This window comes from Rhodanobacteraceae bacterium (assembly GCA_024234055.1).
Taxonomy (GTDB): Bacteria; Pseudomonadota; Gammaproteobacteria; order Xanthomonadales; family SZUA-5; genus JADKFD01.
This window is the reverse complement of the sequence record JACKOW010000005.1, coordinates 57,672-288,357: the sequence shown is the minus strand read 5'-3', so window position 1 is coordinate 288,357 and position 230,686 is coordinate 57,672. Positions and strand designations below refer to the sequence as shown.

Annotated in this window: 166 protein-coding genes and 1 pseudogene (2 of these 167 only partly in view); 85 read left to right on the top strand and 82 right to left on the bottom strand. The window is 63.9% G+C overall.

Annotated features, from left to right (window positions below):
* From H7A19_11675 to H7A19_11665, 3 genes are all read right to left on the bottom strand, one after another.
* A protein-coding gene (locus tag H7A19_11675) for a radical SAM protein (protein ID MCP5475486.1) crosses the window boundary here: on the bottom strand, positions 1 to 504 show its 5' end (the start). 564 nt of this gene lie to the left of the window's left edge; 504 of the gene's 1,068 nt are visible here — the first part of the coding sequence; the start codon lies at positions 502 to 504; its stop codon lies off the left edge, out of view.
* A 483-nt stretch (positions 505 to 987) separates the two neighbouring features.
* A complete protein-coding gene (gene recQ / locus H7A19_11670) occupies positions 988 to 2,790 on the bottom strand; it encodes a DNA helicase RecQ (protein MCP5475485.1) in 1,803 nt (600 codons plus the stop codon).
* Between the two features lie 146 nt (positions 2,791 to 2,936).
* Positions 2,937 to 4,175: a TCR/Tet family MFS transporter gene (locus H7A19_11665; GenBank protein MCP5475484.1), complete on the bottom strand. Its 1,239-nt coding sequence runs from the start codon at positions 4,173 to 4,175 to the stop codon at positions 2,937 to 2,939.
* Between the two features lie 489 nt (positions 4,176 to 4,664).
* On the opposite strand from H7A19_11665, the gene H7A19_11660 reads away from it, so the two are divergent.
* Positions 4,665 to 5,603, top strand: coding sequence for an NADP-dependent oxidoreductase (locus H7A19_11660; protein ID MCP5475483.1), 939 nt, complete (start codon positions 4,665 to 4,667; stop codon positions 5,601 to 5,603).
* A 346-nt stretch (positions 5,604 to 5,949) separates the two neighbouring features.
* Here the strand turns inward: H7A19_11660 and H7A19_11655 are convergent, their stop codons facing one another.
* On the bottom strand, positions 5,950 to 8,001 hold the full coding sequence (locus H7A19_11655) for a M13 family metallopeptidase (protein ID MCP5475482.1): 2,052 nt from the start codon (positions 7,999 to 8,001) through the stop codon (positions 5,950 to 5,952).
* A gap of 632 nt (positions 8,002 to 8,633) precedes the next feature.
* Between H7A19_11655 and H7A19_11650 the strand changes: the two genes are divergently transcribed.
* The 5 genes from H7A19_11650 to H7A19_11630 all read left to right on the top strand — a co-directional run bounded on the left by H7A19_11650 (position 8,634) and on the right by H7A19_11630 (position 13,433).
* Positions 8,634 to 9,500, top strand: coding sequence for a YicC family protein (locus tag H7A19_11650; GenBank protein MCP5475481.1), 867 nt, complete (start codon positions 8,634 to 8,636; stop codon positions 9,498 to 9,500).
* A 176-nt stretch (positions 9,501 to 9,676) separates the two neighbouring features.
* Entirely contained in the window at positions 9,677 to 10,924 is a 1,248-nt protein-coding gene (locus H7A19_11645) for a tyrosine-type recombinase/integrase (protein MCP5475480.1), read from the top strand.
* A 264-nt stretch (positions 10,925 to 11,188) separates the two neighbouring features.
* Entirely contained in the window at positions 11,189 to 11,413 is a 225-nt protein-coding gene (locus H7A19_11640; GenBank protein MCP5475479.1) for an AlpA family phage regulatory protein, read from the top strand.
* 371 nt (positions 11,414 to 11,784) lie between these two features.
* The gene (locus tag H7A19_11635) at positions 11,785 to 13,104 is read left to right on the top strand and encodes an AAA family ATPase (protein ID MCP5475478.1); all 1,320 of its coding nucleotides are present in this window, start codon (positions 11,785 to 11,787) and stop codon (positions 13,102 to 13,104) included.
* The gene (locus H7A19_11630) at positions 13,101 to 13,433 is read left to right on the top strand and encodes a hypothetical protein (GenBank protein MCP5475477.1); all 333 of its coding nucleotides are present in this window, start codon (positions 13,101 to 13,103) and stop codon (positions 13,431 to 13,433) included. The genes H7A19_11635 and H7A19_11630 overlap by 4 nt, the downstream gene beginning before the upstream one ends.
* 23 nt (positions 13,434 to 13,456) lie before the next feature.
* On the opposite strand, the gene H7A19_11625 is transcribed toward H7A19_11630, so the two are convergent.
* From H7A19_11625 to H7A19_11595, 7 genes are all read right to left on the bottom strand, one after another.
* A complete protein-coding gene (locus tag H7A19_11625) occupies positions 13,457 to 14,473 on the bottom strand; it encodes a hypothetical protein (GenBank protein ID MCP5475476.1) in 1,017 nt (338 codons plus the stop codon).
* 308 nt (positions 14,474 to 14,781) lie between these two features.
* On the bottom strand, positions 14,782 to 14,985 hold the full coding sequence (locus H7A19_11620) for a hypothetical protein (protein MCP5475475.1): 204 nt from the start codon (positions 14,983 to 14,985) through the stop codon (positions 14,782 to 14,784).
* Between the two features lie 66 nt (positions 14,986 to 15,051).
* The gene (locus tag H7A19_11615; protein MCP5475474.1) at positions 15,052 to 15,411 is read right to left on the bottom strand and encodes an STAS-like domain-containing protein; all 360 of its coding nucleotides are present in this window, start codon (positions 15,409 to 15,411) and stop codon (positions 15,052 to 15,054) included.
* A complete protein-coding gene (locus H7A19_11610; protein ID MCP5475473.1) occupies positions 15,408 to 16,388 on the bottom strand; it encodes a hypothetical protein in 981 nt (326 codons plus the stop codon). The genes H7A19_11615 and H7A19_11610 overlap by 4 nt, the downstream gene beginning before the upstream one ends.
* Before the next feature lie 6 nt (positions 16,389 to 16,394).
* Positions 16,395 to 17,561 (bottom strand): restriction endonuclease subunit S, encoded by a 1,167-nt coding sequence (locus tag H7A19_11605; GenBank protein ID MCP5475472.1) that lies wholly within the window; start codon positions 17,559 to 17,561, stop codon positions 16,395 to 16,397.
* Positions 17,558 to 19,186, bottom strand: a complete 1,629-nt coding sequence (locus H7A19_11600) for an SAM-dependent DNA methyltransferase (GenBank protein ID MCP5475471.1) — start codon at positions 19,184 to 19,186, stop codon at positions 17,558 to 17,560. The genes H7A19_11605 and H7A19_11600 overlap by 4 nt, the downstream gene beginning before the upstream one ends.
* A gap of 9 nt (positions 19,187 to 19,195) precedes the next feature.
* The gene (locus H7A19_11595; protein MCP5475470.1) at positions 19,196 to 21,337 is read right to left on the bottom strand and encodes a DEAD/DEAH box helicase family protein; all 2,142 of its coding nucleotides are present in this window, start codon (positions 21,335 to 21,337) and stop codon (positions 19,196 to 19,198) included.
* A gap of 132 nt (positions 21,338 to 21,469) precedes the next feature.
* Between H7A19_11595 and H7A19_11590 the strand changes: the two genes are divergently transcribed.
* A complete protein-coding gene (locus H7A19_11590) occupies positions 21,470 to 22,822 on the top strand; it encodes a phospholipase (GenBank protein ID MCP5475469.1) in 1,353 nt (450 codons plus the stop codon).
* An 8-nt stretch (positions 22,823 to 22,830) separates the two neighbouring features.
* Here H7A19_11590 and H7A19_11585 read toward each other — a convergent pair whose 3' ends face one another.
* Complete coding sequence (locus tag H7A19_11585; protein MCP5475468.1) at positions 22,831 to 24,156, bottom strand: hypothetical protein; 1,326 nt, start codon at positions 24,154 to 24,156, stop codon at positions 22,831 to 22,833.
* Between the two features lie 869 nt (positions 24,157 to 25,025).
* On the opposite strand from H7A19_11585, the gene gmk reads away from it, so the two are divergent.
* On the top strand, positions 25,026 to 25,646 hold the full coding sequence (gene gmk, locus H7A19_11580) for a guanylate kinase (protein MCP5475467.1): 621 nt from the start codon (positions 25,026 to 25,028) through the stop codon (positions 25,644 to 25,646).
* 408 nt (positions 25,647 to 26,054) lie between these two features.
* Here gmk and H7A19_11575 read toward each other — a convergent pair whose 3' ends face one another.
* The gene (locus H7A19_11575; protein ID MCP5475466.1) at positions 26,055 to 27,359 is read right to left on the bottom strand and encodes a histidine kinase; all 1,305 of its coding nucleotides are present in this window, start codon (positions 27,357 to 27,359) and stop codon (positions 26,055 to 26,057) included.
* 82 nt (positions 27,360 to 27,441) lie between these two features.
* Positions 27,442 to 28,827, bottom strand: coding sequence for a sigma-54-dependent Fis family transcriptional regulator (locus tag H7A19_11570; GenBank protein MCP5475465.1), 1,386 nt, complete (start codon positions 28,825 to 28,827; stop codon positions 27,442 to 27,444).
* Between the two features lie 563 nt (positions 28,828 to 29,390).
* Here H7A19_11570 and H7A19_11565 point away from each other — a divergent pair.
* The 3 genes from H7A19_11565 (at position 29,391) to H7A19_11555 (ending at position 33,113) form a co-directional block, all read left to right on the top strand.
* Entirely contained in the window at positions 29,391 to 31,154 is a 1,764-nt protein-coding gene (locus H7A19_11565; protein ID MCP5475464.1) for a GNAT family N-acetyltransferase, read from the top strand.
* Positions 31,151 to 31,954, top strand: a complete 804-nt coding sequence (locus H7A19_11560) for a UDP-2,3-diacylglucosamine diphosphatase (protein ID MCP5475463.1) — start codon at positions 31,151 to 31,153, stop codon at positions 31,952 to 31,954. The genes H7A19_11565 and H7A19_11560 overlap by 4 nt, the downstream gene beginning before the upstream one ends.
* 709 nt (positions 31,955 to 32,663) lie before the next feature.
* Entirely contained in the window at positions 32,664 to 33,113 is a 450-nt protein-coding gene (locus H7A19_11555) for a TerB family tellurite resistance protein (protein ID MCP5475462.1), read from the top strand.
* Position 33,114: 1 nt separating this feature from the next.
* On the opposite strand, the gene H7A19_11550 is transcribed toward H7A19_11555, so the two are convergent.
* From H7A19_11550 to H7A19_11535, 4 genes are read right to left on the bottom strand one after another with little or no spacing between them, the layout of a single operon-like run.
* A complete protein-coding gene (locus H7A19_11550; GenBank protein ID MCP5475461.1) occupies positions 33,115 to 34,188 on the bottom strand; it encodes an amidinotransferase in 1,074 nt (357 codons plus the stop codon).
* A gap of 23 nt (positions 34,189 to 34,211) precedes the next feature.
* A complete protein-coding gene (locus H7A19_11545; GenBank protein MCP5475460.1) occupies positions 34,212 to 34,739 on the bottom strand; it encodes a hypothetical protein in 528 nt (175 codons plus the stop codon).
* Positions 34,736 to 35,146, bottom strand: a complete 411-nt coding sequence (locus H7A19_11540; protein MCP5475459.1) for a hypothetical protein — start codon at positions 35,144 to 35,146, stop codon at positions 34,736 to 34,738. Before H7A19_11540 ends, H7A19_11545 begins: the two co-directional genes overlap by 4 nt.
* Positions 35,143 to 35,607, bottom strand: a complete 465-nt coding sequence (locus tag H7A19_11535) for a GNAT family N-acetyltransferase (GenBank protein MCP5475458.1) — start codon at positions 35,605 to 35,607, stop codon at positions 35,143 to 35,145. Before H7A19_11535 ends, H7A19_11540 begins: the two co-directional genes overlap by 4 nt.
* Positions 35,608 to 35,778: 171 nt before the next feature.
* On the opposite strand from H7A19_11535, the gene H7A19_11530 reads away from it, so the two are divergent.
* A complete protein-coding gene (locus H7A19_11530; GenBank protein MCP5475457.1) occupies positions 35,779 to 37,446 on the top strand; it encodes an amidohydrolase in 1,668 nt (555 codons plus the stop codon).
* Positions 37,447 to 38,464: 1,018 nt separating this feature from the next.
* Here H7A19_11530 and H7A19_11525 read toward each other — a convergent pair.
* Positions 38,465 to 39,382, bottom strand: a complete 918-nt coding sequence (locus H7A19_11525) for a branched-chain amino acid transaminase (protein ID MCP5475456.1) — start codon at positions 39,380 to 39,382, stop codon at positions 38,465 to 38,467.
* A 70-nt stretch (positions 39,383 to 39,452) separates the two neighbouring features.
* Here H7A19_11525 and H7A19_11520 point away from each other — a divergent pair, with 70 nt between their 5' ends.
* The 5 genes from H7A19_11520 to H7A19_11500 all read left to right on the top strand — a co-directional run bounded on the left by H7A19_11520 (position 39,453) and on the right by H7A19_11500 (position 50,367).
* Positions 39,453 to 40,211 carry a sulfite exporter TauE/SafE family protein gene (locus H7A19_11520; GenBank protein MCP5475455.1) on the top strand — a complete coding sequence of 253 codons (759 nt, stop codon included), beginning with the start codon at positions 39,453 to 39,455 and terminating at the stop codon, positions 40,209 to 40,211.
* Between the two features lie 144 nt (positions 40,212 to 40,355).
* Positions 40,356 to 48,749 carry an Ig-like domain-containing protein gene (locus H7A19_11515; protein ID MCP5475454.1) on the top strand — a complete coding sequence of 2,798 codons (8,394 nt, stop codon included), beginning with the start codon at positions 40,356 to 40,358 and terminating at the stop codon, positions 48,747 to 48,749.
* A gap of 73 nt (positions 48,750 to 48,822) precedes the next feature.
* Complete coding sequence (locus H7A19_11510) at positions 48,823 to 49,323, top strand: phage tail protein (protein ID MCP5475453.1); 501 nt, start codon at positions 48,823 to 48,825, stop codon at positions 49,321 to 49,323.
* An 11-nt stretch (positions 49,324 to 49,334) separates the two neighbouring features.
* Complete coding sequence (locus H7A19_11505; GenBank protein MCP5475452.1) at positions 49,335 to 49,838, top strand: phage tail protein; 504 nt, start codon at positions 49,335 to 49,337, stop codon at positions 49,836 to 49,838.
* A 10-nt stretch (positions 49,839 to 49,848) separates the two neighbouring features.
* The gene (locus H7A19_11500) at positions 49,849 to 50,367 is read left to right on the top strand and encodes a phage tail protein (GenBank protein ID MCP5475451.1); all 519 of its coding nucleotides are present in this window, start codon (positions 49,849 to 49,851) and stop codon (positions 50,365 to 50,367) included.
* A 122-nt stretch (positions 50,368 to 50,489) separates the two neighbouring features.
* On the opposite strand, the gene H7A19_11495 is transcribed toward H7A19_11500, so the two are convergent.
* Positions 50,490 to 50,792, bottom strand: coding sequence for a hypothetical protein (locus tag H7A19_11495; protein ID MCP5475450.1), 303 nt, complete (start codon positions 50,790 to 50,792; stop codon positions 50,490 to 50,492).
* Positions 50,793 to 50,990: 198 nt separating this feature from the next.
* On the opposite strand from H7A19_11495, the gene H7A19_11490 reads away from it, so the two are divergent.
* The gene (locus H7A19_11490) at positions 50,991 to 51,581 is read left to right on the top strand and encodes a hypothetical protein (GenBank protein ID MCP5475449.1); all 591 of its coding nucleotides are present in this window, start codon (positions 50,991 to 50,993) and stop codon (positions 51,579 to 51,581) included.
* A gap of 69 nt (positions 51,582 to 51,650) precedes the next feature.
* On the top strand, positions 51,651 to 52,112 hold the full coding sequence (locus H7A19_11485; protein MCP5475448.1) for a GNAT family N-acetyltransferase: 462 nt from the start codon (positions 51,651 to 51,653) through the stop codon (positions 52,110 to 52,112).
* A gap of 37 nt (positions 52,113 to 52,149) precedes the next feature.
* Here the strand turns inward: H7A19_11485 and H7A19_11480 are convergent, their stop codons facing one another.
* The 5 genes from H7A19_11480 to H7A19_11460 form a co-directional block, all read right to left on the bottom strand.
* Positions 52,150 to 52,791, bottom strand: a complete 642-nt coding sequence (locus H7A19_11480) for a hypothetical protein (GenBank protein MCP5475447.1) — start codon at positions 52,789 to 52,791, stop codon at positions 52,150 to 52,152.
* A 109-nt stretch (positions 52,792 to 52,900) separates the two neighbouring features.
* Positions 52,901 to 55,099 (bottom strand): primosomal protein N', encoded by a 2,199-nt coding sequence (locus H7A19_11475; GenBank protein ID MCP5475446.1) that lies wholly within the window; start codon positions 55,097 to 55,099, stop codon positions 52,901 to 52,903.
* An 8-nt stretch (positions 55,100 to 55,107) separates the two neighbouring features.
* A complete protein-coding gene (locus tag H7A19_11470; GenBank protein MCP5475445.1) occupies positions 55,108 to 55,431 on the bottom strand; it encodes a DUF4286 family protein in 324 nt (107 codons plus the stop codon).
* 22 nt (positions 55,432 to 55,453) lie between these two features.
* Positions 55,454 to 56,677 carry a DUF3667 domain-containing protein gene (locus H7A19_11465; protein ID MCP5475444.1) on the bottom strand — a complete coding sequence of 408 codons (1,224 nt, stop codon included), beginning with the start codon at positions 56,675 to 56,677 and terminating at the stop codon, positions 55,454 to 55,456.
* On the bottom strand, positions 56,674 to 57,660 hold the full coding sequence (locus H7A19_11460) for an SDR family oxidoreductase (protein MCP5475443.1): 987 nt from the start codon (positions 57,658 to 57,660) through the stop codon (positions 56,674 to 56,676). Before H7A19_11460 ends, H7A19_11465 begins: the two co-directional genes overlap by 4 nt.
* A 52-nt stretch (positions 57,661 to 57,712) precedes the next feature.
* On the opposite strand from H7A19_11460, the gene H7A19_11455 reads away from it, so the two are divergent.
* The 5 genes from H7A19_11455 (at position 57,713) to H7A19_11435 (ending at position 65,842) form a co-directional block, all read left to right on the top strand.
* Positions 57,713 to 59,125: an MATE family efflux transporter gene (locus H7A19_11455; protein ID MCP5475442.1), complete on the top strand. Its 1,413-nt coding sequence runs from the start codon at positions 57,713 to 57,715 to the stop codon at positions 59,123 to 59,125.
* A gap of 647 nt (positions 59,126 to 59,772) precedes the next feature.
* Complete coding sequence (locus H7A19_11450; protein MCP5475441.1) at positions 59,773 to 61,857, top strand: peptidase; 2,085 nt, start codon at positions 59,773 to 59,775, stop codon at positions 61,855 to 61,857.
* Positions 61,858 to 62,300: 443 nt separating this feature from the next.
* On the top strand, positions 62,301 to 63,107 hold the full coding sequence (locus H7A19_11445; protein ID MCP5475440.1) for a thiazole synthase: 807 nt from the start codon (positions 62,301 to 62,303) through the stop codon (positions 63,105 to 63,107).
* Positions 63,104 to 63,811 carry a tRNA (guanosine(46)-N7)-methyltransferase TrmB gene (trmB, locus tag H7A19_11440; protein ID MCP5475439.1) on the top strand — a complete coding sequence of 236 codons (708 nt, stop codon included), beginning with the start codon at positions 63,104 to 63,106 and terminating at the stop codon, positions 63,809 to 63,811. The genes H7A19_11445 and trmB overlap by 4 nt, the downstream gene beginning before the upstream one ends.
* A gap of 327 nt (positions 63,812 to 64,138) precedes the next feature.
* A complete protein-coding gene (locus H7A19_11435) occupies positions 64,139 to 65,842 on the top strand; it encodes an SLC13 family permease (GenBank protein MCP5475438.1) in 1,704 nt (567 codons plus the stop codon).
* A 526-nt stretch (positions 65,843 to 66,368) separates the two neighbouring features.
* Here the strand turns inward: H7A19_11435 and H7A19_11430 are convergent.
* Positions 66,369 to 66,770, bottom strand: a pseudogene (locus tag H7A19_11430) (Rieske (2Fe-2S) protein).
* Positions 66,771 to 66,792: 22 nt separating this feature from the next.
* On the opposite strand from H7A19_11430, the gene H7A19_11425 reads away from it, so the two are divergent.
* On the top strand, positions 66,793 to 67,089 hold the full coding sequence (locus H7A19_11425; GenBank protein ID MCP5475437.1) for a hypothetical protein: 297 nt from the start codon (positions 66,793 to 66,795) through the stop codon (positions 67,087 to 67,089).
* Between the two features lie 353 nt (positions 67,090 to 67,442).
* On the opposite strand, the gene H7A19_11420 is transcribed toward H7A19_11425, so the two are convergent.
* Together H7A19_11420 and H7A19_11415 are read right to left on the bottom strand one after the other, a co-directional pair.
* A complete protein-coding gene (locus tag H7A19_11420) occupies positions 67,443 to 67,712 on the bottom strand; it encodes an N-acetyltransferase (GenBank protein MCP5475436.1) in 270 nt (89 codons plus the stop codon).
* 18 nt (positions 67,713 to 67,730) lie between these two features.
* Positions 67,731 to 68,777: an NAD(P)/FAD-dependent oxidoreductase gene (locus H7A19_11415; GenBank protein MCP5475435.1), complete on the bottom strand. Its 1,047-nt coding sequence runs from the start codon at positions 68,775 to 68,777 to the stop codon at positions 67,731 to 67,733.
* 213 nt (positions 68,778 to 68,990) lie between these two features.
* On the opposite strand from H7A19_11415, the gene H7A19_11410 reads away from it, so the two are divergent.
* Genes H7A19_11410 through H7A19_11400 form a run of 3 tightly spaced genes read left to right on the top strand, consistent with a single transcriptional unit; the run spans position 68,991 to position 70,962 of the window.
* Positions 68,991 to 70,079, top strand: a complete 1,089-nt coding sequence (locus H7A19_11410) for a hypothetical protein (GenBank protein ID MCP5475434.1) — start codon at positions 68,991 to 68,993, stop codon at positions 70,077 to 70,079.
* Positions 70,076 to 70,555: a YiiD C-terminal domain-containing protein gene (locus H7A19_11405; GenBank protein MCP5475433.1), complete on the top strand. Its 480-nt coding sequence runs from the start codon at positions 70,076 to 70,078 to the stop codon at positions 70,553 to 70,555. Before H7A19_11410 ends, H7A19_11405 begins: the two co-directional genes overlap by 4 nt.
* A 5-nt stretch (positions 70,556 to 70,560) precedes the next feature.
* Positions 70,561 to 70,962: a hypothetical protein gene (locus H7A19_11400; GenBank protein ID MCP5475432.1), complete on the top strand. Its 402-nt coding sequence runs from the start codon at positions 70,561 to 70,563 to the stop codon at positions 70,960 to 70,962.
* A gap of 59 nt (positions 70,963 to 71,021) precedes the next feature.
* On the opposite strand, the gene H7A19_11395 is transcribed toward H7A19_11400, so the two are convergent.
* Positions 71,022 to 71,393, bottom strand: a complete 372-nt coding sequence (locus tag H7A19_11395; GenBank protein MCP5475431.1) for a VOC family protein — start codon at positions 71,391 to 71,393, stop codon at positions 71,022 to 71,024.
* A gap of 163 nt (positions 71,394 to 71,556) precedes the next feature.
* Here H7A19_11395 and H7A19_11390 point away from each other — a divergent pair, with 163 nt between their 5' ends.
* Positions 71,557 to 72,939 (top strand): cysteine--tRNA ligase, encoded by a 1,383-nt coding sequence (locus tag H7A19_11390; protein MCP5475430.1) that lies wholly within the window; start codon positions 71,557 to 71,559, stop codon positions 72,937 to 72,939.
* A gap of 437 nt (positions 72,940 to 73,376) precedes the next feature.
* Here the strand turns inward: H7A19_11390 and H7A19_11385 are convergent, their stop codons facing one another.
* From H7A19_11385 to H7A19_11365, 5 genes are all read right to left on the bottom strand, one after another.
* Positions 73,377 to 74,318, bottom strand: a complete 942-nt coding sequence (locus H7A19_11385; protein MCP5475429.1) for a response regulator — start codon at positions 74,316 to 74,318, stop codon at positions 73,377 to 73,379.
* Between the two features lie 7 nt (positions 74,319 to 74,325).
* Positions 74,326 to 75,300 (bottom strand): hypothetical protein, encoded by a 975-nt coding sequence (locus tag H7A19_11380; protein MCP5475428.1) that lies wholly within the window; start codon positions 75,298 to 75,300, stop codon positions 74,326 to 74,328.
* Positions 75,301 to 75,564: 264 nt separating this feature from the next.
* Positions 75,565 to 76,464, bottom strand: coding sequence for a lipase family protein (locus H7A19_11375; GenBank protein MCP5475427.1), 900 nt, complete (start codon positions 76,462 to 76,464; stop codon positions 75,565 to 75,567).
* 89 nt (positions 76,465 to 76,553) lie between these two features.
* Positions 76,554 to 77,042: an 8-oxo-dGTP diphosphatase gene (locus H7A19_11370; GenBank protein MCP5475426.1), complete on the bottom strand. Its 489-nt coding sequence runs from the start codon at positions 77,040 to 77,042 to the stop codon at positions 76,554 to 76,556.
* 6 nt (positions 77,043 to 77,048) lie between these two features.
* A complete protein-coding gene (locus tag H7A19_11365) occupies positions 77,049 to 78,911 on the bottom strand; it encodes a hypothetical protein (protein MCP5475425.1) in 1,863 nt (620 codons plus the stop codon).
* Between the two features lie 476 nt (positions 78,912 to 79,387).
* Here H7A19_11365 and H7A19_11360 point away from each other — a divergent pair, with 476 nt between their 5' ends.
* Positions 79,388 to 80,866: a peptidoglycan DD-metalloendopeptidase family protein gene (locus H7A19_11360; GenBank protein ID MCP5475424.1), complete on the top strand. Its 1,479-nt coding sequence runs from the start codon at positions 79,388 to 79,390 to the stop codon at positions 80,864 to 80,866.
* A gap of 9 nt (positions 80,867 to 80,875) precedes the next feature.
* Entirely contained in the window at positions 80,876 to 81,994 is a 1,119-nt protein-coding gene (locus H7A19_11355; protein ID MCP5475423.1) for an anhydro-N-acetylmuramic acid kinase, read from the top strand.
* A gap of 179 nt (positions 81,995 to 82,173) precedes the next feature.
* On the opposite strand, the gene H7A19_11350 is transcribed toward H7A19_11355, so the two are convergent.
* The gene (locus H7A19_11350) at positions 82,174 to 84,336 is read right to left on the bottom strand and encodes an endonuclease (protein ID MCP5475422.1); all 2,163 of its coding nucleotides are present in this window, start codon (positions 84,334 to 84,336) and stop codon (positions 82,174 to 82,176) included.
* Positions 84,337 to 84,522: 186 nt separating this feature from the next.
* Between H7A19_11350 and H7A19_11345 the strand changes: the two genes are divergently transcribed.
* Genes H7A19_11345 through H7A19_11320 form a run of 6 tightly spaced genes read left to right on the top strand, consistent with a single transcriptional unit; the run spans position 84,523 to position 91,256 of the window.
* Positions 84,523 to 85,605: a DegT/DnrJ/EryC1/StrS family aminotransferase gene (locus tag H7A19_11345; protein MCP5475421.1), complete on the top strand. Its 1,083-nt coding sequence runs from the start codon at positions 84,523 to 84,525 to the stop codon at positions 85,603 to 85,605.
* A complete protein-coding gene (locus tag H7A19_11340; protein MCP5475420.1) occupies positions 85,592 to 86,542 on the top strand; it encodes a glycosyltransferase family 2 protein in 951 nt (316 codons plus the stop codon). The genes H7A19_11345 and H7A19_11340 overlap by 14 nt, the downstream gene beginning before the upstream one ends.
* Positions 86,539 to 87,471: a WxcM-like domain-containing protein gene (locus H7A19_11335; GenBank protein MCP5475419.1), complete on the top strand. Its 933-nt coding sequence runs from the start codon at positions 86,539 to 86,541 to the stop codon at positions 87,469 to 87,471. The genes H7A19_11340 and H7A19_11335 overlap by 4 nt, the downstream gene beginning before the upstream one ends.
* Positions 87,471 to 87,854, top strand: a complete 384-nt coding sequence (locus tag H7A19_11330; GenBank protein ID MCP5475418.1) for a GtrA family protein — start codon at positions 87,471 to 87,473, stop codon at positions 87,852 to 87,854. The genes H7A19_11335 and H7A19_11330 overlap by 1 nt, the downstream gene beginning before the upstream one ends.
* Positions 87,855 to 87,858: 4 nt before the next feature.
* Complete coding sequence (locus tag H7A19_11325; protein ID MCP5475417.1) at positions 87,859 to 89,499, top strand: hypothetical protein; 1,641 nt, start codon at positions 87,859 to 87,861, stop codon at positions 89,497 to 89,499.
* 8 nt (positions 89,500 to 89,507) lie between these two features.
* Positions 89,508 to 91,256: a cation:proton antiporter gene (locus H7A19_11320; protein MCP5475416.1), complete on the top strand. Its 1,749-nt coding sequence runs from the start codon at positions 89,508 to 89,510 to the stop codon at positions 91,254 to 91,256.
* A 293-nt stretch (positions 91,257 to 91,549) separates the two neighbouring features.
* Here H7A19_11320 and H7A19_11315 read toward each other — a convergent pair whose 3' ends face one another.
* On the bottom strand, positions 91,550 to 91,945 hold the full coding sequence (locus H7A19_11315) for an MAPEG family protein (GenBank protein ID MCP5475415.1): 396 nt from the start codon (positions 91,943 to 91,945) through the stop codon (positions 91,550 to 91,552).
* Positions 91,946 to 92,108: 163 nt separating this feature from the next.
* Here H7A19_11315 and H7A19_11310 point away from each other — a divergent pair, with 163 nt between their 5' ends.
* The 3 genes from H7A19_11310 (at position 92,109) to H7A19_11300 (ending at position 94,972) form a co-directional block, all read left to right on the top strand.
* Positions 92,109 to 92,849 carry a 2OG-Fe dioxygenase family protein gene (locus H7A19_11310; GenBank protein ID MCP5475414.1) on the top strand — a complete coding sequence of 247 codons (741 nt, stop codon included), beginning with the start codon at positions 92,109 to 92,111 and terminating at the stop codon, positions 92,847 to 92,849.
* 270 nt (positions 92,850 to 93,119) lie between these two features.
* Positions 93,120 to 94,190, top strand: coding sequence for a histidine kinase (locus tag H7A19_11305; GenBank protein MCP5475413.1), 1,071 nt, complete (start codon positions 93,120 to 93,122; stop codon positions 94,188 to 94,190).
* Positions 94,187 to 94,972 (top strand): response regulator transcription factor, encoded by a 786-nt coding sequence (locus tag H7A19_11300; GenBank protein MCP5475412.1) that lies wholly within the window; start codon positions 94,187 to 94,189, stop codon positions 94,970 to 94,972. Before H7A19_11305 ends, H7A19_11300 begins: the two co-directional genes overlap by 4 nt.
* 461 nt (positions 94,973 to 95,433) lie before the next feature.
* Here H7A19_11300 and H7A19_11295 read toward each other — a convergent pair whose 3' ends face one another.
* The 3 genes from H7A19_11295 to H7A19_11285 form a co-directional block, all read right to left on the bottom strand.
* Complete coding sequence (locus H7A19_11295) at positions 95,434 to 97,863, bottom strand: ABC transporter permease (protein MCP5475411.1); 2,430 nt, start codon at positions 97,861 to 97,863, stop codon at positions 95,434 to 95,436.
* A gap of 150 nt (positions 97,864 to 98,013) precedes the next feature.
* On the bottom strand, positions 98,014 to 99,366 hold the full coding sequence (locus tag H7A19_11290) for a cyanophycinase (protein ID MCP5475410.1): 1,353 nt from the start codon (positions 99,364 to 99,366) through the stop codon (positions 98,014 to 98,016).
* 150 nt (positions 99,367 to 99,516) lie between these two features.
* Entirely contained in the window at positions 99,517 to 100,227 is a 711-nt protein-coding gene (locus H7A19_11285; protein ID MCP5475409.1) for an HAD family hydrolase, read from the bottom strand.
* Positions 100,228 to 100,458: 231 nt separating this feature from the next.
* On the opposite strand from H7A19_11285, the gene H7A19_11280 reads away from it, so the two are divergent.
* Positions 100,459 to 100,800 carry a hypothetical protein gene (locus H7A19_11280; protein ID MCP5475408.1) on the top strand — a complete coding sequence of 114 codons (342 nt, stop codon included), beginning with the start codon at positions 100,459 to 100,461 and terminating at the stop codon, positions 100,798 to 100,800.
* On the opposite strand, the gene H7A19_11275 is transcribed toward H7A19_11280, so the two are convergent.
* The 3 genes from H7A19_11275 to H7A19_11265 all read right to left on the bottom strand — a co-directional run bounded on the left by H7A19_11275 (position 100,779) and on the right by H7A19_11265 (position 103,926).
* Complete coding sequence (locus tag H7A19_11275) at positions 100,779 to 102,485, bottom strand: NAD-dependent malic enzyme (protein MCP5475407.1); 1,707 nt, start codon at positions 102,483 to 102,485, stop codon at positions 100,779 to 100,781. The two genes, H7A19_11280 and H7A19_11275, sit on opposite strands and share 22 nt — an antisense overlap.
* A gap of 422 nt (positions 102,486 to 102,907) precedes the next feature.
* On the bottom strand, positions 102,908 to 103,252 hold the full coding sequence (locus H7A19_11270; protein MCP5475406.1) for a hypothetical protein: 345 nt from the start codon (positions 103,250 to 103,252) through the stop codon (positions 102,908 to 102,910).
* A 146-nt stretch (positions 103,253 to 103,398) separates the two neighbouring features.
* Positions 103,399 to 103,926 (bottom strand): hypothetical protein, encoded by a 528-nt coding sequence (locus tag H7A19_11265; protein MCP5475405.1) that lies wholly within the window; start codon positions 103,924 to 103,926, stop codon positions 103,399 to 103,401.
* Positions 103,927 to 104,064: 138 nt separating this feature from the next.
* On the opposite strand from H7A19_11265, the gene H7A19_11260 reads away from it, so the two are divergent.
* The 4 genes from H7A19_11260 to H7A19_11245 all read left to right on the top strand — a co-directional run bounded on the left by H7A19_11260 (position 104,065) and on the right by H7A19_11245 (position 109,366).
* Positions 104,065 to 105,027 carry a carbon-nitrogen hydrolase family protein gene (locus H7A19_11260; GenBank protein MCP5475404.1) on the top strand — a complete coding sequence of 321 codons (963 nt, stop codon included), beginning with the start codon at positions 104,065 to 104,067 and terminating at the stop codon, positions 105,025 to 105,027.
* An 80-nt stretch (positions 105,028 to 105,107) separates the two neighbouring features.
* Entirely contained in the window at positions 105,108 to 106,787 is a 1,680-nt protein-coding gene (locus H7A19_11255) for an AMP-binding protein (GenBank protein ID MCP5475403.1), read from the top strand.
* A 121-nt stretch (positions 106,788 to 106,908) separates the two neighbouring features.
* Positions 106,909 to 107,850 carry a retropepsin-like domain-containing protein gene (locus tag H7A19_11250; protein MCP5475402.1) on the top strand — a complete coding sequence of 314 codons (942 nt, stop codon included), beginning with the start codon at positions 106,909 to 106,911 and terminating at the stop codon, positions 107,848 to 107,850.
* 70 nt (positions 107,851 to 107,920) lie between these two features.
* Positions 107,921 to 109,366, top strand: coding sequence for a VWA domain-containing protein (locus H7A19_11245; protein MCP5475401.1), 1,446 nt, complete (start codon positions 107,921 to 107,923; stop codon positions 109,364 to 109,366).
* A gap of 40 nt (positions 109,367 to 109,406) precedes the next feature.
* Here H7A19_11245 and H7A19_11240 read toward each other — a convergent pair whose 3' ends face one another.
* Both H7A19_11240 and H7A19_11235 read right to left on the bottom strand, forming a co-directional pair.
* A complete protein-coding gene (locus H7A19_11240) occupies positions 109,407 to 110,369 on the bottom strand; it encodes an FHA domain-containing protein (GenBank protein ID MCP5475400.1) in 963 nt (320 codons plus the stop codon).
* Positions 110,366 to 111,622 (bottom strand): trypsin-like peptidase domain-containing protein, encoded by a 1,257-nt coding sequence (locus H7A19_11235; protein MCP5475399.1) that lies wholly within the window; start codon positions 111,620 to 111,622, stop codon positions 110,366 to 110,368. Before H7A19_11235 ends, H7A19_11240 begins: the two co-directional genes overlap by 4 nt.
* A 297-nt stretch (positions 111,623 to 111,919) precedes the next feature.
* On the opposite strand from H7A19_11235, the gene H7A19_11230 reads away from it, so the two are divergent.
* Positions 111,920 to 114,802, top strand: coding sequence for a diguanylate cyclase (locus H7A19_11230; GenBank protein MCP5475398.1), 2,883 nt, complete (start codon positions 111,920 to 111,922; stop codon positions 114,800 to 114,802).
* Between the two features lie 70 nt (positions 114,803 to 114,872).
* On the opposite strand, the gene H7A19_11225 is transcribed toward H7A19_11230, so the two are convergent.
* On the bottom strand, positions 114,873 to 117,161 hold the full coding sequence (locus tag H7A19_11225; GenBank protein MCP5475397.1) for a S9 family peptidase: 2,289 nt from the start codon (positions 117,159 to 117,161) through the stop codon (positions 114,873 to 114,875).
* 72 nt (positions 117,162 to 117,233) lie between these two features.
* Here H7A19_11225 and H7A19_11220 point away from each other — a divergent pair, with 72 nt between their 5' ends.
* The 3 genes from H7A19_11220 to H7A19_11210 are packed head-to-tail and all read left to right on the top strand — an operon-like array spanning position 117,234 to position 119,942.
* Positions 117,234 to 117,440: a hypothetical protein gene (locus H7A19_11220; protein ID MCP5475396.1), complete on the top strand. Its 207-nt coding sequence runs from the start codon at positions 117,234 to 117,236 to the stop codon at positions 117,438 to 117,440.
* Positions 117,430 to 119,025 (top strand): peptide ABC transporter substrate-binding protein, encoded by a 1,596-nt coding sequence (locus H7A19_11215; GenBank protein ID MCP5475395.1) that lies wholly within the window; start codon positions 117,430 to 117,432, stop codon positions 119,023 to 119,025. Before H7A19_11220 ends, H7A19_11215 begins: the two co-directional genes overlap by 11 nt.
* Entirely contained in the window at positions 119,022 to 119,942 is a 921-nt protein-coding gene (locus H7A19_11210) for an ABC transporter permease (GenBank protein MCP5475394.1), read from the top strand. Before H7A19_11215 ends, H7A19_11210 begins: the two co-directional genes overlap by 4 nt.
* A 208-nt stretch (positions 119,943 to 120,150) precedes the next feature.
* Here H7A19_11210 and H7A19_11205 read toward each other — a convergent pair whose 3' ends face one another.
* The 4 genes from H7A19_11205 to H7A19_11190 all read right to left on the bottom strand — a co-directional run bounded on the left by H7A19_11205 (position 120,151) and on the right by H7A19_11190 (position 125,914).
* Positions 120,151 to 120,816, bottom strand: coding sequence for a response regulator transcription factor (locus tag H7A19_11205; GenBank protein MCP5475393.1), 666 nt, complete (start codon positions 120,814 to 120,816; stop codon positions 120,151 to 120,153).
* 441 nt (positions 120,817 to 121,257) lie between these two features.
* A complete protein-coding gene (gene acs, locus H7A19_11200; GenBank protein MCP5475392.1) occupies positions 121,258 to 123,198 on the bottom strand; it encodes an acetate--CoA ligase in 1,941 nt (646 codons plus the stop codon).
* A 408-nt stretch (positions 123,199 to 123,606) separates the two neighbouring features.
* Positions 123,607 to 124,104, bottom strand: a complete 498-nt coding sequence (locus tag H7A19_11195; protein ID MCP5475391.1) for a transposase — start codon at positions 124,102 to 124,104, stop codon at positions 123,607 to 123,609.
* 286 nt (positions 124,105 to 124,390) lie between these two features.
* Positions 124,391 to 125,914: a tryptophan 7-halogenase gene (locus H7A19_11190; GenBank protein MCP5475390.1), complete on the bottom strand. Its 1,524-nt coding sequence runs from the start codon at positions 125,912 to 125,914 to the stop codon at positions 124,391 to 124,393.
* A 168-nt stretch (positions 125,915 to 126,082) separates the two neighbouring features.
* On the opposite strand from H7A19_11190, the gene ubiA reads away from it, so the two are divergent.
* On the top strand, positions 126,083 to 126,970 hold the full coding sequence (ubiA, locus tag H7A19_11185; GenBank protein MCP5475389.1) for a 4-hydroxybenzoate octaprenyltransferase: 888 nt from the start codon (positions 126,083 to 126,085) through the stop codon (positions 126,968 to 126,970).
* Positions 126,971 to 127,463: 493 nt separating this feature from the next.
* Here the strand turns inward: ubiA and H7A19_11180 are convergent, their stop codons facing one another.
* Complete coding sequence (locus H7A19_11180) at positions 127,464 to 128,237, bottom strand: ABC transporter permease (protein MCP5475388.1); 774 nt, start codon at positions 128,235 to 128,237, stop codon at positions 127,464 to 127,466.
* Positions 128,234 to 129,157, bottom strand: a complete 924-nt coding sequence (locus H7A19_11175) for an ABC transporter ATP-binding protein (protein ID MCP5475387.1) — start codon at positions 129,155 to 129,157, stop codon at positions 128,234 to 128,236. The genes H7A19_11180 and H7A19_11175 overlap by 4 nt, the downstream gene beginning before the upstream one ends.
* A 236-nt stretch (positions 129,158 to 129,393) precedes the next feature.
* Between H7A19_11175 and H7A19_11170 the strand changes: the two genes are divergently transcribed.
* A complete protein-coding gene (locus tag H7A19_11170; protein MCP5475386.1) occupies positions 129,394 to 129,876 on the top strand; it encodes a hypothetical protein in 483 nt (160 codons plus the stop codon).
* Positions 129,877 to 129,976: 100 nt separating this feature from the next.
* Here H7A19_11170 and H7A19_11165 read toward each other — a convergent pair whose 3' ends face one another.
* The gene (locus tag H7A19_11165; protein MCP5475385.1) at positions 129,977 to 130,489 is read right to left on the bottom strand and encodes a DNA starvation/stationary phase protection protein; all 513 of its coding nucleotides are present in this window, start codon (positions 130,487 to 130,489) and stop codon (positions 129,977 to 129,979) included.
* A 141-nt stretch (positions 130,490 to 130,630) separates the two neighbouring features.
* Between H7A19_11165 and H7A19_11160 the strand changes: the two genes are divergently transcribed.
* On the top strand, positions 130,631 to 131,599 hold the full coding sequence (locus H7A19_11160) for a YafY family transcriptional regulator (protein MCP5475384.1): 969 nt from the start codon (positions 130,631 to 130,633) through the stop codon (positions 131,597 to 131,599).
* A 249-nt stretch (positions 131,600 to 131,848) separates the two neighbouring features.
* Here H7A19_11160 and H7A19_11155 read toward each other — a convergent pair whose 3' ends face one another.
* The gene (locus H7A19_11155) at positions 131,849 to 132,034 is read right to left on the bottom strand and encodes a hypothetical protein (GenBank protein MCP5475383.1); all 186 of its coding nucleotides are present in this window, start codon (positions 132,032 to 132,034) and stop codon (positions 131,849 to 131,851) included.
* Between the two features lie 657 nt (positions 132,035 to 132,691).
* Between H7A19_11155 and H7A19_11150 the strand changes: the two genes are divergently transcribed.
* The 4 genes from H7A19_11150 to H7A19_11135 all read left to right on the top strand — a co-directional run bounded on the left by H7A19_11150 (position 132,692) and on the right by H7A19_11135 (position 138,527).
* Positions 132,692 to 133,675 (top strand): hypothetical protein, encoded by a 984-nt coding sequence (locus tag H7A19_11150; GenBank protein MCP5475382.1) that lies wholly within the window; start codon positions 132,692 to 132,694, stop codon positions 133,673 to 133,675.
* Between the two features lie 359 nt (positions 133,676 to 134,034).
* The gene (locus H7A19_11145; GenBank protein ID MCP5475381.1) at positions 134,035 to 134,778 is read left to right on the top strand and encodes an alpha/beta hydrolase; all 744 of its coding nucleotides are present in this window, start codon (positions 134,035 to 134,037) and stop codon (positions 134,776 to 134,778) included.
* Positions 134,779 to 134,900: 122 nt separating this feature from the next.
* On the top strand, positions 134,901 to 135,101 hold the full coding sequence (locus H7A19_11140; GenBank protein MCP5475380.1) for a hypothetical protein: 201 nt from the start codon (positions 134,901 to 134,903) through the stop codon (positions 135,099 to 135,101).
* A gap of 150 nt (positions 135,102 to 135,251) precedes the next feature.
* Positions 135,252 to 138,527, top strand: coding sequence for a glycosyl hydrolase (locus H7A19_11135; protein ID MCP5475379.1), 3,276 nt, complete (start codon positions 135,252 to 135,254; stop codon positions 138,525 to 138,527).
* Between the two features lie 16 nt (positions 138,528 to 138,543).
* Here the strand turns inward: H7A19_11135 and H7A19_11130 are convergent, their stop codons facing one another.
* Complete coding sequence (locus tag H7A19_11130; protein MCP5475378.1) at positions 138,544 to 140,694, bottom strand: hypothetical protein; 2,151 nt, start codon at positions 140,692 to 140,694, stop codon at positions 138,544 to 138,546.
* A 472-nt stretch (positions 140,695 to 141,166) separates the two neighbouring features.
* On the opposite strand from H7A19_11130, the gene H7A19_11125 reads away from it, so the two are divergent.
* Both H7A19_11125 and H7A19_11120 read left to right on the top strand, forming a co-directional pair.
* Positions 141,167 to 141,973, top strand: a complete 807-nt coding sequence (locus H7A19_11125; GenBank protein MCP5475377.1) for a trypsin-like serine protease — start codon at positions 141,167 to 141,169, stop codon at positions 141,971 to 141,973.
* 459 nt (positions 141,974 to 142,432) lie between these two features.
* A complete protein-coding gene (locus H7A19_11120; protein MCP5475376.1) occupies positions 142,433 to 142,990 on the top strand; it encodes a dihydrofolate reductase family protein in 558 nt (185 codons plus the stop codon).
* Here H7A19_11120 and H7A19_11115 read toward each other — a convergent pair.
* Complete coding sequence (locus H7A19_11115) at positions 142,972 to 146,079, bottom strand: diguanylate cyclase (GenBank protein ID MCP5475375.1); 3,108 nt, start codon at positions 146,077 to 146,079, stop codon at positions 142,972 to 142,974. The two genes, H7A19_11120 and H7A19_11115, sit on opposite strands and share 19 nt — an antisense overlap.
* A gap of 369 nt (positions 146,080 to 146,448) precedes the next feature.
* Here H7A19_11115 and H7A19_11110 point away from each other — a divergent pair, with 369 nt between their 5' ends.
* Both H7A19_11110 and H7A19_11105 read left to right on the top strand, forming a co-directional pair.
* Positions 146,449 to 147,267, top strand: coding sequence for a viroplasmin family protein (locus H7A19_11110; GenBank protein ID MCP5475374.1), 819 nt, complete (start codon positions 146,449 to 146,451; stop codon positions 147,265 to 147,267).
* Positions 147,268 to 147,626: 359 nt separating this feature from the next.
* Positions 147,627 to 149,213, top strand: a complete 1,587-nt coding sequence (locus H7A19_11105) for an AbgT family transporter (protein MCP5475373.1) — start codon at positions 147,627 to 147,629, stop codon at positions 149,211 to 149,213.
* Positions 149,214 to 149,291: 78 nt separating this feature from the next.
* Here H7A19_11105 and H7A19_11100 read toward each other — a convergent pair whose 3' ends face one another.
* Complete coding sequence (locus tag H7A19_11100) at positions 149,292 to 151,370, bottom strand: FG-GAP repeat protein (protein MCP5475372.1); 2,079 nt, start codon at positions 151,368 to 151,370, stop codon at positions 149,292 to 149,294.
* 387 nt (positions 151,371 to 151,757) lie between these two features.
* On the opposite strand from H7A19_11100, the gene H7A19_11095 reads away from it, so the two are divergent.
* The 8 genes from H7A19_11095 to ylqF (H7A19_11060) all read left to right on the top strand — a co-directional run bounded on the left by H7A19_11095 (position 151,758) and on the right by ylqF (H7A19_11060) (position 162,048).
* Positions 151,758 to 152,336, top strand: a complete 579-nt coding sequence (locus tag H7A19_11095) for a sigma-70 family RNA polymerase sigma factor (GenBank protein MCP5475371.1) — start codon at positions 151,758 to 151,760, stop codon at positions 152,334 to 152,336.
* Positions 152,333 to 154,816: a serine/threonine protein kinase gene (locus H7A19_11090; GenBank protein MCP5475370.1), complete on the top strand. Its 2,484-nt coding sequence runs from the start codon at positions 152,333 to 152,335 to the stop codon at positions 154,814 to 154,816. Before H7A19_11095 ends, H7A19_11090 begins: the two co-directional genes overlap by 4 nt.
* Positions 154,817 to 154,850: 34 nt before the next feature.
* Positions 154,851 to 155,405, top strand: a complete 555-nt coding sequence (locus tag H7A19_11085) for a DUF393 domain-containing protein (protein ID MCP5475369.1) — start codon at positions 154,851 to 154,853, stop codon at positions 155,403 to 155,405.
* Positions 155,406 to 155,795: 390 nt separating this feature from the next.
* The gene (gene ylqF / locus H7A19_11080; GenBank protein ID MCP5475368.1) at positions 155,796 to 156,800 is read left to right on the top strand and encodes a ribosome biogenesis GTPase YlqF; all 1,005 of its coding nucleotides are present in this window, start codon (positions 155,796 to 155,798) and stop codon (positions 156,798 to 156,800) included.
* Positions 156,801 to 156,943: 143 nt separating this feature from the next.
* Positions 156,944 to 158,227 (top strand): glucose-1-phosphate adenylyltransferase, encoded by a 1,284-nt coding sequence (gene glgC / locus H7A19_11075; protein MCP5475367.1) that lies wholly within the window; start codon positions 156,944 to 156,946, stop codon positions 158,225 to 158,227.
* Positions 158,228 to 158,361: 134 nt separating this feature from the next.
* Positions 158,362 to 159,804, top strand: a complete 1,443-nt coding sequence (gene glgA / locus H7A19_11070) for a glycogen synthase GlgA (protein ID MCP5475366.1) — start codon at positions 158,362 to 158,364, stop codon at positions 159,802 to 159,804.
* Positions 159,805 to 160,054: 250 nt separating this feature from the next.
* Positions 160,055 to 161,065 (top strand): serine/threonine protein kinase, encoded by a 1,011-nt coding sequence (locus H7A19_11065; protein ID MCP5475365.1) that lies wholly within the window; start codon positions 160,055 to 160,057, stop codon positions 161,063 to 161,065.
* Positions 161,062 to 162,048, top strand: a complete 987-nt coding sequence (gene ylqF, locus H7A19_11060) for a ribosome biogenesis GTPase YlqF (protein MCP5475364.1) — start codon at positions 161,062 to 161,064, stop codon at positions 162,046 to 162,048. Before H7A19_11065 ends, ylqF (H7A19_11060) begins: the two co-directional genes overlap by 4 nt.
* Positions 162,049 to 162,108: 60 nt before the next feature.
* Here the strand turns inward: ylqF (H7A19_11060) and H7A19_11055 are convergent, their stop codons facing one another.
* Positions 162,109 to 162,372, bottom strand: a complete 264-nt coding sequence (locus H7A19_11055) for a hypothetical protein (protein MCP5475363.1) — start codon at positions 162,370 to 162,372, stop codon at positions 162,109 to 162,111.
* A gap of 104 nt (positions 162,373 to 162,476) precedes the next feature.
* Between H7A19_11055 and H7A19_11050 the strand changes: the two genes are divergently transcribed.
* Entirely contained in the window at positions 162,477 to 165,443 is a 2,967-nt protein-coding gene (locus H7A19_11050; GenBank protein MCP5475362.1) for a VCBS repeat-containing protein, read from the top strand.
* 394 nt (positions 165,444 to 165,837) lie between these two features.
* Here H7A19_11050 and H7A19_11045 read toward each other — a convergent pair whose 3' ends face one another.
* On the bottom strand, positions 165,838 to 166,596 hold the full coding sequence (locus H7A19_11045) for a hypothetical protein (protein MCP5475361.1): 759 nt from the start codon (positions 166,594 to 166,596) through the stop codon (positions 165,838 to 165,840).
* Here H7A19_11045 and H7A19_11040 point away from each other — a divergent pair.
* From H7A19_11040 to H7A19_11030, 3 genes are all read left to right on the top strand, one after another.
* Positions 166,595 to 166,876 carry a hypothetical protein gene (locus tag H7A19_11040; protein MCP5475360.1) on the top strand — a complete coding sequence of 94 codons (282 nt, stop codon included), beginning with the start codon at positions 166,595 to 166,597 and terminating at the stop codon, positions 166,874 to 166,876. The two genes, H7A19_11045 and H7A19_11040, sit on opposite strands and share 2 nt — an antisense overlap.
* Before the next feature lie 263 nt (positions 166,877 to 167,139).
* Positions 167,140 to 168,372, top strand: a complete 1,233-nt coding sequence (locus H7A19_11035; protein MCP5475359.1) for a saccharopine dehydrogenase NADP-binding domain-containing protein — start codon at positions 167,140 to 167,142, stop codon at positions 168,370 to 168,372.
* 216 nt (positions 168,373 to 168,588) lie between these two features.
* Positions 168,589 to 170,118: a GAF domain-containing protein gene (locus H7A19_11030; GenBank protein MCP5475358.1), complete on the top strand. Its 1,530-nt coding sequence runs from the start codon at positions 168,589 to 168,591 to the stop codon at positions 170,116 to 170,118.
* 174 nt (positions 170,119 to 170,292) lie between these two features.
* Here H7A19_11030 and H7A19_11025 read toward each other — a convergent pair whose 3' ends face one another.
* The gene (locus H7A19_11025) at positions 170,293 to 170,712 is read right to left on the bottom strand and encodes a hypothetical protein (GenBank protein MCP5475357.1); all 420 of its coding nucleotides are present in this window, start codon (positions 170,710 to 170,712) and stop codon (positions 170,293 to 170,295) included.
* Positions 170,713 to 170,851: 139 nt separating this feature from the next.
* Here H7A19_11025 and H7A19_11020 point away from each other — a divergent pair, with 139 nt between their 5' ends.
* Together H7A19_11020 and H7A19_11015 are read left to right on the top strand one after the other, a co-directional pair.
* Positions 170,852 to 171,955, top strand: coding sequence for an NAD-dependent epimerase/dehydratase family protein (locus tag H7A19_11020; protein MCP5475356.1), 1,104 nt, complete (start codon positions 170,852 to 170,854; stop codon positions 171,953 to 171,955).
* A gap of 7 nt (positions 171,956 to 171,962) precedes the next feature.
* On the top strand, positions 171,963 to 172,490 hold the full coding sequence (locus H7A19_11015) for a GNAT family N-acetyltransferase (protein ID MCP5475355.1): 528 nt from the start codon (positions 171,963 to 171,965) through the stop codon (positions 172,488 to 172,490).
* A 369-nt stretch (positions 172,491 to 172,859) separates the two neighbouring features.
* On the opposite strand, the gene H7A19_11010 is transcribed toward H7A19_11015, so the two are convergent.
* On the bottom strand, positions 172,860 to 173,330 hold the full coding sequence (locus H7A19_11010; protein ID MCP5475354.1) for a DUF1456 family protein: 471 nt from the start codon (positions 173,328 to 173,330) through the stop codon (positions 172,860 to 172,862).
* Between the two features lie 443 nt (positions 173,331 to 173,773).
* Positions 173,774 to 175,669 carry a gamma-glutamyltransferase gene (locus H7A19_11005; protein MCP5475353.1) on the bottom strand — a complete coding sequence of 632 codons (1,896 nt, stop codon included), beginning with the start codon at positions 175,667 to 175,669 and terminating at the stop codon, positions 173,774 to 173,776.
* A gap of 360 nt (positions 175,670 to 176,029) precedes the next feature.
* Between H7A19_11005 and H7A19_11000 the strand changes: the two genes are divergently transcribed.
* Together H7A19_11000 and H7A19_10995 are read left to right on the top strand one after the other, a co-directional pair.
* Positions 176,030 to 177,934, top strand: a complete 1,905-nt coding sequence (locus H7A19_11000) for a DUF1800 domain-containing protein (GenBank protein ID MCP5475352.1) — start codon at positions 176,030 to 176,032, stop codon at positions 177,932 to 177,934.
* 8 nt (positions 177,935 to 177,942) lie between these two features.
* Positions 177,943 to 179,475 (top strand): DUF1501 domain-containing protein, encoded by a 1,533-nt coding sequence (locus H7A19_10995; GenBank protein MCP5475351.1) that lies wholly within the window; start codon positions 177,943 to 177,945, stop codon positions 179,473 to 179,475.
* Positions 179,476 to 179,902: 427 nt separating this feature from the next.
* Here H7A19_10995 and H7A19_10990 read toward each other — a convergent pair whose 3' ends face one another.
* The 5 genes from H7A19_10990 to H7A19_10970 form a co-directional block, all read right to left on the bottom strand.
* Positions 179,903 to 180,436 (bottom strand): hypothetical protein, encoded by a 534-nt coding sequence (locus H7A19_10990; GenBank protein MCP5475350.1) that lies wholly within the window; start codon positions 180,434 to 180,436, stop codon positions 179,903 to 179,905.
* Positions 180,437 to 180,759: 323 nt separating this feature from the next.
* Positions 180,760 to 181,839, bottom strand: coding sequence for a hypothetical protein (locus tag H7A19_10985; protein MCP5475349.1), 1,080 nt, complete (start codon positions 181,837 to 181,839; stop codon positions 180,760 to 180,762).
* Positions 181,803 to 182,762, bottom strand: a complete 960-nt coding sequence (locus H7A19_10980; protein ID MCP5475348.1) for a hypothetical protein — start codon at positions 182,760 to 182,762, stop codon at positions 181,803 to 181,805. Before H7A19_10980 ends, H7A19_10985 begins: the two co-directional genes overlap by 37 nt.
* 5 nt (positions 182,763 to 182,767) lie before the next feature.
* Positions 182,768 to 183,775: a hypothetical protein gene (locus H7A19_10975; GenBank protein MCP5475347.1), complete on the bottom strand. Its 1,008-nt coding sequence runs from the start codon at positions 183,773 to 183,775 to the stop codon at positions 182,768 to 182,770.
* Entirely contained in the window at positions 183,775 to 184,785 is a 1,011-nt protein-coding gene (locus H7A19_10970; protein ID MCP5475346.1) for a hypothetical protein, read from the bottom strand. Before H7A19_10970 ends, H7A19_10975 begins: the two co-directional genes overlap by 1 nt.
* A 156-nt stretch (positions 184,786 to 184,941) precedes the next feature.
* Here H7A19_10970 and H7A19_10965 point away from each other — a divergent pair, with 156 nt between their 5' ends.
* Entirely contained in the window at positions 184,942 to 185,412 is a 471-nt protein-coding gene (locus H7A19_10965) for a DUF3291 domain-containing protein (GenBank protein ID MCP5475345.1), read from the top strand.
* A gap of 256 nt (positions 185,413 to 185,668) precedes the next feature.
* Positions 185,669 to 187,816, top strand: coding sequence for a peptidyl-dipeptidase Dcp (gene dcp / locus H7A19_10960; protein ID MCP5475344.1), 2,148 nt, complete (start codon positions 185,669 to 185,671; stop codon positions 187,814 to 187,816).
* 317 nt (positions 187,817 to 188,133) lie between these two features.
* On the opposite strand, the gene H7A19_10955 is transcribed toward dcp, so the two are convergent.
* Entirely contained in the window at positions 188,134 to 188,649 is a 516-nt protein-coding gene (locus H7A19_10955; GenBank protein MCP5475343.1) for a hypothetical protein, read from the bottom strand.
* A 445-nt stretch (positions 188,650 to 189,094) separates the two neighbouring features.
* On the opposite strand from H7A19_10955, the gene H7A19_10950 reads away from it, so the two are divergent.
* Positions 189,095 to 190,279 (top strand): acetyl-CoA C-acyltransferase family protein, encoded by a 1,185-nt coding sequence (locus H7A19_10950; protein MCP5475342.1) that lies wholly within the window; start codon positions 189,095 to 189,097, stop codon positions 190,277 to 190,279.
* A gap of 49 nt (positions 190,280 to 190,328) precedes the next feature.
* Here the strand turns inward: H7A19_10950 and H7A19_10945 are convergent, their stop codons facing one another.
* Positions 190,329 to 190,814, bottom strand: coding sequence for a hypothetical protein (locus H7A19_10945; protein MCP5475341.1), 486 nt, complete (start codon positions 190,812 to 190,814; stop codon positions 190,329 to 190,331).
* A gap of 303 nt (positions 190,815 to 191,117) precedes the next feature.
* A complete protein-coding gene (locus tag H7A19_10940) occupies positions 191,118 to 191,723 on the bottom strand; it encodes a YiiX family permuted papain-like enzyme (GenBank protein ID MCP5475340.1) in 606 nt (201 codons plus the stop codon).
* A 188-nt stretch (positions 191,724 to 191,911) separates the two neighbouring features.
* On the opposite strand from H7A19_10940, the gene H7A19_10935 reads away from it, so the two are divergent.
* From H7A19_10935 to fusA, 4 genes are all read left to right on the top strand, one after another.
* Positions 191,912 to 193,984 (top strand): DUF3857 domain-containing protein, encoded by a 2,073-nt coding sequence (locus tag H7A19_10935; protein MCP5475339.1) that lies wholly within the window; start codon positions 191,912 to 191,914, stop codon positions 193,982 to 193,984.
* Positions 193,974 to 196,292, top strand: coding sequence for a sel1 repeat family protein (locus H7A19_10930; protein MCP5475338.1), 2,319 nt, complete (start codon positions 193,974 to 193,976; stop codon positions 196,290 to 196,292). Before H7A19_10935 ends, H7A19_10930 begins: the two co-directional genes overlap by 11 nt.
* Positions 196,293 to 196,448: 156 nt before the next feature.
* Positions 196,449 to 197,813: a sodium-dependent transporter gene (locus tag H7A19_10925; GenBank protein ID MCP5475337.1), complete on the top strand. Its 1,365-nt coding sequence runs from the start codon at positions 196,449 to 196,451 to the stop codon at positions 197,811 to 197,813.
* Between the two features lie 863 nt (positions 197,814 to 198,676).
* Positions 198,677 to 200,809, top strand: coding sequence for an elongation factor G (gene fusA / locus H7A19_10920; GenBank protein MCP5475336.1), 2,133 nt, complete (start codon positions 198,677 to 198,679; stop codon positions 200,807 to 200,809).
* Positions 200,810 to 200,896: 87 nt separating this feature from the next.
* Here the strand turns inward: fusA and H7A19_10915 are convergent, their stop codons facing one another.
* Positions 200,897 to 204,289 (bottom strand): DEAD/DEAH box helicase, encoded by a 3,393-nt coding sequence (locus tag H7A19_10915; GenBank protein MCP5475335.1) that lies wholly within the window; start codon positions 204,287 to 204,289, stop codon positions 200,897 to 200,899.
* 171 nt (positions 204,290 to 204,460) lie between these two features.
* On the opposite strand from H7A19_10915, the gene H7A19_10910 reads away from it, so the two are divergent.
* Complete coding sequence (locus H7A19_10910; GenBank protein ID MCP5475334.1) at positions 204,461 to 205,318, top strand: bile acid:sodium symporter family protein; 858 nt, start codon at positions 204,461 to 204,463, stop codon at positions 205,316 to 205,318.
* Positions 205,319 to 205,352: 34 nt separating this feature from the next.
* Here H7A19_10910 and H7A19_10905 read toward each other — a convergent pair whose 3' ends face one another.
* The 10 genes from H7A19_10905 to H7A19_10860 all read right to left on the bottom strand — a co-directional run bounded on the left by H7A19_10905 (position 205,353) and on the right by H7A19_10860 (position 227,410).
* The gene (locus tag H7A19_10905) at positions 205,353 to 208,100 is read right to left on the bottom strand and encodes a CHAT domain-containing protein (GenBank protein MCP5475333.1); all 2,748 of its coding nucleotides are present in this window, start codon (positions 208,098 to 208,100) and stop codon (positions 205,353 to 205,355) included.
* A 263-nt stretch (positions 208,101 to 208,363) separates the two neighbouring features.
* On the bottom strand, positions 208,364 to 208,825 hold the full coding sequence (locus tag H7A19_10900; protein MCP5475332.1) for a hypothetical protein: 462 nt from the start codon (positions 208,823 to 208,825) through the stop codon (positions 208,364 to 208,366).
* 47 nt (positions 208,826 to 208,872) lie between these two features.
* Positions 208,873 to 209,502, bottom strand: coding sequence for a hypothetical protein (locus H7A19_10895; protein ID MCP5475331.1), 630 nt, complete (start codon positions 209,500 to 209,502; stop codon positions 208,873 to 208,875).
* A gap of 112 nt (positions 209,503 to 209,614) precedes the next feature.
* The gene (locus H7A19_10890) at positions 209,615 to 210,205 is read right to left on the bottom strand and encodes a sigma-70 family RNA polymerase sigma factor (GenBank protein ID MCP5475330.1); all 591 of its coding nucleotides are present in this window, start codon (positions 210,203 to 210,205) and stop codon (positions 209,615 to 209,617) included.
* 474 nt (positions 210,206 to 210,679) lie between these two features.
* Positions 210,680 to 218,125: a DUF11 domain-containing protein gene (locus H7A19_10885; GenBank protein ID MCP5475329.1), complete on the bottom strand. Its 7,446-nt coding sequence runs from the start codon at positions 218,123 to 218,125 to the stop codon at positions 210,680 to 210,682.
* Positions 218,126 to 218,475: 350 nt separating this feature from the next.
* Positions 218,476 to 219,291: a hypothetical protein gene (locus tag H7A19_10880; protein MCP5475328.1), complete on the bottom strand. Its 816-nt coding sequence runs from the start codon at positions 219,289 to 219,291 to the stop codon at positions 218,476 to 218,478.
* 620 nt (positions 219,292 to 219,911) lie between these two features.
* A complete protein-coding gene (locus tag H7A19_10875; GenBank protein MCP5475327.1) occupies positions 219,912 to 221,540 on the bottom strand; it encodes a hypothetical protein in 1,629 nt (542 codons plus the stop codon).
* Between the two features lie 101 nt (positions 221,541 to 221,641).
* Entirely contained in the window at positions 221,642 to 222,913 is a 1,272-nt protein-coding gene (locus H7A19_10870) for a DUF21 domain-containing protein (GenBank protein MCP5475326.1), read from the bottom strand.
* A gap of 38 nt (positions 222,914 to 222,951) precedes the next feature.
* The gene (locus H7A19_10865; GenBank protein MCP5475325.1) at positions 222,952 to 224,271 is read right to left on the bottom strand and encodes a mechanosensitive ion channel; all 1,320 of its coding nucleotides are present in this window, start codon (positions 224,269 to 224,271) and stop codon (positions 222,952 to 222,954) included.
* A gap of 937 nt (positions 224,272 to 225,208) precedes the next feature.
* Positions 225,209 to 227,410 carry a M3 family metallopeptidase gene (locus tag H7A19_10860; protein ID MCP5475324.1) on the bottom strand — a complete coding sequence of 734 codons (2,202 nt, stop codon included), beginning with the start codon at positions 227,408 to 227,410 and terminating at the stop codon, positions 225,209 to 225,211.
* Between the two features lie 269 nt (positions 227,411 to 227,679).
* On the opposite strand from H7A19_10860, the gene H7A19_10855 reads away from it, so the two are divergent.
* Complete coding sequence (locus H7A19_10855) at positions 227,680 to 228,285, top strand: sterol desaturase family protein (protein MCP5475323.1); 606 nt, start codon at positions 227,680 to 227,682, stop codon at positions 228,283 to 228,285.
* On the opposite strand, the gene H7A19_10850 is transcribed toward H7A19_10855, so the two are convergent.
* Positions 228,282 to 230,033 carry a hypothetical protein gene (locus H7A19_10850; GenBank protein MCP5475322.1) on the bottom strand — a complete coding sequence of 584 codons (1,752 nt, stop codon included), beginning with the start codon at positions 230,031 to 230,033 and terminating at the stop codon, positions 228,282 to 228,284. The two genes, H7A19_10855 and H7A19_10850, sit on opposite strands and share 4 nt — an antisense overlap.
* A 60-nt stretch (positions 230,034 to 230,093) precedes the next feature.
* On the bottom strand, positions 230,094 to 230,686 hold the 3' portion of the coding sequence (locus H7A19_10845) for an AraC family transcriptional regulator (protein ID MCP5475321.1). 559 nt of this gene lie beyond the right edge of the window; only the last 593 of its 1,152 coding nucleotides appear in the window; its start codon lies beyond the right edge, outside the window — the gene reads right to left on this strand; it ends in the stop codon at positions 230,094 to 230,096.

Genomic DNA, 230,686 nt, shown 5'->3' with positions numbered 1-230,686 from the left:
CAGCACGATGTTGGCGCGCAGCCGGATTCGACCGGATCCTTGCCCGCGATCACGGGCCAGCGCCTGCAATGCCGCCAGCACGCGCGCGTAGCCGCCACGCCAGCCGCGCATCCGATCGTGCTTGGCGCCGATAGCGTCGACACTGACGGTGAGTTCGTCCAGATGATCCAGCACCGCTGCGCGCGTGGCCGGGCGCCACAGCGTGCTGCCGTTGGTGGTGGCGCTGACCGCAATACCCGCGGCGCGTGCGCGGGCACTGAAGTGCACCCAGCGCTTCCACAGCAGCGGTTCGCCGCCCAGCCAGCTGAGCAGGGGCGGGGCGTCACCGACAGATCGATGGCGGGTGCTCATCAGGGCGATCAGATGTTCGATGTGCGCTTCGCTCAGGGTTTCGCGCGCAAACCGCAGACGTTGGTCATAGGCACAGAAACTACAGATCAGATTGCAGCGGGTGCTGACACGGCAGACGACGACCAGTCGCGGATTCGCAGGGCGTAGGCTCATGGGCATCGAGTATTGCAGTCCAGCTTCCCTGTGGGAGCGGATTCATCCGCGATCAAGCGACCTCGGTAGGAGCGACCTCGCGTCGCGACCGCGGTGTTTTTGTGTAACCGCGAACACCGGGAACCGCGGCGAGCGGTGTTCAGACATTGAACGCAAAGAACGCAGAGGACCGCCGAGAACGCAGAGAAGAGCGTCCACAGATTCGCTTTGCTTCTCTCCGCGTCCTCCGCTACCCTCTGCGTTCTCCGCGTTGAAGCTCCTGCTGGAGGCCTGCGCCGTCTGCCAGTGCCCGCGAGCGCCGAGCTGCCGGTCGCGCCGAAAGGGCACCTGCAGGGAGTTCGCTCCTGTGGGAGCGGATTCATCCGCGACGGGCGTACTGGCGGGTTTGACCAAGTGCGATCGCGGACAGAGTCCGCTCCCACAGGTAAAGTCGCTCCCATAGGTGAAGCTGGCCCGCAGGAAGCACGGCCGCCGAGCAGCGGCTTAGTCCGCCGCCAGCACCAGCTCCAGCACGGCATCGCCATAGCGCTCGAGCTTCCTGGCGCCGACGCCCTGAACTTCACCAAGCTGGCTCAGGCTGTGCGGGCGTTCGTTGGCGATGGCGCGCAGGGTGGCATCGTGGAAGATCACGTAGGCGGGCACATTCTGTTCGCGGGCGAGCTTGGCGCGCAGATCGCGCAACTGCTCGAACAGGGCATCGTCGGCTGGATGCGCGGAGATTGAGAATTTGGTGCGCGGCGCCCGTTTGCGCTCGCGTTCGACCCGCAGGTTGAGCTCGATCTCGCCACGCAGCAGTGGTCGCGCCGCTTCGCTCAAGCGCAGCGAGCCGTAGCTGCCGGCTTCCACGTCCAGATAGCCGCCCGCGACCAGTTGCCGGAACACGCTTTTCCACTGGCGCTCGCTGATGTCGGCGCCGATGCCGAAGGTCGGTAGCCGGGTGTGGCCGAGATCGACCACGCGCTCGGTCTCGTTGCCGTGCAGCACATCAGTCAGATGGCCAACGCCAAAGCGCTGGCCGGTGCGATAGACGCAGGACAGTGCCTTCTGCGCGGCTTCGGTGGCATCCCAGGTCTGGGGCGGTTCCAGACAGTTGTCGCAGTTGCCGCAGGCGCGCCCGTAGTCCTCGCCGAAATAGGCCAGCAAGGCCTGGCGGCGGCAGCGCACACTCTCGCAATAGCCTAGCAGCGCGTCCAGCTTGCTGCGTTCCAGGTGTTTGCGCTCTTCGCCGGCCTCGGAGCCGTCGATCATCTGCCGCAGCAGCACCACATCACCCAAGCCATAGACCATCCAGGCCTCGGCCGGATCGCCATCGCGGCCGGCGCGGCCGGTTTCCTGGTAATAGCCCTCCATCGACTTGGGCAGATCCAGATGCGCCACGAAGCGCACATCGGGCTTGTCGATGCCCATGCCGAAGGCGATGGTGGCGACCATGACGACGCCGTCCTCGCGCAGAAAACGGGTCTGATGCTCGGCTCGCGCGGCGCTGTCCATGCCGGCGTGATAGGCCAGCGCGTGGATGCCCTGGGTGCGCAGGAACTCGGCGGTCTCGTCGACCTTCTTGCGCGACATGGCATAGACGATGCCGGATTGCTGCGGGCGTGCCCGCAGGAAGCCCAGCAGCTGCTTGCGTGGGTCGAGCTTCTCCTCGACTCGGTAGCGGATGTTGGGGCGATCGAAGGAACTGACGAATTGCCGCGCTTGGCCGAGGTTCAGCCGCTCCACGATCTCGGCGCGGGTCGGCGCATCGGCCGTGGCCGTGAGCGCCACCCGCGGCACCTCGGGCCAGCGCTCGTGCAACACCGTCAGTTCACGGTATTCCTTGCGGAAATCGTGTCCCCACTGCGACACGCAATGGGCTTCATCGATGGCAAACAGCCCGATCCGGGTGCGCGTCAGCAGGCCCAGGAAGCGCGGCGACAGCAGCCGCTCGGGTGCCACGTAGAGCAGGTCCAGTTCGCCCTCGACCAGCTGACGCTCGATGTCGAGGGCGCTGCCGGCGTCCAATGTCGAATTGAGGAAGGCCGCGCGCACGCCAAGCTGAGTCATGGCCGCCACCTGATCCTGCATCAGCGCGATCAGCGGCGAGACCACGATGCCGGTACCGGCACGCAGCAAGGCCGGAATCTGGTAGCACAGCGACTTGCCACCGCCGGTGGGCATCAACACCAGGGCATCGCCGCCGGCGATCAGCCGTTCGATGATCTGCTGCTGCAGGCCGCGGAAGTCGTCGAATCCGAAGACGCGGCGAAGCAGCTGACGCGGGGATTCTCGTGCTGTCTCAGGCATCGTTGAAGAGCTTGTTGTCCGCAAAGGACGCAAAGGGCGCAAAGAAGAGCGAACTGGATTCCAGGCCGCGGGTGCTTCTCGCCCATGCCCCGAGCAATTGTTCAATGCTCGGCAGTCTCCGGCGGACTGTTCGCGCGCACCACAGTTCACTTGGCATCGGCGACTCGTATGGCTGAGGCGCGACTGGCGACATGGGCCAGGCCGGCAGCGGCCACCAGTACCAGCGAGGCCAGGAAGAAGGCCGCGCCGGGCAATTCGTAGCTGCGCGCCGGGTCGATGCCGGCGGCATAGACATGCGCAAACACATAGGGCCCGATGATGCCGGCGATAGCCGCCAGACTGGCCAGCGCGCCCTGCAGACGGCCCTGCTCGGTAGGGTCGATCTGCCGGGTCATCAAGGCTTGCAGCGCCGGATTGGCCAAGCCCCACAGCGATAGCAAGGGCATCACCGTCCACAACCAGATGCCGCTCGGCGCCCAACCGTAGCCGACAAATCCGATGGCGCCGAATCCCAGTCCCACCATCAAGGCACGGCGCTCGCCCAGCCAGGGCACGATGCGGCGCACCAATCCTGCCTGGACGATGGCGCTCAAGATGCCGACGAAGGCCAGCGTGAAGCCGATATCGCGGGCACTCCACTGGTAGCGATGGGTGGCATAGAGCACGAAGATGGCCGGAAAAACCGTGTGCGCCACTACCGACAGAAAGCTGACTCCCGCCAGGCCAAAGACCTGCGGGAAACGCCACAACCACATCAGCGCCCCGACCGGATTGGCGCGGCGCCATTCGAAACGGTGATGGCGCTCTTCGGGCAGCGATTCGGGCAGTACCAGCAGGCCGTACAGGAAATTGGTCAGGCTCAGGCCCGCCGCTACCCAGAAGGGCAGGCGCGGATCGATGCTGCCGAGCAGACCACCCGCGGCCGGGCCGATGACGAAGCCGATGCCAAAGGCGGCGCCGAGCATGCCGAAACTGGCGGCGCGCTTCTCCGGTGGCGTGACGTCGGCGATATAGGCATTGGCCGTGGCCACGCTGGCCGAGGTGATGCCACCGATGATGCGGCCCAGCAGCAGCAGCGGCAGCGTCTGCGCCAGCGCCATCAGGATGTAGTCCAGCCCCAGGCCCAGATTCGACAGCAGGATCACCTTGCGCCGACCGAATCGATCCGACAGGGCCCCCAGCACGGGCGAGGCCAGAAACTGCATCAGCGCGAACAGGGTCACAAACCAGCCGTACATCGCCGCGCCTTCGGCAGCGGTCGGGAAGAAGCCCGCGATCAGCGGCGGCAGCACCGGAATGATCAGCCCGATGGCCAGGATGTCCAGCGCCACCGTGATGAAGATGAAGATCAGCGCAGCCTTGCGCGGCGCAGCGAGGACGGTCACAGGGTTTTTTCAAGCCAGATGTAGGCGGCGGAGGATAGCGTGGCAGGCAGCGGCTGGCACAGGGAAGGTTCGGCGCGTTTTCCGCAGCAGTGCGCTGCCCAACGATGGATGGTGCAGGGCCGACGGCAACCGTGGCGATGGCGGTTCAGCATGAAACCATGGCGAATCGATGCTGCCTGATGGCCTGGTCGGAACACATCGGCCATCGTCGTGTCCAGCCCAGAGAAGTTGGGCGCACAAGCCGATCGGTTCTCCCGCCGCGCCCAACTGAGGGAGTCTTGGCCGTCTGCCCTGGTCGAATCCTGCACGTTGCCGGGCGCGTTCGATGGAGTGGCCCCAGCAAGCCCATCCCAACCGGAGATTACGACCATGTCTCGCATGCATTCCCGACTCTCGTACCTGTGCGTTGTCTTGACCGCCCTGTTGTCGCCCACGACCAGCCCTGCACAAATCCCAGGTTGTCCGGCTCCGTCGTCGTTGCCGGAATCCATGAAGGTGATGCAACTGCTGCGGTACGGCGGCCCTGAGCCCGTGCAGCCCGGGTCGGCTGTCATGCCGACACCCGGTGTCGGTCAGGTGTTGGTACGCATGCATGCGGCCAGCATCAATCCGATTGACTGGAAACAACGGGAGGGCATGGTCAAGGACTGGTGGCCGCTGAGCATGCCGGCCATTCTCGGTCGCGATGGCTCTGGTACCGTGGTCGGAGTGGGAGACGACCAGTCCCAGTTTCGCTGCGGTGATGCCGTCGTGGTTCTGACCGATTCCCCATCGAATGGCGGCAGTTTCGCTGAATATGTGGTAGTCGACGCCCCCTGGGTGGCCGCCAAGCCTGAATCCATGAGTTTCGTCGAGGCTGCCGCGTATCCCCTGGTCGGCATCACGGCATGGAATGGCCTGGTTCAGACCGCCAAGGTGCGCGCGGGCGAGAAAGTGTTGATTCAAGGCGGCGCCGGAGGCGTTGGATCCATGGCCGTGCAAATCGCCAAGGCCAAAGGCGCCTATGTGATCACCACCGCCTCCGCGGCGAATCGTGATTTCGTGCTGGGATTGGGAGCTGATGAGGCGATCGACTATCGCAGCACTCGCTTCGAGGATGCGGTGGAAGGGGTGGACCTGGTATTCGATACGGTAGGTGGCGACACGCTACGGCGCTCGGTGGCTGTCATCAGGCCTGGCGGGCGACTCGTCAGCATCGCCGGCGCCATCTCTGCCGACGTCTGCAGGCAGGCTCAGATCGAATGTCCGGCCGAAGTCGATGCTGCCGCCGATGCCGGACTGTCCGAGCTGAAGGTATTGATCGACGCTGGTCAGCTCAGGGTTCACGTCGACGCCGAGTTTCCTTTTGCGCAACTGGCTGCGGCGATGGAACGCAATCGCGAGGGGCACACCCGAGGCAAGATCGTCGTGAAAATCTCTCCCGAGTGATCGACACTCTGCGGCGAGGCCCGCAACAGGGTGCCTCGGCCTCGCTTCCCAAGCACTTTGCCAGAAGCGTCCAGAACATCTGGACGCACAGGAGCGCCGCGCCACCAGTGCGCGCAGCCGCACCCTTGCGAGCCAAATCCTGAACGCGGAGAACGCAGAACGTCGCAGAGAACGCAGAGAAGGATCCATTCAGCGCTTTCTCTGCTTTTTCTCCGCGTCCTCTCCGCTTTTCCTTTGCGTACTCTGCGTCCCGCCTTTTACATCCCGTCTGCCCAGGTTTCCGGTCGTCGCCGCCGGTCGCGACGCGAGGTCGCTCCTACGATCGCGCCGCGAGGCGTTGGCGCAGCTACCAGATCCGCACGCGCTCTTCCGGCTTCAGGTACAGCGCGTCGTCGGGCTGCACATCGAAAGCCTGATACCACTCGTTCAGATTGCGCAGCGGACCGTTGATGCGATAACGCGGCGGAGAGTGCGGATCGGCCTGCAGCTGATTGACCAGGGCCTCGTCGCGGTACTTGGCCTTCCATACCTGCGCCCAGGACAGGAAGAAGCGCTGATCGCCGGTCAGGCCCTCGAGCACCGGGGCTTCCTGGCCGTTCAGCGACAGCTTGTAGGCGGTGTAGGCCATCGACACGCCGCCGAGATCGCCGATGTTCTCGCCCATGGTCAGCTGGCCGTTGACACAGTGGCCTTCCAGCGGGCAATTGCTGTCGTATTGGGCACCGAGGGCCGACGTGCGCTGCTCGAAGCGCTTGCGGTCCTGTTCATCCCACCAGTTGCGCTGGATTCCGGCGTGGTCCGACTTGGATCCCTGATCGTCGAAGCCATGGCCCATTTCATGACCGATGACCGCGCCGATGGCGCCGTAGTTGACCGCCGGATCAGCATTCACGTCGAAGAAGGGCGGCTGCAGGATGGCGGCCGGGAACACGATTTCGTTGAAGGAGGAGTTGTAATAGGCGTTGACCGTCTGCGGGGTCATGAACCACTCGTCCTTGTCGCTGGCGCGGCCCAGACGCGCATTCTGGTCGTCGTTGTAGAAGGCGCGCAGCGCACGCACATTGGCCAGCAGATCGCCGGGCACGATGGTCAGCTGGCTGTAGTCGCGCCACTGGCTCGGATAGCCGATTTTCGGACGGAAGCTCGCCAGCTTCTTGTAGGCCTCTTCCTTGGTGGCCTCGCCCATCCAGTCGAGTTGCTCGATATTTTGTCGCAGCGCCCGGCGCAGGTTCTCGACCAGCTCATCCATCGCCTGCTTGGCTTCGGGCTTGAAGTGCCGGGAAACGTAGATCTGTCCCACGGCATCACCCAGTCCCTGGGAACCGCGCGAACCACCGACCAGGGCCACGCCGCGCTTCCACAGTTCCCTCTGGGCCTTCTGGCCCGACAGCATCCGGCCGTTGAAATCGAAACTGGCGTTGTCGATCTCCTCGCTCAGCAGGCTGGCGTGGTTGTCGATGGCATGAAAACGCAGGTAGTCGATCCAGGTGGCCAGCGGCGTGTCGCTGACGATCTCGATGACCGGATTGACGGCGCTTGGCGTGAACACATTCACTTCGGCCGGGGGCTCCATGCCATCGGCGCGGAAATGCGCGGCCCAGTCGTAGCCGCCATACTGTCGCTCGAAATCGGCAAAGCTCATCAGGTTGTAGGTCTTCTCGCGATCGCGCATCTGCGCGCGATCCCACATCTGGCTGGCGAGCCGAGTCTCCAGGGCCAGGATCGCCTTGGCACGCTCGCCCGGCTTGCTCACGCCCACGAAGCCGAGCATGCGCTCGATGTGCTTGAGGTAGGCGGCGCGAATCTGCACGAAACGCTCGGCCTGATTGAAGTAGTAGTCCTTGTCGGGCAGGCCGAGTCCGCTGACGCCCACATTCAGCAGATAACGATCCGGGTTCTTGCGATCCAGACCGACGCCACCCCCCAGCGGCGAGATAGTGCCGTCCACGCCGGAGCGCCCGAAAGCCTGGGTCAATGCAAGTCGCGAATCAATGCTCTCGATCTGTTTGAGCAAAGGTCGGATCGGCTCGATACCCGCCGCGTTGCGTGCGGCCACATCCATGTAACTATTGTACAAATCGCGGATTTTCTGCTCGTTGCTGCCGGCCGGAGCGTTCGACTTGGCCATCTCTTCGATGATCGCCCGCACCTGTATCTCGGCCTGATCACTGAGCGTAGTGAAGGCACCGTAGCGGGTTTCGTAGTCCTTCAGCTGGTAGCTGTCGTGCCACTTGCCGCTGGCGTAGCGATCGAAGTCATCGCCCGGTTTGACGCTCTCGTCGCGCTGCGACAGGTCAATGCCGAAACTGCCGAGCTCGGCTTTGGCCGAGGTTTCGGCCAGCGCGAGGGGCGCCTGCAGCGCCAGCATCAAGCAACACAGCAACTTCGTGCTTTTCATCGACAGCCTCCCGGGCAGAAAGGCCGCGAAGGGTAGTCCTCACAGCATGAAGCGCATGTGCCGAAGGTTGGGGGGGCGCGAGTGCGCGAGGCACGGGGCACGGGGCACGGGAAGTACTACGGGCTTTGAGGCTGTTGTACGTCCAGACAAGTCTGGACCTGCCACGGCCCGTGTCATCGCGACCCCCGACTTGATCCGTAGAAGCAATCCAGACGCACGGAGTCAGCAGCCCTGGATTGCTGCCCTACGCTCGCAATGACGCCGGGGGGCATGGCCCGTGGGCATTTTCAGACCGAAACAGGTGGCTCTCCATGATCCATATCGCAAGTCGTTGATTTTCCTTTTCCACCTGTAGGAGCGCCCTTGCGGCGCGACCGCTGCTTTGGACGTGCAGCTTGCCGGTCGCGACGCGAGGTCGCTCCTACGGGCGGGTTTGTGGTTCATGGCCCGTGGGCTGTGTCGCGCCGAAACAGTTGGCTGGCAATGACGCCACGATGCGAGCCTTCCTCCGAGTCCTGAGTCCTGAGTCCCGAGTCCCGAGTCCCGAGTCCCGAGTCCTGAGTCCCGACAACCAGCCCCGTGCACCCCCCAATCCCGTAGCATGTGCATATTCCCAACCAACGGAGCCGCGCATGCCTCGCAGCATGACCGCTTATGGCAGTGCCGAAGGCCCAACCGCTGCCGGCCACCTGCGCCTGGAGATGCGCACGGTGAACCATCGTTTCCTCGAAGTCTCCACCAAACTGCCGGAAGAGCTGCGCTCGCTGGAGCCGGCCCTGCGTGAGCGCATCGGCCAGCGGCTGTCGCGTGGCAAGCTGGATCTGTCGGCGCGTCTGCGCAGTGATCCCAACCGCCCGACCACGCTGACCATCAATCACGCGCTGCTCGATCAGCTGACCGGTCTGGTCGACGAACTGACTCGCCGCAACGGGCGCCTGGACGCCGGTCATGCCAGCGATCTGCTGTCCTGGCCGGGCCTGGTGGCCACCGGTGATTTCGATCTGGAGGAACTCGGTGCCCAGGTGCTGCAGCTCATCGATCAGGCGCTGGACGCCCTGGAGGCCCAGCGCGAACGCGAGGGCAAGCGCCTGGCAGAGATCATGCTCGAGCGGGTCAAGGCCTTGGGCGCCGCGCGCGCAGCCGCCATCGAGATGCTGCCCATCATCCGCCAGGGACTGCGCGACAAGCTGATGGCCAAGCTGGCCGAGATCGCCGCCAGCGTCGATCCGCAGCGCATCGAACAGGAAATCGTGTTCGCGCTGCAGAAGATGGACGTGGACGAAGAACTCGACCGCCTGGGTGTGCACCTGGAAGAAATGGCGCGCACGCTCAAACGCAGCGAGCCGGTTGGCCGGCGCCTGGATTTCCTGACCCAGGAGCTGCACCGCGAGGCCAACACCTTCGGCTCCAAGTCCACCGATGCCCGGACCAGCCAGCTCGCCGTCGACATGAAGGTGCTGATCGAGCAGATTCGCGAGCAGGTGCAGAATCTGGAGTGAGTTCCGATCAGCTCCGGCGAATTCCGGTCAAGATTGCCAAGGCGCCTATTATGGCGCCTTTTTCGTTCGGTTAGGTCCGGAAAGCCCCGGTCAATTCCGGTATTCTTGTTGTACCCAATGCTGTACCAACGTGTGCAGAGTTGGCCCAACTTGAGTACAACGGAGCACTTGCATCCATGGGCAAGCTGACTGACGTAACGATCAAGGGCTGGATCAGCGCAGGAGAGCGGTTTGAGGGGCGTAGCGACGGTGATGGCCTATACCTGCGCTACCGGGCTGTGGATTCGGTTCCTCGCTGGCTCTATCGCTATCAACTCGGCGGCAAGGCGCGCGTACTCAATCTTGGCAGCTACCGCGACGTGTCTTTGGCGCAGGCGCGTAAGCTGGGACGGGAAATGAGGGCTCGCGTGGCGCTGGGTTATGACGTCGCCATGGAGAAGCAGGAGCGAAAGCGCGCTGCGCTCGACAAGATTGCATCGAAGAAGGGCGCGCGCACTTTCGGCCAAGTGGCTGACGAGTACTTTGCCGCACAGATACTCGGTCGCTGGAAGCATCCAAACATCGTGCGCAGCCGCATCGAGCGCGACATCAAGCCTGCATTCGGCAAGATGCCGATTGCCGAGGTCCGTCCTGCCAATGTGAGCGCGCTGCTTGCCGGCATAGTCGATCGCGGTGCTCCTACTATCGCCAACGACTGCCTGCGGTGGGTTCGCAGGATCTTCAATTTCGCGGTCAAACGGGAATACTGTTTGCACAATCCGGCAGCGGCATTCGACCTGGCCGACGCCGGCGGCAAGGAAGATTCGCGCACGCGCTGGTTATCCGAAGCGGAGCTCATCAAACTCTTTGCCGCGATGAAGAAGGCCAAGGGATGGGCACACGAGAACACGCTGACGGTGAAGTTGCTGCTCATGCTGGCAACCCGCAAGGGCGAGCTGATCGCGGCCCGAATCAACGAGTTTGATCTCGAAAGAGGCCTGTGGCACTTGCCAGCCGAACGCACGAAGACTGGCGAGGCATTGGATATTCCCTTGCCTACGCAGGCAGTGGAAATCGTGCGCGATCTGATCAGGCTGGCAGCAGGAAGTGCCTGGCTGTTGCCGGCGCGAAAGATGCAGTCGCGGATGGTGCCGTACATCTCCCCGGATACTTTGAACGTGGCACTCGCCCAGCGCATTCGTCCATTGATGAAAGGGGCAGCAGCGTTCTCGCCTCACGACTTTCGCCGAACCGCACGTACACATCTGGAGGCACTTGGCGTAGCCCCGCACATCGCCGAGCGTTGTCTGAATCACAAGATCCGCGGCGTCGTCGGAATCTACAATCGCCATGACTACCTGGACGAACGTCGCGAGGCGCTGCAGCGCTGGGCCGACTGCCTATCCCGCCTTGAGGAAAAGTCGGCGGTAGACGAGCACGATTGACTTCCTTTCCGCGCTGGACACGCTTGCTGGTGAGCCGCTCAGTGCCATGGCCTGAAGATGCGGCAGTTGAGCGTTCAGAAAGGCGCAAATACGTACGAGGAGGTCGCCAATTCACTTACTTTGAGGGCCAGATTGTGGTAACGGCGATGAGATATCCGGGCACGTACGATGCATTTCGAGGGCGTTCAAATTCCTCCGTAATTCACTACACGAGCTCAAATTGAGGCAATAAGGTGGGGTCGGTTCCGACAAAGGAGAGCCGACATGAGCCAAACGCCAGCATCAGATCTGATCCGTCTCCCGGCGGTCTGCCGCAAGACCGCGCTCAAGCGCACGCAACTGTACGAATTGATGAAGCGCGGTGACTTTCCGCGTGCGATCCGGTTGTCGCTTCGAAGCGTTGCCTGGGTGAGCACCGAGGTCGACGAGTGGATTCGCAACCGGATTGCCGCAGCACAGGCAACGAGCGCTAAAAAGGGGGGCGAATGAAACTCCCAACTGCGCACCCATCCCCGCCTCGGGTCGGAGCTACTTTCCGGCCCACCTCGCTTCTTCACCTCAGGAAAGCCGGCGACGAAATCCTGGCGCTGATTCGATCTGGCACCGAAGTCCAGCTGTGGCGCATTGCGACTGCTGACTTCCCAGGCGTGGCTCTCCTGTCCGCACATGAGCGCGCCCAGGTTGAAGGCGCGGTGCGAACTCTGCATCGGGATCTGGAGGCAGGAAGATGAGATCTAGAAATGAAAACGCCAGCCCCTTGAGCAAGGGCCGGCGTTCTGGAATGAGCGCATTGGTCAAGGCGCGCTTGAAGAATAGCGCTGCAGACGTGCAGACGTCTACACTTCCGCGGAGGGCGTGCCATGCAGCTGGAACATGAGCCGCGCCGACGAGCCCCCGCTGATCAGGAGCCACTGCCCGAAGTGAAACTCTTGCGGGGCGACACGATCGTGCCGGAGCCGATTAGCTGGCTCTGGGATGAATGGTTGGCGTGTCGCAAGTTGCACGTGCTGGCCGGCGCGCCCGGAACCGGTAAGAGCACAATAGCTTTCGCATTCGCTGCTGCTGTATCGGCCGGGGGCCGATGGCCGGATGGAAGCACGGCGCCGCGCGGCAACGTGCTGATCTGGTCCGGCGAAGATGGTCCAGCCGACACCATCATGCCGCGCCTTCTGGCGGCTGGCGCCGATCCTACGCGCATATTCATCGTCTCGGTAACGGAGACCAAGGGCGAGCGGCGCCCATTTGATCCGGCCAAGGACATGGACTCGCTGCACTATCAAGCACAACTAATCGGCGATGTGTGCTTGCTGATTGCCGATCCGATTGTCAGTGCAGTGACCGGCGACAGCCACAAAAACACCGAGGTCCGCCGTGCGCTGCAACCACTGGTAGACCTTGGCGCTGCACTGAATTGCGCAGTGCTCGGGATCAGTCATTTCAGCAAGGGCACGAGCGGCCGCGATCCGACCGAGCGGGTTACAGGCTCGATTGCCTTTGCGGCTCTCGCGCGAATTGTGCTGGCAACCGCCAAGCCCGAAGCCGAAGGGCCGCGCATCCTAGCGCGCGCCAAGTCCAACATAGGCCCGGACTCAGACGGCTTTGAATACGAAATCGCGCTGGCTGAAGTGCCCGGCCATCCCGAGATCACCGCAAGCCGGATTGTCTGGGGTAGTGCGATAGCAGGATCAGCCCGGGAACTGCTCGGCACCGCTGAGGAAGTACCTGACGACGACCGGCACACCGACCCGACCCCAAGGACGCAGGCTGCGGACTGGCTCCGAGAAGTGCTGAGCGATGGACCGATCCCAGCGCAGGAGCTCAGGAAGCTCTGCGCGCCGAACGGCATCTCGTGGCGAACCTTACATCGCGCACGCGAGGCAATCGGTGCCATCTGCTATCGGGCTGGCTTCGGGCGGGGGAGCAAGGTGTTCTGGGCACTACCTGGCATGCATGCCACCAATGGCGAACCTGGCACGTTGGCACATATGGCAGATGGTGGCATGTATGAGCCCGAAGACCCCGAAAGCGCCATACATGCCACCGGCGCGACAGAGTGTGGCAAGAATGAGCAAGGCACCGCCGAAACCGCCATAGGTGCCACCGAAGCCCATTCGTGCCACCTGCCAGAGTCTGGCGAAGCCGGCACGTATGGCTACAGCGCCGATGAGGTGCTGATATGACCGCTGCCCGGATTATCGAAATGGCAAGTGCCGCGGGATTGTCTCTGGAGGCCAAGGGGCCGCACTTGTCGGTGCGCCCCGCCGGGAAACTTACCGCTGAACTGCGCTACCTCCTCGCGACGCACAAGCCCGAGCTAATGGTCTACCTGGGGACTCTTGGAGCCGCGTCAAAGATCTGGCGCCCCAACCGCGCTTGGACCATTTTGCTTTCCACCGGCGAGCGGTTCACGGCCGTGAACACGACGAATGCTGGACGCGACGAAATGCTGGCTCTGATGCAGGAACAGTTCGGTGGCACACGTGTCTGCGCGGTGGAGGAGCCATCTTGAATCGGCGCCCCGGTCATGGCGGATCAGTCCTCGAAGCCCGAAGCAAGCATGCGCTCGGATTCCGGGTAGTACCGGACATTCATTCGCAGCGTGGAAAAGTTGAAGATCACTGTAGCAATGACACTGCTGCCAATCGCACAGGATCCAGCGACCGTGTTGATCACGGGCGCCAACTTGCCGGTTTCGGTGAACTCACTGCCGATGCGCTCGAATACGTATGCCGCTGCTGCGGACCGTACACAGGCGGTTTCCCCGAGGATCGATACTGATGTTCCGAAGGAGTCGCTGGGGCTGCTGTCGCTTGCGACTTTCCGCCCGTCCAGCATCCACTGTCCTGTGACGAGAGAGTAGAAGTACACGGCCCCGGCATCGGCCCCGACAATCGGATCGTCTTCGCCTGCCGCGCCAACCACCAGCTTCCCGCCATGAATGGCAATGGCTGATCCGAATCCCGCATACGATTGCGGATCGGGTGCGCTGAGTTGCTGAACTTGAACGTAGATGCCATTGGTCTGACGGAAGAGATAGACGGCACCCTCGGATTCGTTCACGCGCTCCGACTCAGGTGCGCCCACGACCAGCCATTCTCCGTCAGCGGCGACCGAGGAACCGAAACGATCAAATGATTCTCCGTCGTAAGCTACGACGGACCCTTCCAGTTCCCAGCCGGGGACTCCGCCCGCCAGGCGCGCATAGACGTAGACCAGTCCGCGCTCGACGAAGAAACCGGGAGCGGCAACGAATAGATGATCGGGCGTGATCGCGAGGGCTTCCCCGTACTTCAGGTCCATCGTGGGCTGCGCTGGCGGTTGCAGGAATCCGGTCTGCATCCATATGCCACCCGTTTGCTCGTAGGTTCTCACTATGCCGCTTGATGACGGAAACTGGGTCGCCCGCCTGGCTTCGGTGACCGCCATTAGCCCGCCCGACGCTGCCACCCGGTAACCAAACTCGGCGCCCTGGCCGATCTGCGCAGGCTGGAGATCGAATACAGGCGATGGCTGTGCCGGATCCAGGATCGACACAATGCCGGTCAGCATGGTGTTGGGTCTGCCGACGGCAAATCCATCAGCCGTCGCGACCAGCGAAGTGGTTGGATCTGCGTTCCAGAGCGTGGTTGAGCCGACGACTGGCCAGAGCGGCGAAGCCTTGACGGCGAAACTTACCAGCAGCAGAACCAGCGGAAGGAAGCGCATGACACCCTCAGAGTGTACTTCCCGAGCAGACTACTCCTGAGCCGCATATGCTGCCGAGTGGCTCTCTTACGTTGAGCTGTTGCTGCCGCAGCAAAACCAGCTGGGCTGGTCAATCGGGCGCGAAACTCAGCCCAATTCCTGAGACCGCGGCGCTATGAACTACTGGGAGCCAGCCAGCGTTTCAACCGAATCCAGAGCGTCGCGCCCAAAATGCCGGAAGAACTGGTGACCGTGGGCACAATGTAGACCCGCGTCGCCTCAGTGATGTCCAGATACTGCGACGTGCCGTCGGCATCGGACGTGCTGGCCTTCGGCAAATGCGAAGCCAATTCCCTCCCGCTGATGTGCAACACCATGGGTACGCTCTGCGGAGTTGATCGCATCTGGAGTAGGCCCACCCAGTGCCACGCTGTAGGGAATCGTCAGAGCGCGGCGCGTGCGGCCTTTTGGCGAGCCAGTGCCTCCTTGGCGGCCAACAGGGCCAGGGTATCGTTTCCGGCGGTCTGCAAGGCCAGCCGCTGGCGCACGGCAGCGGCGATGGAGCGTGCCACGTTCGCGCGCACGCCGCGCAGCTGCAGGCGCTCGAACAGCTCTGCAAGGCCGCGCTGCTCGACCAGAACGCCGATCAATTCATCCGCATAGGATTCAGATACCACCAGCACCTGCGAAAAATCGAGCACGACATGGCCGTCATCGAGCAGGGCATCGATGTCCTTGCGCAGCCTCGCGGCCGAGTGCCGCGATGCCAGATCAGTGTCGGTGAATACGTGTTCGGTTTTCATGGTGGGCTCCCCATCAGGTCGAGAAGCGATTGGCCAAGTTCGTCCGGTTTCGTGTCCGCTGCACGCTGGCGCACGCGGCTGGTAGAGAACCGGCAAGCCAAGGCTACACCCTGCCAAGGGCAGGAACAGTGAATGTAGGACGAGCGGCCGGACTGGTCAATCAAATGGAGCATATCCCCCGAAGCCAGCCACAAATTGCCTCCATAGCGTGTCACCAGGGAGGTCAGCTTGAACAGGCCGAGTCCCATGTGATGGTTGCCATCGCTCGCGGGCCTCGCATCGCGTCCAATCGGATTGCCCATAGCATCTTCCGGCAGCTGCTGCGCCCATTCATCGTCATCGCGCTTCTTGCTGGAGTGACCCTTCTGCAGGCACCAATCTATGGCGTCCTGGTGATTGGTGATGCCATGGCGGCGACTGACTCCGGAGCGATTCAGTTCGCCCAGAAAGCCTCGCCCGCAATCCGCCAGCGCAAACTCGATGCAGGAATGCTGGCGATCGGTCTTTGGTTCCGCCCATCGCTGCGCCGCAGAGATGCCGGTGCTTTCTCCGTGCGACCAGACGTTATCGTGGAGGTCGCCAACGACGCTGCAGAGTTCGGCGACGAAGGTCGTCAGTTCCGGCTCCGGAAACATGGTGCGGATGCAGCCCGAAACATCTCGGGTGGCCTTGTCGACATCGTCGCGACCGGCAATGACAACCAGCGGGCTGTAATTGGCGCCGCATTGCCAGCGACCGAACGGGTAGCTATCTGTCTGATTCAGGGCAGCCTCTATGCCGAGTGCTTGTGCGTAACCGAAACGGTCGCCCGGAATCCTGAGGTCCGCTACTGACAGATTGCGGCTGCGTGCCCGTGCCGCTACCGCGACCCAATAGCCGGCGCTGCAGTAGGCTTCACTTGGCGGATTGAAGAATCCATCTCGACCGATGTGAGCCAAAGGAACCGTGCGAGTCAGGAGCCGGCGGAGTCCGTACATGGTCTTCTACTTTGCGAATGCTTGATGCAGCAGGGCGTCGAAGGTGGCTTGAGCAGTTCGGCTCCCCTGATCTTGGGTCGCCTGGATAGAACGGACTGCCGCGATTTCCTCGACGAATCGCCGCTGAAGTTCGAGTGGCGGGACCATCAGTTCAAAGGCCTTGAGTTCCTGTGTGTTGATGTTGGCCTGGCCGATGGCGCCGCGGGCGGTGGCGAACAGGACGCGTTTCATGTGCTTCGAGTTCATGGCAGCCCAGATGTACTCCGGGAGCACCAGATCGCTGCGGACTCTGAGTCTTATGAAATAGGAGGCGGCGACTGCAGGCCATCGGCCGTCCCAGAGCCCGGTCTTGCCGACGAGTTCCTTGCTGTTGGTGCGATTGAACAGTAGATCGCCGGGATGCAGTGCCTGACGGGCGAGTTCACCGGGGTCGAGTTCGACGTGCTTGAGATCGGTTAGGTCCAAGTCGCCCGCATAGTCGACATTGCCCATTCGAAGGACCGGAATCCCGGCGCCATCAATGCTCGCCTTGCGACTGGTGCCGTAGTCGCATGCGGCCAGCAGATTGCCCAGCGGACTCATGGGCCAGCCCTTCGGGTTGCTCGCCGGGTCGCCGAAGCGGTCGAGGAACAGGGCCGGGATCAGTTCGGCGGCCTTGCGCTGGGCTTCGCGGCGGAGGCGGAGGATGGCTTCGGCGCGGGAGAGTAAATCGACGATGCGCCTTTGCTCAAGCAGAGCCCTCATTGGGATGGGCAGTGCTTCCACCTTTTGCTTGTTTAGTACGCGTCCTAGGACGGCGTGATTGGCCCCCGAAGAGACGGATGAGCCAAGTAGCGCGTACCGAAGGTAACCGCGATCCAGAACAGTTGAGTCTTTGATGACGAGGGCCGCAATCGCCTCGTTGGTATAGAGCGGAATACCCGCAACAGCCATCTTTCCGATCGAGAGCTTGAAGCTGAACAGCAACGTTCCTGCCGGCACGATTGGAGGCATAGTCGACTCAGCGGCTAACCTCGTAATGCATTCTTTGGTCCCGAAGATCTCCGAGCCGTCGAGTTCGGAGATCGTTACCCACGGCCGGTCGCCGCCCCAGAACGTGGGTGTGTCGCGCCGCGGTGTTCGGCCTATCCGAACGTCGCATAGTTCGCCAAGTTGGGAGAACTTCACGGTCATTGATTCACCAGGAGCTGACGCAAGGCCTCCACCTCCCCCGCAATCTCCAATTCAATCGCCGCCAGTTCATCCAACAGTTCCAGCGGGTCTCTGTGCTCGGCCTGCTGTTTGCTCAACGGACGATGCCGCGAAGCGCTGAGGTTGTAGTCGCTCGTGCGCAGTTCGTCGGCGCTGGCGTACCACCAGTTGGCAGTCCACTCGGAACCGTCATCGGCGGCGATGCGCTTCGAATACCACTCCGCCCAACGCGCGTCGCGGCGGCGGAACACGTCGGCCAGCGCGGGCAAGTCGTCGGCCTCGATGGGTGCGTCGTGGTTGGCGTCGAGCTTGTAGCCATCATTGTCGGCATGCAGGAACAGCACGCGTTCCGTGTGTCCGCCCTGCTGGAAAAACAGCACCGAGGTCTTGACCCCGGAATACGGCTGGAACACGCCGCCGGGCAGCGAGAGCACGGCTTCGACCGTGTGATTCTCCACCAGCATCCGGCGCAGTTCCCGGTGGGCGCCGGTGGAGCCAAACAGCACGCCCTCGGGTACGATCACGCCGCAACGACCGCCAGGTGCCAGATTGTCCAGCATGTACTTCAGGAACAGGATCTCGGTGGCGCCGGTATTGCCGACGCGCACATCGTCGACGATACGGTCGCGGTCGATGCGGCCGGAGAAGGGCGGGTTGGCGAGGATCACGTCAAAGCTGGTCGGCAATCCCAGTTCGGCACGCTGATCGTCGTCCAGGGTGCTGGTCAGCACGTTGCGACGCAGGATGCGCACGTTCGGGAGCCCGCGCAGGCTCAAGTTCATGGTGGCGAGGCGCACCATCTTCGGGTCGACATCGTTGCCGTAAAAGGTGCGCGACTCCAGCCGCGCCTGGTCGGCCTGGCGCAGGCGGTCGCCGAGGCCACGGCGCTGCGGTTTGCCGTCCACCTCGACGGTTTCCGTCGCCGGCTCCGAGGAGTTCATCAGCCGGATGTGGTTGTAGGCGGCCACGAGGAAGCCCGCAGTCCCCGCTGCAGGATCGTAGATGGTCTCGCCGATGCGCGGATCGACCATGTCGACAATGGTGCGGATGATGTGGCGCGGTGTGCGGAACTGCCCGAGTTCGCCAGCCTGCTTGATCTGTCGTAGCACATGCTCGAAGAGATCGCCCTTGGTATCGGCGTCGGCTTCGTTCAGGCGCAGCGCATCGATGTCGGTCACGAGCTTGGTCAGTACCGCCGGCTCGTCGATGCCGAGGCGCGCGCCATCCATGAAATTCACTGCGGCGTCGGCCGCCATCTCGGCGTGGAATGCAAACACCTCGTCGCGCACGAAGCGCACCAGATTCTCGCCGGACAGGCCGCGCGCCCAGACCGACCAGCGGAAGCGTTCAGCCGGAATCCGCGTGGTGCCGGGCGTAAGCGCATTCATGGGGTTGCGCAGAGTCCATTCACCGGCATATGGGCTGGTGTACGGTTGTCGCAGCACGCGCGCCCGTGCAGCGTTCTGCTGGTCCAGGCTTTCCATCAGATAGAAAAAGAACAGAAAAGCCAGTTGCTCGGCATTGGACACCGGGTCCGGGTAGCCGCCGCCGAACAGATCGTTGCGGATCTGATCAACCTTGCGGCGCAGATCGGGGGTCATGGGCATGGGGAGTTCCTAGTGCAACGGATCGGCTGCAGACGGCTGTTCGCCGGTGCCTGAAGGTGAGTCGGAAGAGAATATGGCCAGCGACAGAGTCGATAACAGATCGTCGAGTGCCTGCCGGCCGCCGAACAACTGACGCGCGCGGGCCTGACCGCCGAGTGAAGTGAAAGCCTGGAAGAAGTCCAGGTGATCCGCTGTGAAGTCCTGCAGCGTAGCCGCATTCGCCCGCAGCGTGCTACCAACCAAAGAGAGCCATCGGCGTTGCTCGGCATCGAGTTTAGCCTCACAGGCGAGCAGCCAAGCCTCGAAGCGCGCGCCGAGCGTCTGGGCGCGGGCTTCAATGGCATCAGGCTGGACCACCCGACCCTCCTCATCCAGCGTGACCCAGGCACGGGTACTTGGATCGATCTGATCGTCGATGTCGAGCGCCAGCAGGCGACGCGTCGGCGTTGGCCTGCGTGGCTGGCGCACGCCGATCACACCGCCCTCAATCATTTCGTCGTTCTCCTCATGGGCATCGGTGACGCCAACGAAATCGAACATCGTGAACGATTGCTTGTTGGGCGCCTTGCGGGATCCGCGCCCGCGCATCTGGCGGTACAGGATTGCCGAGCGCGTGTAGCGCGCGAACACCAGGTTCAAAAGAGAAGGGAAGTCGAAACCGGTATCGAGCATGTTCACTGATACCAGGATTTGCGGAAATGCCTCCTTCTTGAAGCGCTTGATCTTGGCGAAAGCGTCGCAGGTATCGTCCGCGCCGGTTTCGGAGACCACGTAATCCGCGTAGCGCACCGAGGGATGGGGCTTCTCGTCGGCGAAGGCTTCGTCGAACAGGCGCGCCAGAGTCTCTGCGTGTTGCTTGGTGACGGCAAACACCACAGTCTTGCCGGGGATCGGCTTGCGCTGCATACCATTGCGGTCGAGGTAGCCTTTTTGCATCACTTCGCGGAACTCACGCACAATGGCTCGGTTGCGCTCCGGAATAGTGAATCGGCGTTCCAGTGCGCTGGGATCTACCGTGATCGTGTTGGCGTCTCCAAAGGCACGGGTGAGTTCGGCGACGGTGTATGCGTCCATCGCGGACCAGTCGAGTTCCGTCTTCTTCACCTCGAAGCCGCCATCGGCAGCGGTCTTGACCGTTTTAGCCTTGTAGATTTGGTACGTCACCAGCCAGCCATCGGCAATCGCCTGACGGATGCCGTAGCTGTAGGTCGGGCGATCGACTTCAAAGAAACGCAGAGTGTCGCGCACGAAAGCCGTCTCATCGTCGCCGCCTTCGCCCTCTCCTGCCACGCAGGGGGTGGCAGTCAAGCCGACCTGGATTCCGTCGAAGTGTTTCAGCACCCCCGACCACTGGCCGTAGATGCTGCGATGACATTCGTCGGTAATTACCAGGTCGAAGTAGCCTGAGGAATAGTCGCGGTAGACGTTCACCATGCTTTGCAGCGTGGTGATTGTGATGCGCTTGCCGTCGTCGAAGCGTCGGCCGGCGCGAAGCACGTAGGTTGGTAGTTCCGTGAGGTGTTCGTTGAACGATTCGTCCGTCTGCGTCGCGAGTGTGATGCGATCCACCAGGAACAGCACGCGAGTGACAAGGTTGGCCTCGAACAGGCGCTTGATCAGCGCCGCAGCCGTGCGTGTCTTGCCGGTGCCGGTTGCCATTTCGACCAGCAGCTTGCGTCGGCCAAGGCCGATCTCTTGGCAAAGCTTGTCGATACAAGCTCGCTGGTAGTCGCGCCCAGCGATGCGCTTGTCTAGCGGTACTGCGAGCGGATCGCGGCGAAGCATGCGGCTAGCTGCGCGGCGTTCCAGGTCCGCTTGGCTGAAGAAGGTGGCCACAGGCCGAGGGTGCGCCTCATGCTGCCATTCCCAGCAGCGCACCTCGCGACCATTGGCGAGAAACACGAAAGGCACATCAAGCACGCGGGCGTAGTGGACTGCCTGCTCGGCGGCATCCGCCGCATTTCGACTGGTGCGTTTCGCTTCGACGACCGCGAGCGCGCGGCCGTGGCGGTCGCAGAGCACGTAATCCGCGCGCTTTCCGTCGCTCAGGGTCTCCTCAAAACGCACGCTCACGCCATCAGTGACCTTCCAGCCGGCTTCCGAAAGCTGGGCGTCTATCAGCGCGCGCGAGAAGGCCTCGGTTTTCGACATGGCGTCAGGTTGCAACCTTGCATGAGCTTTCGAGGATAGCTGAGACGTCGGTCAGCCCGTGCGGACCTGGACTTGCAGGATGGAAATTGTGCATAAGCCCTCTCTTTGCTTTCGTTTGGCAGGAGTGGTTCGGTGAAACTTGTTGCTGGTGGGCTGAATAACGAACTGCTTGAGTCGCTATTGATTGAAAACATGGACAGCTGCTCACGTGTCCGGGCCGCAGTGGCATATGCCCACATCGACAACATGAAGTTGTTTCATGCCTGCGAGCGCAGCTTGAAACCCTTGCAGTTCTACTGTCGATATGACGCTTCGGTTGCAGTGCATCCAGAAGTTCTGGCCTGGTTCATAAACTTAAGAAGCGCCAACCTGCAATGCAAGCTAGTCCCAGACATTCTTCATTCAAAGGTGATTTGGTGGGTGGACTCGGGAGCCTACCTGGGGTCCGCGAATCTGACAGATCGCGCCTGGTTCGGAAACATTGAGGCCGGAGTCTACCTGTCGCATGACGATCTACTGGAAAGCGGGATGGAGGAATCCCTTCGAGACTTCTTCGAACGTGTAGATGATCGATCGCATGCGCTTACCGAGGAAGTTCAACGCGAGCAGCAGCGCATCTGGGAGCAGCGACAGTCACTTTTTGTTCAGCAGTCGCGCTTGGAGCAGCAATTCGAGCAGCAGCGCCTCTTGCCGCGGCTGCAGGGGCTTGCTCATGTGCGAAAAAAGAGATCGATTGAGGCGAGGTTCCAGGCGTTCGAGAAGGAATGGAATGAAACTTTGCAGATCATGAGATCCATAGGAGAGAAGGTATCCCGCGCCGAGAATCGACCAGCTTGGATCCATGAGGACGTGCCAACGGGTGTCCAGGCGGATCAGTTTCTTCACGCCTATTACTACAAGGAAGTTCGTGATGGCGCTCGACACCCGTACGAGGAGTTTCATCAGCGCCATGTTGGAAACCCCGAACTGGCGTTGCGAGGTGCGATGGCTTGGTGGAAGGCGTCGCGATTCGACTACTCAGACGAGCAAAGGCACATTGAGCACTGGGCGCCAGGGCTCCGCGAGTACATGGCGCGGGATCGAATTCGAGCCCTTTCAGAGGAAGAATTCATTGATGCGATCTCGCGCGTTCACGCCATCATCAACCACGCCATCAAGCGGGAAAACGCGCACTTGGGCCTACCCAGCGCGCCGCAGCAGTTCGACGACAAGGTACGCAAGTTTGGTGAGGTCCTTTGGAGGGCCCGTTCGCCCGCCGGGCGAACGGCCCTAGAGACGTTTGAGTATGTGATCTGGGGTTCGGGTCGGGTCGCCGAGAGGATCTGGAAATCAGCGCGCAGCGACGAATGGCGCATTCCCCATCTTGGTTTCAGCAGTCTGGGGGAGTTGGTGGGGTGGGCTCGCCCGGACATTTTTCCGCCGAGAAACGCTCGAACCAGCAAGGCTCTGCGGGCGTTAGGATTCCCGGTAAGTGTGGGGCTCTAGTGTCGCCGTCAGCCAATGCCTAGCCAGAGCGCGGTACTTCCGACCCCGTAAAGTGGTATTGCCGATATCATGGGCAAGCCGTTGAGCCAGATGACCGGTATTTCCTGTGTCATTGGCTTGCCGACCAGATCAGCGAACTTCTCGGCTTGCTCCCGGTGCCTGAAGGGCTTTGTCATGGGAGCTGAGTTTGCGTCCAGTACCCTCCAGCCTTGCTCGCTGATCTCCACCAGTCTATCGGCGCCACGGAAGTTCAATCGAGCGGATGAGTATTCAAGGCTGAGTATTTTGGCAAGCTGCTGGGCGGATTCCGGAAGCTCGCGGCGATAGAGAAAGTCGGGTGGTGCATGGCATCCCCAGCGTAGGCGCTGAAGTTCAGGAGTACTCCAGGCGAGCCCGTCCAGATGCTGCTTCTGCGCGAACCACAGCATGAGTTTCATGGCCAGCAACGGCCATTCCTTGGCGAAGGGTGCCGGTGGGGGCACCGTCTTGCGACGGCGCTTCAGATCGGCACGAGCCTCGAAGTGCAGGTCGGCGTGCCAGTCGCTCTGGACTTCGTCCAGGTACAGTACTCGTCGCCCGTCGATGGTTTGCCGGACGCTGCTTCGAATGTGAGCCAGCACGTTGCGTGTGCCGAAATGGCGCGGTTGGTAGTTGTGCGGCCAGTCGTCGATCTGCACCAATATTTCCCGGTAGCCATTTCCGCCGGGCAGGCTGTAATCCTCCCATCGCGGTGCGTCATGGCTGCGACGCCAAGCGAGGAATCGTTCCGACATGAGTGCTTCTGCGGCATCCATCGCTTGTTGCTCGTCGGCGAACTCTGCAGCGAGCTTGGGCAGTACCGGTCGGCCGCGCTCGTCCAGGATCAGCCATCGGTCTTCCCGATCCCGGAGCAGGTCAGCGAAGAGCGTGCGCCGGAGCAAGGACCAGCCAAAAGTCCGGTGTCGGTAGCGGATGATCTCCAGTTCGTCGCGACCGTTGCCGATGGCGCCGCGGCCGCGCCTGCGCCGCGGAACAATGCGTTCGCAGCAAGTTCGCCAGCCAGCTTTCGTGGCGAAGCCATGCATGCATTCGACAACCAGGCGCGGGTACAAGTGACTCAAGTCCATTCGCTGCAACAGGCGATCGATGGTCGTCGGGATTTCGTTCGAACAAACCGTTCCCACGACTTCCAGCATCGCGACCAGGGCGCTCTGCTGCAGCTCTTCAGCGCGCAGGCCCTTCCCGGTCAATCCGCGCAGCGTCGAAATCCATTGCGGGATAGTGGCTCGGCGCAGGTTCAGGTCGGCGAGCAGGCGCGGCAATGATGGCTGCATTGGCGGTCGGGCCAGTTCCACCGCATAGTGATGGTCCGGTGCTCGCGGGCGCTGATCGAGCTTGCGCCGTACCTTACGAATTCGTGCGAAGAACCACTCCAGAGCACGGGGATAGTCTGGATCTCGTCGGCTACGCATGGAAACCAACCATTCGAGCGCAGACACGCCAAGGTAGCGATACTCCTGAAATCGGTTGGCGGGACGTACCATGTCGATCAACGGCGCGTAGTCCCAGGCGCTGGCGGCTTCCGGCAGCGTGATCCGCAGGCGCCGATGTCGCTCGTCCCAGCGGCTGGCGTGCAGGCCGAACTGGTTGCCGTTCGCTGCGACGAAGTACTTGGGGTAGCTATCGTTGTGCATCACGCCGATCATCCTCGTTCCAAATGGATGGTGCCGGGTAGCGCTGACCCGGATCATCCAAGAACTTTGCGTTCATGGTGATATCGTCGTCGAAGGATTGAATCAGGCCCCCTAAAAAGGGGTTGCTACACTCCGTCGAAGTGCTCCTTGCGTGGCAGCTCTGTAAGAGGGTGCCGGTCTGCAGGGTGATCTAATGTACCCAGCGCTGTACTCAAATCTGGAAGATTCCGCCATGAGCTAAATAGATCAATCGCTTAGGTCTAACCTTCGAGTTCAGGTGCAGAATCTGGAATAGCCGACAGGCAGCGCGGGCGCCGGAATTACCGATGGCGCCGACTGCAGAAGCGAGCGCTCCGCGCCGGCGCGAACTCGAATAGCGGCCCGGGTAGCGCGACCGATCCTGCTCTGAACGCGTAGACTCCGGAGATTGAGGGTAACCCAAGCGATGGTCTGTCCGTGATGACGGCGGCCTTCGTGGGTTGCCGGGATCCGGGCCGGGCAGGGAGCCACCGCCTCATGCAGATGCAGTCATGAATGCCGCCAGCGGCAATTTGTTTGTCATTGCTGCACCTTCGGGTGCCGGCAAGACCAGTCTGGTTCGGGCGCTGGTGGCCGACGACCAGGCTCTGCAGCTGTCGGTATCGCATACCACCCGTGCGCCGCGACCGGGGGAGGTCGATGGCGAGCACTACCATTTCACCAGCCGCGAACACTTCCAGGAGCTGATCGAGGCCGGGCGCATGCTTGAGCATGCCGAGGTCCATGGCAATCACTACGGCACCGGTCGCGATCAGGTCGATCTGGCCTTTGCGAAAGGCCGGGACGTGATTCTGGAAATCGACTGGCAGGGCGCCCGCCAGGTGCGGGAGCGCTTTCCGGCTTGTGTGCTGATCTTCATCCTGCCGCCCTCGCGCGCCGCGCTGCACGAGCGCCTCCAGAAGCGCGGTCAGGACAGCGAGGACGTGATCGCGCGGCGCATCGCCAATGCCCGTGGCGAAATGCAGCACGCCACCGAGTTCGATTATCTGATCATCAACGACCATTTCGACGTGGCCCTGGCGGATCTGGCGGCCATCGTCCGCGCCGTGCGCCTCTCCATGCGCATCCAGGCCCCGCGCCAGGCCGAATTGCTGGCGCAGTTGCTGGCGTAGGCGACCTTGCGTCGCGACCGCCCTGCGACAATCGCGAGCTGCAGTGAGTTGGTGCCAGAAGCAGGACGCAAAGGACGCAAAGGAAAAGCAGAGAGAACGCGAAGAACAGCAGAAGCGAACTTGGATGGGATTCGCTTGGCGTTCCTTGCCGTCCTGCGCCGCGGCCATCTGGCTGCAGGTCGCGACGCAAGGTCGCTCCTACGATGGGTGGGCCCGCAGCAGGGTAATCCCGGGTGTGCCTTTGGCTTACCCCCACCCCTCACTGGCGGCCCATGTCCTGACGGTCATTCGCTGTTCTTGGCGACCTTTCTGCTTTTCCTTTGCGTCCTTTGCGGCCTGCTCTTTGGTCCGGCCATGCGAGCAAGGGGGCTGGTCGCGACGCGGGCCGGTTTCGACGCCAGGTCGGGACTATAACGGCAGGGTGACGCGCACCAGGCAGCCTTGGGCGTCTTCGCGGTTCTGGAGGCTGAGGCTGCCGCTGTGGTTTTCGACGATCTGCCGGGCCAGGACCAAGCCGACGCCGCTGCCGCCGGGCTTGGTGGTGAAGAAGGGCACGAACAGGTTCTCGGTCTTGGCCAGGCCCGGGCCGTCGTCCTCGATTTCGATGAGCGCATGGCCGGATTGTTCGCTGACGCGGATACGCGCGCCGCCGCCGGTCTGCAGGGCGGCTTCGGCGGCGTTCTTGCTGAGGTTGATCAATGCCTGTTCGATCTGGTCGGCGTCGGCGTTGAGTGTCAGTTCCGGCAGCGGGCCGACGCTGATCGGGCAACGCTGTTCCAGTCGTGCAATCCGGCGAACCAGCGGTGCCAGTTCTACCTGGCCCTTGTTCGGTGGCGGCAAGCGGGCCAGTCGCGTGTACGAGGCCATGAAGCGGGTCAGCGATTCGGCGCGGTCGCCAATAATGCCGAGCGCGCCCTGAACATCTTCGCGCCAGTCGTCCGGCAAGGGCTCGCGGGCCACCAGACCGGACAGCGTGGCGGCCATCGAGCGTATCGGCGCCAGGGAGTTGTTCAGTTCATGGCCAAGTACACGGATCAGGCGCTGCCAGGCCTGGCGTTCTTCCTCGCGCAGCGCCCGCGAGAGATCGCTGATCGCCAGCAGCTCATGTGGCTTGCCGCCCTCGCGGAAACTGGCGCGGCGCACTTCGAAACTGCCGGCGCCGCCGGGAAAGGCGCGTTTGAGCGTCGCCGGGGTTTCCACATCGCAACAGGACTCCAGGCCCAGATCCAGCGCAGTGCGTCCCAGTGCCTCACTGCTGCGCAGGGCCAGCAGGCGTTCGCCGGCTGGATTGACCAGCATCAGATGACGCCGGTCGTCGAAGGCAAAGATGGCGATCTCGACGCTGGCCATGACCTTGGATAGCAGCGCGCCGGTTTCCTCGACCCGCAAGCGTTCTTCGCGGAGCGTGCTGGAGAGCGCATTCACCTCCCACAGCACTTCACCCAGCGCGTCGCCGCGCCGCGCGGAAATGCTGCGCAGGCTGTAGTCGCCGGCGCGCAGGGAGTCGAGCAGATTGACCAATGTCAGCAGCGGATGGACGACGGCACGGCGCAGGCGGAACCAGATCCACGCCGATAGCACCACCAACGCGGTCATCGCCACGACGCGGGCGGCGCTCTCCCAGGGTTGCTGCCAGATCAGCAGCAGCGCCACGCAAAGAGCCGGCAAGGTCAGGGCGATGGACAGCAGCGCGACCTTGCGCTCGTAGGCCATGCCGTAGGGTTTGGCATCGGCTGGCGCGGCTGAGGGCGGGCTATCGCTCACGACCCAGCCTGACCTGCGGGGTGGTGGGGCCTCACTCGGAGTCATCCTCGCCGGGGCTGCGGATGCCGTATTTCTCAAGGCGGCGGTAGAGGGCGGCGCGGCTCAGCCCGAGGTAGTCGGAGGCCTTCTGCACATTGCCTTCGGAGCGGATCATGGCGCGCCGCACCAGCATTTCCTCGGCGGCATCCAGGGTCAGATGATCGAGTTCGCTGTCGTTCTGGCGGGTCGGCGCAAAACTGAAATCCAGTTCGCCGATCTCCGACGCCCGAGACATCAGCACCGCGCGCTCGATCACGTGCGAGAGCTCGCGTACATTGCCGGGCCAGCCATAGCCGAGCAGGCCGCGTTCGGCGCTGGCCGACAGGCGCACATCCTCGCGCTGGTAGCGTTGGCCGAAGCGCGACAGCAGTCGTCTGGCCAGCGGCAGGATGTCTTCCCTGCGCTCGCGCAGCGGCGGCAGTCGCAATTCCACGGTGTTCAGGCGGAACAGCAGATCCTTGCGGAAGCGGCCCTTGCTGACCTCGTCGGCCAGATCGGCATTGGTGGCGGAGATCAGGCGCACATTCGATCGGGAGGTGCGTGACGAGCCCAGGCGCTCGAATTCGCCATCCTCCAGCACTCGCAACAGCTTGGGTTGCTGCGAGGTGGGGATGTTGCCGACCTCGTCCAGGAACAGGCTGCCGCCGTCAGCCAGTTCGAAGCGGCCGATGCGATCCTGCTTGGCATCGGTGAAGGCGCCGCGCACATGCCCGAACATCTCGCTCTCGAACACGGTTTCGGCGATGCCGCCCATGTTGACCTTGATCAGCGGCTTGTCGGCGCGGCGCGAATTCTGGTGCAGCAGATCGGCGATCAGGCCCTTGCCGGTGCCGTTCTCGCCGAGGATCAGCACATTGGCATCGGTGGGCCCCACGCGCTGAATCATGTCCAGCACCGGCGCCATCGCCGCCGACTCGGCGATGAAGTCGCCATTGCCTGTGCCGCGCAGGATCTCGACCTCGCGCTCCAGCTTCTGCGCCCGCTTGCGGGTGGCACCGAGCGCCGCCTGATTGCGCAATATCGACATCAGCCGGGCATTGTCCCAGGGCTTCTCGACAAAATCATTGGCGCCGCGACGCATGGCTTCCACCGCGATGTCGATCGTGCCCCAGGCGGTCATCACCACCACTGGCAATTCCGCATCCAGCGCACGGATGCGCTCCAGCAGATCCAGACCTTCCTGGCCGGAGGTGGTGTCACGGGTGTAGTTCAGATCCATCAGCACCACCGCCACCGGCTGCTTCTTCAGCACCTCGATCACCGCATCCGGATGCATGGCCTGCACCGACGGCAGGCCTTCAGCCTTGAGCAGAAAGCGCAGCGCTTCGAGCACATCGCGCTGGTCGTCGGCGATCAGGATCGGCAGGGTGTCGCTCATGGTCGGGATGGGTTTCCTCTTGGCGTCGGTTGGACTTACGCAGTTTACGTGCCAGCGGGTTTGATGCCGAGGGCACGAGAGTGCGAGGGCGCGAGGGCACGAGGGCGGGAGAGCGCGATGACGTCCGCGGGCCTGCCTTGTGCTGGTGTAAGTCCAGACTTGTCTGGACGCGCTTGGCGAGCCACCTGTTTCGGCCCGAAACTGCCCACGGGCCATGAACCACAAACTCGCCTGTAGGAGCGACCTCGCGTCGCGACCGCCAAGCCGCACGTCCGAAGCAGCGGTCGCGCTGCAAGGGCGCTCCTGCAGGTGGATAAAGCAAATCCACGACTTGTGATATGGGTTCGTGGAGAGCGCAGCCATCCAAAGGCAGGGGCCTCAGATCCCAGATTGCGTCGTCACAGCGTTCCTCGCGATGCGGCATGAACCTGTCTGTTCACCTCGGGAGTGTCCGAAATCGGACACCGGGGCGTTCGCTCGCGGTCATTCCGGCGTAGCAGCTTCGTCACGATTCTGTTGCCTGCGCCGCGCAGAGTGCGCGTCAACGTGGACGGAGACTGACCATGCAGAGCATTCAGGGGCGCATTGTCGATCGTTGGCCGCACTGGTTCAGTGGTGTGTCGGGCCGATTCACCCGGCCGCTGCTGAAGCATCTGCATCGCTACACGCGACTGGACAGGGCCGAACAGTTTGTCGCCGACCATCCGCACCTGGCGGGTCTGGAGTTTGTCGAGGGCGCGCTGCGGCACTTCGATGTGCGTTATTGCGTCGATGATCTGGAGCGCCAGCGGATACCGCGCAGCGGCGGCTGCCTGATCGTGGCCAATCATCCGCTGGGCGGACTCGATGCGCTGGCCTTGCTGAAGATGGTGGGCGATGTGCGTCGCGATGTGCGCATCGTGGCCAACGACTTTCTGCTGACACTGGATGGCCTCAAGGAACTGCTGTTGCCAGTGCGGGTGTTCGGCGGGCGCAGCAGTCCCGAAGCCTTGCGCGGCATCGATGCGGCGCTGCAGGCCGGCGCGGCGGTGATCGTGTTTCCGGCCGGTGAGGTGTCGCGCATGGGATGGCGTGGCATTCGGGACCGGCCATGGCGCAGCGGATTTCTGCGCTTTGCCCTGCGTCACCAGCTGCCGGTGATTCCTGTGCATGTCGGTGGTCGCAATGGTTTGGGTTTCTATGCCGGCGCGGCGCTGGCCAGTCCGGTTGGCACCGCATTGCTGCCGCGGCAGATTTTCCGCAAGGGGCAGCGCCGCATCGAGATGCGCATTGGTGCCGCCGTCAACCTCGAGCCTGAGGCCGGCGACGCCAACGCCCTGCGCGACTGGGCCCGGCGTCTGCAACAGCAGGTCCAGAGCCTGCGGCATGTACGATCGGGGCCAGCCGGCAGCACCGAGGCCGTTGCCCACCCGGCGCATTCCGACGCCCTGCAAACGGCCATTGCCGGCCTTGATGTGCTTGGTGAAACACCGGATGGCAAACGCATACTGCTGGCTCCGCCGGGCGCGTCCTCGCTGGTGTTGCGCGAAATCGCTCGGCTGCGTGAGCTCACCTTCAGGGCCGTGGGTGAAGGCACCGGGCAGGCGTTGGACTGGGATCGCTTTGATGCCTGGTACGATCAACTGCTGCTGTGGGATCCGCAGGCCTGTCGCATCATTGGCGCTTATCGCGTCGGACGCAGCGCCGACATCGTCGCCAGGCATGGCTGGGCTGGCTTGTACACCGCCAGCTTGTTCGACTTCGACGAACGCTTCGGGGAATTGCTGGAAGGCGGACTCGAACTCGGTCGCAGCTTCGTGGTTCCCGACTACTGGGGCACGCGCAGCCTGGACTATCTGTGGTTCGGCATCGGTGCCTACTTGCGGCGGTATCCGCATCTGCGCCATCTCTTCGGCACCGTGTCCATCAGTGCCGAGTTGCCGCAGGAGGCCCGTGACGCGCTGGTCAGCTACTACCGGCACTACTACGGCGAACCAGACTCCCTGGCCCAGGCTCGATGTCCCTATCCGCTGACCACCCCCTCGGCGATGCCGGGAGAACTGAACGCGGAGCAGGCCTTCGCCGTGCTCAAGGCCAATCTGAACCGTCTGGGCGCGCGGGTGCCGACGCTGTACAAGCAATACACCGAGCTGTGCGAGCCCGGCGGCGCGCGCTTTCTGGCCTTCGGCGTGGATCACGGATTCAACGATGCGGTGGATGGCTTGATCCTGGTCGACCTGGCTCGGTTGACGTCGCGCAAGCGCCAGCGCTATCTGCAGTCCAGGGTGGTCGAACAGCCGCCGCGACTGGCGGACGCTGAGCGCCAGTCGCGGGCAGACGCGGCATGAACGCGTCCACCGGCAAGCTCGAAAGCCGCAGCGTGTTTCTGTCCGACCTGCACCTGGGTTCGCCCAACTGCCATGCCGAGGCACTGGTCGATTTCCTGTCGTCGGTGCGCGCACGCAAGATCTACCTGGTGGGTGATGTCATCGACCTGTGGTGGATCAGCGAGCGTCGCGCCCGTTTCGACCGGCATCAGGCGGCGGTGTTCGAGCAGTTGCGGGAACTGGCCCGTCGCGGATCGGAGTTGATCTACATTCCCGGAAACCACGATCGGCCGCTGCGCGAACTATGCGGGCTGGTGCTGCCGAAAATGACGGTGCGCCGCGATGCCATCCATCGCGCTGCCGACGGTCGTCGCTATCTGGTCACTCATGGCGATGATTTTGACGCCGATGTGCAGAGTGGTGGCTGGCAGGAGTGGCTGGGTGACCAGCTCTACGAATACATCCTGGCCGGCAATCGCATCACCTTGCGCATGCGCCAGCGCATGGGCCTGCGCTACTGGTCGCTGGCAGCCTTCATCAAGCGCCAGAGCACGCTGGCCGAGCGCTACATCGAGCGCTACGTGCTGGCTGCTGTCGCCGCCGCGGCCAGTCGCGGGCTCGACGGCATCATCTGTGGACATATCCATCGCCCTGCGCTGGAGACCCGCAATGGCATCGTCTACGCCAATGACGGCGACTGGGTGGAAAGCCTGACCGCGATCACCGAAGACGCTCATGGCCAGCTGGCGCTGGTGCGCTGGGATGGCCGCGCCGAAACGCTGGCACGGGTGCAGGCGGCGCCCTTGCTGGCCGCAGCCTGAGGCGCCAGAGCAGATTCCCGGGGGTGGTGCGGACGTGTTCAAGCCACGGGCATCGACCCCGACGCCGATCGCCAGCCAAGAGCCTTCGGCGTCATTGCGCGCCACCTGTTCCGGCCTGAAACTGCCCACGGGCCATGAACCCGCCGTCGTAGGTCATGTTGTCCGCGTCAGCGGACTACGTGACATCGAGTTGCGTCACGTAGCTCGCTGCGCGAGCAACGTGACCTACAACAGCAAATCAACAACTTACGATATGGGTTGATGGAGAGCGTAGCGAAGCAATCCAGGGGCGTCCCGCGATACCTGGATTGCTTCGTCGCTGCGCTCCTCGCAATGACGCATCAACTGCGTACGATAGGGGGGCATGGAGGGCGCAGCCGAGCCATCCAGACCTGCGCTCCAGGTAGTTCTGAGTGGTTTCCCGAGTGCTTTCCTTGCATCAACCTTTTTCTCATGCGGCACGGTCTTGAGAAGCGACGCACGCTTGCGCGGGCCCTCTTGATCGGATGCCTGCCCAAAACGAGAGCGACGGCGCAGCGCAGTGCCCTACAAGGCCGCAACTGGAACCCATGCCCAGTGCGCGATCCAGCGGCCCCCGCCACCCTCAATCCCCGTATTCGAAAACGAGAGGTACCTGACGGAATCCGGCGTTCACGCTGATAAGATTCCGGCGGGGCAGTACATTCGAAACGCAGAGGGGGGAGTCGTCATGGCAGAAGTTCGTTCCACCGGACCCTTGGGCTGGATCAGCAGTCTGTTCCGTGCGGAAACGCTGGATCCGAAGGAAGAAGTCTTCATCGGCGTGCTGTTTGCGCTGCTGGGCTCGCTGGCGCGCGCCGATGGCGTGGTGACTACGGAAGAAGCCGAACACGGCGAAGATCTGATCGATCGCATGGAATTGTCAAAGACCGGTCGCAAGCTGGCGGTACAGAGTTTTGAGCGTGGCCGCGCCGGTGGTCTGGACGTGGAAGCCGAGATGGCGCGTTTCCTGGCTGTCTATCCGATCAGCTCAACCCATTCCGAGCAATTGCTGGAGGCACTGTTGACGTTGGCGCATGCAGACGGGCGCATGCGCATCCCGGAAAAATCGTGGTTGATTCGCGTCGGCAAGTTGTTGGGCATCGACGCCGAGACCATGAAGGCGCGCATCGAGTCCTGAGTCAGTAGATCTCGCCGATCATGCAGCGCAGGCTGCCGCCGGCTTTCTCCAACTCATCCAGACCCACGCTGTGGATCTGGAAACCGAGCCTGGTGAGGGCCGACCGCGTGGTCGGACGCAAGGCGGCTTCAGCCGCCGCCGACATCCACAGCCCGCGTTCGCCGAGAGCGATGCAGTTGCCGACGAAGGCCGCCTTCTCGTCTGCATCGATGAGGATGGCGTCGTCACCGTAGGCCCCGGCGATGGCCTCGGCGACGGCGGGGTCGGCAAAGCCGTCGGGGCACAGCAGCACACCGCGTCCGGCCAACGCCGACATCACCACATTGCTGTGGTACTCGCCATCGGCCAGATCGAATACCAGCGTGTGGCGCAGGTCGAAAGCGGCGGCCATGGCGGCGGCGCCGGCGCGATCGCAGCGCTCGCTGAGTCCGCAGAAGCCGATCCGGCGGGCGCGATCAATCACCAGACTCCCGGTGAGTTCTGCGACCAGCAGCCGCGTCGACAGATCGATCTCGGCATATCCGAGCACGGTTCTGAACCAGTCGCGGATGTCCTGGCGCCTGGCTTCGCGCTGGCGCACCGGGTGGCGCATGGCGCCCACGATCAGACGCCCGGGCGCGGTGGCATAGACATTGTTCGGGAACACCGCATCAGGCGTGTCGGCTGATCCTGGAAAGCTCATGACCGGCACGCCGGCAGCGGCCAGAGCCAGCGCCAGCTGGCGGTGCTGCTCGGCGGCACGGGCGCCGTCCACCGCCTGCGCCATCTGCATGTAGGCATTGTCCAGTGCCGATTCGGCCGCCAGAAAAAACGACTCCGGCGACACCAGAAATACGGCACGCGGCACTCCCGGCGCTTGGATCGGCGTGTTCCGCAACTGGGCGGCGAAAAGCTCAGCTTGTTCCCAGATGGCGGGTCGCACGCACTGCTCCAAACGCACTGCTCCAAAAAAGAAACCCGCGGCGGTCCTTGCGGATCGCCACGGGTTTGCCCCCTCCCCGACTAGCCGGTTGCACGCCGGGACATCCGCATAGTGCGTGGAGCATGCAAACCAGCGCAAGTTGCGCTGCAACATTAGCAAACCTTGAATCGGCAGATTCAGCTTCCAGCCCCGGGTGGATCGAGATCCAGCGACACCTCGGGCAGGCGCTCGTTGAGCAGCCGATACAGGTCATCGCTGACCAGGCAGTCGCAATCCGGGCGCACGTACTGGGTCTCCTGGATGTCGAGCACGGCCGCCGCGGCGCGCTCGGACTTCAGCAGTTTCTTGACCTCGGCGATCGCTGCATCGACTTCGGCGATGGCACGCTGATTGGCTTCGGACAGTCGTTCCTGTTCACGCTCGGCCTCGGTTTCGATCTCGTTGATGCGCCGGATCACTTGCAGCTGACGGTCACGCGTGGCGCCACCGGCTTGCTTGAGTTCACGCATCTCGGCCGTGAGTCGCTCCAGTTCAGGGCGGTGACGCCGGGACAGGGCCTGCAGTTCGCGATCTACGTCGGCGAGCAAGCCGGCCAGCGCCGTCGAGCGGGTATAGGCCTCGCTCAGGTCGACGACCAGCACCGGCGTTGCGGTGTGGGCTGCGCCAGTGCAGAGCAGCAGGACGGCGGCCAGCGTCTGCCTCATGGGTCAAGCTCCAGCGCGCGGCCGGCAAACTGCAAGCTCAGCCGGCGCTCGATGTCCGCGGTGATGTCGGCATCGACCTTGACAGCAATTCGCCTGGCCACCGCGCGATCCAGTACCAGATCGGCCTGCCGCGCGGTGGCGACCCCGGCGATCGCCTCGGGCAAGGCGGTCAGGATGTCGCTGACGCGGATCTGGCGGGCCAATTCGATGTCGCTGCGGCGCTCGTCGTCGGCGTCCTTCTTCAGTGCTGCTGCCTGTTTGTCCACGGCCGCATAGAGCGGCATTGTCGATTCCAGATACTCGGCATCCACGGTCAGAATCTTCTGAGATCCCAAGGGTGCAGCCGCACTCGCGGCCGCTGACGCCAGCGCGAAGATGCTCAACAAACAGGCCTGCCACAGGCTCACGAAAAATTCTGCTCCATCACGCGGTAATGGGCGTCGACCATGCCGAGGCGCATGTAGGTGGCCATGGCGGTGTGATTGTCGTTTTCCACGTACAGCCGCAGTCCGCAGGCGCCAGCGGCGCGTGCCCTCGCCTCGATTTCGCGGTAGAGCGCTGCGTAGATGCCCTGGCGGCGGGCCTGCGGGCGCACGTACACGCTCTGGATCCACCAGAAATCGGCGTTGCGCCAGTCGCTCCACTCGAAGGTGACCATCAGCCCGCCCAGCACTTCGGCATGGCGCTCTGCGAGCAGGTAGAAACCGCGCGCGGGCTGGTCGATGACCGCCTGGACGCCGTCGCGCACTCGGCTCGGATCGAGCGTCTTGTTTTCGGTTTCCAGAGCCATGGCGCAATTGAACTGGGCAATGGTCTCGGCATCGGTGGGGCTGGCTGCCCGCAACACGGGCGTATCCGCTGATGTCATGAGCTCTGCCCGTTGTTGCGATGCGTCATTGTAGATTCGGCCGAGTTCGTGATTCAGGCGAAATGCTGGCAGCCGGATGCTGGCCTGGGCACTGGTATAACGGGGTGAACGCCCGGTGCGGGCCATGAGCCGGCACCCGGCATTTCCCAACTCAGCAACAAGGATTCCCCCATGCGTGGTTTCACTGGCTTGTGCCTGCTGCTGTTGACGTCGGCCACGGTCGTCCGTGCAGCAGAACCGGAAGCCGCGGTCGACACCCTGCTGATCGGCAGAATCTATGCGAACGCGCAGATGGCTGAGCCGGTCAGCGCGCTGGCCTATGACGCCGCCGGTCGGGTGATCGCCTACGGCGCTGCCGCCGGACTGCGCGAGAGCCTGGAGTCGCGGGGGAATGGCGTTCGCGAGATCGTGGTGGATGGCACCGTGATGCCCGGGTTGATCGATGCCCACGGCCATCTGATGGGCTTGGGCTTTTCACTGCTGCAGGCGGACCTGGTAGGTACCCGCAGCAAGGAGGCCGTCATCGACCGCCTCAAGGACAAGTCGGCCGGCCTGAATGAGGGCGACTGGTTGCTGGGGCGGGGCTGGGATCAGAACGATTGGGCCGGGAAGGCCTTTCCTGCTGCTGCGGATCTGGATGCGGCTTTTCCGGATCGGCCGGTCTGGCTGAACCGCGTCGACGGGCATGCAGGTTGGGCCAATTCGGCGGCGCTGCGGGCGGCCGGTATCGACGCCAGGACAGCGGATCCCGAAGGCGGTCGTCTGTTGCGCGATGAGCAGGGGCAGCCCAGCGGCGTGCTGGTTGACGCGGCGATGGACTTGATCGAGACGCACATCCCCAAACCCGATATCGCGCTGCGCCGACGCGCCTTGCGTTTGGCGCTGGCCACTGCCAGCAAGGCCGGCCTGACCGGTGTGCATGATGCCGGCGTCTCGCGCGAGGATCTGGCGCTGTATCGGGAACTGGCCGACGATCAGGCGCTGCCGCTGCGCGTCTACGCGATGGCCGACGGTGATTCGGACGCCTTGCGGCAACTTTGCAGAGAGGGTCTCTACACCCATCCCTCCGGGCGTTTGAGCATGCGCGCAGTGAAGCTCTACGCCGACGGCGCGTTGGGTAGTCGCGGTGCGGCGCTGCTGGCCGATTATTCCGACGAGCCCGGCAATCGCGGTTTGTTGATCCAGTCGCCGGAGCATCTGCGCGAAATCATCGACAAGGCCGCGGCCTGCGGCGTGCAGCCTGCAGTGCATGCCATCGGTGATCGCGCCAATCGCGAGGTGCTCGACGCCTATGCAGGGTTGACGGCGAAGCAACGCAAGGCGCTGCGCCCGCGCATCGAACATGCCCAGGTGGTGGCGATGGACGATATTCCACGTTTTGCCGAACTCGGTGTGATTGCCTCCATGCAGCCCACGCATGCCACCAGCGACATGCCCTGGGCCGGCGACCGGGTGGGCGCCGAGCGACTCCGCGGCGCCTATGCCTGGCGGCGCTACCTCGATCGCGCTACCCATATGGCCTTTGGATCGGATTTCCCAGTGGAAAATGTCGAGCCGATCCCCGGACTGTACGCCGCCATCACCCGTCAGGATGCCGAAGGCTCACCTGAGGGCGGTTGGCTTCCGGACCAGCGCCTGACTCTGGTGGAAGCGCTGGACGCTTTCACCCGCGGTGCCGCCTATGCCGGATTTGCCGAGAACGAAGTGGGTACGCTGGAGCCGGGCATGCGCGCCGATTTCATCGTGCTGTCGATGGACCCGCATCAGGTCCGTGGCCGCGCCCTGCTGCAACTCAAGGTACGTTCAACCTGGCTGGATGGGCGCAAGGTGACTGAGTAAACACGGGGCAGGGGAAAGAAGAAGCGGGGCAGGGGGCAGGGGGAGCAGCGGGCGTTGTTGCGAGCCACCTGTATCGGCCTGAAACTGCCCACGAGCCATGAACCTCCGGCGTCATTGCGAGCCACCTGTATCGGCCCGACACTGCCCACGGGCCATGAACCCCCGGCGTCATTGCGAGCGTAGCGAAGCAATCCAGGGATGTGCGGCGCTACCCTGGATTGCTTCGTCGCTGCGCTCCTCGCAATGACGCATCAACAACTTGCGATATGGGTTCATGGAGAGCCGCGTGTATCGGCCCGACACTGCGCACAGAGAACCCTGGCAGGTACGAAACGGCCTTGAGGAGGGACGCGCGCCTGCGCGGCCGCTCTTGATCTCCGCTTAGCGCAAAGCGGCACCACAGCGCGGCGCCCTCCACAGCAGCGACCCGAATCCCCCGGTGCGCGGCGCTGGAATGCGGCTCATGGAGAGGAGCACAGCGACGAAGCACTCAAGGTTTTGAGACTCTGCGTCTGGATTGCTTCGCGGGGCTCTCCATGAACCCATATCGCAAGCCGTTGATTTTCTTTGTCCAGCTGTGGGAGCGACCTTGGGGCGCGACCGCTGCGTCGGACGTGCGGCTTGCCGGTCGCGACGCGAGGTCGCTCCTACGGGCGGGTTTGTGGTTCATGGCCCGTGGGCAGCTTCAGGCCGAAACAGGTGGCTCGCAATGACGCCGCGAAGGAGAAGGGGAAACAGGAAACGGGTCAAAGTGGCGTTGTCGTGGGTCGAGACTTGTGTGGAGGCTCTTGGGTAGGCCAGGAAGCGCGTTGCTGATGTTGTGGGTCAGACGTATCCAGACGCTTTCCGCCATGAAGCCAGAAGCGTCCAGACAAGTCTGGACCCACAAGAGCTCGGGCCGTGCAAGCCTTTCCCGAGTCCCGAGTCCCGAGTCCCGAGTCCCGAGTCCCGAGTCCCGAGTCCCGAGTCCCGAGTCCCGAGTCCCGAGTCCCGAGTCCCGAGTCCCGAGTCCCGTCCCTTACACGTACTCCAGCCAGCCGTGCGTGTCTTCCACGCTGCCGTCGAACAGGCCGAAGAATCGCTGTTGCACGGCACGGGTGGTGGGGCCCGGCTTGCCGTCGCCGATGGTCTTGCGATCGACACTGCGGATCGGGGTGATCTCGGCGGCGGTGCCGGTCATGAAGACCTCGTCTGCCAGATAGATCATCTCGCGCGGCAGATTCTCTTCCTTGACCTCGAAACCGAGTTCCTGAGCGATGGTAATGGCGGTGCTGCGGGTGATGCCGTGCAGGATCGACGCGGCAATGGGCGGCGTGTAGATGGTCTTGCCGAAGACCAGGAACAGGTTCTCGCCGGCACCTTCGGCCAGATAGCCATCGACCGTGAGCGCGATGCCTTCGTGGAAACCGAGGCGCTTGGCTTCACGCGACACCAGGATGCTGGACAGATAGTTGCCACCGGCCTTGGCACTGGCCGGCAGTGTGGCCGGGGCCACTCGGCGCCAGCTGGAAATGCAGGCATCGATGCCTTCGTGGATGGCCTGCGCGCCCAGATACGGACCCCACACCCAGGCGGCAATCATGCAGCCGGTCGGATTGTCGGCACCCAGTCCGAAACCACCCGAGCCGCGCCAGGCCAGCGGTCGCAGGTAGGCATTGGTGAGTTCATTGCGGGTCACGACCTCACGGCCCGCGGCCATCAGCGTGGCCAGATCATGCTGGATTTCCAGGTCATACATGCGGGCCGAGGCGTACAGGCGCTTCATGTGATCGGTGTAGCGGAAGATCGCCGGGCCCTTGGGGGTCATGTACGAGCGGATGCCCTCGAACACCGACGAGCCATAGTGCAGCGCATGCGACATCACATGCACGGTGGCCTCGGCCCAGGGAATCAGCTTGCCATTGAACCAGATGTATTTGGGCAGGTCTTGGCTCATGGCGCATCCTCATCTCAGGGTATAAACCCTCAATCATAGAGCTTCCGTGCGCTCAAGAGGCAGCGTGGTCATGGATCCATGGATATTGGCCCCGGCATTCTTCATCGGTGCACTGCTGTATTCCAGCGTGGGCCATGGCGGGGCCTCGGCCTATCTGGCGATCATGGCGCTGGCCCACGCGGCCCCGGAAAGCATGCGTCCGCTGGCGCTGGCACTGAATCTGGTGGTGGCCGGGGTGGCGGCGCTGCAATACGCAAGGGCGGGTTTTCTGGATTGGCGGCTGCTCTGGCCGTTCGTGCTCGGAAGCGTGCCGTTGGCCTATCTGGGGGGGCTGATCGACCTGCCGGAGTTCTGGTATCGCAGTGCCATCGGCCTGGTGCTGCTGTATGCCGCAGTGAGTCTGTGGTGGGGCTCGATCCGGGCTGACGAGGCGCCTGCCAAGGCGCCGCCGATTCCGGTGGCCGTGGCTGCCGGTGGCGTGCTCGGACTGGCCGCCGGCCTGACCGGGGTAGGCGGTGGCATCTTCCTGTCGCCGCTGCTGATGTTGATGAACTGGGCGCGCGCGAAACCGACGGCGGCGGTCTCGGCGCTCTTCATCTGGCTCAATTCACTGTCCGGACTGCTGGCACAGGCGGAGCGGGTGCCACCGATACTGGACGAGCTGCTGTGGGCGGCGCCGGCAGTGCTGGCCGGCGGCCTGCTCGGCGCCTGGATCGGCGCCCGGCGCACCCCTCCCCGATTGCTGAGGCGCTTGCTCTCGGTCGTGCTTCTGGTCGCCGCCTGGAAATTGCTGGCGACCGCCGTCGCCGCCTGGCCGACAGGCGGCTGAGACATTTGTCGCCCTCGCGACATAGCACCCAAGAAGCTCGCCACTGATCCGATTGAGTCTCATGAATGATTGAAATTCAGGGCTTGTTGAGAGCATTCTGCGTGGCTGGAAATGACGACCAAATGCAACGGGGATTCCATGAGCATGCGTAGTTTTGGGTGTGTGATCGTCGCAGCAGTGCTGCAGTTCATCGCCCTTGCGGCACCCGCTCAGACCTACAGCTATCACGTCTACATCGATAGTGATCTGCGCAACACCACCGGCTGTACCGCCTCTGGCGGCGGGCAGACCTTCCTGGGCGCGGACTATCGGCTCACGGCCACGGTCAGCGGTTCACCGCCCGTCGTCACTGCCCGAACCCTGTCTCCTTGCGTGGCCGGTAGCTTCGCGCCGGGCAGCGCGCTGTCTGCCAACTACCCGGTGGGCCTGAACAACGGCCTGCCCTTGGGGGGAGGCGCCGCCGCCGACGTGATCGAGCTGTCCATCGCCCGTTCCCTGCTGCCCGGCGTCGAGCCGCAGGTCCGGATCGGCATCGGCGCCCAGAGCGCCAGCGGATCCGTTGATGTGCTGTACACGGTCGACGGCACCGCCAACGGGCTGCCGATGGTGATCGGCAGCCCGGCATTGATTCCCACACTCGGTTTCTTCGGTGGTCTGCTCCTGGCTCTGGCCCTTGCCACGTTGGCAGTGCGCAGCCTGCGGCGAAATCGGCTGCTGGCGCAGACGCTGATGGTTGGCGCCTTCCTGTCGTTGGGAGTGGCTGCCTGGGCGGTGGTCACCCATATCGCTGACGGGCAGGTTGGAGATTGGGCCGGCGATGCGCCCATCGGCACCGACGCCATCGGTGACTCCGTGCCGCCCTTGAGCGGAACCGACATCGTCGCCGCCTTCGGCGTCGATGTGCGCCCGAATCTGCACTTCCGTATCGATGTCGTCGATGCCGAGAACCGTCCGCCGGTGGCTGTCAATGACAGCTACAGCACGCTGGAGGACACGGTACTCAATGTGGCAGCCCCTGGTGTACTCGGTAACGACTCCGATCCCGATGGGGATCCGATCACCGCGCAGTTGGTGGCCGGACCGACCAAGGGCGTGTTGACGCTGAACCCCAATGGCAGTTTCAGCTACACGCCGAACGCCAACGCCAATGGTCCGGACACCTTCACCTACAACGCCTTCGATGGTCAGGTGGTGAGTGCGTCGCCGGCGACGGTCACGATCAACATCACGCCAGTCAATGATGTGCCGGTGTTCACGGCCGGTCCCAACCAGACCGTGCTCGAGGATGCAGGTCCGCAGACAGTCAATCCCTGGGCCACCGGCGTCGACGATGGCGATCCGGAAGTCGTGCAGGCGCTGAGCTTCAACATCACCGGCAATACCAATCCTGCGCTGTTCAGTGCCGGCCCCACGGTCAGCCCGACCGGCGCGCTCAGCTACACACCAGCGGCCAATGCCAACGGGACGGCTACGATCACGCTGAACCTGATGGACGATGGCGGCACCGCCAATGGTGGCATCGACACCAGCGCGCCGCAGAGCTTCACGATCACGGTGACCGCGGTCAACGATGCGCCGAGCTTTGTCGCCGGCCCGAGCCAGATCGTTCTGGAGGACGCCGGCCCACAGACCGTGAACCCGTGGGCGACGGCGATCAGTCCCGGACCGCCGGACGAATCCGGCCAGACAGTCACCTTCGAGATCACCGGCAACACCAATGCGGCCTTGTTCAGCGCGTCTCCGGCAGTGGATGCAGCCGGCACGCTGACCTACACCCCGGCGGCGAACGCCAATGGAGTGGCCACGATCTCCGTGCGTGCCCGTGATGATGGCGGCACCGCCAACGGCGGCATCGATGTCAGTGCCGATCAGACCTTCACCATCACCGTGACCTCGGTCAATGATGTGCCGGTGTTCACGGCCGGTCCCAACCAGACCGTGCTCGAAGACGCCGGTCCGCAAACGGTCAGTCCTTGGGCCACCGGTATCGATGATGGCGATCCGGAAGTCGTGCAGGCGCTGAGCTTCAACATCACCGGCAATACCAATCCGGCGCTGTTCAGTGCCGGCCCCACGGTCAGCCCCACCGGTGTGCTCAGCTACACGCCAGCCGCCAATGCCAATGGCACGGCCACGATCACGCTGAACCTGATGGATGATGGTGGCACCGCCAATGGTGGCTTCGACACCTCGCCGCCGCAGAGCTTCACGATCACCGTGACCGCGGTCAACGATGCGCCGAGTTTCACCGCCGGCCCGAACCAGAGCGTGAACGAGGATTCCGGTCCGCAGACGGTGAATCCCTGGGCCACGACGATCAGTGCCGGCCCGCCGGATGAGGCAGGCCAGACCCTGACCTTCAACATCACCGGGAACACCAACCCGGCGTTGTTCAGCACGGCACCGACGGTGAGTCCTGCCGGCGTGCTGACCTACACGCCGGCGGCGAATGCCAACGGCGTCGCCACGGTCACATTGAACCTGATGGACAACGGCGGCACCGCCAACGGCGGCATCGACACCAGCGCGCCGCAGAGCTTCACCATCACTGTGCTTGCGGTCAACGATCCGCCGGTCAACACCGTGCCTGCCGCGCAGAGCACCGGTGACACCGTGCCGGTGGTGTTCAGCACTGCCAATACCAATGCCATCAGCATCGCCGACATCGACGCCGGCGCCGGTATCCTGCAAATCAGTCTGGTCACCGGCGCGCCGGCCAACGGCACGCTGACGCTGGCCAATCCTGGCGGCGCATTGACCAGTCTGACCGGCAACGGCAGCGACCTGGTGATCGCCACGGGTACCCTGACGGCGCTCAACGCGGCGCTGAATGGCCCCGGCGGCAGCCTGACCTACACACCAGTGCCGGGCACCTCGGCAGCGCGCAGCATTACCGTGATCACCAATGACCAGGGTAATACTGGTCTGGGCGGAGTGTTGACCGACACCGACATCATCACCGTCAACGTCGATGCGGCACCGGTGGTGACCAGCGTGCCGGCGAACGGTGCCACCACTGCCAACAACGTCGCCGTCACCGTCAACTTCAGCGAATCGGTGAATGTGGTCGCGGGCATCACGCTGACCTGCGGCGGCCCCAATCTGATCACCGGTGGCAGCACCGGATCGGCAGTCACCAGTCTGAATCTGACCTACGCCGCACCGCTGCCTTCGGGTAGCTGCACCTTGTTCGTGCCGGCCGCCAGCGTCAGTGACGTAGATCTCATTGACCCGCCGAACAATCCGGCTGCCGACTTCACGGCCACCTTCACCGTTGACGCTGCACCCGCGTTTGTCAGTTCGACGCCAGCCGCCGGCGCTACCGTCGCCAACAACGCCACATTCAGCGCCGTGTTCAGCGAGCCGGTCAATTTCGGCATGGGTGGATTCACGCTCGACTGCGGCGGCCCCATTGCCGTGACCCCGAGTGGGTCGGGCACCAGCACCCTCACCTTTACGCCCGCAGCGGCCCTGCCCAACGGCGCCGCCTGCACCGCAACCCTGATCGCGGCCAACATCACTGACGTCGATGGTTTCGATCCGCCCGACAATCTCCCGGCGAACGTCACCGTCAACTTCAGCGTCGACGCAGCCCCGACCTTTGTCAGCGCCGTCCCGGCGGCCGCTGCCGTGGTGGCCACCAGTCAGATTGTGAGCTTCAGTTTCGATGAGCCGGTCAACAATCTCGGTGGCGCGATCACCCTGAACTGCGGTGCGCCGATCGCGGGCGCCATCGGCGGATCTGGCACGGCGACGCTGACCTTTACCCCAAGCGCCGCACTGCCGGAAGGCAGCAACTGCACCGCCACTGCCGTGGCTGCGCAAATCGCCGACGTTGATGCCATCGATCCGCCAAACAATCCGATTGCTGACACCGTTCGCAACTTCAGCGTTGACGCGGCGCCCAGCGTGAGCAGCAGCAACCCAACCACTGGCGCCACAAGTGTGCCGCTGGCTGGCGTAGTCAGCTTCACATTCAGCGAGCCGGTGAATTTCGGTGTGCCGAGCTTCACCTACAACTGCGGCGCCCCGGTCACCTTCACTGTCGCCGGCAGCGGGACCGCCACCGCGACATTGACGCCGACCTCGCTGCTGCCAATCAACACGCTGTGCACGGTGACCGCTTTGGCCGCCGGCATCAGCGATGTCGATGCGGCCGATCCGCCGGATACGATGGCCGCCAACTTCGTGCTGAGCTTCACGTCGGTCAATGACAATCCGCCGGCCGTTCAGTCAGTGTCACCCGCCAATGGGGCGACGGTGGCAAGCAACGCCCCGCTGAACGTGGTCTTCACCGAAAATGTTGATGCCACGGCTGGATCGGTCACGCTCACCTGTGGTGGTGCCAACCTGATCACTGGCGGTACCACCGGCACAAACGTACCCAGCCTGACGCCGACCTATGCGCCGCCGCTGCCGAGTGGCGCCACCTGCACCCTGACCGTGCTCGCCGCCAACATCACCGACAGCGATCTGATCGATCCGCCAGACAATATGGCGGCCAACTTCGTGTCGACCTTCACGGTGGATTCGGCACCGAGCGTCAGCTCTGTGCTGCCAGGCAACGGCGCCAGCAACCTCGCCACCAACACCACAATCACCGTGAATTTCAGCGAGGCGGTCAATGTTGCTGCCGGAGGCGTGACACTGAACTGCGGTACCCCCGTGACCTTCAGCGGTGGCCTGCCGGCGAGCAACACCAACACCATCACGCTGACGCCCAGTGTCAATCTGCCCGAAGGGGCCACCTGCAACGGCACGGTGGTGGCCACGCTGGTGACCGACGCCGACGCCATCGATCCGCCCGACCAGATGGTGAGCAACTTCACCTGGAGCTTTACCACGGATGCAGCGCCGACGGTGGTGACTGCCACCCCCGCTGAGGCCGCAGTGGTGCCCAGTACTCAGCTGTTGACCGTCAACTTCAGCGAGAACGTCGACCTGACGGCGAGTGCCTTCACCCTGAATTGCGGTGCGGGCGTGCCCTTCAGCAGCGTGCCGGCCTTGCCGGCAACGAACACCAACACGATCACGCTGACCCCCACTGGCGGCTTGCCGCAGGGCGCCGCTTGCTCGCTGACGGTGGTTGCGGCCCAGGTCAGCGACACCGACCTCAACGATCCGCCAAACAATATGGTGGCGAATTTCGTGCGGACTTTCAGTGTCGATGCGGCGCCAAGCGTCACCTCGACTACGCCAGCCAACTCCGCGACGTCGGTCGATCCGACCAGCAACATCACCATCAACTTCAGTGAGTCGGTCAATTTCGACACCACGGCCAATGCCGCCAACACCAGCTTTGACCTGGAATGCCCGGCGACCTCGCCGGTCAACTTCACCGTGGTCACCGCGAGTCCGGCATCGAGCGTGGTACTGAATCCGCTCGACAGTGCGATCGCAGGTGCCACCTGTACGCTGACCGTGCGCGCCGCGGGCATTACCGACGCCGACGCCATTGATCCGCCCGACAACCTGGCTGCGGATTTCACGGCCAGCTTCACCTATGCCGCGGTGGCGCTGGACGATGCCTACACGGTCACGCCTCATCTGACGCTGGGCATCGGTGTTGCCAGCCCGCAGGGCGGTGGTGTGGTTGCCAACGATGTCCTTGGTGCCGGCACGATTACTGGATTCGGTTTCGCCCCGGCCTGCACCGGCACTGCGCCCGGCGCCCAGCTTGATGCCGGTGCTGCCAATGGTCGATTGACGCTGAATGCCAATGGCAGCTTCAGTTACGAGCCGCCAGCGGCAGTGGCCAACGCCACGCGGACCTTCTGCTACACCGTGACCGGCGGTGACACCGCCAATGTCGTGTTCACGCTGCAGAACACCGAACTGGTCTGGTTCGTCGACGCTGCTGCGGCAGTGGGCGGCATTGGTACTCAGGCGCGTCCGTTCCAGACCCTCGGCGCCGCAGCCGCAGTAGACTCGTCCAATGACACGATCTTCCTGGCTTTCGATGCCAATCCGTACACCGGTGGCATCTTGCTGGAGGCGGGGGAACGGTTGATCGGTCAGGGATCGGTCAGCGATCTGGCCACGATCAGCGGCATCACCCCGATCGCCGGCAGCGCATTCCCGGCCCTGGGAGGCAACGCGCCGACCATCACCTGCGCTGTCGCGAACTGCCTCAGCCTGGGCACCGGCAACACCCTGCGCGGATTCATCGTCGGCGATACCATTGCGACAGGCACGAAGATCTCAGGCACCGCATTCGGCACCCTGACCGTGGCGGAGCTGACGCTGAACGGCGATGGCCGCGCCCTGGGTCTGACCAACGGTACGCTCAACGGTAACTTCATCGACGTCGACGTCGCCAGCGGCAACCTGCAGGGCATCGGGCTCGACGCTGTCAGCGGCACCTGGTCGATAACCGGAGCGGTGAACATCGGCAACGTCAACGGCACCGCGATCAGCATCGTCAACACGCCGGCGGGCGGCAGTGCCACCTTCACCGGTGGTGTCACCGTCAACAAGTCCAGCGCCGGAGCCGGTGTCAATCTCAACGCCAACGCAGCGCCGATCAACCTGGGCAGTCTGAGTGTGACCACAGGCGCAGGCACAGCCCTGACCGTTGACAATTCCGCCGGCACCGTGACCACCACCGCCGGCAGCCTGAATGCAACCGGCGGGGCCGCGCTGAATTCCACGGGCAGCGCTCTCAGCCTGACGCTGACCAGCGCCAGTTCGACCAACAGCCCGACCCAGGGTGTCAACCTGAACAACCTCACCGGCACCGTCGCCATCGCTGGCGGCAGCATCACTGCGCCAACCGGGACGGCCTTCCTGGGGCAAGGCAGCCTCGGCACCACGAGCTACGGCGGAACAATCACCAAGGCCAATGCGGGCAAGCTGGTCCAGATCAGCGGCGCCGCCGGCGGTACCGTCACGCTCAGCGGCAATCTGAGCTGTACTGGCACTTGTACGGGTGTGGACGTGCTCAATCGAAATGCCGGCAGCGTGAGTTTCAGTGGCGCCAGCAAGGCGCTGAGTACCGGCGCCTCCGCGGCGGTGACGTTGACCTCCAATACCGGCGCCACCATCAACTTCATCAATGGCGGTCTGGCGATCGCTACCACCACCGGCACCGGTTTCAGCGCCACCGGCGGCGGCACGGTCAGCGTGCAGGGCAGCGGTAACTCCGTGACCAGCACCACGGGCGCTGCAATCAACATTGCTAACACCACGATCTCGGCCAGCAACGTCACTTTCCAGTCGGCCAGCAGCAACGGTGCGGTCAGCGGCATTGTGCTGAACAGCACGGGTGCCAGCGGCGGCCTGGTCATCACCGGCAACGGTGGCGCGTGTTCCAGCGCCGGCACCTGTACCGGCGGCGCTATCCAGAACAGCACCAGCGCCGGCGTGTCCTTGACCAATACTCAGGGCTTCAGCGCCACGCGGCTGTTCGTCAGCGGCGGCGGCAACGACGGTATCGCCGGCAGCGGCATCAACGGATTCGCTCTGAGCACTTCGGTGGTCTCCAACAACGGAAACGCAGTCAACGAGAGTGGTATCGACGTGACCCAGGCTTCCGGTGCCTGGAGCATCACCAACACTACCTTGAATCAGAACTACTACGACGTCGTCCGCATCGCCAACACGTCCGGCTCGTTGAGCTTCAACATGAGTGGCTCCACATTGACCAACAACGATCCGGCCGTCGGTAACTCGGGTCTGCTGATCGATCTCTCGGGCTCGGCGGCGCTGACCGGAGGTACCGTATCCAGCAATACCATCACCGGGATTCGAGTGATTCCGGTCCAGGTGCTGGCCAGCGGCGGAAGCTCCAGCGTGGCCAATCTGATCTTCGATGGCAACATCACCCGCAATGCGCAGATCGCCTACGACCTTTCGGCGGTGGCACCGGCTTCCATGCAGTACATCGTCCGCAACCAGAACGGTGCGGCGGGCCGGATTTCCGGCATGAACTCGCATGGCTTCAATGGCAACTACGGCGTGCCGGGCGCCGCTACGGCTGTGGGTACCTACCGCGGTCGAATTCTGAATGTGGACGTGGGCGATCAGGCGGTGGCTAGCTCGGGTTCGGCCATCGGCAACTGCATCCGGCTGGTGCACAACCGCGACGCGTCCTCCGCTGTGATTGTCGACAACACGCTGCTGCGTCAGTGTCCCAACGGACGCGGTATCGACGCAACCAGTCGGGATGCGGGCGCGTCGTTTACTTCAACCAGCGGGCTCGATCTGCAGGTGCTCAACAGCAACGTCAACCCCAATGACACCTCGGGATTCCCGCTGGCGGCGATCATCAGCCAAGCCATCACAGGGGCTGGCGGTGGAAACCGCGCGCGGAACGACTTCCGCAACAATGTCGTGCCGGTCGGGGCGAGCTTCGATTTGCAGTCCACCTTCCTGATCGCCCACGAGGGTGGGGCCGGTGATTGCCAGGTCGTCGATCCGCCGCCGGCCAATGCCAACGCCACGGCGGTTCTGACGTCACCAGAGAATGCCAATACCGGCAGCGCCAGCGGTTCTGCTGGCTGCAGCCTGATACCCGGGCCGCTGATCACGCCGCCCTGAGGTACTACAACACGGGGGGAAGGCCGGCGACCCGCACGGGTCGTCGGAACAAGTACACATCAGGAGCAAAGCCATGGCTGAGCCTTTTTTGTCCGAAATTCGCGTGTTCAGTTTCGGATTCGCGCCCAAGGGTTGGGCGTTGTGCAACGGTCAGTTGTTACCGATCAACCAGAATCAGGCCCTGTTCTCACTGCTGGGCACCACCTTCGGCGGGGATGGCCGGGTGAACTTCGCCCTGCCTGATCTGCGTGGGCGGGTGCCCATCGAGGTGGGATCCTCGTTTACGCTGGGTGAGCGAGGCGGCGAACAGGCGCATACGCTGAGCATCGCCGAGATGCCGACGCATACCCACGTGTTGAATGCCACCAGCACCGCCGGCACTCAGCTGATACCAGCCAACAATATGCTGGCACCGAGCAATCTTCCGACCTATCGCAACGCCGACCAGTTGCAGCCGATGAATGCGGGCACAGTGGCCAATGCGGGCGGCAGCCAGGCGCATCAGAACATGATGCCTTTCCTGACGCTGAACTTCTCGATCGCCCTGCAGGGCATCTTTCCGTCCCCGACCTGAAGGAGATAGTCATGGCACAGCCCTATGTGGGGGAAATTCGGATGTTCGCCGGCAATTTTGCGCCCGCCGGATGGATGTTCTGCGCCGGGCAATTACTGCCCATTTCCGAGAACGAAACGCTGTTCAATCTGATCGGCACCACCTACGGTGGCGACGGTCAGAATACTTTTGGCTTGCCCGATCTGCGTGGCCGGGTGCCGCTGCATTTCGGCAATGGCTTCGTGCTTGCCGAACGTGGGGGCGTGGAGGAAGTCACGCTGACCAGTGCACAGATGGCCGCGCACACCCATCCCCTGTTGGGTTCGATCGGACTGGCAACCGATACCGGTCCTACCGGAAAGGTTCCTGCGCAGACGACGAGTTTCGATTTCTACCAGTCGAATCCGCCGTCCGCACCCATGGCCGCAACCTCGATCAGTTCCGTGGGCGGGAGTCAGCCGCACAACAACATGCAGCCTTATCTCTGCGTGAGTTTCATTATCTCGCTGTACGGCATCTTCCCGAGTCCAACCTGAGGGCACCATCATGGCCGATCCATTTGTTGCAGAGATTCGGATTTTTCCCTTCAACTTCGCCCCCAGGGGCTGGGCATGGTGCAACGGTCAGCTGCTGCCGCTGAGTCAAAACACGGCGCTGTTCTCGCTGCTTGGCACCACCTACGGCGGCAATGGCAAGAGCAATTTCGCATTGCCAGATCTGCAGGGACGGGCTCCCATGTTCTGGGGCCAGGGTCCTGGACTGTCCTTGCATGATCTTGGTGAGACGGGCGGCAGCCAAACGGTATCGCTGCTGGAAAGCGAAATGCCTGCGCATGGTCACGGGCTGATGGCGCAGGTGGTACCCGGTGACGCCCAGACTCCGGCAGGCACGGCTTTCGCAAGAGCCATCGGTGCCACACCGTACATGACGCCAGGCCCCGTCACCGCGATGTCGGATCTCGCACTCAGTCCGGCTGGCGGGGACCAACCGCACAACAACATGCAGCCCTACCTGACGTTGTACTTCTGCATCGCCCTCCAGGGCGTTTTCCCGCCTCGGACTTGAGGACGGGAGGCAGCCGGGCAAAGCCCGGCTGCCGCGCCATACCAGCTTTGCCATCTTCCCGCCGGACGAACTCGGTAGCCCGCGAGGAGTCGGAATACCTGGATCCCAGACCAGCGTCCCGCTCAATTGAAGACGATTTCGTACTCGGTCAGATCGGCGATTCGTTTTCGCGGTGACATGAACAGACCCAGGCTCCCAAACTCTGGAAGCTGCACGCTGAATGTGCCTTGCTGTGGTTGGGCACCGACATTGGCCGTCAGCGTCACCGAGAATCCTCCGCCGGGTCTGGATGTGTAGCCGCCGATGGCGCGCACTTCAGTGATGGTCGCAGAGATCGCGCCCGGGCCGAAGTCGATCGGCAGTTGTTTGCCCACCCACGCTTCAAAGTGCGCAGGCCTCAGGTCCAGCAAGGGATCATCGCTCATGTTTCGGTGCTTCATCCATGCAGTCGCGGTGAAGGCTGAAAACGATAACAGAATCGATGCCGATACGATGATTCTCACAGTTGGCGATAGAATTCATTGACCGGCAGTTCCCGGCGAGCGCAGTCTGCGACTCTGTCAGGGCTGTCGAGGCGAGCGAGTTTTGCTGCCCACTGACTCAACGTACGACGGGGGAAGACCATGAAACGCAGGCATATCCTGGTGGCGGGCAGCTTGGCTGCGGCCGGAGCGGTGGCATGGGCGAGAGATCCCGTGATCGCCCTGACCCAGAACACACGCGCCCTCCCGCTGGGAGACAGTCGCGTGGCGGCCGCCCTGTTGCCGGTGGAACTCAGCCCGTATTCCGGTACTCGAGTGGCCAATCGCGTGGAAGTGATCGGTTTCCTGCCCGCCGAGCTGTCCTCCGGCGTCAGCCGCCTGGATTTTGATATCCAGTTGGTCGATCCCTTGACTGGGCTTCGTACGATCTATGCCTGGCAAGCACGTCGTCTCGGTCAGGGACTGATCTCTGCGGCCGGCAATCTGCGCATGGAATTTGATTCCTCGCTGGGCAAGAACGCGGTAGTCACCGTGCTTGATGAACGCGGCATGGCGCGTACCCTGAGCAGTTCGCTACCGGCGAACGGGCTGCTGGCCTTGGTCACGCCCAGGCGTTCCACGGCGGCGCCGCCGTCGATTGATCAGCTGCGTTATGACCCGATCAAGAGGGAAATGAGACTGGTCAGCGGGGAACGCCGCGATTTCGAGACCTTGCTGATCCGCACCAGCTGAGGCCGGCGCTTGAGGGCCTTCCAAACCCCTTCGCATGCAGCTCGACCTGCTGGCCTGACTCTGCGTGCCATCGGCCCTGCCGATCACGAATTTCTGGCCGAGCTGTATGCCGCCGGGCGGGCGCTGGAGCTTGCGCCCGTGCCTTGGAGCGAGGAGCAGAAGCGCCGCTTTTTGCGCGATCAGTTCGAGCTGCAGCACGCCCATTATGAAAAGCATTATCCCGGGGCTGATCGTCTGCTGGTCGAGCTGGCGGGACATCCGATAGGGCGCATCTACGTGTACCGCTCACCGGGCGAGATCCGCTTGATGGATATTGCCCTGGTGAGTGAGCGCCAGCACCAGGGCATCGGCTCGGCGCTGCTGGCCGAATTGATCGAGGAGGCGGACCTCGCTCGCACCACGATCACGCTGCACGTCGAGGCCGACAACCCGGCCTGCAAGCTCTACCGGCGACTCGGCTTCGAGCACCTGGAAGACCGGGGTGTCTATCAGTTCCTGGGTCGAAAACCGCGGGCTCCCGCCGTGCCCTGAGAGGTTGGAGCTCAACGACGGTGAGCCCGCTTGGACCTCAGGGCTCCTGGAACATCACCGAAGAGCCCAGGCGGTCGCCGGACTCGCACCAGAACATCATGTTCTCGAAGACATAGGGGCTGTAGCGCGTGCGTCGGCCGACATTGATGCGATTGACGATCAGGTAGCCACCGGCGCAGCCGATGTCGAAGAGCTGCTTGTTGTAGCCCTGACCTGCCAACGGCGTCACCGTCACCGGACCCTGCCAGATGAAGTCGCCTAGGGCTGGATACATGCTGGCGAAGTCACCGCTCAGGCGGATGCGCGGATTGGCCACGCTGGCCTGGCCGCGCAGTTCGGCGTAGACGCCGCCGCGAACCGAGCGATCCTGGCTGGACGGCGACAGCCAGTAGAGCTGTGCAGCGGAAATCTCTACGCGCTGCGTGGTTGGCGTCTGCCAGGGCCAGTCCTTGTCGCCGCCCCGATTGATCTGCCACGGAAACTCGCCGCTCTGGTTTTCGGCAATCTGCCATGGCCAGTCGGCAGCAGCGACGGCATTGGTCGAGAGCATTTCGACCAGCCCGGCCTTGTCGGCATTCATGACGACGGTCTGGTCAGAGGACTGCTGGAGACTCATCTGAGCCGGCAGCGGTGCGGCAAATGCCAGGGCGGACATCAGGAACAGTGGGGGCAGGCGCATGGTCAATTCTCCTTTGGGAAAGATCCCGAGAGCACGGGACGACGGCGCCAGCATACCCGTGTGACACAGCGTAACGAAATACTCTGTTGCAGAGATTGCGGACTGTGCCTCAGCCAAAGTCCAGCGGATCCACATCCACGCTCCAGCGCAGCTTGTGGTCGCGGGCCTGGGCGTAGGCCTGTTCCACCGCAACGCTCAGAAAGGCATGCAGGGGCCCGCGCTCGCCGGCCATCGCCACCAGCTGAAAGCGCCACCGCCCTTGCCGGCGCGGCTGCGGTGCCGGCAAGGGGCCGGAAATCTCGACCCCCGCGCGGCTCTCCGGCGGACACCCGGCCAGCAGGTCGGACAGGAATCGATCGGCCTTGCCACCTTCGACATGTTCAGCCCGAATCAGCGCGGCAAAGCCGACCGGCGGCAACTCGGTTTCCCGGCGTTCCTGCAGCGCCAGCCGCGCGTATTCGGGATAACCCTGACGCAGCAGCGTCTGCAGCAAGGGATGTTCAGGCAGATGGGTCTGCAGCAACACTTCACCGGCGCGTTCGGCACGCCCGGCGCGACCGGCCACCTGCACGATCAGCTGGGCCAAGCGCTCGCTGGCGCGGAAATCGGCGCTCATCAGGCCCTCGTCGACGCCGACGATGACTGCCAGCGTGACCGCCGGCAGATGGTGGCCCTTGGCCAGCATCTGGGTACCGACGATCAGCGTCGGCACGCCCCGCAACAGCTCTTCGATGGCCGCGGCAAAACTGGATTTGCGGCTGGTCGTATCGCGATCCAGTCGCACCAGCGGAACTTGCGGAAAGGCCAGTGCAAGCGCTGCTTCCAGGCGTTCGGTGCCGGCGCCCTGGGGCACCAGCGCCAGGCTCTGGCACACCGGGCAAGAGTCCGGTGGCCGCTGCTGATGGCCACACTGATGGCAGCGCAGCCAGGCCACGCCGCGGTGAAAGGTCAGGGCGATATCGCAGTCCGGGCATTCGGCGTGCCAGCCGCAATCGTGGCAGAGCAGCGCTGGCGCAAAACCACGACGGTTCTTGAACACCAGCACCTGGCCGCCCGCACGCAGATGCTCGTCGATGACGCCCAGGGTCGCCGGTGCCAGGCCGTCCTTCAGCCGCTGTCCGCGCAGATCGACCACCCGCCAGCGCGGTTGCCGGGCGGCGCCGATGCGGCTGCGCATCAACAGTCGCTGATAGCGGCCCAGATCCACATTGCGCAAGCTCTCCAGACTGGGTGTGGCGCTGCCCAGCACCACCGTGGCAGCCACACCCTGGGCCCGCAGCAGGGCCACGTCGCGGGCGTGATAACGGATGCCATCCTGCTGCTTGTACGAGGCGTCGTGTTCCTCGTCGACCAGCACCAGAGCCAGTCGCGGCAAGGGTGTCCATACGGCGGAGCGAGTACCGATGACGACATCGATCTCGCCCTTGGCGGCAGCCAGAAAGGCCTCCACCCGCTCGCCCTCGGACAGCTCCGAATGTAGTGCGGCTACGCGCCCAGGCAGGCGTTCGCGCACGCGCGCCACCAGTTGCGGTGTCAGTCCGATCTCGGGCACCAGCAGCAAGGCCTGCTGGCCGCGGGCCAGGGCATCGGCGATCAGCCGCAGGTAGACCTCGGTCTTGCCGCTGCCAGTCACGCCGTCGAGCAGGTACACGCCAAAGCGGCCTGCGCCGGCGCGGATCTCGGTCAGCACGCTCTCCTGTTCAGCCGACAACTGCGGCGACGGCGCCAGTATCGGTGGCGGTGCATAGGGCGACAGCGGCAGTGCTTCGACCCAGCCGGCCTCGATCCAGGTATCCACCAGCGGGCGCCAGCGAGCGTGCGCCTGCGCCAGATCGGTCTGACTGGCCGGCGACTGCTGCAGACGTTGCCACAGGCGCTGTCTGGCCACCCCGCGGAGCGGAGCGGCCCTGGCCCGACCTTCGGCGCTGAGCACATAAAGCAGCCGTTCCGGTTGCGACATCGGCGTGTTGCGCCGCAGGCCGACCGGCAGAGCCGTGGCCAGCGTCTCCCCGAGTGGCGCCAGGTAGTAGCGGGCCACGCGCGGAAACACCGTCCACAGCGCCGGGTCAGCCAGGGGCTCGGTGTCCAGCACTGCCAGCAGTGGTTTCAGGCCGTCGACGGAGCCGCTGGTCACCTCGATGATCAGGCCGATCAGCCGTCGGCGCCCGAACTCCACCAGCACCCTCAGACCAGGCTGCAGCGTCAGGCCGGTCTCGGCATCGACATGGGAATAATCGAACAGCCGCGGCAGAGGCACCGGCACCGCCACGCGTACGCGCAACGGTTTCAAGTCCTGGCTCTGGGGCATGACGCCTGCTAGTCGACGCGCAGCATCTCGACCAGCGGTGCCAGTACCCGGCGCGAGATCTCGAACTGGCCCTCGAAGCGCTCATTGGCCTTGGCGCGCATGCGTGGGGCGTGCTCGGCCAGGTATCGGATCAGGGAGTGATGGCTGTCGAGTCGGTAGGCCACCACCAGTTCCTGCTGTTCCGGCGTGGGTTGTTCGGGCTCCAGGACCATGACTTCGGCACTCAGAAAGCCGGGCAGGGTCAGCAACTCACGCACATGATCGCCCAGCCACGCGCGGTAGTCGTCGGCGACTGCTTCGCGGACCTTGATGTTGACTTCATAGACGATCATGCCAGCTCCACCAGCTCCAGATTCATAGATTCACCAGGCTCATCACCAGGGCGGCGATGATGGTGAAAGAGACCAGAATAAGATACAGGGTGCCGATCACAAAAAAAGCGAAGGGCGCCCCCCACCAGCGCTGCCGGTACACTCGTTTCTGGGTCAGGAACAGATTGAGCGGTATCCAGGCAATCGAAAGTCCCATCAGGAACCACCAGGGATTGAACCAGCCCTCGGGCCAGAATTCGGCCAGCTTCGACAATCCGATCGCGACCAGAATCCCCATGTAGATGAAGGTGTGGCTGTGCACGGCCACCATCAGATGTTCCATGTACAGGCGGCGCTTGAACACCAGCACCAACTTGAGCAACAGCGCAAAGACCGGCAGCAGCACGAACAAGCTTTGCGGCAGCACCTGCAGGAATGACTGACCCAGGCGGTGAGGGTCATCCCGCACCAATTCCAGATTGGCCTTGATCACGGCGATGTAGTCGTTCATCCATTCGTTGACTTCAGGGGGCAGCCACGCCAGCACCAGCGGATTGTCCTGTCGATCCCAGGGCTGATCCCCGGCGAAGGTCAGGTTGATCGGTTTCTTTTCCTTGACCGTCGCCCTGGCAGCATCCTCCGCTGCGGCTTTGGCCTTGATCTGTTCTGCGGCCTGCTCCAGCGCCTGGGCAGCTTCCGCTTGTGCTCTGGCTACCTCCTCGGCCCGGCGTGCGGATTCAGGGTCGATCGGGCCAGCGCCAGCGTCCGGTGGCGTGGGAGGCACCGGCAGCTGCGGCAGCACCACGTCCTCAGCCGAGCCGTTGATCTGAACATCGCCGTCCCCGGTCACTCGCATGTTGAGGTCGCTGGTCCAGTTGACCACGACAAACAGCAAGGCGCTCATGACCAGATAGATGCGCATCGGCCGGATGAAGCTCATGCGCTTGCCGGCCAGATAAGCCTCGGTCAGCCGGCCCGGCGCAAAGAACAGGCTGACCAGCGTGCGCCAGACCCGCGAGTCGACGTCAAAGAGGTAATCCAGGGCGTCGTTGGACAGCGCCAGCAGATCACGGATCGGCGTGCGTTCGGGTTGCCCGCAGCGGTGGCAGAACGGCCCCTGCAAGGGAATTTCGCAGTTCTCGCAGGATTTGCCCTGCCAGGCGAGGGCCTTGCGCTGGGCGCGGGTCAGTCGCATCGGTGCCTGCCCAGACGGCTCGGGCTCGGCGACTGCGATCGTGGGCTCGGCTGCGGGTCGTGTCTGATTCATGGTCGTTGGATCAAGCGGTTCTGCCGCAGCCAGGCGATCGTATCGGCGAGCAGATGATCCAGCGGGGTCACCTTGAGATCGAGCTCGCGCCTGGCCTTGCTGATGTCGCAGCGCATCCGCTGGCAGACGAAAGCCACCGATTCGGGGGTCAGCTCGGGCTCTTTGCCGCTGAAGCGGCTCCAGCGATCCTGGATCTGCGCGAGTGCACGCATGGCAAGAGCGGGAATGGCCTTGCTCGGGGCGGGTTTGCCCAGCAATCGCCCGATGCGCTGGACCAGATCGAGAAAACTGCATTCCTCTCCGCCCAACAGATAGCTTCCGCCCTTGGTGCCGCGCTCGGCGGCGACCAGATGGGCTTGCGCCGCCTCACGCACATCGATGAAGGAGCCCGATCCCGGCGGCACACCCGGCAGCTTCTGCTGATCAACCAGCATGATCAGTCGCGCCCAGTTCTGGGTGTCACCCGGTCCGAAGATGTGGGTCGGGTTGCAGATGACGGCATCCAGCCCGGAGCGGATGCCGGCGTGGACCGCATCCTCTCCCAGCGCCTTGCTGCGCGCATAGTTGATCCAGGATTCGCGCCCCAGATGCGGCGAGGTCTCGCTGATGACCTCGCTCGTCAGTCCATAGACGGCCACGCTGGAGGTGTGGACCAGCCGCCCGACCTTGGCCCGCAGTGCGGACTGGACCACATTGCGCGTGCCCTCGACATTGACCAGGGTCTGCTGGGCGGAGCGTGGCTTCCACATGGCCGTGCTGGCGGCGACATGGAACACCAGATCGGGGGCGTCGTGCATGGCCCGATCCAGCGAGGCGCGATCACTGACATCGCCCTGGACGAACTCGATGGGTAGCTCGGCGATCGCCGCCACGGTGGCTTCGGACCGGTACAGGGCGCGCACCTTGTAATCATTTTCCAGCAGCAGCCGGACGATGTGTCCTCCCAGAAATCCGGTGGCGCCGGTCACCACTGCTGTCGGCATGACGTTCTCCCTGGAGCCGCAAGTCCTTGCAAGAGCCCTAAGATACGCGGCCTTGAAATCAAACACAGCGCAGCGCTTGGACACACCCGCCACTTACAGAAGCCATCTGCTGGAAACCCTGCGACTGGCAGCGCCCCTGATCGTCGGGCAAGTGTCGGCGATGGGCATGACCGTGGCCGACAGCATCGTTGCCGGCCGTATCAGCTCGGCGGCGCTGGGCGGTGTGGCCGTGGGCGGTGCTGTGTATACCGTGGCGCTGCTGCTGACCATCGGCATCCTGGCCGCGATCACGCCGATCGTGGCCCAACTGTTCGGAGCGCGGCGCTTCGACGAGATTGCCGCCCAGGCCCGTCAGGCCTGGTGGCTGGCTCTGGCGCTGGGAGTGGTGGTGATGCTGATCTGCTTCAACGGCAGCAGCGCGCTGCGCCTTGTGGGCGTTGATCCGAAACTCTATCCCTATGCGGCCGATTTCCTGCGCGGCGTCGGTTTCGGTGGCCCGGCGCTGGCGGCCTTCTATCTGCTGCGTGGCTATGCCGAGGGCCTCGGTCGAACCAAACCAGGCATGGTGGCCGCCCTGGCGGGGCTGGTAGTGCTGGTGCCGCTGGCGATCCTGCTGGCCTTTGGCGCCGGGCCGATACCGGCGCTGGGCACTTTCGGTCTGGGTCTGGCGACTGCCATCACCTTGTGGCTGGAAGCGATTGGCCTGGCCTGGTACTTGAGACGTGCCTCCTGGTTTCTGCGATTCGGGCCCATCCTCAAGCTCGATCGACCCCGGCGCGAACCGATCATGGCCTTGCTGGCCCTGGGAATGCCGATGGCCTTTGCCTGGCAGATGGAGGGCGGACTGTTCATCGTCGTTGCGCTGCTGATGGGGCGTATCGGTGGCGACTGGGCCGCGGCGCACCAGATCGCCATCAATGTGGCCTCGGTGGCTTTCATGCTGCCGCTGGGACTGGCGCAGGCCGTCACCGTGCGCGTGGGACACGCCCGCGGCGCCGAGCGGCTGACCGATGTCCGACGCGCGGCCATCGCCGGTTTGACGCTGGCACTGGGCACGCAACTGTTGTCGGCCGCGGTCATGCTGTTGCTGGCAGCACCGATCACCCGCTTGTACGCGCCGGGTGCCGAAGCCCTGGTGCCGCTGGCGGTGCAGCTGATGTTCCTGGCCGCCATCTTCCAGCTGTCCGACGGCATCCAGGTGGTTGCCGCCGGTGCCCTGCGTGGGCTCAAGGACACCCAGTTCCCGATGATCATCACCGCCATCGCCTATTGGGGCGTGGGATTCCCCATGGCCTGGACCCTGGGATTCCAGGTGGGCTGGGGCGGCCCGGGCCTGTGGATCGGCTTCATCGCCGGCCTCAGCATGGCGGCGATCCTGCTGAACTGGCGGCTGGCGACGAGTTTGCGCAGGCTGCGGGACGGGGCACGGGAAACGGGGCAGGGGGCACGGGGAGAAACTGGCTAGCCCGCATATTTCATGAGGGAACGCGGATGATCGCGAAGGGCTTTGCGCCGGAATCGAGACGAGAGGAGGAGCAATGGTTGTTCCATTGCGACGACGAGCAACGAAGAGTCCGGCGCAAAGAACGAGCGAGGGCCGCGTTAGCGAGGAAATGGCAGCGAACAGTTTGTCATTTCAACCCATTCGAGGATTTCCGCGTAGTTCCAACGAAGTCGGGCGATTTCATCGCGACCTCATGAAATGTGCGGGCCAGGGCGGACCGCGCTTCCTTCCTTGAGCCCTGGTCAGCGCAAAGACGAGAGCTATCCAGGTGCAAGTCCGCACCGAGCGTGACATCCGTCAGGCATGGCGATAGGCCACCGACGCGCTTGCATTGGACCCCAGAGCGCCAACAAGCTGGTTGGAGAACCTGCTTTACCGTGCCCCGTGCCCCGTGCCCCGTGCCCCGTGCCCCGTGCCCCGTGCCCCGTGCCCCGTGCCCCGTGCCCCGTGCCCCGTGCCCCGTGCCCTCGCATAACCCATGACCTCCGGCTCATGGCGAGATTGTGAAAATGTCCTAGAGTCCGCGGCCCGCGCGGAGGCCTTTGTCCTGTTGCGCCTGCCGCTCATCCGATGAGGGAGATTCCGTGATCCGTTCCGTGCTCAAACCGCTGTCCGCGGCGCTTGCCGCCGCGCTGTTGCTCGCTGCCTGTGGCAGCGAAGCCCCCCAGACTGCTGCTCCGACTGCTCCCGCCGCTCCGGCCGCACCCGAGAAGCTCAGTATCGATGTGGCCAGTCTGCCGGCCCTGCCGGTCTTCCAGGCCAGCGATCTGGATCCGGCCATTTCCGCCTGTACCGACCTCAACGGCTACGTGAACAGCAAGTGGCTGGCGGCCAACCCGGTTCCGGCCGATCGCACCACCTGGGGCAGCTTCGAGATGCTCGGTGAGCGCTCGCTGGGTGTGCAGAAGCAGATCGTCGAGAAATTGGCGGTCAAGAAGGATGCGGCCGGCGTCGAGAAGGTGATCGGTGATTTCTGGGCCACCGGCATGGATGAAGCAGCAGCCGAAGCGGCCGGTCTGAAGCCGATCCAGCCGGTGCTGGACCAGATTGCGGCCTTGTCGTCACCGCAGGACGTTGCCACCTTTGTGCGCGATGCCCACGCTGATGGCCGCGGCATGTTGTTCGGCTTTGGCGGCGAATCGGACTTCCAGGATTCCAGTCAGGTCATCGCCTATGTCACCCAGGATGGCCTGGGTCTGCCCGACAAGACCTACTACGCAGGCGATGAGCACAAGGCCGAGCGCGAGGCCTACGTGGCCCACATCGAGTCCATGCTGAAGCTGGCAGGTGCCGACGAGGCCAGCGCCAAGGCGCAGGCCGCGGCGATCATGGCCATTGAAACCCAGCTGGCGGACGTGTCGTACTCCACCGAAGAGATGTCGCGCGATGTCTCCAAGTATTACAACCCGGTCAGCGTGGCAGATGCCGACGCCAAGACCCCGCTGATGCCCTGGGCCGAGTTCTTCAAGGCCAACGGCATGAGCGAGCCGGCGATGTTCTCGATGTCGAATCCGGACTTCTTCGCCAAGCTCAACAGCATGCTGGAGCAGACGCCGGTCGCCGATTGGCAGGCCTACCTGCATTTCCACGTCATCGACAACGCGGCGCCCTTCCTGAGCAAGACCTACGCCGACGAGAACTTCGCGTTCTATGGCAAGACCCTGCGTGGCCAGGAAGAACAGAAGCCGCGCTGGAAGCGCGTGCTCGACACTGTCAACGGTACCGTCGGCGAGGCACTGGGCGAGATCTACGTGGAAGTCGCCTTCCCGCCCGAGTCCAAGGCACAGATGGAAAAGCTGGTGGCCAATCTGTCGACCGCCCTCAAGGCACGTCTGGAGAAGCTGGAGTGGATGAGCCCGGAAACCCGCGCCAAGGCACTGGAGAAGTGGGCCAGTTTCAATCCCAAGATCGGCTATCCGGACAAGTGGCGCGACTGGTCGGGTCTGAGCACCACCCGTGACAGCTACATTGCCAACATCATGGCGGCGGCGCGCTTCAATCACGCCTATCAGGTGTCCAAGATCGGCAAGCCCAAGGACAAGGGCGAGTGGGGCATGACTCCGCAGACGGTGAATGCCTATTACAACCCGCTGCTTAACGAGATCGTGTTCCCGGCCGCCATCCTGCAGCCGCCCTTCTTTGACCCGAACGCGGATCTGGCGACCAACTACGGCGGCATCGGCGCCGTGATCGGTCACGAGATGCTGCACGGTTACGACGACCAGGGCAGCCGCTTCGATGCCAACGGCACCTTCGCCAACTGGTGGCAGCCCAGCGATGCCGAGGGCTTCAAGGCCAAGACGGCGATGCTGGTCGAACAGTTCAACGGTTATGAGGCCATCGACGGCAAGCACGTCAATGGCGCGTTGACGCTGGGTGAGAACATCGCTGATCTGGGTGGTCTGACGGTCGCGCGCGATGCCTTGAAACTGGCCCAGGGCGAGAATTTCACCGATCCGATGATTGACGGCTTCACCCAGGATCAGCGCTTCTTCATGAACTGGGCAACGGTCTGGCGCCGCGGCTACACCGACAAGGAACTGGCGGTCCGTCTGGTCACTGATCCGCATGCCCCGGCACGTTTCCGTGCCATCGGCACGCCGAGCAACATGCCGGCCTTCGCCGAAGCCTTCAGCTGCAAGGCCGGTGACCCGATGGTGCGCGACGGCGATCAGCGGATTGCCATCTGGTAATCGCGCCGTCCTCGTAACGACACAGACCGCCGGGCGCGCAAACGCCCGGCGGTTTGCGTTTGTGGGGCAAGGGCGGGAAACGGGGCACGGGGCACGGGAAAGGCTGGCAGGGCCGGCGCTCTTATGGGTCCAGACTTGTCTGAACGCTTCTGCTGGCCAAGCTGTGGGAGCGGACTTTGTCCGCGATCGGGCCTGGCGTGTGCTCGGAGCGAAGCATCGCGGCTGAAGCCGCTCCCACAGAGGCCGGGTTCATGGTCCATGTGCAGTGTCGGGCATTGTGTCGGGCTTCTGACCACGACCCGCCTCAGGCGGGGACCGTCGCGTCGCTGCTCGCGCCGCGAGGGCGCTCCTACCGCCAACAACCAACAACCAACAACCGACAACCCCGACCCGGCCGTGGCCTCCGCAGGGCCGCTCGCGTAATCTCGCCCCTCCAGTCACCAATGGACGACATCGTGAGCCATAGTAATGACCATGACCTGCTGGAGATCGCCGGCAAGCTCTACCGATCGCGGCTGTTGACCGGTACCGGCAAGTTCAAGGATCTGGAAGAAACCCAACTGGCCACCGAGGCCGCGGGCGCCGAGATCGTGACCGTGGCGATACGTCGCACCAATATCGGCCAGGACAAGAATCAGCCGAATCTGCTCGATGTGCTGCCGCCGAGTCGCTACACCATCCTGCCCAACACCGCAGGCTGCTTCAGCGCCGACGAAGCGGTGCGCACCTGCCGACTGGCACGCGAACTGCTGGACGGTGCGCCGCTGGTCAAGCTCGAGGTGCTGGCCGACATCAAGACCTTGTTCCCGGATGTGGTCGAGACCCTCAAGGCCACCGATATCCTGGTGCGCGAAGGCTTCCAGGTCATGGTCTACACCAATGACGATCCAGTCGTGGCGCGGGAGTTGGCCAAGCGCGGCTGCGTGGCGGTGATGCCGCTGGCGGCGCCGATCGGATCGGGCCTCGGCATCCGCAACCCCTACAACATCCTGACCATCGTCGAAGAGAAGACCGTGCCGATCCTGGTGGATGCCGGCGTGGGCACGGCCTCGGATGCCGCGGTGGCAATGGAACTGGGCTGCGACGGTGTGCTGATGAATACCGCCATCGCCGGGGCCCGGGATCCGGTGCTGATGGCCTCGGCCATGCGCAAGGCCATCGAAGCCGGACGCGAGGCCTTTCTGGCCGGTCGTATCCCGCGCAAGCGCTTCGCCAATGCTTCCTCGCCGACCTCAGGGCTGATCGAATGACCGAGGAGCGCACACCCACGGACGGGAAGCCCCTGCATCGCGAAATCCGAAGTTTCGTGCTGCGTCAGGGCCGAACCACCGAGGCCCAGCGCGAGGCGCTGGAACGGGACTGGCCGCGCTTTGGCCTGGATTGGCCGCGGTCGATGGCGCATCCGGCCAGCTGGTTCAGCACCGAGCAACCGGTGGTCGTGGAAATCGGTTTCGGCAATGGCGAAGCCCTCGGTGCTGCTGCCGCGGCCGATCCCGGGCGCAATTATCTGGGCATCGAAGTCCACCGGCCGGGTGTGGGTCGATTGTTGCGACAGCTGGCGGCGGAGAATCTGGACAATGTCCGAGTGATCTCGGCCGATGCGGTCGAAGTGCTGCGCGAGGGGATAGCGCCCGGCAGCCTGGATGAGGTGCGTCTGTATTTTCCCGATCCCTGGCACAAGAAGCGCCACCACAAGCGCCGCATCGTGCAGACGCCCTTCTGCGATCTGGTGGCCAGCCGGCTGCTTCGAGGGGGTCGCTTCCACCTGGCCACCGACTGGGAGCCCTATGCGCTGTGGATGCGCGAAGTGCTCGACGTGCATCCGCAGTTCCGCAATACCGGCGGTGAAGCCGGCTATGTGCCCAAGCCCGAAGGCCGTATCGAAACCCATTTCGAGCGCCGTGGCCGCAAGCTCGGGCATGGGGTCTGGGATATGGTCTATGAGCGGCTTTAGCTGATTTTCGGCAGGCGTTCACGCGGAGGGGCGGAGAGCGCGGAGACGAGCATCCGTCCTGTTGGTGTTTGGCCTTTCTCCGTGGCCTCCGCGCCTCCCCGGGTGCGCCTTCGGCTTACCCGGGCTACTCTTTGCGTTCTCCGCGATCCTCGGCGTTCTCAGCGTTGGCGCTTCTTTCCGCCAAAGGGCCCGCGCCGTTGGCCACATGCCCCGCCATTGCCCTGAACAAGGCGCAAGCTCGGGTGCGATAGGGGTACTTTTGGGTTTAACAACATCTTAATATCGGGAATCGGCTTTCCCCGCCGTCGAGGAGATTCCCGAGCAGAGATGGATGGTGCGCTGACACTTTCCTTCGACATGGCCCTGGTCCTGGGCATTCTGTGCCTGACGGTGGTGCTCTTCGTCCGTGAGTGGGTCTCGGCGGATGTGGCGGGGCTGGTGATTCTGGTGGTGCTGGGCCTGACCCAGCTGGTGCCAGTCGATCGCCTTTTCGATGGATTTGCCTCCAACGCCGTGATGTCGATTCTCGCGGTGATGGTGCTCGGTGCCGGACTCGATCGCACCGGGGTCATGGGGCACGCCGCCAGTCTGGTGTTGAAACTGTCGCGCGGCAATGAAAAACATCTGGTGGTGGCACTGTCGCTGGTCGCCGGCAGCACCAGCGCCTTCATGCAGAATCCGGCCGTCGTGGCATTGTTCCTGCCGGTGGCCAGCCGAATTGCCGCGCGCACCGGTTATCCGCTGTCGCATCTGCTGATGCCGATGGGTTTCTGCGTGGTGCTGGGTGGCAGCATGAGCATGGTCGGCAGCTCGCCCATGATCCTGCTGAATGATTTGCTGCTGGCGGCCAACCGCAACCTGCCCTCGGGTGCGGAATCGTTGCGCGCGCTGCCCCTGTTTGCGGTACTGCCGGTGGGACTGGCGCTGTTCCTGTCGGGGATCGCCTATTTCCGCTTCTTCGGCAGTCGCTTGCTGACCTCCCAGGATGACCGCCTGCCGGTCACGCCGGGCACCACCGAAAGCTACTTCGAACAGGTCTACGGCATCCGCGGTGAGGTCTACGAGCTGACGGTAGAAGCCGGCAGTGCCTTGATCGGCCAGAGCATCCAGGAAGCAGAGACGCTGTCGGGTGCGCCGTTGATTCTGGCGATCAAGGACAATCAGGGCGTGCGCGTGGCGCCGGCCGGCGATCAGCTGCTCTCGCAGAGCACCGTGATCGGAGCACTGGGGCCACCGGAGACAGTGGAGCGCTTTGCCAGCGAGTACGGCCTGTCACTGGCGCCGAATGTGCGACAGTTGGAGGAGGCCTTCAACCCGGCCCGATCCGGCATTTCCGAGGCGGTGATTCCCCCCGGCTCGCGCTTCGTCGGCAAGACCGTGGGCGAGTTGCGCCTGCGCAAGCGCTATGGCATCAGCCCGCTGGCTCTGACCCGCGGCGAGGAGGTCTACCGCGAGGATATCCGGCGCATCGAAGTGCGCCCCGGTGACTGTCTGGTGTTCCACGGCGGTTGGCCGGAGCTGGCTGAACACGCGCACGAAAAGGATTTCGTCGTGGTCACCGACTATCCCCAGGACGAGCAGCGGCCGCAGAAACTGTGGTTCGCGGTGAGTTTCTTCGCGCTCGGCTTCACGCTGGCGCTGGCCGGGCATTTCCCGCTGCCGGTGGCCCTGCTCGGCGGGGCGGTCGGCATGCTGCTGACCGGCGTGATCAGCATGGACGAGGCCTACAAGGCGATCAGCTGGAAGTCGATCTTCGTGCTGGCCTGCCTGATTCCACTCGGCAATGCCGTCGACAGCACCGGCACTGCGGCCTGGATCTCGCAGGAGGCCTTCGTCTACCTCGGCGGCTGGCCGATCTGGCTGCTGCAGTTCGCCGTGGCCATTCTGACGGCGATGGCGGCGATGGCGATTTCGCAGGTCGGCGCCGCCGTGCTGATGGTGCCGATGGCCATCAACCTGGCGCTGGCCGCGAATGCCAGTCCGCTGGAATTCGCACTGATCGCCGCCCTGGGCGCGTCAACAACTTCCTGACCGCGAGCAACCCGGTCAATTCGCTGATCAGCGGCCCGGGTGGGCTACCGCGCAGGCACTTCTGCGGATCGCCTGCCGCTACGCTGTTGTTCGCCATTGTTCAGTGCTGATGGTGACGTGGTGGTTTTAGGGGCGCACGAGGGCACGAGGAGCACGAGGGCGAGAGGGGCACGCAAGACCAACAGCTTGCCTCTATGCTGCCTTTGCGTGCCCTCGTGCCAGGCTCGTGCCTCAGTTCCCTCAATGCCCGTGCCCTCGTGCCCTGTGCCCTCCAGAGCACCTTCGATTCGCGAACAGGCACGCCGCAGGGGCGTCCGAGATGTTCGCCGAACATGCCGAAAGGCACTGATCAAAGCCATTTGTCCGCAAAGGACGCCAAGGACGCAGAGAAGGGCAAGTGCCCTCAATAGTGAAGGCGCCCCGGTTCATCCCGAGCAGATTCGATAATTGCTGTCCTTGCCCTTCGCGTCCTTTGCGGACAGAAAATGCTTTCGAGTCACGATCAGCGGCGAACCTCAGGTTCTCATTAGTCCGGCGAGCCCGACCTACGAATCCGCACTCCCGCCAGATGGACCGCATCGCCTTCGATCGAAATTGCCACCCGCCGCAGGGGATTCACCGCGGCAGGGGCCGCTGATGCAATAGCCGTCTTCGGGACGGAAAGCGGCGCCGTGGCGGCGCAGACCAGTTGGCCGTGGGCATAGAGGAAGCGTCCCGGCGCCCAGTTCAGTGGCCGGCCGGCGTGCGGACAGACGTTCAGATAGGCGTGCACCTGATCACCGCTGCGCAGCAGCACCAGCGTGGCACCCTCGGGTTCACGCGGATCGGCACACTCCATGGCGCTGCCTTCGGCCAGATCCGACAGGGCACACAGTTTCTCGCTCACTGCTTCACTCCCGCTTAAAGCTTGGTCCTGCACACTATCCATATCCGACACTCTGGAGTCGATCTTGAATCAACCTCTGCTTGGCGGTTCCGTCCCCTGGACCCAGCGCCTGATCGCCGCCGTCTTCTGGCTGCTGGGGCTGGCCATGGTCGGCGCTGTGCTGGTGTTCGGTTTCTTTGTCGGTGCCGCGCTGCTGGGTATTGCGGCGGTCGGCGGATTGATTGCCTGGGCGCGACTGCGCTGGGGCAAGCCGATCATCCCCGGCGTCGCCAAACCCACCGCTCCGGGCACCCGGCAGCGCAGCGGCGAAACCATCATCGACGCCGAGTATGTGGTGATCAGGCGCGATCAGCGGCCGTAGGCGGTGGGCCGGCGCCTCATCGCACCGTGTCGATCGTGCCGAGTTTTTTGGTCTGCAGCTTTGACAAGCCGGGGCAGGGGGCAGGGGGCAGGGGTCCAGGATAGCGGTGCCAACGGACGGTGCGGCGAATCTGGAGGTTCGTCACTCACTGATCAGGTTTGATCATCGCATCGCTGCCTTTTGTAAGAGCAATAATTGGCGCGCATGCGAGCGTTCAAACCAGGAACAGGGCGACAGTGTCCATGCACGACGCAGATTCTCATCGTGCGCCGAGGTCGGGCCCCTGCCCCCCGCCCCTCCTACAGGACTCAGGACATCAACGGAAAGCCGCACGCCCCGTCGGCGCGGCATTTCTAGCTCCCCGCCGGATGCTTCTCCAGCCAGGTCGCGACATAGCTGCAACTGCCGATCACGCGCCAGCCCTGCTGTCGGGCGTAATTCACCGCATACGCTACCAACTCGCCAGCCAGGCCCCGCCCGCGCAGCTGCGCCGGCGTGTAGGTGTGGACGAAATCGATGACTTCGGGGGCGAGCATTCGATATTCGACGAAGGCGTCGGCGCCGTCGGCGGTGACCACGAACCGCCGACGCTCGGGCTGATGCAGGATCTCGAGTTCGCTCATCACGACCGTCTCCGCCTGCTAGATCGCCGACAGCTCAACCGCCGGACTGACGCCCAGGCGCTGGTGCATGATCGGACTGGTGGTGGTGTACTGCAAATGGACCTTGGCCCCCGGATTCAGGCGCGCCTTGATCGCGAAGGCTGCCAGCGCCGCTTCATGGAAACCGCACAGGATCAGCTTCTTCTTGCCCGGATAGGTATTGATGTCACCCACGGCGTAGATGCCCGGGATGTTGGTTTCGAAGCGCTCGGTATCGACCTGGATCTGGTTCTTGTCGATGCCCAGGCCCCAGGTGGCGATCGGCCCGAGCTTGGGCGAGAGGCCGTAGAAAGCCAGCAGATGATCGAACCCGACCACTCGCGTGACGGCATCGGCTGCGATCACGCTGATCGCCTTGAGCCCGTCGCCTTCGGTCTTGATGCCAGTGACATTGCCGATCATCAGCTGCATCTGCTGCTCGTCGCACAGGGCGCGCATCTTGGCGACCGAAGCCGGCGCCGCACGGAATTCGTTGGAGCGATGGATCAGCAGCACGCTTTGGGCAATGGGTTTCAACGCCAGCACCCAATCCAGCGCCGAGTCACCGCCGCCAAGAATGACCAGATCCTTGCCGCGGAACTGCTCGGGATTCTTCACCGAATAATGGATCTGGCGGCCTTCGAAGGCGTCGGCGCCGGCAACGGGAACCTTGCGCGGCTGGAAGGCGCCAAGGCCTGCGGCCACGATCACCGCCCGGGTGACAAAGCGCGTGCCCTTGCTGGTGATGACCTCGAACTGGCTGTCATCGAGCTTGCGCACCTCGGCCACTTCCTGATCCAGATGGAACTCCGGATGGAAGGGCGCAATCTGCTGCATCAGGTTGTCGGTGAGCTCCTTGCCGGTGCACACCGGGACTGCCGGGATATCGTAGATCGGCTTGTCCGGATACAACTCGATGCACTGGCCCCCGGCGACCGGCAGGGCGTCAATGACGTGCGCCTTGATGCCAAGCAGGCCGAGTTCGAATACCTGGAACAGGCCCACCGGGCCGGCTCCGACGATGACAACATCCGTATCAATGGTCATGTTTTCATTCCTTTGAATTCTGCTTTCGACGCTGACCGCGGGGAGAGCTCTGGCGGTCGAGGCGCCCGATTCTAGCGGCGGACGCGTGAGTGCGCCTTGATCATGGACCAATGTCTACCAGTCTCGGTCGAGCGGTCGAGCCTGAGTGATCCCGGCACGCTTGCATCGCGCCGGCTTGCGCGAGTAGCGTGCGGGTGCACAGGGGAGTGAGACATGCGCACCAACAGTCTGGATGTCTGCATACAGGGCAGCCAGCTCAAGGGCAATGGCGAGCCTCAGGGATCGCCGCTGGATCGCGAGGATGCGCCGCAACTGACGCGCGAGATCGAAGCTCTATGCGCCACGCTGCGCTGCCCGAAACCGCAGCGCACCGTGTTCACGGCCGAGTTCTCTCTGCGCCTTTACCGCCATCGCGGCTGGTTGGGGCCCACGCGCAAGCGCACGCTGGCCTTGGGCTGGCCGATTCTGCACCTGCTCGATGCCGATGAGCTGCGAGCCGCGCTGGCCTTGGCGCTGCTGGGCGAGAGCGTGGGTATCGGATTGAGTGCCGCCGGTGCTGGCGACGGACGAGTCGCCGAGCTGTTGGGGACGCCGCTGTTGCTGCGCACGCTGACTCGACTGCTGGCGGCCGAGTACGTGGGGGCAGAGCACTGGTTTGCCGGGTTCAACCAGGATGCCCGGCAACAGCCCGAGCCACCGGCGGGAGCCTTCGACCAGTTGCGTCAGCGGATACTGGCCTGTGGTCGAGCTGGCTGGCAGCCTGCGCTGGCGCGGGCGCTGCAGGAGCCGGCTGCCGGCGCCCGGATACTGGTCCTGGGCGAGCCCGTGCTGGAGGGTGGCAGCCATCGCACGGCGGCGTCGGCCTGGCTCTGGGAAGGCATGATCGGCCGCTTGTGGACTGCTCTGGAGTCGCCCTTCGTGGCCCTGCTGAGCCCGAGCTGGTCGGCCCGCCACCGAGCCCAGAGCGCGGCCCGCTCGCGGGTGCGCGAACTGGAGGAACGGCGCCGCCAGGGTCGTATCGAGATGCCCGAACTGGTGGAACTGGCGCGCACGGTGGAGCAACTGGCGGGTGCTCGCGCCGCCTATCCCTTGTATCGGCAGGCCTATGCCAGCCAACGCAGCCCGCAGCTGGCGCTGGCGCTGGCTCGAACCATGGCCGCAGTCGACCTGCCGCAGGCGCGCATCGCCCTTGCTCACCTCGCGGGCAGCAGCCATGCTCTGGCCTCCGAAGCCGAGCACTTGCTGCGTGCGCTGCCCGATGTCACCCAGACTGGCGAGCCGGCGTCGGAGCACCCATCATGAACAGGACCGCCGACATCACGCCTGAGCAATTTCTGGAAGAGGAACTGCTGCGCACCATTCCGCTGACACGGGCGATGCAGCTGCGAGTGCACGCATTCACCGGCCTTGGCCTCGAACTGCGTGCGCCTCTGGTGCCCAATATCAATGACAAGGGTTGTGCATTCGGTGGCAGCATGGCCAGCCTGATGACACTGGCCTGCTGGGGTCTCGCGCGTCTGGCGCTGCGCGAGTGCAATGCCGAACCCGATATCTACGTGCAGGATTCACAGATCGAGTATCTGGCGCCGGTCTGGGGCGATCTTGCCGTACACGCACTCGCCGCGCCGGGCCACAGGCTGGCAGACTTTGTCGAGATGCAGGCGCAGCGCGGCAAGGCCAGGATCACCTTGCTGGCAAACATCGATTGGGATGGTCAGACTGCGGCCAGGATGACTGCCCGTTTTGTAGCCAAGCGACGACAGGAGAACACCGAATGAGCCCCATGCGTACGCGCCTGATGCTGATCATGTTGCTGGCACTGCTGCTGGGCGCTTGCGCTTCGGCGGCACGCAAGGATGGCCTGCGCTCGCGCCTTTACAACTACGCCTCGGCCATCCGCTGGAATGAGATCGAGCAGGCGGCAGCCTTTGTCGATCCCGCCGTCATGCAGGAGCATCCCTTCACCGATGCCGATCGCGCCCGCTGGGCCGAGGTCCAGGTGTCCCGTTACTACGAGGGTCCGCAGGGGGTGGATGCGGATGGCAAGGTCACGCAGACGGTGCAGATCGAACTGATCGACCGGGCCACGCAAACCGTACGCAGCATCGTCGACCGCCAGCGCTGGCGCTACGACGATGCAGCGGAAATCTGGTGGCTGGAAACCGGCTTGCCCAAGCTCGACTGATTGCCTTGGGCCGGCTGGCTGGTCGCCGGCGAACTGCCGGCAACCGGTGGCAAGCAGACCTACTTGCCCATGCAGAACACGTTGAGCTTGTTGCCGTCCAGATCGCGGAAATAGCCGGCGTAGAAGGTGTCGCCACGCGGCCCGGCAGCGCCTTCGTCCTTGCCGCCGAGCTCCAGTGCCTTGGCGTGCAGGGCATCGACCTTGTCTCGGCTGTCGACCACCAGCGCAATCATCATGCCATTGCCCACAGTCGCCGGTTGACCGTCGAAAGGCTTGATGACGCCGAGTGCCGGCTGCGCAGGTGATACGGCCCAGGCAATGAAGCGCTCGCCTTCCATGTAGCGCTTGGCGCCGATGCTGCCCAGCAGCGCATCGTAGAAGGCCGCAGCGCGGTTGATGTCGTTGGTGCCGAGGGTGACGTATCCGATCATGGTTGACTCCTGGCTGGATGGGATGTGCAGTGTGCTCGGGCTCCGAAGCGCCGACAAGGGCCGATTGGGCGCTGTTCAGGGCGAAATCCGCCACATTCGCTTGGTGCATTGCACCATGGTGCGCTGCTAGATTCATCGATCCCGGATCAAAAGCCCTGAAACCATGGATCTGCACCTCTACAACACCCTCACTCGCCAGTTGGAGCGCTTCACGCCCGCGCGTCCCGATCGGGTGACGATGTATGTGTGTGGACCCACGGTCTACAACTACGCACATATCGGCAATGCCCGGCCGTACACGGTGTTCGGCGTTCTCGCCAAACTGCTGCGCGACCAGTTCGCGCATCTGGACTACGCCCGCAACATCACTGACGTCGACGACAAGATCAACGCCGCGGCGGCCGAGCGTGGAGTCGGCATCGATGTGGTCACGGCGCAGTACACCGAGGCCTTTCATGAAGACATGGCTGCGGTTGGTGTGGTCGGCGAATTTGCGCCCAACCTGGAACCGCGGGCGACGGCCCATATTCCCGGCATCATTCGCATGTGCGAGCGCCTGATCGCCTCGGGCCACGCCTACGCCGCCGAAGGCCATGTGCTGTTCAATGTCGACACCTACGAGGGCTATGGCCGGCTGTCGCGGCGTACGGTCAAGGAAATGATCGCCGGCGCCCGTGTCGATGTGGCACCTTACAAGCGCAATCCCGCCGACTTCGTGCTCTGGAAGCCATCGACAGCGGATCTGCCGGGTTGGGAAAGCCCATGGGGACGCGGCCGGCCGGGCTGGCATATCGAGTGCTCGGTGATGGCCGAGGAGCACCTCGGTCAGACCATCGACATCCATGCCGGCGGCGCCGATCTCAAGTTTCCACATCACGAGAACGAGATTGCCCAGAGCGTCTGCGCCCATGGCGGCGCCGAGTTCGCCAGGCTGTGGATGCACAACGGCTTTGTCACCATCGAAGGCCGCAAGATGTCCAAATCGCTGGGCAATGTGCTGCTGATCAAGAATCTGCGCGAGCAGGCACCGGCCGAAGCCCTGCGTTACCTGCTGCTCAACGCCCACTACCGACAGCCGCTGGACTGGTCGGAGTCGGCGCTGAAACAGGCCAAGACCACGCTCGACCGACTCTACGGCGCGCTGCGCGATCTGGAGGACGTGGATGCCTCAGGTGTGACCGTGGAGGCCGACAACGTCAAAGCTGCGCTGGCCGATGATCTCGGCACGCCGCAGGCATTGGCGGCCCTGAGCGAGCTGTCTCGCGATGTGCAGAAAGCGGAAGGCCCGGCGGCAAGGGCCAGCGCCAAGGCCCGCCTGCTGGCGGCCGGCTCCTGGTTGGGATTGCTGCAGCAGACGCCGCAGGATTGGTTCCAGAGTGGCAAGGCCAGCATCGACGTGCCCCGAATCGAAGCGCTGATGGCCGAACGCCAGCAAGTCCGCGAACGCCGCGACTTTGCCCGCGCCGACGCCATTCGCAACGAGCTGACCGAACTTGGCGTGGTCATTGAGGACACCCCGCAGGGGGCGCGCTGGAAGCTGTTGTAGCTGGGGCACGGGGTACGGGGCACGGGGTCGCGTCGCGAGACCAGCCCCCGACGGCGTCATTGCGAGCCACCTGTCTCGGCCTGAAACTGCCCACGGGCCATGAACCCGCCGTCGTAGGTCATGTTGTCCGCGTCAGCGGACTACGTGACATCGAGTTGCGTCACGTAGCTCGCTACGCGAGCAACGTGACCTACATCAGCAAATCAACAACTTGCGATATGGGTTCATGGAGAGCGTAGCGAAGCAATCCAGTGATGAACCGCGGTGTTCGAGACGCCCACGCTCCGCCGGCGCCGCGAGCTCCTGTAGGTCCAGATGTGTCTGGACGCTCTTCCCGCACGTGGTCAAGAGTGTCCAGACAAGTCTCGATCTACAAAAGCCGGGAAGCGACGTCAGCTCTGCCTGGTACCGACCACCAACAACCAACACCCAGCGCCTCAATGCGCCCGGGCCATCCCCAGCAGGCGCGAGGGCAGCAGGCGGATGCGCTGCAGCAGATTGCCGGCCAGCCAAGAGGGCAACTGATTGTCGGCGCGTGGGGCGACGACGAAGCGGCGCGCTGCCTGGGGGTTTTGCTTGAGTTGCCAGTAGCGGCCGACGGCGGCATCGACGCTGAGCCTGCAGGAACCCATACGCACCGGCTTCAGCAGCAGCCGGAAAACCTGACCTTCGTTGATCAGATCGATGGCGACATTGGCGTTGGCGCGGTCAGTCACCACCACCGTGGCGATATGCGGGTGGTATTGCTTGAGGGCCTTGATCAGCGCGGTGAAGTCACCATGCTGACCGGCAGTTTCAGAAATGATCACGCCGGTTTCGTGTTGCTCCAGCACCTGCAAGGCACGCTCGGGTGAGGTCACGAAACGCACCTGATAGTGCGGCTGCAGGATCTCGCGCATGCGCTGCTGGGTTTCCGGATCATCTTCGATCACCAGTACACCGACTTCACGCCGGGCCTGCTCGCGATCGAATTCGTCCACCGGCTTGTCGCTGAGTGCCGGGGTCTCGCGCGCAATCCTCGCTGCCTGCTGCACGGTCTCGCGCAGCTCGGTGTTGTCCCAGGGCTTGTTGATGTAGCGGAAGACCTCGCCCTCGTTGACCGAGCCCAGCACCGCACTGAGGTCGGCGTAACCGGTCAACAGCACGCGCATGGTCCGCGGATGTGACAGCCGTACCTCACGCAGCACCTCGATGCCTTGCATCACGGGCATGCGCTGATCGCAGACGATGACGTCAATATCGCGCTCGCTGGCCCAGCGGATGGCCTCGGCCGGATCAGTGGTGATCGAGACATCCATATCGCGAAACAATGCCTTCAAGGCACGCAGAATGCGGGCTTCGTCGTCGATGCAGAGAACTCGAATACGCGCGTCGGTCATTGGATGCTCAGCCGGGCTGCTTCAGCAGCGCATGGTCTATCGGAAAACTAATGGTAAACGCGCTGCCTTTCTTTGCTTCAGTTCGCACCTTGATGTCGCCGCCATGACTTTTGACAATCTTGTGCACAATGGACAGCCCAAGGCCGGTGCCTTCTCCCACCGGTTTGGTGGTGAAGAAGGGGTCGAAGATCTTAGGCAGAACTTTCTCGGGAATGCCGGCGCCCGTATCGGCTATCTCGACCTCTACCTGATCTCCCGCGCGGCGTGAGGTGATGGTCAGCTTGCCGCTGTCGTCCATGGCCTGAGAGGCATTGGTGATCAGATTCAGCAAGACCTGGTTGATCTGTGAGGCCACACCATGGATCTTGGGGATCGGTCCCAGCATCTTCACCACCTCAATGCGATCGCGCAGCTGATGCGCGGCGATCGTCAGCGCGCTCTCGGCACACTCATTGAGGTCCACCAGATCCATTCCGTCCTGGTCTACACGGGCAAAGCCCTTGAGGTTCTTGACCAGATTGGCGATCTGGACCAGTCCGTCGACCGAATCGGTCAGCAGTTCGTCGCCGTCCTTGAGTCGCTCGTCGGTCGCCAGCGCAGCCTTGACCTTGCTCAGCGCCCGGCGCACCGGTTCCACCATCTGCGGTTTGCTGAGGTCGGTGGCCAGCACCATGTCCAGGCCCTTCAGGCATTTCTGCACCAGCTGATGGTGCTCGGTCCAGAGTTCGCGGACCACCTCGACATTGCTCTTGACGAAACCGATCGGGGTGTTCATCTCGTGGGCGACACCGGCAATCATCTGTCCGAGGGAGGCCAGTTTGGTCGTGTGGATGACCTGGGCCTGGGACTGCTGCATGTGTTCCAGCTCGGATTCGAGCTCGATGGCGCGCGCTTGGGCCTTTTTCAGTCGGCCGTGCGTGTAGACGCCGACGCCGGCCAGCGCCAGACAGGCCACACCCAGAATCAGTTCGAAGATGCCCAAACCTCAGTCTCCCGTGATTCACCCGTAGCGATCCGTCAGTCTCGCCGCCGGCAGCAACCCACTGGCGCCTTGGGTCAATCTAACCCAGATTGCAGCATCCTGACTGTCGCAGAATGGCCGAATATTGACAATATGCGTCACCTGCTTTGCCGACTGGTCGACGTTATCGGTCAATCTTTGCGTAAATTGGCTCTGCGAATCGCGACTGCACTCGCAGACGCGGGGGCGCGCAGCCAACGCCCGCGATTCCGCGCCGGATGACTTTCAGCTTGACTGGCAGCCCGAGCGCGGGTCGCTGGCCCAGGCCGCGTTGAAGCACTTGATGGCATAGTGCAGTGGCGCGTGATCCCGCAATTCGATGGGCGTCAGAGCGCCGATGCCGTGACGCAGGTTTCCGGGCAATCGCGACCAGAAACTGCGCACGCTGCGGGCGTAGTTCTGCCAATGGCTGGCATCCAGATGCAACAGCTTGCCCGCATGTCTATACCCCAGCGTCTCCGGCGGCATTTCCGGCACCAGATCGCAGGCGTTGACCACACGCAACAGCGGTAGCCGGGCGAGCGCGGCAGCACACTCGTCATCTCCCACCCGCGGCTGTCCAAAGCTGATGCTGCCAGCCAGTCGTGCACCGGCATCGAGCACGCGCGTTGCCGCCAGCGTGGCCAGTGCGCCGCCGAGACTGTGTCCACACAGCCACCAGCGTCGATCGCCCGTCAGCGCTGGTCGCAGCTGCGGCCAGAGTCCGTCAAGCGCGCGCAGGAATCCACGGTGGACTTCGCCGCCGCCGGACCAACGCACCTTGCGTATCTGCGCGTCTGTCCACCAATCGCGTGCGACGGCACTGATCTTGCGCCAGGAATCACCCGGTTTGAGGGCTTCGGTGCCGCGGAATGCGATCAGGCCCCAGTCGTCGCCAAGCGCGACGTGGGCGGAACTGCCGCTGCTGCGGTCGCGCGCGATCGAGCAATGCCAGCCGTTACTGGCCAGGCAGGACTGAATGCTGCGCGCATGGGCATAGGCCAGCAGCGCGTGCTCAGACAGCCACCAGGCCTGCTGCTGGGCATGCAGTTCCAGCTGCGGGTTGAAGCGGATGCCGCCGGGCGCGTCAAAGTAGCGGTATCCGGCTATGGGCGGATAGAGCGCGGCCAGAGTGGGTGGTGGCAATGGACGGCGCGCTTGCAAGAATCCGGGCCCTGGCGAATGTGCGACTCAAGCTAGTTTCTTCGAGCCTGGCAGCGATAGCCAGTGCTGACTCAGACCCGCGAGTAACGCCAGGACTGCATGCGGCCGTCGCGATAGGGCATGACCCCATGGAATGCGCGGGGGTCATCATCGAAGACCAGCGGCAGGAAGTGGCGGTCGCCATCCCACAGCGGCAGGCTGTGGATTCGGTCGATATCAACCCATTCCAGTCTGCCCTCGGCATTGTGCTCGGGCACGCTGCCCGCAAATTCCGTGATCAGGAACACGAATCCCAACCAATCCTCGCCGTGTTTTCCGAAACCCGGCCAGGAGATGGTGCCCCGCAGGCTGAGCTGCAGGCAGTCGATATTGGCCTCCTCGCGAATCTCCCGGCGCATGCCGCTGACCACGTCCTCATCGGCTTCGAGCTTGCCGCCGAGGCCGTTGTACTTGCCGAGATGAGCGTCATCGGCGCGTGCATTGCGGTGCACCATCAGGACCTGGCGGCGATCAGGCGACAGCACATAGCCCAGCGTCGCCAGTATCGGTGTGTATGGCATCGGTGATCAGCTGTTGTCGGCGCGACGCTTGCCGGAGCGCTGTTGATGTCGTCCGCCGCCATGCTTGCTGCGGGGCTTGCCAGCGCCGCCGGCCGGGCGCCGTCCCGGATCGGCTGCTCGCACCTGCGGGTCGAAGGTCGGGGCGATGTGGTGATCGGCGTAGGTCCAGGCTGGGCGCTCGGTATCGGGCCCAAGCACGCTCCACTGGTCGCGGTAGTCATCGGGTTGGCGCTCGTCGTAGATATTGGCCCGATTCTCGTCGATGACGACCGGTGCAAAGGGATCGCGACGCCCCCGACGGCGACCCTGGCCACCATGGTGCAGTTGTGATGGAGGCGGCGCCGCCAGTGAATTGCCACGCTGCGGTCCGTCACTGTCTTCGTCGGTGTGGACCTCGGGTGCCCGCGGCTGGCGATCGCCCCGCGGTTGCTTTTCGCTGCGCGCGGCGCGGGGGCCACGATCCTTGCGCGCGGGGCGCTGTGCCGCGGCAGGTGGCTGGACTTCCGCCGCAGCCGGCGCTTCGCCGGCGACTGTTGTTTCCGTCGCCGCGGCCACAACGGTGTCGGTACGGACATCGCCGCGGCCGTTGCGATTGCGACGCTCTCGCCGTCCTCGGCCGCTCTTGTCCTTGTGGGGATGGGGGCCGGCAGCGGCATCGCTGCCGCCGGATGCTTCCCGGCTGAGTTCGGGCCTGGGTGGTGGGTCTCGCTCGGGATCGAAGGGCTCGGCCGCTTCGAAGCCCTCCAGAACCAGGATCTGCATGGGGATCGGCAACAAATCGCGCACCGCCCGGAACTGGGGTGACTCCTCCTGTGTGATCAATGACAGCGAAACACCGCTGCCATCCTGGTGCAAGGCGCGGCCCACGCGCTGCAGGTAGTCCTCGGCCACATAGGGCAGGTCGTAGTTGATGATCAGCGGCATCGGCTCCAGCGTCAGCACGCGGGCGGCGATATCGGTGACCACCAATACCGAGACCTCGCCACTCTGGAAGCCGCCGAGTGCGCGGGCGCGGGCGCCCTGGCTCTTGTCGCCATGAATGGCGGCCGCCTTGATACCGCAGCGTTCCAGAAAGCGGGCAATCTTGTCGGCGCCATGCTTGGTGCGGGTGTAGACCAGCACCCGCGAGTTGGCGACGGCAGCGAGTATCTGCTCCAGTACCAGCCGCAGCGCTTCGCGTTTGCGGCCCAGGGCGATGGGGTGCACCCGGTGGATCATCAGGGCCGCGACGGCAGTGGATTCCGCGGAAGGGCCGGTGGCTGGTGTCGACGTGGGGTTGGGTTCGGCATCGACAGCGTTTGTCGGCGCCGGTGCTGCCGTCGGCTTCAAGCTTAGCGTAGCGGTCGGAGCTCTGGCCTCAGAAGTCGAAGCGTCGTCGGTCGAAGGTGCAGCGGCGCTGGTCGGTGCGCTGGTATCGGGGACAGCCTTGGCGCGACTCCGGCTGGCGCGGACCTTCTTGACGGGGGCGCTCGGCAAGTCGGCGCTCACCGCAGGCGCCTCCATCACCGGCGGCGTATCCGTGTCGGGTACAACGGCGGTATCGCCAGGCATGCGCAGATCCAGCGCGACTTGCGGGCTGGTCTCGACCAAAGCAGCCGCCGCTTCCGCCTCGGCCTTGGCTGCCGCCTTCGCTTCGCGTTTCTCCCGCGCTCGCGCCTGCGCTCTCAGCTTGGCTCTGGCCTTGGCTTCGGCCTGCGCCAGCGCCTTGGCTTCCGTCTTGGCCACATAGGCCGCGTAGGCCGCGTCGGTAGGGTTCTCCAGCGCTGCGTCGGTGGTCTGATCGATCGCCTGTGGGCCGGATTCGTTCGAACCCGCATCGTCCGTGCTGGACGGCAACGCAGGCGCCAGCCCGAGTTTGTCGGAACTCATGTAATCGAAATCTCCCTTGTCCTCACTGGCCGTGATCTACGGCGTTGAGGGGTTGGCGTCGCATCTTGCAGTGTGCTGTTTTCGACGCCGGCCAAGCCACGGTTGCGGACAGCGTTCTGAAAACGCGCATCGGTCCGGTCTACGCCTCACAAGTCGGGCGACGTCCGGGCTTCCCGGGAGCTGTGAGCTCCCCAACCAGAAGTTCCGGCGGTCTGGGCATCAAAATGCCGCTTGTCGCGCGTATTCCCAAACTTTACGCCAAGACTCTGCACTTGTCACCAATGTCGGCGCGATTGGTGCGCAGGAAGCAACTGAAATGTGTGGAAATTTTCCCCAATGGAGGTCTGAGTGCCGGCGGATCCTTGGCGGATCTGTTGCGCTCAAGCAACAACTGTGGCGTTAACACCAATTTAAGCTTTGACCGGGGCTCCACAAATGGATATGTTCGCCCCGTTTTCACTCAAGAGTCGACCTGCGTGATCTATCAGCCTGATTGGCAACATCGTCGCAGCTCAGCCCGCAATCAGGCGGTACGTCGTCACTTTCAGCAGCGCCCCGTTCACCTGAAACCGGCGGCGCGTATCCGCCAGGCCATTCTGCGCAGCCTGGAGTTTCTCTGGGCCCGAGGGGCAGATCGTCGCCGACTGACCACAGTCCTCAGCACCGGTGGTCTGGTTGCGCTGGTGGGTTTGGTCATCCTGCCGGTCTTTGCCAGCGTCAACCGTCCCGATCCGATTGCCAGCCAGCTCAATGTTCCGTTGGAATTGCCGGCACCCAGCGAAGCAACCGCCTCGGCCTTGCCGCAGCCCGTCAGCGCGCTGGAATCGGATCTGTATCTGGGCAGCGATGCCGAGGCTGGCTGGCAGGTGGTGACCGTTCGCCGCAACGAGACCCTGGGCAACATCTTTGAAAGGTTGGGCCTGTCGGCAGCACTCATGCACCGTCTGCTTGAGCAGAGCGAGAGCGTTCGTGGCCTGGTTCAGATCCATCCGGGCGATCAGATCGCGTTTCGCATCCCGGCCGACGGTCAGCTCAGCGCCCTGCAGTTCGATCGCAGCGAAAGCGAGCGCATCCTGGTGCAGGTCGATGGCGACAAGGTTCATGAGCGCGTGATCGAGCGCCAGTTGGAGCGTCGCACGCAGTACGGCAGCGCCGTGATCACCAGTTCGCTGTTCGGTGCCGGTTCCGCGGCCGGCATGAGCGATGTGCAGATCATGCGCCTGGCCGAGGTATTCAACTACGACATCGACTTTGCACAGGATCTTCGCGAAGGTGACAGCTTCGCTGTGGTCTACGAATCGATCTACCGTGACGGTGTGCGTCTGCGCGATGGCGACATTCTCGCCGCCGTTTTCGTCAATCAGGGCAAACGCTACGAGGCTTTCCGCTACACCGGTGCCGATGGTCGCAGCGATTTCTACGGTGGCGACGGCCGCAGCCTGCGCAAGGCCTTCATCCGCACGCCCGTCGAGTTTTCACGGATTTCCAGTCGCTTCTCCTCAGCCCGCAAGCACCCCATTCTCGGCCGCGTCCGTGCCCACAAGGGCGTGGACTATGCCGCCCCCAGCGGCACCCCGATTCGCGCCGCCGGCAATGGCAGTGTGTTGTTTGTCGGCAAGCAGAACGGCTACGGCAACGTCATCATCCTGCAGCACGGCAAGGACACCACCACGCTGTACGGCCATATGTCGCGTTTTGCCAAGGGCATTGCCCGTGGCCAGAAGGTTCAGCAGGGCGATCTGATCGGCTACGTGGGCATGACCGGTCTCGCCACCGCACCCCATCTGCACTACGAATTCCGGGTCAAGGGTGTGCACCGCGACCCACTCAGCGTGACGTTGCCCAAGGCCGAGCCGCTCACGGGCACCGAGTTGGCAGCCTTCATGAAAACCCACGCTAGTTACGCCACCGCGCTGACGGTGGTGGAGAACCAGAATCTGGCGCTGCGCCAGTAACCCTCCAGGATGACCGAGCTTTACCTCGGACTGATTTCCGGCACCAGCGCCGACGGCATCGACGTCGCGCTGATGCACTTCGAGCCGCAGACCGGGCTGATCGCGGCACGCACCTACGCCTATCCCAGTGATCTGCGTGAGCGGATCCTGGCGCTGATGCACGCCGAGAGCCTGCCGGTAGACGCCTTCGGTGCCCTCGACATCGAAATCGCCCGCTGCTTTGCCGGCGCTGCTCTGGAATTGTTGCAACAGGCCGGGGTGAAGCCGGCCGAGATTCGCGCGTTGGGTTCGCACGGGCAGACCGTGCGCCATCGCCCCTGGAGCTCGCCGGCCTTCACGCTGCAGATCGGTGATCCCAACACTATCGCGGAGATCTGTGGAATCACCACGGTGGCTGACTTCCGCCGCCGCGACATGGCTGCCGGCGGCCAGGGTGCGCCGCTGGTCTGCGGCCTGCACGCGGCCCTGTTCGCCGACGATCAGGAGCCGCGGGCCATCCTCAATCTGGGCGGCATCGGCAATTACACCTTGTTGCAGCCGACAATGCCCGTGCGCGGATTCGATACGGGGCCAGCCAACTGTCTGCTCGATGGCTGGGCGCTGCGCCATCTGGGGCGCGCCTGCGATCTGGGTGGCGAGTTTGCCGGCAGTGGACAGCCGGATCCGGTGCTGCTGGACGAACTGCTGGGCGATGACTACTTTGCCCGCCCGCTTCCCAAGAGCACCGGTCGCGAACACTTCAATCTGGACTGGCTGGATCAGCGCCTGGCAGCAAACCCGGCGCTGTCACCGGCCGACGTGCAAGCCACGCTGTTGCTGCTGTCGGCACGCAGCATGGCGCGCTCGCTGGCCGAGCACGCGCCCGCCACGCGACGGGTGATCTGCTGTGGCGGGGGTGTCCACAATCCGCAGCTGCTGTCGGCGCTGGAGCGCGAGCTTAAGACCGCGCTGGGGCATCCCTGCGTGCTCGAAACCAGCGCTGTGCATGGGCTGGACCCGGACTTCGTCGAAGCCGCGGCCTTCGCCTGGATGGCGCGTCAGACCCTGAATCGCCAGCCCGGCAATTGCGCCGACGTGACCGGAGCTGCCGGACCGCGGGTGTTGGGCGGCGTCTATTTCGGCGCGTAGCCGCACACCGCCGCTGTCGTAGAGCGGAGCTTGCTCCGCTGCTCCTGCTGGGCTTTGGCGCCTTCCGCATGCCCGTAAAGCCGCACATCCTGCCGAGCAAGCTCGAGCAAGCTCGGTACTACAAAGGCCGCACGCCGATGCGCCCGGCAAGGCGCGCATGTCATGCGCGCCCCTGAGGCCTATTCGAAACCGTTGGCAAACACCGCATCACCGGCGGTGCACTGGTTCTGCCACAGGCAAGCGACCCATTCGGGGTGGTCGATGAAGGGATTGCGGTTGCCCTGGAAGCTGTAGATCACCTCGTTGCGCAGCACTTCTTCGGGCGTGACCGGGTCCTGGATGTGCCATTGCAGCAGCACTGACAGCAGCCCCATGTAGCCGACCGAGGCATTGCCACCGGTGTTGACGATCAGGGACGGGTTGTCGGTCAGCCGCAGATCAGGCTCGGGAGCGCCAGTGACACCGTGGACCCCGCCTTCGTAACGGATGTCCATGTAGAACATGGCCCGGGCCATGTCACCCTTGCGCGCATTCCAGACTTCGTAGAGCACGCCGTTGTACCAGTTGGAGTTGCCCGGATAGGTGCCACTGCCGCCGCCCTGGCCATGATTGGCAACCGTGGGATCCTCGGTGCATCCGGCATTGCAGGTACCGAAGTACTTGTTGCCGCGGTTGCTGTTGTAGCCGGTATCCGACAGGTAGAGCATGTGGGTGTCGGTGTAGGGGTAGTTCAGTGCATTGGGTGCGGCGCCGTCATCATTGTTGCCGAAGCCGAGCGAGTTGGGCCAGGTGTGCTCGCGGTTGTATGCGCCCTGGCCGCCGGTGATCTTGGTGTACGAGGCGTTCTTGTAGACATCCAGAATCTTGCTCGTGTCTTCCGGGTCCTCATCGGCCATGTTCAGGATGGCCCAGGTGTTGGGTGTGCCGGCGGTGTAGGCAAAGCGGGTGTGGTCATCGATCACTTCATGCAGCGTGCTCCGCAGCACCGCGGCATTGCTGGAATCGACGCCGTTGTAATAGTTGCTGGCGGATACTGCGGTGGTGAAACTCCACACATAGTTGCTGGTCAGCGGATCGGGCGTGCCGTCCTGATCCAGAATCAGGGCCGCAGTCAGCGTCACCGTGCACTGTTCCAGCAGTTCGAAGTCCACATCCGGATTCAAGGTGTAGTTGATCGGACCGCCGCTCGCCACCGCCGTGTGGGCGCCCGAATTGGCGCACTGGATGTCGAACCAGCTGCCGCTGGTGCTGACCGCCTCGCTGAAGTTGATCAGAATATTGGCCGCGACCGGCACGTTGGCAACGCCGTTGGCCGGCGTGGTGCTGGTGACCGCAGGCGGGTCGTCGACCGCGATGGTGAAGCTGAACTGGTAGTTGCTGGCCATGGGATCCGGCGTGCCGTCGAGATCAATCACATTGGCCGCGGTGATCGTGGCGGTGCAGCTCTCGCCGAAAACCAGCGCAGCCGGCACCGGGTCCAGCGTACGCGTGGCGCCGCTGCCCGATTCGCTGACCGTGACCGCGCCACTGACGCTGCAACTGAGGGCAAACCAGCCGGGATTGGTGGTCACCGGCTCGCTGAACTGCACACTCAGATTGGTGGCGGGGGCGACGCCGGTGGCGCCATCGGCCGGAACCGTGCTGCTCACCGTCGGTGGCACATCGACCGAACCGGTGGTGCTGGCGATGAAGTTGTCGATACTGAGCAGATCGTCGGCACTGGGGATGTTCGGGTCGACCCAGCGGATCCAGAAGGTCTGGCCCACGCCGATGCTGAGGCCAGGGATGGTGAAACTGATGCTGCTCTGGTTGGCGCTGAGATTACCGTCCAGGGCTCCGGCGCTGGCACCGCTGACCGGCGACACGAAGTCGAGTTCATCCACCTCGGTCCAGGTTCCGTTGCCGAGCGCCGTGGCGTCGGTCGAGATCGCAAAGTTCAGCCGGTCGGCGCTGCCCGAGCCACCGTTGCGCCATTGTTCGCCGGTGTAGCTGATCGTCAGGTTAGCGATGGTGGAGCCGGTCTGGTTGACGAATTGCGCACCCAGCGTGGTCACATTCGAGTTGCTGGCAATACTGCCGAAGGCGCGATCGGTCGAGCCGCTGCCGCCCACGCTGTAGGTATCGCCGCTGTTGGCCGTGCCATCGGTGGCGGTATAACTGGTATTGCCGGAGGACTCGACAAAAGTCCATCCTGCCGGCAGTTGCGACTGGGTGCCGGTGCCGGTCGCCACCAGCGTGTCGAAATTCTCCTGGACCGGCGTGCCAGTCAGAGCGATCTGCGCGTGGGCGCCGGTGGCCATCAGCGCCAGTGCGCAGGCCAGGACATTTCGGAGCTTGGACATGGAGGGCATCGGCGCCAGCAAGGGGGCCGGTATTCTAGGCGCATTCACATGACATTCATTGGCCCGGATTGTTACGCAGTGTGTTTGAGACGCTCGGGCGCCGGGGCCGAGGGCACGGCAAGGCCTGCTGCCTTGCTGTAGATTTCACGCATACCCGGCCCAAGGATTGTCGTGCAAGCGATACGGATGTTTGACTCCCCGCGCGTGCAGGCGCCCTGTCTGGCACTCATGCGCGACGCCATCGACGCGGTGTTGTCCTCCGGTCGTCTGGTGCTGGGGCCGGCGGTCTCCAACTTTGAACAGGCTTTTGCCGACTACATCGGCGTAGCCCATGGTATCGGCGTCGCCAGCGGCAGCGATGCCCTGGAGCTGTCGCTGCGAGCGCTGGATGTGGGTCCGGGCACGACGGTGCTGACCGTGGCCAACGCCGGCGGGTACGCGACCACCGCCATCCGTGCCTGCGGTGCTCGGGCGCGCTATCTGGATGTCAATGCAGACACCCTGCTGGTTGATGACGACGCGCTGGAGCAGGCGCTGGCGGAGCGCCCGCAGGCAGTGGTGCTGACTCATCTGTACGGCCAGATGGCCGACGCCGAGGGCATCGCTGCGCGCTGTCAGCAGCATGGTGTCGCCCTGATCGAGGACTGCGCCCAGGCCCATGGCGCGCAACGGCAGGGCCGCCGCGCTGGCAGCTTTGGCGCACTGGCCTGTTTCAGCTTCTATCCGACCAAGAACCTCGGCGCCATCGGCGATGGCGGCGCCGTGCTCACCGCCGACGAAGCACTGGCCAGTCGCGTGCGCCAGCTGCGCCAGTATGGCTGGTCCGACAAGTACCGAGTGGATCTGGCAGGCGGGCGCAACTCCCGACTGGATGAGCTACAGGCGGCCGTGCTCGGGGTCAAACTGCTGCATCTGGACGCCGAGAACGAACGCCGACGTGCCATCGCCGCACGCTATCAGGGACAGTTGCGCAACCCGCTGATCCGGCTGCTGGCGCGGGCGGCGGGACCAGACGACGTATTTCATCTGGCCGTGCTGCGCTGTGTGCATCGCGATGCCCTGCGTGCCCATTTGGCCGGGCACGGCATCGACAGCGATGTGCACTATCCGATTCCCGACCATTGGCAGGCCGCCTGGCGTGAAGCCACGCCGCCCTCCTTGCCGGTCACCGAAGCAGCTGTGGCGGAAGTGCTCAGCCTGCCTTGCCATCCGGCGCTGAACGACGAGGAGCTCGATCGTGTCATCGAGGCCGTCAATGCCTTCCGTTGACTGTACCGTGGTGATTCCGGTGTACCGCAATGCCGAGAACATTCCGGCCTTGCTCGAGCGCTTGCAGCTGCTCCACCGGCAAACGCCTGGTGGCATCGACGTCATTTGCGTGGTGGATGGCAGTCCAGACTCATCGCACGCGCTGCTGGCGGCGGCACTCCCGGCGCAGGAGCATGCGTCGCAGTTGTTGCTGCTGTCGCGAAATTTCGGGTCCTTCGCTGCGATTCGGGAAGGACTGGCGCATGTGCGTACACCCTATTCGGCGGTGATGGCGGCGGACTTGCAGGAGCCGATCGAGCTGATCTCCGAGTTCTTTGCAGTGCTCCGTGCCGATGGCGCTGACGTGGTGGTCGGTCATCGCGCCGGGCGCCAGGATGCGGCGATGGATCGCTGGGCTTCAGGGCTGTTCTGGTGGTGCTACCGGAAGCTGGTGCAAAAGGAACTGCCTCCAGGAGGAATCGACGTCTTTGGCTGCAATGACGCCTTCAGGCAGCACCTGCTGAGGTTCAACGAAGTACACAGCTCGCTGGTCGGACAGATCCTGTGGCTGGGTTTCCGCCGGCAGGCCCTGCCCTATGTGCGCCAGGCCCGTGAGCACGGCGTCAGCGCCTGGAGCTTCAAGGCCAAGCTCAAGTATCTGATGGACAGCGTATTTGCGTTCTCGGACCTGCCGATCCGGCTGTTCACACTGGCCGGTGGCCTGGGGCTGTCGCTGTCGATGCTGATGGGTCTGGTCGTGCTGGTGGCACGATTGAGCGGCGCCGTGAACGTGCCCGGTTATGCTGCCACGGTATTGACCATACTATTCTTTGCCGGCATCAATCTGTTGGGCCTCGGCATCATCGGGGCCTACGTCTGGCGCGCCTACGAGAACACCAAGGCGCGGCCGCTGGCGGTGTTGATGCATGCCCAGAGCTATCCGGGAGCAAAGCCGTGAGCGCCTTTATCCATCCTCAGGCCCTGTGCGAGAGCGCGGCGGTGGGCGAGGGCACCCGGATCTGGGCCTTTGCCCATGTCCTGCCCGGCGCCCGGCTGGGGCGCGACTGCAATATCTGTGACGGGGTCTTTGTCGAGAACGATGTCATCGTCGGTGATCGGGTGACCGTGAAGTGCGGGGTGCAGCTGTGGGACGGCGTGCGCCTGGAGGACGATGTCTTCGTCGGCCCCAACGCCACTTTCAGCAACGACCGCTTTCCGCGCAGCCGGCAGCGCCCCGAGGCTTTTGCCCAGACCTGGGTGAAGCGAGGAGCCTCCATCGGTGCCAATGCCACGCTGCTGCCCGGAATCACCATCGGCCCCGGCGCCATGGTCGGCGCAGGCGCCGTGGTGCTGCGCTCGGTGCCGGCCAATGCCATCGTGGTCGGCAATCCGGCGCGCATCGTTGGCTATACCCAGACCAGTGCTGTTGAACTCGAGACGGGCAGCCGCACACCGGAGCCGCTGCCGGCCGCCGGGCGAGTCCGCGGCGTCGAACTGCGCCGATTGACCCGGGCTGTGGACATGCGCGGCTCGCTGGCTGCAGGCGAGGTCGGCCGCGAACTGCCCTTCGTGCCGCAGCGCTGCTTCATGGTCTACGACGTGCCCAGTGCCGAAGTTCGTGGTGAACATGCGCATCGCCTATGTGCGCAGTTTCTGGTGTGTGTGCATGGCCAGGTATCGGCCCTGGTCGATGATGGCCGCGAACGCGCCCAGTACCGCCTGGACCGGCCCGATGTCGGGCTCTTCGTGCCGCCGATGATCTGGGGCACGCAGTTTCGTTACAGCGCCGATGCCGTGCTGCTCGTGCTGGCTTCGCATCCCTACGATGCTTCCGACTACATCCGTGACTACGCGGAGTTCCAGGCGCTGCTCGGGGAAGCCGGTTGATGCTCAAGCAGGGGATGCGGTTTCTGGTCATCGGGGCCTTCAATACCTCGATCACCTACGGTCTGTACTGCTTGCTGGTGTTCTGGTGGCATCCGCAGCTGGCCTTTCTCACCGTGTTCTGCATTGGCCTGGCGATGGGCTACTTTCTGCACACGCGGGTGGTGTTTCAGGGCAGACTGGGGCGACGCAAGGCCGTGGGCTACATCGTGGTGCAGCTCGCCATGTATGCGCTCAGCAGCGCCGTCATTCACTTTTCGATGAACGGGCTCGGCGTGGGTCCGCGCACCGCGGGAGCCATCGCCATCGTCATCAATGTGCCGATCTCCTTCCTGCTGAGTCGGCGCATCCTCAGTGACCCGCCTGCCAGCAGCGTGGCCGGTTGATCCGATGCCAGCGCGCGCACGCCTTCCGCTGTCGGCGTTGCTGCTGCCGCTGCTGCTGGTGGCGTTGATCTATGCGCCTGGATTCTGGGGCTTCTGGCTGGGCGATGATCTGACCAATCTGCATCACTATTTCCGCTGGGCCGAAGAGGGGCGTCTCTGGAGCGACAGCTTTGCGCGTTTCTTCCAGGGGATTTCCGTCGAGGGCTCGGCCTACCGACCCTTGTCGATTCTGAGTCTGTCGGCCAACTATGCCGTGGCCGGCAGCCACTATGGCGGGTGGTACGCGGCGAACTATCTGGTGCATCTGGGCAACACGCTGCTGGTGGCGCTGCTGGTGTTGCGGCTGGCCGCGCATCTGCGCATGGAGGGTCTGGTGGCCGCGGTGCTGGCCGCGCTGGTCTTCGGCCTGGCACCGACCCTGGCCGAGGGCGTGTACTGGCTGTCGGCGCGCGCTGACGGCTGGGTGACGCTGCTGACCCTGGGCGCTCTCTACGGCTGGATGGGCCCAGCCGGGGGGCATGGTCCGCGCTTGTGGATGCCGGTCTGGACCGCCGTCTGTCTGTTTCTGGCGTTGAGCTTCAAGGAGTCTGCCGCTGTCTATCCCTTGCAGTTGGCCTTGCTGGCACTGGTCTGGCCGGGGCACCTGGGGCGGTCGCGCTGGGCTGCGCTGGCGCTCAGCTTCGGCCTGCTGGCGCTGTTCTTCTGGTGGCGCGCGCATTTGTTCGGACATGCCTTCTGGGTCTACGCGACGCCTGGGGCAGAGCAGTCGCCAGTGGATTGGCTGCAGCGACTGAGCCTGGCGCTCGGCTCGATTCCGGCCTGGTGGATGGCACTGACCCAGGGCGCGCTGTGGTTGTCACTGCCGTATTTGCTGGCGCTGGCGGTCGCGTCACTGCTGTTGCTGGTCGCGCCGGATCGGCCGCGCGTGCGCTGGCTGGCGCTGGCGCTATTCGCCGCCAGCGGCGGCATGGTGCTGGCGACCATCCTCAATCTGGGCAGCTTCCTGGCGCACGGCGAGGGTGGGCGTCTGAGCTATGGTCCCATCGCCTGGGCTGCCCTGGGTTTGGGGGCGCTGCTGCTGACGCCGATTCAAGCCCGGCCCACGCCGCCACATCGCGTTGCGATAACGCTGACGCTGATCGCCGTGCTGGCCGGCGGCACCCTGTTGACCCTCGAACTGGCGCGGGTCCGTCTTGCCCAGCACGGGCTGGCAGCGCTGGTGGCCGCTTTGCCGCGCTATGTGCAACAGAATCCGGGATACACGCTGCTGCTGGTGCCGGAGACCGACGGCCAGGCGGTGATCCTGCGCAACGGCCAGGGTGCGGTGGCCCTGCCGCCGCTGCAGGCCGAAGGACTGCTCGACCGGGTGCTGCCGACACTGCCCTCGGATCTGGAACAGCGCCATCTGCGGCTGGCCGGCGGCATGGGCACACGTTTCATCGAAGGCCGCTTCCAGCATCTGGCTGGCGAGGAAGTGGCCCATCTGTACGATCCGGCCGAACCGCGCTGGCCCGATCGATACGCCTGCTGGTCGCAACGCGAGCGCCGCATCCTGGCATTGCCGTCGCCCGATCCTGCCGATGCGGCGGCCTGGGTGGCGCAGTTGCGGGCGGCGCTTCCGGGTTGCGCGATCGACTCACCGTGAGAATCTGAATGCACGGCGCCACGCCCGCTTTGCCCTATCTGCGCGAGGCCATGCTCTTCCTGATCGCCGCCGGCATCATCGTGCCCTTGCTGCACCGCTGGCGTGTCAGTCCGGTGCTGGGCTATCTGCTGGTGGGCTATCTGATCGGGCCCTACGGGCTGGGACTGTTTGCCGGGCAATGGCCCTGGCTGGCCTATCTGTCCATCCCCGAGATTTCCGGCGTGCGGGCCCTGGCCGAGCTCGGGGTGGTGTTCCTGTTGTTCGTGATTGGTCTGGAGCTTTCGCTGGGACGCCTGTGGGCGTTGCGGCGACTGGTCTTTGGCCTGGGCAGCCTGCAGGTGCTGGTCTCGGCGCTGGCGATTGCTGCGGTCGCCGGCCTGCTCGGCAGTTCTGCCACCGCCGCGACGCTGATCGGCGCGAGTCTGGCACTGTCGTCCACGGCCATCGTCATGCAGTTGCTGGCCGAACGCCGCCAACTCGGCACGCCCTTGGGCCGGGCAGCTTTTTCGATCCTGCTGCTGCAGGATCTGGCGGTGGTGCCGATCCTGTTCCTGGTCGGTGTGCTCGGCGCGCAGCAGGGGGGCGGCGTGCTGCTCCCTTTGTTGCTGGCGCTCGGAAAGGCGCTGCTGGTGATGGCGGCGATCTTCGTGGTCGGGCGCATGTTGCTGCGTCCTCTGATGCGACTGGTGGCGCGGGCCCGCAGCCCGGAGATGTTCATGGCGGCCATTTTGCTCATCGCCATCGGTAGCGCCAGCCTGACCGCGATCGCCGGCTTGTCTATGGCACTTGGGGCCTTTCTGGCCGGGCTGCTGCTGGCGGAAACCGAGTTCCGACACGAGATCGAAGTCGACATCGAGCCCTTCAAGGGGCTGCTGCTGGGACTGTTCTTCGTTTCGGTGGGCATGGGCGTCGATGCCCGCCTGGTGGCCTCGAATCTGGGGGCCATCCTGGCGACATTGCTGGCATTGGTCGCTGCCAAGGCCCTGATCATCTACCTGCTGGCGCGGGCTTTTGGGCTGTCGCGGGCCTTGGCGCTGGAGACCGGCTTGTTGCTGGGGCAGGCCGGCGAGTTTGCCTTCGTGGTACTGGGCCTGGCCAGCCAGATGACCCTGCTGCCGTCGTCGGACATCCAGTTCCTGCTGATCGTGGTCAGCTTGAGCATGCTGCTGACGCCAGGATTGGTGGCTCTCGCGCGGCGCTCGGTGGCTGGCATGATTCGTCGCGAGCCCGAGCACGCTCAACCCGAACCGATGGCCCTGGATGGCATCGAAGGGCATGTGGTGATTGCCGGTTTTGGACGCGTTGGACAGGCTCTGGCGCGGGTGCTCGACTCAGAGCGTCTGAGCTATGTGGCATTGGATCTCGATGCCGAGCACGTGGCTCGGGCGCGCGCGGAATCGTTGCCGGTGTTCTACGGCGATGCGTCCAGGCTGGACATGCTGCGGCGCGCCCATCTGGCTACCGCCCGTGCGCTGGTGGTGACCATGGACAGCGCCCAGGCGGCCGAGCACATCGTTCGTGCGGTGCGACAATTCGCGCCGGAACTGCCGATCTACGCCCGCGCCCGCGATCGTGCCCACGGCCGTCGCCTGCTCCAGCAGGGGGCCACGGAAGTGACGCCGGAAACCATCGAGGCCAGCCTGCAGCTGGCGGCGCGGGTGCTGGTCAGCACCGGATTCAGCGAGGATGCCGCCAAGCAGCGCATCCAGATCGAACGCGAAGCCGAGCTCAGGCGCCTGCGCGAGAGCTTGCCTTGAGGCGCGGACGCGGACCGGCGGCGTCACCTTTCACCTGACTGCCAGTGTCCGGGCTGCCCTTGGCGGTGTGCTTGTTTGCGCGACAAAAAGGGGCGAGGGGCAGGGGGCAGGGGCCCAAGGTCGCTGCATCGTCAGATCGTGCGGCGGGGTGGGTCCCCTGCCCCTTGCCCCCTGCCCCTGACATGTGATTCTCTTGGAAGTTGCGTCCAAGGCGCGGGCGCGGACCGACGAGGTCACCTTGTCACGCAGCCCGCTGCGCGGCCAACGTGACCTGCAAGAGCGCCGCATGCCGATCAGCCCAGCAGCGCCATCACCACGCCGTAGCCGCCGACCAGCAGCGCGGCAGCCAGTGCCAGGAAGGTCACCAGAAAACCCCACTCACGCTTGTTGGCGGCCTGCTGGTAGCCGATGGCGTACCAGATACGGCCGATCACCCAGACCAGGCCGATGGCAGCGGCGACAAGGTCGCCCATGAAACCCGCACAGATCAGCAGGGCCGGCAGAAACATCGCCAGCTGCTCGACGGTGTTGGCATGCACGCGGATGGCGCGTTCAAGGTCCGGATCACCGGTCATGGCCGGCGCCTTGACGCCGCTGCTGCGACGGCGGTTGCCCACCCGCATCGCCATCCACATCTGCAGCACGGACATCAACAGGATGACGAGGGCGGTCATCGGATAGGCATTCATGGTCGGCTCCCTGGCGGTCTGGACAGGCCGCGATGTCACCGACGATAGCCGAGAACGGCGGCCAGGCGACATGCCCGGTGCATCGACGCGCTTCAGGCTCTATCGTCGGTATCCGCCGCTGCCGCCACAGACAGCGCGATCGCCTTCCGCACCAGGACTCGACATGCGTCAGCCACTGCAATGGACTCTGGGAGATGCCACGCCGGCGGCCACGCTGCGCGATCAGGGTTTCGTGCTGCTGGGCCGTGCCCGCTTGCTGCAACTTGCCGGCGTGGATGCCCCGTCCTTCGCAGCCATGGCTCGATGGTGGGACAACCTGCCGCCGGACCCGCATCTGCGTGATGGCGGCAATTACCGCTCGCGCCGGCATGCCTCGCTGCGGCTGGACCCGCACAATGGCGCCATCGCCGAACAGGTCCATCGGCCGCATTGGCAACCCTTGGACTACAACGCGCTGCACGGTGGCTTCGAGCGGCATTTCGCCGCCATCGAATCCGCAGCGCTGGCCGAACCGGCGCTGCCGGCCATCATCAGCAGCTTGGCGCGCCTGTTCGCCGAGTGCGCCGGCCGGGCCGTGCACTTTGTGGAAGTGCACCAGTTCCGCATCGATACCGCCGAGGGCATTGGCCGACCCACGCCCGAAGGTGCCCATCGCGACGGCGTCGACTTTGTCGCCGTCATTCTGATCCAGCGCAGCGACGTGCGCGGCGGCGAAACCCGGGTGTTCGAGGCCGAAGGCCCGGCCGGCCTGCGCTTCACCATGAGCGAACCTGGCGCGGCGCTGCTGCTCGATGATGCCCGCGTGATCCACGAGACCACACCGCTACAGCCGGATGTCGGCGCTGGCCATCGGGATACGCTGGTGCTGACTTTCCGGGCTGATGGTTTTCTCGATCCGCCGTGAGAAGAGCGCTCCTGCAGGTCCAGACTTGTCTGGACCCTTCTGCTGCGGTGCCGAAAGTGCGCGCTCTTGTAGGTCCAGACTGGTCTGGACGCTCCTTGCCTGGTGATCCAGAAGCGCCCAGACAAGTCTGCACCTACAACAGCTGGCTTCCCCGAGGTCATGGCCGCCCGCCAGCTGGCGCGGAGACTCCAGGCCCGCACTCGCGCCCAATCGTGCCTGCGCTGCGCCGAGTCGTGCCAGATCGAGCGCAGTCCGCGCTAAGCTGAGTGGATGACTCCCGAGCATCCCCGTTCACTGTTTTCGCGCCTGCCGTTCTGGGCCCTCCAGCTGATCGGCTGGTTTGGCTTTCTGATGGTGCATTTCCTGACCGGCATGGCCCACGGCCAGCACAGCTCCTATCTGTCGGTGTCGATCAGCAGCGCCATCGGCGGCGCCATCGTCACCTGGCCGCTGCATCTGCTCTACCAGCGCATCTGGCCGCTGCCGCCGCGGCAGTTGATCGCGATCGCCGCGCCCGCCTTTCTGGCGATCGTTGCCGCGATGAGCATCATTTACGCCGCCTCGATTCAGAACTATTGCCCGGACGAATGCCGGCCCGCGAGTTTTCTGGGTTATGTGGCTTATTCAGGCTTTACCGCCTACGTGATCCTGAGCTGGAGTGCGTTGTGGTTCGGCATCCGCAACGGTCGCGCGCTGGCGGTGGCTCGCGAGCGTGAACTGGCGGCACAGGCCCAGGCCAATCTGGCGCAGCTGAAGATGTTGCGTTATCAGCTCAATCCGCACTTCCTGTTCAACACGCTCAACGCCATCGCCACTTTGGTGCTGGAAGGCGCCAATGACACCGCCGAGCGCATGCTCGGCGCGCTCAGCCGGTTTTTGCGCTACACCCTGGATCAGGAGCCGCAGCAGAAGGTGCCCTTGCAGCGTGAGCTGGAGGTGCTGGATCTGTATCTGCGTATCGAGAAAATGCGCTTCGAAGAGCGCCTGATCATGGATATCCAGATTGATCCACAAGCCGAACGGGCGCTGGTGCCGGGGTTGATCCTGCAACCGCTGATCGAGAATGCCATCAAGTACGCGGTGGCGAAGTCCGAGCAGCCTTGTCGAATCGGCATAGGTGCCCGGATCAACGGCGAGTGGCTGGAACTGGAACTGATCGACGAGGGTCCGGGCAGCCCGCACTTTGCACCGGGCGCACCCGAGCCAAACGGCGTTGGTCTGCGCAACACCCGCGAGCGGCTGGCCACCGTCTATGGGGCGCGTCAGCGCATGACGGTCGAGAATCGCGCGGAAGGTGGCACCCGCGTGCGCCTTACCCTGCCGCTGGAGCTGTCGCCATGAGCACGGCCGTGAGCGCACCCGTTCTGCGCTGCCTGCTGGTGGATGACGAGCCTCTGGCGCGCCGTGGCCTGCGCCATCGTCTGAACCGGATTGGCGGTGTCGAGATCGTGGCCGAGGCTGGTAATGGCCGTGAAGCCCTGGGCTTGATAGGTCAGCACGAGATCGATCTGATGTTCCTCGATATCCAGATGCCGGGCATTGACGGCTTCGGTGTGCTGCAGGCATTGCCGGTGTCACGCTGGCCGCTGGTGGTCTTCGTGACCGCTTTCGACCAGTACGCCATCGAGGCCTTCCGGGTGCATGCGGTCGACTATCTGCTGAAACCCGTGGAAGACGAATCGCTGCGCCAGGCACTGGCGCGGGCGCAGCAGCGGCGGCGTGGCAGCGAGCTGGAAATTGAACACACCCGGCTGCTGGCGATGATGGCCGCCGAGCGCAGCCAGTCGCTGGGCGAGCACGCGGACGACAGGCTGACGCTCAAGGACGGCAGTCAATTGATTCGCGTGCCGCTGGCAGAGATTCGCTGGATCGACGCCGCCGGCGACTATGTGGTCGTGCATACCGATCAGGACAATCACGTCGCCAGAGCCACACTGCGCGAACTGGAAGAGCGCCTGCCAGCCGAGCGCTTTGTTCGCATCCATCGCTCGACCATCGTCCACACCCGCTACATCCGGCGCCTGCGGCCTCATATCAACGGCGAGTACTTCGTCGATCTGGACGGCGGTCAGGAGCTCAAGCTCTCGCGCGGCTATCGCGAACAGCTGGACAAGCTCGGCTGAGCGCAGGCAAACCAGTCCGCCGTCAACGCTTCGGTGTCAGAGGCCCTTGTAGTACCGAGCTTGCTCGGCAGCGTCTGCGGCTCTTGCGCAAGGACGGAGGAGCACAAGCCCAGCCAGAGCAGCGGAGCAAGCTCCGCTCTACCAGAGCGTCGGCGTACGAGGCTGTTGTAGTGCCGAGCTTGCTCGGCAGGGTCTGCGGCTCTTGCGCAAGGTTGGCGGAACACAAGCCCAGCCAGAGCAGCGGAGCAAGCTCCGCTCTACCAGAGCGTCGGTGTACGAGGCTGTCGTAGTGCCGAGCTTGCTCGGCAGGATGTGCGGCTCTTCGGAAGGCGCGGAAGAGCACAAGCCAGCCAGAGCAGCGGAGCAAGCTCCGCTCTACCAGAGCATCGGTGTACGAGGCTGTTGCAGTGCCGAGCTTGCTCGGCAGGGTCTGCTGCAGTGCGAGCTTGCCGGACGGCGCCTCACTCCGCCCGCAACGCGTCCAGCGGATCGCGGGCGGAGGCGCGCCAGGCGGGCAGCCAGCTGGCCAGCAGTGCCGCCGTCGCCAGGACCGCGCCCACCGCCAGATACAGCCAGGGGTCGAAGATGCTCACGCCCGGCAGCACCGGTTGCAGCGGCAGGGCCAGCGCATAGCCCAGAACCAGGCCACTGCCGATGCCGAGCAGCGTGCGCCCGAGATTGCGCTTGACCAGCAGCGTGGTCACCGAGCCGGCACTGGCCCCGAGGGCCATTCGCAACCCGACCTCGCGGGTGCGCCGGCGTGCGGCGAAGGACATGACCCCGTAGACACCCACGGCCACCAGGATCAGCGCGGCCACGGCAAAGATGGCGGCCATGCTGCCAATGATCTGCAGGCCCGCCAGGCCGATACGGGTGCGCTCGCGCAACGTGGTGATGGTATGGATGGGTTGGTCCGGGTCAATGGCGGCAACCGCTTCACGCACCGGGGCGATCATCGCTTCGGGATCGCCCTGCACGCGGACCAACAGGTCCAGCCAGCCCCAGCCGGTCTGATCCTGCAACAGATACCAGCCTGCGGCGGGCGCGCGATTGCCGATCCCCTCGATGTTGAGATCCGGCACCACACCCACCACCGTGGCCCAGGGTGCACCATCCTCGTCCCTGCGCAGACGCTCGCCGATGGGGCTGCGGCCCGGCCAGAAGCGCTCGGCCAGACTCTGGTTGACCAAGGCCACCGGTGCGCTGTCGATACCATCCTCGCTGCCGAACAGGCGGCCGCTGATGGCCTGGCGATCGATCACCTGGAAGTAATCGCGAGAAATCACCTCAAGAAAGGCGCCGGGGCGGTCCTGCTGGCGATCCGATTCACGACCGGCGATCTCGAAATGGCTGTAGACGCCGGGATTGACCAGATCGCGGCTGCTGACTGCGGCCGCACTGACGCCAGGAACTTGCTGGATGCGGTTCAACAACTGCTGGTAGAAGTCGCTGCGCTGACGGGCTTCGATATAGGGCAGGCCCTGCAGTTCCACGCGACCGATCAGCAAGGTATCGGGATCGAAAGGCAGCGTGCTGCGACTGCTGCGCAGTGCGCTCAAGGCCAGCAGGCTGGCGAGGATCATGGCCGCACAGGCAAAGCCGAGCTGGCCGATGACCACCGAGCGCGCCGCCCAGGCACGCTCACCGCCGACGCTGCCACGGCCGTCAGCGCGCAGGGCCGAATTCAGATCCAGTCGAGCCAGTCTCAGTGCCGGGATCAGTCCGGCGGCGAGGCCCGAGAGCACGGCGATGACGGTGGTCACCGCCAGCACTCGGCCGTTCAAATCGAAGGCGATCCAGGAGGACATGCTGACCCGGGCGCTGATCTCGGTTTGCAGCAGGTGCACGCCCACGCTGGCGATCAGCAGCCCGACCACGGCGCCGAGGCCAGCCAGCAGCAGACTCTCCAGCAGCAGTTGCCGCAGCAGCCGTCTGCGCCCGGCGCCGAGAGCGCTGCGCACGGCCAGTTCACGCAGGCGATCGCTGGCCTGCACGAACAGCAGATTGGCGGTATTGATGCACGCCAGCGCCAGCACGATCAGTGTCATTGCCAGCATGATTCCAAGCAGCGTGATGGTGCCCTGATCGTTGTAGGCGGATTGAAAGGATTGCAGCACCAGGCGTGTCGCGTCCTGGCGTGCACCGGCGTCGCTGGCCGGGAGCGGAGGCAGGCGCTGCAGGATGGTCTGTCCTTCCGCCTGCGCCTGGTCGCGGCTGACCCCGGGTTTCAACAAGCCCAGTACCTCGACATTGAGCAGATGCGGATCAGCCGCGGCTGCTTCGACACTGGCCGGCAGGCGCAGATTGACCCAGAGGTCTTCGCCATTGGGGAAGCGGAAACGAGGCGGCATCACGCCAATGACGGTCGCCATTTCGCCGTTGAGCTTGACCCGGCGGCCTGCCACCGCCGGGTCGGCGCCAAATTCCTCACGCCAGATCGAGTCGGCCAACAGCAGCTTCAATTCCTCGCCCTTGTGCTCGTCGGCGGCAGCAAAAGCGTGGCCGATGGCCGGATTCGTGCGCAGTGCCGCAAAGAAGCCATGACTGACCGCGCGGCCAGTCAGGCGCCGCGGCGCGGTGCCGGTCTGACTGAGGTTGTAGAAATCGAAGCTGAAGGCAGCGAGTTCTTCAAAGCTCTGTTGTCCCTCGCGCAGGGCCATGAATTCGCGCTGCGACAGCGGCTGCCAGTTCGAGCCATTTCCAGAACCGCCGCGACCGAGGTGCAGCAGTCGCTCGGCATCGGCAAAGGGCAGCGGGCGCAGCAGGATGCCGTCGATCAGGCTGTACTGGGTGGTGACCAGGCCGATGCCCAGTCCCAGCGTCAGGGCCACGATCAGGGTGAACCCGAATTGACGCGCCAGATGGCGCATTGCATATCGCAGATCGTTCACGGCGTGTATTGCTCGTCCCGGAATCCCGAGCGCGATGCAAGCCGCGTGCCGCCGATGGGGCGCCCCAAAATCCCACCGTGGCGGCCGTTTCGGGGCCGCCGCTGATCATTCCCGGACATCCGTGTCCGTTCTCGCGCAGTGGCGAGAGCTTCAGTAGATGTCGAGCCTGGCCTTGACCACCGTGTAGCGACCGGCCGAGTAGTAGCCCTTGCTGCTGCCGTCGCGGGTGAATCGCAGGGTGATGGTCGGCGCATTCGCGGGATAGAAGGGCGCGGTCGAATAGTCCGGGGCGGGCGCGGCGCCCAGGTTGTAGCTGGCGCTCTGGTCGACGACCCGGGTCAGGACCCTGGAGGTCTCGAAGGCGCTGAAGATGTCGGGCGAGTCGTAATAGCCGCTGTAGTAGCGCGTGCCGATCAGGGACTTGCTGCTGTTGATCGACTTGCTGCTGTAGTTGTAACTGTCGCCCGCGGTGAGCAGGCTGACCCGCGCGCCGCTGAGTCTCCAGTAGCTGCCGCTGGGGTAGGTGGCGGCGCTGAGGTCAGCGATGATCACCGGACCGCTGCCATAGACCCTGGCCGTCTGGGTGACGGTGTCGACCAGCAGGCCGGTATCCTCATCGACGCCGAAGCCCTGCTGTCTCCCCATCGCGCGCATGGCTGCCAGCAGCCGTCCCAGGCGTCCGGAGCGGGCGTCGAAATGGGTGTCGGAGAGCAATGTGGCCGGCAGGAAGCTCAAGCCCTTGAGCATGGCCCCATTCTCGAAGTAGCGCAGGGCGGTGAGGCCGTCGCGGGTATCACCGAAGTTGGCGTACTGCGGAACCGTCAGCGTGGGCAGATCGGCCCGGTAATACAGATAGCCGTAACTGACGCCATTGCCATGCATCATGGCGTTCATCGCATGGTTGCCGGCGGAATCGCCGCCGACCACAAAGCCGGGACTGTTGGCATTCCAGCGCGCTCGCAAGGCCGCTGCCAGCGGCGTGTCGCTGCCGTCGTTCTTCAGCCAGCTGCGGGCAACCCTGGCCTGATCACCTCCCGCAAACCAGACCACGTCGGCCTGGTTGACGATGGCGATGTTGGCATCACCGGCGCTGTTGCCGCTGTAGGCGTGGCTGCCGAAATTGTCGATGTGCACGGTGATGAATCTGGGCGAGAAGCCGTGTGTCTGAAACAGATTGTAGTAGCCGCGCTTGACCGTGCCGTCGCCGTTGTCCAGATCATTGTCGAAAGCATCCAGGCCGACCGCGTAGCTCTCCTTGCTGGAGGTCACCACGGCAATGCGCGGACAGGCGGTCGTGGCCCAGTTGTTGCCGCAATTGCTGGTGCTGTTGATATCGGGCGTGTAGTTGCTGTCACGCCCGGTGGCCTTGCGCAGGCCATTGACGAACAGATCGGTATTGGCGTCGTCGTAACCGCCGCCCATCAGATAGATCTTGCCTGCGTGCAGCGGCGTGGTCAGCAGCAGCGCCCACGCGAGTATCACGACTATCGGCCATCGCTTCATGTTCGCACTCCCCAGATGAGTTCCGGCAATGCCCCCACTGCCGTGACTCACTGTAAACAGCGGGGCGATGGAGACCAAGGCCGGACTTGCGCCAATGCGTCGCCGAATTGCAGATCTGCGTCGCCTTGGAGTGCTGGAGGTGAAATGGCGTCAGCAGCTGCGAGAAAGCTCGGCAATGGCGCCGGGCACATCGGCCAGCGTGTCGACCACGCGCAACCGTGTCGAGCCGAGGTCCGCCTGATGCTCGGCCTCCAGCGCCCAGGTGATCGCATAGGGCACGTGCACGCCGCAGCCGCCCAGCGCCAGCACCGGTTCGATGTCCGAGCGCAGTGAATTGCCGACCATGGCGAAGCGCTCGGCCGGCAGCGCGAATTCCTCGAACAGGCGGGCATAGGTGGCTGGATCCTTCTCCGACACGATCTCGATGCGGTGAAACAGATCGGCCAATCCGGATTGCCGGACCTTGGCTTCCTGATGGAACAGATCACCCTTGGTGATAAGCACCACGCGATGGCTCAGAGCAACCGCCTCGACCGCGGCGCGCACGCCCGGCAGCAGTTCCACGGGGTGGGTCAGGACCGACTTGCCCAGCTCCAGCAGTCGGCCAATATCGGCGCCCCCGATGCGCGCGTCAGTCAACTCGATGGCGGTTTCGATCAAGGACAGGGTCATGCCCTTGGCGCCGTAGCCGAAGACCTTGATGTTGCGGCGCTCGGTGGCCAGCAGGCGCTCGTGCACGCGCGCATCCGCCAGATCGATGTAGTGCCCGAGGATGCGTTCGAAGGCCGCATGGGCCCCCTGGAAATAGCGTTCGCTGTGCCACAGGGTGTCGTCGGCATCAAAGCCCACCAGCTCGATCATGGCTCGATTCCAGATTGTGAGTCGCGGACGATAGCGCAGCGGCAGGTGGCCATGCCGTCGGGACGGGCGGTCAACTCGATGAGTCCCGACTTGATCGAATCCGGCACCAGATGACGATTCTGATCAGCAAGGCCGGCCGCTGATCCACTCTCGCACCTGCTCGGTTCGGGTACTGGAGTAGGCGCGGCAGGCCAAGGACGAATTTCCGGCATCTCCCCATGGACCACGAACATGAAGATACTCAGTGCGACCATCGCCCTGGCGCTCGCCGCCTCCACCTGCGTGGGCGAGTTCAGTCAGTCCTTGTCGGCCCCTGAGCCGGCCCGGACTTCGGCTGATGCTCCCGGTGTCTGGCTCTTGGCCGCACCGATGCAAGATCAGGCGCTGGTCCCGAGTGGCGAACGGACCCGCGGCCCAGAAGAGTTCATCGACGACCTCGCCGACCAGGACGCCATGGCCGATGTGCAACTGATACATCTGGCTCGCGCCGCTTGCTGTGCGGGACGCACCGAGGCTCAGCAGCGGCGAGACGGTCTGCGCCAATGGATCGCTCAGTCGGATTTGAACCGGTAGGGCCGATATACCGGCTCCCACACCTGGGCCTTGATCCGCGGCAGCAGTTCGGACTCGTCGCAGTCGTCGGCGACCCCGTCGATCTGTGCCTGACGCGCCGTGGCCAGGGCCACGGCGATCGACACGGCGCGCAGCTGGTCCACGGGCGGCAGCAACCGGGCCTTGGGGTCACGTCGAGCTGGCGACAGCGCCGCCAGGGCCTTGCCGGCGGCCATGAACATGGTATCGGTGACGCGACGCGCGTTGACCGCCAGCACCGCCAGGCCGACACCGGGGAAGATGTAGGAATTGTTGGTCTGATTGATCGGCAGCATCTCGCCTTTCCAGGGCACCGGCGGGAAGGGGCTGCCGGTGCCGATCAGGGCGCGGCCGTCGGTCCACTCGACCAGATCGGCGGGAATCGCCTCGGTACGCGAGGTGGGATTCGACAGCGGGAAGATGATCGGTCGATCGCAGTGGCTGGCCATCGCCCGGATCGCCGATTCGGTAAAGGCACCGGCCTGTCCGGAGACGCCGATCAGGGTGGTCGGCCTGGCGTTGTTCATGACGTCGAGCAGGGTGATGCCGTCGGCTGAACCCAAGCTCCATCCGGAGACTGCCGCTTGCGACTGCGCGTACAACGCGCGCTCGCCGCTGACTTCGCGCAGGCCATGGGCCACCAGCCCCTTGCTGTCCAGCACATAGAAACGTTGCCGTGCTTCGGCCTCGCTCAGGCCTTCTTCCATCATGGCCTTGACCAGCAGGCTGGCAATGCCGGTGCCGGCGGCGCCAGCGCCGACAATGGCGATACGCTGCTCGCGCAGCGGCACGCCGGTGACACCGATGGCGGCCATCAGCGTGCCTGCCGCCACCGAAGCGGTACCCTGAATGTCATCGTTGAAGGTGCACAGTCGGTCGCGATAGCGCTCCAGGAGGCGACCGGCATTGTGTCCGGCGAAGTCCTCCCACTGCAGCAGCACGTTCGGGAAGCGCTCGGCCACAGCGCTGACGAACTCCTCCACGAAGGCATCGTATTCGGCACCGCTGATGCGGGGATTACGCCAGCCCACGTACAGCGGGTTGTCGAGTCGCTCCTGATTGTTGGTGCCGACATCCAGCACAATCGGCAGCGTGGCCTCCGGGTGGATGCCGGCACAGGCGGTATACAAGGACAGTTTGCCGATGGAGATGCCCATGCCGCCGGCGCCCTGATCGCCGAGCCCGAGTATGCGTTCACCATCACTAACCACGATCACGCGGACCTTGTCGAAGCGCGGATAGGACAGCATCTCGCGGATGCGGTGGCGGTTGGGATAGCTCAGAAACAGGCCACGCGGCTTGCGCCAGATTTCGCTGAATCGCTGGCACCCCTCTCCCACCGTCGGGGTGTACACCAGCGGCAGCAGTTCCTCGATGTGGTTGACCAGCAGCGCGTAGAACAGGGTCTCGTTGGCATCCTGCAGGTCGCGCAGAAAGGCATAGCGCTCGAAGTTGGTGGCAAAGCTGCGCAAGACCTTGAGTCTGCGCTGTACCTGGCCTTCAAGCGTGCCGATGGTCGGCGGCAGCGTGCCGTGCAGACGGAAGTCGTGGCGTTCCTCCTCGGTGAATGCCGTGCCCTTGTTCAACAAGGGCTGATTGATCAGATCGAGTCCGGTCAGATCGGTCTCGATGACCTCGGTTGATGTGGACCCTGACGGCTGATTCATGACGCATCTCCCGGACGTTCAGACTGCAAGATCGAATGGCAGCGGGTATTTCGATCCTGCATGAAAGCAACAATTGAGCAGTCTGTCAGCTTTTTGTGCAGATGGATGGTCTGCGTGCTGCCGGGCTCGGTGCCACCAGCAGCTGGTGTTGCGTCTTTGCGAGCCACCTGAATCGGCCCGACACTGCGCACGGGCCATGAACCACAAACCCGCCTGTAGGAGCGACCTCGCGTCGCGACCGCCACGCCGCAGGACCGAAGCAGCAGTCGCGCCGCAGGACCGAAGCAGCAGTCGCGCCGCAGGGGCGCTCCTACAGGTGGATAAAGAAAATCAACAGCTTGCGAGCGGTTTCGATGCCTGGCGAGGCCCAAGAACAACGAAGGCGACCCCGGGGTCGCCTTCTGTGTTGCTGTCAGACTGGCTTACCAGCCACGATAGCGGTGCTGGCGGGCATGTCGGCGCTGGTCACGGTAGCTGTCGCGATAGTAACGGTGGTGGTTGCCGCGATGACCATGGCGCGGATCGCGGTAGCCGCGATAGCCGTAGTCGTTGCCGTAGTAGTGGCCACGGTGGCGGCGATGATGACGATCGTGGTCATGCGAGGCAATCAGGGCCGCAACGCCGATGGCAAGTGCAATGCCGACGGCGGCGTCGTTGCGGTCATCATGCCGGTCGTAGTGCCTCTGACCCGCTGAAGCGATGGGCGCAACCAGCATTGCGGCGCAAGTGAAGACGATGACAGTCAACAGCTTGTAGGTCGAATTCATGGTGCCTTCTCCTCAGGGATCCATGTGTCCCGTGTCTACGCTTCCTACCTTGCCCCTTGTTGCCTGAACAGAAGCTGCCGCTTTAGCTGAACGAGACAATTTCGTTCAGATTTGATCGCGCAAGGCGCGCCACCTCAGCGGCCGTCCTAGGGGTAATCATCGTCCGTGTAGCCGTAGTCGGAGTCATCCCCGTCGTCGCAATAGGCGGCGCCGTCCTCGTCGTAATACTCCGGCCTGTCGAAGCCCTGGCTGTCGTAGGAGTCATCGACATGGCCGGTTTCGTGGCCGTAGTCGCTGTAGCCTTGGTCGGCATAGCTCTCGGCGCCATAAGCGGACGGGTAAGGATTGCCCCGGTGGTAGCCGCCAACCACTGTGGTGCTGAAGCCGGCGTTGTCGTAGCCGGGGCCGTAATTGCTGTAGGCCGCACCGCCGTAGCCGGATCCGGCATAGCCGTATCTACCGTAACCGGCTCCGCCATAGCCCGAGCCGGCATAGGACTGGCGATGGTGATCGCGACTGGCCGAGATCAGTGCCGCCGCGCCGAGAACCACGGCGATGCCGATGGCCGCGTCGTTGTTGCCGTGACGGCGATGCCCGGCGTCGGCCAGCGGGGTCACCAGCATGGCAGCGCATCCGAAAACCAGAGCCAGACCCGTGTGCTTGATCGTTTGCATGGTGCATCCTCCAGTCGAGCCGTTGTGGCCGCAGCGATAGAGTGCGGCCTGGAATATGAACGGCGCGGTCAAGCTGAACGATAATCGGCCTGATCACGAATGCCTGTTCAGATTTTCTCAGCATTTCAGGAGGCGGACATGTCAGCACAAGCGAGCTTGAAAGTGGCCCTGGCACAGATGGCGCCGGTGTGGCTGGAGCGTGAGCGCACGCTGTGGAAGATGACGGCCTGGGCCCAGCGGGCGGCCGACGCCGATGCCGGCCTGTGCGTGTTCGGCGAGGCACTGCTGCCCGGCTATCCCTTCTGGGTGGAACTCACGGACGGCGCGCGCTTTGAAGACGACTTCCAGAAGACCCTCTATGCCCATTATCTGGAGGAGGCGGTCAATCCCGAGGACGATCTGGCGCCGCTGCAGGAGCTGGCCCGTGACAGCCGCATGGTCATCGCGCTTGGCTGCATGGAGCGGGCGAGCGATCGCGGTGGACATTCACTGTATTGCTCGCTGGTCTACATCGATGCGAGTGGTGAGCTGCAACCGGTGCACCGCAAGCTGGTGCCCACCTACGAAGAGCGACTGGTCTGGGCGCCGGGCGATGGCCACGGATTGCGCTGCCATGCGCTGGGGGCATTCACGGTGGGAGGGCTGCTGTGCTGGGAAAACTGGATGACCCTGCCGCGCGCGGCGCTGCACAACCAGGGCGAGGACCTGCATCTGGCGCTCTGGCCTGGCAATGAGCGTAATACCGCCGAATGCACGCGCTTTCTGGCGCGTGAGGGACGCAGCTTCGTACTCTCGGTGTCGGGTTTGATGCGCGCCGAGGATTTGCCGGAAGAGCTGCCTTTTGCCGATCAGCTGCGGCCACTGTTGCCGGCCATGTCAGCCAATGGTGGATCCTGCATCGCCGGGCCAGACGGCCGTTGGCTGGTGGAGCCGGTCGTCGGCGAAGAACGCCTGATCCTGGCCGAACTGGATCACGCCCTGGTGCGCCGTGAACGTCAGAACTTCGATCCCGCCGGGCACTATTCCCGGCCCGACGTGTTGCAACTGGCGCTGGATCGTCGCCGACAGGGAAACCTGACCGTGCGCGGAGACGACGACTGAGTCAGTCGCGGTTGCTCCTTGCAACGACATGACTTTCACGCGCAGTCCGCGCACCATTGTCGTCTGCTTGCCGCCCGAGAATTCCGATGACCCGACCCTTTGGACGCAACACCCCATCACCGCTCGCCAAGGAAGACTTCGAGAACATAGCCAGCGCCGCCATCGATGCCGGCCAGAGCCTGCCGCAGATGCTCATCGAGGTCTGTCAGCGCCGCAGCAAGCAGCCCGCGTTTACCAATATGGGCAAGACGCTGAGCTATGCCGACATTGATCGCCTGAGTGCCGATCTGGCTGCCTATCTGCGCGGTGAGCTGGGCCTGAAGCCAGGGGATCGGGTGGCGGTGATGCTGCCCAATCTGCTGCAGTTCCCGATCGCCGTGCTCGGCATCCTCCGGGCGGATCTGATTTCGGTGCTGGTCAATCCGCTGTACACGGCGCGCGAATTGCGTCATCAGTTGAAGGACTCGGGCGCGTCGGCGCTGATCGTGATCGAGAACTTTGGCGCCGTGGCTGCCGAGGCGCTCGAAGACACCGGTGTCAAGCATGTGATCACCACCCGTGTCGGCGATCTGTTGAGCTGGCCGAAGTCGACGATCGTGAACTTCACGCTCAAGTACGTGAAGAAGCTGATCCCCGAGTTTTCCATTCCCGGCGCGGTGGGCTGGCCGGAGGCGCTGTCGCACGGCTCGAACCAGCCGCGAGTAACGCCGACAGCTGCGGCCACCGAGGTGGCGCAACTGCAGTACACCGGAGGGACCACGGGCGTCTCCAAGGGCGCGGCGCTCTCGCACATTGCGCTGATGGCCAATGTGGCAGCGTGTGAGCAATGGCTGGGACGGGCACTGAACCCGTCGAAGGAAATCGGTCTGATCTGCCTGCCGCTGTATCACATCGCCGCCTACACCAACATGATGTACGCCTGGACCCACGGCCTGCATGGTGTGCTGATCACCAACCCACGCGATATCCCGGGGCTGGTGGCCAGCTTCCGCCAGTACCGGCCCTCCATCTTCTCGGGCGTCAACACACTCTACGACGCGCTGCTGAACTCGCCCGAATTCACGGCGCTCGATTTCAGCTCGCTCAAGCTCTGCATCCAGGGCGGCACGGCGCTGCGCCGGGCGACTGCCGAGCGCTGGAAGCAGGTCACCGGCCGTGAAGTCGTCGAAATGTACGGCTTGTCGGAAACCAGTGCCGGCATCACCGTGAATCGCTGGGATGCCCCGAATCCTGCAGGTTCCATCGGGCTGCCCTTGCCGGATGTGGACATCAGCCTGCGCGATGAGCAGGGCGAGGAGGTTCCCATCGGCGAGCCCGGCGAACTGTGCGTGCGCGGACCGCAAGTCACCAGCGGGTACTGGCAACGCCCGGACGAGACCGCTGATGCCTTCTTCGAGGGGGGCTGGTTCCGCACCGGCGATATCGCCAAGCGCGGCGAAGGCGGCTATCTGTTCCTGCTTGACCGCCGCAAGGACATGATCCTGGTCTCGGGTTTCAACGTGTTTCCGAATGAAATCGAAGACGTCGTTGCCATGCATCCCGGTGTGCTCGAAGCGGCTGCCGTCGGCATCCCCGACGACAAGACCGGCGAAGCCGTGAAGCTGGTGGTCGTCCGCAAGGACCCGGCGCTGAGCGAGGAAGCCCTGCGTGCCCATTGCCGGGAGATGCTCACGGGCTACAAGCAGCCCAAGCGCATCGAGTTCCGCGACAGCCTGCCGAAGACCCCAGTGGGCAAGATCCTGCGCCGCGAGCTGCGCTGAACCGGACTGGCGTCAACGGTCCGGGAGCTTCCATCGCCCCGCGCTGCGACCTTTTGTCGCGCAAGCGCATCTCTTGCGCTGCGGTCAATTCGTTCCGCGTACGGACAAAAGGACATCACTCATGCTTCGCAAGCAATTTGGCGGCCTGGCCAGCATCTCGCTGACTGGCGCGGTTTACCTGCTGATGAATGTCGCTGTTGCCAGCGACCGCGTCATGCCTGCGTTGGATGTCCCGATGTTGCAGTCGAACAAGGGTCACCCGCTGATCGAGGTCAGCTTTCCAGGCGCCGGCATGGTCGACTGCGTGGTCGATACCGGTGCCATGGCGGGCGTGGCACCGAAAGCCGTCTTGGCTGCCCTGGGTGAATTTGGCGAAGCGATGCCAGATGTCAGCGCGACCGGCGCCAACGGCTCGGTCAGCGTGGAACGCGTCCGCGTCAGTGGCCTGCGGGTCGCCGACCTGGAACTGCCGGCAATGACCTTTGTGCAGCGTGATCTGGACGGATTGATCGGACCCAAAGGCGAGACTGCGTGCGTGATTGGACAACCGCTGCTGACGCCCTACGCGGTCGAGTTTGACGGGGTGGAGCAGCGCTTCCGGCTGTGGCCGAAAGATTCGGTAGCAGACTGGAGTGCCCGGCACCGGGCGCAATCCACCGAATTCCTGCAGCCGTTGGCGGCGTTTCCGGTACACCAGACCGCGTGGGGCGAGGGCAGCATCCGTTGGGTGCTCGACACCGGGGCACCGTTTACGTCGATCAATGCAGCCGCGCGCTCGGCGCTGGGCTTGAATCAGGCGCCGCCCCTGCGTCTGGTGACACGTCGTGGCCTGGATGGATTGCCCACTGAATTGCCGGTGATTTCGATCCCGCCCACCCTCATCTATGCCGGATTGCGCAAGCAGACTGAAGTCGAAGTGGGGGATCTCCCGGTACTGATGGTGCTGGGCGTGGGGCCGGATCAGGCGGGAGGACTGATCGGCGCCGACATCATCGCCGGGCAAAGGCTGTTGATCGATTACCAGGGCAAGCAGCTTTGGGTAGGCCAGTCGGACGGCTCTTGACCTCTTGCTGACCCCTCAAGACGTTCAACTCCGTATTCTGCCTTTCTTGATCAACGAGAAAGGATTGCCGATGCGCCAATGGTTTGCTGCACTGATGTTGTTGTCCGCAGGATCCGTTTCTGCCGAAGAAAACGTGATGCTGGTGCTCGATGCATCGGGGTCGATGTGGGGTCAGATCGATGGCAAGGCCAAGATCGAGATCGCACGCGAGGCGGTGGATCAGCTAGCCGTCAACTGGAAGCCCGAGAATCGGCTGGGACTGGTGGCCTACGGCCATCGCCGCAAGGGCGACTGCACCGATATCGAAACCCTGTTTGCGCCACAACCGCTGGATGCTGCGGCTCTGCGCGATCAGGTGCGGACATTGAACCCCAAGGGGATGACGCCGCTTTCGGCGGCGGTGATTCAGGCAGCCGAGGTGCTCAAGTCCTCGGAGCAGAAGGCGACCGTGATCCTGATTTCCGATGGCGAAGAGACCTGCAATCTGGACCCCTGCGCCGTCGGCAAGGAGCTGGAGAAGAATGGCGTCGACTTCACCGCCCACGTCATCGGCTTTGATGTCTCGAATCCGGCCCATCAGGCGCAATTGCGCTGTCTGGCGGAGAACACCGGTGGCCAGTACTTCAATGCGCGCGATGCCAAAGGTTTGTCCGGATCCCTGACCGCCGCGGTAGCGGTCAGCACCGAGGCCAGGCTGCCGGCAGCCACGGCCAGCATCAGCGCGCCGGATAAGGCGCCTATCGTCACCAGCATTCGTGTGTCTTTCGAGGGGCCGGGTGACGACGGCGATTTCATCGGCATCTATCCGACTGCCCCGAGCGATGCTGGCGAACTTGGCTATGTCTGGATCAAGGACGCCGATCGGGACGGCAGCACAGAGCTGGCGATGCCAGCCGAGCCCGGACGTTACGAATTGCGTTATTTCAGTCCTCTGCGCGAGCCGAACGTGCTGGCCCGTCGCACCATCGAGGTGACGCCCAGCGCGGTGTCGATCAGCGGACCTGCGCAAGCGGTGGCAGCCAGCACCATCGAGATTCAGGCCAGCGGCCCGGTCAGCGGTTCGCACTGGATCGGTTTCGCCCCCTCGGGAAGTGGCAACGGTGCCTATCTGGATTATTTGCGGCCGCAGGCCGGTGAATCCCGCTACAGCTTGCGTACCCCGGTAGAGGCCGGTAACTACGAGCTGCGCTATGTGCTCAATGAGAGCGAGTCGGTGGCGGCGCGACAGACCATCAAGATTCTGCCGGCAGAGGCGACGATCGAAGCGCCGGCGCAGGTCAAGGCGGGTGAGATGGTGACGATCCGCGCCCGTGGCCCGGTCGCCCAGGGCAACTGGATCGGCTTTGCGCCCGCCGGCAGTGAGCCCGGTGCCTATCTGGGCTATGACGACATCCGTGGCGAAGATGAAAGCTACGAGATTCGGGCACCAGAAGAAGCCGGCGACTATGAGCTGCGTTTCATGGTCTACAGCAGTGACAGGGTCCTCGCATCACGGCCGATCAAGGTCCTTCCCTGAAGGCCATCGGCGCACCTGGCATTCGTCAGGTGCGCTCCCGCTACAGCGCTGCTTCGGTGTCCTGATCGACCTCGTCCATCAGGTCCCGAGCGCTGTCATAGAACGCCTCGCTGCTGCTTCCTTCGCTCAGAGCCGCGAACGGCGGCTTCAGCGAACCACCGATGCTGGGTTCGCTCTGGAAGCGGTCATCGCCGGCACCCGGCAGCAGCGACAGCGTCAGGAACGCCAGGCCCACCAAGCTAGTCGGCAGCAGCAGTGAGCGCGACTTCCCGCGTGAAATCAGGCGCAGATGACCGAACAGCAGCGCCGTGACCAGCAGCGCGCCAGAGATGCTGCCAAAGGCTGGCAGCCAATCATCCAGAGATGTGGCGTAGATGGCATAGCTGCCCACGACTTCCATCAGGTTGGCCACCACGACAGCGGCGCCGCCCAGCGCCAGATGGCCGAAATACTGGAAGCGATGCGCCACCACGCGATTGACCAGACTCCAGGCCAGCGCCCACAAGGCCAGTACGATCAGTCCCGGAGCGACGTTGCTGGCGATGGCACCGAGGCGCAGGGTCTGGGCGCTGCCCAGGATACTGTCGGTGGCCATCGCCAGCGCGCAGCCCACGGTGGCGGTCAGGCCCCAGCCCCAGCGATCCAGACCCAGCCAGCGCGATCCGGCCAGCGGATCGGGTATCGTGGCCGGCAGTTGCTCGTCAATGCCACGGAAGCGCAGATGGGTGTGACCCAGGCGCAACTCCCGATGCTGGCCGAGTTCGATCCGCGACTGCCGTTGGGCCTGGGTACCGACGAAGCTGCCGTTGACGCTGTCCAGGTCAATCAGCTCCAGCGTGTCCGTGGCGCGGATCTCGGCGTGATGCGCGCAGGCATAGACATCGTCCAGGACCAGATCATTGTCCAGCGCCCGCCCTATGCGGAAAGGCAGCTGCTGCACCCGCACCCGTTCGCGCACGTGCCCGGCGCGATCAACGATCTCCACCACACCGAGTGTACTCATGGCTGCACCTGCACGATGCTCTCGGCAAAGCGTCGGGCAAAAGCCAATCCATGCTCGCGATCGACCCCGGTGAGGATCAGCGTCGACTGCAGCGCCTGTTCGGCATGATCCAGGGTCACCTGTCGCTGCACCAGGTCGTACAGTCCGCTGAACTCACGGTAGCGGCGCACGCATAGCACCAGCTTGCTCTTCAGCTCGCCGTGACGGAAGAAATCCTGATGGCAGGAGAAATCGGTGGAACTGGTCTTGTCGCCGCCCAGATCACCGTAGAAGCTGCGAAAGGCTCGCTCCAATTGCGCCCAGAAACGCAGCACGCCCACCTTTTGGGCGCTGCGCAGCTGATGCTCGAAGCGAATCGCGCCGGTCGACAGATTGCCTTCCAGGAAGATGTCGTCCTCGCTCTGGCAGCTGAGCTCGGTGTAGTCGAGCAGGCGTTCGGGGTTCTGGTCGGTCTGGCTCCAGCAACTGATGTGCCGCGCCAGCGACGACGGAACACGGTAGCTGCCAAGGGTGGTCGATTCCAGCGGAGTGGCCATGAGCGCGTCCAGATATTGGCTCTGATTCGCCCGCAGCTGAGCGCCGATCCGCTCCATCAATTCGCCCTGGGTGCTGGCTTCGTCCCTCGAGAGCAGGTCGATCACGTGCCGCGAGGGCACCAGAAAGCTGACCTGATCGCCGGCCGTGGCCACATTGACGCCAATGACGTTGCCGAAACGGTCGATGGCCGGACCGCCGCTCATGCCGGGATTGATCGACGCAGTAAGATGGATGCGCTCGTACAGGGATTTTTCGAGCAATCCGTTGTAGGTGCCCTCGACGATGGTCAGGCCCAGATCGTAGGGGAAACCGAGCGAATACAGACGTTCGCCCATCTTCGGCAGATTGCTCTCGACGGCTAGAAAATCGCGCCCCTGCAATTGCTCGGACTGCAGCAAGGCGAGGTCGTGGACCACATCGACATCAAGCAGGCGCAATTCGCCGCTGCCGCCCTCGCTGTCATGCCATTCGGCCCGGTATTGGCCAGGATGGTGCACGAAGTCGGCGACCACATGGAAATTGCTGATCAGGCGGCCATCGTCGCTGACCAGAAAGCCGCTGCCGATGGAACGCTTGGCGCCGCCCTGGGCATCGATGATGCGCACCTGGATCACGCTGGTCTTGTGTCGGGAAAACACCTCTTCGGTGGTCCAGTCTTCGGCGTGCAGGGCCGATGTCAGCAGCAACAGGGCAGCCAGGATGCGGATCAGATACATGTGCGGACGGGGATTCCCTGACGGCGGGTGAGCGACCAGCAAGCGTGATCGTTGTGGCGCAGAGTATGCCAGAGCGACCTCGTCACTCTCTTCAAGCATGGGCGCAAGATCAGGCGCGCCGGTCCGCCGTCTCAATGTTCGCCGGAGGCCAACGGGCGACTGCACACAATCCGGCACCGATCGTTGCAGGTCGCCCAATTGCGCGGCGCGCGCTAAAGTCGCATCGTGCACCAGAGCTATTCCATCCTGGCCCCCGGGGACCTCATGTCAGGCAGTGGCCACATTGCGCCAGCCCACGTGAAGCGCGCGATTGCGCTTGTACCCGGTGTCTGGGTATGCCTGCTGCTGATGCTGCTGCTCGCCAGCGCCGCGGTGATGGCCGAAGACTGGGTCGGCCAGCCCAGCATGAGCCGCTACACGCCAGCGGACACCGATGCCAATCCCTTCAGCTTTTCGGTGCTGCCCCTGAAAAGCGGCGAGGTATTCGTCGGCAATGGCGATGGTGTGCTGCGCTACTTCGGCAAGCGTTGGCAGCTCATCAAGCTTCCAGGATCAGGTGCCGCGCGCTCCCTCGCGCTGGGTCGTGATGGCCGCATCTACGTGGGTGGCTACCAGCATTTTGGCGTGCTTGAACGCAAACCCGACGGCCGCTATCGCTTCGATAGTCTCGATCGCTTGTTCGTGCCGGAGGCGGCGGGCGCCCCCCTGGGGGAAGTCTGGGACACGCTGGCCACGGATGATGGCGTCTGGTTCACCACCAACCTGCAGCTCTTCTTTGCCGGCTACCAGGGCGAACGGCTCACGATTGACCTCCCCGGACGGCTGCAGACCTCTTTCGCCATTGACGGATCGCTGGTGGTGGCCTTGAGCGACCATCAGGTCTATCGCGTTCGCGACGGCCAATTGATGCCCTGGTTCAAGGCGGCTGCCGGCCTGCGAGGACTGGTAGCTGCCGGAGCCGACGAGTTTCTGCTGCTTGACAGCGATGGCCTGATGTTTCGGGTGAAGGGGGGCGCATTGCGGCCTCAAGCTACTGCCGCCGACACCCAACTGCGCAGCGGGACACCTTACGTGATGCTGGAGCTTCCCAGTGGCGGCTATGCCATTGGTCTGCTCAGCGGCGAGATTCTGCGGCTGAGCGCGGACCTCAGCCGGTTCACGACCTGGCGCACGGGTTCGGCCCCGGTGATCGCTCTGGCCGTCGATCGAGAGAATCATCTGTGGGCCGCCACGGAGGCGGACATCGTCCGCTTGTCGCTCTCCGATGCCTGGTCGCTGCTCGATCGCAGCAACGGCCTGCGCGGACCGGTCAGTCATGCGGCGATCTATCAGGATCGGTTGTACGTCTCCACGTCGGTCGGACTGTACGGCGCCTGCCGCGATGCCGGGGGCGGCCTGAATTTCGACGTGCTGGCGCTCAATTCCAAGGAGGTCAATGATCTGGCGGTCACGCCAGCAGGACTGCTGATCGCTGCGCGGGACGGCATCTACCTGTGGCGAAATCAGCGCCTGAGCACGCTGGACGAAGACGTCCTCGGTTGGCGCTTGTTCCCTTCCAACGTGGTGGAGGGCAGGATCTACGCGGTCGAGGACACCGGATTGATCGTACTCGACAGAGCCGGGGACAGCCTCGAGGTCACTCAGCGTTTTTCCGATCCGTCCTTCCGCTTCGACGAGATCTCGGAGGCCGCCGACGGCAGCTTGTGGGTCGATCGTTTCCTGGCGAGTCCGATGCACTTCGCCATGAGCAGCAGCGAGCACCATCTTCAGGACCCCGAGCCGATCACGCTGGCGCCGGGCAGCGATCCTGAAGACAGTGCTGCGGTGATGAATCTGGATGGCACGCCGCTGATCTCCACCGACCGGGTTCTCTATCAGTGGGACGGCTCGCAGTTTACGGCCACGGCTTCCCACCCCCTGATCAGCATCGATCTGGCACCAAGTTCCGAGTTGCGCCTGCGCCATTGTGCCGATGGCAGCGTCTACGCCTTCACTGGCCGTCGCCTAGCACGTCGCGACGCCAATCCTGCGCACGCCTTCGAGGAACTCCATCCCATGGCCGGCGGCACCCGCGGCATCGTCGACGTGCAGTGCGCCGGATCCGACCGTCTGGTCTGGATCGGCACCTGGAACGGCATGGTCCGTTTCGACCCGAGCGTCGCGCGCACGGAGATCGAGCAGGAGCCGCCGCGCATCGAGAGCGTGCGCAGCGATGTCGTTGAGGGCGGCGTGCATTGGCATCCGATCCAGGCGGGCGAGGACCTCAGGCTCAAGCGTTTCCGCCAGATTCGCTTCGAGTACGCCAGTCCGGCGCTGTCGGCGAGCCCGCGTTACCAGTCGCGCCTGCTGGGTTATGACCGCGACTGGACCGATAGCGACAGCGAGGGCGTGCGCGAATTCAGCACCTTGCCGCCTGGCCGCTATCGTTTCGAGGCGAGAACCATCGATGCTGGCCTTGCCGGCCCGCCGCTGAGCTATGAGTTCACGGTGCTGCCCGATTGGTACCAGACATGGTCTGCCAGATTGGTGGCCGTCATCGGAATGTTCGCGGTCTTTGCCTTTTTGCTCCGCTGGCGCTCAGGGCGACTGGAGCGTCGCAATCAGGAACTGGAAGCCTTGGTTTCCGAGCGCACCGAAGCGCTGAACCAGCGCAGTATGCAGCTGGAAGCGGCCAACAAGCGCCTGTCGGAACTCGCGGACCTGGATGGCCTGACCGGAGTGGCCAATCGCCGCAAACTGGAATTCGAGCTGGAGGAAGCCTGGGCTGCCGCGCGTGCTGCCGATGCCCATCTCTCGCTCTTGCTCATCGATGTCGATCACTTCAAGCAGTTCAACGACACCTTCGGCCACGCGCTCGGCGACGAGCGCCTGAAAGCCATCGCCGGGCGCCTCTCAGGCTGGGTCGGACCGGGCGAACTGCTGGCGCGCTATGGCGGCGAGGAATTCGTGTTGCTGATGCCAGGATCCTCGATAGACGTTGCCCTGGAGCGAGCCGATGCCATTCGCCGCGATGCCCGTCAGACCGGCCAGGATGGCGCCCGCAGCAGCATCTCCATCGGCATCGCCGAGCGCATCCGTCACAAACCCGCGGATCAGGCGCAGCTGTTCGAATATGCGGACCTGGCCCTGTATCGGGCCAAGAACGCGGGGCGCGATCGGGTGGAGGTCTATACGGAGTAAGGCGAGGGCACGCAAGAGCAGGTTCCGGCGAGCTCTTGATTCTTCGTGCCCTCCTGCCCTCGTGCTCCTACTACTTGCCCTTCAGCCGCAGCTGCCGGTCCAGCCAGTCGGCCATCGAATTGAACACATGCTTGCGCACCGCGGCGCTCTGGTTGATGCCGTGCTTGCCGCCGGGGTAGGTCATCAGATCGAACCGGGTGCCGCGCTGCTGCAGCTCTGCCATCAGCTGGGTGGAATGGGTGAACAGCACGTTGTCGTCGGCCATGCCGTGAATCAGGTATAGCGGACTTTTCAGACCCGCCAGATGCGGGAACAGCGAGCTGGCGTCGTAGGCTGCCTTGAAGCGCCCGGGATCATCCATGTAGCGCTCGGTGTAATGGGTGTCATACAGGCGCCAGTCGGTGACCGGCGCCACGGCCACGCCGGCGGCGACCGGTCCTGAGTGCTTGGCCAGCATCATCAGCGTCATGTAGCCGCCGTAGCTCCAGCCGAAATAGCCGATATGGGCCGCGTCGACAAAGGGCTGTTCCGCCAGCCAGCGCACACCGACCATCTGATCGGCCACTTCCGGGCCACCCATGCGCCGGAAGATGGGGGATTCGAACTTCACGCCACGCCGGGCGCTGCCGCGATTGTCGAGCGTGAACACGATATAGCCGCGCTGCGCCATCACCTGATCGAACAGACCCCAGCGGCTATCCCAACTGCGTTGCACGTACTGCACATGCGGACCGCCGTAGACCCGGATCAACACCGGGTAGCGCTTGCTTTCGTCGAAGCCGAGCGGCTTGATCATGCGGTAGTAGAGAGTCTGGCCATCCTCGGCCTTGAGGCTGCCGAATTCCGGCGCCAGGTGCGATTTCAGATAGGGGTGGTAGGGGTGCCCCTCCTCGACCTTGTTGGCTTCGAGTACCGCCAGTTCCTTGCCGCCGGCCTCATGCAGCCGCACCTGCGGTGGCGTGTTTTCGTTGGAATAGGTATCCACGAATACCTTGCCGTCGTCGCTGAACACCGCTTCGTGCCAGCCGTTGTAGAGCGTGACCCGGGTGGGTGATCCGGGTGTGGTGGTGTCCAGCGAGTTGAAATACACGTGTTTCTCGCGCGGATCATCGGCATTGCCGCTGAAATAGACTCTGCGCAGTTTCTGATCGACCGCCAGCAGATCTTCCACCACCCAGGGACCACTGCTCAGCGGCCGGATCAGGCTGCCGTCGATGGCCCGCAGCTCCAGATGCTGATAGCCGCTGAGCTCGCTGCTCCAGACAAAGCTCTGGCCGTCATCCAGCACCTTCAAGTTGTTGTGCAGATTGACCCAGGTCTCGCTGGCCTCGGTGTGGATGACGGCGCCCACGCCAGATTCGGCTTGCGCCAACATCAGATCCAGCGTCCGCTGATCGCGACTCTGGCGCTGCAGCAGCAGTGATTTGCCGTCAGGCAGCCAGTTCACTCGCGCCAGATAGATGTCGCGGTTGTCGCCGAGATCGATTTCGACCGCTTCCTCGCTGGCGAGTGGGCGCACGTACAGGCGCACTTCGGCGTTGGCCTTGCCGGCGGCGGGGTAGCGCTGTTCGATGACTTCAGTGCGGTCGGCATAGATCTCGAAACGCTTCTCCACCGCCACCGGGGCTTCATCAACCCGGGCGTAGGCGATGGCGCTGTCATCCGGCGCCCACCAATAGCCGCTGTAGCGCCCCATTTCCTCCTGGGCCACGAACTCGGCCATGCCGTAGCTGACCGTGCCGGAGCCGGCCGGGCTGACCCGGGTTTCGGTGCCGCTGTCGATCTCGATGGCATACAGGGTGGCATCACGCACAAAGCTGACGTAGCGCCCCTTGGGCGAGAACTTGGGGTCGGTGGCGAAGCCATCGGCGGCCTGGGTCAGGGTCTTGACCGCATCCTGCTTCGCATCGATCCGATAGACGTACAGCGAACCGGCGATGGGGAACAACAACTGTTTGCCATCGGCGGACCACTGGTATTCAACGATGCCCGAGGTGCCGGCGATGCGCATGCGCTCGCGGCGAGCCTTTTCGGCGTCCGACAGCTGCTCGGCGCCACCGCCAGTCAGACTGGCCGAATCCACCAGCAGGCGCGTCTGCTTGCTGGGGACATGGTATTCCCAGAGGTCGAAGACGGTCTGGTCCTCACTCTTTCCGCGCAGGAAGGTGACGCGTTTGCCGTCCGGGGACAGCTTCAACATCCGTGGAGACGGTCCCGACAAGGCAGGGTCCTCGAACAATCGATCGATGGTCAGGGTTTCGGCAGCAATCACGGGCAGGGCACCGAGGGCTAGCAACAGGAGAAGAAGGCTACGCACGGCGGGTGGCTCCGGCGGTGGGGGCTCGATTGTATAGGGCATCGCAGCGCGGGCGCTCGCATTGATCGGCAGCACACGGAGTAGACTCGGGTTTTGCCTGCCCGGAGTTCCAGCATGAAGCGCATGGCCCTGTTGTTTCCAGTGATGGTGCTGCTCGCCGCCTGTGGTTCCGATGCACCGCCGCCGCCCGCCGAGCCGCAGGAGCCGGTCAAGACCGTGCTCGACGACCAGCTCAAGACCATCGACAAGGCCAAGGGCGTCGAGGACATCGGCATGGACCACAAGCGTCAGATCGACGAGCAACTGGACAATGCCGATTGACGATCGGCGCCAGCGCTGGCGCCTCTGGCCAGCACTCGCCCTGATCCTGTTGCTGTCTGGTGTCGCGCCGCTGGCGGCGCGTACTCTGGAGCGCGGCAATGGCCCCGAACCCGACACGCTGGATCCGCAGCGCGCCCAGGGGCTGTCGGCGCAGCAAATCCTGCGCGATCTGTTCGAAGGGCTGATGCGCGACGACGCCACGGGCGAGTTGGTGCCCGGTGCGGCCGAGTCCTTCGAGATCAGCGCCGACGGACTGCGCTATCGCTTCCGTTTGCGGGCCGATGGGCGCTATGCCGATGGTAGTGCGGTCACAGCCGCCGACTTTGTCTACGCCCTCAACCGAGCACTGGATCCGGCCACTGCCGCGCCCTCGGCAGCGATGCTGCTGCCCATCGTCGGTGCCGAAGACAAGTTGCGCGGCAAGGCGGTGGAGCTCGGCGTGCAGGCGCTCGACCCACAGAATCTGGAAATCCGTCTGGCCACGCCGCGCAGCGACTTTCTGCGGCGGTTGGCGCTGCCGATTGCCATGCCGGTGCAGCGCGGTGCCATCGACGAATACGGCGGCGGGTTCACCCGTCCCGGGCGCCTGGTCGGCAATGGCGCCTATCTGCTGGATGCCTGGACCCCGCAATCGACCATCGAGCTGGCCGCCAATCCCCACTATCGCCGCGCCTCGGCGGTGGCGATAGCCAGCGTGCGCTATCACGTGACCGAAGATGCGGCCCAGGAATTCAAGCGCTTCCAGGCTGGCGAGCTGGATCTGACCGAGACCCTGCCACCGGGTCAGCTGCAGCGGCTGCGCGAGCACTATGCCGACCGCCTGCTGATTGCGCCGGCCTACGCCACCTTCTATCTGGGCTACAACCTGCGCGCACCCAAACTGGGACAGCACCACGACTTGCGCGAAGCGCTGTCACTGGCGATAGATCGCGACGTCCTGGTGCGCTACATCACCGGCAACGGCGAGGTTCCCGCCTACGGACTGATTCCCGCCGCTGCCGACCCGGCGGTGGTCTACGCCGGTGCCGATCTCGCGCCAGCGGCCCGCTTGCAGCGGGCACAACAGCTGTATGCGCAGGCCGGGTATTCCAGCACTGAGCCGCTGGAGATCGAGCTCCGCTACAACACCAGTCTGGCCAACCGTCGACTGGGATTGGCGGTGGCGGCGATGTGGCGCGAAGCGCTGGGCGTGCGCACGCGGCTGCGCAACGAGGAGTGGAAGGTCTTTGTGCAGACCCGCAGGGCCGCCGTGCTGACCCAGGTGTTCCGCGGCGGATGGTTTGCCGACTACGCCGATCCGCTGAATTTCCTGGAGCCGTTCAGCAGTGGCAATGCCCTGAACTACAGCGGCTACAGCGATCCCTTGTTTGATGCCGACCTCGCCCGCGCCGCCGCCACCACCGGTCCCGAGCGCGAGCAGGCGCTGCGGGCGGCCGAGCAGCGGCTGCTCGATGCCCACGCCTTGATTCCGCTCTATCACTACAGCGCCAAGCATCTGCTCAGCCCTGATCTGTGCGGCTATCGCTCGCATCCGCTCGATCATCATCCCAGCGAGTTCCTGCGCTGGTGCGAGGCGGCGCCGTGAGACTTCTGGGTTCCCTGTTGCTGCGCCTGGCCACCACCGCCCTGACGCTGCTGGCGCTGCTGGTCCTGTGCCTGGCGCTGCTGCGGGCCGTGCCGGGCGGGCCCTTTGATCAGGAGAAGCTGGCACCGCCCGAGGTCCAGGCGGCGCTGGCCGCGCGCTATCGTCTGGATCAGCCTTTCTGGGTACAGGTCAGCGACTATCTGGGCCATGCGCTGCGCGGTGATCTCGGGCCCTCTTTCCAGTACAGCGACTACAGCGTGCAGGAGCTGATTGCGGGAGCGGCGCCGATCACGCTGACGCTCGGTGGTCTCGCGGCCCTGCTCGCCATCGCTTTGGCGGTGCCGGTCGCCTGCGGTCTGGCGTTGCGACCTGCCGGCCTGCGCGTGGCGTCCTGGGCCTCGCTGCTGGCGCTGGCGGTGCCGAAGTTCGTGCTGGCACCGCTGCTGGTGCTGCTGTTTGCACTGCAACTCGGTTGGCTGCCGGCGGCGGGATTTGGCTGGGATCAGCCACGCACCTGGGTGTTGCCGGTGCTGAGTCTGGCACTACCCCAATTTGCCGTGTTGTTGCGCGCCCTCGCCGAAAATCTGCGGGCGGCGCTGGACAGCCCGCCGGTGATCGCCGCCCAGGCGCGGGGCTACCCGCCATCGCGGGTGATCTGGCGGCATGCCCTGCCACTGGCCCTGCTGCAGACGCTGGGGTTTCTGGGGCCGGTGCTGATTGCCCTGCTGACCGGCTCGGCCATCATTGAAATGGTCTACTCCATCCCGGGTCTGGGCCGCTATCTCGTTGCTGCCGCGCTCAATCGCGACTACACCTTGCTGATCGGATCGGTGCTCACCGTCGCCGTCATCGTGGCTCTGGTGAATCTGCTGATCGACGCGCTGCAGTGGCTGCTGGACCCGCGGCTGCGGACTTGAGGTCCCGACCTGCCCGCACGCTCAATAAGCAGTTTGTCCGCAAAGGACGCCAAGGACGCAAAGGAAAGAGACATCCACCAGATGCGGGTGTAGCAGCGGAGGGTGTTTTCGGCTAATTGTGATTTCTTCGCTCTACTTGGCGTTTTTTGCGTCCTTTGCGGACAAGTCTTTTGATTCATTCGTCGAATTTGCGTTCATCCTGGCGCAATCATTCCTCGATGACATTCACCGAGCGCGCGGCTTCCGGGTCCACCGCCATGCGGCTGGCCATGGTGACCGCCATGGTGCGGTTGTGGGCGCCGAGCTTGCGCAGGATGGCGGTGACATGGGCCTTGATGGTGGCTTCGGTCACGTCGAGATCGTAGGCGATCTGCTTGTTGAGCTTGCCCTCACAGAGCATGGTCAACACCCGGAACTGCTGTGGCGTGAGTTCGGCCAGGCGTTTGGACAGCTCGCGCTCGGCGTCATCGAGTCGCACCGCGCCATGGGCGAAGGGATCGAAGGTCTCTCCATCGATCACCGTGTTGAGCGCCCGTTGAATCAGGTCGGCGTCAGCCGATTTGGGGATGAAACCCGAAGCGCCGTGTGCCAGTGCCCGGCGGATCACCATCGGTTCCTCGCGGGCCGAGACCACGATCACCGGCAGTGCCGGACGGGTGGCGCGGATATGCGCCAGCGCCGAGAAGCCGTGCGCACCGGGCATGGTCAGATCCAGCAGCAACAGATCGGCATCCGGATGCGCATCGATCAGGGCCAGCAGTTCTGCAACGTTCTCGGCTTCGGCAATCGTCGCCGCCGGCTGCGCCCGTTCCACCGAGCGGCGCATGGCCTCGCGAAAGAGCGGATGGTCGTCTGCGATCAGGATGGTGGACATGGCAGCCAGAAAATGAGGAGGCGAGGCCAATTCCATCATGTTTTGTACTTCAGTGCTTGGTACGGGGGACAGCCGGCCCTCTGTGGCAGCGGACTTCGGCCGCGACCTGGGCTGCGGTGTTTCGCAAACCGTCATCGCGGACGAAGTCTGCTCTCACCAAACATTCGCTAACTCATTGATTCATGGGTTTGAAATGAAAGGGGTAGGGGGCAGGGGTCCAAGCTCGACGCATGATCTGACGGTGCCGCGACGTGGGTCCCCTGCCCCCCGCCCCCTGCCCCCTGTTTGATGCGCGAACAAGCGCATCAAACAGGGGCGACTGGGACTCTCACAGCGAGAAGCAACCAGACAAGTCTCGACCCACCAGAGCTCGCACCGTGCGAGCCTTTCCCGTGCCCCGTGCCCCGTGCCCCGTGCCCCGTGCCCCGTGCCGCGTGCCAGCTACCGCACCAGCCGCTCTGCCACCAGGTTTGCCACCACGCCCGGATCGGCCAGCGTGGAGATGTCGCCGAGCTGCTCGTGTTCGTTGGCGGCGATCTTGCGCAGGATGCGGCGCATGATCTTGCCTGAGCGGGTTTTCGGCAGGCCGGGGGCCCACTGGATGTAGTCGGGTGTGGCAATCGGGCTGATTTCCTTGCGCACATGCTCGCGCAGTTCCTTGCGCAGTGCCTCGGTAGGCTCCACCCCGGTCTTCAGCGTGACGTAGACATAGATGCCCTGACCCTTGATGTCGTGGGCGCAGCCGACGACGGCGGCCTCGGCCACGGCCGGGTGCGAGACCAGCGCGCTTTCGATCTCGGCCGTGCCCAGACGGTGGCCGGCCACATTCAGCACGTCATCGACACGGCCGGTGATCCAGTAATAGCCGTCCTCGTCGCGTCGGGCGCCGTCGCCGGTGAAATAGGTGCCCGGGAAGGTTGTGAAATAGGTTTCGATGAAGCGCTTGTGGTCGCCATAGACCGTGCGCATCTGTCCCGGCCAGCTGTCCAGCAGCACCAGATTGCCCTCGACTGCCCCTTCGAGCTGGTGACCCTCGGCATCGACGATGGCTGGGCGTACGCCGAAGAAGGGCAGCGTGGCCGATCCCGGCTTCTGGGCGACGGCACCGGGCAAGGGCGTGATCAACATGCCGCCGGTTTCGGTCTGCCACCAGGTGTCGACGATTGGACAGCGGCCGTCGCCGACCACCCGGTGATACCACTCCCAGGCCTCCGGATTGATCGGCTCACCGACGGTTCCCAGCAGGCGCAGCGACGCGCGCGAACAGCGCTTCACCGGTTCCTCGCCCTCACGCATCAGTGCGCGGATGGCGGTCGGCGCGGTGTAGATGATGGTGATCTGGTGCTTGTCGACCACCTCCCAGAAACGCGAGACATTCGGGTAGTTGGGGATGCCCTCGAACATCACCGAGGTGGCGCCGTTGGCCAGTGGTCCATAGACCACGTAGCTGTGTCCAGTGACCCAGCCGACGTCGGCCGTACACCAGTAGACATCGTCCTCGCGCAGATCGAACACGGCCTCGTGCGTAAAGCTCACCCATACCAGATAGCCACCCGTGGTGTGGAGCACACCCTTGGGTTTGCCGGTGGAACCGGAGGTATAGAGGATGAACAAGGGATCCTCCGCGTTCATGCGCTCCGGCTCGCAGGTCTCCGGCTCGTCGGCAACGATGTCGTGGTACCAGAGATCGCGGCCGTCCACCCAATCGACCGGGCGCCCGGTGCGTTTGACCACGATCACCTTCTGCACGGTAGCCGTGGCCGGATTCTTCAGCGCTTCATCGACATTGGTCTTCAGCGGCACGATGCGACCGCCGCGCAGGCTCTCGTCGGAGGTGATCACCACGGTGGACTGGCAATCGTCGATGCGGCTGACCAGCGCATCGGGTGAGAAGCCACCGAAGACGATGGAGTGCACCGCACCGATGCGGGTGCAGGCCAGCATCGCCACCGCGGCTTCCGGAATCATCGGCAGATAGATGGTGATGCGATCGCCCTTCTTGACGCCCAAGCGGCGCAGGGCATTGGCCATCTTGCACACCCGCGCATGCAGTTCGCGATAGCTGAGTCGCAGGCTTTCCTCCGGATTGTCGCCCTCCCACAGGATGGCCGTCTTGTCGCCACGACTGGCCAGATGCCGGTCCAGACAGTTCACCGACACGTTCAGCTCGCCGTTCTCATACCAGCGGATGCGGAAATCCTCGGTCCGGTAGCTCACATCCTTGATCTGGGTGGGGAAGGTGTACCAGTCGAGTCGTCTGGCAGCTTCACGCCAGTAACTTTCCGGGTCGGCAATCGACGCCTCATATTGCGTGCGATAGCTCTCGGCGGTGAAACGCGCCTTGGCGGCGAATGCTTCAGGAACCGGATACAGAGTGGCCATGTTGTCCTCCCGAACAGTGTGATTGACGCTTGGAGCAAGCTTAGCCGAGCACGCTGCCGCCCGGGTCCGACTTTGGTCGCGGACTAGACCAAAGTAGGCGTCTCGCTGTGCCCCACGCGGCCGCCGGCGCGAAATCGTGCGACGCGAGAACCAATCACCACGCGCGCCGGAGCCGCGCTACGTTCGGGGTAGGCCGGGTCCTCGCGTCCGTGTGCTGTGGCTGGGCGAGAGCGCTGATACGCGAGGCGCCCGGCAGTGCCCCTCGCGGCCGCCGGCGCGAAATCATTCGTGGCGAAAACCGATCGCCACGCGCGCCGGAGCCGCGCTACCTCCGGGGTAGGCCGGGTCCTCGCGTCCGTGTGCTGTGGCTGGGCGAGAGCGCTGATACGCGAGGCGCCCGGCTGGGGCCTACTCGGAGCCCGTATCGTCGCGGATGGTCTTCGGCTGCTCCCCGGCACCCCATCCCTCAAGGTACTGCCCTCGTTTGAGGAAGGCACCGAGCGATGACCACCGATATTTCGCCGGGTCACCTACCACTCGGTGCTTGCACGGATTGAAGTGGATGTAATCCAAGTGGGCTTGCAGGTCCTGATCGTCACGGATGATGTGATCGTAGAAGCGCGGCTGCCAGATCGACGTCTGCTTGATTCGGAGCAATAGTCGTTGTTTCAGGCGACCGACGGCAGTCGACAGGCTGGGTACGCAGGCGCCGAGCAACAAATGCACGTGGTTGTCGAGAATCACCCACGCATACAGTTTGAAGTCGCCTTCCGAGCGCAATTCACGCAAGGTCGAAAGCACAGCCTGTTTGCGACGTTCGGCGGCCAGATGTGGCTCCCGATTCCGACAAACCAGAGTCACGAACACAGGAGCGCCCAGAGGGTCATAGCGGCGGACATTGCGCATTGCCGTAGATTATCGCAGTCGGTCATTCCCACGCGGCCGCCGGCGCGAAATCGTTCGTGGCGAAAACCGATCGCCGCGCGCGCCGGAGCCGCGCTACGTTCGGGGCGGTGCCCCTCGCGGCCGCCGGCGCGAAATCGTTCGTGGCGAAAACCGATCGCCCCGCGCGCCGGAGCCGCGCTACCTTCGGGGTGGTGCCCCTCGCGGCCGCCGGCGCGAAATCGTTCGTGGCGAAACCAAACACCACGCGCGCCGGAGCCGCGCTACCTCCGGGGTAGGCCGGGCCCTCTCACGCCACCCTGATCTCTCTCAACGCCTGATCATGCGGCGGGAAATTCAGGGCGCAGCGCTGCACGAAATCGCGGATGCGGGCCATGTCATAGCGGGCGGCCTTTGCGCTGGGCGGGATCAGCCGTTGCGGAGGTGGGTATTGACCATAGCCGCCAAGCAGGCAATGCCAGCTGGCTGCGGCGTAATAGCGCTCGATGCCTTGCCGCTGCAGTTCCGGAACCAGATCCTGGCCGTCGTGCCAGACCTGCAGAACCTGCTTGAGCGAATCGGAGAGCGCCGTATTGGCGGCGTTGTCGCGCCAATAGGCGGTGTCGTTGCGTGAATTCACCTTGTAGTGGCAAACGATGTAGTCGCGGATACCCTCGAATCGCGCATTGACGGCCGCGTTGAAGGCGTCCTGATGCTGATGGCTGAAACCCCCGGCCGTGTAGGCCTCGATGAAGTTCTCGACCGTTTCCTGTACCAGGTGCAGCGCAGTGGCTTCGAGCGGCTCGATGAAGCCTTGCGACAGGCCCACCGCCAGGCAGTTGCGCGCCCAGTGCTGCGCTACCCGACCGACCTTCATGCCCAAGTGTCGCAGCGGCGGGCCGTCCTCGGGCAGTCCGAGGTGCTGCCGCAACTCGTTCTCGGCGGCGATCTTCGACAGATAGCGCGAGCTGTAGACATAACCGTTGCCGACCCGGTTGGTCAGGGGAATGCGCCAGGCCCAGCCGGCGCTGAGCGCCGTGGCAGTGGTTTGCGGGGCGATTCCATCGGCGTCCACGGGTGTGGGCGCCACGACCGCCGAATCGTTGTAGAGGTTGTCGCTGAAGGCACGGAAGGGCACGCCGAGGCTGCCCTGCAGCAATAGCGAACGAAACCCGGTGCTGTCGACGAAGAAATCGCCCTCGATCCGGCGCCCATCGTCAGTGTGCAGCGCCAGGATGTCGCCGCTCTCGGCCTGTTCAACCCGCGCGACCGTGCCCTCGACATAGGCCACGCCACGCGCGCAGCAGTGTTCGCGCAGGAAGCGCCCGATCAGCTGCGAATCGAAGTGGTAGCCGTAGTAGCTGCGGAAGGGGAAGTTTCTTGCCGGCAGCGGCGCCAGCTTCTGGCGGGCCAGTTCGGTGGCGAGGAAGAACGGGTCCGGATGGCCTTCGACGTCGGCCCCGCGGCGGCGGATGACGCTGTTGAAGAACAGCGCAGGCGCGGTGCGATCGTCGGTCTCGCTGGGAAAGGGATGGAAGTAATGCTCGAAACCGGCCCGCGTCGACCAATGGCGAAACTCGATGCCGACCTTGTATGTGGCGTTGCAGCGCGGCATCCACTCGGTTTCGGCGATGCCCAGACTGTCGAAAAAGGCCTTGAGCTGGGGCGTGGAGCCTTCGCCTACACCGATGATGCCGATATCCGGTGATTCCAGCACCTGGATGGATGGCCGACGATCAGCCCAGCGCGTAGCCATCAGCGCGGCAGCCATCCAGCCGGCGGTGCCGCCGCCCAGAATCACGATCCGCAAGGGGCGATCGCCCGGTTCACTCATGATTTGCACCACCCGGGTACTGATTTGTACCGAGCATAGCGGTGCATGCATTTGGCGGCATCCGCGATCGGTCGGGCATGGCAGAATCAAGCCATGGCCAAGCCCAACAAGAACCGCCGGGTGTCACGACCGCATTACCGCCTGGTGGAGACCGCGGCCGGGCGACACATGCTGGCCACCGGCGACACGCGCGAGTCGCGCTGGCCCGCCTACGCGCGGCTGCTGCGTCTGGATCGGCCTATCGGCATCCTGCTGCTGCTCTGGCCGACGCTGTGGGCGCTATGGCTGGCGGCGGGTGGCTTGCCGCCGATCGGCATCCTGGCGATCTTCGTGGCCGGCGTGGTGCTGACCCGATCAGCCGGCTGTGTCATCAACGACTACGCCGATCGATGGCTGGATCCCGACGTCGAACGCACCAGGGACCGGCCGCTCGCCAGTGGCGAGGTTTCCGGCCGAGAGGCCTTGATCATTTTCGTGGTCTTGATGCTGACGGCGCTGGGCCTGGTCTTTCTGACCAACCGACTGACGATCTGGCTGGCGGTGGTCGCGGCCGCGCTGGCGGTCAGTTATCCGTACATGAAGCGCCACATCTGGTTCCCGCAGGTGGTGCTGGGCGCTGCCTTCAGCATGTCGATTCCGATGGCTTACACCGCGCTGGAGGTGGAGATCGGACCCATCACCATTCTGCTGTTCTGCGCCAATCTGCTGTGGACCACGGCCTACGACACCCTCTACGCGATGGTCGATCGCGAAGACGACATCAAGGCCGGCGCGCGCTCGACCGCCATTCTCTTCGGTGAGCTGGACCTGATCGCCACCGGCATCCTGCACGGCTCGGCGCTGGTGACGCTGGCCTTGATCGGCCAGCGCAGCGAGCTGGGCTGGTCCTGGTGGGCAGGTCTGGGCGTGGCCGCGGCCCTGATGAGCTGGCAGCTCTGGCGCGCCCGCGAACGCGAGCGCAGCGCCTGTTTCGCGGCCTTCCTCAACAACAACTGGGTGGGCGCGGTGATTTTTGCCGGACTGGCGGTGGCGCTGGCCATCGCACCGGCGGCCTAGGTCGTCTGAACGGGGACGGTTGGTCGCGAAAGCCGGAATGTCGTGGTACCCGTTGCCAGAAGCGGGACGCGAAGGACGCGAAGGAAAAGCAGAAAGAACGCAGAGCAGAGGCCACATCATGGATGGGTTTCGCGCACGACTCAGCGTCATTGCGAGCCACCTGTGTCGGCCCAACACTGCGCACGGGCCATGAACCCGCCGTCGTAGGTCATGTTGTCCGCGTCAGCGGACTACGTGACATCGAGTTGCGTCACGTAGCTCGCTGCGCGAGCAACGTGACCTACAACAGCAAATCAACAATTTGCGATATGGGTTCATGGAGAGTCGCGTGTGTCGGCCCGACACTGCCTGCGGACAATGAACCCTGACAGGCACGGAGCGGCTTTGAGGAGGGACGCGCGCCTGCGCGGCCGCTCTTGATCTCCGCTCAGCGCAAAGCGGCGCCGCGGCTCGGCGCCCTCCATGGGAGCTGCCCGCCTGATCTTGCCGCCACTCAGGCGCGCAGGCCCACGCCCTTGTTCAGCAGTCGCAAGCAGAAAGCGCCGAGTACCGCGATGGCCACCAGCATGATGGCGAAGGCGGCGCCGATGGGCACGTCGCTCTCGCCGAGCACGCCGTAGCGGAAGGCGTTGACGGTGTACAGGATGGGATTGGCCATCGACACATTGCGCCAGAACTCGGGAAGCAGGCTGACCGAGTAGAACACGCCGCCCAGGTAGGTCAGCGGGGTCAGGATGAAGGTCGGGATGATCGAGATGTCGTCGAACTTCTTGGCGTAGACCGCGTTGACGAATCCGGCCAGGGAAAACAGCACCGAGGCCAGGACCACGCTGGCCATCATCACCAGCGGGTGGGCAATCGACAGATCGGTGAACAGCAGCGCCACGCACAGCACGATGGCGCCGACCATGCAGCTGCGCATCACGCCGCCGCTGACATAGCCGGCCAGAATCACCCAGTTGGGCGTGGGCGAGACCAGCAGTTCCTCGACATAGCGGCCGAACTTGCTGCCGAAGAAGGAGCTGACCACATTGGCGTAGGCGTTCTGGATGACGCTCATCATGACGAGCCCGGGCACGATGAAATCCATGTACTGATGGCCGCCCATCTCGCCGATGCGCTTGCCCACCAGCTGGCCGAAGATCAGGAAGTACAGGGTCATCGTGATCGCCGGCGGCACCAGGGTCTGGCCCCAGATGCGCAGGATGCGATTGATTTCCTTGATGACGATGGTCTTGAACGGGACCCAGCGTACGGCAGTGCTCATGCGGCCACCGGCGGTTTTTCGAGCAGGCGCATGAACAGCTCCTCCAGGCGATTGGCCTTGTTTCGCATCGAGCGCACACCGATACCGGCGGCGGTGAGTGCCGCGAACAGCCCATTGAGTTCGGTGCCGCGCGGCACCTCGACTTCGATGGTGGTGTCATCCACCCGGTGCACCACGCAGCCGGGCAGTTCCGGCGCCGTGGTCAGCGCCGAGGCCAGGTCGAAGACAAAGGTCTCGACATCCAGCGTGGCCAGCAAGGCCTTGACCGTGGTGTGGGTGATGATGGTGCCATGGTCGATGATCGCCACATTGCGGCACAGGCTCTCGGCTTCTTCCAGATAATGGGTGGTCAGGATCACGGTGGTACCGGCGCGATTGATCTCGCGCAGATAGGTCCACATGGAGCGGCGGATCTCGATGTCGACGCCAGCGGTCGGCTCATCCAGGATCAGCAGACGCGGCTGATGCATCATGGCCCGGGCAATCATCAGCCGGCGCTTCATGCCGCCCGACAGCGTGCGCGAAGCCACATCGCGCTTGTCCCAGAGCGACAGCTGCTTCAGATATTGCTCGGCGCGGCTGCGCGCCAGGGCCCGGGGCACACCGTAGTAGCCAGCCTGATTCACCAGAATCTCGAAGGGCTTCTCGAACTGGTTGAAATTGAACTCCTGCGGCACGAGGCCAATGTGGGACACCGCGGCACTGCGCCGGTCGACCACGCTGTCGCCGAAGATCAGCACATCGCCCTCGGAGGGTCGCACCAGCGAGGCGGCAATGCCGATCAGCGTCGATTTGCCGGCGCCATTGGGGCCGAGCAGGGCGAAGAAATCCCCTTCATCGACGTTGAGCGAGATGCCCTTGAGCGCCTCGACGCGCCCGGCGTAAGTCTTCTTGAGGTTGCGTACAACCAGCGCGGTCATTCGCGCCTCGGGGTAGCCATGGAAGCCGACAAGTATAGGCGAAGGCGGGTGCCGGCTTGGTTGAGGTGATGGCTTTGCCCGGTGATAGGCCGGTGGGGGAGTGGGGAAGAGGAAAAAGGAAAAAGGAAAAAGGAAAAGGGGAGGCCGCCTGCCGCTACCTTGACTGGACGGCGAATGCATTGGCAGCAATTTGGGTCTGACGAGGTATGCGCTCACGCGAGACCGGATTTCCTGGCATGACTCCGCTTTCGCGGCTTAGCCGCTATAACAGCGGCATGTCACATCACGCCGTCCTGGTATTGCATCTGCTGGCCGCCGCGGTCTGGGTGGGCGGCTACGTGTTTCTGGTGCTGGGCTATGCGCCCGAGGCGCTGCGCACGCGTGACCCCCGCGGTCTGGTTGACGCCCATGCGCGGCTGCAACGGGTGGGGTTGCCGGCGCTGGTGGTCGTCATCGTCAGCGGCCTGTGGCTGGCCTGGAACTGGTTGCCGGACTCGACGCTGTGGTTCGAGTCCAGCCTGCCCATCGCAAACGTGATCCTGGCCAAACTCGGACTGCTGGCACTGACCCTGCTGTTGCTCACCTACCTGCGCCTGCGGGTGCTGCCCACGCTGATGCCGGCCCGGATTTCGCGGCTGGCGCTGGTGCTGTCGTTGATCGCCCTGGTCGGCGTAGCCGCTGCAGCCATCGGACCGAGCTTCCGCTACGGCGGATTCTGAGTCGCACAACTGGCGACACCTGATCCTGTGGGAGCGGTTTGTTTGATGCGCGATCAAGCACTGCCAGCAGCGGCTGCGACTCCACGGCCTACCGCCAGCCCTATTCGAGCAGACTGCGCAGCATCCATGCCGTCTTCTCATGCAGCTGTATGCGCTGGGTCAGCAAGTCGGCGCTGGCTTCGTCGTTGGCTTCGCCCACCAGGTCGTATAGGCCGCGGGCTGTGCGCACCACCGATTCCTGACCGCTGACCAGGTCGGCGATCATTTCTTCAGCCTTGGGTACTCCCGGAACTTCCTTGATCGAGCTCAGCCGCGCGTAGTCGGCGTAGGTGCCAGGTGCCGGTGCTCCAAGCGCGCGGATGCGTTCGGCGATCAGATCCACGGCCAGGGCCAGTTCGGTGTACTGGGTTTCGAACATGGTGTGCAGGGTCTGGAACATCGGCCCGGTAACGTTCCAATGATAATTGTGGGTCTTCAGATACAGCGTGTAGGTGTCGGCGAGCAGGCGAGAAAGGCCCTCCGCGATCTGCATGCGGGTTTCGGTGGGAATGCCAATATCGATTTTCATTGCTACTCCTTGGGCCAGTGCTTGTCCTCTTGTATCTGCCTGCATGTTTGACGAATTCAAGTCCTCGATGGACTTGCTGTCTACCAGCTTGCTCCAGACCCGCTCGACGGGGGCCGCGTATCCGGTTCTGCTGCAGGTAGGATTGCACTGCGCGATTCGGCGCATTGCTCTCGGCGGAATGTCTGTATGGATCGCTATGAACGCATCGTCCGTCTGCATCGACTGCTGCGGCACAACCGCACCGGGGTCTCGCTGGAGAAACTGATGGACGAGATCGAGGCCTCGCGGGCCACGGTCTATCGCGACATCGCCTTTCTGCGTGATGCGCTCGGCGCGCCGATTGAAACCGATGTCGATACCCATCGCTTCAAGTACAGCAGCGATGAGGAACACAGCTTCGAATTGCCCGGATTGTGGTTGTCGCCCGATGAGGTCTACGCGCTGCTGGTGGCGCGTCAGGCGCTCAGCGCCCAGAGCGAAGGCGCGCTGGCCGAGGCCCTTGGTGATCTGGGCCCCAGGCTCAAGGGCCTGGTCGGCGATCGGGTCGATCATCTGGGACGCATCCGGGTGATCCGCCAGGCCAGCCGCCAGCTGGACGACGCCACCTTTCGAAGCGTCACCAGCGCGGTGCTGGAGCGCAAGCGATTGAGCTTCAGCTATCGCGCCCGTTCCACCGGTTCCGGCAGCGTGCGTGACACCTCGCCGCAGCGGCTCACCCACTACCGCGACAACTGGTATCTGGACGCCTGGGACCACGACCGGCGCGGCCTGCGCAGCTTTGCGCTGGACCGGATCAGCGCCGCTCAGGTGCAGACCAGGAACGCCGACGACTGGCCCGAGGCCGAACTGGATGCGCACTTTGCCGCCAGCTACGGCATCTTTTCCGGCCCCGCCAGGGCCTGGGCCACGATTCGCTTTTCCTCACATGCTGCGCGCTGGGTGGCCGACGAGCGCTGGCACTCGCAGCAGAAGGGCCGCTTCCTGCCCGATGGCCGCTTTGAACTGCAACTACCCTTCGGCAACGCCCGTGAGCTGCTGATGGACGTGCTGCGCTACGGCCCCGATGCCGAAGTGCTGGCGCCGGTGTCGCTGCGCGAAGAGATGAAGCAGCTGTTGACCCTGGCCCTCACCGGCTACGGATCGCCGCCACGCTGACGCCGAGAGCCCCGCTGAGCCGCTGCGGCGCACAACGGGCTGTGGGCCGCTCTCCATGAACCCCTATCGCAAGTTGTTGATGCGTCATTGCGAGGAGCGCAGCGACAAAGCAATCCAGGGTAGCGCCGCACACCCCTGGATTGCTTCGCTACGCTCTCCATGAACTGCATTCCGGCGCAGGCCTCCGGGGTTTCGGGTTGCTGTCGTGGAGGGCGCTGCGCTGCGGCGCCGCTTTGCGCTGAGCGAAGATCAAGAGCGGCCGCGCAGGCGCGCGGCCCTTCTCAAATCCGCTCCGTGCCTGCCAGGGTTCATGGCCCATGGGTACACAAACACCAGACCCGGCTTGCCTGCACCAATCTTGCTCAGATCCGCATCAAAACTCCTTGGCAAATTCAGCACGGCCAGCGCCACCATCCCGACAATGAACAGGGCCATGGCGCCTCGCCTCCACCATCGATGGGCTACTGCGGGTCCAGTGTGTTCATGCATCGGCGACTCCTTTGAGATTTTGGAGCTGAAGTGCGCCGCCGGAGGAAGGGTGGGGGTGTGCCGTCCCGCGCCGTCCACGGCCAGGTGGGTAGGGACAGGGAAGCCCGGCGCTCCTGCGCCACGCCGTCGCAGCATGGCGCTTGCGTAGTCAGACTGGCGCCAAGATGAACGCCCCTGAAGCCCAAATCGCGTCGGCGAATTCTGGGTGTCCTACCTTCGCCACCGTTTTCCACTGCCACCAGATGATTGCCGGGTGCTCGTCGGCGCCCTCGGCCGAATCCGTCTTTTTATCTCGCCGCCCGCGGGCTTCCGCGCATTTTCCGCTTCGAATCTACGTCCGAACTTCTGCGCACCCGCGGGTGTCTGAACTCCCGCGTCTGAACTTCCGCGCACCACGGGCTGCACGAGGGAACCCCCACACAGTCGCCGCCGTGGCGACTGGTTAGTGCGCCCGGCAAGCTCGGCGCATCAGTCACAGATTCCACATGCGGCCGCTTTCAAAGCTGGCTCCACCGTGCTGTCTCGACCACGCGTGAAGACTGGAACAACAGTCCAGACGCATGTTTCACCATCACACGCTTCATGTCCTTGGAGATTCATCAGATGAGAAAACTGGTTTCGCGACTTGCCGGCGTGTGCTTGCTCATCTTGGCCGCGACCGGGTTCGCGCAGGAACATAGGGAAAGCGGTCGCGCCGAGATCGTGCGCGAGGCCGTGAAGATCATCTCGGGCAATGCCTACAAAGCTTCAAGCGTCGATTGGCAAAAGGCGGAAGCCACCGCGCTTGAGATACTGGCGTCCGACGATTCAAGCGCAGGCTTGAATGCAAGCGTCCAATATCTGGTCTCGGAACTCGAAGACGGACATTCGAGTTACCGACCCGTCGAGAACGGCGCGAAGTCGCCCATGGCCCAGGGATTCACCCCGGCCCCCTTGGCTCCTCGGCCCATAGGAGAGCGCATCGAAAGTTCCGGACGGTTTCCGCTCATCCGTGTCAATGCTTGGGGCGGAGTGAATGCCGGCGCAGCCATTACAGCTGCAGCCACGCTTCGGGATGTGCTGAATATATCGCTGGACGACGACGTCTGCGGCCTCGTTCTCGACTTCTCCGCGAACAGCGGCGGAAACATGTGGCCGATGCTCGCGGGCTTGTTGCCGATCTACGCCGAGGGATCGCTGGGAACCTTCGAAGGGGCCGATGGCAAGCGCGTGTCGATCGTCTCCAGCGGCAACAGCATTGCACTCGACGGGCGACCGCATTTTCTGAACGTGCCGCAGTTGCCCATGCCGCGATTCCTTCCGTCGCATATTGCGATCCTCATCGGGCCACGCACGGCAAGTTCCGGAGAGATTGTTGCCTTGTTGCTGGCGGCACAGGCCAACAGCCGCACCTTCGGAGCGGCGACAGCCGGGCGCTCCTCGGCAAACCGTGTTTTCACGATGTCAGATGGCAGTGCGTTGGTGCTGACTACTGCCGCGACCATCGACCGGAATGGGCTGAAGCATTGGGAGCCGATCACGCCTGATGTCGAGTCGAGCGACGCCGTTGAGGCCGCTTCGTCGTGGCTCGCCGGCCAATGCGAATGACCTAGCGGCGAGCTACGAAGCCCGCGCAGGATGCGTTGAGGCATGAAACGCATCGGTCGAGGTTTGGGCAACTTTGGCGCTCGAGTGATGATTGCCGGGTGCTCGTCGGCGCCCTCGCCGGACTCCGCCTTTTGTCTCAAGGCGCCAGCCCCGATCATGCAGCAGGCGGCTTCTGCCCAGCGTGGGCTATCGTGAGCGTCCACGCGGAGGGAGTGATGTTGAATCATCAAGAGAGACGCTTTTCGATTGGGTGGCGGGCTTCTGCAGTCCTGATTCTCTCCCTGATCGCTGCCTGCGCACCCACCGGTTCAGCTCAACCGTCGGAGCAAGTCATTCTCGTTCGGAATGGGGATGCACGGTTGCGGGTGTTCGTCGAAGGCAGCGGACCGGCGATCGTCTTGTTGCCGGGACAAGGGCGCGGGCCACGGGGATACGATGCGCTCACGAAGCAGCTGGTCGCGGCGGGCTACCGGGTCGTGCGCCCGGAGCCACGGGGATTTGGTGAGAGTGTGGGTCCGGTCGAAGGTCTTACGCTTCGTGATAACGCGCTGGATGTGACAACGACGATCGAGAAGGTCCGTGCCGCTCCTGCCATCGTCGTGGGATTTGCTTACGGCAACCGTGTCGCCCGAATGATTGCGAGTGAGCGACCGGATCTGGTGCGCGGCGTCGTCCTTGTCGCCGCTGGCGGCAAGTACCCGCCGAAGCCCGAGGTGCTCGCCGCCTTGCGCAAGGTGCAGGACCGGAGCTTGCCTCTGGCTCAACGGGCCGAGGCCGCGCGAACGGTGCTGTACGGACCCAGGAGTCAGATCAGCGCGGAAGACATGCATCTGGACGATGTGTCGGCGACGACCATCAAGGCGCAGTCGCTGGCGGCGACCGTGCCCCTGGAGGCGTGGTGGGACGGCGGCCAGACACCCATGCTCGTGCTCCAGGGGCTGCACGATGTGATCGCGCCGCCCGAGAACGGCCGCTCCCTGAAACGCGATCATCCAAAGCGGGTCACGTTGGTGGAATTCGAAGACCTAGGCCATGCGATGTTGCGCGAGCGTCCGGATCTGGTCGGGGACGCGATCCTGGGTTGGGTCGGGACACTGAAGTGATCATCCACGGCCGCAGCCGGCAGCACCGGCAGCGTGGTAGTGCACGAGGCGGCGATTGCATCCATCCACAAGGGCGTCGCGAAGCCCGATCATCGGGTCGATCAGACCGTGGAAGTTGATCAGTGAAGTTGTGGCTGTTGAGGCTCTGGGCTTCACCCAACAGTCTGCTGGGCTTGTGCCTGGGCAGCGCCGGAATGCTGTTTGGCGCCAATCCGCTGCGCGATTCCGCGAGCGGAATTCTCTGTTTCGTCAACATGCCCGTTTGGCTGATGCCCAGTGGCGCGCACGCAAGGCTGCGACGACGGCGCCTGCGAGCGGCCTGAGAAGTCCCCGCAGACCGATTGCCCGGGGCGAGCGAATTCTCCGACCGTGCCGATTGGCCGGGGCGGCTCCGAGCGAAGTTCTCGTATCCTCGGGCGCGTTCGCTTGAAGGAGATGTCGCCATGCCGAATCCGCGCTCATCACGAGCCTTGATGAAACTGCCGGTCTTGGTGCTGGCGACACTCATGGCCATGTCGGTATCGGCTCGCGACATCAAATCCGAGAGCGCGGACTCGTCGCCGCTGAGATCCGAGACCTTTGCCGGCTTGTCGCTGCGTGGGATTGGTCCGGCGATGATCTCCGGTCGCGTTGCCGATCTGGCAGTCGATCCGAGTCATAAATCCACCTGGTATGTGGCTGCGGCGACCGGTGGTTTGTGGAAGACCGTGAATGCCGGCACCACCTGGAGTCCGATCTTCGACGATCAGGGCTCCTATTCGCTGGGTTGCGTCACCATTGATCCGAACAACCCGCTGGTGATCTGGGTGGGTAGTGGCGAGAACAATGCGCAGCGCAGCGTGTCCTATGGCGATGGCGTCTACAAATCGCTGGATGGCGGCACCACCTGGACCAATATGGGGCTGAAAAGCTCCGAGCACATTTCCAGGATCGTGGTTGATCCGCGTGATTCCAATGTGGTCTGGGTGGCCGCGCAGGGGCCACTGTGGTCAGCCGGTGGCGAACGCGGCCTGTTTGTCACCCGCGATGGCGGCCTGACCTGGAGCAAGGCCTTCGAGACCTCGGAGAACACGGGTGTTACCGAGGTGCATCTGGATCCGCGCAATCCCGATGTGATGTTTGCCTCTACCTATCAGCGACGTCGGCACGTCTGGACCGTGATCAACGGCGGTCCCGAGTCGGGCCTGCGCAAATCCACGGATGGTGGTCAGACCTGGCGCCAGATCAGCAATGGATTGCCGAAGAGTGACATCGGGCGCATTGGCCTGGCGATCTCCCCGGCCGATCCGGACACGATCTACGCGGTGATGGACGCCGCTGGCAAGGATGGCGGTCTGTACCGGTCCACCGATGCCGGCGAGAACTGGGAAAAGCGCTCCGACTATGTGACCAGCAGTGGGCAGTACTACAACGAACTGTTTGCAGATCCCAAGGTGGTCGATCGCTTCTACTCGATGGACACCTGGATGCAGGTCAGCGACGACGGCGGCAAGACCATGCGTCGGGTTGGCGAGAAGCACAAGCACGTCGACAATCACGTGCTGTGGATTGATCCCGACAACACCGACCACCTGCTGGCCGGTTGCGATGGCGGCGTCTATCAGAGTTTTGACCGCGGCGGCACCTGGCAGTGGTTCCGCAATCTGCCGCTGTCGCAGTTCTACAAGGTCGGGCTGGACAATGCCGCGCCGTTTTACAACATCTACGGCGGGACTCAGGACAACAACTCGGTCGGCGGGCCGTCGCGCACGCGCACCACCCACGGCATCGTCAATTCCGACTGGTTCATCACCCTGGAAGGCGATGGTTTCCAGACCGTGGTTGATCCCACCGACGAGAACATCGTCTATTCCCAGGCGCAGCATGCAGTGCTGGTGCGTTATGACCGGCGCACCGGCGAATCGGTGGACGTGCAGCCGCAGGCCGGCGCCGATGAGACGCCGTTGCGCTGGAACTGGGATTCGCCGGTGATCATCAGCCCGCACCAGCACACGCGACTGTATTTCGCCGCGCAGCGTGTGTTCCGCAGCGATGACCGCGGCAATTCATGGACGCCTGTCAGCGGCGATCTGACCCGACAGATCGACCGCAATCAGCTCAAGGTGATGGGCCGTGTCTGGGGTGTGGATGCGGTGGCCAAGAACGCCTCGACCTCCTTCTACGGCAACATCGTGGCACTGGACGAGAGCCGCATGACCGAAGGCTTGCTGGCGGTTGGCACCGATGATGGATTGATCCAGATTTCCGCCGATGGTGGCGACAGCTGGCGCAAGATCGACCGCTTCCCTGGTGTGCCCGAGCGCACCTACGTGTCGCGCGTGCTGTTCTCGCAGCACGCTGCCAACACCGTGTATGCCGCCTTCGACAATCACAAGAATGGTGATTTCAAGCCCTATCTGCTGCGCAGTACTGATCTTGGCAAGAGCTGGCGTGCGATCACCACCGGCTTGCCCGAGCGCGGCAGTGTTTACGCGCTGGTCGAGGATCATGTGCAGGGCTCGCTGCTTTTTGCCGGTACCGAATTCGGCCTCTACTTCAGCCCCGATCAGGGCCAGCGCTGGATCCAGCTCAAGGGCGGCATGCCGACCATCCAGGTGCGCGATCTGGCCATTCAGCGAAGGGAGAATGATCTGGTCGCGGCAACTTTCGGCCGCGGTTTCTACGTGCTTGACGACTATTCGCCGCTGCGCGAGATCAGCGCGGCAACGCTGAGCCAGCCGGGCCTGCTGTTTCCGGTCAAAACGGCCTTCACCTACGCGCAGAGCGCGCCTTTCGGCTTGACCGGCAAGGGCTTCAACGGGGATCAGTTCTTCGTGGCGCCGAATCCGCCGCTGGGGGCGACCTTTACCTACTACCTCAAGGACGAGCCGCAAACGCGCCAACAGGCCCGCCAGAAAATCGAGAAGGCGCGTGCGGAGAAAGGCGAGGACACGCCGTACCCATCCTGGGATGCGCTCAAGCGTGAGGATCGCGAAGAGCCGCCAGTGGTGGTGCTGACGGTCAGTGATGCTGATGGCCAGGTCGTGCGCCGTATCGAAGGGCCGGCCAAGGCGGGTCTGCAGCGGGTCAGCTGGGATCTGCGCTATCCAGCGCCTGATCCGACCAATTTGCTACCGGTCGAGCGCGATCCCTGGTTCCCGGATCCGGCCGGTCCACTGGTGGCGCCGGGGCAGTATCGGGTGTCGATGGCGCTACGCGTGGATGGGGCCATGCAATCGCTGGGCGAGCCACAGGCTTTCGCTGCAGCGCCTTTGGGTGGAGACAGCCTGCCGCCCGCAGATCGGGAGGCGCTGCTGGCCTTCCAATTGCAGACCAGCGAGTTGCAGCGCGCGGCACTCGGCGCCGTCAGCGCCGCTGGCGAGGCGCAGATTCGCATCTATCATCTCAAGCAGGCGTTGATGGACGCGCCGCGCGCAGATCCAGCGCTGGCCGCGCGCGCGCGCGAACTCGAAGGGCAGCTCAAGGACCTGCAGGTGGCATTGGTGGGCGATTCAGTGCGGGCCAGCAAGGGCGAGCCCACGCCAAGCACCATTCTTTCGCGCGTCAGTCAGGTGATCTACGGCCACTGGTATTCCAGCGCCGACGCCACCGCAACGCATCGGCGAAACTACGAGATCGCAGCCGAGCAGTTCGGTCCTGTGCTGGCGCAACTGCGGCAGCTGATCCTGACCGATCTGGTGGCCCTGGAGAATTCCGCGGAAGCCGCCGGTGCGCCGTGGACACCAGGTCGGGTGCCGAACTGGAAGTAGCGCCGCGACCGGGATTTCAATCCTCGAATCCGTCGACCCAGATTTCGCCAGCTGCACGGATGATCGCGGGTCGGATCTGGCGGTGGTCCAGCGGCGAACCGATTGCCGCATAGACGGCGCCATTGTCGCTCCAGACGCCCCTTACATTGCTCGCACCGCGCGCCCAAACTTGCGGCACGCGCAGCGACAGATCGGGCTCGACCACGTGTGTGGTGAGTATCCAGTTGTCATTGTCGACGCGATCCTGGCCAACCAGCAGCAGGCGTCCCTCCGCATCCACCCGTCCAGCGCCGATATTCAGCAGGTTCGGGCTGACGTGGCCCAGCTGGGTTTGGCCAAGGAGGACACCGTCCGCCAGTCGATGCTGGCTGACCATGACCGGTGCCGACCCGAACACTCGATAGACAAGCTCCGAACCCAGAAACAGCTCGTCGACTTCATTCGGTGCAGTCGAGCGCGGCAGCAACCAGCGTACTTCGCCATCTGCCGAGATCAGTCGCCAGTTGGACATTCCAAGGAGCACAGCGGAACCATCCGCCTGAGGCAAGAAGTTGCTCTCGCCGTCTATCAGCGGCGCCGAGTAGCGCTGTGTTCCGTCGCGGCGCGTTCGCACCAGCGCGCCCTGGAATACCTTCAACAGCTCGCCATCGCGGCTGATCGCACGTTGTCCACCGCAGGGGCCACTCACCAGCGGATTGAGGCCCGCAACCGTCACCACGATCACTCGACATTCGCCCGGCGCCCCCGGAACCACATTGCTGTCCAGGAAGGCCTCGCCAGCCTGCCCTGCATGAAAGCGCGGGAACTGTCCCGCTTGCACATATGCTGTCAGATCCTGGCTTCCGATCTCCTCGCCGGTGGCGGCAAAACGCACTGCGCTCTGGTCGCGGATGGTCCACACGCCATCGGTGTCGGCAGCCAGAATGCTGAAATCCCCAAGCCGACGCCAGAGCTCGCGGCCCTGGGCGTCGGTTGCGATCAAGAGCGAATTGACGCGACTGGCCAGGGTTTCATAGTCGCTGGCAATCAAGTAGCGCAGCGCGCCGCCTTCTGCATAGCGCGTGAGCGCGATGCGAGGCACCCCCATCAAGGGATCAACGCGCTGCAGGACCAGATCGGCGTCAAACTGGGCGATGCCCAGCTGCCCCGCGTCGTCCTGCCAGGCTGATACGACGATCTTGTTGTCGTCAATCGCGGCCAGCTGCAGCGGACGCAGCGTGGGGCCGGTGTTGACGACGGCACCGAGGCTGCCATCCGACTCGTAGCGCAGCAGTTGTTGCTCGGCGATGGCAAAGATGCGCCCTGCAGCATCCAGGTCGAAGCCATGGAAACTGGTCGAACCTGGCGCCTCGATCACGGAAGGTGCCGGCTGTCCCGTGCGCCACCGCAACAGGCGACCATCGTTGGTATCGATCACCGTGCTGCCACCGCGCGCGATCAAGCGCGTGTCCGGGTATGCGGAAACCACGGTATCGAGGTGTCCCGTTGGCAGTTCATTGCCATCGACATCGTAGCGCCGCAGCAGGACTCTTGCGCCGCCGGGATCAGTCGTTGCGAACAGCGCGTGGATTTCACCGCCTTCGCTCGCCAGCCGTGCCGACCAAGAGATGCTGTCGGGGGTGTCGATGACATGACTCCAGAGCAGTTGCCCCGCTACATTGGCGAGGCCTATCCAGGGGCGCTGATTGCCAGCGCTGCCCGCGACCACGACACGGTCGCCGACGGTGACCAGGGCGTAGGCGTCCAGATCAGTTCCAGAGGGCAAGGGCAGGGGCAGCGGATCCTGCTGCACGCCAGCAGCGTCGATCACCAGCACGCCATTGCCGCTGTCGCGCACGAAGGTGCTGCCGTTGGCGGTCGTTGCCAGGGCATAACAACCCGGATCCTGGAGGGTGGTCAGCTGCAGCGGACCGGTTCTGAACACAGGGCGGAAGTTGGCGTCATAGCGCAGCAAGCGGCAGTCAGACAGCACCGTCGTCGAACCGTCGCCGGCAGGCACTGCGGTGGTGCGGATGCCTGCAGAGACAGCGAAGCTGGATTCGGGAAGCGCAGTTTCAGGGCCCTCGCCCCAGTGGCCTCTGGCCAGATGCAATGTTCCGCTGGCGCTGACCATCCGGTACTCACTGGACCCTGGTCCGTTCAGCAAGGCATGGGAACGGCCGAGCATTGGCCTCGGCGCCGCAGGCCAATGCGCAACGAGTTGTTGCGAGGAATACTGGGCAAAAACGTCCAGCGCCAGCGCCCACAAGAGCAGAAATCCAACAGTTCTCACAGGCCACCCTGGCAAATTTGCATTTTGCTACACTACGACGCTGGTCTGGTCTGTTCAACCCAGTCGGAAGTCGCGCTGGCCCTCCACTGCCATCGCCGACGAAGGTGCAAGCTGTGTCCCGATCAGGGTGGCACCTGCATGGTTCCAACGTGCGGATGCCACCGCTTGCCGCGCACGGGGCTCGGTCTGGGCTTTGCGCTTGGCCGAAAGTGGGATCCGTCTGCCGGCTTCGGTATGGTTTGTCGTTGCTTTTCTCGGCGCGCGCCCCTTCCCGTGTTTCGGGTGAACCAGGGACTGCTTCGCCGAATTGGCTTGTGGCCGGAGGCGAGAAGATTCATGTTTGCAGCCTGCGTCAAAGGAACCGCGTATGCCCAGACTCTTGTTGCTCGCGCTGCTGCTGGTGCCCTTCAGTGCCAGCGCAATCGTCATTCGAGACGACGTTGACGACTCGAAGTATCGAGTGCCGGCATCCGAGTTTCCGGCGCTGGTGGATTTGCCGGGAGAAGGGCATGGCGTGCTCATTGCCCCGCAATGGGTGGTCACCGCTGCGCATGCGATCGGCTGGCAAGCCGAGATCAAGCAGGTGACCATCGATGGGAAACCGAGAGACGTGGAGCGTTGCCTGACGCACCCCGGATACCGAAAGCCACCTCAGGATCTGCTGGACCAGGCACTGGCCACTTGGGACTGGACGCTGTTCAGAGTACTGCTCTCCTCCTCGGATGACATTGCCTTGTTGAAACTGGCGGAGCCAGTAACCGACGTCGCGCCGGTTGCCATCTACCAGAGTGACGACGAGTTCGGGAGGATCATCAAGATTCTGGGCAAGGGCGCTACCGGTGACGGAGTGAGTGGTTACGAGTTCAGCAGTTCCCACCGCACGGAGCTGCGACTGGCGCAGAACAAGGTGAGCAGCGCTCATGGTCGCTGGTTCTGCTACCAGTTCGACCAGCCCTCGAACGCTCTGCCCCTGGAGGGCGGGTCAGGCAGCGGTGACAGTGGCGGGCCCGTTCTCATGCAGGTCGGCGAAGATCAACGATTGGCTGGACTCACCTCCTGGAGCGACCCCCAGAGCACCGTGAGGATCCCTGGGCGCTATGGTCAGATCAGCTGCAATGTACGCCTGAGCCATTACATTGCCTGGATTGAAGGCGTCATCTCCTCGCAGCCTTGAATGGGAGTGAGGTGGCGAAGCGCGCACTGATTGCGGTGGGCGCAGGTCAATGCCGATGACCGGATCGTCCAGCAGGCTCTGTAGTTCGGGCATCCTCGGCGCCGGTCACAGCGCGCGGGCGATGACAGTGATAGGGCGATCGCCAGCAGCGTCGCCGCGACCGGCAAACGCCGACGGGCAGATGCCGCCGAGTCCGGAGCAGGCATTGGCTGCGCGTGGGGCGCAGGCGGCGTGGGTTCCGTTGCCGCGATCGGCTCGTCGGCCATCGCCAAGGGTGCCGCCCCCACCTCAACCAGGGTCACGGCTGCATCCAGTCGAACACCAGTTGGAGCCGAACCATGACTGCACAGGCGAATGCCCAGCCACTGGGCGCTCGTACGATGCGGTCTGGCGCGTTCATGGCATCCTGCGCGCAGGACGATCGGCGGGAACGCGGTCAGATCTAGAACGGAGCACAGCATGGGAATCCTGACTTTCAGCATCAACCTCACGCTGGATGGTTGTGTCGACCACCGGGAAGGCATTGCCGACGAGGAAACCCATGCGTTTTTCACCCAGCTCATGGACCAGGGCGGGGCGATGCTGTGGGGGCGCAGCACCTACGAGATGATGGAGGCCTACTGGCCGGCAGTCGCTCGCGGCGAGGTCGAGGCGCCGCCCGCGATGCGCGATTGGGCCGTCAATCTGGAGGCCAAGCCGAAGTACGTGGTGTCGTCGACACGAACTGACTTCCCGTGGTCGAACAGTCATCACATCTCTGGCGACCTGCGCACTGGGATACAGACGCTCAAGCAGGCCACGCCAGACGGCGTGCTTCTGGGGAGTGGCAAGCTGGCCACCGAATTGGACCGGCTGGACCTGATCGACGAGTACCGATTTCTCGTCCACCCCAGAATCGCGGGCCACGGTCCGAGTCTGTACGCGGGCGGGCTGCCGAGCACGAGACGTCTGGATCTGGTTTCGGCGAAGGCGCTGCGCAACGGCGCCATCGCCGTGCACTACCGGCGTGCGGGCTGACCCGCATCGGGATCGACATTGTCAGTGGCGGCACAGACGCGATTTCTACCCTTGGCCTTGCCGCGGTAGAGGGCATCGTCTGCCCGTCGGATGCAGTGCTGCAGTGACTCGCCGTCGTGCAGCTGGCTGGCGCCGAAGGTCATCGTCAGCGCCAGTGACAGACCCTCCATCACCACCGGCTCGCTCTCCACGGCGCGTCGGCATTTTTCGGCGACAAGCAGGGCTGCGTCCAGATCGGATTCCGGCAGCAGGACGATCATTTCCTCGCCGCCCCAACGGGCGACCATATCCTGGGCGCGGACGGCAGTGCTCAAGCGGCGGGCAATCTCCTGCAGTACTCGATCTCCGCTTTCATGGCCGTGCGTGTCATTGATCGACTTGAAATGATCAATATCGCCCATGACGATCGAGAGCGGTTGGCGCGAGCGCGGAAGGCGACAGGCTTCGCGATCGGCGGCTTCGAGAAAAGCGCGACGATTGGGCAGGCGCGTCAACGGGTCGCTGTAGGCCAGCTTTGCCAGTTCCGCATTGGCAGCGGCCAGTCCCTGGGTTCTTTCCTGGACCAGCGCCTCAAGCTGTCTTGCCCTTGCGTCCAGATGCCTGATTCGGATCAGGTAGAGCGTGTACAGGCCGAGCGCGGCGAGCAGCACCAGCGCCGTGCGAAACCCGATGGTTTCGTGGAATGCGGCAGCCACGTTGATCGGATAGGCCAGCACGTGGGGGCTCCAGTCGCCCGACCGATTGCTGGCCTTGACCCGCAATGTGTAGCTGCCAGGATCCAGATTGGTGAAGGTGGCCAGCCTGCGCTCGGCAGACATGTCGATCCAATCCGGGTCGTAGCCCTCCAACTGGTAGGCATAGCGCAGATTCGGCGGGTCCGAATAGTCCAGGGCGGCAAACTCGATCGAAAACCCACGCGCCTGGGGCGACAGCATCAGGGGTGCAGGTTGCGTTCCGGGGTGCGGCACCCCATCGACCTCCAGCGCGGTGATCCTCACCGGCGGCTGATAGTCCCAGCGCTGGAAGCGCTCTGGATGCACGATCAGCAATCCGCTCTGGCCGCCGAACAGCAGACGCCCGTCGCGGGTGCGCGTGTAGGCGCCGATCCAGCCGCCGCCCACATCGAAGCCGTCGGCGCGGGTGAACTGGTTGATCTGATTCTTGCCGAGATCTATGCGGGCACCGATATCCCAGATGCTGCCGTCATCCGCCACCACCAGGTTGCCGGCCAGAGGTTCAGGCCGCCGATTCAGCAACGCGTTGACGGATTCAAATCTGGCGCTGTGGCCGTCCCAACGGGATAGTCTGTCGATGCCCAGGGCCGTCGCCACCCAGAGCACGCCTTGCGGGTCAACGACGAGTCCGTTCACATCGTTGTGCGTCAGCGAACCGGGTTGATGGCTGTCGCTGCGCAGCGTCACCAAGGTATCGGCGCCGGGTGCCAGCGCGTACAAGCCATTGTCGGTGCCCGCCCACAGCGTTCCGTCGGGCGTGATCGCCAGCGGGTGCACCGAACCCGCGAACGGAATCTGCGGTGCCTCCCGGGTGGCGTAGGTCCGGATCTGACCCGAGGCCGGATCGAGCCGCTGCAAACCGCTGTTGGTACCGATCCAGAGTGCCTGATCCGGTGCTACCAGCAAGCTCTGGATCTGCGCCTGCCCATTGCCGGTGCTGAGCGACCATGGGGTGAACTGACCCGTGTGGCGATTGTGGCTGAGCAAGCCGGCTTGCCGCGTGCCCACCCAGACGGTGTGATCCGGCGTTTGCGCCAAGGAGATGACGGATCCGTCCGGCAAGGCCCCGGCGTGGTCGGCGGCGGGTCGTATTCCGCCCACCACACCCAAGTCGAGATCGAGAATGTCGATGCCGTTACCGTCGGTACCCACCCAGATCTGGCCGTCATCCAGCTCCAGCACGGCGTGGATGTCTTCCATGCTCAGCGAGCGTGGGTCGTCGGGGATGTGCCTCAGCATGCGAAAGGCCTGGTTGCGCGTATTCACCCGGTTCAAACCGCCGCCCCAGGTGCCTATCCACATCAGACCCGATTGGTCTGACAGCAAGGCACCAATGGTGTTGAGACGGAGGGTGGTTCCCACGCTGGGCCGGTGTTGCAGTCGTCGGATCACGTCCCCACTGGCAGGGTCGAGCACATCGATGCCGCCGCCATAACTTCCTGTCCAGAGTTCTCCCTGGGATGACCACGCAAAACTCGAGACCCATGGGTGGCTGAGGCCCTGGTCGCCACCCAGCGAAAGCACGGACAGCCCGGTTCCGTCCGCAGACACCCAGCCGGCGCCGAGCGCGCGGCTGCCCCACCAGATCCGTCCACCCGGGTCCTCGAACAGCGCCCAGATTTCCTGTCCTGCCAGCGGGCTGGGCCTGGTTGGGCTCGATCCCACCACTTCAAATCGATCGGAGCCTGGCACCAGTCGGCTGATGCCGTCCCAGCTGCCCACCCACAGCGTGCCCTGGCGATCCAGCAGCAATGAGCGCACGTGGACCTGCTCGTCCAGCGCGTCATCGGTACCGGAGGCGGCATGCCGAATCAGTCCTGGCTGGCCGGCTGTCCACCGGTACAGGCCTTCATCGCTGCCAATCCAGACCCCGCCCTTGCCATCGGCCGCAAAAGCATCGACCCGGCCCTTGGACAGGCTGCCGGGTGTGTCGGGAGCTGGTGCAAACGGAGTGTATTCCTCGGTGCGCGGATCCAGTACGCCGGCACCATCGCTATTGGTGCCCACCCAGAGGCGCCCGTCCGGCGCCAGCCACAATCGGCGCACGAAGACGCCGCCGGACAACTCGCTGTCTTCGCCGCGCAAGGCCAACCGACGGAAGCGATACCCGTCATGGCGCAACAATCCGTTCTGGGTGCCAATCCACACAAAGCCGTCGGCATCCTGGGCCAGCGCGGTCACGATTCCATTCTGGATGGCGTCGTCGTCGGCGATCGATTGGACCAACTGCTCGCCCAGTTCCGCAGCGGCGGACAAAGGCCCGAACAGCGCGACAAGCGCGCACAGGCACGCGCTCAGGGCGTAGCGTGATACATGAGGCAGGACTGGCCCCAAACCTGGCAGGGCGTAGCGCATGCACTGCTTCCGGACTGCAGAACCCCTTCAAGACTAGCGCGTCAGGTGAGTCCCGGGTGGAATCCGCAAGCTTCATCCCGCGAGTTCCGCCCATTGCCTGACCAGACCGTTTCCCGTTTTAAATGGGCATATCCAGACTGGGCAGGAGGTGCACTATGCGCGGCCGCAGCGGGGCAGAAGCCTCATTTTGCGAGCGGACCTGATCAAGGCAAGGGCGCGCCCCGAGTACGCGCCTCTCCGCAACCCGCGCTGATCAGATGCCCGCCGATGATATTCTCGGCCGCCCGCGGGGTTCGGCAGCGGATGTGGGCGCCTGGGAACGGAGCGCGTCAGGGGTGGTGTTTGCCGACGGTTTCGAATGAGGGCATCGTGGCAGCGAAGTTCTACGTGGTTTGGGCAGGCAGAAAGCCCGGCATCTATCGCGACTGGGAGAGCTGCAGAGCTCAGGTAGACAAGTTCCCCGGGGCCCGATTCAAGTCCTTCGGCAGCCGGTCCGAGGCCGATGCGGCGTACAGCGGCAATCGCGGTGTTGTGGCTTCTACGGGCTGCACCTCTGCGTCTGCGGCCACGGCGTCAGCCGCTGTCGCCAAGGTGGCGAAAGCCGCCAAACGCAGCAGCGCCGCCAGATCACCCAAAACCTGGACCGCGAAAGACATCGCGGCGCTGCCCATCGATGTGAAGATCTACGCCGACGGCGGCTGCGAACCCAATCCCGGCCTGTCCGGCTCCGGCTTGGCGGTGTACCGCCAAGGGGCCTTGTCGGAACTCTGGTACGGCTTGCACCATCCGCGTGGAACCAACAACACGGCCGAGTTGAACGCCTTTCATCAGGCCTTGATCATCGCGAAGCAGGAGATCGACGAGGGCCAATCGGTGGCGATCTTCTGTGATTCCAAATACGCGATCCAGTGCGTCACCCAATGGGCCGAGGGCTGGAAGAGAAGAGGCTGGACCAGAGCCGGTGGCGAGATCAAGAACCTGGGGCTGATCCAGTCCATGTACGCCCTGCACCAGACACTGAAGGATCAGGTCAAGGTCATGCACGTCAACGGCCACGCTGGCGTGGAAGGCAATGAACTGGCCGATCGCATGGCTAACCTGGCCCGCCAAAGCCGGGCCAGGGATTGGCTCCGCTACAACCAGGCGCTGGATGTGACCGAGATACTGGCGATCAGTCAGCGGCCTTGAGGAGGGACGCGCGCCTGCGCGGCCGCTGTTGATCTTCCGGGACAACAAGCGCGGCGCCGCAGCGCGTCGCCCTCCACGGCAGCGGCTTGCATGGGCTTGAGGCGGGCGATCGCGCGTGTTCTCTGGGGCTGAGTGCCCATTTTCGGTAGGCGCTATCCTGGACGAGGCCGAGCCCCTGGCGCGCTGTCGTGGACAGCGCATCCAGGATCCTGGCCAACGACCTTCATGGGGTAGCCGCTGATGAAACTGGACAGCCCCGGGTCGAGAATTGCCCTGCGCTCACGAAATCTATGCCGGCAACACTGCATCCTGAGCGGCCAAGGCAGCACTTTCCGACGACTGATCCACGGGGTTCACACATGAGCGATTCGAGGTCGGCCGCCGCTGTGGCGCCGAAGGGACTCGTCTTCCGCCTGCTTGACCTGGTCGAGCGCGCGGGCAACAAGCTGCCCGATCCGGCGGTGTTGTTTCTGCTGCTGATGTTCGCGGTCTGGGCCTTTTCCTGGCTGCTTTCGGGCGTGAGCTTCACCGAGGTGGACCCGCGCAGCGGTGAGCCGATCCAGATCGTCAATCTGCTGGGTGGTGGCGCTCTGACCGCGTTCATGGCCAAGCTGGTCACCACCTTCGTGACCTTCCATCCGCTGGGTGTGGTGCTGGTGGCCATGCTCGGCCTGGGTGTTGCCGAGCACACCGGATTCATCAATGCCGGATTGCGGCGCATCTTGAGCCTGACCCCGGCGGCCTTGCTGACGCCCATGCTGATTGCCGTGGGCATCCTGAGTCATGTCGCGGTGGATGCCGGCTATGTGCTGGTGATTCCGCTCGGCGCGGTCATCTTCTACGCGGCAGGCCGGCATCCCCTGGCTGGCATCGCCGCCGCTTTCGCCGGCGTGTCCGGAGGTTTCTCGGCGACGCTGTTCCTGCCGTCCAGCCTGGATCCGCTGCTCTCCGGCCTCAGTCAGGCGGCGGCTCATCTCACCGACGCCAGCGTGCAGGTCAATCCGCTCAACAACTACTTCTTCACCACGGCCTCCAGCCTGTTGGTGATTGCGATCGGCTGGTACATCACCGACCGGGTGATCGAGCCGCGCCTGAAGTCGGCCGTGGTCGACGGCGACCAGTCGCAGATGCCGACGATGGAGGAACTGCGACCGGCCGAGAAGCGGGGCCTCAATGCGGCCCTGCTCGCCATGCTCATTGCCGGTGGCCTGTTCGTGCTGACCCTGTTGCCCGAAGCCACGCCATGGGCGGCACCGGCCGAGCAAGTGCCGGCCGGTCAAAGCCGCTTGCTGGTGGGGGCAGCGCCGGTGATGCAGTCGATCGTCGGGTTGATCTTCATCTTCTTCCTGATTCCGGGCGTGGTCTACGGCTACGTCGCCGGCACGGTCAAGAGCCACCGTGACGTCATCGCCGGCATGAGCAAGGCCATGAGCGGCATGGGCTACTACATCGTCATGGCCTTCTTCTGCGCCCAGTTCATCTACGCTTTCAGCCAGTCCAACCTCGGCGTGCTGTTTGCGATCAAGGGCGCCAATCTGCTGCAGACGATGGGTCTGCCTACCGCGCTGACGGTGGTTGGCATCGTCATGCTGTCGGCCTTCGTCAATCTGCTGGTGGGCTCGGCCTCGGCAAAGTGGGCACTGATCGGCGCGATCATGGTGCCGATGCTGATGCAACTGGGCGTTTCACCGGATCTGACCCAGGCCGCCTACCGGGTCGGCGACTCCAGCACCAACATCATCACGCCGCTGATGCCGTATTTCCCCTTGATTGTGGTGTTCTGCCAGAAATACGTGAAAGCCAGTGGTATCGGCAGCCTGCTGGCGCTGATGCTGCCGTATTCGGTGGCCTTGCTGGTCGGCTGGACGCTGTTCCTGGTGGGCTTCTGGGCGCTTGGTATCCCGCTCGGTATCGGCTCTTCCTTCAGCTACCCTGCGGCTGGTTGATCGGGGCTTTCCCCACAATCGCATCCTCAGCCCGGTTCAGTGCCCAGCCGACTACTGTATCGGCTGGGCACCACCCGGCTATTCCGGCGGAATCGTCACAGATAGCCCGGTCAGATTGATGCCGTAGCGCAGGATCTTCACGGGATAGCCGTTGGGACCGGTAGTCTGGATCTTGGCGTAGCCGTAGGCGATGAAACCGCTGTTCAAATTGGCCCAGCGGAAACCCAGATAGCCGGTGGTGCCGGCGCGCCAGTTGGCGGTGGCGGCGACGGTGGCGTCGGCGCTGAACGTCGAGTTCGCGCCGATCACCGCGCCAGGCTGCAGCACCTCGTAGGTGCTGCCTGAGACCACGCCGGCGTTGACTCCACCACTGGGCCAGAAGAACGCCATATCTGCGCCGCTGCGGTAGATATTGAAATCAAACGGCGCATCGTCGCAGTTGCAGGTGGCGCCGTTGCTCCAGCGCACCGCGCTGCCGATAAAGCCGGCGCGAACGGCCAGCCGCGGGTAGAACTGGTCGAGATTGGTGTTCTCGTTGCCATCGCGGAAGATTCGATCGCGGGCCCCAAAGACCACGTAGCTGCGGCCGGCGTTGTTGGCGCTCATGTCAGAGCGGCTCGCTCCAACGACCAAATCATCAAGGCCGTCGCCGTTGAGATCGCCGGCGCCGCTGACCGATGCGCCCATGAAGTCGCGCGCCACCTCGCCGGTCAGCGCATAGCCGTTGATCCCGTCCAGGCTGGCCAGCGCCAGCGTCGCGGGAAAGCTGCTGCGCCCGTAGACGACGTAGCTGATGCCGATAACGCCAAAATTCGGGTCCGCACGTCCCGTGCCGATGAGCAGATCGTCCATACCATCGCCGTTGAGATCGCCGGCGCTTGCAAGCGCGACTCCGGCGCGGTCGTTGGCCAGCTCACCGTCAAGCCGGAAGCCCTCGGCGCTACTCAGGCTGGATAGCAGCAGTGGCGAGGGAAAGCCGCTGCTGCGCCCGTAAACGACATAAGCGCTGCCGCTGTTGCCAGCCGCAGAAGGCTCGCCAACCAGCAGATCATTGAGACCATCGCCGTTGACGTCGCCCGCGGCGCTGACAGTGGGGGAGCCCACCGCCTCACCATCGATGCGGAAGCCAACGGTGCCGCCGAGAGCGGACAAGGCAATCGCTGCGTCAAAGCCGTTGCGGTTGCCGAACAGCACATAGCTACGCTGCGCGGCTGGAAGGCCGGCAGCAGTTCTCAATGTGCCGACGATCAGATCGTCCACGCCGTCGCCGTTGACGTCGCCAAGGCCGCTGACCGACGAGACCTGACCGTCGCCTTCTGTACTGTCGAGCCTGAACCCGTTCTGGCCATTCAGGCTGCCGAGCGCCAGTGGTGAGAGGAAGCCTGCGCTCTGCCCGAAAACCACATAGGCTCTGCCGCTCTGGCCGCCATTTGCCGCACGAATCAGCACGTCAGCAAAGCCGTCGCCATTGATATCTCCGGCGCTGCTGATTGATTCCCCTGCGTCGTCCCCGGCCGCCTCGCCATCGAGCTGGACGCCGTTGCTGCCGTTCAAGGCAGACAAGGCCAGCGGCGACGGGAAGCCGGTGGTCGTTCCGAAAACCAGATAGGCGCGACCGGAATTGGCGCCGTTTGGTTGGGCAGAGAATGCGCCAATCAGAAAATCATCCAGGCCATCCCCATTGACATCGCCGGCGCCAGCCAGGCTGGATCCAGAAAAGTCAAACATCGCCTCACCATTGAGTTGGAAGCCGCTGTTGCCCGTCAGCGTGCTGACCGACAAAGGCGAGGCAAAACCGCCGCTTTGCCCAAAGAGCACATAGCTGCTGCCTGACAGGCTGCCGTTGGGATCAGCGCCAGGGGCGCCGACCAACAGATCATCCAGGCCGTCACCGTTGACATCGCCAGCGTTGCTGGCGGCGTCACCCAGTTGGTCGTCGGCCAGGGCGCCGTCGATCTTGAAGCCGTTGGAGCCGTTCAGGCCACTCAGTAGCCGCGGCGAACTTTGCGCCTGCGCAGCGCTCACCGCCAGGGTGCACAGCAGCGCCGCGCTCAGCACATGGCCGAGGAAGCTGCCGGCAACCAATTGAGCGGGAAGTGGCGCGGGTGTTTGGACGGCTCCTGGCCCGGTCGAATGCTCTGCTTGCTGGGTCTTCATCAGTTTCCCCCATTGCGCGTGATTGACGGTGAGCCTTGATCGCCCGCAGCGGATGACGATGTGCCGTCGATCGGTGGCTGGCTGGATCAGGGCTCTTGATAAAGACAGCGCGCTTTGACGGAAAAACGGACCAAGTCCGGACTGAAGCATGCGGAGCACGGCTGGCGTTGACGCCGAATGCGCCGGGGAGCCGCTGCGCGGCACCCTCGGCCTACCTCCGGAACACGCCAGTTCAAGGTCGCCGTGCAGTTCCTGAGGAAGCTCGACGCTCACCACGCTCGCGCCCACGCACTGCTAAAGTTCGCGCTGGCAAGTGAGATGCCTCGGAGCGGACGGAAAATGGTCGGTGACGGAACGCTTTCACTTTGAACGATCGGGTATGAGCGCATGACGAGTGCCACGCCAGCGGAATTGCACAATCTGGAGTCACTGGCCACGCGCTGCGGGGTCAGCCCGGAGCAATTGCTACCGGAGCTCTACCAGAGCCTGCGGCGGATGGCGCATCAGCAGCTGCAGGGCGAGCGCGAAGGTCACAGCCTCAACACCACCGCACTGGTCCACGAGGCGTGGATGAAGCTCGCGGCCAGCTATCCGGAGCTGGCATTTGACTCCGAGCGTGATTTTCTCGCTCTGTCCGGGCACTTGATGCGGCGGGTGCTGATCGACCACGCGCGCCACGGCAGCCGCCTCAAGCGCGGGGCTGATCAAGTGCAGGTGACCCTGACCGACCGCTATGAAGCGCCGATTGATCAAACGGAGTCGGATCAGCTGCTGGCGCTGGACCTGGCATTGGGAAAGCTGAGTGAACTCGATCCGCACCAGGTGCAGATCGTCGAGCTGCGCTACTTCGCCGGCTTCTCGATCAACGAAACCGCTGAGCTGCTGGGCTCGTCGCCGACCTCGGTCAAGCGCGAATGGACCCTGGCGCGCGCCTGGCTGGTCGCCCATCTGCAGGATCCGCCGTGACACCGGAACAATGGCAGCGGGTAAAGGAGCTGTTCGATCAGCTCTGCGAACTTGAGCCTACGCGCTGGTCCGGGCCGCTGGCCGCCGAAACCGATCCGGTGGTTGCCAAGGAGCTGCACCGCCTGCTGCAGGCGCATCAGGCGGCGGACCATGGATTGCCCGACTTGCCGTCGTCTTTGCGGAACCCGGAAGATCTGCTGATTGGCCAACGGCTCGGGCCATTCCTGATCGAGCGCTTGATAGGCGAGGGCGGCAACGGCCGGGTTTATCTGGCCGAGAGGCAGGATCTGGGTGGCAGGGCCGCGGTCAAGCTGCTGCGTGGGCGCTTCATGGGCCCCGACATCACTCGGCGCTTTCATGCCGAGCAGGCCATTCTGGCCCGGCTGGACCACCCCAATATCGCGCATTTGCTGCAGGTCGGCGTGGCTGAGGACGGTACGCCGTGGCTGGCGATGGAGTATGTCGAGGGTCAGCCCTTCTTGCAGGGTCTGGCGGCGATGAGCGTGCGTCAGCGTCTGCGGGTGATCCTCAAGCTGCTCGACGCCGTGGACTATGCGCACGGTCAGTTGGTGGTTCATCGCGACATCAAGCCGGGCAATATCCTGATCGACCAGCGCGGCGAACCGCGGTTGCTTGATTTCGGCATCGCCAAGCGGCTGGATGACGCTGGCGCGCAGCTGACCCACACCGACAGCCATCCACGCACGCCGGCCTATGCGGCGCCCGAACAGGTGCGCGGGGAGCCGATCAGTGTGGCCACGGACGTCTACGCGCTGGGGGTGTTGCTGTTCGAAAGCCTGACGGGCAGCAAGCCGTGGAACCTGGCCGGCATGCAGCTCGATGCCGCCATTCTGAAGGGCACGCCGCCACTGCCCTCCGCGCTTTGTCCGCCAGCACTGCAGCGCGAACTGCGCGGTGATCTGGACGCCATCATTCTGCAGGCCATGCATCTGGAACCGCACCGTCGTTATCGGGGTGCGCGTCTGTTGGCAGAGGATCTGATTCGTTATCTGGATCACCGGCCGGTGGCGGCGCAGAAACAGACAGCTGTCTATCGCGCAAGCCGCTATCTGCGTCGCAACTATCGCTGGCTGGCGGCGGCTTCGCTGGTGGCCATTGCGCTCAGCCTCGGGGTATTCCGGGAAAGCCGTCTGCGTCAGGAAGCGCGGCTGGAGGCGCAGAAATCCGATCAGGTTGCCGCCTTCATGCTGGACATGTTCGACGCCGGCGATTCGCTCGCCACGGACTTTGCGATCAGCAAGAACTCGACCGTCATGGATCTGATGGCGCGCGCCGACGCCCGTCTGGACCAACTCGATTCGGCCCCGTTGGTCCGCGCCGATCTAGCCCACAAGATGGGGCAGGTGTACTGGGGGCTGTCGGAATACGCCGGCGCCGAGCGCCTGTTTGCGATGGCTCTGGCGCTGCGCAAACAGTTCCTGGGTGCACACGACGACACCGCCGAGAGCTACCTGATGCTCGGCCGGGTCTACGGTCGCACCGGTCGCTACCGCGAAATGCTGGAAGCGATGCAGCAGTCCTATGCCATGCGTCTCAAGACCCTGGGCCCAGATAGCCCGAACACCATTCACAGCCTGCATCGGATCGGCACCGCCTACTACTTCCTCAATCAACTGGACCAGGCCGAGAGCTACTTCAACCAGGCCGTTGCCGCATGGCGTCTGCAGACACCGCAGAGCAACCGGCAACTGGCCAACGCGCTGACCATGCTCGCCAGCGTCGAGGCCGACCGCGGCGAGTTCGAACGGGCCTTGCCGGTGTTCGAGGAAGTCCTGGCTTTGTTCCGGGAAAGCTACCCACCCGAGCATCCGTTCATCTCCGAAGGTCTGCACAATCTCTCGACCTGTTTGTTTGACATGGGGCGTGTAGCAGAAGCCATCCAGATGCATCGGCAAGCCATCGAGATCGACGAGGCCGCATTCGACGGCGACGACCGCAGTCTGGTGATCGATTACGAGTGGATGGCGCGCTATCAGGTCGCTGCTGGAGACCTGGCAGAAGCCGCAGCGATGGCGGACCAGGCCGTGGCCATGGCCAGCCGCTTGCACCAGCAATCAGCGAACCAGGAACTGCTCGATCGCGCCCGCCAAATGCAGGTCGAAGTGCTGCGAGCCCAGGGACAACTCGAAACCGCGCTGGAACTGCAGCGCGATGTGCTGAGTACCCGGCTGCAGCGCCTTCCGGCAACGCACATCTTCGTGATCGGCTCGCGCAGCGTGCTCGCCGATCTGCTGCTGCAGCAGGGTCGAATCGGTGAAGCAGCCGAGCAGCTGAACCTGGCGCTTGAGGGCTGGCGAGTGCAACCCAGTGGCTATGTCCGCCAGTTGGTCCACACCATGAACGCATTTGCCAGTGCGGGGAACTGCGCCTGGCTTGCCGGCGCCTGGCCTGCACAGAGCTCGGCACCGATGCGCGCCGCCGTTGAGCGCGGGCGACAGTCGTGCGTGCCTCAAACCTGACCTTGGTTCATCGCAACGCCACGTCCGGGGCAGCATGCTTGCAGCCTCAGACTCGCTGGGGTTTTCCATAGATCCCAGTTCGCGACCGGAGTGGCCCTTGAGCACGCACGACGCAACTTTTCCACTGACGATCTACTACGACGCCAGCTGCCCGCTTTGCCGCAAGGAGATGCACACGCTGCGCGATTACGACCGGCGCGCGCAGTTGCAGTTGGTCGATTGCTCCGCGCCGGACTTCCACGATCCGGCGGTCGACCGTGCCGGCTTTCAGGTGCCGGCGTTGATGGCCCTGATCCACGCCCGCGACGCCGGGGGACGCTGGTTCATCGGCGTTGATGTGTTCGTGCTCGCCTATCGTGCGGTTGGCATCGAATCCATTGCCGGGCTCTGGTCCAACCGCGCGCTGCGGCCGTTCTGGGATCGGGTCTATCCCTGGATCGCTCGAAACCGCATGGCATTGTCGAAAATCGGTTTCACCGCGGCTTTCGGCTGGCTGGTGGAGCGGGCGGCACAGCGTGCCCTGGCGCGCTCGAAGGGCTGCGAGGATGGTGTCTGCGAGCGGCCGGAGCAGGCGCGCGGGCCGCATTGAGACCATCTGGCAGGAAAATCATCAACGCGGAGAACGCCAAGAGTCGCGGAGAACGCAGAGTAGCGCAGATCAAGGATTGCCCTTGCCTTTCTCCGTGTCCATTCTGCTTTTCCTTTGCGTTCTCTGCGTCCCGCTGTTGGCTTCAGCTCACCGCAAGTCCCGGTCGTCGCGGTCGCGACACAAGGTCGCTCCTACGGTGGGAGCGGCTTCAGCCGCGATCCGGGATGCCGGTCGCAACGCAAGGTCGCTCCTACGGTGGGAGCGGCTTCAGCCGCGATCCTGGATGCGATCCGCGCCGCATTGCTGCAGGGCATAGCAAGTACACTGCGCTCCCTGCGCCGCTGCCTCTGGCAGCCGATGCACCCGCGAACGATTGCAGAGGCTCCAAGCATGACGATCCACTGGTACCCGGGCCATATGCACAAAGCCCAGAAGGACATGCTCGAATTGCTCCCGCAGGTCGACCTTCTGATCGAAATTCTCGACGCTCGCATTCCGCACTCCAGCGAAAATCCGGCCATTGCTCGCCTGCGCGGAGATACGCCCTGCATCAAGGTGCTGAGCAAGTCGGATCTGGCGGATCCCGACGTGACGGCGCTGTGGCAGGCGCAGTTCGAGCAACAGCGGCATGTGGCGACCTTTCCGACCCGCAGCGATCAGCCGGAAGCGATCAAGCAGCTGCTGGGACTGTGTCGGGCCATGTTTCCGCAGCGGGACACCAGCAGGAATCCGATTCATGCCATGGTGGTCGGCATCCCCAACGTCGGCAAGTCGACACTGATCAACATCCTCTCCGGGCGCACCATCGCCCGCACCGGCGACGAGCCGGCGATCACCAAATCCCAGCAGCGTATCGACCTCGATAGTGGCCTGACGCTCTTCGATACGCCGGGAATCCTCTGGCCCAAGGTCGAGAACCCGGCATCCAGCTACCGTCTGGCCGCCACCGGTGCCATCCGCGACACGGCGATGGAATACGATGACGTGGGCTTCTTTGTCGCCGAGTATCTGCTGCGCAGCTATCCGGAACGGCTGAAGGAGCGCTTCAAGCTGGAGGCGCTGCCCGATACCGAAGACGCCTTTCTGGAACTGGCCGCGGTCAGGCGCGGTGCGGTGGCCTCCGGTGGCAAGGTCAATATGCACAAGATCTGCGAACTGCTGATCAAGGAGTTTCGCAGCGGCAAGCTCGGCCGCATCAGCCTGGAAACACCGGCCATGATTGCCCAGGAGCAGATCGCGATCGATCAGGCCGCAGCGCGCAAGGCCGCCGACAAGGCCGAGCGCAAGCAGCGCTTCAAGCAGGGCTCGCAATCCATGGACATGCAGGAGCGCAGGACCGAGCGTGCCGACACGCTGGCCGTCAAGAAGCCAGGACCGCGGCGCCACGGCAGCTGAGGATCATGATTCCGGCCCGTTGGATCGGTCCTGATCCGGCGGTACAGACCGTGACCGCTTGTTACGCGGGATCGCTGGCTGTGAGCTGCCAGCCTTGGCAACATGGCGGTCGCCGGGCTCGGTCCGTCCCAGGAGTGCAGTCGATGCGTGATCAGCAAGATCCGAGATTTGTCAGCCGCCTGACCAAGGACACCCTCGCACTGGTGCTGGCTGGCGGGCGCGGTACCCGGCTCAATGCGCTGACCGACTGGCGCGCCAAACCGGCGGTACCCTTCGGTGGCAAGTTCCGCATCATCGATTTCCCACTGTCCAACTGCATCAATTCGGGCGTGCGCCGGATTGCGGTGCTCACTCAGTACAAATCGCACTCGCTGATCCGTCATATCCAGATGGGCTGGGGGTTTCTGCGCGGCGAATTCAATGAGTTCGTTGAACTGTTTCCGGCGCAACAGCGGGTGGACGAGACTTCCTGGTATGCGGGCACGGCCGATGCCGTGTTCCAGAACATCGACATCCTGCTGTCGCACGCTCCCAGCTACCTTCTGGTGCTGGCGGGCGATCACATCTACAAGATGGACTACGGTCAGATGCTGGCCGAGCATGTGCGCCGGGGTGCCGATTTCACCGTTGGCTGCATCGAAGTGCCGCTGGCCGAAGCCAGCGCCTTTGGCGTGATGCAGGTCGACGCCGAAATGCGCATCCGCCAGTTTGCCGAGAAGCCGGCCGCGCCCGAGCCGATGCCGGGGCGCGACGATGTGGCGCTGGCGTCGATGGGTATCTATGTGTTCAACACCCGGTTCCTGATCGACCAACTGGTGCGTGACGCCGCAGACAAGGCTTCCAGCCACGATTTTGGCAAGGACATCATCCCCAAGGCCATCCACGAGTTCCCCGCCTACGCCTATGCCTTCCGCGAACCGGACGGCGAGCACCAGGGGTATTGGCGTGATGTCGGCACCGTGGAGGCCTTCTGGAAGGCCAATCTGGAGTTGCTGGATCCGCTGCCGCAGCTGAATCTCTACGATGCCGACTGGCCGATCTGGACCTATCAGGAACAGTTGCCGCCGGCCAAGTTTGCCGCGCAGGAGGGTCGCGCTGGCTGCGCGCTGGATTCGATGGTGTCGGGCGGCTGTCTGGTGGTGGGCGCCACCGTGCGGCGCTCGGTATTGTTCTCCAATGTACGTGTGGAAATGGACACCGAGATCGATGAATCGGTGCTGCTGCCCAATGTCACGGTGGGTCGCGGTTGCAGAATCCGCCGCGCGGTGCTCGACAAGGGTTGCACCATTCCCGATGGCACCTACATCGGCATCGATCCGGTCCATGACGCCGAGCGCTTTCACGTCATCAGCAATGGTGTGGTCCTGGTGACCCGCGACATGCTGGGGCAGTCGCGCTATGTGCCGCTGAGTGCCCAGCGCCGTTGAGCCGCTCGCCAGCGCTGGGCACGGGTGACGCCAGACTGAGCGCGCCGCTGTCTGGGGGATGACGCAGGAAAGTGCCGGTGAGCTGCCTTGCGGCACACTGGGATCAGAAATCAGGGCCGATCTGGATGTCTGCAATGAATGTGCTGTTTGCGTCCGCCGAGGTCTTTCCGCTGGCCAAGACCGGCGGGCTGGCCGATGTGGCTGCTGCTTTGCCGGCTGCGCTCAAGGCGCTGGGCGTGAACGTGCGCGTGATCATGCCGGCTTATCGGGGTTTGGCTGAACGTCTGCGCGAAGGCGAATGCCTTGGGCAGTTGGAAGTGCACGGGCGAGGCATGCAGTTGATCGGTGGCGGCCACCCGGACAACGGCGTGCCCATGCTGCTGCTCGACGCGCCGGCACTGTATGCGCGCGACGGTAGCCCCTACGCCGATCGCCATGGTCAGCCCCATGCCGACAATGCGCTGCGCTTCGCCTGCTTCTGCGAAGCCGTGGCGCGTATTGCGCAGGGCGCAGTCGGTGCTGGGCTGGCGGCCGACATCGTCCACCTGAATGACTGGCACACCGGTCTGGTGCCTGTGTATCTGGACACTGGCGCAGCGCGCCCGCGTACCCTGTTCACCATCCACAACCTCGCCTATCAGGGCATCTACGATCTCGCCGAGTACCGGCGGCTGGGGCTGCCCGAGACCCTCTGGCATCCCGGTGCGCTGGAGTTCTACGGCGGGTTCTCCTTCATGAAAGCGGGTCTGGTGCTTGCAGACCGATTGAGCACGGTATCACCCAGCTACGCTCGGGAGATTCAGACGCCGCAATTCGGCGAGCGTCTGGACGGTGTGCTGCGCCAGCGTGCCGGCGATCTCTGCGGCATTCTCAACGGCATCGATCCTGAGGTGTGGAATCCGGCCAGCGATCCCCTGATCGAGCAGCGCTACGATGCCACCAGCGTGGTCGCCGGCAAGCATGCCAACAAGCGCGCGTTGCAGCGTGATCTCGGTCTGGAGGCCAGTGATGACCCACTGCTGGCCTTCATTGGTCGACTGGCCTATCAGAAGGGCGCCGACGCCCTGCTGGCGGCGCGCCCCGAGCTCAGTGGCCTGCCCTTGCAGATCGTGATTCTGGCTTCGGGTGATCCGGCCTTGGAGCGCGATTTTCAGGATTGGGCCACGGCCATGCCCGAGCGCGTGGCGGTGCGTGCGAGCTATGACGAGGCCCTGGCCCACCGTATCGAAGCCGCCGCCGACATGCTGATCATGCCTTCGCGCTTCGAGCCCTGTGGCCTGAATCAGATGTACAGCCTGGCTTATGGCACCATCCCGCTGGTGCGCAATGTTGGCGGGCTGGCCGACAGCGTGGCCGACATCGATAGCGCCGAACCCACCGGCATCGTGTTCCGGCACAGCGACGCCGGCGGCGTCGGTTATGCCGTGCGCACCGCCTGCGAGCGCTACGCCCAGCCCGAAGTCTGGCGTCGCATGCAGCAGGCCGGGATGGCTCAGCGCTGGGAATGGCAGACCTCGGCCATGCGCTATGTGGACATCTATCGGAGCCTGCTTGCGGCGGCGCGCCATCGCCCATAGCGCCGGATCAACATCGCCCGGGTTTTCGTGGGGCGGTGGCGCTTTCTTGAAGTCCTGCGCCCAATCGACTGCAGCCCGTCAGCGGGCGGTCATCTCACGGAGGGAGGCCAGCGCTGAACTGCGGGCTGCAGCTACTCGTAGACCGGATACACCGCAACGATCGGGCACGGCCGTTCCGAAGCCTTGGCGAAGCGGCTTTCGGTGCGGCCGCGTTCCAGGCCAACGGCTCGGGCCATTCCTGATCGAGCGCTTGATAGGCGAGGGCGGCAACGGCCGGGTCTATCTGGCCGAGAGGCAGGATCTGGGTGGCAGGGCCGCGGTCAAGCTGCTGCGTGGGCGCTTCACGGGCCCCGACATCACTCGGCGCTTTCATGCCGAGCAGGTCATTCTGGCCCGGCTGGACCACCCCAATATCGCGCATTTGCTGCAGGTCGGCGTGGCTGAGGACGGTACGCCGTGGCTGGCGATGGAGTATGTCGAGGGTCAGCCCTTCTTGCAGGGCCTGGCGGCGATGAGCGTGCGTCAGCGTCTGCGGGTGATCCTCAAGCTGCTCGACGCCGTGGACCATGCGCACGGTCAGTTGGTGGTTCATCGCGACATCAAGCCGGGCAATATCCTGATCGACCAGCGCGGCGAACCGCGGTTGCTTGATTTCGGCATCGCCAAGCGGCTGGATGACGCTGGCGCGCAGCTGACCCACACCGACAGCCATCCACGCACGCCGGCCTATGCGGCGCCCGAACAGGTGCGCGGGGAGCCGATCAGTGTGGCCACGGACGTCTACGCGCTGGGGGTGTTGCTGTTCGAAAGCCTGACGGGCAGCAAGCCGTGGAACCTGGCCGGCATGCAGCTCGATGCCGCCGCGCTCGAAGGGCTGCGAGGATGGTGTCTGCGAGCGGCCGGAGCAGGCGCGCGGGCCGCATTGAGACCATCTGGCAGGAAAATCATCAACGCGGAGAACGCCAAGAGTCGCGGAGAACGCAGAGTAGCGCAGATCAAGGATTGCCCTTGCCTTTCTCCGTGTCCTTTCTGCTTCTCCTTTGCGTTCTCTGCGTCCCGCTGTTGGCTGCAGCTCACCGCAAGTCCCGGTCGTCGGGGTCGCGACACAAGGTCGCTCCTACTGTGGGAGGGGCTTCAGCCGCGATCTGGGATGCGATCCGCGCCGCATTGCTGCAGGGCAGAGCAAGTACACTGCGCTCCCTGCGCCGCTGCCTCTGGCAGCCGATGCACCCGCGAACGATTGCAGAGGCTCCAAGCATGACGATCCACTGGTACCCGGGCCATATGCATAAGGCCCAGAAGGACATGCTGGAGCTGCTGCCGCAGGTCGATCTGCTGATCGAGATCCTCGACGCCCGCATTCCGCATTCCAGCGAGAATCCGGCCATTGCTCGCCTGCGCGGAGACACGCCCTGCATCAAGGTGCTGAGCAAGTCGGATCTGGCTGATCCGGAAGTGACGGCGCTGTGGCGGGCGCAGTTCGAGCAACAGCGGCATGTGGCGACCTTTCCGACCCGCAGCGATCAGCCGGAAGCCATCAAGCAGCTGCTGGGACTGTGTCGGGCCATGTTTCCGCAGCGGGACACCGGCAGGAATCCGATTCATGCCATGGTGGTCGGCATCCCCAACGTCGGCAAGTCGACACTGATCAACATTCTCTCCGGGCGCACCATCGCCAGGACCGGCGATGAGCCGGCGATCACCAAATCCCAGCAACGCATCGACCTCGGCAGCGGCCTGACGCTGTTCGATACGCCGGGAATCCTCTGGCCCAAGGTGGAGAACCCTGCCGCCAGTTATCGCCTCGCGGCCACCGGTGCCATCCGCGACACGGCGATGGAATACGATGACGTGGGCTTCTTCCTGGCCGAGTACCTATTGCGCAGCTATCCCGAACGGTTGAAGGAGCGCTTCAAGCTGGAGGCGCTGCCCGATACCGAAGACGCTTTTCTGGAACTGGCCGCGGTCAGGCGCGGTGCGGTGGCCTCCGGTGGCAAGGTCAACATGCACAAGATCTGCGAGTTGCTGATCAAGGAATTCCGTAGCGGCAAACTGGGTCGCATCAGCCTGGAAACCCCGGCGATGATCGCCGCGGAAAGAGAGCAGCTGGATCAGGCCGCAGCGCGCAAGGCTGCCGACAAGGCCGCACGCAAGCAGCGTTTCAAGGAAGGCTCGCGATCCCTGGGCAAGCAGGAGCGCAAGGCCGAACGCGCGGATGCGCCGGGTGGCAGGAAGTCGACCTAGGCCCTCGCTCGCCGCAGGCGGCCTGTGCCGCGCTCGCAAAACGGCGTCATTTCGGGATGCTCAGTGAGGGTCGGGGAGCGCAGCCTGCAGGCGCTCCAGATTGTCCCTACTGGCCGTGTCTGCGGGGTTGAGGACCAGCGCTTGCCGGTAGGCGCGGATCGCTTCCTCATAGGTGCCTTGTCGGGCGCGCAGGTAGGCGTAGCTGCGGTACCAGGCGGCATCGCGGGCTGCGTCCGGAATCTGCTCCAGCCGGTTGCGGGCCAGACTGAGCAACTGCTGGGCGGCGACGGGGTCTGTGGGCTGGGTTCGGTCTGCGCGGGCCATCGCCATCGGGATGAAAAAAGTTGGCGGGTTTGGCATCGCAACCCCGCATCTCCGAACTAGAGGCCAATGACGAACCCGTCGCGGCACCAGCAAGGAGAGCATTCGTGAAAGTTGGAACCCACCCGGATTTGCCTGCCCGTACCCACGTGCAACAGGGCGCCAGCAGCGCTCGGCGGGCTGCAGCATTCATTGTCAGCCTTGCCGGCTTGTGCCTGGCAACGCAGGTCATGGCCGAACCCTTCGTACTGGATACGATGCCTGCCGATTTTGATGGGGTTTATTTCAGCCCAACATTTCCAAGTGCGACCAGGTACGAAGCGCCGGCTCTGGCTCCGGTGGCAGTCGACTTCAATGGTGACGGCCAGACTTCCTGGTACGCCGGCGGTCGTCAGGTGGCGGTCGCCCAGACCCCGACACCGTTCGATCCGAATCGCTATGGCAACCTCGCACTCCCTGCCGTTTCCTTGCCGGTTTGCCCGTCCTGTACGCCGCGCTACCGCGCCTTTGCGGTGGGTGATGTCAACCGAGACGGCAAGCCGGACATCGTTCGCCTGAATGAGTGGGTTGGCCAGTCGTTCACCTTCACGCTGCAGGTGTTCCATGGTGACGGCGACAACAGTTTCACGGCCGCCTGGCGTGAGGATTTTGTCGACAATCCGTCGTTCAACTCAGGCAGTCACTACTTTCAGATGGCCTTGGCCGATTTTGACCGCGACGGTGACCTGGATCTGGCGCTACTGACCACCTACAACTTCACCAATACGAGCGTGTCACCCTGGTTGGACGCGGGCCATCTACGGATACGCTGGAACACGCTGAATGGACAGTTCGGGACGCAGACGGTGGTGCAAAGCCAGCACTTCAGGGACAACTCCAATCTGTATGTACAGGACCTGGAGCAGGATGGCGATGCGGATATCCTGGTCAATTTCCGTTCTACCTGGGCCGCCAACAACACCTATACGCCGTCGTCGGTCTTCTTCACCAACACTGGGGACGGGACATTCTCGGTGCGCAATGAAAGCAGGCAGGAATTCTGGAGCCCGGCAGGCATTGCCGATCTGAACCGCGACGCCTTCCCAGACTTTCTGTACTTCAACGTCAACGGGCTTGCGTGGATCCCGAACAATCGCGCTGGCGCCTACGGCGGCGGAATCGGCTACGGCACCGCGGTGCCGGAGGAGGGCGATCTGGCCATGGCTGACTTCGACGAAGACGGACTCATCGATCTGATCAGCGGCGAGACGATTGGCGGTCAGAACGCTCTGGTGTTGCGCCGGGGACTTGGTAACACCACTCTGGCCGCCGCGCAGACGATCGCAATACTGCCCTCGGAAGTGGTGCAGATGGGTGTGGGGGATGCTCGTGGCGATGCCGATGCTGACGTGCTGCTGCGGCTGGCCAACGGCACTTTCCAGTTGGCGCGCAATCAGGCGCAACGCCTGGATCCGAGTCGAGCGACCTCGCAGGTGGCCACCAGTCAAACCGGTCTGTCGAAGCTCGCCGTCGCCGACTTCAATCGGGATGGTGTGGACGACCTGTTGGCTCTGCAGCCGGCGGGAACGCGCGCTTACCTGGCAACGGGTACCACCGGCGGGGGTTTCAATCCTGCCGAATTCAAGATTCTGTCCAGTGGCGCGTCCGACATGGCCGTGGGTGACTTCAACCGCGATGGCAAGGCTGACTATGCCTATGTAGCGCCTGGCAGTGGCCAGGTACGCATCGTCTCGCAGATCGACAACATCTTCTTCTCCTGGACCGACGCGTCGATCGGGACCTATCCGGGGGCATCGTTGATCCAGGCCGGGAGCGCCTTCATCAACGATGCGAAGACCGATCTGGTGGTTTCCAGCAATTCTTCGGGTGGTTTGCTCTGGTTCTTGAACCCGGGCAGCGCCGCAGCCTGGAACACAACCTCACCGGTGACCACGCTGGATCCCATTCCGCAAGGCCTGACCCTGATTCCCCACTACCGCGGATTTGGCGATGCCGCGATGAGTTGCGCCGCCAACGGCCTGGCGTTCTATGTCAGGGGCTACAGCAACGTACTGGGCTGGTTCGAATCGGCGAGCCTGCTGCAGGTTCAGTCGATCCAGCAGACGGGGGTGTGCGTGGCGGTCAATATCGACAACGATCTGGAAAAGGAACTGGTGTTCGTGTCCGGCAATGGTCGATTGGTGTGGTGGAACCCGGAGAGCAACCCCATTGTCACGACCACCACGATCGACAACAGCGTTCCTGGCCTGGTCAACGCCATTGCCGCGGTAGACTGGAACGTTGATGGACTCAACGATTTGCTGGTGGCCACGAGCGAGGGTTTGTATCTGTACGCTCGCGAAGGTCTGGCCGAGGAATGGGTGCGGCGTCAGCTCTATGCCGATTCGTTGCTGGGGGCCACTGATGTTGTCGCCATCGACGTCAATCGCGACCGTCGCCCGGATGCCGCGTTCATCAATGGTGGCACCGTTCGTGTGCTGCCCAACTCCTCGCGCATCGTTGCTGCCGATGTCGCCAGTTACCCGGCTGGAACGCCACTGATGCTCACTCCTGGTGCCAACGGTACTGCATTCGAGATTGCCATCGTCAATCCCGGTCGCTTCGATGAAGACGCCCGCATCGCCGTCAAGAGCACCCGGGTGGTGTTCAACAAGGCCGTGCTGAGTGGTGGCATCTGGAGCAAAGGCGCTGCCATGACTCGCGCCGAAGTCGAGCAGGCAGTCGCCAGTGTATCGATCAGGATGGACGGTCTGGTCATCGGCACCAGCGGCACCACGCTGGTCGCTGCCGATGGCAGCCTGCAAATCAACTACAACAGCGTTCTGGGTAATCTGGTGCCGATCCCGCCGGGCGAATCCAAGCAACTCACGGCGGTCGTCACGCTGAAACCTACCGCTGCCAGCGCCAGCTACACCAACTTCTATCTGAGCCATGTCGGCACGCCGGGCCTGGCTCAGGTGCTGCATGGCACTGAGGCGATCGGGCGCACCGATGCATTTGGCGGCGAGGCTTCCAATCGGGTGAGCTTCGATCCTGTGATGCAGGATCAGATGTTCAAGAATGGTTTCGAGTAACTCGGCAGCGCCGGGGCGGGCGAGATCGCTCCTCTTCAGATCGTGACTGCAATCTGGCCTTTCTGCAGGGCCGCAGGCGAAGACCGCACCTTGTTGTCGTGCGGTCTTCGCTGTTTCGGCCCTGGCCCGCATTTCTCACACCTGCGCGCGCAGATGCGGTGATGCCGTTGCAGCGCAAGGCGAATCGGTGGCCACATGACAACTGCAGAGTGTGCGGCTGCACCTGCCCGCTTTGCCGCCCTCGCGCGTTCTTTGCGACTATCGCCGCGTTGCTCCTCCTCGCCAGGGAATCACCCGAGTGCAGGATGGTTCGGACAAGCGCCGTCCGCCTCAAACCGACAGCGGGTGCATCGGAAGGCGATGGTGCAGGCGAACGCTCGATCGGGCGTCGCAGTTATTCGTAGACGGGATAGACCGCAACGATCGGGCACGGCCGTTCCGAAGCCTTGGCGAAGCGGCTTTCGGTGCGGCCGCGTTCCAGGCCATCGGCCGTGGGCGACGAGGAGCGGTCATCGGAGAGCAGCGCGGCGTCGCCGGGATTGCCGCAGATCAGATCCAGACCCACACCCGATGACAGCTTGAGCACGGGCAAGAATGCGATCTGCGGACAGCTGCCACCCAATTCCAGCCGGTAGGCGCCATGACCGCCGGAGCGGATCTTCGAGGTCTGGATCAGGATGCCGTCATCGTCCGCTGCCCAGGCGCGCATCTGACTGGGGCGGAAGCAATAGTCGAAGGAACCGCGAAAGCCGCGGGTGGCGCCGCGGTGGCTGCGTGATTCGACGGTGGGCAGCAGCTGCCCGTCGGGATTGTGATCGGCCGCCCGGACCAGCTGCGAATAGTCCCGAGTAGTGATTTCCTCTACCTGGGTGATCGGGCACAGCTGCGCCTGCGTCTGCACGAATTCACGGGGCTGGCCGCAAACCCAGCCATGCTCGGCCAGCAGCGCCGAACCACTGGCCATGTCCGGGCAGGCCTGGGAGACATCGATGCGGAAGCGGCGCTCCTCGCTGGCCACGATCAGGGTATTCGGGCTGAGCTGGCGCATCTGCGTGACTGCGCGGGCATCCAGACACGACGGTGCCGGCGCTGGCGGGCGCGTTTCGGACATGGCTTGAGTGAGCAACAGCAGGGAAATCAGGACGGAAGGCATGGTCGAAGTGTTCCGTTCAGTGTTTCGAGGATTCTGGCACGAAGTCGGCTGGCGAGTGTTTCCGATCGTTAACCTGGAAGTGGTGCTGGTTGATGGTGTCGGTGCTGGAAAGGGCGGATGGACCTCGGGGCCGATGAGCCCTGTGGGGACTCTGTCCGCGAACGCCTACTGGCCGGCCTGGAGCTGCCGATCGCGGCTGAAGCCGCTCCCACAGGGTTCGCGGCATTCGATCGCGGCTGAAGCCGCTCTCACGGGATTTGCCGCAATCGATCGCGGCTGAAGCCGCTCCCACTGGGGTTTGCAGTAATCGATCGCGGCTGAAGCCGCTCCCACAGGGTTTGCGGCAATCGATCGCGGCTGAAGCGGCTCCCGCGGGGTTCGCCGCGCCCACGGAGCTAGCGGCATGGATCGACAGCGCGCCGCCTTGCTCCAGCCGTGCTCTACTATGGCCATCCTCGCGCCAGCTGCTGCGCTCGTCGACGCCGGTTCGGATCTGCTTCCGAGGCGCCGCAGGCCGCGTCGGTTCCCAATTCCGAGTAGCCCATGGCCAAATCCAGCTTCGATGTCATTGTTTTCGGCGCCACCAGTTTTGTCGGCCAGATTCTTTGCCGCTACCTCAGCCAGCAGTTCGGTGCCGGTGGCACGCTGCGCTGGGCGGTAGCCGGGCGTTCGCGTGACAAGCTGGAAGCGCTGAAGAAGGAACTGGGCAAGCCCGCCGACAAGCTGAAACTGCTCGTGGCCGATGCCGCCGACGTCGGCGCCTTGCGTGAAATGTGCTCACAGACGCGGGTGGTGGTGTCCACCGTCGGGCCCTATGCGCTCTACGGCGAGCCACTGGTCAAGATCTGCGCCGAAACCGGCACCGATTACTGCGATCTCACCGGCGAAGTGCAGTGGATCAAGCGCATGCTCGATCGTCATGAGGCGGCGGCCAAGGCCTCCGGCGCCCGCATCGTGCATTGCTGCGGCTTTGATTCCATCCCTTCGGACCTGGGCGTGCATTTTCTGCAGCAGCGTGCCCGCGAGCGTTTCGGGGCGCCGTGCACTCGGGTGAAGATGCGGGTCAAGGCCATGCGTGGCACTTTTTCCGGTGGCACCGTCGCCAGCCTGCTGAACGTGGTCAAGGAAGCGGCTCGCGATCCGGCGCTGCGCAAATCACTGGCCAATCCCTATTCGTTGTGCCCGCCGGGACACGAATCGAAGACCCGCCAGCCCAATCTCAAGACGGTCGCCTTCGATGCCGATTTCAAGAGCTGGATGGCGCCCTTCGTCATGGCAGCGATCAATACCCGCATCGTCCAGCGCAGCAACGCCCTGGCGGATCCCGGCTATGGCAGCGACTTCGTCTACGACGAGGCCATGTTGACCGGCGCCGGACTCAAGGGGCGGCTCAGCGCTGTCGCCATGGCCGGCGGCATGGGTGGCTTCATGCTGGCCAGCGCAATCAAGCCCACACGCTGGTTTCTCGAACGATTCGTACTGCCCGCAGCCGGCGAAGGCCCCAGTCCCAGCGCGCAGGAAAAGGGCTTCTTTGATCTGCGTTTTCACGGCAAGACCGCAAAGGGCGAGGAACTGCGCTGCAAGGTGACCGGCGATCGTGACCCCGGCTATGGCTCCACCGCCAAGATGCTGGGCCAGGCGGCAGCCTGTCTGGCGCTGGATATCTCCAGGGAGGACAAGCCGGGTGGCTTCTGGACGCCGGCAACGATTTTCGGCGATACCCTGATCGCGCGACTGCAGGCGCATTCCGGACTCGTTTTCGAGCTTCTGGACTGAAAGCCATCGGCCGTGCGTTGACCTTCGATCAAGGGCAGCGTGCAGAATGCGCGGCCCGGCACGTCTTGTGCAGTCTGCGGGCAGTTGCCAAACTGGCGTCCGGCTGGGAGCCTGCAGGAGCGCCAAGTGGCCAGCGAGCACGATATTCGCATCCGTCTGGAGACCTTGAACCGCATCGGTGCGGCGCTGTCTTCGGATCGCGATATCGACGTGCTGATGGAGCGCATCGTCGAAGCTGCGCGCTCCTTCACCCAGGCCGATGGCGTGACCTTCTATCGCAAGTCCGGTGATCGATTGAGCTTCGATCTGCTGCGCAATATCTCCCTCGACCAGTACCGCGGCGGCAGTTCCGGCTTGCCGATCAATCTGCCGGACATCTCGCTGCATCATGAAGACGGCACGCCCAATCACTCGCTGGTGGTGGCGCACGCGGCGCTGACCGGAACCACGGTGAATGTGGGCGACGCCTACAGCGAGCCCGGTTTCGATTTTTCCGGCACCCGCGCTTTCGACGCCCGCACCGGCTATCACTCGAAATCTTTCCTGACGGTGCCGATGAAGGACCATGCCGAGGAAGTGATCGGCGTGCTGCAGCTGATCAATGCCATCGGGCCCGAGGGCGAGATCCGGGAATTCACCGACGCCGACCAGCAGCTGGTGGAGTCGCTGGCCTCGCAAGCCGCCATCGCCCTGAACAACCGCGCTCTGCTGGAGCAGATGGCGCAGCTGTTTGAGTCGCTGATCCATTTGATCAATACCGCCATCGACGAGAAATCGCCTTACACGGGCGGTCATTGCGAACGCGTGCCGACACTGACCATGATGCTGGCCGAGGCGGCGGTGCGCACCGGCGTTGGCCCGCTGGCGGGTTTCACGCTCGACGACGACGATCGTTACGAGCTGAAAATCGCCGGCCTGTTGCACGATTGCGGCAAGATCACCACGCCGGTGCATGTGGTCGACAAGGCCACCAAGCTGGAAACCCTGTTCGATCGCATCGCCCTCGTCGACACCCGTTTCGAGGTCCTGTTGCGCGATGCCGAGATCGCCCATCTGAAGGGCGTGCTGGATTCGTCCAGCTACCAGCAACGCATCGCCAGTCTGCAGGCCGATCGTGAAACCCTGCGCCGCAGCAATGCCGGTGGCGAATTCATGAGCGACGCCCAGGTGGCTGAGATCGAGCGCATCGCCGCGCACGTCTGGCGCGGGCCGGACGGCAATCTGCGACCGCTGCTCGATGCCGAAGAGACGATGAATCTGTGCATACGCCGCGGCACCTTGAATGCGGCGGAGCGCGAGATCATCAACAACCACATCGTCATGACCATCCGCATGCTGGAAGCACTGCCCTGGCCGCCGCATCTGCGCAAGGTGCCGGAATACGCCGGCGGCCATCACGAACGCATGGACGGCAAGGGCTATCCGCGCGGACTGACCCGTGAGCAGATGAGCATTCCGGCGCGGGTCATGGGCATTGCCGACGTGTTCGAGGCACTGACCGCATCCGACCGACCGTACAAATCCGCCAAGACCCTGTCCGAATCCATCCAGATACTCGGCCGGATGAAACTCGACCAGCACATCGATCCGGACCTGTTCGACGTGTTCCTGCGGGAACGCGTCTACCTGGACTACGCGCGGCAGTTCCTGGATCCAGCGCAGATCGACCGCATCGACTGGCATCAGGTGCCGGGGGTGAGTGCCGAACTGGCTGATGAACTCAGTGCCACCGATCCGGTGCAGTAGATCATTGCGAGCCACCTGTTTCGGCGCGAAACTGCCCACGGGCCATGAACCATAAACCCGCCTGTAGGAGCGACCTCGCGTCGCGACCGGCAAGCCGCACGTCCGAAGCAGCGGTCGCGCCACAAGGGCGCTCCTACGCTTGAACCAAGTAAATCAACAACTTGCGATACGGGTTCATGGAGAGCGCAGTTGCGCTGCCGGCACCACAAACAGCAGCAGAAATCCGAGGTTTCCGAGCACGTTCCAGTGGCCGCCCGACAGCACCGAGCCGGTGGAGTCGATCACGAACCAGGAACAGACACTGATCAGGATCAACTGCCGTGTCAGCGCCGGATCGCGCGGCAGCAGGCGCGTGACCAGCAGCCAGATCATCGCGCCCCAGCCGACCAGAACGCCGCCGCAGATGCCGCTCATCAGGCGCACCACCGGATCGGCCATGGTCTGCGCGCCGTCGACGGGGAAGAACACCAGATCGATCAGCCAGGCTGTTGGCGCTGTCAGCGTCGACAGCGAAGCCGCAGCCATCATCAGGCCGAAAGCCACTACCAGAGCGGCGCCAATTTTCAAACAATCCGCGATCTGTGTCTGTGTCATCTGCTGCCTCTCCGTGTTGATCGGGAGGCAGCCTAAGTGCTGGGATGCATGTGCTCAATGACCTCCGGGGTCATGTCCCTCGGTATGACTTATAGTTCCGCAGAGCTCGGGAAATGCCCGAAGTCATCAGGAGCCGGCAATGCAGCGACGTGAACTCATGAAACTGGCGGCGCTGGCCGCAGCCATGGGGGCATTCTCGCCCCGTGCCCTGATGGCCGGGTCGGGGGCCAAGCCGTTGAAGATCCTGTTTCTTGGCGGCACCGGATTCATCGGCCCGCACATGGTCCAGCGTGCCCTGGATCGCGGCCATGAAGTGACGCTGTTCAATCGCGGCAACAGCAATGACCGCTTTCCCGATCTGGAGACGCTCACCGGCGATCGCGACGGCAAGCTCGAGGCGCTGGAAGGTCGCCGCTGGGACGCGGTGGTCGACACGTCCGGCTATGTGCCCCGGCACGTCGATGATTCCGCCCGCCTGCTCAAGGCCGGCGGCACGCCGCACTATCTGTTCATCTCCACCGTGGCCGTCTACGAGCCCAGCACAACGCCTGGACTTGATGAAAGCGCCGCGCTGCGGACGATGGCTGATCCGAGCGTCGAGAAGGTCGATGGCGACACCTATGGCCCGCTCAAGGTGCTGTGCGAACAGGCGGTCGACAAGCACTTTCCGGATGCGGCCACGATTCTGCGCCCGACCTTCATCGTCGGTCCGGGCGATACCACCGACCGCTTCGCGCATTATCTGGAGCGGCCCCTGGCCGGTGGCAGCATGGCCGTGCCCGGTCCCAAGGAAATGCCGCTCACCTATGTGGACGTGCGGGATCTGGCCGACTTCACCATCCATGCCCTGGAGCAGCAGGTGTACGGGCGCTACAACATGGTCAATGCGCCCGGCGCCGCGACCACCGGCGAGCTGATGCAGCGCTCACTGGCCCTGAGCGGCGCCGAGGTCGAACTGGTGTGGATCAGCCACGCCTTCCTGCGCCAGCAGGAGCTGCTGGGCAAGGGCAAGCCGGGCTACCCGATGATGGTCGATCCGGCCGAATACGGGGGCTTTTCCTCGCTCAGTCAGGCTGCCGCGGTGGCCAAGGGTTTCCAGAACCGGAATTTTGCCGACACCATCAAAGTTACCTGGGACTGGTGGTCGTCATTGCCGGCAGAGCGTCGCAGTGGACGGCGCGTATCGCTGACGCCGGAGATCGAAGCCAGCTGGATCGCAGTCTGGAAGGCCGCCCAGGCTTGATCCGCGAATGAATCTGCAGCCGGTCCTGAGCAATGACAAGGTCTGCCTGCGACCGCTGGGCGCGGAGGATTTCGAGCGCCTGTATGCGGTGGCCTGCGACCCGCGCATCTGGGAGCAGCACCCGACGCCGACACGCTGGCAGCGTCCGGTGTTCGAGAACTATTTCGCTGGCGCCATCGAATCCGGTGGCGCCTTGCGGGTCCACCGCGCTGCCGATGAGCAGCTGATCGGCTGCACCCGCTACTACGCGCTGGATCTGGCAGCGAGCGTGGTCAAGATCGGCTACACCTTCTTCAGCTGTGACAGCTGGGGCGGGGGCTACAACCCGGCTTGCAAGCAGTTGATGCTCGACCACGCCTTCCAGACCCTGGAGCGCGTGCAATTCGAGGTCGGGCAATGCAACCAGCGCTCGCAGATCGCGATGGCCCGCCTCGGCGCGCGCCGCCTGGGCGTGTCGGAGGTGGCCTACCACGGCGAGGCCAGCCATCCCAACGTCGTGTTCGAGATCACCCGGGCGCAATGGCAGCAGCGGTAACGGGGTTGTTGGTTGTGGGCTGTGGGGTTGTGGGTTCTGGGTTCTGGGTTGTTGGTTCTGGTTTGTTGGTTCTGGAGGGCGCCGCGCCGCGGCGCCGCTTTGCTCTTGTAGCCCGCACTGCGCGCAGCGCTGTCCGGGCGGTAACGCGGAAGAGCCCCCGCTGAGCCGCTGCGCGGCACAACCGGCTACGCTCTTGTAGCCCGCACTGCGCGTAGCGCTGTCCGGGCGGTAACGCGGAAGAGCCCCCGCTGAGCCGCTGCGCGGCACAACGGGCTACGCTCTTGTAGCCCGCACTGCGCGTAGCGCTGTCCGGGCGGTGACGCGAAGAGCCCCGCTGAGCCGCTTCGCGGCACAACGGGCTACGAGACGCTACTGTGCGCGCACGCGCAGCGTCAGCCCCTTGAGGAAATTGCGCAGCAACTGGTCGCCGCAGGGGCGGTAGTTGCGGTGTTCGGGTTTGCGGAACAGCGCGCTCAGTTCGGGTTTGGATACGGGAAATCCGGCGTCTTCGAGGATCTGGTGCATGTCGGCGTCCTGCAACTCGAAAGCCACACGCAGTTTCTTCAGCACCATGTTGTTGCTGATGCGCTGTGCCAGCGGCCGTGCGGCAGCATTCGGGCTGGTGCCGCGCAGGTGCAGGATCAGGCCGTCCAGAAAACGCACCAGCACGGCATCGGGGCATTCGACGTGGCCGGGCTCGTCTTCCTTGCTGAGATAGGCGCGCACCTGGTCGACGCTCAGCGCGTACTGGGCATCGACCCGTTGAATGGTCTCGATCACCAGCGCATCACTGAGATCGAGCATATAGCGCACGCTGCGCAGCACATCATTGTTGATCATGGTGTTTCTCGTCGAGGTCCAGGCGCCGCGGGTGCGGAGCTCTGTCGCACGGCAGCCGAATGTGTCAGCCAAGAGCGAGGACGCAACCATAGCGGTAGACGCGGCAGTTTGGGTGTGCCGACAAGCCGCTTTTCGTAGAGCGAAGCTTGCTTCGCTGCTTCTGCTCGGCTTTGGCTTCTGCGCTTCGTCGACATCAAAAGCCGCACTTCCTGCCGAGCAAGCTCGGCACTACAACAGCCTCGTACACTGTGGCTCTGGTAGCGCAGCTCGCTCGAGCTTGCTCCGCTGCTTCGGCTGTTGTGGGTTCGGACTCGTCCGAACGCTTTTGGCCGGGGCGAAGCGAAAGCGTCCAGACAAGTCTGGACCTGCAGAAGCCCAAAGCGCCGCAGCTTCTGCCGGGCAAGCTCGGCACTGCCAGAGCCTCGTTCGCCAATGCCATACGGTTACCACGCAATCCCGTAATCATCCCCCTGTTCGCTGGCGCCGCCCCACATGCTGCCGTTCTTCTGGTCGAACCAGATCGCGGTGACCGGGCTGTAAGTGCGCTCGACCACTTCCACCTTGTAGCCCATGCGGGCCAGTTCGGCGCGGGTCCATTCGGACACCTTGGGCGTGAGCTCCAGTCGCCCCGGTTCGGATTGGTGGGCGCCGAAGGAGCTCTGCATCTGGTAGCTGGTGATGTTGTGGGCTTCGACGGCCTGCTGCACATTCATGCCGAACTCGACCATGTTCAGGAAGAACTGCAGCAAATTCTGATCCTGGGTGTCGCCGCCCTGCACCGAGAAGGCCATCAGCGGCTTGCCATCCTTGAGTGCCAGACTGGGCGTCAGCGTGGCTCGCGGGCGCTGTCCCGGGTGCACCACGTTGTATGGATTCAGGGCCTCATCCAGCACGAAACTCTGCATGCGCTGGCTGAGGCCGATGCCGGTGTCGCCCGGAATGAAGGCCGGTATCCAGCCGCCGCTGGGCGTGACCGATACCACCCAGCCCTCGGCATCTGCCGCCTGGATCGAGGTGGTGCCAGCGAGGAAGGCCTCGTCCGCACTCATCAATCCAGCCTGCTGGAATCCGGCTGTGCCCTCGGCCTGCGCCTTCGGCGGAATGGGTGTCCATTTCTCCAGCAGATCCAGATAGGGGTTCTTGCCCTTCTGGAAGGGGTAGGGATCGCCCGGCTTGACGTCGGGATCGTTGCGATCGGCATTGATCAGCGCCCGACGCTGGTCGGCGTAGTCCTTGGACAGCAACCCGGCGATCGGCTCGGCTGGTGGCACATAGGGATCGCCGTAATAGAAATCGCGATCGGCGAAGGCCAGATTCATCACCTGGTACAGGGTGTGGATGTAGCGCGTGCTGTTGTAGCCCATCGCCTTGAGATCGATCTTTTCCAGCAGGTTCAGCGCCTGCAGCATCACCGGCCCCTGCACCCAGGTGGTGAGCTTGTAGACCTCGATGCCCTTGTAGTTGCTGCTGACAGGCTCTTCGATGTGGACTTGCCAGCGGTCCAGATCTTCGAGCGTGATCAGACCGCCGAATTCGCGCGATCCGGCAACGATGTCCTTGGCGATATCGCCACGATAGAAGCGGTCATAGGCAGCCTGGATGGCTTCCTTGCGCGACTTGCCTGCCGCCAGCGCGGCGGCTTCGGCATCCACCAGTTTCTGCAGCGTCGCGAGCAGATCGGGCTGGCGGAAGATCTCGCCGGCAACTGGCGCGGCGCGCTTGCCTGGGTCATCGGCATCCAGATGCGGCAGGAATACCTTGGTCGAGCCCGGCCATTGCGCCAGCACCGCACGCCGCGCCTCCATGTTGTCGGCCTGCGCCTGTTCGATCGGATAACCTTTTGCCATCTGCATGGCCGGCGCCAGCACTTCGGCCAGACTGAGCTTGCCGTACTCGGCCAGCATCACCATCAAACCGCCCGGTGTGCCGGGCGTGACCGCCGCCAGCGGACCGTTTTCCGGCGGATAGACCATCCCCTTGCTGCGGAAGAACTCGGCGGTGGCGCCGGTGGGCGCCACACCCAGTGCATTGATGCCTTTGACCTCACCGGTATGTGGGTTGTAGATCAGCGCCTGGGTTTCGCCGCCCCAGCCGAGGGTGTCCCACATGGTCGAGGTGGCTGCCAGCATGGCGCAGGCCGCATCCACCGCATTACCGCCCTTGGCGAAGGTCAGCGCCCCGGCGGTCGCCGCCAGCGGCTTGCCGGTGATCGCCACCCAGTGCTGGCCGTGGAGCACGGGCTTGACCGTCCGTTGGGCCATCGACACTTGGCTGCCGGTGGCCAGCCACGCGAGCAGACAACAGCTGAGCCAGCGGTATCTCCGGCTCTTCGAACGCATAGGCATGGGGTCGCTCCTCCCGGTGAGGCCGCGAGGTTAGCAGACCTCCAGCGAAGGGCCCGTTGATACCTTTGCATGGGAGACAAGCCGACCGTGGGACGGTTCACGGCTCGGTCCCGGCAGGCCGGACTTGGACGCCGCGCACGGTTTCAATTGGTGACGTCGAACTATGCTGACGCCGATGGGCGGCGAAAGGCCGGGAATATGAGTTCGCCCGCCGGAATTTCCGACGATCGGTGCTGTGGACTCGTCACTCTGGGCATCGCTTTGACGTATGTACTTGAGACGGACATCTGTGTTCGTTGGACCGGCGGGTTCGGGCGATGCCTGGTTTTGGGGTTTTCAGCAAGAGGACTGAGGATGAGCAAGTTTCCCGAATGCGCCGCTCGCCTGATGCGCGGCTGCGTTGCGGCCGCGCTGCTGACTGGCGTATTGCCCACGGTGCATGCCGCAACCGTGGACCGTCTGCCCAGTCCGATGTTCCATGACGGCATGGAGGACCTGATTGCAGGTCCCTACACCGATGGCGACGCCGCCCGCTTTCTGGCGCAAGCCACCTTTGGGCCCACCGATGCCGACATCGCGCATCTGCGCTCGGTGCGCTATGCCGGCTGGTTGAACGAGCAGTTCACGGCAGCGCCGAGTTCCATGCTGAGCTACTACAACTGGGTGGCCAACACGCTGAACGAGGGGGTCGGCTCGACCACCATCCGCGAGGCCTGGTTCCTGGGTGCGCTCGGCGGTCCGGATCCGGCCAACAACCTGATCATCCACAGCGATCAGCTGCGCCAGCGCGTGGCTTTCGCGCTCAGCGAGATCTTCGTGATCTCCGACCAGTTCACGCTGATCAACCAGTTTCCCAACGGCCAAGCCTATTTCTACGACATCCTCAGCAACAACGCTTTCGGCAACTACCGCACGCTGCTGGAGCAAGTCACGTTGAGCCCGGCCATGGGCGTGTATCTCAACATGCAGGCCAACCGGCGTGCCAATCTGGCGCAGAACATCCATCCCGACGAGAACTACGCCCGCGAGATCAACCAGCTGTTCAGCATCGGCCTGGTGCAGCTCAACATCGACGGCACGCCGCAGCTCTCGGGCGGACAGCCGATCCCGACCTACTCGCAGACCGAAGTCACCCACTTCGCCCATGTCTTCACCGGCTGGAACTGGTTCGATTGCGCACCCGGCAACTTCGCCGGCTGTGGCCCGAACTACACCACCGGCACCAACTTCCAGACGCCGATGGCGGCTTTTGCCGCCTATCACGACAACGGCACCGATCCGGTCAATGACATCTCCAACAAGCAGCTGCTGAGCTACCCCGGCGCCGTCAACGGTGGCGTGCTCGCCGATGGCGGCACGCCCGCTTCGGATCTGGCTTTCGCCCTGGACAACATCTTCAACCATCCCAATGTCGGGCCCTTCATCGGCAAACAGCTGATTCAACGACTGGTCACCAGCAATCCCTCACCGGGCTATGTGCAGCGGGTGGCGCACGTGTTCAACGATGACGGCACGCCGGCCCATGTGCGCGGCAATCTCAAGGCGGTGGTGCAGGCCATCCTGCTCGACCGCGAAGCCCGTTACGGTCACTGGGACAACCCGGACACCTTCGGCAAGCTGCGCGAACCGCTGTTGCGGATCACCCATCTGTGGCGGGCAATGGGCGCGCGCCACCAGTGCGGCAACGACTATCAGGCCGGCAACACGATTTTCCACTATGCCAACCAGCCCTATCGCTATGCCGGCTACGTGACCGCCTGGGGGACTTCAGACAGCATCTACGGCAATGGCGTGGGTCAGGCGCCGCTGAACTCGCCCACGGTGTTCAACTTCTTCAAGCCCAGCTATCTGCCGCCCGGAGAAATGGCGGCGGCGGGGCTGCTTGGCCCCGAATTCCAGATCAACACCGACACCCTGATCGTCAATTCCACCAACAGCACCGCGGGCAAGACCTGGGGATTCGACCTGCTCGATGCCTGTGATCCAAATGACGACACCGGCGAGGTCAAGATCAATCGCGCCCAGGATTTCGCGCTGGCCGGCAGTGCCAATGGCGGGCCGGGCGACCCTGCGGATCGTCTGGTCGATGCCTACAACCGCCGTTTCATGGCCGGGCAGATGACGCCCTTCATGCGGCAGACGTTGCTGTCGGTGCTCAATCCCATCGGCATCGCCGATGGCGCCGACTGGAAACGGCGACGTATCAGCCGCGCGCTGCTGCTGATCCAGACTTCCGCCGAATACATGATCCAGAAATAGGACGGGCCATGAGACCTGATCGCCGCAAGTTCATCCGGCAGACCCTGGCCACGGCCCTGGGTGGCGCCAGCCTCTATTCCGCGCTGGGCGGATTGCAGGTACTGCAGGCCGCTTCATTGCAGCCGAACTATGTGTTCACGGATTACAAGGCGCTGGTGTGCGTCTTTCTCTATGGAGGCAACGACGGTTTCAACACTGTCGCGCCCTACACCCAAGCCGCCTTCAACAGTTTCTATGGGTCCGGTGGCGTGCGCCCGCAGCTGGCGTTGAACCGCGCCCAGCTGCATCCATTGACCGATCTCAGCGGATCGTCGGGTGACGGCATCCAGTACGCGCTGCACGCGCAAATGCCGGAGCTGGCGGCCTTGTTCAATCAGGCCGGCAGCCCGCTGGCGATCATGGCCAACACCGGCACGCTGGTGGGGCCGGTCACCCAGAACCAATACCTGAACAGCAACCCGGCGCTGCCACCGCAGCTGTATTCGCATTCGGATCAGTCGGCCTACTGGCAATCGTCGCCGCCGACCAATTCGCCGGTGACCGGCTGGGGCGGGCGCATCTGCGATCTGGTCGCCAGCGCCAATCCGCCGAACATCCCGATCCTGACCTCCTTCAGCGGGGAAGATGCCTTCATCCGCGGCGAGAACGTCAACGGCTACATCATGAATGCCAGTCAGGCACTGACCGTCGATCTGCCCTACGACGATCGTGGTCAGTTGCGACCGGCCTTTGATGCGCTGCAGGCCCAGGGTGCACAAGGCAATATGCTGGAGCGCACCTATGCCGGCACCTTGAACCATGCGGTGTCGACCGCCGCGATCATGCAGATGGCGTTGACTGCCGCCGGTGCACCCAGTTTCGCCAGCTTCTTCCCGAATGCCGATGGCTACAATTTCGACGCGCAGCTGCAGACCACGGCACGACTGATCTGGGCGGCCTACAACAATGTGCCGGGCTACAGCGGCTTGAAGCGTCAGGTGTTCTTCGTCAACACCGGCGGCTACGACACCCATTCGGACGAGCTCAACCAGCATCAACTGTTGTTGCCGGTGCTGTCGCGCGCCCTGGCCGGTTTCTACAACGCGCTGAATTCCATCCCGATCACCGGCGGCACCCTGGCCAAGGTGGCCACCGCATTCACGGCCTCCGATTTCGGACGATCAATGACCGCCAACAACGGCGGCAGCGATCACGGCTGGGGCTCGCATCACTTCGTGATCGGCGGCGCCGTGCAGGGTGGTCGCTTCTATGGCAACGGCTGCGGCTTCAGTGGTGCGGCCGCCAATTTTGGACTGGTGATGCCCAGTTTGCTGAACCCCACAGCGTCCAGTTTCGGCGTGCCCTCGCCCAATCTGAACGATCCGGGAGACGGCAACGGACGCTTGATACCGACCACATCGGTCGATCAATACGCCGCCACGCTGGCCCACTGGTTCGGGCTCAACAACAGCGATATCTCGCTGATCTTCCCGAATCTCAGCAACTTCTCGCCATCCAGCAACTACAACCCGGCGGCGGGATACATGGGCTTCCTGGGGTAGCGACTGGCCTACGCTCGGTAGAAGCGAGCTCGCGTCGCGAGCGCAGGAACGGGGCCTGCCCGGACCTGATGCCAGAAGCCGATCGCAGAAAACGCAAAGGAGAAGCAGAGAGAACGCGGAGTAGGGCAGGTTTGCGATGGCGGTAGCGCGGCTCCGGCGCGCGCAGGCTCGGGTCAGCGCTTCACGCGTATTCGCGCCGGCGGCCGCGGCAAGCGCTGCGGCAAAGCGCCGGGCGCTTCGCGTAGTCACCCTGGGGCTCTTGCAATACCAGCAGACGCGTAGACCCGGCCTACGTCGGCGCGCCTGTGTTCCTTGGGTGGGGGCGGTGTCTGACGCCACCGGTCGCGCCGCCAGGCCGCTCCTGCAACAGACCCACCTCCTGGTAGGAGCGACCGCAGCAACCGGGACTTTCCCTGATCTGATGCCGCTAACCGCGGCTACGTTGCAATGTCAGCGCCGCTGCCGCGATCGATGCGAATCCCAGCAGCAGACCGATCAGCAGACCGTTGAGCGGTACCGGAATCGGTGGCTCGCCGCCATTGACCGTGATCGTGCCGTACATGCCAGCGCCGGGCTGGCCGTGCGGTTCGCAGAAATAGCCGAAGGTGCCGGGCTGGTTGAAAGTCACCGTGGCCCGCCAGATCTGTGAAGAGGGCGCGCCATTGCCGCCTTGCCCGTCGCATCCGTTGGCGCAGCGAAAGGCACCATTGTCGGCGACCACATTATGCAGGCCACCGAGGTTGCTCCAGGTCACCGTATCACCCGGCTCGATGGTGAGCTCGCGCGGCACGAATTCCAGTCTGGAACCGCCCGCCTGCACGTTCCAGTTGCGGGCAGCGGCCGACGTGGCACAAACCAGAAGCAAGAGGGCCAGAGCGACGCTGACGAATGCCCCCGAGCCACGCGATGACCCGCGCTGTCCAGAGGTCTTGCCGGGCATCCCTTCGGCCGTCGAATTCATCCAGTACGCCGCTGTTCACTGCGATGAGCAACTCTACACCGGGCAGGGCGATCCAGTGCAGCATCAAGACGCCGCCGCAGGCGCGGCGCCCTCCAGGGTAAGCATGCCGCTTCCGGAGGGCCGAGCGCCTGCTCGGCCGCTCTGGCTTTGGGCTCTGGCGCTCGTCTCCCGCGGTTCCGACAAGAGCAACAGCGGCGCCGCGGGCGCGGCGCCCTCCCAAAGCGTCGGCGCTCCGGGAGTGCGGCGGGCTATCGCGATCCTTGCTCATCTGAGCCCTGCGGAGCTACCTGACCTGCAAGAGCTTGCCCGAACTTCGGCGCGGGTCAGCCGCCTCCGGCGGCCACCGGAATCGGCACGAACAACTCGTCGACTCGACCACTTCGAACGCGCTCGACCACCCAGCGTCGCCGCTCCTCCGTTGCCTCGGCGGCCGCCTCGCTGATGGCACCATCGCGCAGGGCTTCTTCCACGCTGGGGTAGCTGCAGAGTCCGGCCGTCAGGCAGAGGCGATCGAGGGTCGGGCTGCTCGGGCCACACGCCAAGCCCAAATCGCACGCGACCAGGGTCCACAAGTGGCCCGTGTTGATTGTCGGTGGCGGTGCCCGTCGCCAGTCGTCTTTACCGGGTGGTGATGCCGGATACGCGATCTCGAAACTCTGAGACCGTCTGCCAACGAGGGCGGCGAGCAATCCAAAGGTATCAGCATCGCCGTTCGCGAATGCTTCGTGCGCCAGCGCGCGCAGGTTGGCGTCCGGGCCAATCTTCGACGGCCGACGAATTCTGGCCAGTTTCAAGCGGGCACCGATATCGCCGCTGGCAGCGGCCGATGCCAGCGCCCACCAGTACTCACCCTGATCGAGGCCTTGCCATTCGTTTTCCGTGGTGCTGATTCCCTGACGGCGGCATGCTGCCATCAAGCGTTCGATCGCGGCGCGCAGCCCAGTCAGCACCCGTTGACGTTCGGCGGCGTCCAACCAGCGTACGCCGGTGTCGCTCTCCCAATCGAAGAACCTGTCGTCGCGGACGCTGCGAGCTTGGTTGCAGTCGCTCATGTCCTCGTTGCGCAGGAACAGTGCGTGCGCCTCGCTCGCGGCCAGGTGCTCGTCCACGGGGCGCGGTAGCGCGATCGGAGGGACTCCGCGGATGTTGAGGTCGAACAGGGCTGGAGCGCTGGCCATATTGGGCGGGCCGTTGTCGGACTGCGCGACGGATTCCGACTTGGCTTGGCCATCGGTTTGTTCGGGCGCGGATTCAGATGCGGTCGTGGCGGTGGGCAGCGTCGGCGCAGCTTCCTCCGCCCATGGCCACATCAGCCATGTGCCTACGACCAGGGTGAGTAACAGGGGAACAAACCAGCGCAGTCCCCTCATGGCTCGGTTCCGGGAGCAGTAGGCTTGCGCCAAAGCTCGGCGAAATTGCCCGACTGTATCGCCTGCAATATCTGCAACTGCTGTCCCGCCAGCATGCGCTTTTCCCTTGGCGACAAAGTGGCCAGACGCGGCTCGCGGCCCCTCGGGTCGCATAGATCGCAGCGCCGACCACGCTCACAAGGTGGCGACAACTCGCAGAAGCTGATCTCCCAGGCCAATTGCATTCGCCAGCCGCTCAGGGTCGCAAAGATCGGGCTCGATCGCACGAGCGCAGCGTAATCGCCCTCGCGCAACAACTCTTCGGCGGCCATGCGGGCCTGCAATTCCGTAGGGCTGATCGGGCCAAAGCCGCGCATCCGGGCTGATCCGGACTCCGCAAGTACACTGAGGGCATGTCCCAGGTGCGCCGCCGTGCGTCTCCAGGCTTTCGCATCGGAACTCAGATTGAATGCCGTCAACCGGCCCGGCTCACCCATGCCGGCGCAGCGCAGTTTCGCCGCCGCGTTTGGATCCGGTTGCGGCGGGCGGTTGGCTACGGGCTTCAAGGGTATGAAGGGATAGGCCAGCACCTCGGCACAGTAGGTATAGAGCGCTGACAAGGACGCCGCGGCATCGGCATCGCCCGTATTGGCCCGATCCTTCAGCGCCTGCGACCACAACAGCAGATTGGCTTCAGTCGTCAGGCGCGCCGAGTAGTCGGCGCGTTCTGCCGGGCTGGCGCGATACCCGCGCACGCCGGCGGCAACCCGCAACGGCGGAGCAGTAGCTTCTGTCTCAGCCTCGGCCTTCGTGGTTTCACCCGCTGGAGTTTTCGGCAAGTCGCCAGTCGGCGGCAATTCCGACTCGCGCTCAACAGCGGGTGCCGGCTGCTCGTGCGCCGGCCGATAGAAGACCAGCGCCAGTCCGGCAAACACCAAAGAAGCGAACAAGAGCTTGCGTTTGCGCCCGGCTTTCATTGTGTTCATCCCCCGCCCGCACCGGTGCGCTCCGGAGGCGGATCAAACATCCCCGCCGTCTGACCGTTGCGCAGGCGGTTGACGATCTCGTTGCGGCGCTGGTCCAGGCGTTGCCACTGTTGCGGCTGCATATTGTCGCGATAAGCCGCTTCCAGGCTGTCGTAGCCGCAGGTCATGCCGAACCAGGCCGTGGCACAGCTCAGGTCGAGGAGGCGGCTGCCGGGTCCACAATCGGCGCCGAGATCACAGGCGACCAAGGGCCAGAGGTCCAGTGGATTGACCAGATGGCCAACGAGTGGATTGGTGCCGGGTAGTCGCAGCTCCAGCCAGCCCAGTTCCGAGATGGCCTGCAGATCACCGGAGCTCAGCGTTTCGATCATCAGCGCTCGGATGTCATCGAGATTGAGCTCCGCGCGTGGCTTCTTGCCTAGCATCCGTGCGCGCGCGAGCAGATTTCCGGCGCGCGCGGCGGCGTCCAGCGCGGCGTCCTTATCCTGCTGACGTCGCTTCCTGGCTTCGGGATCCTCGATTTCGGACGGACATTGCGCCTGGAAGCGTTCAACTGCTGCCACCAGCGCCCGGCGCTCGGCTGCCACGCGTTCGGGCGGCAGCCAGTTCCAATCTTTACCTTCGAATACGCCTTGTCGGCTGCCCTCGATGGCCAAACGCGCACGCTGACAATCCCGTTCCCGCAGTTGCTCGCGCATCAACGCGCTGGCGGTCTCCCTGGAGACCACGGGAATCGACGCCTGCGTGGGGGCACTCCGGGTCTGGTCTTGCATGGACTTGTACGCGGCGTTGGCAGCGGCGGATTCTCCCGGCGTGTCGGCGCGCGCGGTTTCGTCCGGATTGTCGCTGGCGCCGGATTCCGGCGCGGAATCCTTCTTGCGCTCCGCGTTGTCCGCCGCGACCGGCGCATCGCCTGGGCCAAACCAGCGCGCGCGCTCGCCGGCAATGCCTGCCAGTGCGAGTAAGCCCAGCAAGGCCATGACCACCACGATCCGGCTGCGCATCAGCCGCCACCGCCAAGATTGCGCGGCGCCAGAATCAGATCGGGCCGGCCCTCGCGCCACAGGCGCAGGATTTCGGTGCTCTGAGCTTCGGCAATGGCCTGGGCGCGCGGGCTCAGTTGGGTCATCGCCAGAAAGCCGATTCGCCCCATGCCGCCCAGGCTGGAGGCATCCGAACCGAAGGCATAGACGTGCGGATCTTCTAAGCAGCCTGACAGCAGATGGCAGGCTGCCAACAGGAAGCCCTCCTGGTTGTAACGGCTGACGCCGGCCAATTCCGCTGCATGGCGCGCCAGATCCATGGGTTCGGCCTGGCGCAGTAGTTCGATTCCGGCCAAGCGTGCGCGCTCAAGGGCTGCTTGCGCGCCTGCGGGGTCGGTTCGACTGTTCGGCCGATCGGCGCGGAGCACCGCGGCCGGGTGTTCCAGCTGCACTGCCCGTGATTGCCAGGCCTGGGCCATCATCGCCGCGTAGGCAGTGGATTGCAGTGACAGCGCGGCGCAGCGCTGCTCGGACTGGACATAGGCGCCCAGCAGGGCATCGAACACGCGATCGCCCCAGCCCATGACTTCCATCCAGCCGAGCATATTGCGCTCGCCAGCTTCGCGATTGCTGTTGAATTGCGCCACTTCCACGCAAGTCTTGTAGAGCCCCGCCAGCGTATTTGCGGCATCGGCATCGCCGGCATTGGCCCGCGCCCGCAATTCCGCGACAAACGCGGGCAGATCGGTTTCGGCTTGCAGTCGGCGCCGATCATCCGCGCGCTGACTCACGCTGGCGCGGTGGGCGGCGCGGGTGGGATGAGCAGCGGGTATCTGCTGCGGGTCTGGCGTCGACTCGTCTGGCGCGGAGTCCTCTGAGTTCGCGTCCGCGCCCGCTCGCGCCTCCATTTCAGGGGCCGCGATTGCGCTCGTCGCTGGCATTTCATCCTGTGCTGGCGCGGGGCCCTGCCAGTGGCGATAGGCCAGCACCGCAAGGCTCAGCAGGAGCAGAATGAACAGCTGGCGGTTCACGGAATTGGGCGCTCGTGCCAAGATGGTAACGAAAGGCGACGCAGTATCCGGATTGTGCAACTCCCCGTCGAGCCCTTCAAACTGAGCGGTCTAGACTCTTGCGCGCCTGCGGAGGGCGTGCTCGCTCAGCAGGCTGGTTCAACCCAAGGAGGTCCGATGTCCGCTTTCGAATTGGCGCAGCTCAACATTGCCCAGATGCGTACGCCATTGGACTCGCCGGAGATGGCTGATTTCGTGGCAAACCTTGATCGTATCAATGCCTTGGCTGAGAGCTTCGCGGGCTTTGTTTGGCGTCTGCAGGATGAGGCAGGCAACGCGACGGCGCCACGCCCGATGGGAGAGTCCACCCTGGTCAATATCTCGGTGTGGCGGGATGTGGCGGCACTCCGTGAATTTGTCTACAAGAGCGCACATGTCGAGATCATGCGTCGCCGCCGGGAATGGTTTGACGCCATGGAACAAGCCTCGATGGTGCTGTGGTGGGTGCCTGCAGGGCATCGCCCGGACGAGTCTGAAGCTGTCGCCAAGCTTGCCCTGCTGCGGGCGCAAGGTCCGAGCCCCGAGGCCTTCACTTTTCGTCAGCCCTACGCCGCGCCGGATGCCGAGTCTGCGTCGATCAGCCCCTGACGGAATTCGAGTGCTGGGACGGCGAAAGACGCGGCGTCACCGAGCGTAGCCCCCTCGAAGGGCTGGAACAGCGGACGCTACTTCCGTGTACGCGGCTCGATTCCGCGAAATCCAACGCACCAAACTGACTTCCGCAGACCCTGGCGGACCGCGCCCAGACGGCTCGCTAATCCGGGATTTACACATGGATTGCGCCTTGGCGCTAAAGTGGCGCGTTTACTTTTGCACCCATCGCTGTACCTGCCGGAGTCTCTCCATGACGCGAACTTTTGCGCTCGCTGCCAGCATGCTCATGCTGGCCGCCTGCAACCAGACGCCTTCCGAACCCACCCCAACGGCCGAGTCCAAACCTGCTGCCATGCCCGCGCCCGCTGCCAATCCGCTGCTCACCGCCAGCACGCTGCCCTACCAGGCGCCGCCCTTTGACTTGATCAAGGATGAGCACTATCTGCCGGCCTTCGAGCAGGGCATGAGTGAGCAGCTGGCCCAGATCGCGAAGATCGCCGACAGCGCCGAGCCGCCGACCTTCGAGAACACCGTCGAGGCCATGGAGCGCACCGGAGAGACGCTCAATCGCGTGCGCCGGATCTTCCAGGGTCTGGTCCAGGCCGACACCAACGATGCCCGCAAGGCGATTCAGGAAGAGATCAATCCCAAGCTTGCCGCGCATCAGGACGAGATCCTGCTGAACGCCAAGCTCTTCGCCCGGGTCAAGGCCGTCTACGATGCCCGCGAGTCGCTGACTGATCCCGAGCAGAAGCGTCTGGTCGAAGTCGATTACGACCGTTTCATACGCGCCGGCGCCAATCTGTCCGAGACGGAAAAGGACATGATGCGCAAGTTCAATGTCGAAGAGACCACGCTGTCGACCAAGTTCCATACCCAGCTGGTGGCGGCCACCGCGGCTGCTGCTGTGGTGGTGGATGATGTCGCGCAGCTCGATGGCTTGTCCGAGGGCGAAATCGCCGCAGCGGCCGCCGCCGCCAAGGCCCGCGACATGGACGGCAAATGGCTGCTGTCGCTGCAGAACACCACCACGCAGCCGGTGCTGGCTTCATTGAAGAACCGTGAGCTGCGCGCTCGGGTGCTCAAGGCTTCGGAAACCCGCACCGAACAATCCGATGACAACGATACCCGCGCGGCGGTCCAGCGCCTGGCGCAGCTGCGCGCGGAGAAGGCCAAGCTCCTGGGCTTTGCCACCTTTGCCGACTACCAGCTCGGCGATCAGATGGCCAAGACGCCGGACATGGCGCTGAAACTGCTGACCGACACCGTGCCTGCCGCAACGGCACGGGCGCTGCGGGAAGCGGCCGACATCCAGAAGATCATCGATGACCAGAAGGGAGGGTTCACACTCACGGCGTCCGACTGGGACTTCTATGCCGAGCAGGTACGCAAGGCCAAGTACGATCTGGACGAGTCCGAGATCAAGCCCTATTTCGAGATGAACAACGTGCTGGAAAACGGCGTGTTCTACGCCGCCACCCAGATGTACGGCATCACCTTCAAGGAACGCAAGGACATCCCGACCTACCACGCCGACATGCGTGTTTTCGAGGTGTTCAATGCTGACGGCAGTCCGCTGGCCTTGTTCTACACCGACTACTTCAAGCGCGACAGCAAGTCCGGTGGCGCCTGGATGGATGTGTTCGTGGAGCAGGATGCACTGGCCGGCACGCTGCCGGTGGTTTACAACGTCTGCAATTTCACCAAGCCGGCCGAGGGTCAGCCGGCGCTGATCAGCTTCGACGACGTCACCACCATGTTCCACGAATTCGGCCATGCCCTGCATGGCATGTTCTCGAACGCCAAGTATCCGTCGATTGCCGGTACCAACACCTCGCGTGACTTCGTCGAGTTCCCCTCGCAGTTCAACGAGCACTGGGCGACCGAGCCGACGGTGTTCGCCAACTACGCCAAGCACTACCAGACGGGCGAACCCATGCCGCAGGCGCTGGTCGACAAGATGGTGGCTGCAGGCAAGTTCAACGGCGGCTATGCCACCACCGAATATCTGGCCGCTGCGCTGCTCGACATGGCCTGGCACACGCTGCCGGCCGATGCGCCGCTGCAGGATGTGAATGCCTTCGAGGCGGATGCGCTCAAGAAGTTCAAGGTCGATCTGGCGCAGGTGCCGCCGCGCTACCGCACCACCTATTTCGACCATGTCTGGGGCGGCGGCTACTCGGCCGGCTACTACGCCTACTTCTGGTCGGACGTGCTCAATCACGATGCGTACGCGTGGTTCAAGGAACACGGCGGCATGACCCGCGAGAACGGTCAGATCTTCCGCGATCAGATCCTTTCGCGCGGCAACACCGTCGAACTGGCCACGCTCTACCGCGAGTTCCGCGGCAAGGACCCGAGTGTCGAGCCGCTGCTGGAGAATCGCGGTCTGAAGTAGGGCCGGCGCGTGTCTGGCTACAGCTGAACAAAGGACGGCCTTCGGGCCGTTCTTTTTTTTTTGCCGCGAACCCGGTGGCTGCAGGCCTGTAGCGGCAGGCCGTGAAACCAGGCTGTGGGAGCGGCTTCAGCCGCGATTCGGACGGTGGAGAACGAACCCCGCTGAGCCGCTGCGCGGCACAACGGGCTACGAAAGCTCTTCTGGCCCGAACTGCGCGCGGCGGTGTCCGGGCGGTGACGCGGAAGAGCCCCGCTGAGCCGCTGCGCGGCACAACGGGCTACGATCAGGCGGTCTGGAGAGCCCGCCGTCCTGACGAGTCAGCGGGAATCCGCTCCCGCACCCCGCCGACGAGCGATGAGCTGCTCGATCTTCGCCGCATTCTCGCTGCCGACGATGGCCACCAACTGCTGGCGTCGCTGCTCGATCAAGTGCTGATTCTCGGCCCGAATGCGCTCGCCACGCGTGCGCAGTTCCGACACCTGGGCCGCGCTCAGGCCCAGCACTTCCTGCAGCCGGGACAGGCGTTCCTCGCCCGCATCCTTTCCCCGCGGCAGGCGCAGCTCGCGGTTGACCATCAGCTCCGCCAGCCTGGCCTTCTGTGATTCGCTCAGCACTGCCAGCAATTCCGGGCGCAGGGCATCCATGCGCTGTCGTCGCTGCAACTGGGTGTCGGTGATGAAGTGCGCGAGTTGCTGCACCTGGGTGTCGTCCAGCTGCAGCCAGCGGCCGGCGCGCTCGGCGCGGGTGACGGCGTCGGTGGGATGAGCCAGCAGCGGACCGCTGGCCATGGCCGCGGTGATCAGCAGTGTCAGGGGTTTGAGCCAGCTACGCATGTCTTTCTCCTTGCCTTGGGTGATCGGAACGATCCGGTTGATCTGAAGAACGCGACAAGGAAACTCGGGTTGACCCGGATGCGCTGCGGTTCCCGGATCGCGGCTGAAGCCGCTCTCACCAAACATGCCGCCAATACCTGAATTGAGGGCACGAGGGCGAGAGGGCACGAGGGCACGCTAGATCAAGAGCTCGCCGTGAGGCTGCCCTTGCGTGCCCTCGTGCCCTCGCGCCCTCCGATGTTTGATGCGCGAGTAAGCGCACCGCCAGGGGCGACCGGGACTCTCACAGAATGCAGGACCGGCTCGCGCTGTTCTCTGCGCCCTCCGCGTCTCTGCGTGAGCTCGCTCTTTCCGACACCAACAACCAGCAACCAGCTCTTCGGCAAGCATCGCCGATTGGCGTTATCGTGCTCACCCTGATTCTTCGGCACGGGATGGATTGGCAATGACGACTAGAGACGTGGTGATTCTGGGCGCGGCGCGCTCGCCGATCGGCAGTTTTGGCGGTGGCCTCGCCGACTTCGAGCCACATGAGCTGGCGGGCACGGTGATGAAGGAGGCGGTGGCGCGTTCCGGCGTTGACCCCCAGGCCATCCACTACGTGACGGTCGGCAACTGCATCCCGACCGGGCCGCGTTATGCGTACGTGGCGCGGGTGGCCGCGATCCAGGCCGGATTGCCGATGGATTCGGTGGCCATGGCGGTCAATCGCCTGTGTTCCTCCGGCCTGCAGGGCATCGTCACCACGGCGCAGAACATTCTGCTGGGGGATTGCGATTACGGCATCGGTGGCGGCGTTGAAGTGATGTCGCGCGGCGGCTACCTGTCCACGGCCATGCGCAGCGGTGCTCGCATGGGCGACACCAAGATGATCGACCTCATGGTCGATGCGCTGACCGATCCCTTTGGCGTCGGCCACATGGGCATCACCGCCGAGAATCTGGTGGCCAAGTGGAACATCAGTCGCGAGGAGCAGGACGCTCTGGCGGTGGAATCCCATCGACGGGCGGCAGCGGCCATCGCCGAAGGTCGTTTCAAGGATCAGATCGTCCCCATCGTCAAGCAGACCCGCAAGGGCGAGGTGACCATCGATACCGACGAGCACGTGCGCCCCGACACCACGCTGGAAACCCTGGCCAAGATGAAGCCGGCTTTCAAGAAGGATGGTTCGGTGACCGCCGGCAACGCCTCCGGCATCAACGACGGCGCCGCCTTCGTGGTGCTGGCCAATGCCGCCCACGCCGCAAACTCTGGCCACAAGCCGCTGGCACGCCTGGTGTCCTACGCGGTGGCCGGTGTGCCCAACGAGATCATGGGCGAAGGCCCGATCCCGGCCTCGAAGCTGGCACTGAAGAAGGCCGGCATGAGCCTGGATCAGATGGACGTGATCGAATCCAACGAAGCCTTCGCTGCCCAGGCTATCGCCGTGTCCCGCGGTCTGGGACTGGATCCGGTCAAGACCAATCCCAACGGCGGCGCCATCGCGCTCGGCCATCCGATCGGCTGCTCCGGCGCCTTCCTCGCCATCAAGGCCATCTACGAGCTGCACCGCAGCGGCGGTCGCCATGCACTGGTGACCATGTGCATCGGCGGCGGCCAGGGCATAGCGGCGGTGTTTGAGCGGCTCTGAGGGGGGAGGCCGACGGTGCGCGCCAGTGCACACCGTCGACGCTCTTGCGCTATTTCATCTGCATGTGATTGCGAATGCAGTGCCTGAAGGAATCCACGGCACCGTCGAATGCGTTAGTTGCAGACGTGCACGCTTGAGCGGGTTGCCCTGGGTTGCAGGAGTTGCTGACCAAGGTCGCCGCCGTGGTCACATTGCTCGCTTCCGTGGCACAGGCAGCCGCACGGGTGACAGGTTGCCGGTCCGAGTCGCTATCAGAGTCTGCGCCAAGCAGCATGAAATCGATGTTTGCAAGTGTGCCCGGATCGGCGCCAATGGCGAATGAAAAGCGCTTGTCAGCGTCCGGAGCCGACAGTCGCGTGAGATTGGCCTGACCGCTGCGCAGATCCACTCGCAGGATGAATTCTGAACTGCTGGTCGTCAGAAAGCCGCGATCAATGGTGGTCTGTGCGGCGAGGCTGGTTTCAAGGGATCCCGCCGATGCGCCGGACGCGCCGAATAGGGCGAGTGCGGCGGCGATAATGGCTAGTTTCTGCATGTTGAAGTCCTGATGACTGGTTTGGAGAGAATCGCCCTGGCGATTCGTACTTGCTGCGGCGTTACTGTCGGCAACAATATCGATCGGAGGGGGATTGCAGCGCTATGCAAAGTGGGATCGCGTCGGCCTGATCGGGATGCGTTCAGGCTCCGGCCGCGGCCGCTGGCGCGAATACCTCAGGCGAACGATCCGATCTACCGCGCGCCGGAACCGCGCTACCTCACACACGAACTTGTGGCACAGGCGCAGTTCGGGCCGAAACCCATGCCTCGGCAGGACTCGGCAAGGTTGTCGTGCACGGGCTCAGTTCCTTTCCACCTCGATCAATAGCGGCGAGGCGAACATCGCCGCGGGCGAAATGACGTCTTCTTCCATCGGGATCTGGTCGCCGTAGCGCTCTTTCAGCTTGGCCTGGACGGCAGCGTCGCTCAAGTCAAAGTCCTTGAGTTTCTGCAGCTCGCCGATGCGCAGTCCCAGCGCGCGCTGGTAGGCCTTCCACACCAGCTCCGAGCAATAGATGCGTTCATCGGACCAGCCGAAGGCGGCGTCGTAGCGCCGTCCCTGCAGGCGCAGCGCCTCGCTGCGCAACTTTTGGCGCACTTGCGCGGTCAACAACGCATCGGCGGCGCGAAGGCGCTTGACCACATAGTGACCCTCATCGCCACGCGCTATCCACTGCGCCAGCGGCGTCCACTGCACGGTCTTGCCGGCCTCCAGCACAAAGGCCTTGCCCTCGCGATGCAGCACCATTCCCATGTGGCTGTAGCGCGAATGGGTGGCGCGCTGAATGGCCTGCGACTGTGCCGAGCGCGAGGTATGGAAGATCAGGTCGCCATCCTGCGGCAGATAGTCGCTGGCCTGCCCGCAAGAGGCGCAGAGCAGGACGGCCAGCAAGACCAGGATTCTCATTGCGGTACTCCCCCATGCGTGCTGCGATCGAGTCTGATCTGGCGCAGATGAATCTCAGCCATGCATGGGCGCAGGCCCCAACTCAATCGACTCGGCACAACGAGTCGCCAGGCAGCTGTCAGAAGGACCCTCTTTCAACTATGCTCGCGACCCGATTATTGTTACCAACTGTAGCGCGGAGCGTTTTCATGCCCAGTTCCCACAAGTTTCCGGTCTGGCCCAGTCTGCTGCTCTGGATGCTGCTGCCAGCGGCCGTCGCGTTTGCTGCGGAAAGCGCTCCACCGCTGCCGAGCATCAGCGAACTCAGCCCCTTGCCGGATTTCGTGGATGCATCCAGCGTGCCGGAGCAATGGCCCGCGTCTTTCGATGTTGATTCCGACTCCAGTTGGCGCTATTGGCTGATCGACACCCAGGTCGATCGACGCACTTCAGATGACACGATCTATGTCGATCTGGCCTTCGAGCCGATGACCGCCGAGCGCCTGGGTGATGCGGGTCGATTCGAAATCGGTTTTCGCAGTGAGTACCAGTCGCTGCAGCTGCACCAGATTGCGGTGCGGCGTGCGGGCCGCTGGGCCGACCGTTTCCGCCCTGAGGGCGTGGAGCTGACCCGGCGCCAGGCCGAATTCGAATCCGATCTCAGCGACAGCAGCGTGTCGGCGCTGCTGGTGATCGATGACGTTCGCGTAGGTGACGTGGTTCGCATCAGCTACAGCGTGCACGGCAGCAATCCGGTACTGGCTGGGCATTCACACCATCAATTTTCCTTTGGCAGCGAGTTTCCGCAACTGCATCGCAAGGCTCGGGTCCTGTTTGCCAAGGATGCCAAGGTCAACGCGCAAAGCTTCAACGAGCCGCCGAAGGCGACGCTGAAGCGCAGGAGCGGCCATCTTGAATGGCGCGCCGAGGCGAAGGCGCTGCCCGGTGTGCGCAGAGAGCAGGACTTGCCTTCCTGGTATGTCGATCGTCCCGCCTGGGCCGTTTCCAAAGACCAGAGCTGGGCACAGATCGTGGATTGGGCCTTGCCGCTCTACCTCACGACCGCTGATCTCCCCGATGAACTGGCGCAGGAGTTGCCGCAGAAACGACTGCTGACCGAGGCAGAGCGGGCCTCATGGGCCTTGCAACGGGTGCAGGACGACGTGCGCTATTTCGCCACCGTACTGGGCGACAGCTCGCATCGCCCGAATCCGCCGGCCTTGACCTGGCAACGCCGTTACGGCGACTGCAAGGACAAGGCACAGCTGTTGACCACGCTGTTGCGAGCCCTCGACATCGAGGCAATGCCGGCGCTGGTTTCGGTGGGCAATGGCCCCAATCTTGATCGCTTGCCACCTGCGGCCACGGCTTTCGATCATGTCATCGTGACGGCCATTGTCGATGGCGAGCGCCTGTGGCTGGATCCAACCTTGGTCTGGCAGCGCGGCCATGTTCGTGATCGCCGGGCGGGTCTGGAAGGCCATGCCCTGATCATTGACGTCGGACAGAAGGATCTGACGGCCATGCCTGCGGCCGATCCGGCCCAATACAGGATTGCCGTGAGCGAACGCTACAGCGTCGCCGATGAAGATCGGCAAACGGTCGCGCTGACCGTGGAAACACGGCGCAGCGGTGATGCTGCCAACGAGTTCCGGCGTGCGCTGGCGGGTAGCACCAGCAAGGAGATCCAGCGCAAGTATGCGGAGTTCTACCGGCGTCATTTCGGCAAGCTGCGCACCACCGCTGAGCTCGGAATCGCCGACGACGTTGATGCCAACGAGATCGTCGTCTCGGAGCACTACGAATTGCAGGACCCGTGGACTCGCGGGGACTTGCAGCTACTGCTGGTACCCACAGCAGCCGAGGCTGCTGCGCAACTGGTGCGTCCCGGCCAGTTGGAGCGCGCCGGACCCTTCATCGCGACCGCCCCAGCCAGCATCGACTACGAGGCCAGAATCGAGTTGCCAGAGTCCTGGCAAGACGGTGCCAGCGAACTCGACGAGAGCGTCGATTCGCCGGCCTTTCGCTGGCGTTCGTGGCGCAAGTCTGAAGCGGACGGACTCGCGCTCGGTCATCATTTCGAGAGCCTGCAGACCATCCTGCCGGCTGCTGACATCGACCAGCACTTGGCAGCCATCGAACGTGCCGAGCATCTCAGTCAGCAGGGCTTGCGCGTGCTGATGCCGGCGCAGCAGAGAATTCAGGATCGAGAGGCACGCTTGCGCGCCATCCTCAAGAGCGCCCGCTCGCGGGCACAAGGCGGAGAAGTTCATGAGCAATAAGCTCCTTGCCGGCATCGCACTGTGGTGCCTGTTGATGACCACCGCGGTCACGGCGACGGCCAAAGAATCCGACACCAAGCCAGCTTCCGGCCGCGGCGAGGTCGGTTCACCCTTTGGTATACCCGGCCAGCAGGCGACTGACGACGTCTGGAAGCAGTTTCTCGCCGGCTCCGATCTGACCCGCGCCGGTAACGCCCTGCGCTTCCTCAACGAACTGTTCGACGAGACCGGCGAGTTGGATCCGGCCTTGTGCAAGTCCAGAGAACAGGAAATCCGCGAAGCCCTGGCAGAGATTCCGGTCAGCGCCGGCATGTGGTTCTACGGTGGGCGCTGCGCCGAGCTCAACGGCGATTCCGAACTGGCCGCGCAGTCGGAAGCGGTGCTGGCAGCGCTGCTGGAGAACGCCCTCGGCCAACGCATCATGGCAAGCTATTCGCGCCCGATTCCGGTACTGGGCGAAAACGACATCTACGCCATCCTTGAACTCAGCGGCGAAACGGTGTTGGCACAGGCTTACGAAGTGCCGGTAACCGGGCGCTACATGCGTCTGATCGTCAGCACGCTGGACGAGGACAGCAAGCGCCAGCAGTCCATGTATTTCGATTTTCTCGACAACTTCGTGCAGCTGGCGCGTGATACGCCCGAGCTCCGGATGCCCTCCGGCCGACGCCAGTTCGCCTTGGAACTGCTGCGTGGACTGGACCAGAGTGAAGCGGCAATCGTAGCGAGAGACGCGTGGGAGGCCTTGTTGAAGGATTCCGTGGACGGACGCCTGGAGGCGGTCCGGGCGCTGGCGAAGAAGGAAGACGGTCATCGGCTCTGGGTTGGCTTGATCTGCGTCACCGTGGAGGCTTTCGATTGCGCCGCAGAAGGCGTTGAGCTGCTCTTGCCTTATGCCGAGGCAGGTCTTGCTGATGCTTATGTCGTGCTCGCTGTGGCCTACGCCGAAGGGCGTGGTGTGGAGCGCGATGACGAAGCCGCTCTGGCGATGCTGGCCGAGGCGAACAGAGCGCTCGGGCCACCCCAAGCCGAAGTGTCGCTGCAAGTCCTGCTCAAATCGATCAACGGAAAGACCCAATTGCACCCATTGGTGGCGGAGACACTGCGTGAGGCTGCGGCCGCAGGCAATCCGCTCGCCAGCGTGCCGGTGGCGCTCAGCACCGGAGATTGGACGCAGGATCAGATTCCGCAGGAGGCCTTGCCCTTCTTGCGGGTCGCCGCGGACGGTGGTGCGACCGTTGCCCTGGGATTGGCTGGCCGCGTACATGTGGAAGCGGGTCGGGCTGACGTGGGCCTGCCGATGCTGCGTAGGGCTGCCGATGCAGGCGATCAACTCTCGGCCCTGTTTCTGGGGCTGGCCTATCTGCGGGGCGAGCTGCTCGAGGCGGACGTCGAGCAGGCGCGCCACTGGCTGAGAATCGGCGCCGAAGCTGGAGAGGTGAGGTCGATGAGGGTGCTCGCGCTCGACTACGGAAGGCAAGGGGGCGCCGAGAATAATCAGCTGGCAGACTCCTGGTTCAGCGAAGCGGTATTGCTCGGCGACGAACAGGCCAGCGTGCTGATGGCGCGTTTTCTGCTCAGCGAACCTGAGGGCGTGGAAGATGCGCCGAAACGGGCACGGATTCTGTTGGAGGCGCTGATTGCGGAACACGACTCGGATGAGGCGCGTTTTGATCTGGGTAGTTGGAAGTTGCAGCCGGGGAGCCCCGTGTATGCGCCGGAGCAGGGCCTCGCGCTGGTGCGCGAAGCCGGCGAGAACGGTCACCAGATGGCGCGCATGTTCTATGCGGCCGGGGGTCTGACTGCTCCCTCGCCCGAGATCGATGTCGAGCTGGCCCAACGCTGGTTGGAGCAGGGGATCGAGAACAAGGATCCCGAGATCGCAGTTCCACTGTCCGCCGTATTGATCAATGCCAAGCCCGAATATCGTGATGTCCCTCGTGGATTGGCACTGCTCGATCATTGGTGGCAGGAAGAGCAGAATGCGTCCGCGCTCAACGAACTGGCATGGCTGCGCTGTACCAGCGTCGATCCCGAGGTCTTCAGCCGCGAACAGTCTGAGGTGTTGGGCCCGGCGCTGGCCAAAGTCGCGACCGACAGGCTTGATTGGCTGGATACAGTCGCTGCCTGCCAGGCAGCTGCAGGCGACTTTGAACTGGCTGTTGCCACTCAGCGGGAAGTGATTGCCGAGGTGGAGGCCAGAGCTGGCCCCGACAATCCGACCGTGAAGTCCATGAAAGCGCGATTGCAACGCTATCAGGAAGGCAAGCGTGCCGAGGAACGGATCAAGGCCTCTGTCGGCGACTAGCCCGCTGATCGTGCGCCAGTTTCATTGCCGGCCGGTTGCTCTTGCCGGAACCGCTGATGTCGGCACAGCCAGGCGGCAGTCGTTCGTGCCGGACGCCTCCCCGTCCGCGTCCAACTGTCCTATTGTCCTTCCCCTGTATCGGGGAGGGAGAGAGACATGGCAGCGGGCGTATCTCAGCACGGCATGTGGTCATCGAAACTGGGTTTCGTGTTGGCCGCGGTGGGCTCGGCCGTGGGGCTGGGCAATATCTGGCGCTTTTCCTATGTGACCGCAGAGAACGGCGGCGGCGCCTTTGTCCTGGTTTATCTGCTCGCGGTGCTATCGGTGGGTCTGCCGCTGATGATTGCCGAGGTGATGATCGGTCGCGCTGGGCGCGAGAGTCCGATCAACACGCTGATCGATCTGGCGCGAGAGTCGAGGGCCAGTCCGGCCTGGTCGCTGATCGGTTGGTCCGGGATCGTGGCTGGATTGTTGATCCTGTCCTTCTATTGCGTGATCGCCGGCTGGACCCTGAGCTACACCGTCACCTATGCCCAGGCGGTGTTCAGTACCACGCCCGCGATCAGTGACCCGGGGGCTCACTTCGGGGCGCTGACCAGCAGCACCTCAAGTCTGCTGTTCTGGCACTTCGTGTTCATCGTGCTGACCATCGGCGTGGTAGCCCGCGGCGTCGAGAAGGGTATCGAGGCGGCGGTGCGCTTCATGATTCCCTCGCTGTTCCTGATTCTGGTCAGCCTGGTGATCTATGGCGCCACCACCGGGCACTTCAGTGCGGCCCTGACGTACATGTTCGCGCCGGATTTCTCCAAGGTCACGGGCAGCACGCTGGTAGCCGCGCTCGGCCAGGCCTTCTTCTCGCTGAGTCTGGGCATGGCCGGCATGATGGCTTATGGCGCCTATGTGCCCGACAAGGCTTCGATTCCGCGTCTGGCCGGGATCATCTGCATCGCCGACACCGGCGTCGCGCTGCTGGCCGGCATGGCCATCTTTCCGCTGGTCTTCGCTTTCTCGCTGGATCCGCACACCGCTGGCCCTGGGCTGGTCTTCGTGGCCCTGCCCAGCGCCTTCGCGCAGATGCAGTTCGGCAATGTCTACGGACTGGCCTTCTTCGTGCTGCTGGCTTTTGCCGCCTGGAGTTCGACCATTTCCATCCTCGAGGGCGGCACCGCCTATCTGGTCGAGCGCGGACTCAGTCGCTGGCTGGCGGCGACGCTGCTCGGCGGCTTCGCCGGCACGGTCGGCATCGGCAGCGTGCTCAGCTTCACCGTGTGGTCAGAAGTGCGGCTGGCCGATCGCAACATCCTCGATTTCACCAACTTCATTGCCAGTGATCTGATGCTGCCGCTGGGTGGATTGGCCATTGCCACCTTTGCCGGCTGGGTGCTGGCCGAGCCGTTGCGGCGCAAGCAGCTCGCTGATATCAGCGACACCACCTACGCCATCTGGAAAGCGCTCTGCCGCTACGTGGCGCCGGTTCTGATTGCGCTGGTGTTCGCGAGCGGGCTGGGCTTGTTCGGGTAGCGCTCGAGAGGACGAGAGGGCTCTCTCCATGAACCCATATCGCAAGTTGTTGATGCGTCATTGCGAGGAGCGCAGCGACAAAGCAATCCAGGGTAGCGCCGCACATCCCTGGATTGCTTCGCTACGCTCTCCATGAACCCATATTGCAAGTCTTTGATTTTCTTGGTCCACTTGTAGGAGCGCCCTTGCGGCGCGACCGCTGCTTCGGACGTGCGGCTGGCCGGTCGCGACGCGAGGTCGCTCCTACAGGCGGGTTTGTGGTTCATGGCCCGTGCGCAGTGTCGGGCCGAAACAGGTCGCTCGCAATGACGTCGGGGATTCAGGGCCTGTAGGCAGTGTCATGTCGATGCACGGGCTCGCATCGGCGCCGGCTCTTGTGGGTCCAGACTTGTCTGGACGCTCCTGGCGATGGGCTGGAGAAGCGTCCAGACAAGTCCGGACCTACCAAAGTACGACGCTCGTAGCCGTGCCCTGAACCCCTTGCAGCGACAACCGACAACCGACCGCGGACAGCACCCAGTGCCAGGCCGGCCATTTTCAGCCATAATGTACAGGTTTCGTGCGGGCTCGTTCAGCTGGGTGCGCCGACATCAGATGGCAGGGTGCTTGTTCAGCTTCATAAAGCACTGAGGAATCAAGCTAGCTTTTTGGTGAATAATGCGCGGCCGCTCGCGCTGGCGTCCGTTTGTCGCGCGAGCAAGACCCGTTTGCCTCCTGAGGTGCCGGTCAACACCGGAACCGCAGCTGAGTGCGAAGCAGTACCGTGCGAGCCAGTAGGCTCGCCCAGAAATTTCCGAGAGATCGGCGCTCTACCCGGGCGTGGCTTTTTCGGGCCGATTCACTACACGTCAAGAGATCAAAACATGGCCAGGCAGAGAGAGCTCGCGCTGTATCGCAACATCGGCATCATTGCCCACATCGACGCGGGCAAGACCACCACGACCGAGCGCGTGCTGTACTACACCGGTAAGAAGCACCAGATCATCGACGTCCATGACACCAAGGACGGCAAGAGCAGCACCACCACCGATTATCTGGAGCAGGAAAAGAAGCGCGGCATCACCATCCAGAGCGCCGCCGTCTCGACCGAGTGGAAGGGTTACCACGTCAACGTCATTGACACCCCGGGACACGTCGACTTCACCATCGAGGTGAATCGTTCCTTGCGCGTGCTCGACGGCGCCGTGGTGGTCTTCGATGGAGTCGCCGGTGTCGAGCCGCAGACCGAGACCAACTGGCGTCTGGCCGACCAGTACAACGTGCCGCGCATGTGCTACGTCAACAAGATGGATCGCATTGGCGCCAACTTCGAACACTGCGTCAAGGGTATCCGCGAGCGCCTGGGTGCCACCGTCGTGTTGTGCCAGGTGCCGCTGGGCAGCCAGGACGAGTTCGTCGGCATGGTCGATCTGGTCGCTGGCGCCGCCTACCTCTGGCACTCGAACGACAAGGACAGCCAGTGGGAGATCATTCCGCTGGATCAAGTGCGTTCGCGCTTGAAGTTCACCGTCACCCGCGATGACGCGTACCTCGACAATCTGCAGAAGCTGCGCGAGGAAATGATCGAAACCGCGCTGGCCGTGGACGATGATGCCTTCATGCACTACGTCGAGACTGGTGAGTTCGATCAGGCCAAGCTGAAGGAATGCATCCGCAAGGGTACCGTGGCCGGCAAGCTGGTGCCGGTGCTGTGCGGTTCCTCCTTCAAGAACAAGGGCGTGCAGCAGCTGCTCGACGCGGTCATTGACTATCTGCCGTACCCCGGCGAGAACGGCGGTATCTCGATGGTGGACGCCGACGGCAACGTCATCGGCAAGCAGGAAGTCCGTGACGACGCGCCGGCTCGTGCGCTGGCCTTCAAGGTCATCAACGACCAGTTCGGTACGCTCACCTTCACCCGCGTGTATTCGGGCGTGATCAAGAAGGGCGACACCCTGATGAACGTCACGCGTGGCAAGAAAGAGCGCGTGGGTCGTATCGTCGAAGTTCAGGCCAATGCGACGAAGGACATCGACGAAGTCCGCGCCGGTGACATCTGCGCCTTCGTCTCGATGAAGGAAACCGAAACCGGTGACTCACTGACCGATCCGGCCCATCCGGTGCTGCTGGAGCGCATGCGCTTCCCGGATCCGGTGATCAGTGTCTCGGTGGAAGCCAAGACCCGTGACGACATCGACAAGATGTCGGCCGCGCTCTACAAGATGGCCAAGGCCGATCCCTCGCTGCGTCTGAATGTGGATCCGGAAACCGGCGAAACCGTGCTGCGCGGCATGGGCGAACTGCATCTGGAAATCACCATCGACCGCATGCGCACCGAACTCGGCGTGGATGCCAACATGGGCAAGCCCAAGGTCAGCTTCCGCGAAGCCTTCGGCAAGCCGGTCGAGCACATCTACACCCACAAGAAGCAGACCGGTGGTTCCGGTCAGTTCGCGGAAGTGAAGATGATCTTCGAGCCGGGCGAGCCGGGCAGCGGTGTGGTCTTCGTCGACGAAATCGTCGGTGGTCGCATCCCGCGCGAGTACATCCCTTCGGTCGAGTTCGCGATCAAGGCCGAGTCGAAGTCGGGCCAGATCGCCGGCTACGAAGTGCTGGACTTCAAGGCCCGCCTGATCGACGGCAAGTACCATGACGTCGACTCCTCGGCGCTGGCCTTCGAAATCGCCGGCCGCCACTGCTTCCGCGAAGCCCACAAGATGAGCAAGCCGAAGCTGCTGGAGCCGATGATGCGCATCGAAGTCGTGACCGAAGCCGAGTTCCTCGGTGACGTCATTGGCGACATGAACCGTCGTCGCGGTCAGGTCACCGACCAGGGCACCAAGGGTACGGCTGCCTTCGTCCACGGCTTCGTGCCGCTGGCCGAGATGTTCGGCTACATCAACTACCTGCGCTCGGCCACCCGCGGTCGCGGCACCTTCAGCATGGAGTTCAACAACTACACTGAAGTGCCGGCCGGCATGGTCGACAAGCTGATGGAGAAGGAAGCCAAGGCCTGATCAGGCCTGGGCAGCCCGGCGCAAGCCGGGCATTGAGAAAGGCCGGGGAAACCCGGCCTTTTTTTGGCTGAGTCAGACTCAGAGCGCTCAGATCCCGCCGCCCAGCAGCTCCTCGACGGTCTGCTCGTCAAACTGCAGCTGCGTCGAACTGCCGCCGTCGAGAATGGCACTGGCCAAGTCGGCCTTGCGGGCCTGCAGGGTGATGATCTTGTCCTCTACGGTATCGCTGCAGACCAGCTTGTAGACGAACACCCGCTTGTCCTGACCGATGCGATGGGCCCGGTCGGTGGCCTGGTTCTCCACGGCGGGATTCCACCACGGATCGTAGTGGATCACGGTGTCGGCGGCGGTGAGGTTGAGCCCGACGCCGCCGGCCTTCAGGCTGATCAGCATCAGTGGCACGGCCTCGCTCTGGAAAGCGGCAACGGGCGCAGCGCGGTCTGCCGTGCTGCCGTCGAGGCGCACAAAAGCGAGCGAACGTGCTCTCAGCTCCAACTCGATCAGATCCAGCATCTGGGTGAACTGCGAGAACAGCAGCACCCGTCGACCCTCGTCGAGCAGAGGTTCCAGCAATTCCATCAGGGCATCGCGCTTGGCGCTGGCGCGCACCCGTGATGCGGCGGGCAGCTTGACCAGACGCGGGTCGCAACACACCTGGCGCAGCTTCAGCAGTGCATCCAGGATGATGATGCTGCTCTGGCCCACGCCGCGGCTGCGGATGGCCTTGCGTACCTTGTCGTGCATCGCCAGGCGCAGCGATTCGTAGAGTTCGCGCTGGCCGTCCTGCAGTTCGACGCGGTGGACGATCTCGGTCTTCGGGGGTAGTTCCTGCGCCACCTGCTGCTTGTTTCGACGCAGCAGGAAGGGTCGCAGGCGCCGGCCCAGGCGCGCCTGGGCATCGGCATCCTGGTGCTTTTCGATGGGTGTGCGGAAGTGCGAGGTAAACTGTCGGCGTTCGCCCAGCAATCCGGGCAGTACCAGATCCACCTGCGACCAGAGCTCGCCCAGATGGTTTTCCAGCGGCGTGCCGGTCATGACCAGACGCCGACGCGCGTGCAGCCGGCGCGCACATTGCGCGGCCTTGGCGGCCGGGTTCTTCAACGCCTGGGCCTCGTCGAAAACCACCAGATCGAAGGGTATCGCCGCCAGTTCGTCGAAATCGCGCGACAGCAGCGCATAAGTGGTGAGAATCAGATCATGCTCGGCACTGCGCACGAATTCGGATCTGCGGTCGTTGCCGTGCAGGGTCAGCACGCGCAGCTCAGGCGCGAATCGCGCCGCCTCGGCCTGCCAATTGGGTATCAGTGAGGTCGGCATCACTACCAGTACCGGCGCCTTGATGCGCCCCATGGCGCGTTCGCTGAGCACATGGGCGAGCACCTGCACGGTCTTGCCCAGGCCCATGTCGTCGGCCAACACGCCGCCGAGCTGATGGCAGCCGAGGAAATCCAGCCAGGTAATGCCGTCCAGCTGGTAGTCGCGCAGCACGGCCTTGAGACCTGCAGGTGCCGCAAGGCGGGTAGAGGGGCGATCCGCCTGCAGCGCCGATCCCAGTCGCTTCAGCGTGTCCGCGGCTCTCACGTTCAGCGCCAGCTCGTCGTAGGCGTGCACCAGATCAGCCCGCAGCGCCGGCAGCTTCAATGACTTGCTGCTGCCAAGCTGCGCCAGCCATTCGAGGATGGGTGCCATCAGCGTGCGCACCTTGCTCAGCGGCAGGCGCACCCGGCGCCTATCGTCGATCGGTGCCAGCCAGGTGGCATCAGCGGCTTCGCCAGGCGGCGGTGTCAGCGCCAGCGATTTCGAGGCCAGCGCCTTGACTAGTATCGGCAACAGCGAAACCCGCTCCTCGCCGATGCGGATGCCCAGTTCCAGATCGAACCAGGGGCTGCCTTCGGTCGATTCCAGATCGGCGTACCACTCGTCGGGTTCGGGTTCCAGTCGCAGAGGAAAACCCGCGTCCAGTTCGACTTCAATGCCGGCCTTGCGCAAGGGCTCCAGCAAGTTCAGCCAGACCTCGGGCGTAGCGGGCGATTGCGCCGGCATCCACCAGGGTTGCGGCGTGTAATAGCGCTCGCGTACCGGAACCAGGCCCACCAGGCGCAGCTGCTTCTGCCAGCGGTCCTCTGCGCCCCAGTCCCTTTGCCCGCGGGTGTGGACCGAACCGTCGGCGTGCGATACATCGGTCCTGAGGTAGTCATGTTCAACCCAGATGTCGCCATAGCGATAACTGAGCGCGGCAAATCGTGCTTCGGTAGCGGACTCGGACAGGTGATCGACAGGCTTCAGCAGCTTCAATCGCGCGCCTGTCAGCGCTCCCAGCGGCCGGGCTTCGATGGCGACTGGCATCGGGAAATCGGGCAGGGAGCGCAAGCGGTCGCCTAGCCGCCGCATCACCGCTGGCCGCAAGGGCGGAGCTCGTCGGAGGCGTTCCAGTTCGACGACGGTCAAACCCGTGACCGGGCCGATTTCTCCGCTGCCGCTGTCGACGTACCAGAGACGGTCGATGGCGACGATCTCCGCCGGCGGCGCGATCTGCGCCTGCAGCTGTTGGGAGCCATCGGGGCGAACGGCCCAGCCAGGAGCGGCCTGGCGCGCTGCGCCCGGGCGCAGCGCCAGACCATTGATGAGCGAGACGCCGCGTTCCAGCAGGCCTTCGAGGGTTTGTTCGCCGTGAGTCCCCAACAACACCCGATCCTCGCTGTACTGCTGCACCCGCTGACAGGTCAGTACCTGCATCAGCAGCGTCCTGTCCGCCGGCGCGATCTGTTTCCAGGGATCAGCGCCGCCGCCAAGGAGATTGGGCAGAAAGGCAAAGGCAGGGGTCTTGCCGCGGCCATCCGGGCGACGTGCCAGGATCTGAACCTGCAGATGCGGCCCCTTGCATTGGAGCCGGAACTGCAACTCCTGATAACTGGCCGGCGGTTGCGCCGGCGGCAGTTCCAGGCGATCCAGCCATTGCGTCCACGCGCGCAGATTGCCCAGATCCTGGGCGTCGAGGTCCGAGTCGGCAGAGGAAGTATCCGCAGGGGGCTGCGCCAGTACTTCGGCGAGGGTGTAGCCCAGTGCTCCGGCCTCCCGTTCCAGCTGCTGGATGAGTGCCCGCCGCTGCGCCGAGTTGGCCATCGACGGCGGGGGCAGTGGCAGATGCGCGTCAGCATCATTGAGGTCTTCGGCGGGGCCAAGAACCTCCAGCAATACGGCAGCCGCGTGCTTGCAGGCATAGCCCACGGGACAGGCGCAGCTGAAATCCAGCTGCGGGTCGTCGCCGGGGTCGATCAGTTCGATTCGGGTGCGATAGCTGGAATAGCGATCGGCTTGTGAGCGCACGGTAGCCTTGATCTGGATGGCACCCGTTCGCTTGATACGGGTCACCGATTCGATGTCCACGCAGCCGGACTGATGTAATTGCCCGGCCCGTCGCTGCGCATTCGCGGTGAACATCAAAGTCCAGTCGCGCGCCCGCAAGGCTTGGGCAACCACGCCCAGCAAGTCCTGCCTGTTGTCCGTATAGAGGTTCCCCGCCACGCCCGTTGCTCTTGTGTTCCGGTCCGACGAGGATAGGCGACCGGGCCGGCCTTTTCCGGCTGGACGCGTCCGAGCCGGAGTCGGCCTGGATCTGACGGCATCCTTGTTACCGGTAGACTTGCTGGCATGGAAGCCAGCCTCGTCACCAATCTGTTTCTGCCCCTGGCCCTCGCCGTCATCATGTTCGGTCTGGGCCTGCATCTGCACACGGCGGATTTCTTGCGCGTGCTGCAGATGCCGCGCACGGTGTTGATCGGCCTCGGCGTGCAGATGCTGGTGCTGCCGCCGATCGCCTTCGTGCTCTGCCTGATCTTCAGCCTGCCGCCGCTGCTGGCGGTGGGCCTGATGCTGCTGGTGGCCTCGCCCGGCGGGGCGACCGCCAATGTCTTCAGCCACCTGGCCCGCGGCGATGTGGCGCTGAACATCACCCTGACCGCGATCAACAGCCTGCTGATCCTGCTCACCCTGCCGCTGGTGGTGCAGTTGTCGATGGCGTATTTCCTCGGTGATCAGGCCAGCGTGCCGGCACCGGTGCAGAAGATCGTGGAGGTCGCTTCCATCATCCTGTTGCCGGTTGCGCTCGGCATGTGGCTGCGGCGCTCGCGCTCGCAGCTGGCAGACCGAATCGAGGGCGTTGTCCAGCCGCTGTCGGTACTGATCCTCGTGCTGCTGATCGTGCTCACCGCGCACAAGGAATGGGCGCTGCTGCGCGCCAACTGGCTGCAGGTCGGCAGCGTCTGTCTGGCGCTCAATGTGCTCAGTCTGGTGATCGGCTACAGCACCGCCCGCCTGTCCCGCCTGCCCGCCCGCCAGGCCATCGCCATCGCGTTCGAGATCGGCATCCACAACAGCGCCCTGGCGATCTTCATCGCACTCAATGTGCTGGAACTGCCAGCCACCTCGATACCCGCCGCCATCTACAGCCTACTGATGTACTTCACCGCGGGCCTCGCGGCGTGGTGGTTTCGGCGCACGCACAACTGAGGCGGCATTGGAGATCGCATCAAGGGCCCGTTGCTCATCTCGACGCCGCCAGAGCCTGATAGTGCCCCAGCGAAGCCCAGTAGTAGGGATGCCGAAAGTGCCGTGAGCGCCGCAATGCCAGTTGGGCGGCGCGCAGCGCGGCAGCGCTGGTGTCTGGTCGCTCAGGGTCAAGGTGGGAATAGAACGCCGGAACCCAGGTGCCGGCCGCGGCGTCACTGACCGGCCAGGTTGCTGCGACCACCTGATCGACACCAGCGTTGGCAAGGGCGCTGGCGAAACTCAGGCTGCCACGATTACCCGTTTCGGAGCCCGCTCCCAACTGGCAGGCGTTCAACACGGCCAACTGTGCCCGCAATGGCTGATCAGCAAGATCGAGCCAGCTGAGAAACTGGGGCTCGCTGGCGTCAGGTCTGGCCGCCAGCCAGACGCCGGCGTAGCCAAGCAAGCCCGGTCGGGCGATACCGTGCGCGGCGAGATGCACGATGGCGCCGGGTGTTTTCAGGGCGTCCATCAACGCCTCCGCTGTGCCCTCGGCGCCGGAACGAGTGGTCAGTTCCAGTGCCGGCATCGACGCTTTGATCAGCTGTGGCTCGTAGGTGGCGGCATAAAGCGGCGCCAGCCCGGCGTAGGCCCCATTGCCAATGTTGGCAGCAACGATGGCATGCAGGCTTGCTCGGAAACGCCGGATCTCGACCGCACCTGCTTCTGGTCCGTCGTGAATGCTGGTGATCCAGCTCAGATTGGTGGTTTCGACCAGCGGCGCCTCTGCGCCGGGCCACGACAGCAGGGCCAGTGGCGTGCCGCTGAGTTGCTCATCGCTGAGTACCCAGAGCGCATCCGGTGGCGCCGTGCCGGGCGCGCCGGTGAGCAGGGCGGCAGACAACTCGCGTGCGCTGGCGACGACTTCGGCAACAGCGGTGCCGGGCGATCGCAAGCGGTCCAGCAATCTGGCGAGCAGATCGCGCTGCACCGACAGAGGTGGCAGCGGCACGGTGTAAGAGCCTTCTCTGGACAGCCACAAGGCAAGGCCCTGGGTGTCGCCACCCAGTAACACCAGCATCCATGTTCCGGGCGCCAGGCGGCCCTGGATGTTCGAGAGGGATGGCAGCTGCGACCCATTCTCGGCAGCCCGCCGGGCAAGTCGCGACAGTATTTCCCGGTTTGCGAGGTCCTCGACCTCGGAATCGTTGCCATCAGCGTCAAGCAGGATGGTGCCGATGGCCGGGGAAGCCAGGCGTTCCGACATCCGGGGTGGAGACTCGCCGGTGTCGGCCTGAAAACGCAGAGGATGCGTGGCCAACGCAAATTCGAGAACGCTCTGCGGGGACTGTCCCGGCTCGCCCTGCCTGGCCTGCAACTGCAGCCAGACGCTGCGCAGGCGCGTCAGACGGCGCTGCGCCGCGTAATGCAATCCCGGGCTGGCCTCGCCGAGCATCTTGGAGAGCTGTTGTGCGAAGGCCAGCAGTTGCTGCTGCGCGAGCTGTGGCTGGGTGACGCCCGCAGCCAGCGCGCGTGCCTCCACCAGGTCAATTGCCTTGTCGAGCGATCCAGGTCTGCAGCTTTCGTCGTCCACCGTCTTCAATGCGCTTGCGGCGTCGCCGATGGCAGTGCGGGCATTGGCGAGCGCTGCGCAGGTGTCGCTGGCGGTGCCCGGATAGCCACGCCGCAGGCCCTCAATGCGCTCGATCACGCGGTGCGGATCGGCGCCCAGTCGCAGCTCAAGCGCGAGTTCGCCGGCCTCGGCAGTCGCGGCTTCCATCGGCATGCGCAGTTGTCCGTAGATCTGGCGGGCAGCTCCGGTCCAGCGCTGAGCCTGCTGCGGACGGTCATTGTCCAGATCGACCGCGGCGAGCACCAGCAGCGTGGAGGCTGTACGCTGTGGTGACTCGGACGCCGGGCTGATCGTCAGCGCCCGCGTCAGTTGTTGGTAGGCTTCCTCATGCATGCCCAGCGCCAGATAGGTCATCGCCAGATTGCGCGCCGCCACGGCCATGTCGCCGCGGAAAGCCGAGCCCTCCAGCACGCTCTGTGCGCGGGCCTGCTCGGACAGTGCCTGAACGTAATGACCGGCCGCGCTCTCGCCACGTGCCCGGGCCAGAGCGATCCGGCTTTGCATCACCGGCGTCAGCGCCGACGCATCGATCTGCGAAATGCTGTGCAGATGAAATTCGAACCATGGCCTGTTGCCGCTCATCAGGGCAGCCAGCGCAAGGTTGAAATGCACGTTGGCGACTTCGCTGCGTTCGCCCAGTTCCTCGAACTCCGGGATCGTGGCCAACAGCAGTTGGCGTGATTCCTCAAGCTGGCCCAGACGCCGCAGCGCGACAGCACGGGTGACCTGAGAGCGAGTGGCGTAGGCGACGTTTCCGGCCTTGGCATTGTCGATCGCCGCCCGGTCGGCAACACGTTCCGCATCCGCGATCTCGCCCGCCTTCAGTAACTGCTCGGCCAGGCCCAGCTCCGCTGCGGCTGCGCGGTCGCCCACTCCCAGACGACTCCAGCGCTGGACCAGATCGCGATAGCGCTGCGCCGATACCCGGTGCATGCCGGCATTGGCCGCAAGTTGCGCCAGTTCGTGCGTGGCTGCGGCAGCGCAATGGCCGTCGCCGAATGCGATCTCTTGCAGTTCGGATGCCGCGGGGGCTGCCTGGTCAGCCGTCAGCTCGACAAGGCAGCGTTGGTCGGCGCTGAGCTCCGACTCGCAGAGCAATTCCACCCGCAGCGGCGCCACCTGAGCGCGTTGGCTACGCAGGCGTATCCGATCTCCTGCTTGCAGCCTCACCCAGGCTTCCCCGAGCTTGGGTGGCCTCAACTTGACCGCCTTCCATTGCTCAGACTCCCCCGCAGCAAAGACCAGATCCACGCCCAGTTCGCGGACACGGAGCACACCAGCCGAAGTGGCCGAAATCTCGGCAATCTGCTGGAGCTCAAGCCGATCAACCCAAGCCGGGCTTCCGCATTGAACGGCTCTCTGCTGAGCCTGCGCAGCGCCCCACGAGGGCATTGCTGCGCACAACAGGGCGCAGGCAGCGAGCATGCGCTTCACTAGGGTTCTTCGCCGCTGCCTTCGTCGTCCTGCAGGATCTTTCTGTCAGAGCATGGTCCATCGTGGCTGATCTGGCCGGGCAACCATGGCAATTCATTGGCGTGACTGCTGCCAGGGAGAAAGACCTCCAGATGGATCTTTCGCTTTCCTGTTCTCTCAGAGGGTGCAGCGCAGAGGAATACAAAGACGAGCGAGTCCCCTGAGCCGTGGCCATACATCCAATGGTGTTGGCGATTGAGGTTTCCCAAAACCAGATTGATCACCTGGGGATGCGAGCCACCCGACAGCCGCAAGATGGCAGCGTCGGGGAGTCGGGGGTCCGGGACGATCTCGATAGCGCCGCCTGCCTTGAAGTGCCCTTTGGACGAGTCACGCAAGATGTCGTACTTGCCGCACAGTGCCTCGCGATTGGTCAGGCATACGCACAGGTTCGCTCCTCGGCAGAACTCCATTGGATTCATTGGAACTCACTCCGCTCTAACGGAAGGGAAACCACTAGGTGGTTCAGTCATCTCACTGGGATCAGGATCTTCTGCTGATGAGCCTGTCCGTTCAGGTTGAAATTCAGTTCCGCGGACAAATCCGGCACTTCAGGGCTGTGCAGTACTACAGTTCCGAAACCAGTGCCGTCGATGTCGATCGGAATTCTTCTGTTGCTGCCTTCGATGACCCACCACGCTGCCGTCACTTCAGGTGGAAAAGCAATCGACAACACATTGGTGGCGCCGGCCTTGAGCACGACGGGTGAGGTATCGGCGCTAGAGCGGGACACATCCAGCAGCGCCGCGTACGCCGTTTCTACCGGGACGGCCTCGCGTTGAAGCAGCGCGGCGGACAGCACGGCACCGGTGATCGACGCTGCCGCAGCCAAGGGCAGCCAGCGCAGGCTGGAGCGCAGCGTTCTGGTCGGCGCCGGCGCTTCGCCGAGAAGCTGGTCGGCCGCTTCGCTCGGGAGTGAGGGCACGGCAGCCCGCACGGCCTCGTCGGCCTCCAGCTCTTCGATCAGTTGTGGCCGATCGAGCATGTAGGCCTCGAACCAGTTGCGTTCGTCGTCATCGAGTTCGCGGTCAAGATAGCGATCCATCCAGGCACGCTCCAGCCAGTTGGGCATGGTGTCGGTGGGGTGATACACGGTCACAGGCGGTTGTTCCTCTTCGATGTGTCCCCCTGCTCCAAAGGAGTCCCGGAGGATCAGCTTGTCTCAGCTGCGAGGTGACAAAAAGTAAATGCAGTGTGGGCCGAAGCGCACATCAACGCGGCATCTGCAGTTCGCGCGGCCCCCGATTCTTGATCACTTCGCGCAGACGCATGCGGGCGCGGTTGATGATCTTGCGGAAGTTCGATTCCTCTATCTCCAGCGTCAAGCACACCTCCTCGCGGCTTTCCTCCAGGAGATAGAAACGTCTCAACAGCTCGCGATCCCGGGCGACCGGCAACTCCGAGACCAACTCGCGCACGCAGGCATTGCGTATCCGCCGGGCCTGGACTTCATCGGGCGGATCCTCGGCTGCCAGGGGCTCGGTATCGATCTCGGTACTGGCCTGCCAGCGCGACTGCGTTCGATACCATGCGGTGCAGGCATTGCGGATGCTCAGCTGGAGATAGTGGGGCAGGGCCCTGGGGTCACTGATTCGGCGATCACGCAGGCGCTGAAGCAGGTCCATCATCACGTTCTGCACGATGTCCTCGACCTGTGGCTCGTTGGGGCGGCAATGCCTTCGTGCCACCGCGCAGGCCGCGCGGTAATAGCGTTCAAAAAGTGCCGATTCGGCGTCGCGATCGCCGTTGCCGATGCGCTCGGCAATTGCCGCCAGGTCCGTCGCCAGGTCGGTGGTTTCCATCGGAACAGGTCGTCCCCAATGCGTGCATGCCGGCTTGTGAAGCTAGCATAGGCGGGTCGAGATTCATTGCCGTCGCTGGACCTTGCGACCGCCATCTGATCGGGTCGGTGAGCTCGGAGCACGGAGGTCTGCGGTGTACGGACCTGCCGATGGCGATCGGGCGCGGGATTCATGCATGGACGGCAGCGTTGCAGCGCTGGCGGTTGCGACCCTCAACAAGCGTGATCGGGTTCCGGCCGGCCATCAAACCCGCATTTCCGCCGCGCGGCAAGACGTGGCCGGCGTTGCACAAGCCGAACACCACGGGGGCGCCGCCGGGTTTGGGTTGCAGCCAGCGGCAACAGATGGGCGGTTTCAGCTGCACCCGCAGCACCTATTTCTTCGGCAATTTCCAGGTGATCGTGGCGACCAGGCAACAAGCTCTCCCGCTTGAAGGTCGCCGCGAAGCGCGGCGACCTTTGGCAGATGAAACCCTCAGTCGAGACTGGCCCCGGTCAAAGCCCAGCCGGCGTCGGTGGCCTGAGCGGTCCAGCTTAAGGTCGGCTCTTGATCAAAGCTGCGCCAGCCCCCGAGGCGCAAGAGTCCGTCGCTGTTGCGCGCGGCCAGCGCGTATTGCAGTTGCCCGTCAAACATCCGCGCATACACTTGAACGGCCTTGCCATGTGTATCGGTCAAGGTATAGACCGCACTCGCGACCTCATCGATGGCGTTGCGCAGGGCCGAGCTCGGCAGGCGGAAGCTACCGGTCGGGGCGTTGACGATGGGCTGCTCGAAGCCATCGGCAAACAGCAGATCACGCAGATTGATATCGGTTGCGCTGTTGTTGGCGGGTGTCGGGTCTTCGACCGTCGTATCCGTCGCTAGCACGACCATGGCCGTGTTGCTGATCGAGCCAGGCTCCGCCAGCGCGTTGCCGAAGAAGGTGAAGTTCAGCAGCGCACCCGGGATGAAGCTTGCAACCGTGACGTCCAGACTGCCGACGCCATTGCTTTGCGGACAGGTGGCGCCGCCGCTGGAGTCACACGACCACACGGTGTTGCTGAGACCGGCCGGAATGGTATCGACGATGCGGAAGTTCTCGGCGGTATCGGGGCCGAGATTGCGCACCGTGACCGTGTAGACGATCAGATCGCCGGGCTGGTAGTAGCTGATGGCATCGGACTTGGTCACGGCCAGATCAGAGCGCGCAAAGACCAGCGTCTGGGCATTGCCGGCCCCAGCGGAGTTGCTGCCGTTGTAGTTGCTGTCGCTCGGCACAAAGGCCGCGCTGACGGTGCGTGCGCCCAGGGCATTGAAGCTCAGACTACAACTGGGCGTGGCCGTCGGCACGGTCACGGCACAGCTGCTGGCGCCGCTGCTCAGGGTGACAGTTCCGGCCGGAGATCCGCCGCCGGGGGCATCGACACTGAGCGCAAAGCTGAAGCTGTTGCTGGTGTTGATGCGCACCCGCGGTGGTCCACTGGCACTGATCGCGGTGCTGGCCGCGTTCACCTGATGCGCGCCGGTGCTGATGCCGGTGCTGGGCTGGTACTCACCGTTGGCGGGTGCGTAGTCGGCGGTCAGCGTCTTGGCGCCAGCACTGGTGCTGGTGAGCAGGCAGCTGCCGCTGCTGATCGGCGAGGTTCCCGCGATGAGGGTCGCCACACAATTCGGAGAGCCGGGCCCGCCATCGCGGATGGTCACGGTGCCGAGTGGCGAGGAGGACTGCGCAGTGACGGTGACGCTCACCGTGTACGGCTGCCCAACCAATGTGGGCTCCTGCACGGCGCTGTTGACGACGGTGGTGGTCGGTTGTGCATCGTCTTCGAGGATGGTGCCGGTACCGCTCAAGCTGCCGGGCGTGGCGTTGCTGACCCCGGTGATGTTCAGGCTGAAGCTCTCGTTGCCCTCGAAGGCGTTGTCACCGACGATGCTCACCGGAATGGTAGCGCTGGTACTGCCTGCGGCAATGGTCACCGGTGCGGCAGTGAGCTGCAGGTAGTCGTTGTTGGCAAGGGTTGCGCTGCCATCAGCCGTGGCCCGGGTGAAGCTGACATCACGACCCGACACCGGCGTCAGCGTGACCACGAAATTCATCGGCGTATTGCCGACGTTGCCTTCGAGCTGGCTGGGGCTGTTGATACTCAGCACCGGCAAGGCGTCGTCGTCGAGGATGGTGCCATTCGCAACTGCCGTGCCCAGCGTCACATTGCGACCTGCGGCACTCAGGGCGGAGAGCGTCAACGAGTAGCCCTCGTCGTCCTCGTCGAGCGCATCGGGGTTGATGGTCACGTTGACGGTGCGGGTGGTGCTGCCCGCCGGGAAGTTGACGCTGTCGGCCACGATCGGGGTGAAATCTGCGGCCGTCGCAGTGCCAAAGGCGCTGTTCACGGCCAAGGTCACGGCAGTATCGACAGGGTTGCTCAGCGTGACCGCATAAGCCATCGGTGAGCTGCCCTCCAACTGACTGAGCGTGCTCGGCGCGAACTGCACCGTCGCGCTGTCGTTGTTGGTGATGGTGCCGACGCCCTGGCCGTCACCGATCACCGCGCCGGTGACCGCGCTCAAGTTGACCAGCACGGTCTCGTCCAGTTCAACCAGATTATCGCCATTGACCGACACGGTGAACGTGGCGGTGGATGCACCCGCCGCAATGGTTTGCCCGGTCAGCGATTTGGCGGCGTAGTCGGAGGCAGCCAGGGCGGTGCCGTCTTGTGTGGCAATGCTGAAACTGACGCCGCCATCAGCCGCCGCTGGCGTTACCGTCACGGTGAAGCTGAGGTTGTTGCTGCCAGCATCCAGTTCGGTCACGGACACATCGTTGATCGACAGCGAGCGCGACACGGTATCGATGGCGTAGTTGTTCGAGTCGCTGCTGCCGCTGCCGGCATTGCCTGCAGCATTGGTGTATCCGGTGTTGTTCACCGTGATCACATTGGTCGGCGCGTTGATCCCGGCGGTTGGCGTCAGCGTGGCGGTAAAGGTGACACCGCCATCGGACGTGATCACCGGCGAAAGCGTGCCATTGCCGATAGTCAGATCAGCGTTGTCGAAGTCGCTCACCGCTTCCGAGAAGGTGAAGGTCACCAGTGAGGTCTCGCCCGCCACCAGCACGCTGTCGGCGACGACGACGCCTACCGTGGGGCGCACGGTATTGATGGCGTAATTGTTCGAACTGGTGCTGCCGCTGCCAGCATTGCCCGCCGAATCAGCAACACCTGTGTTGTCGACGGTAATGAGATTGGAGGGATCGATGATCGACGCGGTCGGCGTCAATGTGGCGGTAAAGGTGAGGCCGCCGTTGCTGCTGCTGACCGGCGTCAGGTTGCCGTTTTCGATGGAGAGGTCGGCATTGGTGAAACCGGTGACTGCCTCCGAAAAACTGAACGTCACCAGTGAGGTCTCACCCGCCAGCAGATTGTCGTCGGCAACCACGATGCCTACCGTCGGGCGCAGCGTGTCGATGCCGAAATTGGGCGAATTGCTGGTGCCGACACCGGTATTGCCGGCGAGATCGGCGACGCCGCTCATGTTCAGCGCGATGACATTGACGGGCGCTTCAACGTTGGCATTGGGCGTGTAGGTGCCCGTGAAGGTGACGTCGCCATTGCTGCTGCTGACTGCTGTCAGATTGCCATTGGGGATGGTCAGATCGCTATTGTCGAAGCCGGTGACCGCTTCCGAAAATGAGAAGGTCACCAGCGAGCTGTCGCCGATCTTCAACGCCGTGTCGTTCATGGTGATCACCGCGGTCGGCGCCATGCGGTCGATGGTGAAAGTCTGACCGACAAAAGGCAGATTGCCGATGCTGTGGCTCATGCCGTCGTCATTGACCAGATTCAGCCCAAGCGTACCGCTGCCGGTGCCGGTCGATACGGTGACATTCCAACTCGCACTGGGCGGGCCCACCGCTTCGGTGGGTGGCGACACCACGATGGCGCCGCCCAGACCGCCGTTGATCGCTGCGAAATTCGCCGCAGTCAGACCGCTGATCGGCGTCGCGAAGGTGATCATCCAGGTCGCGGTCGGTGCATTGCGTGGATTGCCGCTGGCACGATTGAGCGAGACCACGCTGGTGCTCGGGCGCGCGATGATGGTGTCGGTATCGGTGGCGCTGTTGTTGCCTGGCACTGGATCGGTGGTGGCACTGGTGACCGTCGCTGTATTGACCAAGGTCCCCGTAGCGGCGCCAGACACCGGGCACACCGCAGTGTAGGTGACGCTGCCGCCAGCAGGTAGATTGACGCTGTTGTTGATATTGCCGCTGCCAGAAGCCGTGCACGTTCCGCCACCTGCGCCCGTGCAGTTCCAGGTTGGAGCCACACAGAACGCCGGGAAGGTGTCCGCCACTGTGGCGCTGGTCACATTGCTGGGCCCGGCATTGGAGGCGGTAATGGTGTAGGTGGTACTGGTCAGCGCATTGACGCTGGTCACGCCATTGCTCTTGGTGATCCCGAGGTCCGCCTGCGGGGTCAGGGTGTCGGTGTCGGTGGCGCTGTTGTTGCTGCTATTCGGGTCAAACACCGCACTGCTGATCGTGGCCGTGTTGCTGAGGCTGCCGGTGGCCGAGGCGCTGATCGTGCAGCTCGCCGTATGCGTGACCGACGCGCCAGATGGCAGGTTGACCGAATTGCTGATATTGCCGCTGCCGGACGCCGTGCAGGTGCCACCGCCGGCGCCTACGCAGGTCCAGGTACATGTGAGCGATGCCGGGAAGGTGTCGCTCACAGTGGCGCCAGTGACAGGGTCCGGGCCAGCATTGCTGGCAATGATCGTGTAGGTCACGGAACCGCCAGGGACCGCCGTGGTCACGCCATCGGATTTGATGATGGACAGATCAGCGCTCGGCGCTACCGTCAGCGTTGCGGTTGCCGCCAGCCCGGTTCCTCCATTGGTCGATGTTGGCGCATCTGTGGTGTTCACCAAAGCTCCGCTGGTCTGCGCCACCACGTTCATCTCCACCACGCAGGGAACCGGCGCAGGTGCCAGAAAGTTGTTGAGACGCACGCCCGTATCGCCCGTTTGGAAGGAACCACCGCCGCTGTCCGTCACGACCAACCCGCCGCAGTTGGTGGTGCTGATCAATGCAGGCGATCCCGCGACCATGCCGGCCGGGAAGTTGTCGGTCAGATTGACGCCGGAAAGATTGAGGCCGGCCGTCGGGCTCTGTATTTCCAATCGCAAAACCGCGGTTTGGTTCAGGGCAATGGTGGTTGGCGTGAAGGACTTGTTGACGACGGGCGGCGCATACACGTTCAGCGTTCCCGATGCCGTGCCGCCAGCGCCGCCTTCGATGGAGGACACATTGCCGGTGGTATTCACCAAGGCGCCTGCGCTGGTGGCCCTAACCATGACGGATATGGTGCATTGATTGGCAGCCGTGAGCGGGCCGCCGCCGCTCAAGCTGATACTCGACCCGCCCGGCGTTGGCGCGAAGCTGCCGCCACAGGTATTGGTGGGATTCGGTACTGCATCCACCACCATGCCTGGCGGGAAATTGTCGGTGATCGCCAGACCCGACAGACTGGTGCCGTTGCCCGACGGGTTGGTGATTGCGATTGCCAGTCGGGCAGTGCCGTTGAGTGTGGTGTTGTTCGTGTTTCCCTGACCGGAATTGACGAAGAACTTGCTGACGGAGGGTGGCAAGAAATCGTCATTCAGGATGGTGCCAGTAGCAGCAGATGGCGTGCCGACCGTGTAGCCGGTGCCGCCGGTTACGGTCAGGATCAACGTCTCATCGGGTTCTACCGTCGTATCGGTAGTCGGATTGATGGTGATGGTGGCACTGGCTGTATTGGCCGGGATCGTCAATGTGCTGACCGCGCCCGTGTAATCGTTGCCGGAGACCGCTGTGCCTGAGGTGGCGATGTTGACGGTGGTGGCGGTCGGTACCATCGGACTCAAAGTCACGGCATAGGTCAGGTTGGTGACGCCGTCTTCGGCCACGGAGGCGGGACTCACGGTGATGCTGGCCGAGGGCGTTGCAATCCCGCTATACACGCGGGCTTCCACACCCTGGTTGGCGACGCCTTGCCCTTCCTGGGACGCGTCTACCCAGATTGCCGCGAAGCCGCCGCTGGCGCCGGCACTGAGCGCTGACGCATTCTGTCCAAACTGGCGCTTCTCGTTGATCTGAAAATCGCTCGCATCGACCGCCGAACCTGCTGCGCTAAAGCGCCGGCCGAACACGCCGTTGCTGTCCAGATCCTGCAGTGGCGAGGTCCACGACACGACCACAGATCCGTCGCTGAATCCGCTGATGGCCGGTTGTGACTGGTTGCCGGTGACGATGGCATTGGCGCGCGCCTGGCCTCCGACCGCAGCGCCGGTGGCATCGAAGCGCTGCACGTAGACATTGGCTTCGCCAGCGGCATCGCCGTCGCGCGCCTGATCGGTGAACGCGATGGTGAACTTGCCGTCGGCAAAACCGGCTACGCGAGCGTTAGCTTGATTGTTGGCGCCTCCAGCGACGGCAATATCTGATCCTGTTGGTCCGGCCGAGCTTGCAAAGCGAGCGTAGACGTCACCTGAATTTGCGTTGTCGCGCCAGACCACTACAAAGCGGCTGTTGTCCAGACCAGCGATATCCGGCTGCGACTGTGTGCCTGTGGTCAAGGCATTGACGGTGAATTCGGCTGCCAGCGGCGAGCCGTTGGTGCCATTGAATACCCGGCCCGAAATGTCATTGAGGCTATTAGTCCAGACCATGGCGAAATTGCCGTCCGAGAGCGTCGCAACCCGCGGCGCGCCCTCGTTTCCCGCCGACACTGCGTGCGGCGAAAGGACCGAACCCAGACTGGTGTCAGCATTCACCAGGCGGTAGTAAACGTCGCCGCCGTTGCTCACGTCGGTGTACGCCACGACGAAGCGATTGGCCGACAAGGCGGCCACCGTGGGCTGGTTCTGACTGACGTTGTCGAGCGGGGAGATGCGGAACTCGCCACCTTGTGGGGTGCCCGCGGCATTGAAAATGCGCGCGTAGATACCTCCAGCGGAGCCGGTGTCGCTGTCCTGTGCAACCGAACGCCAGACCGCCACGAAATTGCCGTTCGAAAGCCGTGCGATGGCCGGCGCCTGCTGGTTGTTGGCGGTGGTCACGTTGACCGGGAACTCCGGACCGAAACCGGCCAGATCGGTGGTTGAGTTCTGCGTCACCGTGTAGCTGAACGCCTTGGCGAAACCGGAACCGGGCAGCGGCGCACCGGTCGCATCGGTCTGGTACAGATCGAAGTAGCGGGCCGTCACGTTGACCATTTGTCCGATCGCAGGCATTGCCGCGCTGCCCTTGCGCAGCTGTGCGGTATCTGTCTGCGTGTTGTCATAGGTGATGGTGAACAGATTGGCATTCGATTGGCTGTCGATCTGCCAATAACCGCCACGGTTGTCGCCGACATCGGTCGGCGTCAGACTGGCCAACACAAAATTCAGCGGTGAATCGTCAAAGATCAGGGCGCTGCTGGAAACGATGTCGGTTGGTGCAAGGTCGACCTGGATGGATCTGCCGGACGACACGGTGTCACCGTTGCCAACCAGCGTCCAGCTCACGCCGATGTTGTCGTTGGTGGTGGTATCACCGGGCTTGGTGTCCACAAACCGGAAGATCTTCCCCGCCACGGGTGTGTATGCGGGACTGAAGCTTGTCGGATGCACCAACGTGGTCCAGCTGCCGCCGTTGTCGGTGCTGTACTCGAAGCGACCGCGAGTCAGTATCCAGTTGAAGCCTGAAACAGGAACATCGTATTGAGCGATGTCCTTGGTCTGGAACTGCTGGCCCGGCAAGCTCGGTGTGTCGGCCAGACCGTAGGTCCAGGTGTAGCTGGTGCCACCTGGGCGAACCGTCACCCGCTCTGTTGGATAGATCACCCTGGGAGCGGCGGCATGCGCCAGATTGACCATGGCCATGAAAGTGGTGATCACTGCGGCCGCTGTGCGCATATCCATGAGGCTCCTCGAAAGGCTCATTTGTGGTGACGTGTCAGATCACGGTTTGGTTCTGTGCCCCGAGGGCCGAACATCCATATTGCGACCGGTGAAGTTTGCACCGAAAGTGTGACGCAGGGTCCAGCAAGAACTGGATTTTTGTGTACTCGTTTCCGGTGCAAAAGGGCGCCGTCAACCGCGCAAGCGCCTGTGTGTGCAGCCATACACCTGCCGCTCAACGCGCAATGGATGGAGAGGCTGTGTCTTTGATCGAAGTTCTGACGGAAACGCGTGGTGGCTTGGATGGTGCCGGGTCGACCGCTGAAACGTCGTCGGCGTCCGCTGGACACTCCAACTACCGGTACCGGCTGTTAGTCGATTTTGGGTGGTTGCGAACCCCGGGGCGGGGACTTTCCAAGGAAGAAGGCCTTCAGCCACTCATTGCCGCCCCGCGGCCAGATATGTCCGGCGTTGTAAAGGCCGAACACCACCGGTGCGCCACCCGACTTGGGCTCGATCAGCCGACAGCAATCGGCGAAGTCTGTCTGCTGGCCGCTGGACAGATTGTGCCGACCGAGTGCCTGCACGGTCTTGGCCCAGTCGCCCTGATACTTGCGATCTTCACCGCGGCCGAACAGGTAGAGGAAGGGCTTGGGTGGTGTGTCGGCCGTGTAATTCGGCTGCAACGCGCCAATGGCGGCAAAGGCGGCGAAGGCCTGGTTGCGCTCGGCCAGCAGCAGAAACACGAAATGGCCGCCGTTGGAGAATCCGGCGGCGTAGGTCTGCTCGGTTTGGGTTGGATAGCGCCGGCCCAATTCGGCCAGCAATCGATCAGTGAGCTTGAGATCGCGGTCGTCGTAGGTGCCGGCGCGGTATTGCCAGCCGCGCATCGGCGGCGTGGTGTCGATGGTCTCGCCGCGTGGGTAGGCGATGATGGCCTCAGGCCAGTCCTGATGCAGCTTGACCGCGGTGGCGAACCTGACCTGGTCATCGCCGCGACCGTGAAAGGCCAGCACCAGCGGGATGGGTTCGTTACCGACGGCATCGGGTGCAAACACGAGCACCTTGCGGGTCTGGCCGTCGATGTCGAATTTCAGCGTGAAACGCTTGGCCTGTGCTTCCAGCGCCAGCGCAATCAGCGTCAGGACAACCAGGGCGCGGATCAGGTTTTGCGAGAGTCTGGGCACGGCGTGCCTCCGCAGCAGCAACAAGCTCGACAGAGCGTACCGGATCGGTCGTGAAGAGGGCTTGCGCAGGGAGGAGATGGCGTCATTGTGAGGAGCGCAGCGACGAAGCAATCCAGGGTAGCGCCGCACACCTCTGGATTGCTTCGACACGCTATCCATGAGCCCATATCGCAAATTGTTGATTTGCTGTTGTAGGTCACGTTGCTCGCGTAGCGAGCTACGTGACGCAACTCGATGTCACATAGTCCGCTGACGCGGACAACATGACCTACGACGGCGGGTTCATGGCCCGAGGGCAGTGTCGGGCCGAAACAGGTGGCTCGCCATGAACCCATATCGTAAGTTGTTGATTTGAAGTCCGCATGAGCACAGCGCCCGCTTCGCCCACCCGTAGGAGCGCCCTTGCGGCGCGACCACCGCGGCGGACGTGCGGCTTGCCGGTCGCGACGGGAGGTCGCTCCTACGGGCAACTCGTGGTTCCTGGTCCGTGCGCAGCGTCGGGCTGAAACAGGAGGCTCGCAATCACGCCGGTCCGGCGCTCCTCTAGGTCCCGACCAGTCTGGGCCTACCAAAGCCCTCAACCCTTAGCCTTTTCGGTGCCCCATGCCCGTGCCCCCGCCTCACCCGAACATCGATTGCACCAGTTCCAGATTGCTGGCGCCGCCACTTGGAGGGCGCCAGTCGGCGGCCAGATTCCAGGTCCACAGATGGGCCAGTGCGTTGACTGCAGTCGCATCCAGTTCCAGCTGGGCAAAGGTGTTGTAGAGCGGGAAGGCTCCCCGGCCAGCGATGTCGATGGCGGCCTTGGCCTCGAAGCTGAGCTGCGTCCAGAAGGCCTCGACCTGGTCGTTGTACATCCACAGAATGTTGACTGTACGGCCACCGCTGATGCCATACCAGTCGTTGTCCAGCAGTGGCAGGCTGAGCTTGACAACCACCGGTTCACCCTTGCTGCGTCTGGCCCACAGGGCCTGCTGCAGATCGGCGAAGGCGCTGGTCGGGAACACCTGATTGTGTCGGTACAGGCGCACCGGGCCGACGCCTGGATCGCGGCTGTAGGGCACGTAGCCCTTGCCGCGGACATAGGGCTGCAGCCCGAACAACGGCGGCAGATCGCTGGAGACCACGATCTGACCATCCTCCATGCGAATGCCTTCATCGGTGTTGACGCCAACCAGCACGCCGGACACGCCGCGGGCGAGCATGGCGTTCAAGCCCAGATTCTCCAGACTGCCCCCATCGGCGAAGCGGTAGGTGCGCGTGGGCACCGAGCTGCGATTGGCGATCGGGAAATAGGCGTAACGAGGCACCAGACCGTCGAATTCGGGATGTTGCTCTTCGAATTCCTGGGCGAAGGCGGCACTGCTGCAGCCGGCGATATCCGCCAGCGTGAAGGGCCGGACGGGGGCTGCAACGGAGACCTCTCCGGGGGCCGTGTCCTTCTGGTACACCGCGTTCATGGCCAAGGACTCCACCAGCCCGCCGCCGATGGTCGCGGCAGCGCCGGCCGTCGGGAAGGGCTGGCGCACTCCGAGCATGAAGTTGGCTTCGAAGGGCACGAGGTCAGCGCTGGCGCTGTCATCGATGAAGATGGCGGTGTTGAAGACCATGAACGGTCGCTTGCGCTGCACGGTGTAGAAGTCAGTGAGTCGCAAGCCCGGGTTATGCGCCAGGGTGCTGTTCGGTAGCTGCAGATAGGCGTCGGTCCAGCTGAAGTAGTGCGTATCGAAATGCTGCGCCGCTGGATCGGGATGCCACAAGCCGTAGGGCCGCAGCACGCTGTGGCCGATCAGACCTTGCCACAGATCACTGGTGGGGTAGCCCCATTCCTCGCGCAGTTTCAGCACCTCGGCGACATCGCTCAGCAGGCCGAGATTGCCAGGCACGCGACCCAGACTATGGCGGCTTAGCTGATCCAGGGCATAGGGCAGGCTGCCGGTCACCGTGAGTTGCCCTGGATCCAGCACTGGCGTGCCCAGAAAATCGGCATCGCTGATGGTGGCCGGCAGATAGGTGTAAAGCGTATTGGCCCAGGTACCACCCGATACCGAGGAAATGGCGAAGACCTGATCCATCAAACCCAGGTGATCCAGCGCGCGCAACTGGCCCATCGCACAGGTCAATGCTCGCGAGCCGCCGCCCGACAGGCACAGGCCGACACTGCGGGCTGGCGCTTGCAGATCGGGTGCCCGAGCAGAGAGCGTGGTGGCGGGCAAAGGCAGGATGGCGGCGTTCAGGGTGGACGGCATGGCGGTTCCTCGCAGACCTTCTTGGGGACATCCTTTAAGGGCGCCAAGGCACCGATTGTCTCAGGGCGTCGCGGAAACCGGCCGAGCGGTGAGCCCCTGGGTCAATCCTCGTCGTCGCCCTCGGGCGCCACCACCCGGACCCGGCGGACCACGTTGTCGCGGACTTCCTGGATTTCCATCTGGTAGCCGTCAATCTCCAGTGACTCACCGGGGGTAGGCAGATGTTCCAGCATGGCCACGATCAAGCCACTCAGCGTGCGGGCGGCTTCGGTGGGGAGTTCCCATTGCAGACGGCGATTGAGGCTGTGCACCGGGATGCGGCCGTCGATGTGCAGGCTGCCATCGGCCTCGAAGTGGATGTGGCGGGTATCCTGCTTGGGCGCGGTGGTGAACTCGCCGACGATCTCTTCGAGGATGTCGGCCACCGTGACCAGGCCCTGCAGCGAACCGTATTCGTCGATGACCAGGGCCGAGCGGCGTTGTTGGCGCTGGAAGGCCACCAGCTGCTGGGTCAGATTGGTGCCTTCGGGCACGTAATAGGGCGCACGCATGCGTTTCTCGATGAGTTCGGCATCGATGGCCTGCAACTGGCTGAGATCAAGCAGATTGCGCAGATTGAGGATGCCGACCACATTGTCGATCTTGCCGCGATAGACCACGGCACGGCTGTAGGGGAAGTCCTTGAGCGCCTCGCGCAGTTCCTCTGCGCTGTCTTCGAGGTCAATGCCCTTGATCTCGGTGCGCGGCACCATGATGTCGTCGATCATGGCCTCTTCCAGCGCCAGGATGTTCAGCAGCATGTGCCGATGGCTGTCCGGGATCAGGCCGCCCTCTTCGCGCAGCACGCTGCGCAGTTCATCCTGGGACAGGGTTTGGTCCGAGCGTCCACCGCCGCGATGTCCGAACAGGCGCAACACCCAGCCCGACAGGATGTTGATCAGGCGCACGACTGGATAGAACACCCGCAGCATCGGATACAGCACGTAGGCGGCCGGCAGAGCGATGCGCTCGGGATGCAGCGCGGCATAGGTCTTGGGCGCCACTTCGGCGAAGATCAACACCACCACGGTCAGAAAAGCGGTACCAATGAGCACCCCGGCCTCGCCGGCGATGCGCACGGCAGCGATGGTGGCAATCGCCGAGGCCAGGATATTGACGAAGTTGTTGCCGAGCAGGATCAGTCCGATCAAACGTTCCGGGTGATGCAGCAGCTGCTGCGCCAGCTTCGCGCCGCGGTTGCCGTCGCGGGCCAGGTGCAGCAGCCGGAAGCGGCTGATGGACATCAGCGCCGTCTCTGAGCTGGAGAAGAAGGCCGAACAGATCAACAGTACGGCCAGTGCGGCGAACAGCAGGGATAAGGGGAGATCAATCATCGCCGGTTGAACGGGGGTAATCGGGGGAGTCTATCGGATCAGGAGCGCGCCGATGGATCCGGCTCCGGGTCTTTCGACGTCGGCAGCTCCGCCAGGGCGTCGTCGAGGGCGTCGTTGCCACCCAGTTCGCGACGTTCCGATTTGCTCAGCGTCGCATCCGGCTTTGGCTGCTTGGGTGCCTCGGGGGGTTTGGCGCGACCCTGCCACAGCGACCTGGCCTCTTCCTGTTGCGTGCCGAACAGGCTGCGTACGTGCAGATCGCGCTGCGGGAAGGGAATCTCGATGCCGTAGGCGCGCAGCGCGTCCTCCAGCGCCCAGTAATAGGCGGCCTGCACGGCGCCGGGGCGTTTGACGGCATCGGCGGTCAGCCAGACCACCAGTTCGAAGTCCAGGCAGCTGTCGCCGAAACCCACCAGCCAGACCTGGGCGCGGCGGGGGCCGCTGGTGGCAAAGGTGAAGGGCACGCCGGCCGCAGCTTCCAGCGCGGCCTTCTTGACCAGTTCCTTGTCCACGCCATAGGCCACGCCAAAAGGGATGCGCACGCGGCGGGTGATCTCGCGCAGGGTCCAACTGGTGACCCGTCCGTTCACGAACTCGGAATTGGGCACCAGGATGTCGATGTTGTCGTTGGTCGTGACCCGAGTGGCGCGGATGCTGATGTCGGTGACTTCGCCGGTCACGCCCGATTCCAGCTCGACGAAATCGCCGATCTTCAGACTGCGTTCGAACAGCAGGATCAGGCCGGAGATGAAGTTGTTGACCACCGTCTGCAGGCCAAAGCCGATGCCCACACCCAGCGCACTGGCGAAAATGGCGATCTTGGTCAGGTCCAGGCCGATCGCGGCCAGGGCGATGCTGAAGCCCAGCGCGATCATCAGATAATGGGCAATGCGTCCGGCCGCATAGAGCGCGGGACGGCTCACATCCGGTCGACGCTGACCGTAGCGTTCCAAGGCGCGGCGGAACCAGTGTGACAGCAGCCAAGCCGCCAGCAGGATGGCCGTCACACGCAGCGTGCCGCCGAGCGTGATGGTGGCATTGCCGACTTCGAACAGGGGGTAATTGAGCACCTGGCGGCTGGTGCTGGAAACCGTGCTCCAGAATGAACCAAGATCGGCCAGCCGCCGCTCCCAGAACGGCGTGCGCTGTTCCCAGATCTGGCTTTCGGCGGACACCAGCCAGCGCAGCGCGGCCACCTTCTCGTCAACCTGACGCAGCTGCGAGCGCAGCTTCGGCAGATCGCGCTGCACCGTCTGCACGGTGCGCCGATCGCTGCTGTCGGCAATGAGCGTCAGGCGCCGATCGGCACGCGCATAGGCGCGCTCCAGCTCATCGACCGCCGGCAGCAATGACTTCATGCTGGCGCGGCTCAGGCTGGGCTCGGTTTCTTGTCCGGCGACGCGAAGCGCTACCTCGGCCTCGGCCCGTGCCAGATGCTGCAGCAAGCGGGTGGCGGCCTGCGCCACGTCGCTCACCGACTGCAGGCCGGACCAGGATGCGGGGTCAAGATCCTCCACCGGATTGGCGGCGGTCTGGGTCCAGCTCTGGACCTCGTCCTTGCCCGCCTTGAGCTGCAGTGCAGCTTCATCAAGGAAGGCGTTGATGTCCTTGAGGCTGGCATCGGCGGCGACCAGATCCTGGCGCAGGCGTTCGGCCTCATGGTTTCGGGTCTGCGCCGACAGCGACTCAAGGGTCGCTGCCATGGTGTCGGTGTCTGCCGCCGCGGTCGGCGCCGGCAGGCGCTCGACGGTGTCGCGCAGCAGATCCCGTTCGGCCCGCAGCAAACGCCGTTTCTCGACCACGTTCAACGCCCGCGACACACGGGTCGGCAAGCCGGGGAGCTCGCCGACCGCGAAATCACGCGGCGCTACCGCCAGCTCCTCCTTGAGCGCATCCAGTGCCAGACCCAATTCCTTGAGGTCGGCCGGGTCGGCATCGACATAGCGCTCCAACAACTGCGCGCGCAGCTTGTCGACCTCCGCTGGGGTTTCCGGCTTGCCGCTGGGCTCGGATGCGGCGGCCTCGGTGGTCGGCACGGCTTCCGCGACCTGGGCCAGCGCCGGCCAGGCCAGCACCAGGACCATACACAGCCAGATACTGCGGAGCAGCCGGTGGCCAGCAGGGGCAGGGGTGTTGGACAGACTTGGCGTCATGCAGCCAGCTTAGCCCAAGTGGGCGCTGCTTGCCCGTCAGTGGAAGCGGACCCTGTCCGTGATGGCCATGGACAATCTGCGGTTCCCGATCGCGGCTGAAGCCGCTCCCACCGTCGTGGGCGTCGAACCTGCCCGCGGCAAACTACCGCTCGGTCATCGCGCCGGCGTCATCGGGCCCGACATCATCGGTCGGGAAATCCCGATCGCGCAGCAGGGCGTCGATGGTGGCGTCGCGGCCACGGAACTGGCGGTAGGCCTCGGCAGGATCGATGGTGTTGCGGGCGGCGAACAGGTACTTGACCATCTTCTGCGCCAGATCCTTGTCGTAATAGCCGCCCGGCGCTTGCGCGAAGGCTTCGGCGGCATCGGCGGTCAGCACCTCGGCCCAGAGATAGCCGTAATAGCCGGCGGCATAGCCTTCGCTGGCAAAGACATGGCCGAAGTGCGGGGTGCGGTGACGCATCACCAGTTCCTTGGGCATGCCCATGGCGCTGAGCGTGTCGCGCTCGAAGGCATCGGGGTCGATGCCGGTGGGATCCACCATGTGCAGTCTCAGGTCGATCAGCGCGCTGGCCAGATACTCGATGGTGCTGAAGCCGCTGTTGAAACTGGCCGACTGCTTGAGCTTGTCGATCAGCTCGGCGGGCATCGGCTCGCCGGTTTCGACGTGGCGGAAGAACTGGTTGACCACCGGCTCGGTGAACAGCCAACGTTCCAGCAGTTGCGACTGGAACTCGGTGTAGTCGCGCACGCCCCAGTTCTGGCTGGGATAGTCCACCTGAGCCGAGAGCGCGTGCAGGGCGTGGCCGAACTCGTGGAAGAAGGTGGTGGCGTCATCCCAGGACACCAGCACCGGCTCGCCTGGGGCCGGCTTGATGAAATTGGAGTTGTTGCTGGACAGCACGCTGGGCTCGCCGTGCAGGCGGTCGTAGCTGCGATAGCTGGACGCCCAGGCGCCCGAGCGCTTGCCCGGCCGCGCGTAGGGATCGAGATACCACAGTCCCACCAGCGAGCCATCGCTGCGGCGCTTGACCTCCCAGACCTTCACGTCGGGGTGGTAGACCGGTACCTTGCCTTCCGGCAGTGGCGCGAAATCGAAGTCGAAGAGTTCGCCGGCCACGTAGAACATCGCCAGCGTCAGCTGATCCAGATTCAGGTACTTCTTGACCGCTTCGCTGTCGTAGTCATAACGCGCGGTGCGCACCTTTTCGGCATAGAAGCGATAATCCCAGGGCTCGATGGTGATGCCGGCGCCCTCGGCGTCGGCGATCTTCTGCATGTCGGCCACTTCTTCCTGCACCCGCGACACCGCCGCCGGCCACACCGCCTCCATCAGCGCGAAGGCGCGTTCCGGCGTCTTCGCCATCCGGTCCTGCAAACGCCACTGGGCATAGTTGTCAAAACCGAGCAGGCTTGAACGCTCATGGCGCAGCTGCAGGATCTGGCTGATCAGGGCGTTGTTGTCGCGCTCATCACCGTTGTCGCCACGGCTGTAGTAGTGGCGCCAGACTTGCTCGCGCAGACCGCGTTCGGTGGAATAGGTGAGGAAGGGATCCATCGACGAGCGCGTGTTCAACACCGCGTACTTGCCTGGCTGACCCTTGCCTTCCGCCAGCGCGGCGGCTGCCTTGGTGAAGGACTCGGGCAGCCCTCCCAGTTGCGATTCGTCCAGGTAGGTGACGTAGCCTTCCTCGTCGGCCAGCACGTTGTTGGAGAACTGGGTCGACAGCGCCGCCAGTTCCTTGTTGATTGCGGCGTAGCGTTCGCGGGCCTGGCCGGTCAGCTGCGCGCCATTGCTGCGGAAGAAGTCATAGCTGACCTGTACCAGGCGCTGCTGATCCGGGCGCAGCGTGGCCAATTCTGATCCATTGTGCACCGCTTCGATGCGTTTGAAGAGCTTCTCGTTCTGGACGATGCGCGATTGATAGTCGGCGAACATGGCGGTCAGTTCACCCTGAATGGCGCGGAATTCGGGCGTCGACACATTGCCCGCGAGGATGCCGAAGAACACCTGCGCCCGCGAAATCTGGTCGCCGGAGCGTTCCATCGCCACCAGCGTGTTCTCGAAGGTCGGCGGCTCGCTCTGATTGGCGATGGCCTCCAGTTCTGCCAGATGTGAGGCGATGGCACTCTCCAGCGCCGGCTTCAGATCAGCCACCTGCATCTGATCGAAGGGCGGCACACCGCCGTAATCGCCGCTCCACTCGGCCAGCAGAGGATTGTCGCTGGCCGGCTTGGGTGCTGCTGTGCTGACCGCCGCCGGTGCCGGCGCTTCTGATTTCTCACCGCATCCGGCGAGCACACCAAAAGCCAGGATAGCGGCTGTCATTGCCGTTTTTCGCATCGTTTGCCCCTCCAATCAAATCTCTGTCCAGCCAGACATGGTGGCCGGATGAATGTCAAAAGCGGGCGATGACCTTAGCGGTGACAGGCTGGAAGGCAAGGGTCAGAGGTCATGCCTCAGCGCCTGGTGCCCAGCCGCGTGATGGCGGCGAGGCTGAACGCCAGTTATGCGGTGGGTTCGCAAACACCTTGAAGCTTGCTTACCTGCACTAGTCATCTGGGTGCAACATTGCGGCCTCCGCGGCTTTGCCGCAGTCAGGCGTTGAGCGAATGTCGTCTCCAGGGATACGCGTGGCTTGGGCCGACGCAGTACTCGACAGCTTCGAGAGGATGGCGGTCACCCGCTGGAACCAGCGGGCAGCATTGGTGGCTGACATCAGCATGTGCCTGGTCTTTGTCGGCCTGGCGCTGGTGCGTCGCGACGCCCATCTGCTGGTCGCCGTGCCGACTTGGATCGCCGGCCTGCTGACTTTCAGCCTGGTTGAATACGGCTTCCATCGCTGGCTGTTTCATGGCCCCGAACACGCGATGGAACGCGGGCACCGCCGCCATCACCAGGATCCCGCGGCCATCGCTTCGCTGCCGTTCTTCTTGCCGCCAGTGTTTCTGTTGGTACTCGCGGCCTTGTTCACTGAAGTGATGCCGTTGACCCATGCCTGGCTGTTCACCGGGGGGATTGCTGCCGGCTATCTCGCCTATGGCCAATGCCACGACTGGATGCACCGGACCCGGTTTCAGCACCCGATTGCCCGTCGGTGGGCCGCCCACCATCACATTCACCATCATCACCCCGACCACAACTTCGGAGTGACCTCGCCGCTGTGGGATCTGGTGTTCGGCACCTATTACGTGTCGAAGGCTGTGCGCAGGCGTTAGTCCGTCAGGATGTTTGCCTGGCCTGCTTGCCAATCGCTCAGTGCTGCTTCCAGTACTGGATCATGATTGTCGCGATAGTCGGAGAATTGCGGCTTCGCGCTCAGATCGGGCGCAAGGGCATGCCGATAGTCGTCGGAAAAGGAACGCACGAACAATCGACTGGCGGCGAGCACCACCTGGCCGGTGTTCGGCAACAGAATCATGTTGTCCTCGCCCAGATGCGTGGGGCCGGCGCCGGAGGGTTCGCCGACGAAAATTGGCGACAACTGGCGCTCGAGATCGCCGATGAACAAAGCCGCCGCCGAGAAGGTACGTCCACCGATGAGCACATACAGCCGACCCCGCTGATGCAATGCCGGCGTGGCGATCAGCGCCTGCAGCAGAGGCTCAAGGAGTTCGCCGTTGCCACCGCGATTGTGGCGCAGGTCGACCACCAGGCCGGCGGTATCGTCAGCCCTCAGGGCCGTTTGCAGACGCGCGGCGAAGGCCTGCAGACTTTCGTGCTCATCATTGCGCACCGCGTTGAACTGGAAATAGATCAGGCGCAGATCGGGCAGAGACTCAAACCAGTAGTTTTCCGTGCTGCGCGCCAGCCACATCGGTACTGGCTGTTTGCTTGCTGCGCGTGCTCGGATCCAGTCTGCCGGACCTTCCGGGTTGTCGATCTGTGCCTGCAGTGCGGCCATCGTCAGCTGCGGCGCGGCGATACGCTTGTCATGGGTCTTGCCCTTGGCGTCGACCAGTTGCAGATCCAGGAATTCGCGATGGTCCAGCAATCCCTGAAACTTGAGCAGCTCGGGTATGGCCAGAAACACCGGCGAGAACTGCCGCAAAGCGGAGTCATTCTCGTGCGGCACCAGGGATTCCAGCGCTGCCAATGCGGCTTCGGGCGTGGCCTTGCCGAGCTTGAGCACGCGCTGTCCGACCAGGCCGGCGTGCTCCTTCGGCGCGGCTTGTACGTAAAGCCCGTCGGCAAACCACGCCAGTTTGATGGGTGCCAGATGAAAGGCGTCCGGGCCTTGAAAGGGCGGTATCAACAGGGTGTGGCCCGATTGGCCAAGTCGCACCCAACGCATCAGGCGCACCGAGCGCTCCCAGTTCTGCAGTCTGGGCAGATCAGCCCGCAGCTGCTTCAGTTCGGCGCGCCATGCTTTTTCGTCGACCTGTCCAAACAGATCCCAATGGGTCTCCGGCAGGCGTCGTTCCAGAAAATCCAGATCGGTGCGCCAACGGCTGATCTCATCGGCATCGTCTGCCAGTTTCGGAAACAGCCGCGCGCGCCAGCGGTCATCGCTCAGCAAGGTGGCCAGGGCGGGATCTTCCTGCAGCGCCTGTTCGGCGTTGGTCAGATGATGTGCGCGCGCCTGCTCAAACAAGTCGACCGCCCGTTCCGCATGACCGCGGCTGGCCTCCAGACTGGACAATCGCAGTAGCGTGCGTGCCGCGAGATAACCACAATCCAGGGCATGCTGATAGCTCGTCGCGGCGGCGTCCAGTCGCCCCAGCGCCTGTTCTGCCCGAGCGAGGCGATACCAGTATTCACCCTTGCCGGGGCTCTGCCGACTCAGGTTTCGGTAGATGCGCGCATATTCGGCCCAGTCATTGCTGGCAAAGGCGGCATCAGCCTTGGCGATCCGTTTGGCAATCGGGATCTGAGTCGACGCGGGCGCGTCTGCGGCGAGGGTCAGTGGCGGGCCGGCGCAGAAACCCAGAAACGCGACGAGCAGCGACAGGAACGAGGAATTCATCAAGGGCTCCGACGGTGGTGAAGGAGGCCCAGACTGGCACCTCACCCCCTGTATGGCGCCTCAGTTTGCGATCTGAGCCTTGCTGCGCGCACGAAACTCACTCGGCGAGACCCCGGTTTCGGCGCGGAAGGCCCGATTGAACGAGGCCTTGCTGTTGAAGCCTGCTGCCAGCCCCACTGCCAGCACCGAATCGGCGTCGGCGCCTGCCAGAGCCTGCATCGCATCCTCGACCCGCAGCTGATTAAGCCAGGCCTGTACGTTGCGGCCCGATCCGGCGTTGATCGCATACGACAGATAGTGCACCGGCAGCTGCAGAGCCGCCGCCAGATTGTCGATCTTCAGACCCGGCTCGCGAAACAGTCGGCGAGTACGGACCTCTGCACATACGTGTCGGTAGAGCTTGGCCGTGCTGTCTTCGTCGAGCAGGCGGTCGCGCGCCGGTGCCGGCCCGGCCTCATCGACGGCGGCTTCGAAAGGGGTCGCCTCAGTTTCGGCGACAGGCGCCAGCGACAGTGCAAAGTCACGCCAATGGGCGACGGCGATCAGGCTCGCCGCATAGATGAACAGGCTGAAGCCCACCGCCGCGAGCACATCCGAGGGTATCTGCAGGTCGCCGACCAGGTGCTCGGATATAAAAGTGCCGAGCAGTGCCA

Coding starts and splice junctions, on each gene's coding strand:
- recQ (MCP5475485.1), bottom strand. CDS start 2,790: ATGCCTGAGACAGCACGAGAATCCCCGCGTCAGCTGCTTCGCCGCGTC.
- H7A19_11660 (MCP5475483.1), top strand. CDS start 4,665: ATGAAGGTGATGCAACTGCTGCGGTACGGCGGCCCTGAGCCCGTGCAG.
- H7A19_11655 (MCP5475482.1), bottom strand. CDS start 8,001: ATGAAAAGCACGAAGTTGCTGTGTTGCTTGATGCTGGCGCTGCAGGCG.
- H7A19_11650 (MCP5475481.1), top strand. CDS start 8,634: ATGCCTCGCAGCATGACCGCTTATGGCAGTGCCGAAGGCCCAACCGCT.
- H7A19_11645 (MCP5475480.1), top strand. CDS start 9,677: ATGGGCAAGCTGACTGACGTAACGATCAAGGGCTGGATCAGCGCAGGA.
- H7A19_11640 (MCP5475479.1), top strand. CDS start 11,189: ATGAGCCAAACGCCAGCATCAGATCTGATCCGTCTCCCGGCGGTCTGC.
- H7A19_11635 (MCP5475478.1), top strand. CDS start 11,785: ATGCAGCTGGAACATGAGCCGCGCCGACGAGCCCCCGCTGATCAGGAG.
- H7A19_11630 (MCP5475477.1), top strand. CDS start 13,101: ATGACCGCTGCCCGGATTATCGAAATGGCAAGTGCCGCGGGATTGTCT.
- H7A19_11625 (MCP5475476.1), bottom strand. CDS start 14,473: ATGCTGACCGGCATTGTGTCGATCCTGGATCCGGCACAGCCATCGCCT.
- H7A19_11620 (MCP5475475.1), bottom strand. CDS start 14,985: ATGGTGTTGCACATCAGCGGGAGGGAATTGGCTTCGCATTTGCCGAAG.
- H7A19_11615 (MCP5475474.1), bottom strand. CDS start 15,411: ATGAAAACCGAACACGTATTCACCGACACTGATCTGGCATCGCGGCAC.
- H7A19_11610 (MCP5475473.1), bottom strand. CDS start 16,388: ATGTACGGACTCCGCCGGCTCCTGACTCGCACGGTTCCTTTGGCTCAC.
- H7A19_11605 (MCP5475472.1), bottom strand. CDS start 17,561: ATGACCGTGAAGTTCTCCCAACTTGGCGAACTATGCGACGTTCGGATA.
- H7A19_11600 (MCP5475471.1), bottom strand. CDS start 19,186: ATGCCCATGACCCCCGATCTGCGCCGCAAGGTTGATCAGATCCGCAAC.
- H7A19_11595 (MCP5475470.1), bottom strand. CDS start 21,337: ATGTCGAAAACCGAGGCCTTCTCGCGCGCGCTGATAGACGCCCAGCTT.
- gmk (MCP5475467.1), top strand. CDS start 25,026: ATGAATGCCGCCAGCGGCAATTTGTTTGTCATTGCTGCACCTTCGGGT.
- H7A19_11575 (MCP5475466.1), bottom strand. CDS start 27,359: ATGGCCTACGAGCGCAAGGTCGCGCTGCTGTCCATCGCCCTGACCTTG.
- H7A19_11570 (MCP5475465.1), bottom strand. CDS start 28,827: ATGAGCGACACCCTGCCGATCCTGATCGCCGACGACCAGCGCGATGTG.
- H7A19_11565 (MCP5475464.1), top strand. CDS start 29,391: ATGCAGAGCATTCAGGGGCGCATTGTCGATCGTTGGCCGCACTGGTTC.
- H7A19_11560 (MCP5475463.1), top strand. CDS start 31,151: ATGAACGCGTCCACCGGCAAGCTCGAAAGCCGCAGCGTGTTTCTGTCC.
- H7A19_11555 (MCP5475462.1), top strand. CDS start 32,664: ATGGCAGAAGTTCGTTCCACCGGACCCTTGGGCTGGATCAGCAGTCTG.
- H7A19_11550 (MCP5475461.1), bottom strand. CDS start 34,188: ATGTTGCAGCGCAACTTGCGCTGGTTTGCATGCTCCACGCACTATGCG.
- H7A19_11545 (MCP5475460.1), bottom strand. CDS start 34,739: ATGAGGCAGACGCTGGCCGCCGTCCTGCTGCTCTGCACTGGCGCAGCC.
- H7A19_11535 (MCP5475458.1), bottom strand. CDS start 35,607: ATGACATCAGCGGATACGCCCGTGTTGCGGGCAGCCAGCCCCACCGAT.
- H7A19_11530 (MCP5475457.1), top strand. CDS start 35,779: ATGCGTGGTTTCACTGGCTTGTGCCTGCTGCTGTTGACGTCGGCCACG.
- H7A19_11525 (MCP5475456.1), bottom strand. CDS start 39,382: ATGAGCCAAGACCTGCCCAAATACATCTGGTTCAATGGCAAGCTGATT.
- H7A19_11520 (MCP5475455.1), top strand. CDS start 39,453: ATGGATCCATGGATATTGGCCCCGGCATTCTTCATCGGTGCACTGCTG.
- H7A19_11515 (MCP5475454.1), top strand. CDS start 40,356: ATGCGTAGTTTTGGGTGTGTGATCGTCGCAGCAGTGCTGCAGTTCATC.
- H7A19_11510 (MCP5475453.1), top strand. CDS start 48,823: ATGGCTGAGCCTTTTTTGTCCGAAATTCGCGTGTTCAGTTTCGGATTC.
- H7A19_11505 (MCP5475452.1), top strand. CDS start 49,335: ATGGCACAGCCCTATGTGGGGGAAATTCGGATGTTCGCCGGCAATTTT.
- H7A19_11500 (MCP5475451.1), top strand. CDS start 49,849: ATGGCCGATCCATTTGTTGCAGAGATTCGGATTTTTCCCTTCAACTTC.
- H7A19_11495 (MCP5475450.1), bottom strand. CDS start 50,792: ATGAGCGATGATCCCTTGCTGGACCTGAGGCCTGCGCACTTTGAAGCG.
- H7A19_11490 (MCP5475449.1), top strand. CDS start 50,991: ATGAAACGCAGGCATATCCTGGTGGCGGGCAGCTTGGCTGCGGCCGGA.
- H7A19_11480 (MCP5475447.1), bottom strand. CDS start 52,791: ATGCGCCTGCCCCCACTGTTCCTGATGTCCGCCCTGGCATTTGCCGCA.
- H7A19_11475 (MCP5475446.1), bottom strand. CDS start 55,099: ATGCCCCAGAGCCAGGACTTGAAACCGTTGCGCGTACGCGTGGCGGTG.
- H7A19_11470 (MCP5475445.1), bottom strand. CDS start 55,431: ATGATCGTCTATGAAGTCAACATCAAGGTCCGCGAAGCAGTCGCCGAC.
- H7A19_11465 (MCP5475444.1), bottom strand. CDS start 56,677: ATGAATCAGACACGACCCGCAGCCGAGCCCACGATCGCAGTCGCCGAG.
- H7A19_11460 (MCP5475443.1), bottom strand. CDS start 57,660: ATGCCGACAGCAGTGGTGACCGGCGCCACCGGATTTCTGGGAGGACAC.
- H7A19_11445 (MCP5475440.1), top strand. CDS start 62,301: ATGGACGACATCGTGAGCCATAGTAATGACCATGACCTGCTGGAGATC.
- trmB (MCP5475439.1), top strand. CDS start 63,104: ATGACCGAGGAGCGCACACCCACGGACGGGAAGCCCCTGCATCGCGAA.
- H7A19_11435 (MCP5475438.1), top strand. CDS start 64,139: ATGGATGGTGCGCTGACACTTTCCTTCGACATGGCCCTGGTCCTGGGC.
- H7A19_11420 (MCP5475436.1), bottom strand. CDS start 67,712: ATGAGCGAACTCGAGATCCTGCATCAGCCCGAGCGTCGGCGGTTCGTG.
- H7A19_11415 (MCP5475435.1), bottom strand. CDS start 68,777: ATGACCATTGATACGGATGTTGTCATCGTCGGAGCCGGCCCGGTGGGC.
- H7A19_11410 (MCP5475434.1), top strand. CDS start 68,991: ATGCGCACCAACAGTCTGGATGTCTGCATACAGGGCAGCCAGCTCAAG.
- H7A19_11405 (MCP5475433.1), top strand. CDS start 70,076: ATGAACAGGACCGCCGACATCACGCCTGAGCAATTTCTGGAAGAGGAA.
- H7A19_11400 (MCP5475432.1), top strand. CDS start 70,561: ATGCGTACGCGCCTGATGCTGATCATGTTGCTGGCACTGCTGCTGGGC.
- H7A19_11395 (MCP5475431.1), bottom strand. CDS start 71,393: ATGATCGGATACGTCACCCTCGGCACCAACGACATCAACCGCGCTGCG.
- H7A19_11390 (MCP5475430.1), top strand. CDS start 71,557: ATGGATCTGCACCTCTACAACACCCTCACTCGCCAGTTGGAGCGCTTC.
- H7A19_11385 (MCP5475429.1), bottom strand. CDS start 74,318: ATGACCGACGCGCGTATTCGAGTTCTCTGCATCGACGACGAAGCCCGC.
- H7A19_11370 (MCP5475426.1), bottom strand. CDS start 77,042: ATGCCATACACACCGATACTGGCGACGCTGGGCTATGTGCTGTCGCCT.
- H7A19_11365 (MCP5475425.1), bottom strand. CDS start 78,911: ATGAGTTCCGACAAACTCGGGCTGGCGCCTGCGTTGCCGTCCAGCACG.
- H7A19_11355 (MCP5475423.1), top strand. CDS start 80,876: ATGACCGAGCTTTACCTCGGACTGATTTCCGGCACCAGCGCCGACGGC.
- H7A19_11350 (MCP5475422.1), bottom strand. CDS start 84,336: ATGTCCAAGCTCCGAAATGTCCTGGCCTGCGCACTGGCGCTGATGGCC.
- H7A19_11345 (MCP5475421.1), top strand. CDS start 84,523: ATGTTTGACTCCCCGCGCGTGCAGGCGCCCTGTCTGGCACTCATGCGC.
- H7A19_11340 (MCP5475420.1), top strand. CDS start 85,592: ATGCCTTCCGTTGACTGTACCGTGGTGATTCCGGTGTACCGCAATGCC.
- H7A19_11330 (MCP5475418.1), top strand. CDS start 87,471: ATGCTCAAGCAGGGGATGCGGTTTCTGGTCATCGGGGCCTTCAATACC.
- H7A19_11325 (MCP5475417.1), top strand. CDS start 87,859: ATGCCAGCGCGCGCACGCCTTCCGCTGTCGGCGTTGCTGCTGCCGCTG.
- H7A19_11320 (MCP5475416.1), top strand. CDS start 89,508: ATGCACGGCGCCACGCCCGCTTTGCCCTATCTGCGCGAGGCCATGCTC.
- H7A19_11315 (MCP5475415.1), bottom strand. CDS start 91,945: ATGAATGCCTATCCGATGACCGCCCTCGTCATCCTGTTGATGTCCGTG.
- H7A19_11310 (MCP5475414.1), top strand. CDS start 92,109: ATGCGTCAGCCACTGCAATGGACTCTGGGAGATGCCACGCCGGCGGCC.
- H7A19_11305 (MCP5475413.1), top strand. CDS start 93,120: ATGACTCCCGAGCATCCCCGTTCACTGTTTTCGCGCCTGCCGTTCTGG.
- H7A19_11300 (MCP5475412.1), top strand. CDS start 94,187: ATGAGCACGGCCGTGAGCGCACCCGTTCTGCGCTGCCTGCTGGTGGAT.
- H7A19_11290 (MCP5475410.1), bottom strand. CDS start 99,366: ATGAAGCGATGGCCGATAGTCGTGATACTCGCGTGGGCGCTGCTGCTG.
- H7A19_11285 (MCP5475409.1), bottom strand. CDS start 100,227: ATGATCGAGCTGGTGGGCTTTGATGCCGACGACACCCTGTGGCACAGC.
- H7A19_11280 (MCP5475408.1), top strand. CDS start 100,459: ATGAAGATACTCAGTGCGACCATCGCCCTGGCGCTCGCCGCCTCCACC.
- H7A19_11275 (MCP5475407.1), bottom strand. CDS start 102,485: ATGAATCAGCCGTCAGGGTCCACATCAACCGAGGTCATCGAGACCGAT.
- H7A19_11270 (MCP5475406.1), bottom strand. CDS start 103,252: ATGAATTCGACCTACAAGCTGTTGACTGTCATCGTCTTCACTTGCGCC.
- H7A19_11265 (MCP5475405.1), bottom strand. CDS start 103,926: ATGCAAACGATCAAGCACACGGGTCTGGCTCTGGTTTTCGGATGCGCT.
- H7A19_11260 (MCP5475404.1), top strand. CDS start 104,065: ATGTCAGCACAAGCGAGCTTGAAAGTGGCCCTGGCACAGATGGCGCCG.
- H7A19_11250 (MCP5475402.1), top strand. CDS start 106,909: ATGCTTCGCAAGCAATTTGGCGGCCTGGCCAGCATCTCGCTGACTGGC.
- H7A19_11245 (MCP5475401.1), top strand. CDS start 107,921: ATGCGCCAATGGTTTGCTGCACTGATGTTGTTGTCCGCAGGATCCGTT.
- H7A19_11240 (MCP5475400.1), bottom strand. CDS start 110,369: ATGAGTACACTCGGTGTGGTGGAGATCGTTGATCGCGCCGGGCACGTG.
- H7A19_11235 (MCP5475399.1), bottom strand. CDS start 111,622: ATGTATCTGATCCGCATCCTGGCTGCCCTGTTGCTGCTGACATCGGCC.
- H7A19_11225 (MCP5475397.1), bottom strand. CDS start 117,161: ATGCCCTATACAATCGAGCCCCCACCGCCGGAGCCACCCGCCGTGCGT.
- H7A19_11220 (MCP5475396.1), top strand. CDS start 117,234: ATGAAGCGCATGGCCCTGTTGTTTCCAGTGATGGTGCTGCTCGCCGCC.
- H7A19_11215 (MCP5475395.1), top strand. CDS start 117,430: ATGCCGATTGACGATCGGCGCCAGCGCTGGCGCCTCTGGCCAGCACTC.
- H7A19_11205 (MCP5475393.1), bottom strand. CDS start 120,816: ATGTCCACCATCCTGATCGCAGACGACCATCCGCTCTTTCGCGAGGCC.
- acs (MCP5475392.1), bottom strand. CDS start 123,198: ATGGCCACTCTGTATCCGGTTCCTGAAGCATTCGCCGCCAAGGCGCGT.
- H7A19_11195 (MCP5475391.1), bottom strand. CDS start 124,104: ATGCGCAATGTCCGCCGCTATGACCCTCTGGGCGCTCCTGTGTTCGTG.
- H7A19_11190 (MCP5475390.1), bottom strand. CDS start 125,914: ATGAGTGAACCGGGCGATCGCCCCTTGCGGATCGTGATTCTGGGCGGC.
- ubiA (MCP5475389.1), top strand. CDS start 126,083: ATGCTGGCCACCGGCGACACGCGCGAGTCGCGCTGGCCCGCCTACGCG.
- H7A19_11180 (MCP5475388.1), bottom strand. CDS start 128,237: ATGAGCACTGCCGTACGCTGGGTCCCGTTCAAGACCATCGTCATCAAG.
- H7A19_11175 (MCP5475387.1), bottom strand. CDS start 129,157: ATGACCGCGCTGGTTGTACGCAACCTCAAGAAGACTTACGCCGGGCGC.
- H7A19_11170 (MCP5475386.1), top strand. CDS start 129,394: ATGACTCCGCTTTCGCGGCTTAGCCGCTATAACAGCGGCATGTCACAT.
- H7A19_11165 (MCP5475385.1), bottom strand. CDS start 130,489: ATGCAGGCAGATACAAGAGGACAAGCACTGGCCCAAGGAGTAGCAATG.
- H7A19_11160 (MCP5475384.1), top strand. CDS start 130,631: ATGGATCGCTATGAACGCATCGTCCGTCTGCATCGACTGCTGCGGCAC.
- H7A19_11155 (MCP5475383.1), bottom strand. CDS start 132,034: ATGGCCCTGTTCATTGTCGGGATGGTGGCGCTGGCCGTGCTGAATTTG.
- H7A19_11150 (MCP5475382.1), top strand. CDS start 132,692: ATGAGAAAACTGGTTTCGCGACTTGCCGGCGTGTGCTTGCTCATCTTG.
- H7A19_11135 (MCP5475379.1), top strand. CDS start 135,252: ATGAAACTGCCGGTCTTGGTGCTGGCGACACTCATGGCCATGTCGGTA.
- H7A19_11130 (MCP5475378.1), bottom strand. CDS start 140,694: ATGCTCGGCCGTTCCCATGCCTTGCTGAACGGACCAGGGTCCAGTGAG.
- H7A19_11125 (MCP5475377.1), top strand. CDS start 141,167: ATGCCCAGACTCTTGTTGCTCGCGCTGCTGCTGGTGCCCTTCAGTGCC.
- H7A19_11120 (MCP5475376.1), top strand. CDS start 142,433: ATGGGAATCCTGACTTTCAGCATCAACCTCACGCTGGATGGTTGTGTC.
- H7A19_11115 (MCP5475375.1), bottom strand. CDS start 146,079: ATGCGCTACGCCCTGCCAGGTTTGGGGCCAGTCCTGCCTCATGTATCA.
- H7A19_11105 (MCP5475373.1), top strand. CDS start 147,627: ATGAGCGATTCGAGGTCGGCCGCCGCTGTGGCGCCGAAGGGACTCGTC.
- H7A19_11100 (MCP5475372.1), bottom strand. CDS start 151,370: ATGAAGACCCAGCAAGCAGAGCATTCGACCGGGCCAGGAGCCGTCCAA.
- H7A19_11095 (MCP5475371.1), top strand. CDS start 151,758: ATGACGAGTGCCACGCCAGCGGAATTGCACAATCTGGAGTCACTGGCC.
- H7A19_11085 (MCP5475369.1), top strand. CDS start 154,851: ATGCTTGCAGCCTCAGACTCGCTGGGGTTTTCCATAGATCCCAGTTCG.
- ylqF (MCP5475368.1), top strand. CDS start 155,796: ATGACGATCCACTGGTACCCGGGCCATATGCACAAAGCCCAGAAGGAC.
- glgC (MCP5475367.1), top strand. CDS start 156,944: ATGCGTGATCAGCAAGATCCGAGATTTGTCAGCCGCCTGACCAAGGAC.
- glgA (MCP5475366.1), top strand. CDS start 158,362: ATGAATGTGCTGTTTGCGTCCGCCGAGGTCTTTCCGCTGGCCAAGACC.
- ylqF (MCP5475364.1), top strand. CDS start 161,062: ATGACGATCCACTGGTACCCGGGCCATATGCATAAGGCCCAGAAGGAC.
- H7A19_11055 (MCP5475363.1), bottom strand. CDS start 162,372: ATGGCCCGCGCAGACCGAACCCAGCCCACAGACCCCGTCGCCGCCCAG.
- H7A19_11040 (MCP5475360.1), top strand. CDS start 166,595: ATGGTCGAAGTGTTCCGTTCAGTGTTTCGAGGATTCTGGCACGAAGTC.
- H7A19_11045 (MCP5475361.1), bottom strand. CDS start 166,596: ATGCCTTCCGTCCTGATTTCCCTGCTGTTGCTCACTCAAGCCATGTCC.
- H7A19_11035 (MCP5475359.1), top strand. CDS start 167,140: ATGGCCAAATCCAGCTTCGATGTCATTGTTTTCGGCGCCACCAGTTTT.
- H7A19_11030 (MCP5475358.1), top strand. CDS start 168,589: ATGGAGCGCATCGTCGAAGCTGCGCGCTCCTTCACCCAGGCCGATGGC.
- H7A19_11025 (MCP5475357.1), bottom strand. CDS start 170,712: ATGACACAGACACAGATCGCGGATTGTTTGAAAATTGGCGCCGCTCTG.
- H7A19_11020 (MCP5475356.1), top strand. CDS start 170,852: ATGCAGCGACGTGAACTCATGAAACTGGCGGCGCTGGCCGCAGCCATG.
- H7A19_11015 (MCP5475355.1), top strand. CDS start 171,963: ATGAATCTGCAGCCGGTCCTGAGCAATGACAAGGTCTGCCTGCGACCG.
- H7A19_11010 (MCP5475354.1), bottom strand. CDS start 173,330: ATGATCAACAATGATGTGCTGCGCAGCGTGCGCTATATGCTCGATCTC.
- H7A19_11005 (MCP5475353.1), bottom strand. CDS start 175,669: ATGCGTTCGAAGAGCCGGAGATACCGCTGGCTCAGCTGTTGTCTGCTC.
- H7A19_11000 (MCP5475352.1), top strand. CDS start 176,030: ATGAGCAAGTTTCCCGAATGCGCCGCTCGCCTGATGCGCGGCTGCGTT.
- H7A19_10995 (MCP5475351.1), top strand. CDS start 177,943: ATGAGACCTGATCGCCGCAAGTTCATCCGGCAGACCCTGGCCACGGCC.
- H7A19_10990 (MCP5475350.1), bottom strand. CDS start 180,436: ATGAATTCGACGGCCGAAGGGATGCCCGGCAAGACCTCTGGACAGCGC.
- H7A19_10980 (MCP5475348.1), bottom strand. CDS start 182,762: ATGAAAGCCGGGCGCAAACGCAAGCTCTTGTTCGCTTCTTTGGTGTTT.
- H7A19_10975 (MCP5475347.1), bottom strand. CDS start 183,775: ATGCGCAGCCGGATCGTGGTGGTCATGGCCTTGCTGGGCTTACTCGCA.
- H7A19_10965 (MCP5475345.1), top strand. CDS start 184,942: ATGTCCGCTTTCGAATTGGCGCAGCTCAACATTGCCCAGATGCGTACG.
- dcp (MCP5475344.1), top strand. CDS start 185,669: ATGACGCGAACTTTTGCGCTCGCTGCCAGCATGCTCATGCTGGCCGCC.
- H7A19_10955 (MCP5475343.1), bottom strand. CDS start 188,649: ATGCGTAGCTGGCTCAAACCCCTGACACTGCTGATCACCGCGGCCATG.
- H7A19_10950 (MCP5475342.1), top strand. CDS start 189,095: ATGACGACTAGAGACGTGGTGATTCTGGGCGCGGCGCGCTCGCCGATC.
- H7A19_10945 (MCP5475341.1), bottom strand. CDS start 190,814: ATGCAGAAACTAGCCATTATCGCCGCCGCACTCGCCCTATTCGGCGCG.
- H7A19_10940 (MCP5475340.1), bottom strand. CDS start 191,723: ATGAGAATCCTGGTCTTGCTGGCCGTCCTGCTCTGCGCCTCTTGCGGG.
- H7A19_10935 (MCP5475339.1), top strand. CDS start 191,912: ATGCCCAGTTCCCACAAGTTTCCGGTCTGGCCCAGTCTGCTGCTCTGG.
- H7A19_10930 (MCP5475338.1), top strand. CDS start 193,974: ATGAGCAATAAGCTCCTTGCCGGCATCGCACTGTGGTGCCTGTTGATG.
- H7A19_10925 (MCP5475337.1), top strand. CDS start 196,449: ATGGCAGCGGGCGTATCTCAGCACGGCATGTGGTCATCGAAACTGGGT.
- fusA (MCP5475336.1), top strand. CDS start 198,677: ATGGCCAGGCAGAGAGAGCTCGCGCTGTATCGCAACATCGGCATCATT.
- H7A19_10910 (MCP5475334.1), top strand. CDS start 204,461: ATGGAAGCCAGCCTCGTCACCAATCTGTTTCTGCCCCTGGCCCTCGCC.
- H7A19_10900 (MCP5475332.1), bottom strand. CDS start 208,825: ATGAATCCAATGGAGTTCTGCCGAGGAGCGAACCTGTGCGTATGCCTG.
- H7A19_10890 (MCP5475330.1), bottom strand. CDS start 210,205: ATGGAAACCACCGACCTGGCGACGGACCTGGCGGCAATTGCCGAGCGC.
- H7A19_10885 (MCP5475329.1), bottom strand. CDS start 218,125: ATGGATATGCGCACAGCGGCCGCAGTGATCACCACTTTCATGGCCATG.
- H7A19_10875 (MCP5475327.1), bottom strand. CDS start 221,540: ATGCCGTCCACCCTGAACGCCGCCATCCTGCCTTTGCCCGCCACCACG.
- H7A19_10870 (MCP5475326.1), bottom strand. CDS start 222,913: ATGATTGATCTCCCCTTATCCCTGCTGTTCGCCGCACTGGCCGTACTG.
- H7A19_10865 (MCP5475325.1), bottom strand. CDS start 224,271: ATGAAGTCATTGCTGCCGGCGGTCGATGAGCTGGAGCGCGCCTATGCG.
- H7A19_10860 (MCP5475324.1), bottom strand. CDS start 227,410: ATGCGAAAAACGGCAATGACAGCCGCTATCCTGGCTTTTGGTGTGCTC.
- H7A19_10855 (MCP5475323.1), top strand. CDS start 227,680: ATGTCGTCTCCAGGGATACGCGTGGCTTGGGCCGACGCAGTACTCGAC.
- H7A19_10850 (MCP5475322.1), bottom strand. CDS start 230,033: ATGAATTCCTCGTTCCTGTCGCTGCTCGTCGCGTTTCTGGGTTTCTGC.